Origin of the sequence: Lujinxingia litoralis (genome assembly GCF_003260125.1) — a bacterium.
Taxonomy (GTDB): Bacteria; Myxococcota_A; Bradymonadia; order Bradymonadales; family Bradymonadaceae; genus Lujinxingia; species Lujinxingia litoralis.
The window spans coordinates 1-169,435 of the sequence record NZ_QHKO01000010.1; the positions used below are offsets into that span (position 1 = coordinate 1).

General features: G+C 64.9%; 117 protein-coding genes, 4 tRNA genes and 1 other RNA gene. 57 read left to right on the forward strand and 65 right to left on the reverse strand.

Annotated elements, in window-relative coordinates; genetic code table 11:
* Window positions 1-219: 219 nt before the first annotated feature.
* Window positions 220-636 (reverse strand): hypothetical protein, encoded by a 417-nt coding sequence (locus tag DL240_RS16535; RefSeq protein ID WP_111731010.1) that lies wholly within the window; start codon window positions 634-636, stop codon window positions 220-222.
* Window positions 637-851: 215 nt separating this feature from the next.
* Here DL240_RS16535 and msrA (DL240_RS16540) point away from each other — a divergent pair, with 215 nt between their 5' ends.
* Window positions 852-1,508: a peptide-methionine (S)-S-oxide reductase MsrA gene (msrA, locus tag DL240_RS16540; protein ID WP_111731011.1), complete on the forward strand. Its 657-nt coding sequence runs from the start codon at window positions 852-854 to the stop codon at window positions 1,506-1,508.
* 257 nt (window positions 1,509-1,765) lie between these two features.
* Here msrA (DL240_RS16540) and DL240_RS20325 read toward each other — a convergent pair whose 3' ends face one another.
* From DL240_RS20325 to DL240_RS16565, 5 genes are all read right to left on the reverse strand, one after another.
* The gene (locus DL240_RS20325) at window positions 1,766-2,617 is read right to left on the reverse strand and encodes a hypothetical protein (RefSeq protein ID WP_199589846.1); all 852 of its coding nucleotides are present in this window, start codon (window positions 2,615-2,617) and stop codon (window positions 1,766-1,768) included.
* A 285-nt stretch (window positions 2,618-2,902) separates the two neighbouring features.
* Window positions 2,903-5,101: a beta-propeller domain-containing protein gene (locus tag DL240_RS16550; RefSeq protein ID WP_111731012.1), complete on the reverse strand. Its 2,199-nt coding sequence runs from the start codon at window positions 5,099-5,101 to the stop codon at window positions 2,903-2,905.
* 213 nt (window positions 5,102-5,314) lie between these two features.
* Window positions 5,315-6,208: a hypothetical protein gene (locus tag DL240_RS16555; RefSeq protein ID WP_146618368.1), complete on the reverse strand. Its 894-nt coding sequence runs from the start codon at window positions 6,206-6,208 to the stop codon at window positions 5,315-5,317.
* Window positions 6,209-6,322: 114 nt separating this feature from the next.
* Entirely contained in the window at window positions 6,323-7,756 is a 1,434-nt protein-coding gene (locus DL240_RS16560) for an OmpP1/FadL family transporter (RefSeq protein ID WP_146618369.1), read from the reverse strand.
* 297 nt (window positions 7,757-8,053) lie between these two features.
* Window positions 8,054-8,485, reverse strand: a complete 432-nt coding sequence (locus DL240_RS16565) for a hypothetical protein (RefSeq protein WP_111731015.1) — start codon at window positions 8,483-8,485, stop codon at window positions 8,054-8,056.
* Between the two features lie 310 nt (window positions 8,486-8,795).
* On the opposite strand from DL240_RS16565, the gene DL240_RS16570 reads away from it, so the two are divergent.
* Entirely contained in the window at window positions 8,796-9,770 is a 975-nt protein-coding gene (locus tag DL240_RS16570; RefSeq protein WP_111731016.1) for an alpha/beta hydrolase, read from the forward strand.
* Between the two features lie 7 nt (window positions 9,771-9,777).
* Window positions 9,778-11,424: a HEAT repeat domain-containing protein gene (locus tag DL240_RS16575; protein ID WP_111731017.1), complete on the forward strand. Its 1,647-nt coding sequence runs from the start codon at window positions 9,778-9,780 to the stop codon at window positions 11,422-11,424.
* A gap of 26 nt (window positions 11,425-11,450) precedes the next feature.
* Here DL240_RS16575 and DL240_RS16580 read toward each other — a convergent pair whose 3' ends face one another.
* The 5 genes from DL240_RS16580 to DL240_RS16600 all read right to left on the reverse strand — a co-directional run bounded on the left by DL240_RS16580 (window position 11,451) and on the right by DL240_RS16600 (window position 18,830).
* On the reverse strand, window positions 11,451-12,254 hold the full coding sequence (locus DL240_RS16580) for a DUF547 domain-containing protein (RefSeq protein WP_111731018.1): 804 nt from the start codon (window positions 12,252-12,254) through the stop codon (window positions 11,451-11,453).
* 264 nt (window positions 12,255-12,518) lie between these two features.
* Window positions 12,519-13,142, reverse strand: a complete 624-nt coding sequence (locus DL240_RS16585) for a superoxide dismutase (protein ID WP_111731019.1) — start codon at window positions 13,140-13,142, stop codon at window positions 12,519-12,521.
* Window positions 13,143-13,385: 243 nt separating this feature from the next.
* Entirely contained in the window at window positions 13,386-14,519 is a 1,134-nt protein-coding gene (locus DL240_RS16590; RefSeq protein ID WP_146618370.1) for a hypothetical protein, read from the reverse strand.
* Window positions 14,520-14,555: 36 nt separating this feature from the next.
* Complete coding sequence (locus DL240_RS16595; protein WP_158542657.1) at window positions 14,556-16,121, reverse strand: tetratricopeptide repeat protein; 1,566 nt, start codon at window positions 16,119-16,121, stop codon at window positions 14,556-14,558.
* Between the two features lie 591 nt (window positions 16,122-16,712).
* A complete protein-coding gene (locus DL240_RS16600; protein ID WP_111731022.1) occupies window positions 16,713-18,830 on the reverse strand; it encodes a PPC domain-containing protein in 2,118 nt (705 codons plus the stop codon).
* A gap of 189 nt (window positions 18,831-19,019) precedes the next feature.
* Here DL240_RS16600 and DL240_RS16605 point away from each other — a divergent pair, with 189 nt between their 5' ends.
* From DL240_RS16605 to DL240_RS16640, 8 genes are all read left to right on the forward strand, one after another.
* On the forward strand, window positions 19,020-19,631 hold the full coding sequence (locus tag DL240_RS16605; RefSeq protein WP_111731023.1) for a penicillin-binding protein activator LpoB: 612 nt from the start codon (window positions 19,020-19,022) through the stop codon (window positions 19,629-19,631).
* Between the two features lie 184 nt (window positions 19,632-19,815).
* A complete protein-coding gene (locus DL240_RS16610) occupies window positions 19,816-21,240 on the forward strand; it encodes a COG3014 family protein (RefSeq protein WP_111731024.1) in 1,425 nt (474 codons plus the stop codon).
* Window positions 21,241-21,298: 58 nt separating this feature from the next.
* Window positions 21,299-21,880 carry an outer membrane beta-barrel protein gene (locus DL240_RS16615; RefSeq protein WP_111731025.1) on the forward strand — a complete coding sequence of 194 codons (582 nt, stop codon included), beginning with the start codon at window positions 21,299-21,301 and terminating at the stop codon, window positions 21,878-21,880.
* Between the two features lie 862 nt (window positions 21,881-22,742).
* Entirely contained in the window at window positions 22,743-22,928 is a 186-nt protein-coding gene (locus DL240_RS16620; protein WP_111731026.1) for a hypothetical protein, read from the forward strand.
* Window positions 22,929-23,570: 642 nt separating this feature from the next.
* Entirely contained in the window at window positions 23,571-24,236 is a 666-nt protein-coding gene (locus tag DL240_RS16625; RefSeq protein ID WP_158542659.1) for a TetR/AcrR family transcriptional regulator, read from the forward strand.
* Window positions 24,233-25,402, forward strand: coding sequence for an efflux RND transporter periplasmic adaptor subunit (locus tag DL240_RS16630; protein ID WP_111731028.1), 1,170 nt, complete (start codon window positions 24,233-24,235; stop codon window positions 25,400-25,402). The genes DL240_RS16625 and DL240_RS16630 overlap by 4 nt, the downstream gene beginning before the upstream one ends.
* Window positions 25,399-29,973 (forward strand): efflux RND transporter permease subunit, encoded by a 4,575-nt coding sequence (locus DL240_RS16635; protein WP_111731029.1) that lies wholly within the window; start codon window positions 25,399-25,401, stop codon window positions 29,971-29,973. The genes DL240_RS16630 and DL240_RS16635 overlap by 4 nt, the downstream gene beginning before the upstream one ends.
* Before the next feature lie 582 nt (window positions 29,974-30,555).
* Complete coding sequence (locus DL240_RS16640) at window positions 30,556-30,921, forward strand: DUF6184 family natural product biosynthesis lipoprotein (protein WP_111731030.1); 366 nt, start codon at window positions 30,556-30,558, stop codon at window positions 30,919-30,921.
* Window positions 30,922-31,010: 89 nt separating this feature from the next.
* On the opposite strand, the gene DL240_RS16645 is transcribed toward DL240_RS16640, so the two are convergent.
* Window positions 31,011-32,297: a serine hydrolase domain-containing protein gene (locus DL240_RS16645; protein WP_111731031.1), complete on the reverse strand. Its 1,287-nt coding sequence runs from the start codon at window positions 32,295-32,297 to the stop codon at window positions 31,011-31,013.
* A gap of 436 nt (window positions 32,298-32,733) precedes the next feature.
* Window positions 32,734-34,257, reverse strand: a complete 1,524-nt coding sequence (locus DL240_RS16650) for a DUF362 domain-containing protein (RefSeq protein WP_111731032.1) — start codon at window positions 34,255-34,257, stop codon at window positions 32,734-32,736.
* Between the two features lie 486 nt (window positions 34,258-34,743).
* Between DL240_RS16650 and DL240_RS16655 the strand changes: the two genes are divergently transcribed.
* The 4 genes from DL240_RS16655 to DL240_RS16670 all read left to right on the forward strand — a co-directional run bounded on the left by DL240_RS16655 (window position 34,744) and on the right by DL240_RS16670 (window position 54,914).
* Window positions 34,744-36,360: a PfaD family polyunsaturated fatty acid/polyketide biosynthesis protein gene (locus DL240_RS16655; RefSeq protein ID WP_199589847.1), complete on the forward strand. Its 1,617-nt coding sequence runs from the start codon at window positions 34,744-34,746 to the stop codon at window positions 36,358-36,360.
* A gap of 106 nt (window positions 36,361-36,466) precedes the next feature.
* Window positions 36,467-43,042: a type I polyketide synthase gene (locus tag DL240_RS16660; RefSeq protein WP_111731033.1), complete on the forward strand. Its 6,576-nt coding sequence runs from the start codon at window positions 36,467-36,469 to the stop codon at window positions 43,040-43,042.
* Window positions 43,039-49,773 (forward strand): beta-ketoacyl synthase N-terminal-like domain-containing protein, encoded by a 6,735-nt coding sequence (locus tag DL240_RS16665; protein ID WP_111731034.1) that lies wholly within the window; start codon window positions 43,039-43,041, stop codon window positions 49,771-49,773. Before DL240_RS16660 ends, DL240_RS16665 begins: the two co-directional genes overlap by 4 nt.
* On the forward strand, window positions 49,770-54,914 hold the full coding sequence (locus tag DL240_RS16670) for an ATP-binding protein (protein WP_111731035.1): 5,145 nt from the start codon (window positions 49,770-49,772) through the stop codon (window positions 54,912-54,914). The genes DL240_RS16665 and DL240_RS16670 overlap by 4 nt, the downstream gene beginning before the upstream one ends.
* Here the strand turns inward: DL240_RS16670 and DL240_RS19760 are convergent.
* The gene (locus tag DL240_RS19760) at window positions 54,895-55,278 is read right to left on the reverse strand and encodes a hypothetical protein (RefSeq protein ID WP_146618371.1); all 384 of its coding nucleotides are present in this window, start codon (window positions 55,276-55,278) and stop codon (window positions 54,895-54,897) included. The two genes, DL240_RS16670 and DL240_RS19760, sit on opposite strands and share 20 nt — an antisense overlap.
* 119 nt (window positions 55,279-55,397) lie before the next feature.
* Here DL240_RS19760 and DL240_RS19765 point away from each other — a divergent pair, with 119 nt between their 5' ends.
* A complete protein-coding gene (locus tag DL240_RS19765) occupies window positions 55,398-56,339 on the forward strand; it encodes a hypothetical protein (RefSeq protein WP_146618372.1) in 942 nt (313 codons plus the stop codon).
* 622 nt (window positions 56,340-56,961) lie between these two features.
* On the opposite strand, the gene DL240_RS16675 is transcribed toward DL240_RS19765, so the two are convergent.
* Window positions 56,962-58,956: a hypothetical protein gene (locus tag DL240_RS16675; protein ID WP_146618373.1), complete on the reverse strand. Its 1,995-nt coding sequence runs from the start codon at window positions 58,954-58,956 to the stop codon at window positions 56,962-56,964.
* Between the two features lie 190 nt (window positions 58,957-59,146).
* Between DL240_RS16675 and trhA the strand changes: the two genes are divergently transcribed.
* A complete protein-coding gene (gene trhA / locus DL240_RS16680) occupies window positions 59,147-59,800 on the forward strand; it encodes a PAQR family membrane homeostasis protein TrhA (protein ID WP_111731037.1) in 654 nt (217 codons plus the stop codon).
* A gap of 414 nt (window positions 59,801-60,214) precedes the next feature.
* Here trhA and DL240_RS20330 read toward each other — a convergent pair whose 3' ends face one another.
* The 5 genes from DL240_RS20330 to ppx all read right to left on the reverse strand — a co-directional run bounded on the left by DL240_RS20330 (window position 60,215) and on the right by ppx (window position 67,939).
* Window positions 60,215-61,069, reverse strand: a complete 855-nt coding sequence (locus tag DL240_RS20330) for a Kazal-type serine protease inhibitor domain-containing protein (protein ID WP_199589848.1) — start codon at window positions 61,067-61,069, stop codon at window positions 60,215-60,217.
* 465 nt (window positions 61,070-61,534) lie between these two features.
* On the reverse strand, window positions 61,535-62,110 hold the full coding sequence (locus tag DL240_RS16690; protein WP_111731039.1) for a Kazal-type serine protease inhibitor domain-containing protein: 576 nt from the start codon (window positions 62,108-62,110) through the stop codon (window positions 61,535-61,537).
* A 208-nt stretch (window positions 62,111-62,318) separates the two neighbouring features.
* Window positions 62,319-65,243: a TonB-dependent receptor domain-containing protein gene (locus tag DL240_RS16695; protein ID WP_158542663.1), complete on the reverse strand. Its 2,925-nt coding sequence runs from the start codon at window positions 65,241-65,243 to the stop codon at window positions 62,319-62,321.
* 2 nt (window positions 65,244-65,245) lie between these two features.
* Complete coding sequence (locus DL240_RS16700) at window positions 65,246-66,313, reverse strand: hypothetical protein (protein WP_158542665.1); 1,068 nt, start codon at window positions 66,311-66,313, stop codon at window positions 65,246-65,248.
* A 135-nt stretch (window positions 66,314-66,448) separates the two neighbouring features.
* A complete protein-coding gene (gene ppx / locus DL240_RS16705) occupies window positions 66,449-67,939 on the reverse strand; it encodes an exopolyphosphatase (protein WP_111731042.1) in 1,491 nt (496 codons plus the stop codon).
* A 128-nt stretch (window positions 67,940-68,067) separates the two neighbouring features.
* On the opposite strand from ppx, the gene msrA (DL240_RS16710) reads away from it, so the two are divergent.
* A complete protein-coding gene (gene msrA, locus DL240_RS16710; RefSeq protein ID WP_111731043.1) occupies window positions 68,068-68,781 on the forward strand; it encodes a peptide-methionine (S)-S-oxide reductase MsrA in 714 nt (237 codons plus the stop codon).
* A gap of 21 nt (window positions 68,782-68,802) precedes the next feature.
* On the opposite strand, the gene DL240_RS16715 is transcribed toward msrA (DL240_RS16710), so the two are convergent.
* Complete coding sequence (locus DL240_RS16715) at window positions 68,803-70,158, reverse strand: class I SAM-dependent RNA methyltransferase (protein WP_158542667.1); 1,356 nt, start codon at window positions 70,156-70,158, stop codon at window positions 68,803-68,805.
* A 399-nt stretch (window positions 70,159-70,557) separates the two neighbouring features.
* Window positions 70,558-72,312 (reverse strand): ABC1 kinase family protein, encoded by a 1,755-nt coding sequence (locus tag DL240_RS16720; RefSeq protein ID WP_158542669.1) that lies wholly within the window; start codon window positions 72,310-72,312, stop codon window positions 70,558-70,560.
* A 303-nt stretch (window positions 72,313-72,615) separates the two neighbouring features.
* Here DL240_RS16720 and DL240_RS16725 point away from each other — a divergent pair, with 303 nt between their 5' ends.
* The gene (locus DL240_RS16725; RefSeq protein WP_111731046.1) at window positions 72,616-73,572 is read left to right on the forward strand and encodes a GNAT family N-acetyltransferase; all 957 of its coding nucleotides are present in this window, start codon (window positions 72,616-72,618) and stop codon (window positions 73,570-73,572) included.
* A 20-nt stretch (window positions 73,573-73,592) separates the two neighbouring features.
* On the opposite strand, the gene DL240_RS20810 is transcribed toward DL240_RS16725, so the two are convergent.
* The 5 genes from DL240_RS20810 to DL240_RS16750 form a co-directional block, all read right to left on the reverse strand.
* The gene (locus DL240_RS20810) at window positions 73,593-74,357 is read right to left on the reverse strand and encodes an energy transducer TonB (protein WP_111731047.1); all 765 of its coding nucleotides are present in this window, start codon (window positions 74,355-74,357) and stop codon (window positions 73,593-73,595) included.
* 5 nt (window positions 74,358-74,362) lie between these two features.
* Entirely contained in the window at window positions 74,363-74,767 is a 405-nt protein-coding gene (locus tag DL240_RS16735) for an ExbD/TolR family protein (protein WP_158542671.1), read from the reverse strand.
* The gene (locus DL240_RS16740; protein WP_199589849.1) at window positions 74,757-75,395 is read right to left on the reverse strand and encodes a MotA/TolQ/ExbB proton channel family protein; all 639 of its coding nucleotides are present in this window, start codon (window positions 75,393-75,395) and stop codon (window positions 74,757-74,759) included. Before DL240_RS16740 ends, DL240_RS16735 begins: the two co-directional genes overlap by 11 nt.
* A gap of 293 nt (window positions 75,396-75,688) precedes the next feature.
* On the reverse strand, window positions 75,689-76,609 hold the full coding sequence (locus DL240_RS16745) for a sulfurtransferase (RefSeq protein ID WP_158542673.1): 921 nt from the start codon (window positions 76,607-76,609) through the stop codon (window positions 75,689-75,691).
* Between the two features lie 198 nt (window positions 76,610-76,807).
* Window positions 76,808-77,749 carry a sulfurtransferase gene (locus DL240_RS16750; protein WP_158542675.1) on the reverse strand — a complete coding sequence of 314 codons (942 nt, stop codon included), beginning with the start codon at window positions 77,747-77,749 and terminating at the stop codon, window positions 76,808-76,810.
* Window positions 77,750-78,071: 322 nt separating this feature from the next.
* Here DL240_RS16750 and DL240_RS16755 point away from each other — a divergent pair, with 322 nt between their 5' ends.
* Window positions 78,072-80,279 carry a hypothetical protein gene (locus tag DL240_RS16755; RefSeq protein ID WP_111731052.1) on the forward strand — a complete coding sequence of 736 codons (2,208 nt, stop codon included), beginning with the start codon at window positions 78,072-78,074 and terminating at the stop codon, window positions 80,277-80,279.
* 27 nt (window positions 80,280-80,306) lie between these two features.
* Here the strand turns inward: DL240_RS16755 and DL240_RS16760 are convergent, their stop codons facing one another.
* Window positions 80,307-80,726 (reverse strand): hypothetical protein, encoded by a 420-nt coding sequence (locus tag DL240_RS16760; RefSeq protein ID WP_111731053.1) that lies wholly within the window; start codon window positions 80,724-80,726, stop codon window positions 80,307-80,309.
* A 111-nt stretch (window positions 80,727-80,837) separates the two neighbouring features.
* Here DL240_RS16760 and DL240_RS16765 point away from each other — a divergent pair, with 111 nt between their 5' ends.
* The 6 genes from DL240_RS16765 to DL240_RS16790 all read left to right on the forward strand — a co-directional run bounded on the left by DL240_RS16765 (window position 80,838) and on the right by DL240_RS16790 (window position 91,389).
* Window positions 80,838-82,895, forward strand: a complete 2,058-nt coding sequence (locus tag DL240_RS16765; RefSeq protein ID WP_111731054.1) for a 4Fe-4S binding protein — start codon at window positions 80,838-80,840, stop codon at window positions 82,893-82,895.
* Window positions 82,896-83,046: 151 nt separating this feature from the next.
* The gene (locus DL240_RS16770) at window positions 83,047-84,300 is read left to right on the forward strand and encodes an AI-2E family transporter (protein ID WP_111731055.1); all 1,254 of its coding nucleotides are present in this window, start codon (window positions 83,047-83,049) and stop codon (window positions 84,298-84,300) included.
* Window positions 84,301-84,390: 90 nt separating this feature from the next.
* Window positions 84,391-85,827, forward strand: coding sequence for a serine/threonine protein kinase (locus tag DL240_RS16775; RefSeq protein WP_111731056.1), 1,437 nt, complete (start codon window positions 84,391-84,393; stop codon window positions 85,825-85,827).
* Window positions 85,828-86,003: 176 nt separating this feature from the next.
* A complete protein-coding gene (locus tag DL240_RS16780; protein ID WP_158542677.1) occupies window positions 86,004-89,963 on the forward strand; it encodes a response regulator in 3,960 nt (1,319 codons plus the stop codon).
* A 53-nt stretch (window positions 89,964-90,016) separates the two neighbouring features.
* A complete protein-coding gene (gene tsaD, locus DL240_RS16785; RefSeq protein WP_111731058.1) occupies window positions 90,017-91,069 on the forward strand; it encodes a tRNA (adenosine(37)-N6)-threonylcarbamoyltransferase complex transferase subunit TsaD in 1,053 nt (350 codons plus the stop codon).
* Window positions 91,070-91,089: 20 nt separating this feature from the next.
* Complete coding sequence (locus DL240_RS16790; RefSeq protein ID WP_111731059.1) at window positions 91,090-91,389, forward strand: hypothetical protein; 300 nt, start codon at window positions 91,090-91,092, stop codon at window positions 91,387-91,389.
* 49 nt (window positions 91,390-91,438) lie between these two features.
* Here DL240_RS16790 and DL240_RS16795 read toward each other — a convergent pair whose 3' ends face one another.
* Genes DL240_RS16795 through DL240_RS16805 form a run of 3 tightly spaced genes read right to left on the reverse strand, consistent with a single transcriptional unit; the run spans window position 91,439 to window position 92,895 of the window.
* Window positions 91,439-91,903: a hypothetical protein gene (locus tag DL240_RS16795; protein ID WP_111731060.1), complete on the reverse strand. Its 465-nt coding sequence runs from the start codon at window positions 91,901-91,903 to the stop codon at window positions 91,439-91,441.
* Window positions 91,904-91,908: 5 nt separating this feature from the next.
* Window positions 91,909-92,130 (reverse strand): twin-arginine translocase TatA/TatE family subunit, encoded by a 222-nt coding sequence (locus DL240_RS16800; protein ID WP_111731061.1) that lies wholly within the window; start codon window positions 92,128-92,130, stop codon window positions 91,909-91,911.
* A 45-nt stretch (window positions 92,131-92,175) separates the two neighbouring features.
* Window positions 92,176-92,895, reverse strand: a complete 720-nt coding sequence (locus DL240_RS16805) for a CPBP family glutamic-type intramembrane protease (RefSeq protein WP_158542679.1) — start codon at window positions 92,893-92,895, stop codon at window positions 92,176-92,178.
* Between the two features lie 175 nt (window positions 92,896-93,070).
* On the opposite strand from DL240_RS16805, the gene DL240_RS16810 reads away from it, so the two are divergent.
* The 3 genes from DL240_RS16810 (at window position 93,071) to DL240_RS16820 (ending at window position 96,838) form a co-directional block, all read left to right on the forward strand.
* Window positions 93,071-95,053 (forward strand): two-component system sensor histidine kinase NtrB, encoded by a 1,983-nt coding sequence (locus DL240_RS16810; RefSeq protein WP_111731063.1) that lies wholly within the window; start codon window positions 93,071-93,073, stop codon window positions 95,051-95,053.
* A 178-nt stretch (window positions 95,054-95,231) separates the two neighbouring features.
* On the forward strand, window positions 95,232-95,717 hold the full coding sequence (locus tag DL240_RS16815) for a MerC domain-containing protein (protein ID WP_158542681.1): 486 nt from the start codon (window positions 95,232-95,234) through the stop codon (window positions 95,715-95,717).
* Between the two features lie 110 nt (window positions 95,718-95,827).
* Window positions 95,828-96,838, forward strand: a complete 1,011-nt coding sequence (locus DL240_RS16820; protein ID WP_111731065.1) for a PAT1 family protein — start codon at window positions 95,828-95,830, stop codon at window positions 96,836-96,838.
* 57 nt (window positions 96,839-96,895) lie between these two features.
* On the opposite strand, the gene DL240_RS16825 is transcribed toward DL240_RS16820, so the two are convergent.
* A complete protein-coding gene (locus DL240_RS16825; RefSeq protein WP_158542683.1) occupies window positions 96,896-98,053 on the reverse strand; it encodes an alpha/beta hydrolase in 1,158 nt (385 codons plus the stop codon).
* Window positions 98,054-98,173: 120 nt separating this feature from the next.
* Between DL240_RS16825 and DL240_RS16830 the strand changes: the two genes are divergently transcribed.
* Entirely contained in the window at window positions 98,174-99,814 is a 1,641-nt protein-coding gene (locus tag DL240_RS16830; RefSeq protein ID WP_111731067.1) for a peptide chain release factor 3, read from the forward strand.
* A 98-nt stretch (window positions 99,815-99,912) separates the two neighbouring features.
* Here DL240_RS16830 and DL240_RS16835 read toward each other — a convergent pair whose 3' ends face one another.
* From DL240_RS16835 to DL240_RS16845, 3 genes are read right to left on the reverse strand one after another with little or no spacing between them, the layout of a single operon-like run.
* A complete protein-coding gene (locus DL240_RS16835; RefSeq protein ID WP_111731068.1) occupies window positions 99,913-100,923 on the reverse strand; it encodes an NAD(P)H-dependent glycerol-3-phosphate dehydrogenase in 1,011 nt (336 codons plus the stop codon).
* Window positions 100,924-100,970: 47 nt separating this feature from the next.
* Window positions 100,971-101,486 (reverse strand): Crp/Fnr family transcriptional regulator, encoded by a 516-nt coding sequence (locus DL240_RS16840; protein ID WP_111731069.1) that lies wholly within the window; start codon window positions 101,484-101,486, stop codon window positions 100,971-100,973.
* A 25-nt stretch (window positions 101,487-101,511) separates the two neighbouring features.
* Window positions 101,512-102,057, reverse strand: coding sequence for a cyclic nucleotide-binding domain-containing protein (locus DL240_RS16845; protein WP_111731070.1), 546 nt, complete (start codon window positions 102,055-102,057; stop codon window positions 101,512-101,514).
* Window positions 102,058-102,441: 384 nt separating this feature from the next.
* On the opposite strand from DL240_RS16845, the gene DL240_RS16850 reads away from it, so the two are divergent.
* Window positions 102,442-103,392 carry a CHRD domain-containing protein gene (locus DL240_RS16850; RefSeq protein ID WP_158542685.1) on the forward strand — a complete coding sequence of 317 codons (951 nt, stop codon included), beginning with the start codon at window positions 102,442-102,444 and terminating at the stop codon, window positions 103,390-103,392.
* Between the two features lie 46 nt (window positions 103,393-103,438).
* On the opposite strand, the gene DL240_RS16855 is transcribed toward DL240_RS16850, so the two are convergent.
* Genes DL240_RS16855 through DL240_RS16865 form a run of 3 tightly spaced genes read right to left on the reverse strand, consistent with a single transcriptional unit; the run spans window position 103,439 to window position 105,705 of the window.
* Window positions 103,439-104,011 (reverse strand): dihydrofolate reductase, encoded by a 573-nt coding sequence (locus DL240_RS16855; protein WP_111731072.1) that lies wholly within the window; start codon window positions 104,009-104,011, stop codon window positions 103,439-103,441.
* A gap of 3 nt (window positions 104,012-104,014) precedes the next feature.
* Entirely contained in the window at window positions 104,015-104,809 is a 795-nt protein-coding gene (locus tag DL240_RS16860) for a thymidylate synthase (RefSeq protein ID WP_111731073.1), read from the reverse strand.
* A gap of 20 nt (window positions 104,810-104,829) precedes the next feature.
* The gene (locus tag DL240_RS16865) at window positions 104,830-105,705 is read right to left on the reverse strand and encodes an NYN domain-containing protein (RefSeq protein WP_111731074.1); all 876 of its coding nucleotides are present in this window, start codon (window positions 105,703-105,705) and stop codon (window positions 104,830-104,832) included.
* Between the two features lie 244 nt (window positions 105,706-105,949).
* Between DL240_RS16865 and gloA the strand changes: the two genes are divergently transcribed.
* Complete coding sequence (gene gloA / locus DL240_RS16870) at window positions 105,950-106,345, forward strand: lactoylglutathione lyase (RefSeq protein ID WP_111731075.1); 396 nt, start codon at window positions 105,950-105,952, stop codon at window positions 106,343-106,345.
* Between the two features lie 23 nt (window positions 106,346-106,368).
* Here gloA and DL240_RS16875 read toward each other — a convergent pair whose 3' ends face one another.
* The 3 genes from DL240_RS16875 to DL240_RS16885 all read right to left on the reverse strand — a co-directional run bounded on the left by DL240_RS16875 (window position 106,369) and on the right by DL240_RS16885 (window position 109,091).
* Complete coding sequence (locus DL240_RS16875; RefSeq protein ID WP_146618375.1) at window positions 106,369-108,420, reverse strand: two-component system sensor histidine kinase NtrB; 2,052 nt, start codon at window positions 108,418-108,420, stop codon at window positions 106,369-106,371.
* 123 nt (window positions 108,421-108,543) lie between these two features.
* Window positions 108,544-108,813, reverse strand: coding sequence for a hypothetical protein (locus DL240_RS16880; protein ID WP_111731077.1), 270 nt, complete (start codon window positions 108,811-108,813; stop codon window positions 108,544-108,546).
* A gap of 68 nt (window positions 108,814-108,881) precedes the next feature.
* A complete protein-coding gene (locus DL240_RS16885) occupies window positions 108,882-109,091 on the reverse strand; it encodes a dodecin (protein ID WP_111731078.1) in 210 nt (69 codons plus the stop codon).
* Window positions 109,092-109,314: 223 nt separating this feature from the next.
* Between DL240_RS16885 and DL240_RS16890 the strand changes: the two genes are divergently transcribed.
* Window positions 109,315-110,832 carry a cryptochrome/DNA photolyase family protein gene (locus tag DL240_RS16890; RefSeq protein WP_111731079.1) on the forward strand — a complete coding sequence of 506 codons (1,518 nt, stop codon included), beginning with the start codon at window positions 109,315-109,317 and terminating at the stop codon, window positions 110,830-110,832.
* On the forward strand, window positions 110,825-112,216 hold the full coding sequence (locus DL240_RS16895; RefSeq protein ID WP_111731080.1) for a DUF1731 domain-containing protein: 1,392 nt from the start codon (window positions 110,825-110,827) through the stop codon (window positions 112,214-112,216). The genes DL240_RS16890 and DL240_RS16895 overlap by 8 nt, the downstream gene beginning before the upstream one ends.
* Window positions 112,217-112,232: 16 nt before the next feature.
* On the opposite strand, the gene DL240_RS16900 is transcribed toward DL240_RS16895, so the two are convergent.
* Window positions 112,233-113,393 carry a glycosyltransferase family 4 protein gene (locus DL240_RS16900; RefSeq protein ID WP_111731081.1) on the reverse strand — a complete coding sequence of 387 codons (1,161 nt, stop codon included), beginning with the start codon at window positions 113,391-113,393 and terminating at the stop codon, window positions 112,233-112,235.
* 309 nt (window positions 113,394-113,702) lie between these two features.
* Between DL240_RS16900 and DL240_RS16905 the strand changes: the two genes are divergently transcribed.
* From DL240_RS16905 to DL240_RS16920, 4 genes are all read left to right on the forward strand, one after another.
* Window positions 113,703-114,722, forward strand: coding sequence for a thiamine pyrophosphate-dependent dehydrogenase E1 component subunit alpha (locus tag DL240_RS16905; RefSeq protein ID WP_111731082.1), 1,020 nt, complete (start codon window positions 113,703-113,705; stop codon window positions 114,720-114,722).
* A gap of 65 nt (window positions 114,723-114,787) precedes the next feature.
* Entirely contained in the window at window positions 114,788-115,828 is a 1,041-nt protein-coding gene (locus DL240_RS16910; RefSeq protein WP_111731083.1) for an alpha-ketoacid dehydrogenase subunit beta, read from the forward strand.
* A 45-nt stretch (window positions 115,829-115,873) separates the two neighbouring features.
* A complete protein-coding gene (locus DL240_RS16915) occupies window positions 115,874-116,977 on the forward strand; it encodes a NeuD/PglB/VioB family sugar acetyltransferase (protein ID WP_111731084.1) in 1,104 nt (367 codons plus the stop codon).
* A 108-nt stretch (window positions 116,978-117,085) separates the two neighbouring features.
* Window positions 117,086-117,727, forward strand: a complete 642-nt coding sequence (locus DL240_RS16920) for a sugar transferase (protein ID WP_111731085.1) — start codon at window positions 117,086-117,088, stop codon at window positions 117,725-117,727.
* A 177-nt stretch (window positions 117,728-117,904) separates the two neighbouring features.
* Here DL240_RS16920 and DL240_RS16925 read toward each other — a convergent pair whose 3' ends face one another.
* Both DL240_RS16925 and DL240_RS16930 read right to left on the reverse strand, forming a co-directional pair.
* Window positions 117,905-118,930 carry an ATP-grasp domain-containing protein gene (locus tag DL240_RS16925; protein WP_111731086.1) on the reverse strand — a complete coding sequence of 342 codons (1,026 nt, stop codon included), beginning with the start codon at window positions 118,928-118,930 and terminating at the stop codon, window positions 117,905-117,907.
* Between the two features lie 209 nt (window positions 118,931-119,139).
* On the reverse strand, window positions 119,140-119,901 hold the full coding sequence (locus tag DL240_RS16930; RefSeq protein WP_111731087.1) for an ElyC/SanA/YdcF family protein: 762 nt from the start codon (window positions 119,899-119,901) through the stop codon (window positions 119,140-119,142).
* Window positions 119,902-120,023: 122 nt separating this feature from the next.
* On the opposite strand from DL240_RS16930, the gene rfbD reads away from it, so the two are divergent.
* Together rfbD and DL240_RS16940 are read left to right on the forward strand one after the other, a co-directional pair.
* Complete coding sequence (gene rfbD / locus DL240_RS16935; protein ID WP_111731088.1) at window positions 120,024-120,938, forward strand: dTDP-4-dehydrorhamnose reductase; 915 nt, start codon at window positions 120,024-120,026, stop codon at window positions 120,936-120,938.
* Window positions 120,939-121,013: 75 nt separating this feature from the next.
* Window positions 121,014-121,547 (forward strand): gamma-glutamylcyclotransferase, encoded by a 534-nt coding sequence (locus tag DL240_RS16940; protein WP_111731089.1) that lies wholly within the window; start codon window positions 121,014-121,016, stop codon window positions 121,545-121,547.
* A 10-nt stretch (window positions 121,548-121,557) separates the two neighbouring features.
* Here DL240_RS16940 and DL240_RS16945 read toward each other — a convergent pair whose 3' ends face one another.
* The 5 genes from DL240_RS16945 to DL240_RS16965 form a co-directional block, all read right to left on the reverse strand.
* On the reverse strand, window positions 121,558-123,012 hold the full coding sequence (locus tag DL240_RS16945; RefSeq protein WP_158542687.1) for a hypothetical protein: 1,455 nt from the start codon (window positions 123,010-123,012) through the stop codon (window positions 121,558-121,560).
* Window positions 122,996-123,478, reverse strand: a complete 483-nt coding sequence (gene yidD, locus DL240_RS20335) for a membrane protein insertion efficiency factor YidD (RefSeq protein ID WP_199589850.1) — start codon at window positions 123,476-123,478, stop codon at window positions 122,996-122,998. Before yidD ends, DL240_RS16945 begins: the two co-directional genes overlap by 17 nt.
* 122 nt (window positions 123,479-123,600) lie before the next feature.
* Window positions 123,601-123,674, reverse strand: a tRNA-Asp gene (locus tag DL240_RS16955).
* A 45-nt stretch (window positions 123,675-123,719) separates the two neighbouring features.
* A tRNA-Asp gene (locus DL240_RS16960) sits at window positions 123,720-123,793 on the reverse strand.
* A gap of 37 nt (window positions 123,794-123,830) precedes the next feature.
* Window positions 123,831-123,903: transfer RNA gene (locus DL240_RS16965), tRNA-Val, on the reverse strand.
* A 506-nt stretch (window positions 123,904-124,409) separates the two neighbouring features.
* Here DL240_RS16965 and DL240_RS16970 point away from each other — a divergent pair.
* The 3 genes from DL240_RS16970 (at window position 124,410) to rnpB (ending at window position 125,992) form a co-directional block, all read left to right on the forward strand.
* A tRNA-Ile gene (locus DL240_RS16970) sits at window positions 124,410-124,481 on the forward strand.
* Window positions 124,482-124,777: 296 nt separating this feature from the next.
* Window positions 124,778-125,524: a zinc ribbon domain-containing protein gene (locus DL240_RS16975; protein ID WP_111731091.1), complete on the forward strand. Its 747-nt coding sequence runs from the start codon at window positions 124,778-124,780 to the stop codon at window positions 125,522-125,524.
* Between the two features lie 85 nt (window positions 125,525-125,609).
* An RNA gene (gene rnpB / locus DL240_RS16980) (RNase P RNA component class A) lies at window positions 125,610-125,992 on the forward strand.
* Window positions 125,993-126,100: 108 nt separating this feature from the next.
* Here rnpB and DL240_RS16985 read toward each other — a convergent pair.
* Window positions 126,101-126,937, reverse strand: coding sequence for a hypothetical protein (locus DL240_RS16985; RefSeq protein ID WP_146618377.1), 837 nt, complete (start codon window positions 126,935-126,937; stop codon window positions 126,101-126,103).
* Window positions 126,938-126,985: 48 nt separating this feature from the next.
* The gene (locus DL240_RS16990; protein ID WP_111731093.1) at window positions 126,986-128,290 is read right to left on the reverse strand and encodes a thymidine phosphorylase; all 1,305 of its coding nucleotides are present in this window, start codon (window positions 128,288-128,290) and stop codon (window positions 126,986-126,988) included.
* 260 nt (window positions 128,291-128,550) lie between these two features.
* On the opposite strand from DL240_RS16990, the gene DL240_RS16995 reads away from it, so the two are divergent.
* From DL240_RS16995 to DL240_RS17010, 4 genes are all read left to right on the forward strand, one after another.
* Window positions 128,551-129,003: an Hsp20/alpha crystallin family protein gene (locus DL240_RS16995; RefSeq protein ID WP_111731094.1), complete on the forward strand. Its 453-nt coding sequence runs from the start codon at window positions 128,551-128,553 to the stop codon at window positions 129,001-129,003.
* Window positions 129,004-129,134: 131 nt separating this feature from the next.
* Window positions 129,135-129,590 (forward strand): Hsp20/alpha crystallin family protein, encoded by a 456-nt coding sequence (locus DL240_RS17000; protein ID WP_111731095.1) that lies wholly within the window; start codon window positions 129,135-129,137, stop codon window positions 129,588-129,590.
* Window positions 129,591-129,819: 229 nt separating this feature from the next.
* On the forward strand, window positions 129,820-131,130 hold the full coding sequence (locus DL240_RS17005) for a hypothetical protein (protein ID WP_111731096.1): 1,311 nt from the start codon (window positions 129,820-129,822) through the stop codon (window positions 131,128-131,130).
* 33 nt (window positions 131,131-131,163) lie between these two features.
* Entirely contained in the window at window positions 131,164-132,453 is a 1,290-nt protein-coding gene (locus tag DL240_RS17010) for an MgtC/SapB family protein (RefSeq protein ID WP_111731097.1), read from the forward strand.
* On the opposite strand, the gene DL240_RS17015 is transcribed toward DL240_RS17010, so the two are convergent.
* From DL240_RS17015 to DL240_RS17030, 4 genes are all read right to left on the reverse strand, one after another.
* A complete protein-coding gene (locus DL240_RS17015; RefSeq protein ID WP_158542689.1) occupies window positions 132,450-133,847 on the reverse strand; it encodes a DsbA family protein in 1,398 nt (465 codons plus the stop codon). The genes DL240_RS17010 and DL240_RS17015 overlap by 4 nt on opposite strands.
* A gap of 8 nt (window positions 133,848-133,855) precedes the next feature.
* On the reverse strand, window positions 133,856-135,289 hold the full coding sequence (locus tag DL240_RS17020) for a DsbA family protein (protein ID WP_111731099.1): 1,434 nt from the start codon (window positions 135,287-135,289) through the stop codon (window positions 133,856-133,858).
* A 166-nt stretch (window positions 135,290-135,455) separates the two neighbouring features.
* The gene (locus DL240_RS17025) at window positions 135,456-137,453 is read right to left on the reverse strand and encodes a DsbA family protein (RefSeq protein WP_111731100.1); all 1,998 of its coding nucleotides are present in this window, start codon (window positions 137,451-137,453) and stop codon (window positions 135,456-135,458) included.
* Between the two features lie 212 nt (window positions 137,454-137,665).
* Window positions 137,666-138,448, reverse strand: coding sequence for a hypothetical protein (locus DL240_RS17030; RefSeq protein ID WP_146618378.1), 783 nt, complete (start codon window positions 138,446-138,448; stop codon window positions 137,666-137,668).
* 188 nt (window positions 138,449-138,636) lie between these two features.
* Between DL240_RS17030 and DL240_RS17035 the strand changes: the two genes are divergently transcribed.
* From DL240_RS17035 to DL240_RS17045, 3 genes are all read left to right on the forward strand, one after another.
* Entirely contained in the window at window positions 138,637-139,761 is a 1,125-nt protein-coding gene (locus DL240_RS17035; RefSeq protein ID WP_283808362.1) for a Gfo/Idh/MocA family protein, read from the forward strand.
* Between the two features lie 3 nt (window positions 139,762-139,764).
* The gene (locus DL240_RS17040) at window positions 139,765-140,352 is read left to right on the forward strand and encodes an acyltransferase (RefSeq protein ID WP_111731103.1); all 588 of its coding nucleotides are present in this window, start codon (window positions 139,765-139,767) and stop codon (window positions 140,350-140,352) included.
* A gap of 70 nt (window positions 140,353-140,422) precedes the next feature.
* The gene (locus DL240_RS17045) at window positions 140,423-141,553 is read left to right on the forward strand and encodes a DegT/DnrJ/EryC1/StrS family aminotransferase (RefSeq protein ID WP_111731104.1); all 1,131 of its coding nucleotides are present in this window, start codon (window positions 140,423-140,425) and stop codon (window positions 141,551-141,553) included.
* A gap of 71 nt (window positions 141,554-141,624) precedes the next feature.
* Here the strand turns inward: DL240_RS17045 and DL240_RS17050 are convergent, their stop codons facing one another.
* On the reverse strand, window positions 141,625-143,841 hold the full coding sequence (locus tag DL240_RS17050) for a GumC family protein (RefSeq protein ID WP_111731105.1): 2,217 nt from the start codon (window positions 143,839-143,841) through the stop codon (window positions 141,625-141,627).
* Window positions 143,842-143,964: 123 nt separating this feature from the next.
* Between DL240_RS17050 and DL240_RS17055 the strand changes: the two genes are divergently transcribed.
* The 5 genes from DL240_RS17055 to DL240_RS17075 all read left to right on the forward strand — a co-directional run bounded on the left by DL240_RS17055 (window position 143,965) and on the right by DL240_RS17075 (window position 152,496).
* The gene (locus DL240_RS17055; protein ID WP_111731106.1) at window positions 143,965-146,460 is read left to right on the forward strand and encodes a hypothetical protein; all 2,496 of its coding nucleotides are present in this window, start codon (window positions 143,965-143,967) and stop codon (window positions 146,458-146,460) included.
* A 263-nt stretch (window positions 146,461-146,723) separates the two neighbouring features.
* Window positions 146,724-148,643, forward strand: a complete 1,920-nt coding sequence (locus DL240_RS17060; RefSeq protein ID WP_158542693.1) for a polysaccharide biosynthesis protein — start codon at window positions 146,724-146,726, stop codon at window positions 148,641-148,643.
* Window positions 148,644-148,756: 113 nt separating this feature from the next.
* Window positions 148,757-150,151: a UDP-glucose dehydrogenase family protein gene (locus DL240_RS17065; RefSeq protein ID WP_111731108.1), complete on the forward strand. Its 1,395-nt coding sequence runs from the start codon at window positions 148,757-148,759 to the stop codon at window positions 150,149-150,151.
* Window positions 150,152-150,174: 23 nt separating this feature from the next.
* Window positions 150,175-151,458, forward strand: a complete 1,284-nt coding sequence (gene tviB, locus DL240_RS17070) for a Vi polysaccharide biosynthesis UDP-N-acetylglucosamine C-6 dehydrogenase TviB (RefSeq protein WP_111731109.1) — start codon at window positions 150,175-150,177, stop codon at window positions 151,456-151,458.
* A gap of 30 nt (window positions 151,459-151,488) precedes the next feature.
* Window positions 151,489-152,496, forward strand: coding sequence for an NAD-dependent epimerase (locus DL240_RS17075; protein WP_111731110.1), 1,008 nt, complete (start codon window positions 151,489-151,491; stop codon window positions 152,494-152,496).
* A 140-nt stretch (window positions 152,497-152,636) separates the two neighbouring features.
* Here the strand turns inward: DL240_RS17075 and DL240_RS17080 are convergent, their stop codons facing one another.
* The 6 genes from DL240_RS17080 to DL240_RS17105 form a co-directional block, all read right to left on the reverse strand.
* Window positions 152,637-153,407 (reverse strand): formyl transferase, encoded by a 771-nt coding sequence (locus tag DL240_RS17080; protein WP_111731111.1) that lies wholly within the window; start codon window positions 153,405-153,407, stop codon window positions 152,637-152,639.
* The gene (locus DL240_RS17085) at window positions 153,386-154,393 is read right to left on the reverse strand and encodes a polysaccharide deacetylase family protein (protein WP_158542695.1); all 1,008 of its coding nucleotides are present in this window, start codon (window positions 154,391-154,393) and stop codon (window positions 153,386-153,388) included. Before DL240_RS17085 ends, DL240_RS17080 begins: the two co-directional genes overlap by 22 nt.
* A gap of 156 nt (window positions 154,394-154,549) precedes the next feature.
* Window positions 154,550-155,050, reverse strand: coding sequence for a dTDP-4-dehydrorhamnose 3,5-epimerase family protein (locus tag DL240_RS17090; protein WP_111731113.1), 501 nt, complete (start codon window positions 155,048-155,050; stop codon window positions 154,550-154,552).
* Window positions 155,047-155,772 (reverse strand): sugar phosphate nucleotidyltransferase, encoded by a 726-nt coding sequence (locus DL240_RS17095; RefSeq protein ID WP_111731114.1) that lies wholly within the window; start codon window positions 155,770-155,772, stop codon window positions 155,047-155,049. The genes DL240_RS17090 and DL240_RS17095 overlap by 4 nt, the downstream gene beginning before the upstream one ends.
* A 69-nt stretch (window positions 155,773-155,841) precedes the next feature.
* The gene (gene rfbB, locus DL240_RS17100) at window positions 155,842-156,879 is read right to left on the reverse strand and encodes a dTDP-glucose 4,6-dehydratase (protein ID WP_111731115.1); all 1,038 of its coding nucleotides are present in this window, start codon (window positions 156,877-156,879) and stop codon (window positions 155,842-155,844) included.
* A gap of 276 nt (window positions 156,880-157,155) precedes the next feature.
* The gene (locus DL240_RS17105; protein ID WP_111731116.1) at window positions 157,156-159,447 is read right to left on the reverse strand and encodes a glycosyltransferase; all 2,292 of its coding nucleotides are present in this window, start codon (window positions 159,445-159,447) and stop codon (window positions 157,156-157,158) included.
* 396 nt (window positions 159,448-159,843) lie between these two features.
* On the opposite strand from DL240_RS17105, the gene DL240_RS17110 reads away from it, so the two are divergent.
* Both DL240_RS17110 and DL240_RS17115 read left to right on the forward strand, forming a co-directional pair.
* Window positions 159,844-161,703 carry an ABC transporter ATP-binding protein gene (locus tag DL240_RS17110; RefSeq protein ID WP_111731117.1) on the forward strand — a complete coding sequence of 620 codons (1,860 nt, stop codon included), beginning with the start codon at window positions 159,844-159,846 and terminating at the stop codon, window positions 161,701-161,703.
* Window positions 161,700-163,103 (forward strand): surface carbohydrate biosynthesis protein, encoded by a 1,404-nt coding sequence (locus DL240_RS17115; protein ID WP_111731118.1) that lies wholly within the window; start codon window positions 161,700-161,702, stop codon window positions 163,101-163,103. Before DL240_RS17110 ends, DL240_RS17115 begins: the two co-directional genes overlap by 4 nt.
* Here the strand turns inward: DL240_RS17115 and DL240_RS17120 are convergent.
* The 3 genes from DL240_RS17120 to DL240_RS17130 all read right to left on the reverse strand — a co-directional run bounded on the left by DL240_RS17120 (window position 163,100) and on the right by DL240_RS17130 (window position 169,268).
* Window positions 163,100-165,733 (reverse strand): response regulator, encoded by a 2,634-nt coding sequence (locus tag DL240_RS17120; protein ID WP_111731119.1) that lies wholly within the window; start codon window positions 165,731-165,733, stop codon window positions 163,100-163,102. The two genes, DL240_RS17115 and DL240_RS17120, sit on opposite strands and share 4 nt — an antisense overlap.
* A gap of 174 nt (window positions 165,734-165,907) precedes the next feature.
* A complete protein-coding gene (locus DL240_RS17125; protein ID WP_111731120.1) occupies window positions 165,908-167,542 on the reverse strand; it encodes a hydroxysqualene dehydroxylase in 1,635 nt (544 codons plus the stop codon).
* Between the two features lie 181 nt (window positions 167,543-167,723).
* Window positions 167,724-169,268: a hypothetical protein gene (locus DL240_RS17130; protein WP_111731121.1), complete on the reverse strand. Its 1,545-nt coding sequence runs from the start codon at window positions 169,266-169,268 to the stop codon at window positions 167,724-167,726.
* Between the last annotated feature and the right edge of the window lie 167 nt (window positions 169,269-169,435).

The window sequence follows — 169,435 nt, forward strand, 5'->3', positions numbered from 1 at the left end:
TACCCCGCCACGCTCGACCCTCGGTCACGCATATACCCCGCCATGTTCGTCCCTGGGTTGAACATCACCCGCATAAACACTGGACTTTGTTCAACCCCCGGGCGTGCATATACCCCGCAACGCTCAACCCCCGGCCGTGCATATACCCCGCGAGCGACTCCCCCACGACCTCCCCCACCGGTCCCTGGCGAGCCCCCTCCCCCCCGGGGTTGAACACGCTTAAAACGTGTCCGAAAGAAACTCGTCGAGCATCGTCGTGATCCGCTCGACTTCCTCCTCGGCCTCATCCGCTTCCGGATCAAGCTCCAGAAGCTCGGCGAAGGCCACGAGCAGCGGCTCGATCTGATCGAAGTGCAGCTCGGAGGGACGCTGCCCAAACTCCAGCAGCTCCCAGGCCTGCGCCAACGCAATGCCCAGCCCCTCTCCAACCTCCTTGATCCCCACTTGCCCGGTGGGCACCCGCAGGGTCTCGGTGTCGAGATCGAGTTCCTCGACAATCTCCTGAATCTGCGTCAGAAGCTCGGTAGCCAGGTCCACCAGCCCGTCGACATCTTCACTGTCGAGCACCTCCCCGGCGGCCTCAGCCCACTCCTCCATCTGACGATGAATGACATCCAACCCTTGCTGCAAACGCATCGTACTCGCCCTCTTCTACGGCTCCTGTTGCACTCTTCCCCCGTCGGGGGCCGGCAGTGTCTCATCACGGGCCGCGCGCCTTGTCAAACCCTTCCCTGCGAGTCAGAGATTTTTCCGCGGAAGAAATGCGACGCCTCCCCGCAACGTTGGCCCCAGAAGAAGGCCAGAGCAGGCCTATGCGGCCGTCGATCCTCCCCGATCCCTCAGGTGCAACGATGTTATTCAGCCCCCGCAAGCCCCGCATGCCTCACCCCGACGACGCCCTGCCCGGCCGTGATGAGCCGGCCTTCGAGATCCCCGAGACCCACGCCGTACTCGGCACCCCGCTCCAGCCCCCCTTCCCCAACACCACCGAAGCGGCCCTCTTCGGTATGGGATGCTTCTGGGGCGTGGAACGCAAATTCTGGCAACTTGAGGGCGTCTACTCCACCCAGGTCGGCTACGCCGCAGGATTTACCCCCAATCCCACCTACCGCGAAGTCTGCAGCGGAGAGACCGGCCACAACGAAGTCGTCCGCGTAATCTTCGATCCGGAGCGCCTCAGCTACGACGACCTTCTCAAGGTCTTCTGGGAAGGCCATGACCCCACCCAGGGCATGCGCCAGGGCAACGACGTGGGCACCCAGTACCGCAGCGGCATCTACGTCTACTCCGACGCACAGCGCGAAGCCGCCCAGGCCTCGCTTCAGGCCTACGCCACAGAGCTCGCCAACGCCGGCTACGGCGATCCCACCACCGAGATCCTCGACGCCCCCGAGTTCTACTACGCCGAGGATTATCATCAGCAGTACCTTGCCAAAAACCCCGGCGGCTACTGCGGCGTGGGAGGCACCGGCGTGAGCTGCCCGAGTGGATGGCGCGACTCGGAATAGGGCTCGTCCTCTCCCCCCGCATACCCCTCCCTCGTCGTCCCGGGGTCGAACATCACCCGCCCCGCATACCCCTCCCTCGTCGTCCCGGGGTCGAACATCACCCGCATAAACACTGCACCTTGTTCAACCCTCGGTCAGACATCTACCCCGCACACCCTCGCCCGGACTCCCCTCACTGTCCCTCCCCAGGCGCTCCCCTCCCAACAAAAAACGCCGCGATCACTCGCGGCGTTTTCTGTCACGCTCTGGCGCTCAACTTACTTCGTGTAAATCTCCACGAAGCTCGGCTCTTCGGCATTGTCCGCACGGCGGCGAGCCGTCAACGTATCGCCGGAGGCACACACGTCGTAGACCGCCTCGCCGGCGGTGAGCACACCTCCTTCCAGCGTGTAGGCTCCGGCCGATTCCTCGCCATAGCTGGCGCTCACAGCACATTCGCACTGCTGTCCGCTCGCATCGAGTTCGCAAGTCATCTCGACGTTCGGATCCACAGCGCCGGCCGACTCCGTCAACATATCGCATCCCAGGCCAAAGGTGCACGAGAAGGGCACGTGCACCATCGCCTCCACGTCGATCGTGATCGCGCGCGCAAAGTTATCAGCCGTGATCACCAGCGTCCCGTCCGTCTGAACGTCCATCGACTCAATGGTGACTCCGGCACAGAGCTGCCCCAACTGCCCGGCCAGATCGAAATCAGTGCAGGCATTGCCAAAGTCCCAGGTCCCGATGATATCGCCACCGCAGGCATCGTCCGGGCCAAAACTCGCATCGCACACCGGAGCCGGGTCGGTGCCGCCGTCAGGCTCACCGGTGCCGCCGTCGGGCTCACCGGTGCCGCTGTCGGGCTCGCCGGTACCACCATCGGGCTCACCGGTGCCACCGTCAGGCTCACCCGTGCCGCCGTCAGGCTCACCGGTGCCGCCGTCGGACCCATCCGGGGAATCCGCATCCGGCGTCCCCCCGTCTTCGTTGCCGCCGGCATCGCCCTGGCCGCCGGCGTCACCTTCACCTACGTTAAAACCGGCGTCGGTCGAGCGTCTGCCTCGGGTATCATCCTGTCCACAGGCCACGATCATCGTCGCCGCCAGAAGCAACGCCCAGGTCTTCATCCAAAATCTCATTCCATCCTCGCTCTGTCGGGGCACCTCGGCCCGCTTTTCAGCCGAATCCCCTCAACGGGGGATATGCCGCATCTTCATGGTTGAACGCGCTTTTTTTACGCTACCGTCCCCCAAAAACGCAACCACGCCCCGCTTCGCCCCTCCTCACCCCGCGAACGCGTGTTCTCAGAGGCAAGAAACAACAAGGGGAACGGGCACTTGCCCGCTCCCCTTGTCCTGACTCCAGCCATCGGCTGGCTCGCTCCCCCGACATTCGCCGGGGGAGACGCCTGTTCAGAAGCGCTCGCGCAGCAGCACCGAGGCCAGCTCATTATCGGTGTTGAAGACCTCGTTGACCTTCAGCCCCATGTCGCTCAGCGAGTACACATACTCCTCGCCCTCCTCGCCACTCATAATGATGCTGCGACGCATCCAGGAGTACCAACCCCAGTAGTCCTCCTGCACACAGCCCTCCTCAAAGCCCTGACGCACGCAGTTCGAGTTCGCCACCAGGTCGCCGTGGCTCACTCGGCCAATCTCGGCAATACCGGCGTTGGCCTCGTCCTGCTCCGCATCGATCTCAAAGAGCATCAGACCGGTGAAGCGCTCCTCACCATCCCAGATGTTCATCGGCACGCTCAGCACTCCCAGACGCTCCTGGTAGGTAAACGCGTGGTGGTTCCACATCGCCTCACTGTCCGACGACCAGCCGCCGGTGGAGATCACGTGGTGATGCTTGCGCTGCGGATCGCTCATGTCACTGACATCAAAGACCTGCAGGTGCACACCGCTCATCATGCCGTTCTCATCGCCGTCGCGACCGATGGCCAGCAGATAGTCATCACCCAGCGGGTGCAGGTAGGTCGAGAACCCGGTGATATGCAGCTCACCAAGCACCTGCGGATCGTTCGGGTCGCTCAGGTCCAGCGTGTAGAGCGGGTCGGTCTCGCGGAAGGTCACGATGTAGCCGCGATCGCCGATCATACGCGAAGCATAAATCCGCTCGGTCGGCGCCAGATTGCGCACCGAACCGGTCTCCACCAGCTCGCCGGCCTCCTCCTTAAGAATGATGATGTGGTTACCGCCCTGGTCGACCTGCTCGCCGGTGTCCTCATTCCAGTCCCAACGGTTGTCGGTGGTGGCCACACGCAGGTGATCTTCGTACTCGCTGAACGAGAACTGGTTGAGCAACCACCCGTCGACCTTGCCGCTGGCCCGATACTCGGGCTGACCATCGGCGCTCAGAGCAAACTTGTGGATATGCGACTCGTTCTGAAGGCCGTTGCCTCCCCACCACCACCACCAGCGGCTACTCATGGCCACGTAGAGGTTGTCGCGCGAGGCGTAGACCTGCCAGCCCGAAGCCATTAGACCGGTCGAATCGACCGCGGTGGACTCCTCATCGAGCTCAAAACTCGAGATCGTCAGCACACCCAGCTGCTGCGTCTGATCGGTCAGGTAGAGGTCGTCGCACTCATAAAGTGCCTCCTGGACCACCACTTCATCATCCGCGCCGATGACGCGCTTGCGCGGGAACCAGTTCTGCACGTCTTCCGCGGCCAGCTTCTCGGCCAGGTAGGCGCGCACGATCGGCCGCGCCTCTTCCCGCATCGCCTCCAGCTCGGCTTCGGTGGTCTCCCCATCGCGCTCCGGAAGCCCCTCCAGGGGCTCGTCGTACATGTACTCCCAGATGTTGATGTTTCGAAGACCGCTATTGCTCACCAGGTAGACCTTCCCGTCGATCATCCGGGCGCTGGTGTAATTGCCCTCAATATCAACCTGTTTCTCCACCTGGGGATTGGCCCGGTCCGACACATCCAGAATGGTCAGGCGAGTACCGTAGAAGTACTCCACAACCTCGTCCGGACGCTCTCCGTCGGGAGTCGGCCCCACGTCTTCACCATCCTCCACATCGCCGACCGCGTCTTCATAATAGTAGTTGCCCTGCCAGATGGAGCTGAACACCGCGACGCGATCCCCCTCCAAAAAGAGGCTGTGCGGATAGGATTCCTGCGGAAAATCAAACCGCCCCACGCGCTCGGTCTGATCTGCCGGCCAGCTCTTGAGGATCTGCAACGAGCTATCGGCCACCGTGTAGATGTAGTTTCCGTCGGTCTTGACGATGTCCGGCTCATCCACGCCGGCTTCCTGGACGTTGGTCTCGGTAAACTCCGAGGGGCTATCGCCACCGCTCGAATCATCGCCCTCCGAGGGGACGCCGGCATCGAAATCCGGCTCTCCAACCTCCGGTCCCCACCAGTAATTGTTGTACCGGTTCTTAAGCACCTGTTCGGTGAGCGAGTCGATGACCTCGCCACGCACATCCTCACAGGTCTGAGCCTTGGTCAGGCGAAAGCTCGTGCTGGCCGTGGCATCACCGCGGCGAGGCTCCTCGTCAGGGCCACAGGCCGCCACCATCGTCACAGCTCCCACCGTCGCGGCCACCCGCGGCCACCAGCGGCGCCATTGTTCAGATTTCTGACTCTTTTCCATCGCTGACCTCTCAGTTTTTTTGAGTTCGCATCACCGGATTCATCGAGCGTTGTCCTGCAGCGGCCTGATTTCTGGGAGTTTCCCGGATGCCTGCCTCGACTCTCGACATCTGCTCGGCCACTTCGGGATACTTTTAAAGCAAAGGCGATGCCAGATCTGAATATGGGCTAAACATCGCTCGTTTTTCTCTTACGGGTGGCCACGGCGCCCCGGTCATCGCCGGCAGTGATCGCGCTCAGGCTCGCGCATCGCCAGCAGCGCTTCAAAGTAGGGAGCGGCCTCCTCACAGGTGAGTTCGCCATCGGCATCGGCGTCCAGATTCAACGCTCCTCCCAGCCCGTCGATGCGGGCCATCTTAAAGACACTGAACGCATCGTTGGGCTCCACCGGCGGCGAGATCTGGCAGAGCGATGCCGAGGCCCCGTACACCTCGGCGTGGGTATGCGTGGCGCTGCCGCCCTCGATCAGGTTGGCGTGGGTGAGCTGACCGAAGTAGCGCACGATCTGGCGCTGCCCCATGTAGCGCCGGCATCCACTGCCGGCGATCTCCAGGCTGACCCCGGGCTCGCCATCGGCATCGGCGTCCACGACCCGCGGGTCCTGCGGGTCGGAGGGAATCGCGTCGCCCACCGGGTCCTCCAGCTCCAGCCCCCAGAGCCCCACCTCGGTGGCCGAGGTGTAGGCGCCACCCGGGGTGGGACGCGTGACAAAGCCGCGATCGATCTCCGGCGACTGAATGGTCGCGATCACCGCCGGCGGAACCAGGGGACGCAGCCCGGCCACCGGGCTCAAATCCAGCGCGCAGAGCCTGCGCTGCTCTCGCAGCAGCTCCCCATCTTCCTCGATCCTGACCAGGTAATACCCCATCGAGACCTGCTCCTGGCCCAGCACGCAGCTCGATGCGCGGTGGGCCTGCAACCACGTCCCGCCCAGCGTACCCGCGCCCGCGCCATCGCCCAGGCCCACGTCTTCGCCGGGGCCCACGTCAACCTCGCCGGCATCCGGGAGCACCTGCTCCTCAAAGCTCCCCGAGCCCCGCTCCACCTGGCAGCCGCTCCCGAGCCCCCCCACAACCCCTCCGGCGATGAGCAACGCTCTCCACAGCATAACTTCTCTCACGACAGCACCTCGACTGCGGCATTTCGGCGCGAGACCAAAGACACCTTCACCTTTAAATTCAACCACTTAAACCACAACCACACAACCACCCATGAAACCTGCTCAGTAATGCAGCTCAAACCCTACCGCCCCCAGCCACCCACCGGAGCTAAAGCCCGGAAAGCCCGGGTTACCCGTCTGAAGCCCCTGCGCCTCGGGGTAAGGCTGACCGGTGCGCGGGTCCCGGGTATCGTCGGGGAGCTCATCGCAGAGCGCCTCCACCCCGGGCCCGCAATCCGGATAGCTACCCAACGCCCCTTTGTCGGTCGTGCGATACAGCAGGTGATGCGCCTGCACGTACCAGGCGGCGACCACCTCACGTTGCCAGATGTCAAAGCGGTGCTCAGCCCCCAGCGAGGCCAGCGCCCGGTGGTTATCCACGTAGTTGGTACGCCCGGTCTGAGCCGGCACCGGCGAGGGCACAAAGCCCAGTCCGGCGCGCAGTCGAGTGTCGGCGCTGCTCTGCCACTGGGCGCCCAGACGCCCCTCCAGCGTGTCGTCAAATCCCGCCTGCTGGCCATGCGTATCGCGGTACCCCGACCAGAAGGTGTAGCGGGCATCCGCCGTCACAAGGAGATCGCCCGGCTCCCAGGCCAGCCCCAGGCGCAGCGATGCCGGCGTAAACGTCGGCACCCAGTCAATCGCCTGTCGGGTATCTTCGCCCGACGACGCACCACGCACCTGCACCTCATTCCCCCCCTTGATGGCAAAGGCCACCGAGCCCCGGTACACCAGCCCCAGACGAACATCGGCCGGCAGCTTCAGCGTCGCACCGGCGAGTATCCCCCAGGCATTGGTGGTCTGAATGTCAGCGTTGAGGCCCACATCGCTCTGATCAGCCGGGTCGCGCACAAAGGCCTCCGTCGTAGCGCGAGCCCCCGGCAGGTAGGTGCCGCCGATGCCAAAATGGAGCCGCTCGGTGATCTGGCGCCCCACCCCGGCCTCGATCACCGGGCGGCGCAAACGCTCCCCCACCAGCTCAAAATGCAACTGGTTAGAAAAGGCTCGCTCGCGTTCATCCGCGAAATGCGTCTGCATGCTCAAGAGCCCGTTGGTCGGCAGCATCACCACCGCGCCGCCACGGGTGCGAGTACCCCCGAAATCGGTCACTGCGCCGATCACCACGCCATAGAGCGGCGCTACCTCCAGCGTGTCGGAGCGCTCCCGACGCGTCTGATCGGTGGGAAGCGCCGGCCCGTTCCCACCCAGATCGGGGATGTCGTAGCCCGCGGGCCGCTCTTTGAGCAGGATCTGAGCCTGCCCCAGGGTTGCAAATGCCCCCAGGCGAATGCCGGTACGCGCCCGGGCCAGCTCAGCCACGTTATCGTAGACCGCGGCCGGGCCTTCAGCCGACGCCGCCTGGGCGCCGGCCATCGCCGCCGAACGCGCCCCTGAACCGTACACATCAAAGGGGCTGGCCAGGGCGGCCGGGGCCGCCAGCAGCGCGGCGGCCAGCGCCAGCGCGCCGAGCACCGAAGATTGCTCACTCGTTCTCACATCCACCTCAAACTACGCATCACCATTCATCGACCCACGTCTTATCACGCCGGCGCATCGACCCTACTCCACCGGCCTGCGCGCGACCAAGGTCACCCACCCGAGCTGGTCCGCGATGTTCGTCCCTGGGTCGAACATCACCCGCTTAAACGCTGGTGCATTCGCCCCTCCGCCCTTTTCCCCACCTCGCACCACAGAGCAACAAAGCCCCGCGGTGCATACGCATCCGCGAGGCTCGATTCTCAGGCGTTTACCGAGCATTAGCACCGGCACCAACCCATCTGCATCCATCACGTCTTAGCGCGACGAACCCACTTCGCGCTTGAGCACGACTTGGTCGCTGGGGGCCAGCACCGTGCTATGCGCCTCGGCGGTCACGACCATCGCAAAGCTGGGAAAGGGCGTAGTGAACGACACCTGGCCCGTGCGATCGTCGGCCAGACGAAGCTGCCCCACATTGTAATTGTAGTTGGTCCCATCCGGCGAAACCCACACCACGTAGGTCGCCGCCGACTCATCGAGCTGGCCCGGCCGCGGCAGGTGCGCCACCGAGAGCGACACCACTCGGTTGCCATTCTTATCCGAGGTCACCTCCACGATGCCCTCGGCTCCGGCGGTGCGCTGACCCGACTCCATGCGGTACTCCGACGCCCCCGAACAGGCACTGAGCACCAGACCAAGCGCCACAACCACCAGCACTGCCATCGACTTCAAGCTGCGAATGTTCATCACTTCACTCCTTCATAGGTATGTTCTGGGGCATGCCCATCCAGACAACGCACGCATATCCCGGGCATCGACGTACACCCGATACCACTCAATATACCAACACTTCGCGAGTCCTTCGGCACCAGCAAAGACCAGGCAGGCACGATCCTGCCATACTCCGCGACGCGGGTCGACCTTAACCGCCAGACCCGCGCCCCTGGTGCCGAAACACGCGATGCTGCGGCAACGGGTTCGCAAGGTCTGGAGAGCGTGATAACCTCCCTTTCGACACAGGCCCTGCCCCCCCGACCTCTTCCCCGGCACCCTATCCATGGCTCATCCTCAGTCCGCCAACACGACCCCCTCGACCTCCCCCGCGCCGCTGAGCGCCGAGTCTTTTGATCCCGCGATCTGGGCCGACCTCGCCCCGGGACGCCGCGCCCCCCTCGATGCCGTCGAACGTGACGAGGGCTACCTGAGCACCCCGGATCACCAGCAGCTTTACTGGCAGAGCTGGCGCGACCCCGAGGCCCAACCCCGCGCCCTCGTCGCCCTGATGCATGGCTACGCCGAGCACAGCGCGCGCTACGACCACGTGGGCATCGCCCTGGCCCGGGTGGGCTACCAGGTCATGGCCATCGACGCGCGCGGCCACGGGCGCAGCACCGGGCGCCGTGGCCTGGTCCGCGACTTCGAACACTACGTCGACGACCTGGAACTCCTCATCGAACGCGCCACACAGCGCTGGCCCGCGCTCCCGCTCTTTGTGCTGGGGCACTCCAACGGCGGCCTCATCTCCCTGCGCCTGGCCCTTCGCAAACCGGCGGCGGTGCGCGCCTTCATCATCTCCAGCCCCCTGCTCGGTGTGGCCCCCGATCTCTCCCCTCTAAAACAGAAGCTCGGTGTGCTTGCCAGCCGGCTCCTCCCCACATTGAGCATCCCCTCCGGGCTGGATTCGGCGTTTTTGAGCCATCTTCCCGACGTGATCGCGCACCACGACCGCGATCCGCTCAACTTCTCCACGGCCACCGCCGGATGGTTCTCTCAGGCCCTCGACGCGATCAAAGATACCCGCGAACGCGGCGCCGAGATCGAAGCCTCTTGCCTCTTCCTGGTCGCCGGCGACGATCGGGTAGTCAATGCCGCCGAAACCGAGAGCTTCTTCCACACCATCGGCTCCCACGACCGCCAGCTGGAGATGCTGCCGGGGCTCTACCACGAAATCCTCAACGAAAAGCCCTGGCGCGATCTCCTGACGCAGGCCCTCTTCTTTATGGAAGCTCGCCGTACCCCCGCCATCGACTGAGGTTGCCGTGACCGCTCTTCGCACTCGCCACCCCATCATCTTTGCGCTCCTCCTCCTGGGGCTGGTGATCTTGAACGCCTGCCAGGACGAGCGCTTGCGCGAGGGCGAACGCCAGACCGTCGACGCCATCTTTAAGAGCGGATTGGAGATGGGCGACGATCCCTTCGTGCGCGCCGAAACCCTGCGGGCGCTGGAGCTCCTCGACGACCCGCGTGCCATCCCCCTGGCCGAGCCCCTGCTCGATGACCCCAGCCCGATGGTACGAGTCGGAGCCCTGCGCCTGCTGATCCTCCACGATCATCCTCGGGCTCGCCAGGAGGCCATGGCCGCCTACAACCGAGCCGACGACGCCGAAAAACGCCTGATCGTGTCCACCTCCCTGGACCTGGGCAGCGAGACGCTACGCCGCACCATGATCAGCCGGGCGCTACGCGCCGACGATCCTCGCCAGCGCAGCCTGGCCTTTGAAGCCGGCCCCCTGGCCACGGTAGAGGCCCTTCAGCAGGCCGGCGATGAGACCACCCTGCGCCGCTCAGCGCTGCCGGAACTGGGCGGGTTTGTCGAAGATCCCGATCCCGACATCGCCGCCCGGGCGCTCTCTCGACTGACCGAAGCCGGCCAGTCCGACCGCGCCCTGGCCTTCGTCGAACGCTTCGCCGATCCGAACCAACCACTGCAGGCTCGCCTGGACGCCGGACGCATTCTCGTGCGCTCCCGGGCAGAACTGGCCCGCCAGGCCTTCGCCGATCTGCTGAAACGCGCCGGCGTCTACGACGCCGAAACCCTGGGGCTTCCCCAGCGCAAGATCGCCCCCGAACTGGTGCGCGTGGCCGCCCTGGGGCTCACCGCCCTGGGTGACGAAACCTACGTCGCCCACACCCAGGAGTACCTTCAGGGCGCCGAGATCGAACCCACCATCGAGGTGCTCAGCGCACTGGCCTCCAACCCCTCCGACGACGCCGCCGTCACCCTGCGCATCGCCATGCGCGACGCCCGTCACCCGGTGCGCCGGGCTGCCGTCAGCCTCTACGCCTCCCGCGAAGATGCGCGCGCCGATGCCCTGATCAGCGCCCTGCGCAGCGAAGACTTCGAGACCCGCAGACTCATCGCTCGCCAGCTTATCGACCGCTTTGATCAGGCCTGGCGCGAAACCATCTCCACACGCCTGAACAACCCCGACCAGGCCACCGAAACCCTGCGCATCCTGCAGATGGTGCTGCGCACCGACGACGATCTTCAGACCATCATCACCCCTCTGGTCCCGCAGCTCGAAGCGTTGGCCTCATCCACCGATGCACAGAGCGCCGCGCTGGCCTCCTACCTCTTGCTGCGCGTCGAAAGCGACGGCGCGGTGCTCGAGGCCATCCGCACCAGCTCCGATCCTCAGACGCGTCAGGCCTACCTGGAGTACCTGGCCACCACCGAGACGCCTCGCCAGCACCTCGATGAGTTTCGCGCGCACCTCTTCGACGACCTCTTCGTGTTGCGCCTCTTTGCCGCCGTGGGCATCTGGCGCGCCTTCCCTGACCAGGTCCGCGCACCGGCCTCCTCACCCGCCGAAGCATCCCCCACGCCGCCCTCAGCCGCATCGGCCCCAACCGCACCGGACCAGCCCGCGCAAGATGAACCCGCGCCGGACCAGCCCGATGAGTGAGCCCGAAGCGCCCTTATCCCGCCGGGTTAGCGCGCGTTGATCGCCCAGTCGTACTCGGAGAAACGCACCGCCGCGCCCTCCCCCAGCGCCTGACGCGTGGCCTCATCGCGCACGTAGCGCGCCAGATACGCCTGCACCGAGCCCGCCGACTTAATAAAGTCCTCGGCAAACCAGTTGAAGAGCTGACTCGTCTCCACGCTCCCTCCCTCCACCTTCCGGGTGGTCGCCGGGATGAACTCGCGCGCCGCGGCCTCCAGCTGCGCCTCCAGCCTGCGGGCCCGCATCGGCTCCGGGCGAAGACGCGGGCAGCTTTTAGCCGCACACACCAACACAAAGTGAATGCGCGGCTCGTTAAACCGGGCCCGGATCACCCGGGTATGCTCCAGTTCATCCAGCGTCATCTCTTGACCGGCCACCCGGTGACGGCGCTCTTTAAAAAAGCCCTCCGAACGCATCACCGACTCCAGCGGCCAGAGTTCCAGCACCTGCTGGAGCACCAACGCGTTGTAGGCGTTGATGTAAAACGCCAGCTGCGCCTCGCGGCTCTTCCCCCGGACCTCGGCATCGCCAATGGCCGCGACATAAGCGTTGAGCTTCTGGCGATCCGCCGCGCTGGCATGCCAGCGCGCGTAATCCACCTGGCCGCGTCCATCCACATAGCGCCCCAACAACTCGCCAAAGAGCGCCGGATCGATCACCTCGCCATGCGCCGCCGCGGCCTCCCCGGACGCCGCCGGCGCCCCTCCCTCACCGGGGGCCTCCTGCGCCCACGCTGTACCTCCTGTCACCAGACTCGCCACCAGGGCGGCCGCGCTGAACCATCGTCGCATCTTCTGCTCCCCTTGCTCGGGTCTCTCTCCCTACGACCCTCTCCCGGGCCTCGTCCTCGTGCCTCCAGGATACCCCCGGAGCACCCTCGGCCCAACACCACCCTGGACGCAGCTCTTCCCCCCGGCATTCATCCGCCCCTCCCTTAAAAAGCCGCCCCCCAACCCCCACCCCACAAAAAAAGCCTCGCCAGCCCTTAAGGGCGGCGAGGCTTTCTAACCCCGGGAGTGGGCCCGGGCAATCGGGCGCCCACTCCCTGAGAGCGTTTAGCGAAGCTCGAACTTGTACTGGGTCGCGCGACCGAAGTTCTCGGCGACGTTCTCCCAGTTGACCACGTTCCACCACTGGTCCACGTACTGACCGCGGTTGTTCTGGTACTTCAGGTAGTAGGCGTGCTCCCACACGTCGAGCGCCAGCACCGGAATCGCCGTGAACTGGGTCTGCTTCTGGTGGTTCTCCGCCGCCAGAGTCACCAGCTGCTCGCCACCGGGCTGCCAGGCCAGAATCCCCCAGCCGCTACCTTCCACGGCCTTGGACGCCGCACCGAACTGCGCCTTGAGGTTGTCCAGGCTGCCAAAATCCTTCTTGATCTGCGCGAGCAGATCGCCCGAGGGATCTTTGTAGTTATCGGCCGGGGTCATGTTCTGCCAGAAGAGGCAGTGATTGAAGTGACCCGAACCGTGGAAAGCCGCCAGGCGCTCCAGATCACGGATCTTGCCGAAATCGCCGCTCTCGCGAGCTGCGGCCAGCGCCTTCTCCGCGTTGTTGAGGCCGTTGACGTAGCCCATATGATGCTTGCTGTGGTGCAGCCGCATCGTCTGCTCGTCGATGAAGGGCTCCAGCGCATCGTAGGCGTAGTTAAGCTCGGGAAGGGTGTGATTTCCAACCATGGACAGCCTCCTAAAAAAGGGTCATCAGGATTCAGTGGGATTCGACAATTCCGCGCTCCCTCAACACCGGCCGTCGCACTCCGAACGCCCCGAAACTCGGGGCGTTCGACGACTCGTACCGACCGCATTTAGCACGCGCTACGCGGGCAATCACGCGGCGACCAGCGTCAAAGCTAGCGCGAAGATAGACCGCACCTCGCCGAAGTCAAGCAGCCCCTCGAAGAGAGAGGCGCCAACCTCACCTCAGGGCAACGCGCAATAACGCGTGCTCACCTCGACGATCCCCTCCAACCCCCGGCGCTTCAGCGAGAGCGCGCCATTCTCACAGCCCTCCACCGGCCCCAGAAACACAAACCCCGAACCAAACCCGATCACCTCTTCCTGCCCGGACTCATCCAGCCCCAGCACCTCCAGGGGCTCATGCGCCATGGGCTCCGAGGCACAGAGCGTGACCGCCGAACTCAACGCCAGACGATCGGCAATCAAATCGAGCTGATCGACAAAATCCAGGGTGCAAGCGCTGGTAAACATCCCCTGCGTCCCAAACGCCTCCACCGCCCGATAGAGCCGATTCGACGGGTACGCCGCCCCCAGCGTGCTCCGACACACCGAGCGCACCGCCTCCCCCTCCTCATAACTCACCCCGGAGGGCGGCCCGGCGATCACCGCCAGCGAGATCCCCTCCGGGCTCTGCGCACGGGCCAGCAACGCCTCCACCAGCGGCGAAACCTCGCGGCGATCCTCTCCACTCCACGCACACGCATCCCGCGGTGCCCCCTCGCCACCGGGCGCCGGGCCGGAACAATCGTCTTCGTTGCTGACCACCAGCATTAACAGGCGCGCATCTTCCCGACGAAACGACGCCAGCGCACGGGAGGAACCCAGCACATTGGCGTCGATCACATCCAACGCCTGCTGAAAGCCCCCGCCCTCCTGGCCCTGCTGCACGTTGCAGCTCGCCGCGCGCACCCAACCCTGGGTGCCGGAGTACGCCACCTGCATGGCGTTATCCTCGCACCCCTCCACGTCACGCACGATCGGGGCCAGCCCCGCGCCGGCGCGCGCATCGGTGGTCACCACCCCCACCCGCACATCCAGCGCCCCCTCCCCCTCCAAACGCTCCAAAAACCCGGGCATCGCCGCGGCCAGCGCCCGCTGATACGAGACCATCTCGCCGGCGTTATCCATGACCACCAGCACATCCAGTAGCTCCGGGCGCTCAAAGCGATCAAAGAGCTCACTGCGCTCAATGCCGGCGCGACACTCCTCGGGCAAGAGCGGATCGCCCTGATACCCCGGGTTGGGCCGGCTGCACCCCGACACCCCCACCGTCAACACCACCCCCGCCCAAAGCATTGCCCATCTGCTGCTGGCCATCTTCGCTCCTCATACCTCGGCTGAGCGTCAAGGGGCTCAACCGCGAATCTTATCGGCCACCGCCGCGATCTCCCGACGCCCTTCCAACACCGAGAGCATCTTCGAGAACACCTGCTTGGAGGCTCCCTTCAAACGCATGGCCACTGCCTCCCACGACTCGAAATCCCACATCATGGGCACGACCCCGGGACTCGCCATCACCGCATCCACAAAGGCCGCGGCCTGCTCGCCAGCGATCTCCGACTCGCCGGCCAGCGCGGCGCACACATAACTGAGCATCGCCCGGACCGCCGGCCAGCGCTCATCCTCGCTGAGCGCGCCTTCTAAAAACACCCGGGCCGGCTCCCCGCCCTCGATCTTCAAGATCTCTTCGGCAAAGGCTCCGAGCCACTCGGCATCGACCTTATGACGCTGCGCCTCGGCGATATGTTCAAAGGCCGCGCTGCGCTGACCGTCAATCACCTCGGCCACTGCCAGCGCCCCCAGCGCCGAGCCGCGATCCTCCGGACCCTGGTCGACCAACTGCTCCAACACCAGCCGCGCCTCCTCCACCCGGCGACGCTCCAGCAAGAGCACCCCCAGGTTGTACTGCGCCTCCATATTCTCAGGCCCCACCTCCAGCGCCCGACGCGCCCAGCGCTCGGCCACCTCGGCATCCCCGCTCTGGTAGGCCGCCATCGTCGCGCCGTTGAGCATACTCACGTCGTCGCCGGCCCGATTCACCGCCTCCTCAAACGCCCGCAACGCCGCCTCACTGCGCCCCAACATCAAGTACGACTGGCCCAGCTGACTCCAGCCCACCGCGCTCTCCGTCTCCAGAGACACGTACTCCTCAAAGGCATCCACCGCGTCTTCAAAGTCCTCCAGCACCTGATGGCAAAGACCCAGGTAGAGCCAGGCCGAGGTGTTCTCCGGATCCTCCTGAAGCACCCGCTTAAACGCGTAGGCCGCATCCTCCACCCGCCCCGCCTCAAAATACGCGGTGGCCGCCATCTCCCAGACCATCGCGTTGTCGCCAGCCAGGCGCGCGGCGATACCAAAGTAATGCGCGGCCTCGTTGAACTCCTCGCGATCAAAGAGAAGATGCCCGAGCCGAAAGGAAACATCGACGGCCTGCACGCCCTGCTCCACCGCCTGGCGGTAGCAGTCCATCGCCTGATCTTCAGCCCCCATATCCAGGTACATATCCCCCATAAAGGCGCGATGCCGGGGCTCCGCCGTGCTCACACTGCCCAGCGCGTCGAGCAGCGCGTTGGCCGCCTCAAACTCCCCCTTCACAATCAGCGCCTCCACCTGACTCAACTGCAGAGAGACGTTCTGCGCATGGTGCGTTAACGCTCGCCGCAGCACACCCAGGGCCTCCTCGCAGAGCTGACGCCCCACCAACAAAATCGCGTAGATCAACGCCGCGTTAAGATCTTCGGCGCCCTTCTCCGCATAGTGGGCGTTCGCCAGCTTCAGTGCCTCCGGATAATGATCGCGCTCCAGCGCTCGCCGCACGTCGCGGGGCAGCGCGTCAAGGCCCTGCCCCAGCAGCGCCTCCAACGTCATCAGAGCCGGGGTGGTCTGGCCATCTTCCTCAAGATCGAATTCGTCTCGCATCGTCCACATCGCGCGTATGCCTTTGCCAGCGGTTCCTGACCCCGGAGCACAGACGTCGACAACAGACCTTGTGCCGCACTCCAGGGCGTTCAACTCGCACGCTTACCCTAAGTTTTGCGTTCCATAAAGCGCACTGCACCCCCACCCGTAGATCCAGCCCCTCTTTCCCCTCCCGGCACCGCAAAATCCCCCCCTTACATCCCTTGCAGACACAGGTTTCAGTCCTAAAACGCCTTCGCACCCGATGCAGACGCGGGTTTCAGTCCTAAAACGCCTCCGCACCCGATGCAGACAGGATTTCTCGGGAAAAATCGCCTTCGCACCCGATGCAGACAGGATTTCTCGGGAAAAATCGCCTTCGCACCCGATGCAGACGTGTTTTCTCGGGAAAAATCGCCTTCGCACCCGATGCAAACGCGATCTCAACCCGTGCGGTCGCGTTCGCAGGCCCTGCGAACGTGTTTTGTGTGGGGAAATCGGGCGCGCACCCGATGCGAACGCGATCTCAACCCGTGCGGTCGCGTTCGCAGGCCCTGCGAACGTGTTTTGTGTGGGGAAATCGGCGCCGCCCCCCGACGCACGCAGGGGGCATCAGAAGGCAAACACGTCCAGATCGTATTCGGTGGCGCCTTCGGCGCTGATCGCCAGGTAATAGGTACCGGAGCTGGCGGCTTCGAACTCAAAATCGACCGCCCGGCTGCCGACCTCTCCTACCGCCGCGCGGGCGCCCCCGGCGTTGAACACGTCGAGCACCACGCCGGTGGCCGAGCCGCGGTTGATCACCATCTGACCGAGCACGCTCTGGCCGGCCTCCACCTCAAACGCAAACCAATCCTCAAGGTCACCGCAGAGCTGGAGATCGCGTCGGGAGAGATCCAGAGGCAGGTGGGCGGCGGTGGTCTGGGTGTGATTGCCGGCCAGAGCATCGACGTCGTGGCAGGTGCGTTCCAGGGCCAGGGAGTAGGTGTTGGGGCCCTCGGTGCTCTCCACCCGCAGGTAATAGAAGCCCGACTCGGCGGCGGTGTGACTGAGCTCCTCGTCATCATCGCTCGACCAGCTCCGGACCACCCCTTCTCCCCCGAGCGAAGCCTCGGTGGACTGCGCCGGGCTAAAGAGGGTGAGGTCCAGATCGCCCTGGGCGTGGCTGAAGGTCACCAGGACGTCGAGCTCATCGCCGCGCAGCAGCTCCACGGCGTAAAGGTCCACGTCGTCGGGCTCACAGATGGCGAGCTCCGTCCAGCCCACAAAATCCTCCTCCACCAGGGTGGCCATCGCCGCGGCGTCGTTGGGTTCCAGTGCGGCGTCCGCGCAGCTGGCTCCCTCCACAAAGGCGCGGATGTGGTAGGCGATTTCGTCGCCCGAGGCGCGGACGACATAGACGCCGGGGGAGTCGAGCAGAGCCACGGCCAGCCCGTCGCAACCGGCGCTCTCAAAGCTGGCCTGCCCCTCGACAAAGGTCAGCTCCACAGTGGCCCCCGGCGAATGCGCGACGACGAGTTCGACGCGCTCTCCGGCGGCGACCTCCACGCGATGATAGCGGGCCTGCTCCTGGCAGATGCGATGATCGCTCCAGCGCCCGGTGTCGATGGCCGCGGCCTGCTCCGGGGAGTTTGCCGCCAGCCCGTCATCCACGCACCCGCGCTCATCGGGGGAGTACGCGTGAAAGCGATAGTAGGCGTAGGGCGGCGCACAGGTCACGGGGTCTTCGGCGGCGGCCGCGTCGGCCTCCACCGCGCAGATCGTGTACGAGAGGACCTCCGACTGCCCGGCGGCCAGCAGGGGGTTGGGGATGGCCGCGCGGATGGTCTTACCCTCAAAGCTCATCGGGCGGCTCTCAAAGCGAGCCTGCTCGTCGAAGGGATCGTCAAAGGTCCAGTAGAGCACGGCCTCGGACCAGCGGGCCTGACCGCCGGCGATCTCAGCCTCCACCAGATAGTCACCCACGCCGCGCCGGGTGGAGAGCTCGGTATGCGCGATCGGCCCCTCGATCTGGCAGGCGTCCGCAGTCGGCGAACCCGGGGTCTGCCCGGGGCGCTGGATGATCACCGTGACCAGGTGCTCGACCGGCTCGTGCACAAAGTCTTCGGCCACAAAGACCACGGTATGCGCGCGCTGCTGGAGCTGCGCCGGCGAGGGCTGCCATTCAAAGACGCCCTCAAAGGCTTCTACTTGCTCAAAGCTCGCGCCCTGGGGAGCGGAGGCCGCGGGCATCGAGAGGCTGACCTGATTGGAGTCGTCATCGCGCACCTGCACCCTCAGCCGCACCGGCTGACCGCCGCGCGGGTCGTAGAGTTCGCTCTGGCTGGTCACAAAGCGGGGCTGCCCGTTGCCGGCCAGGATGCGCACATGCACCACCCGCTCCACCACCTTCTGGGCGCTGTTGGTCGCCGAGAACACCAGGCGACGCGTGCCCTCCCCGGTCACATCGCTGGCGATGGGATCCCAGGTAAAGACCGCGGCGTTACTAAAGGTCTGAAAGGTCGCGCGCTCGGGCTTCTCAGCCACCGCAAAACTCAGCGCCTGCCCCTGGGGATCGCTCCCGGTGAGATTGATCTGGATGATGTCCTCACCCACGGTGTAGGTCTCTTCCGAGCGCACATCCAGGGTAAGGATCGGCGCCTGAGCCTCCGGGGCGCCTTCGGCACAGCCGATGCTCGCCAGAAAGAACGCGGTGATCCAAAAAGAAACGAATATTTGCCAGGTGCGCATCGTCTACTGTCTCGCAAAACGGGATCCATCAGCGGTGCGCCCACGCTAGCAGAAGCTCCGCATGCTCAAAAGCGGGGGGAGCTCCGGGCCTTCTCTAGGGCTCAGACGTTCTTACTCCCGGGCATTCCACCAGGAGCCCTCGCACCACTCAACCCCTGCCCCCCGCCCCGAACCTGAGGAAGAGACGCCGTGAAAACCCCGCTTATCCGCTCGATTCGCCCGCTCTCCATGCTGAGCCTGCTTGTGATGTTGCTGGTGGGCTGCGGGAGCCCCCAGTACGTGCGCGACACCGAGGAGCCGCGCCTGGATGAGTACACCATGAGCCTGCGTTTTGACCGCCAGGACCTGGACCGTCTCTATCAGGAGAACATCGACGAGCTCCTCACCAGCCGCATTGTACGCCAGTGGGATCGCGGGGAGTCGCCGGTGGTGGCGATCTTCCCGATGCGCAACGAGACCAGCGAGCATATCGGCCCGCAGCTCGACACGCTCCTCTCGAAGTTCGAGACCGATCTCGTCAACCAGACCGCGGCCTCGGTGGTCAGCTGGGAGAGCCAGCCCGATCTCCTCAACGAGGTACGGCGCCAGCAATCCGACGCCTACGACCCGACGCGTTTGGCCGCCTACGGCCGGCAGATGGGCGCGCAGTACTTTGTAACGGGCAAGGTCTACGATGTGGCCGAGCGCATCCACGATGAGCGGCGAGTGCAGTATTTTATGTTCGTGCAGGTGATTAACGTGAGCACCGGTCAGATTCATTTTCAGAATGAGTCGGAGATCACCAAAGGCCTGATCCGCTGAGCGCTTCCCCCACCCACCCTCTCCCGGGTTCCTTCGCACCGCCGAGCCTGCAGCTCGGCGGTGCGCCTGCTCTGCTCCTTCCGTCCCCTCGCCGGCCCCTGTGCCAGGTGCTCTCATGAACGCCACCTGCCCCCCAGCCGCGTTTTCTGTCGCGACGAAGGCCCCTTCGGGGCCGGTGCTGGCCATGCTCACGCTCGTGCTGGTCATGCTCAGCGGCTGCGCCTCCTACACCCAGGATCTGCGCCCGACCCGCCAGGCGCTCACCGGAGGCAACCCCCAGGCGGCCATTGAGGCGCTCAACCAGGCGCTCGACGTGGACCACGCCGGCGAGCTCCCAACGAACCTCAAGCAGGACCGGGTACTCTTTTTGCTGGAGCGGGCCACGCTCCTGCAGGCCACCGGGGACTACGAGCAGGCCGCCCGCGACATGATGTACATCGACGACCACCTGGAGTGGGTCGACCTCTCCGGGGCCAAAGCCGCCCAGGTCATGCGCTTTATCTACAGCGATGACGCCGGCCAGTACCGCGCCCCGGCCCATGAGCGCCTGCTGCTCAACACGCTCAACCTGATCAACTTTCTGGCTCAGAAGCGCCTGGGTTCGGCCCGGGTCGAGGCCCGGCGCTTCGACCTGCTGGCGCGCTACTTCGTCGATGCCGACAGCCGCCAGCTGATGCCGGGCATCCTGGGGCTGGGCTACTACCTCAGCGGCGCCACCTTTGAGGCCTCCGGGGAGTATGATGACGCCGCGCGCTTCTACGCCCGCGCGTACCTCTCGGGGGTCTGGCCCGAGGAGCATCCGGGGCGTCTGGAAGACCTCATCGCGCTGACCGGCTACCGCGGCCGGGATCTGACCGACTTCGACATCACCGAAGATCATCCCCTCTTTACCTCAGCGCGCAGCCGCGAGCGCCTGAGTCGCGCCGAGTACCGCGCGCGCCACCAGGCGGGCGACGCACTGGTCGTGGTGCAGAGCGGGCTCTCTCCCTACCGCAAGGCCGAGCGCGTCGGACTGGGCTGGGCGCTGGGCTACTCCCAGCACTCCCCCTACGCCGGCGCCTACCTGGACGCCGACGCTCGCCGGCAGGCGCTGAGTCTGCAGGCCAGCGGGGCGCTCAACTCGCTGAACTTCCCGGTGCTCACCGACCACGACTTGCCCCCCCGACGTCAGGTGGGCGTGGTGATCGACGATGCCGCCCTGACCGGGCACGCCCGCGTCGATCTCTACAGCCAGGTGCACGCCAGCTGGACGATGGTGGGGGCAACCGCGGTGGCCGCAGCGATCTCCCGGGCGGTGGTGCGGGCAGTGGCCGGCCAGGCCAGCCGGGCGGCCACCGACGCCGCGCTCCGGCAGGGGGGCTCCGAGGCGGCCGCCGCCGGGGCCCTGGGCCTGCTGGCCGGCCTGGCAGTCCAGGGCACCATGAGCGCCCTCGATACTCCGGACACCCGCAGCTGGACCACGCTGGCCGCCGACATCGACTTATTTCGCATAAAGTTACCCGCCGGACGTCATACCGTGGCGGTGGACATCGGCCCGATGCGCGATGAGCGGGTGGTCGACGTCCTCACCGACGAATTTTTGCTGCTTAACTTCTCGGCTCTGCGCTAGCCGCTCTCTGGTCGAGTGTCCCTGAGGGGGCCTCGGCCCCTGCCTTTGAGGACCTGTGATGCGACGCACCCTGCCCCTGCTCATCGCCACCCTGATCTTTTTGATCAGCGCTCCGGCGCTGGCCCTGGACGGCTACAAAGACCGTCGGGGCTCCTATTTTGGTCTGGGCCTGGGAGGAGGCGCCGGCTCGGTCTTTGTCGAAGATGAGGCATTGAGCACGGGGCTTGATGATGGCAGCGACCTGGGCCTGCACCTTCATGCCGCGGTCGGCGGCGGCGTCACTCAGAACCTGCTCTTTGGCGCGGAGCTCAACACCTGGATTCGCACCACCGATGTGTACGGCCAGTCGCTGAACCATCAGCACTGGTCGCTCAACGCGGTGAGCACGCTCTTTCTGGTCAGCGGCCTCTTTGCCGAAGCCGGCGTGGGGCTGGCCTACGGCATCAGCGACGCGGCGCGCCCCGACGGGTTTGAGCGCCGCTATCAGGAGATGGGCCTGGCCCTCAAAGGCGGCGTGGGCTTTGAGTACTTTATCAACGGCACCATCGCGCCGGGCTTTCGCCTGGGCTACACCCGCCATTTCTACTCCACATCTGACTTCGAGACGCTGACCGGCGGAATCTCGATCCGGTGGTACTGAACCCACTTTCCCCTGGCCGCGGGCGCGTGGTGGCGCGCCCGCGGCCAGGAAACGATGGCGCACCGATCGCGCATGTACCCCGCGAATGTTCGTCCCTCGGTCGTACATCTACCCCACATAAACACGCGCCCTTGTTCGACCCTCGGTCGTACACATTCCCCGTGAATGTTCGTCCCTCGGTCGTGCATCTACCTCGCAACTGACGTCGTGAATGTTCGACCCTCGGTCGCGCATCTACCTCGCAACTGACGTCGCGCGCACATCCCTTCCCCGCATAAACACGCGCCCTTGTTCGACCCTCGGTCGTGCATCTACCCCGTGAATGACGTCGTGAATGTTCGACCCTCGGTCGTGCATCTACCCCGCATAAACACGCGCCCTTGTTCGACCCTCGGTCGTGCATCTACCCCGCAAATGACGTCGCGCGCGCATCCAGGGTCTTCGGTCACGAACATCTCCCGCAGGCTGCTTCAAGTCTCCCGCCCCCCCCCCCCTGGTGCAACGCTTATCCGATAGCGCGGCGCGCCCACGCCACACGCGTGTCGGTTGACGCTGCTTCGCCACGTACTCTCGACGGGGAGCCACACGCCCCCTCGACCGCTTCAAGGCGTCGGAAGTCCGCAGTTCGCCAGAGACGAAAGTAGACGTGGACTCCGAATCGACTATATTTGAAGTAGAGTAACGGCAGCGGGTCGGAGCAGTTACACTGTAATTTTCTCCGACACGTTGAATATGGAACGCTTTCTGCACGTTAAATGCAGTGAAGGGCAGCCCGGTAACTCAGGGCCGTACTCGAGGCCAGATGTCTGGATAACTCACGCTCGCCAGGCGCGCAGGTGTCCCCAGCCGAAGGATAAAGACCATGCTGCCGGATTACATCATCTACGATCAGCTCAAAAAAGAACGGGCCCGCCGCGAAGAACAGCGCGAGCAGCGCCCCCAGCTTGATATCCCCTCGCCCATGCCTTACTGGCCGGAGCAGGAGCGCGAGAGCCCCAAACCCTCTGAAGATCGAGCCGAGCGCGGCGTGGAGATCTTTCAGATGTGAGTGCCGCTCCTCGCTGCTCGGCGAGGAGGCCTCATGCCCTTTAGCGACGTTCAGGAGCTCATCCCCAGCGGTGGCTTCTTACAAGCGCCCGAGACTCTCGTGTCTCGGGCGCTTTTTTGTGTTCGCTCGTCCGACAGGCCCGCCCCTCAGTCGCACCTCACCCGCATATTCACTCGCTGATGTTCAACCCTCGGTCGTGCATTTACCCCCCGGCGCGGCCTCCCCCCCACGCCCGCCCCCAGGGGTGGTGAGCATCACCCGCATCCCCCCCGGCAATGTTCGACCCTCGGACATACGCATACCCCACTGCGATCGTCCCGGGGTCGAACATCACCCGCATAAACACTTACTGATGTTCAACCCTCGGTCATGCATATACCCCGTAACGCTGCCTGCGAAGGCTCTCCTCACGCCCCCTTCTGGCTCCCCGCGGCAGATTGACGCATCGCATCATTGGCGATGACCCGGCACAAAAAAACAAGCTAGAACTTTCCGTTGACATCACAACTTACACTTCTATCATCGCGACCTAACGATCGTTAAACTAACAACCGTTAGGTATCTGCCCGCAGTTCCTCTCAACCTCCCCGGCAACCCGTCATGCCCCCTCCATCCACCTCTAATGAATCGTCTCTCACGCTGATGGAGAGACTCCTGTCCCGCGGCTTCAACGAAAACGCCGCCCGCATCCTCATCGCTGCCGCTCACCTCTTTGGTAAAAAGGGCTACACCGCAACCAGCGTGCGCGAAATCGTGAAGGAAGCCGACGTCACCAACCCGGTGCTCTACTACTACTTCGAGAGCAAGGAGGGGGTGTTTCACCGCCTGCTCGACGTCGTCCAGGATGCTCTCCACAGCGCCATCGAAGAGGCCATCAGCATCCATCAACGGGTACAGGACCGCCTGGAGGCGATCATCACCGCTCTCTTTGCCGGCCTGCAGTTTGCGCCGGAGCTGATTCGCTTTGTCTACTCGGTCCTCTTCGGTCCGGTGCAGAGCCGCCCCGACGCCAACATCTTCGCCTTCCAGGAAAAGCTCCACGAAATGCTCTGTGGGGTCTTTGAAGAGGCGATCGACCGCGGTGAGTTCGCGCTGCGCCCGAAACGCACCATCGAATTTCTGAGCGATCAGTTCATGGGGGTGGTCAACAACCACATGATGTTCGCCTTCGCCATCCTTGAGTTTGGCCCCTGCTCTACCCAACGCGATCAGCTGCTCAACGACTACATCGGCCCCGACGCCCGCCGGGGACTGCTCGACTTCTTTTTTCATGGCGCGGGAACACTCGCCAACCAGGAGACCCCATGACACTGACGACCTCTCCCATCCCCCCTCGCCGGGCGCTGGCTGCACTGGCGCTGACCCTGGCCCTGGTTGGCTGCAACTCCGAAGCCGCCAACATGCCGGCCGCCGAAGAGGTGGAGTTGCCCCCCACCCCGGTCAACGCGATTGAGCTGCAGGCCACCGACTTTACCGACACCTTTGATGTGCTGGGCACCGCGGAACCGGTCGACTCGGTACGCCTGATGGCCGAGGTCCCCGGGCGCATCCTCAACGCCTATGTCGAAGAAGGCGAAGAGGTAAAACGCAACCAGAAGATCTTCCGCATCGACGTGGAGCTCGATGCCGCGCGCATCGACCTTATGAACACCCAGGTCGACGCCGCCGATCGCGAGCTGCGCCGCCTGCAGCGCCTGCGGGCCGAGGGGCTGGCCACGCCCCAACAGATCGACCAGGCGACCACCAGCCTGGAGAACGCCCGCCAGAACCTGCGTCAGGCGCGCATCGGCGTGTCCAAAAACCGCGTGACCAGCCCGCTGGCCGGCCACCTGGTCAACCGCAACGCGGAGCCCGGAGAGTTCGCCAACCCCGGTCTGGCCCTGGCCGAAGTCATCGTCTACGACACCATCGTCGTGCACGCCCAGGTCCCGGAATCCGAGCTGCGCCACCTGGACAAGAGCGCCACCATCGAGGTGCATATCCCGGCGCTCGACAAGTCGTTTGAAGGCACCATCCACCGCGTCGGGCTGCGCCCGCTGGGCGCGACCAGCACCTACCCGGTCGAAATCCGCGTCGACAACGCCAATCTGGAGATCCGCCCGGGCATGCGCGCGAGCCTGCGCTTTGAGCGCGATCACCACGAAGACGTGGTCATGGTCCCGCGCGAGGCCATCCTGGAGGGCTACAACGCCCGCGAAACCATGGTCGTCTCCGCCGATGGCACCGCCGAGCTGCGCCAGGTCGAAGTTGGCCCGGGCAACGCCACCCACATCATGGTCACCCGCGGGCTCTCGCCAGGCGACCGCCTGATCGTGCGCGGACACCGCGCGCTGGTCTCGGGCACTCACGTCAAAGTGGTCCCCGATCCCCACGCCTCCGCGCCGAGCACCGACACCAACGCGTCGAAAGCCGACGCCGAAGCCCCGAAAGCCGACACCGAGGCCCCGGCCGCTGAGGACAAGGAGACGCTATGAAATTAACGCGTTTTTCCATCGATCACGCCGTCGCCGTGTACGTGCTGATCGTCTGCATCATCATCGGCGGCCTGCTCAGCTACCGCAGCCTCCCCCGGGAGGCCGCGCCCGATATCGCCATCCCCATCGTGATGGTCTCCACCCCCTACTTCGGGGTCTCGCCGGCCGACATTGAGACGCTGGTCACCAAGCCCATGGAACGTCAGTTCCGTAACCTGCGTGACCTCAAGGAGATGACCTCGACCAGCGCCGAGAGCGCCTCGCTCATCGTGCTGGAGTTCGACCCGGAGGTCGACATCGACGAGGTTCTTCAGCGCATCCGCGTGGAGGTCGACAAGGCCAAGCCCGATCTTCCCCCGGACGCCGAAGACACCGAGGTGGTCGAGATCAACTCCAGCGACTGGCCGATCCTGGTGGCCAACGTCGCCGGTGATATGGACCCGGTACGTTTGAAGGCGCTGGCCGAAGATATGCAGGAAGATCTCGAAGCGCTCCCCGGGGTGCTCCGGGTGAGCCTGGCCGGGGGCGTGGAGCGCGAGATCCACATCCTCCTCAACCCCGACCGCATGCGCCAGCTGGGCGTCTCGGCCGATGACGTCATCAACGCGATGCGCTCCGAGAACGTGAACCTCCCCGGGGGCTCCATCGACATCGGCGCCATGAAGTACACCGTGCGCGTGGCCGGAGAATTCGAAGAACTCGAATCGATGCGCCACATCGTGATCAAGTCGCCCGAGGGCAACCCCATCTACCTGCGTGACATCGCCGAGATCGAAGACGGTTTTGAAGATCCCACCACCTTTAGCCGCCTGACCACCTGGCAGGAGAACGCCGCCGGGGAACGCGTCCCGGTGACCAAGACCAACGTCAGTCTGGCCATCGTCAAACGCAGCGGTGAGAACATCGTGGCCATCGCCCAGGATGCCAAAAAGGTCATCGATCGCTACGACCGTGTGGCCGGCGAGAGCGTACAGATCACGATCGTCAACGACATGTCCAAGAGCATTGCCGCGACGGTGCGGGAGCTGGAGAACAACATCATCAGCGGCATGATCCTGGTGCTGCTGGTCCTCTTCTTCTTTATGGGCGGCGCGCGCAACGCGCTCTTCGTGGCGGTGAGCGTGCCGATGAGCATGTTGATCACCTTCCTGGTGCTCTCGATGCTGGGGGTGACGCTGAACATGGTCGTGCTCTTCAGCCTGCTGCTCGCGCTGGGGATGCTGGTCGATAACGCGATCGTCATCGTGGAAAACATCTACCGCCACGCCTCCAGCGGCAAAGATCGCGTCACCGCGGCCTACGAAGGCACCAAAGAGGTGGGCTGGGCGGTGATCGCCTCAACCGCCACCACGGTAGCCGCCTTCTTCCCGATGCTCTTCTGGCCCGGGATCATGGGCGAGTTCATGGGGTATTTGCCCCTGACGGTGATCATCACGCTCTTGAGCTCGCTCTTCGTGGCGCTGGTCATCAACCCCACGCTCTGCGCCACGCTGCTTCACGTCAAAGAAGGCGTCAGTTTCGACGAAGACACCGTGCCCGACCTGTGGATCTACCGCGCCTACCGCAAGACGCTGGAATTTGCGCTGGCCCACCGCACGATCGTGACGCTGATTGCGCTGGCGGTGTTCATCGGCACCTTCGTCATCTTCGGCGCGGTCTCCCGCGGGGTGGAGTTCTTCCCCAAAACCACCCCGGAGCAGTTCAGCGTGGAGGTCACGCTCCCCGACGGCACCAACATCGAGGAGACCCAGCGCACGCTGGCCGGGCTGCAGGGACCGATTGCCGGCGCCCCCGATCTGGTCACGGCCTGGATCACCGACACCGGCACCCAGGGTGGCGGCCAGGCCGGCGGCGGTGGCGAGGCCCCGCACTACGGTCAGATCACGGTGGAGTTGAAGTCGATCGAGGAGCAGCCCTCCGACCCCAACCTCTTTATGGACGAGCTGCGCCAGATCTTTGCCCAGGTCCCCGGCGCCGAGATCATCATGCGCACCCAGAGCATGGGTCCGCCCACCGGCGCCCCGGTCTCCATTGAGATCGCCGGCGACGACCTCTCCGCGCTGGCCCGGCTCTCCCAGCAGGTGCTCCAGACGGTGCAGACCATCCCGGGGGTCATCGATCTGCGAGATAACCTGGAGCTGACCCGTCCGGAGATCCACGTGGAGATCGACCGTCAGCGCGCCGCGGTACTGGGGCTGAGCACGCACTCGGTGGCCCAGACGGTGCGCACGGCCATCAACGGCACCGAGGCCGGCGTCTTCCGCGAGGCCGACGAGGAGTACGACATCCTGGTGCGCCTGCCCGAGGAGCGTCGCGCGTCGATCTCGGACATTCAGCAGCTCACCGTGGTCAACCGCGACGGGGTCCACATCCCGCTGGTGGAAGTGGCCAACGTGGTGGTGCGCGGGGGCAGCGGCTCGATCCGGCGCAAAGATCAGGAGCGCGTGGTCACCATCTCGGGCGACGTCGCCGACGGGTACCTCCCGGCGGTGGTCCTGGCCGAGGCCCAGCAACGCCTGGGCGACATGCAGCTGCCGGCCGGCTACGAGATCCGCTACACCGGGGAGAGCCAGGATCAGCAAGAAGCCGCGGAGTTTTTGGGCCGCGCGCTGCTGGCAGCGGTGTTTTTGATCCTCTTGATCCTGGTGACCCAGTTCAACTCGATCGCCCAGCCCTTCATCATCATGTTCACGGTCTTCTTGAGCCTGATCGGCGTGCTCTGGAGCCTGATCGTCACCCAGGCGCCCTTTGGCATCATCATGACCGGCATCGGCATCATCAGCCTGGCCGGGGTCGTGGTGAACAACGCCATCGTGCTCATCGACTACATTAACCAGCTGCGCGCCCGCGGCTGGGATCGCCGCGAAGCGCTGATTCAGGCCGGCCTGGTGCGCTTCCGCCCGGTCATGCTCACGGCCATCACCACCATCCTGGGTCTCTTGCCGATTGTGCTCGGCGTGAGCATCGACTTTATCGATCAGTCGGTGACCTTCGGGGGCGCTTCGGTGGAGATGTGGGGGCCGATGGGTGTGGCGGTCACCGGCGGACTGCTGGTGGCCACGGTCCTCACGCTGGTCGTGGTGCCGGTGCTCTACTCGATGTTCGACAGCCTCTCGGACGTCTCCCGGCGCATCTTCAACCGGGTGGCCGCCGCCGGGCTGATCCTCTCGGTGCTGATGCTGGTGGTGCCGGCCATCGCCTCGGCCCAGGGCGCCCCGGCGACTCCGGCCGACGAGACCAGCGCCGGCGAGGAGCTCTTCCCCCAGGTGGACGACCCGACCACCATTGAGCGACGCTCGCTCGATGATGCCGAGCTGGAGAGCGCGGTGGAGATCGCGGTCGGGCGCGCCCTCTCGCTGCAGGAAGCCCGCGAGCTGGTACGCACCAACGCCTTCGATGTGCAGCTGGCTCAGAACCAGGTCGACTCAGCCCAGACGGTGATTCGGCAGGCCTACAGCGCGCTCTTCCCCAACTTCTCGGCGAGCGGCAACTACACGGTGAACCAGGAAGAGGTCGTGCTCGACTTCGGCGATGGGCTCCCGGCCGGCATTGAGGTTCCCCCCTCGGTGGTTCAGCCCAAAACCAACTACAACTGGAACCTCGTGGCATCGATGCGGGTGAACTTCCGCTCCTGGCCGCTGATTCGGCAGGCCTACGCCCAGCGCGACCTGGCCCAGGCCCAGGTCGAGATGACCCGCGAGATGCTCGACCAGGCCGCGGTGCAGACCTACTTCAATCTGGTGATGGTCCGCCGGATGATCGACATCAGCGTGCAGCAGGCCCTCTCGGCCCAGACCATTCTGCGCTTCACCGAGGCGCAGGTCTCGGCGGGAACGGCCACCGAGTTTGAGCTCACCCGGGCCCGGCTGCGCGTGGTGCAGACCCAAAAGGAGGTCGATCGGGCGCGTCAGCAGTTCATTCAGGTGCGCAAGGCCTTTGCCGAGCTTCTGCAGACCGACGACGACTTTGATGTCGACGTGCCCGAGCGCCCGACCCAGGTGCAGGGCGAAGACCTGCTGGAGCGCGCCGAAGAAAACCGCGCGGCCTTTGAGGTGAACCGCCTGGCGATGGAGGTCGCCGCTCTCGGCGTGGAGGACATCTTCTATCAGTACCTGCCGGCGCTCTCGGCGTCCTTCCGCTACGGCGGCGGGAAGTCGACCGCGCTGATGCCCGGCGATCCGCGCTGGACGCTGACCCTGGGCGCGGAGTGGACCCTGTGGGATGGCGGGCTGCGCGAGGCACAGCTCAAACAGGCCCGCGCCCAGCAGGTGGCCGCCGAGCTGCGTCAGGAGCAGACCCGTCACCAGATCGCCTCCGAGATCGACCAGGCGCAGGCCGACGTCGACGCCGCGCACCTCCAGCTGGAGAGCAGCGTCACCGAGATCGAATTGGCCCAACGCGGCGTCGACCAGGCCGAGACGGCGTTTCGCTACGGCGTGGCCACCCAGCTCGATGTCATCAACGCCCAGGATCAACTTCGTCTGGCCCAGCTCTCGCGCATTCAAGACGAGCTGCAGCTGGAGCTGGCCATCTACAACCTGCAGACCCTGGTCGAAGGTCTTCATCAATAAGCAGGAGGAAGACCTCGTTGCTCGCCCGGCCTGAACGAGCGCTGCGCTCGTTCAGGCCGGGCGCCCCCCCCAACCCATTCTCCAGAGGAGTAAGCGCGCATTTTGACCCTTGTCACACATTTGGCTACACTGTGGGAGGCCCCTGCCGCATCCCCGAGGCAGGCATCCAGGCGACGCTACGACATGCCATCGTCCCCCGGGTTCATTCTCCCGCACGCATGATCTCACAGACGAATCTTAGCAAGGCGTTACTTGAACCCGAATGCTACGGATCGGACAACCAGACACTGATGAAGCCAGGGTTGAGGAAGAGTCGTTATCTCCTCGCCACAAAAACTCCTCGCCAGAACGCGGCGCTTCGCTGCCCCGGCGAGGCCAGCCCCCCTGTCAAGCCCCCGAAGCCATTCGGAGGCCTTCTCGCCAAATTGTTGTAGAAGTAAACTCCCACCACCCTCGCCAGACTTTGTGCGATCTGGGGTCTTACCACTACTCATCCGCTCCAAGGCGATTTCTTCCTCAACTGTGGCTTCATCAGTCTCACTCACCGCTCCCCCGTAGCTACCACCCATGATGGAGGATGTTATGCGTACCACTGGATGGCTCAATCTGTTCGTTGTGCTCGCTGTGGCTCTCTCGCAATTTGCCTGCGGGGAGCCCACCCGTGAAGATTATCGCGACGAAGCCGCCGAGACCTTCTGTGACCGCTCCGACGATTGCGGAAACGTGGGCGAGGGTCGCACCTACTCGAGCTACTCGGACTGCCTGGTGGAGAAGAAGGCCGACTTCAACGATGTCTGGCCTGCCGATCAGTGTAGTGGCGACAGAATCATCGAGTCTCAGTTCGACCGCTGCCTGGATCGCATCAAAGTCTCGGCCTGTGACGGCAGCTGGCTCGACCAGCTCTCCACGCTCAACGAGTGCCGAGCCGGCAATGTCTGCGCCAACTAAGTCGCACTGAATGCCGCTTAATTAAAAAAGCCCGCTCGATACCGAGCGGGCTTTTTTATGCACAGAAACCTGACCGAACACCGACCGGCTCAGCCCTCGACCAGCGCCGGCGCATCATAAAGCGCCCTACAGAGCGCCAGCGCGCGCGGCGAACGAACGCGCCAGTCCATGAGGTTCATCGCGTAGCCAATCGTGAGTTCTTCGACCGGATCGGCCCAGCCCAGCGCGCCGCCCATCCCGGGGTGTCCGAAGGATTCGGGATTTGGCGAGAAGAGGTGGCGCTCTTCTTTGCAGAAGCCGTGGGACCAGCCGATGGGCTTTTGCAGCACAAGATCATTTTCGGACCACCCCAGGCGGCGGTACGCCGGCCGCAGGGTGTGGGCTTTAAGGTAGCGCGTGTCCTCAAACTTGCCCTTCTGCGCAAAAGGCAGATACGCCCGGGCCACCCCGTGGGCGCTCCCGGTGGCTGAGGCCCAGCCGAGCACCGCGCGACGCGCCGGCACCTGGTTGTACACGGTCACATCATCGCCGGGGATCTGGGGGTTGAGAAAGGCACGACGCATCACCGAGCCGGGGCGAATAAACTGCTGGAGCACCCGGGCCTCGGTGGAAGCCCGCTGGGTGATGGCGTTGGTGAGCATCTTGACGACCCGGGCCGGTTTTGCCGGGGGATAAAGCGTCGCGATGCCGTCGTCGAAGGCCTCGGGCGTGCCCAGGTACACGTCGGAGCCCAGGGGCTCCAGGAGCTCCCGGCGCAAAAACTCGCCAAGGTCCTCTCCCGGGCAGATGCGCTCGAAGAGTTCCCGGGCGTACATCCCAAAGGTGATGGCGTGATAGCCCTGCTCCTTGCCCACCTCCCAGGCCGGTTTTTGCGACTCCAGCGCTCCGAGCAGGATCTCGGCGCGAGAAGGGTCGGTGACGTCTTCCATCGTCAGCGCGGTGTCCAGACCGGCCAGCCCTCCGCGGTGCCCCAGCAACGTGGCCACGGTCATGCCCTCTTTTCCGTCGCGGCCAAACCCCGGCCAGTACGACTCCACCGGAGCGTCCCACTTCAGTTGCCCGCGACTCACCAGGAGGTGGAGCGCCATGGCCACAAAGCCCTTGGTCACCGAAAAGAGCACCACCCGGGTATCACGCTCCCAGGGCCGCTGCGTCTCAACATCGGCCAACCCGCCCCACAGGTCCACCACACACTCGCCCTTTCGATAGACCGTAAATCCGGCACCGATCTCCTCGCCGCGCTCCAGCTGCCGGGCGAAGGTGCGGGCCACCGGTTCAAAGCCGTCGGCGTAACTACCCCGCGCCGGATAAGGCGCCAGGTTGGGCATTGTCGGAGACGTTGTAGAGGGCGTCGACTTCGTAGCACTTTGAGTCATCGCAACACCTTGAGGCAGAATGTCTAAAACTTAAGCGAACATCGAACCAGCGTGGCTCTCATCGACCGAAGACTAGCCGCCGGAGCCTGCCGAGAAAAGGCAAAGGACCATCACACGCCGAACGCATCCGGGGGTTGAACATCTCCCACGATTTGCGCGCTCTTGACGTTCGTCCGAGGGTTGAACATCTCCCACGATTTGCGCGCATAAACAGGGGGTTGACGTTCGTCCGGGGGTTGAACATCTCCCACGATTTGCGCGCATAAACAGGGGGTTGACGTTCGTCCGGGGGTTGAACATCTCCCACGATTTGCGCGCATAAACAGGGGGTTGACGTTCGTCCGAGGGTCGAACATCTCCCACGATTTGCGCGCTCTTGACGTTCGTCCGAGGGTCGAACATCTCCCCTACGGCAAGACCGCCTCGGGCAGAAAAATTACGAGGCGCTCTCCCCCTCTACCGGCGGAAGATTCTGCACCGGTCGCGCCTCCCCGCGCAGCGCGTGCCCGCTACGTTGGTAGGGCGTCCCCAGGATACGGCTCAGCGCGGTGCGCGTGCGCGTCGACAGATAGCAGCTCACAAAGTCCACCGAGGTGCGCGGGTCGAGGTAGGGGTTCTGGGTTCTTCCCAGCTTCACCAGCATCAAGACCTGCTCGGCCACGCTGACCGGACAGCCGGCGATGCGCATCACATCGCTCTTGCGCGCGCCCAGAAACTTCGACTCCACCTTGAGCATTTTTTTAAATATATCGTCGACTTTAAAGCTCTCCGGATTGAGCTCGGAACGATCCCGATACAGGCTCTCGATCTGGACCTGCTGCCCGCCAATCTCCCCCTGGTAGGTTGCACAGTCCCCCATAAACACGACCTTCTCACCGGGTTTGGCGTCGATTTCCCCCTCGTAAGCCCCGAAGACAATGTGCATCGGCGGCATCTTCGCGTCGGTGGCCTTGTCATAAACGCGAAGAATCTCAATGGCCTCTTCCAACGCTCCGGGGCAACCTCCCCAGCAATAGTCTTCGGTTTTACCGGGCGGCCGCCCGGCGTAGGCGCGAATGTTGGTGCCTTTAAAGTAGTCTTCGACCCGTACCAGCCCCACCTCGAAGTCCGCCGCCCGCTCCTTTGCCTCCTCCAGCGAGACATCGCCCAGGATGCGAATCTGGGAGAGATCCACCGGCCCGAACCCCCGCTCGTGAGCCAGACGAATATGATCGACGCTCATCGGATCGATGCCGATGATGTGGCAGCAGACCGCGTCAAAGGCCACCTGGTTATTGCCCATCACCATCATGTTCAGCCGGTAAGGAAGCGGCGTGAGCATGCGTCCCTCCCCGGCAATGATGGCGTCGGTCGCGATAAACTGCGGCTGAGTGATGTACTGCAGATCGGCGACCTTGGCGTTGAGCGCGTAGTCGTGATCGATAAGGCGGTGGCGGTCATCCTGCAGGCCGATGTAGTTCTTCATGCTGAAGGTGACCGTCGTCCAGGGGTGCGCCTTGAACTTGGGGCAGTTCACAAAGAAGTCGGCCCGGGCCACCGGCTCCGGCGTGTAAAATGAATCGCGCAGCCTCCCCTGATGAAAGAGCGGAATCTCCACCTGAGTGGACTCCTCAAAGTGGTAGAGCTTGACGTCCCCCACCCGCCGGGCCATCTCGTAGTAGCCGGCGTTTTTAAAGGTGTAGCGCGTGGGCACGGTGATGCCGCTGCGCTCGCCAACGGCCAACTCCTCGATCTGAGTGCCGCGTTTTTTAAGCGCGCGCAGGATGCCCTCCACAAACTCCGCCCGGGTGTAGGCGTGCGGAAACATCTCCCCGGAGGCCACCACATTGGGTTTGACCAGGGTGCGCCCGTGCGGCTGCAACCCCATCGTATCGAGCCCCTCCACGGCCAGACGCTCAATGCGCTCCGGGTCGTATTCGGCACAATGCCTTAAGATGACGGTCGGTTGGTGGGTCGCCATAATCGATCTCCAGCGCGCAGGAGGAAGCGCGAACGTTGACGTTTGCAGTCGGGATGTCGAGTCATGGACGTCGACACCAGCGAGAGTGTAAACGGTTGACTCGTTGGGTCCAATCCCGACACACCCCGGGCCGGGCCTACCCGAAAGGATAGCGAACACAAGGGTAACAAAAGCCGCCCGAACAACGAGATAGACCGCATAAACACTCGCTGATGTTCAACCCCCGGTCGAGCATAAACACTCGCTGATGTTCAACCCCCGGTCGAGCAAAAAGACCGCTGATGTTCAACCCCCGGTCGTACAGAACCTCCGCTTAAACACCCACTCGTGTTCAACCCCCGGTCGTACACAAGGACCGGCCGCCCCCCTCTGTACCTTCCCCAACTCCCGTTGTATGCTCCGCCCGATTGGGCCGTTTGCCACCCTTGTTTCGTGCGCTCGCCATGCGGCGCACGCCTGGATAATGTCGTTTGTAGGACCTCTTCTATGGTGATGGATATCACCTCCAGCCGCGCCCCGGCGCCGGCCACCCCGATGCCCACGCCGGCGTTTAGCCCGGCCGACCTCCGCCATGCCGCCCACCGGGTGCGCGAGACCGCCATCGTCGTGCAGGAGCCCGGGCAGGGCCGGGTCGGCGTGGCCTTCGACCCGCGCTCCGCCCCGACCCAGGCCGGCTACGTGCACCTGGCCACCCTGCCACCGATGTACCCGGAGTGGCTCGGCGACCGGGCCTTCAGCGAGGCCCACGGACTGCGTTTTCCATACGTAGGTGGGGCGATGGCCAATGGCATCACCAGCCCCGAGATGGTCATCCGACTGGCCCGAGCCGGCATGCTCGGCTTTCTGGGCACCGCCGGCCTCTCGCTGGCGCGCATGACCGACTACCTCACCCGCACCCGCCAGGCGCTGGAGCCCCAGGGGCTTTCCTTCGGCGCCAACCTGATTCATTCCCCCCAGGAGCCCGGCCTGGAGATGGCCACCGTGGAGCTTTTTCTGGAGCACGGGGTGCGCCGCGTCTCGGCCTCGGCGTTTATGCAGCTGACACCGGCGGTGGTGCGCTACGCGGTCCACGGGTTGCACCGCGATGCTCACGGTCGGGTGCGGCGCTCAAACTTCCTCTTCGCAAAGATCTCGCGCCCCGAGGTGGCCGAACCTTTTTTGAGGCCCGCTCCCCAGAAGATGCTCCACGAGCTTCTCCAGCAGCGGCTTATCAGCGCCGAAGAGGCCCAACTCGCCGCCGAAGTTCCCCTGGCCAGCGACCTCATCGTGGAATCGGACTCCGGCGGTCACACCGACCAACGCCCCCTGGGTCCGCTCTTCTCCAGCATCGCCCGGCTGCGCGACCGCACCCAGCAGGAGCACGCCTTTGATGCCCCGGTGCGTCTGGGCGCGGCCGGCGGCCTGGGCACCCCGCAGGCCGTCGCCGCGGCCTTCGGGCTGGGCGCGGCCTTTGTGCTCACCGGCTCCATCAATCAAGCCAGCGTCGAGGCCGCCCAGTCCCCGGCGGTCAAAGAGATGCTGGCCACCGCCGGCCTGGCCGACGTCACCATGTGTCCGGCCGGCGATATGTTTGAGATGGGCGTCGAGGTCCAGGTCTTAAAGCGCGGCAACTTCTTTGCCGCCCGCGCCCGACGTCTCTACCAGATCTACGCCTCCTACCCCTCGATCGAGGCCATCCCCGAGCAGGAGCGCCAGGCGCTGGAGCGCGAAATCTTCCAGCATCCCCTGGCAGAGATCTGGCAGAAGACGCGCGCCTACTTTGAGACCCGCGACCCCGACGAAATCGCCCGCGCCGAGCGCGATCCACGCCATCGTCTGGCGCTGGTCTGCCGCTGGTACCTGGGGCTCTCCAGCCGCTGGGCCATTGCGGGAGTGCCACAGCGCCGCCTGGACTTCCAGATCTGGATGGGTCCGGCCCAGGGTGCCTTCAACGACTGGGCGCGCGGCAGTTTCCTGGAGCCGGTGGGCGCCCGGCATGTCGATCAGATGGCGCTCAACCTTCTGGAAGGAGCCGCCCGCATCACCCGCGCCGGCCAGCTGCGCGCCTTCGGCGCGGCGATCCCTCCCGACGCCTTTGACCACCGCCCCCTCCCTCTGGCCTGAGCCAGGCGCCCGGCGCCCCAGATCCCGCGGCGCCCGGCTTACCCCCCCAGTGTTTGATGTCGCGACTTGCTGACCCCCGGTCAGCTCAAACTTCGCAGTAGGTCTTATGCCTGTTATCCCCACGTCTTCTCCGGCCCCCTCTTCGCCAGATGCCTCCGGTCCCCACGTTGGCGACCACCCGCCGGTGGCCATCGTCGGCTTGAGTGCTCTCTTCCCGGCCTCGGCCTCCCCGGGGAGCTTCTGGCAAAACATCATGGAGGGCAACGACCTCATCACCGAGGTGCCCCCCTCGCACTGGCTCATCGAAGATTATTTCGATCCGGAGCCGGGAGCGGCCGACAAGACCTACTGCAAACGCGGCGGTTTTTTGCCCGATGTCGACTTCGATCCGGTGGCCTTTGGCATCCCGCCGACGATGATCCCGGCCACCGACACCACCCAGCTCCTCGCGCTGGTCGTGGCGCGCCAGGTGCTCGAAGACGCCTTTACCGGCCAATTCGAGCAGATGGATAAAGAGCGCATGAGCATCATCTTAGGGGTGACCGCCGGCCAGGAACTCCTGATTCAGGCAGCCTCCCGCCTGCAGCGCCCGCAGTGGTTGCGCGCGCTCCGGGAGCAGGGCATCGCCGAGAGCAAAGCCCAGGCCATCTGCGATCGCATCGCCGCGCAGTACACCCCCTGGCAGGAGAGCACCTTCCCCGGCCTGCTGGGCAATGTGGTGGCCGGGCGCATCGCCAACCGCTTCGATCTGGGGGGCACCAACTGCATCACCGATGCCGCCTGTGCATCCTCGCTTTCGGCGCTCTCCATGGGGCTCAACGAGCTCTATCTGGGCCACTCCGATGTCGTGATCACCGGTGGGGTGGACTGCTTCAACGACATCTTCATGTACATGTGCTTCACCAAAACCCCCGCCCTCTCCAAGAGCGGCGACTGCCGCCCCTTCGCCGACGGGGCCGACGGGACGCTGATGGGGGAGGGCATGGGCATGTTTGCGATGAAGCGCCTGGCCGATGCAGAGCGCGATGGGGATAAGGTCTACGCAGTGATTCGCGGGCTGGGCTCCTCCTCCGACGGGCGCTCCCTCTCGGTGTACGCCCCCCTGCCCGAGGGGCAGGCCAAAGCCCTGCGACGAGCTCACCAGCGGGCCGGATTCACGCCCGAGACCATTGAGCTGGTAGAAGCCCACGGCACCGGAACCCGCGCCGGCGACGCGGCCGAGTTTGAGGGCCTCCGTCTGGCCTTTGCTCCCGAAAGCTCCGCGCAAACGCACGACGAGGCCGCCATCGAGCCCTGGTGCGCACTGGGCTCGGTCAAAAGTCAGATCGGCCACACCAAAGCCGCCGCCGGGGCCGCCGGCCTCTTCAAAGTGGTGATGGCGCTTCACCACAAGGTCTTGCCCCCGACGATCAAGATCGGCGAACCCAACCCGAAGATGGCGATCGACACCAGCGCGTTCTACCTCAACACCCAGGCTCGCCCCTGGGTCCGCAGCTCCGACCACCCGCGTCGCGCCGGGCTGAGCTCCTTTGGGTTTGGCGGAAGCAACTTCCACGTCGCCCTGGAAGAATACACCGGACCGGCCGCCAGGCCCGCCCGGCTGCGCACCCTTCCCACCGAGCTCTTTGTCTATGGGGCCTCAGATCTTAAGGCGCTCCAGACCCGTCTGCACGACCTCCAGTCCGGCCTGACCTCGCTCCCCGATGACGCCGGCGACGCCCGCGAAGTGCTGGCGTTTGAGGCGCATCAATCGCAGACGATGTTCGACCCGGGGTCAGACATCCGCCTGGCGTTTGTGGCCGCATCGCTTACCGAACTCATCACAAAGTTAACGCAGGCCCGGGAGAAGCTCGCCACGGAGGGCCCCTCCTTTACCCTGCCCGGCATGTGGGCACGCAGCGGCGCGGGGGTCGCGGGCAAAGTGGCCTTCATGTTCCCCGGACAGGGCAGTCAGTACGTAGGCATGGGGGCCGAGCTGGCGATGACCTTCGAGCGCGCGCGCCAGGTGTGGGATGAGGCCGCCGGGCTGGGGCTCCATAAAAAAGTCTTTCCGCAGCCGGTCTTCTCCCGCGAGGCTCGCCAGGCCCAGGAGCTGGCGTTGCGCGAGACCCGGTGGGCTCAGCCGGCCATCGGCGCCGACAGCCTGGCTCGGCTGGCGATGCTACGGGCTCTGGGGCTGGCGCCCGATATGGTCGGGGGACATTCCTACGGGGAGGTCAGCGCACTGCACGCCGCCGGCGCCTTTGACGCGACCACCATGCTTGAGGTCGCGGCGCGCCGCGGCGAACTGATGGATCAGGCCGCGGCCACCACCGAGGGCGCGATGACCGCGGTGCGCCTGAGCGCCTCGGAGCTCCGGGACCTGCTCCAGGACTGCCCGGCCCCGGTCGTGGTGGCCAACGACAACAGCCCCACCCAGGTCGTGATCTCCGGCTCGGTCGAGGCCATCGAAGCCGCCGAGGCCTTCCTCGACGAGCAGCTCATCACTTTTATGCGCCTGCCGGTGGCCACCGCCTTCCATTCCCCGATCGTCGCCGACGCCGCTCCCAAGTTCGGCGAGTTTTTGCGCGACCGCGCCATCGCCCCGCTGAACTGTGCGGCCTACGCCAATGTGAGCGCGGCGAGCTACGCGCCCGATGATGCCGAAGCCCTGCGTGGCAGTCTGGAGGAGCAGATCACCAGCCCGGTGCGCTTTGTTGAGATGGTCCAGGCGATGCACGACCAGGGCGCCCGCATCTTTGTGGAGGTCGGCCCGCAGGCGGTGCTCACCGGTCTTGTGAAACGCATCCTGGGCAAAGACATCGAGGCCATCGCCCTGGACACCAAGGGGCAGCACGACGTCAGCGCCCTCTTCTCGGCGCTGGGCCAGCTGAGCGCGCTGGGACTTAAACTCGACTTTGCGGCGCTCTGGGAGGGTTACGCCCCGCCCCAGGATCCGCGTAAACGCCCGCGCTCGAAGTTCACCATCAAGCTCAACGGCGCGAACTACCAGCGCCCCTACCCGCCCCCCGGCGGCGCGGCGGCCCTGCCGGCGCCCAATCCAGAGCCGGCACCCAACCCGGCGCCGACACCGGGCGCCCCGACGACGACTTTCGAACGCACGACGCGCCCGGCCCCCGGGCAGACGAAGGATAAAACGACCATGAGCGAGCACACGTACGGATATGATGCGCCCGGAGTTCCGGCGCCGGGTGGATCCCAGCAACAGGCCGCGCCGAGTGGCTACAGCGCGAGCCCCCTGGGAGCTCAGCCGACTCCGGCGCCCGGCCACGCCCCGCAACCCCAGGGGCCCGGCCAGGGCGCCCACGGCCCGCTCCCCGCCGGCGGCGCAGCGGTAGCGCCGGCGGCCGCGCAGGCCTTCGCCGAATATCAGCGCTCCATGGCCGAGAGCCACATGGCCTACCTGCAGCTGATGGAGCGCTCGGTGGCACAGGCGCAGCTGGCCTACATGCAGGCGATGGAGACCTCGTTTGCCCAGTGGTGCCAGGCCGGCGGCCAGGCGCCCGCTAACACCGCGTTCGCCGCTCCACAGGCCGCTTATGTTCAACCCCCGGTCATGCAACAGGGCTTCGAGGCGCCTCCCACGGTCGCGCCTCACCCGACGAATGGCGTTGCCCCCCGGCCTGCCCCGGCACCACAGAGTGGCGCCTACGCGCCGACGACTTCGCCGGCTGCGCACACCGCGGTAGCCCCGGCAGCATCGCTTTCGACCGCTCAGAACAACGCCCATGTTCAACCCCCGGTCGTGCAAAACCACGCCAGTTCAACTCCTTCGGCGCCTCCGGCTGAACTCTCCCACACCTTCATGAGCGTCGTCGCAGATAAGACCGGATACCCCGCCGACATGCTCGACCCCGCCATGGCCCTGGAGGCCGACCTCGGCATCGACTCCATCAAGCGCGTCGAGATCCTCTCCGCCGTGCAGGACAAGGTCCCCAACCTCCCGGAGCTCGACCCCGGCAAGATGGCCGCTCTCAAAACCCTCGGCGACATCGTCGCTTATTTGGAAGGCCTCACCGGCACTCCGAGCGCCACTGCGACCGCTCAGAACAACGCCCATGTTCAACCCCCGGTCGTGCAAAACCACGCCAGTTCAACTCCTTCGGCGCCTCCGGCTGAACTCTCCCACACCTTTATGAGCGTCGTCGCAGATAAGACCGGATACCCCGCCGACATGCTCGACCCCGCCATGGCCCTGGAGGCCGACCTCGGCATCGACTCCATCAAGCGCGTCGAGATCCTCTCCGCCGTGCAGGACAAGGTCCCCAACCTCCCGGAGCTCGACCCCGGCAAGATGGCCGCCCTCAAAACCCTCGGCGACATCGTCACTTACATGGAAGGCCTCACCGGCGAGACCCCCGAAGGAGGGCAACGCCTGGGAAAATCTGAACCGTCGGCGGTAAGCGTCGCGCTGCCCACCCGCTACGCGGTGGAACGCGTGGCTGCGCCGTCGGCGGGCCTGACATTCTTGAGCAACGCCCCGGTGATCCTGATCGACGATCTGCAGGGGGTGGCCCACGAGTTGGCCGACCTCCTGAGCGCCCGGGGCTACCGCGTGGACGTCGTCTCTGAACTCAGCGACAGCGCGGCGCAGCCGACGCCCATCCAGGTTCTGGATCTAAGTGGTCTGCGCCCGGTTGACACCATTGACGATGCGCTCCGCCTGCAACGCCGTGCCTTTCACACCGCACGCGCGCTTGCCGGCACCGCGCTGGAGACCTATGCGTTGATTCAGGATACCGGCGGCTCCTTCGGACTCCACGACGTCACCCCGGGGCCCCAGGCCTGGCTCGGCGGCCTGAGTGCCCTGGCCAAGACCGCCGCGCTGGAGTGGGAGTCGACCTCGGTTAAGTCGATCGATGTCGCCGCCCGCGGGCGCGACCCCCAGGCGGTCGCGCGGCGCCTGGCCGGCGAGCTGCTCAGCGGCGGCCCCGAATTAGAGGTCGCCCTGGCGGCGAACCTGTTGCGCTACACCCTCAAAGCCGTCGAAGTCCCCGCATCCACCACCGGCCCCCTGCACCTGGGAGCCTCGGATATCCTGGTAGCCTCTGGAGGCGCCCGCGGGGTCACGGCCGGCTGCCTGGTGGAGCTGGCCCGAACCTCGCAACCCACCGTCATCCTGCTGGGCCGCACGCCGCTGGAAGATGAGCCGGACTGGCTGGCTTCTGCCCACAGCGACGCCGACATCAAACGCGCGCTCCTTCAACAGGCGCGCGACGCCGGCCAACGCCCCTCCCCACGCGAGATTGGCCGCAACGCCTCGAAGATTCAGGCGCAACGCGAAGTTCGCCAGACCCTCGCACAGCTCCAGCGCGCCGGCTCTCAGACCCGCTACCTGGTCGCCGATGTACGCGATCGCCAGGCCCTGACGCGCGCGCTCGACGAGGTGCGTCGAGACTTCGGCGCCCCCACCGCCCTGCTGCACGCCGCCGGGGTACTGGCCGATAAAACGATCGCCGAGAAGTCGGACGACGACTTCAACTTCGTGTTAGACACCAAGGTCGACGGACTCCGCGCGTTGCTGGAGGCCTGCGCCGAGGATCCCCTGCGCTTTATTGGCGCGTTCTCCTCGGTGGCCGCTCGCACCGGCAACATCGGCCAGGTCGACTACGCCATGGCCAACGAAACCCTCAACAAGGTCGTCGCGGCTGAAGCCCGCCGACGCGCGGCGGCCCATCCAGATCGACCCGCCCCCCTGGCCCGCGCGCTGGGCTGGGGCCCCTGGGATGGCGGGATGGTCGACGCCTCCCTGCGAGCCCACTTCCAGGCCCGCGGGGTCTCGCTGATCGACCTAGAGGGGGGCGCCCACGCCTTCGTCCATGAACTGCGCGCCGATAAAAACGGCGCCGAAATCGTCCTGGGCGACGGGCTGCTGGAGAGCGACCTGCGCGCACGCGCCACAACCTTCATCAGCGCGCGCACTCACGCCTTCTTGCGCGGCCACAGCGTTCAGGGCCACCCGGTCCTCCCGGCGGCCATCGCACTGGACTGGCTCCAGAGCATCGCCCAGCAGGCCCTAAGCCACCACGCGCCGCGGCCCCTGCAGGACTTCAAGGTGCTGCGTGGCGTGACCCTGGACGACTTCGACCAGGCGCAAAACGCCTGGAAGTTCACCCTCCAGGCGCGCACCGAACCGGGCCACGCCGGCCTGCTTCTGGAGGTCCTTGATGCGCGCGGAAATCGCCGTTTCAGCGCCAAAACAAAGGCCGATGTTCAACCCCCGGTCGATCCGCTCCCCATCCCGGAGCACTTCGACGACTCGCAGCTCTCGGTCGAGACCATCTACCAGAAGTGCCTCTTCCACACCGAGGGTTTCCGCCTGATCCACGCCGCTGATGGCGTGGGCTCGCCCCGGGCCTGCGCTACGCTCCTGCGGGCCAAAGATGCCGGCTGGCAACAGACGCTCTGGGCCGGTGACCCGGCCCTGGTCGACGGCGCCCTCCAGCTCGCACTGACCCAGGGTGTGGTAAGCCAGGGCCGGGCCAACCTCCCCACCGCGATCGCCACCTTCGTAGACCTGGGACTCGCCAGCTGCGACGGCCCGGTGGAGTTGCTGGCGAGCACCCGCGACATCAACGCCCATCGCGCCATCTTCGATCTCGATCTGCGCTGCGCCGACGGCCAGCTCGCCGCGATGATCCGCGGCCTTGAGATGTACTTTCGCTCCGAGCAACTTCTATGAAGCGCCCCACCCCGGTGGCCATTGTCGGCCAGTCCTGCATCTTCCCCGGCTCGCTCTCCCCGGAGGCGTTCTGGCAGAACCTGCTGGCCGGCCGCGATCTTCTTAGCCCTCCCGCCCCCGGGCGCTGGCGCGCCGAGCCCGCCCGGGCCATGGGCCGGCCCGGCTGGAACAACCCCGGCGGGTATGTTCGCGGCTTTGAGACGATCTTTGATCCGCAAGCCTACGGCCTGGATGCCGAGCTGCTACGCCACCTCGATCCCCTGGTGCAGTGGTCGGTGCATACCGCCAAGATCGCCTACGAGCAGGCCCGCAACCGGGAGCAGGGCCGCCTGGCCATTTACCTGGGCAACCTCTCCTTGCCCAGCGAGGGGATGGCGCGCCAGGTCGAGGAGGCCCACCTGCCGACCCCGGCCCGCGAGGCGCTCGCCAGAACCCGCAGCGACGCCCACCGGCGAGCCGGCCACTACAACCGGCACATGAGCGGGCTTCCGGCACACCTGGTCGCCCACGCCCTCGGCCGCCCCGAAGCCCCGGCCATGGCCCTGGACGCGGCCTGCGCCTCCTCGCTCTACGCCATCAAGCTCGGCATGGAACGCCTGCGCGCGCGCACAGCCGACCTGGTGCTGGCCGGCGCCGTCAACCGCGCCGATCCCCTCTTTTTGAACATCGGCTTTCAGGCCCTTCAGGCCTTGAGCCCCACCGGCCAGAGCCGCCCCTTCCATCGCGATGCCGACGGCCTGGTCCCCACCGAAGGTTGCGCCTTCATCGCCCTCAAACGCCTGGACGATGCCCTCGACTGTGGCGATACGATCCTGGGCGTCATCCACGAGGTGGGCCTCTCCAACGATGGGCGCTCCGACGGCCTGCTGGTCCCCAGCAGCGAAGGCCAGATTCGCGCCCTGCGGGCGGCCTACGCCCGCTGCGGCGTGCGCCCCGAAGATCTCTCCTACATCGAGTGCCACGCCACCGGCACCGCGCTGGGCGACGGGCGTGAACTCCACAGCCTCCAGGCCCTCTTTCCCGATCAACATGATGAAGCCCTCCCCATCGGCTCGCTCAAGAGCAACATGGGGCACGCCATCACCGCCGCCGGTATGGCCGGCCTGCTCAAGATCCTGGCATCCTTTAGCGCCCACCAACTCGCCCCGACCATCCACTGCGACGCCCCCCTGGAGAGCCTCGACCACAGCGCCTTCCGCGTGGTCCGGAGCCCGGAGCCCTGGGACACCCCCCGCAAAGTCGCCGCCCTCTCCGCCTTCGGTTTCGGCGGCAACAACAGCCACCTGCTCGTCGAATCCTGGACGGGCAAGTCCCCCGCATACCTCGCACAGCGATCCGCAAAGGGCTCGTTCGACCGCATAGAATCTAACTCATGTTCAACCCCCGGACGTGCAGATACCCCGTCGCCAGTCTCATCCGGCGCTGAAATTGCCGTCGTCGCCCTGGCCACGCTTTTGCCAACCGGGCAGTTGAGCCACACGCTTCTAAACGCCGACCAGGTCGATAACGCTCCGCCGGAGCGGCGCCGCCTGAGCTCGATCGACATCCCCCTGCAGGGCCTGCGCTTTCCGCCCCGCGATCTGGAGGTCTCCGCCCCTCAACAGCTGGCGATGCTGCGCGTGGCAATCGATGCCGCCGCGCAAACCGAACCCCTGCCCCGGGAGCGCACCGGCGTGTTTGTCGGCATGCAGACCGACCCCGACGTGGTGCGCCACGGAGTCCGAGCCCGTCAACACGCGCTGCCCCCGGAGCAGCGCAACGCCATCGCCCCGCCGCTGAGCGCGGCGGCGGTCATCGGCGGCCTCCCCAACATCGTGGCCAATCGCCTCAACGCCCACTTTGATCTGGGCGGCGCCTCCCTGACCACCAGCGCCGAGGAGCTCGGGGGCGTCGCCGCCCTGGAAGAAGCCATCGCCGCCATCCGACGCGGCGAACTCGACGCGGCGATCGTGGGCGCCGTGGAGCTGGCCGACGACCTGGAAGCCGACGCCGCCGTCGCCCTCATTCTCAAGCGCCGCGACCTGGCCGAGGCCGACAACGATACCATCCTGGCAACGCTCCCCGAAGACAGCGATCTGCGAGACGCCGCCAACCTCGACGCCGCCCTCCCCCCCTGCGGCAGCGCCCGGGGCCTGCTGGCGGTGGCTGCCGCCATCGCCCTTCCGGAGCACGCCCTTCCCCGCGTGGGCAACGCCACCGGCCTGCGCGCCGCCACTGTCCTGGAGACCACCTCCGCGCTGGCCGCGCCGCATCGCCTGGCCCTCCAGCGCGCGCCGCGTCCGGTCATCGAGGACGCCCCCCGGGTTCACTTCGTCAAACAGCCCGCCGCCGCGTTCATCGTCGCTGCCACCGACGATGAGCTGACTACCAAAGTCGCCCGGCTGAGCCGGCATACCGAGCACGGCGAACATCCCGGCGAAGGCGTCTACCCGCTCGCCGGCGACGCCGCACTCCGGGGGCAGATCGCCCAGGTCTTTACCGGCGCGGCCGCCTCCTACCACGGCATGGGACAGGGCCTGCTCCTGGCCTTCCCGAAGCTCGTCGACGACCTGCGCCACCGCTTCACTCGCCTGGACGCCGCCTCCCGCTGGATGACCCATCCCGATGCCGGCGCCCGCCCCACACCGCTCGATAAGCTCTTTGCCGCCTCCGTCCTGGCGCAACTTCATAACGACCTGACCACCGGTCTGCTCGGCATCGACTTCGACGCGGCCCTCGGCTTTAGCAGCGGAGAGACCAACGCGCTCTTTGCCACCGGCGTCTGGCGAGACTTTGATGACCTCTACGACCAGTTCTCCAGCAGCGGGGCCTTCACCCGGGCGCTCGGAGGACAGTTCGACGTGCTGAAAAAGGCCTGGGCCAAACACCTGGCCCCGGACGAAGTCCCCCGGTGGGAATCCTGGCGCGTGGTCGGCCCCCAAGAGGCCGTGGAGGCGGCCATCGCCGACGAGCCGCTGGTCCGCCTGACGCTTTTCAATGCCCCCGATGACGTGACCATCGGCGGCCACGCCCCGGCCATCGCCCGGGTCCTGAAGGCACTTCCCGAACATCGGGCCAGCGATCTCCACTACGACATCGCCGTGCATATCCCGGAGCTGGGAGGCTTTCAGGAGCGCTGGCTCAAGCTCCACACCCGCACCTGCCACCCCACCCGACGCCGCCTCTACAGCCACGCCTTTTTGGACCACTATGAGCCCTCCGCCCCCCGGGTGGCCGAGGCGCTGCTGGGCCAGGCGATGCGCCCGGTGAACTTTCCGGCCCTCATCAACGCCGCCTACGAAGATGGCGTGCGAATCTTTGTAGAACACGGGCCACGCACCACACTGGGCCCCTGGATTAAGAAGACCCTTGGCGATCGACCGCACCTCTGCGTCTCCCTCGACGCGGCCAGTGACACCGGCCTGCGCCCCCTGGCCAACGCCATCGCTCGCCTGGCGGCCGCCGGCGTCAGCGTCAACTGGGAGGCCTATAACGCGCACCTGGAACTCGCCACATCCCCCCATTCACGCACGCGCCGCGATCCGTCCGGGGGTCAGACATCCCCCCGAAATCACGCCACGTTAAGCTATCCGGCGCACTGGTCCGACTACCAGATTTCCAGCCTTGAGCCCTCTCGGCACCCCAAACCCGGCGCTCCCGCACGTCCCTTCCTTTCCTCGGCCGACGACCCCATCATGCCTGAAAAGCCCACCCAGCTCCCGCGGGCCCCGCGACTTCCCCGCGTGAGCGATCCCGCGATCCACGCCCCGGCAAGCGCCCCGACCGTCGAGGCCCCCCTCCCTGCCAACCTGCCCGTGGGCGCCCCAGTGCCTCTCACGGCTGCGCAACCCCCTACTTCGGTGGCCCCCGCCGGCCCCGGAGTCCTCCCGCCCTACTTCGATCTGCAACGTCAGGCCTATCAACGCTACCTCCAGGTGTTGGCCACACAGTCCGAGGTTCACCGGGCATTCCTGGCCCAGACCCAGCGCGCCTGGCAGCTGGCCCAGACCGGACAACCTGCCTCCCAGAGCACGTCCCAGGGTCAGACATCGCCCGGCATCGACGCGGCTTTTCCGCGCTCAACAACACCGCGCACTCCCCGTCTATCCCCCACGTTTTACAAGTCCCAGGGTCAGACATCTGACACGTCCCGGGGTCAGACATCCCGCACCTACTCACAGCCCCATTCGCCCGCTGCTAACACGACCCGGGGTCAGACATCTGACACGTCCCGGGGTCAGACATCCCACACATCCGGGGGTCAAACATCCCCCGGCAATAGCGCCGAATCCTCGTCGCCGGCGGCCCCGCGCCCCGTCGGTCCGACCTTCTCTCGTGCCGATCTGGAGGTGCTGGCCAGCGGCAAGATCTCCCAGGTTCTCGGTCCGCTCTTCTCCATTCAAGACGACTTCCCCCGCCAGGTTCGCATGCCCGAGCCCCCCCTGCTCCTGGCCGATCGCGTCACCGGCATCGACGCCGAGCCCGGGGTCGTCTCCACCGGGACCATCTGGACCGAGACCGACATCACCCCGGAGGCCTGGTACCTGCACCGCGGTCACATCCCGGCCGGCGTGATGATCGAGGCCGGACAGGCCGACCTCTTGCTCATCTCCTGGATGGGCGCCGACTTCCAGAACCGCGGCGAACGCATCTACCGCCTCCTGGGCTGCGAGCTGACCTACCGCGGTGGCCTCCCGCAGGCCGGTGACACCCTCAAATACGACATTCACATCGACGGGCACGCCAACCAGGGCCCCATCCGCATCTTCTTCTTCCACTACGACTGCCGCGTCGGCGACGACATCCGACTTTCGGTGCGTCAGGGCCAGGCCGGATTCTTCTCCGATGCCGAACTGGCCGAGTCGATGGGCGTGCTCTGGACCCCGGAAAAAGAAGAGCTGGAGCCCGCCCCCGAGCACATCACAAGCCTCATCGACCCGGCGCAGGTCCCGGCGTCCTGGAGCGCCGACCAGGTCCAGGCCTTCGCCGACGGCCGCCCTGGCGAGTGCTTCGGCACAGGCTACGAGCGCCTGCTCACCCACACGCTCACGCCCGCCATTCACGCCGGAAACATGTGCCTGATGGGCGCCGTCGAGGAGCTCGATCCCAGCGGCGGTCCCTGGGGCAGGGGATACCTGCGCAGTCGCCTCCCGATCACCCCGGATCACTGGTTCTTTGAGGGCCACTTCAAAAACGATCCCTGCATGCCCGGCACCCTGATGTTCGAGGCCGGGATGCAGGCGATGAGCTTCTACATGGCCGCCTGCGGCCTGACCCTGGAACGCGACGGATGGCGCTTTGAGCCGGTGCCCGATGTGCCCTACCAGCTGCGTTGCCGCGGGCAGGTCACGCCCTCCTCCCGAGAACTGTGCTTTGAGCTCTACGTCGAAGAACTCACCGACCCGACCAACGGACGCCCCACGCTGCGCGCCCACATCATGGCCACGGTCGACGGCCTCAAAGCTTTCCACTGCCGCTCCATGCAGATGCACCTGGTGCCCGACACCCCGATGGGCGAGCGCCTCGCCTGTGAGGGACTCCCGGCCCGACGCGACCCCCGGGCGGTGACCCGCGGGGGCGTCACCCACGACCGCTTCGCCCTGGAAGCCACCGGCATCGGCCCGGCCACCGCCTGCATGGGGCCGGCCTACCAGCGCTATCAGGATGCCGGAAGAATGCCCCGGCTGCCCGGCGATCCCTTCCAGTTTATGACCCGCGTGGCCGAGTTCTCCTCCGAGCCCGGCCAGAGCGCGCCGGGGGATGAGGTCGTCGTCGAATACGACCTTCCCGACGATGCCTGGTATTTCGACCATAACGACCGCCCCGTAGTCCCCTACGCGGTGCTCCTGGAAGCCGCGCTCCAGCCCTGTGGATGGCTCTCACTGACCTCCCGCGCGTTTGTCGACGCCACAGACCCGCTCTACTACCGAAACCTCGACGGCCAGGCCACGCTGCTGGCCGAGTTTACCCCCGGCGGTGGCACCCTTCGCACCCACGCGAAGATGATCAATCAGTCGTGCTCCGGCTCCATGATCATCCAGAGCTTCGAGGTCCGCTGCACCATCGACGATATGGCAGTCTACGAGTTGACCACGACCTTTGGCTTTTTCCCCAAAGCCGCGCTCCAAAATCAAATCGGACTGCCTCTGACCGACCGCGACTCCGCGCGCCTCGCTGCGCCGGCAAACGTCGTGATCGACCACAGCTGGCGGGCCTCATGTTCGACCCTGGGTCAGACACCCCAGGATGAACTCCCCGCGATCATCGACCTCTCTTCCTCTCCCGATCCGGAGCATCCCGAGCTCTGGCCCGACACCATGCTACGCATGATCGACCGCCTGAGCTCCTGGGAGGAGTCGGCCCAGGGCGTACGCCTGCGCACCGAAAAGGACGTCGACCCGGCCGAGTGGTTCTTCAAAGCCCACTTCTTCCAGGACCCGGTTCAGCCGGGCTCCCTGGGCGTGGAGGCGATGATTCAGTCGCTTCGCTACGCCCTGCTCCGTCTGGGGCTGCACCGCCGGTTTGAGAACCCGATCATCGAGCCCCTGGCCCTTGGCGAAGCGATGACCTGGAAGTACCGCGGTCAGGTCATCCCCGAAAATAAGCGCATCACCGTCCTGCTCGATCTCCACACCATCAAAGAGACCGCCACCAGCACCCTGCTCGTCAGCGAGGCCTGGCTTTTTATCGACGGTCTGAAGATCTACCACACCGAACACCTTTCTCTGCGCGTGCTCGAGGCTCACCCATGACACGGCCCGCCCCCGTTCCATCCTTGCTGCGCACCGGGGCGTTTCGCCGCGTTGCCGTTCTCAACCGCGGTGAGGCCGCCATGCGCTTTATTCGCGGGGCTCAGACCTGGAGCCGCCGCGAACACATCCCGCTGGAGAGCATCGCCCTCTACACCGCCGCCGACGCCGAGGCCCCCTTTGTTCAGGCGGCTGACTTCGCCGTGCCTCTACCCGATCCCGGCCCCGGTGGGACCTCGCCATACGTCGACATCGAACTGCTGCTCGACAACGCCCAGGCCGCCGGCGCCGATGCGGTCTGGCCGGGCTGGGGCTTTGTCTCCGAAGCCCCCGAGCTGGCGCAGGCCTGCGAGGCACGCGGATTGATCTTTCTGGGGCCTCCCGCTCAGGCCACCCGCCAGATGGCCGACAAGGTCACCGCCAAGCTGCTCGCCGAACAATGCCGGGTGCCTGTCGCTCCCTGGTCCCGGGAGCCGGTGGCCGATGTCGCTCAAGCCCTGGAACGCCTGGAGCACATCGGCTACCCGGCGTTGCTCAAATCTGCCGCCGGCGGCGGCGGGCGTGGGATTCGCCTGGTTCACCAACCCGCAGACGTCAAAGAAGCCTTCCAGAGCGCTGCGGCCGAGGCCCTCTCCACAAGCGGCAATCCCGCGCTCTTCATCGAGCGTTTCATCACCGAGGCCCGTCACGTCGAGGTCCAGGTAGTCGCCGACGCCTACGGCAACGTCTGGACCCTGGGCACCCGCGACTGCTCGGTGCAACGCCGCAACCAGAAACTGATCGAGGAAGCGCCAGCTCCCGAGCTTTCCGACGCTCTGCGCGCCGACCTGGAAGCCTGCGCCCGCCGCCTGGCCCGGGCCTGTGGCTACGTCGGCGTAGGCACCATTGAGTACCTGGTGCTCCCCCCTTGTCATACGTCCGGGGGTCAGACATCGGACACGTCCGGGGGTCAGACATCGGACACGTCCGGGGGTCAGACATCGGACACGTCCGGGGGTCAGACATCAGCCAGTTCTTGTGCGACCGATCCGACGTTTTACTTTCTGGAAATGAACACCCGACTGCAGGTCGAACACACCGTGACCGAGGCGATCTTCGGCATCGATCTCGTCGCCTCCCAGATCGACATCGCCCGCGGCCTCAACCTCAGCACCCGTCCCCACCCCGAGCCCCGGGGCGTCGCGCTGGAAGTTCGCCTCAACGCCGAAGATCCCGACGATGGATTCGCACCGCGCACAGGTCAGATCCTGCGCTATGTCGCACCCGATGGTCCCTGGGTCCGCGTCGACAGCGGCTATGTCGAAGGCGGCTGCGTGCCGGGCAACTTCGACTCCAACGTGGCCAAGATCATCACCTGGGGTATCCATCGCCAGGAAGCGCTGGCCCGCATGCACAGCGCGCTTGACGACACCGCACTTGTGCTGGAATCCGGACTCTCCAATCGCGCGCTTCTTCGCGAACTCATCGCTGAATCTGAATTCGCCTCCGGCCCGGTCTCCACGCGCTGGCTCGACACCTTTTTGAAGCAGCGCAAACCTCCCCACCAGCGCCCCCATCTGCCCCTGGCGCTGGCCGCCGCCGCGATCGGCGATCACCTGAGCTACCGCCGCCAGGAACTCCGTCTCTTTTTCGCCGAAGCGCTGACCGGCCTGCCTCGCCGCCTGCCCACACCGGGCCCCCGGGAATTCAGCTACCATGCCGGCGATCAGCCCGTGACGGTGAGCGTCGGAACCCTGGCGCCGATGACCTACCTTGTCGAATGCGATGCCTGGCAAGCACTGGTGCGCGCCCGGGCGATCGGCAACGCCCAGATGCAGCTCTCCATCGACAACGTCACCCACCAGGTGCTGCGCGTCGTCCGCACTGGCCACGTCTTTATCGAGGTCAACGGCGTGGCTCACCGCCTGGAGAAACTCTCCGATGGCAGCATTCACGCGCCGATCCCGGCCGCCGTCAGCCAGATCCATGTCACCCCGGGGCAACATGTCCACGCCGGCGATCGTCTGGTGACGCTGGAGGCGATGAAGATGGAGTTTCCCCTGGCCTCGCCGCTCCAAGGCCAGGTCAGTGAGATCCTTATCACTCCCTCGGCCACGGTGGAGGCCGGCCAGCTGCTTATCAAACTACAGCCCGCGCACAACGAAGCTCTCCCTGCTGCGGCGCCCCTGACCCTGCCCCCTCGTGAGAGACGCCCGCTGAGCCTCTCCGAGGTGCTGCGCGCGCAGCTGCTGGGCTACGATATCGACGGCGCACAAACCACCCGGGCCCTGGACACCCTGTGCCAGCACCCGGAGCGCGTCTCCGCTACGGAACTCACCGAGTGGATCGGCCTCTACCTACTCGGCGAGTCGCTCTTCTGGTCCGGTCGTGACGATGATGCCGCGGGACCGGCCGGAGAATCGAGCGCCGAGCAGCTGGGCCGCTATCTCCGGCGCCGCGATCTTTTGGACGAAGCTCTCTCGGAGTCCTTCGTTCAAAAACTCCGCCAGACGCTCCAGGCCCACGGCCTCACCAGGCCCCGGGAGCTACGTGCTGGTAAACGCCTGGACCATGCCCTGATGCGCATCCTCCAGGCTCGCAAAGATCGCCCTCTGCGCGACCGCATCGCCACCGAAGCACTTCGGGCACTTCTGGCCAGCCCCCGCAAGCACACCCCATCGCATATCCGCGCCGGCCTGAGTCCCCATTTTACGGACGGCCTCGACGACCGGCTCATGACGCTCCTGGAGCACCTGGCTCAGGACGCCACCCGACGGCGCCGCTGGGAACTGGCGGCGCTGACCTGGCGCCTGGTCCACGCGCTGGAAGGCGATGCCTCAGGCTCCACGCACCTGCCAACTCCCGACTTCTGGGACGACGCTCCCCCCGCACTCAACAGCCTGCCGGCCCGTGTCCACGCGACTCCCACACATCCGGGGGTCGAACATCCGGGGGTCGAACATCCGGGGGTCGAACATCCGGTCGAACATCCGGGGGTCGAACATCCGTCAGGCATAGCGCTACGCTCCTGGCATTTGAGCTCCACAACAATCCCCGACGATCAGCGCATCTGGGTTGAGACCTGCATTACCCCTTCCGAAGAAAGCGTGCACGACCTCCGTTCTTTGGAGCGGGCAACCCTGGAAGCGGCCACCTACCTGCGTCAATGCCGCAGTGACGACGCTAGCGAGGCCCGTTTCAACCGTATCTTTCTCAGCATTGACGCCCCGCTTCATACCTCCAGCCAGGCCATGCAGGGGCTCGCTAGCCGCCTGGCTGGCAAGACCGGGGACCTGAGCCTGGAGTTCGTGGCCCTTCGCAGCTCCGGCCCCCTGACCCTGGACGGAACCCCCATAAACGCCGTTATTTTTGCCCCGGCGACCGGACTGGGCCCGACCTTTACCGGGGTCTCAAACATTCCCCCTTACCTCCCTCTCGCATCCCCGGACCTACAGGTCCTCAACGCGCACCGGCGAGGTCTCTTCACCCCCGCCGAAGTCATCTCCTGGCTGACCGGGGGTCAGACATCAGCCCCGAATCTAGCCGCGATCGCCCTATCGTCCCCCTATCAGGGTACATTTCAGGAGTGGGATCTCAACGCCGACAACATTCTCACACCAGTCAACCGACCCGCCGGCCACCACACCGCAAACCTGGTAGTCGGAATCATCTCCAATCGGGCTCAGACAACGGCAGATCACACCGACTTCCAACGGCTCCTGATCATCGGTGATGCCACCCGTACCATGGGTTCGCTGGGCGAAGCTGAATGCGAACGTATCTTCCAAGCCCTGGAAATCGCCGAGCAACGAAACCTGCCCGTAGAGTGGGTCGCATTGAGCTCTGGAGCGCGGATCGCCATGGACTCCGGCACCGAGAACCTCGATGCCACCGCCCGGGTTCTACGTCGCATCGTCGAACTCACCCAGGCAGGCCACCCCATCCACGTCATCGTCGATGGCCCCTGTGTCGGCGCCCAGTCCTACTGGAACGCCGAGGCGACCATGCTAATGCACTGCAAAGGCGCACTGATCATGACGCCTCGCGGCTACATGATTCTCACCGGGCGCAAAGCCCTGGAGTTCTCCGGCTCGGTCAGTGCTGAGAGCAATACGGCTCTGGGCGGTGCGCCGATCATGTTCCCCAACGGCCAGGCTCAATACTTTGCCGAAAACCTCGCAGACGCCTATCGCATCCTCTTTACCCACTACCGTTTGAGTGCCCCCAATCGCCCGATCGCCCTTGAAAAAACGGGCCGATGTTCGACCCCCGGTCGTACCAATCGTCCAGAAATTCAGGGCGTGCCGCCCCAGATTCAGACGTCACCCGAAACCTCTTCGACAGCGCTCAACGCTATTTTTGATCCTCACCTCAACCCCGGTAAGAAAAAGCCCTTTGCCATCCGTGCTCTGATGCGTCAGGTGCTGGATCCCGGAGCGCCGATTCTTGAGCGATGGGCCGCACTGCAGGGGGGAGAATCCGCAGTCACCTGGCTTGGCGAACTCAACGAATGCCCGATCACCCTGATTGGCATTGAATCCCAGCCCGTTCGACGACGCGGCGCGCCCCCCGTCGATGGCCCCGACGCCTGGATGAGCGGCACGCTCTTCCCCCAGTCCTCTCGCAAAGTCGCGCGCGCCATCAACGCCGCCAGCGGAACCCATCCGGTTGTCATTTTGGCCAACCTCAGCGGCTTTGATGGCTCACCCGAATCCCTGCGCGAACGCCAGCTGGAATGGGGAGCGGAACTGGCCCGGGCAGTCATCAACTTCGACGGCCCGATTCTCTTCAACGTCATCGCCCGCTACCATGGAGGAGCTTTCGTGGTCTTCTCCCAGGCTCTCAACGAGGGGCTCCAGAGCACTGCCCTGGAAGGCACCTACGCCAGTGTCATCGGCGGCGCCCCGGCGGCAGCGGTGGTTTTCCCTCGCCAGGTCCAGCGCCGCGCACACGCCCTCCCAGAGTACACCGCGATTCAGCAGACCGCCTGCGCCACCAGACGACGAGCCGCCCTCCAGCACCTTTACTCCCGTGTCCAACGGGAACTCGCCGAAGAGTTCGATCGCATTCACGACGTCAATCGCGCCCGGCAAGTGGGCTCACTCCATCACGTCATCTCCCCAGACGAACTCCGCCCCCATCTCATCAAAAATCTTCCCGGCTAAATCGTCCCGGGGCTGAACATCCAGACGTCCCGGGGTTGAACATCCAGACGTCCCGGAACATCCAGACGTCCCGGGGTTGAACGTCCCAGGGCTGAACATCCAGACGTCCCGGGGTTGAACATCCAGACGTCCCGGTGAACATCCAGACGTCCCGGGGTTGAACGTCCCGGGGTTGAACGTCCCGGGGTTGAACATCCAGACGTCCCGGGGTTGAACATCCCGGGGCTGAACATCCAGACGTCCCGGGGTTGAACATCCAGACGTCCCGGGGCTGAACATCCAGACGTCCCGGTGAACATCCAGACGTCCCGGGGTTGAACATCACTCCCTTATCTTCGGAGGTTCGTGCTTTCACTCGGTACATAATTCACTCCGCAACGTCTTAAACATCCACTGATTTCTTTCCTTTTTACGCAAAGTAACCAGAATCCGCTCGATAATAGCTTCGTGGTACGACACTTACCTACACCACGGAGCTGCCTGATGACGCTGCCAAGACGACACCTCCCCTTCGAAGCCGTGATGCTTGTTCGACGGACTCACGAACGTCGTTTTCTTCTAGGCCCGACAGCAGACACACGCGCCATCATCGCCTACGAAGTGGCCCGCGCAGCTGTCCGTCACCAGCAGAACATCCACGGAGCAGTCAGCATGGGGAACCACGTCCATTTCGTGCTCCATGATACCTGCGCCTGCCGCAGCGATTTTATGCGCGACGCGATGAGCGGCGTTGCTCGTCAGCTCAACCGCCATCTGGGGCGAGAGGGGTATGTATGGGACGCCCGTTCTTACGGCGAAACCCTTCTTCTGGATGCCAACGCACTGGAGCGCATGCTCGTCTACACCTGGCTCAATCCTGTAGCAGCCGGTCTGGTTGATTCACCCTATGATTGGCCGGGTTTCATAATTCTGCCCCGGGACTGGGGCAAAACCATCCGCATTCCCAGGCCCAACGACCGCTACGGACGCAACGCACCGGACTTCATCGAGTTCACCCCTCAGCCTCCACCGGGCTACGAGAACCAACCTCTTAAAAAAACAATCGCCCACTTCGAACGATTGCTCGAAGAAGGACTTACACACATTCTAAAAGCCCGGCCTCCTGGGGAGCAGCCGTCTGAATTTACCCCTCCCAGCCCCACGGAGCGCCCATCTACGCCAAGCCCTCGCTCCCCTCGACGTCCACGATTTGCCTCGGCCAACCCGGCACTGCGTCTCCAGGCAGAACAGCAACACCGTGACTTCCAGAACCTCTATCGCCGACAGCGCCAACGCTGGAAACAGGGTCAGCGGCGCCAAAAATGTGTCTTTCCGCCGGGCACCCTGTGGCTGCGAAGACACGCTCCGATCCGCTGCGCAGCGACTCCTCACGACTCTATTGGCATCTTCCTTCTCGAGCGAGCACCGGTAAGCAATGCTCTCTGAGCAGCTCATGCTCGACGCCCTACTCCAATCAACATTCCCCGGTCCACAGGAAGCGTCCGAAGAGAGAGTAGTGCTCAGTACGCAATCTCCATCTGTCTTGGAACAAACTGTCGGGCACTGAACCCAACCAAAACAAAAACCTTTTCAATTGAACAACTTAAAAAACTACACCCATACACATGCATGCATGCTCTCATAAAACTTTGCCTTCATTAAACAACGTGGTGTCTCCCCTCCCAGTCACCTCCCTCAATTCTGCTGAATAACGTCAGGATACCCAGGCCTCTCCTGCACTCTCACTATCTGCATGTCTAGAGAGTTCCGCTGCCTGCAGCATCGCCCCTTCTCTTACCAACCTGCCTATATTTCCCGAACAGAAGTGCCCTATGTTCAACCCACGGATACCCACCGCGATGTTCAACCCACGGATACCCACCGCGATGTTCAACCCACGGATACCCACCGCGATGTTCAACCCACGGATACCCACCGCGATGTTCAACCCACGGATGCGCACGGTCCTACATATCCCGGGGTCGTGCAGATCGGATGCGCACATCCCAGGGTCATGCAGAAGCTCCAGGGTTATGAAAAGCTCCGGGACGCCCCCCCTACCCTGACCTCAGTCAGGATCACACACACCTTCGCATGCCCGCACCACTCGCCCCGTTTCCAAAAACTCTCCCAATTGCTCTCGGTACGAATCCAAAAGGCGCACATCATCATGTACGTCGTTTTCTACCGCTGCCACATTCCCCGGCGGATGCGCCTCCACCCCCAGATCGTAGATCTCATAGCCTACCCGAACCTCTCCCCCCTCCTGCGCCCCACTCTCGACCGTCGGTACGCCCCACACCTCGGCCACCCCGGGAACCAGCTGCGTCACCCCGGCGGCGCCGGCCACCCAACGCGAAACCATATTGGCTACCTGAGCATCATGTAACGCCTCGACCACCAGTAGGTCCGGCGATGGCGCTAACCCGTTGAGGCGATCATCCAGAAGATGCTCGGCGTAGTTGAGTGAATCCACCGGATCAAAAATCTGCTGCATCATCGACACCCCCAGTTGAAGCTCCGCCTGGGAGGTATACCGCCGGGAAAACAACGCCCCCAGGGTGCTCCACTGCGAAGCCCGCTGGAGCATATGTGCCCACCCCCCGCCCGGCACGATCAATGCTCCGCGCGTTAGCGCCGGTGAGGTGCTCATCATCACAAATCCCTGAGTACCACCGTTGCTAATGCCCATATAAGGAATGTGCTCCCCATCGAGCGGTCGAAATGCCCCATCCCCAAAATCGACCTCCAGGGTGTCGGCCAGACGCTCACGAATCAGATTATGCACTACTGTAAAGTTGGCCTGCGACTGGCGTTGCTGATCGACAACCCCCACCAGCCCCTCCAGGGTATTTCCACCGATGGCATTAACCGTGCCTGCCAGATCCCCCTCGGCAAACCCGTAAAAGCGCGTGGTCACTGCCGCCATCTCCCAGCGCTCCAGCCCCCCGAAGAGGTTGCCCCAGGTCGGCTCCTCAATCTTGCTGAAGAACCCGTGCCCAAAAAGCACAACCGGCCTTGTCTCCCGCACCGTCGCCGGCACGGTCACCAAAAACTCGACAGAACGATGCTCCACAACCTGGGGCTCGCCCGACCCATCAAGCACCACCCGCTTATCCTCGCCCAAAAACCAGGGCACCTCCACTTCGCCATAAATCAGCGCCCGGTCCTCCTCGTAGACCACATCCGCCAGCTGGTAATTCGAGGTATCGGCCTCATAGGCAATGCGTTGCATCGCGATCAAGGGCCCGACCACCTCCTGATGCGTGCGCACCCGAAAACTCCAGGCCTGGACCAGTCCATCCACGTCCCCCCCCATGAGTGGCAACGCCTCCTCAAACGCCTCCGCCCCTCGCTCCACCCAGGCTACCTCCGCAGCCCCAATCGGCTCGCCAGCCATCACACGCGCCAACGCCTGCGACGCGGCATGCTCCTCACATTCCGGGGACGACGCATCCACCGCACAACCATAGGTACGCAACCCTCGGCGCAGCCCCACCACCACCTGGGCATCCGCCGGAAAGGGCCGATGCGCCCGTAAAAGTAGCGTGGCCTGTTCCGGCTCATCAGCAGTCGCGTCGAGTTCGGCTAGCACCGGCCACCGCCGCGCCTCTTTTCCCTCTTCCAGAACCACGACCTGAATCAGGCTCTCATCCTGCAACGTGGCCCCCCAGTCCTCAGCATCAGGCAACCCGGCCGGATCGATCCCGCCCTCCAGCCAGGTCACCATCGGCACAACCCGGCTGGCCCCACTTCCCGCCAGCAATTCCGCGGTAAAGCCAGCCGGAATCAGCTCCTCCCCCACCTGTACTTCCAGCCCCTGCGGACCGGGCACCTGATACTGAGCCGCCGGCCAGGGCAAAAGCCCGTGTCCACCATACCCCATGGCGTTCGGCAGCGTCGTTGCATCCGCGTCATCATTGCCATCATCTGAATCAGCCGTATCCCCCGCAGTCCCAGCGTCCGGTAAACGTTCGACATCCTCATCTGCACACCCCAACAGACACAGGCACATTCCCAGACGTGCTGCCCTGCTGTAAAACAACGTAACCAGCTGACGCATCGCGCTCCTCACAGACTTTAATCACATTGAATTTCCGAAGCCTTTTCAGACACCTACCCCCGAACCACCACCACTTCGACGTTTCGGAAGGCGACCCCATGACCGCCTTGAACTTCCGGCAATAAGCCGACAAAGTTCAAGGGCTTATGAACTCTTTCGCATCATCCTCCATCTGAGCACCCCGGCCATCATGAGTCCAGTCCCCAATGATAACTCTCTGAGCAAACCGCGCCTGCGCGGTCAAATCCACTACGCGTCAGCATTTGCCGCCCTCGGCGCCGGACTCATGCTCGTGATCTTTACCTCGGGCGCACGCGCCACACTGGCCACCGCGATCTACGCGGCCAGCCTGGTCAATCTGCTGGCCACCAGCGCTTCGTACCACATCCCCACCTGGTCGCCGCGCGCTCGCGCCCGGATGCGCAAACTCGATCACGCCGCCATCTTCATTCTCATCGCCGGCACATTCACCCCGATCTGCCTGCTCGCAATGACCCCGGAAGCCGGAACGGCGCTCCTCACACTGGTCTGGACCGGCGCCGCTCTGGGAACACTCAAAGAATTCCTCTGGCCCAAGGCCCCCAAGTTCATCACCGCTCTCATCTGCGTGATTCTGGGCTGGACCAGCATCCCGGCCGTCCCGCGGATCTACCAGGATTACGGCATCATCACCGTAGTGTTGATGCTCGGCGGCGGCGTGGCCTTCACCCTGGGAGCGCTGGCCTACGCACTCAAACGCCCCAATCCCCGTCCCGCACTCTTTGGATATCACGAGGTATTCCACGCACTGGTCGTCCTCGCCGCGGCCATGCATTTTGCCATGATCACCATCATCGCAACCTGAATCCTCCCCCCTATAGTCCTCCCGGTCTCGTACACTTCACATCGGTGATGTTCGTCCCCCGGTCGTGCATTTCTTAGGCTTTATGCACTGCTAAGCGACCTCTCTCCCCTTTACCAGCCCCATTCACACCGCCCCTTTCCCTGCTCACGCGCTGCGAAACAGCCCCCTGTTTCGCGCGCTACTCGCAAGGCACCGCTCACGAAGACGATCGATCGTCCGGAGGTTGATCATCCGAGGCTCGAGCAGCCGAGGGTCGAACATCCGAACATCCGAGGGTTGAGCATCCGAACATCCGAGGGGTGAGCATCCGAGCATCCGAGGGTTGAACATCCTCCCCCAGAAAAACGCCGGCGCTCCCTCCGGAGCGCCGGCGTCACATCCTCGCTGTCGGCGAGTTGCCCCCCCCGGTCGCAATCACATCGAAGCACCGCCCCCCGAAGCGAGGCAGCTCTCCAGCGCCTCGGTCTGCTCCCAGCCGCACTTGCCATCGAAACAGCCACAGCTGGTGTACTCCTGATCGTAACACGCGTACTCGGGCAGGTACTCGCAAGTGCTGATCAGGTCATCATTGATCGAACCACAAAGCTGACCGGAACAACCACCAACTTTGCAATCACTGGCGCTGCGGCACTCAGGCTTCGCCTCAAGGGTTCCGCACGCTCCCTCATAAGCTACTTCCACACCCGCGCAACCCGCTTCACACGCGTTACCGTAGGTCTCGCCATTCACGCCGCAGACCGGATCGTAGACCTGGGGACAGATGCAACCGGCTCCGCACGCTCCCTCATGCCCCACTTCCACACCCGCGCAACCCGCTTCACACGCGTTGCCGTAGGTCTCGCCATCCACACCACACACCGGGTCGTAGACCTGGGGACAGATGCAATCAGCTCCGCACTCTCCCTCATGAGCCACTTTCACATCGGCGCAACCCGCTTCACACGCGTTGCCGTAGGTCTCGCCATCCACACCACACACCGGGTCATAGACCTGAGGGCAGAGGCAGTCGGCACGGCATTCCCCCTCGTGGGCAACCTTCACCCGGGCACACCGCGCCTCACACGCGTTACCGTAGGTCTCCCCATCCACACCACACACCGGATCATAGACCTGGGGACAGATGCAATCCCCCAACGAAACGCTTCCACCCATGGCCTCCTGAACAGCGCTGGTACCATCTTCCACGTCCTCCGCCCCGCATCCGATAGCGAAGAACCCCAGAAGTCCACAAAGCAGCACGCGCCAACCCCAACGTTCCATCTGTTTCATCACTCTCTCCTTCCATGGATCCACACACCGTGGATATCCCCTTCTGCAGGCGTCCCCCGGAGTCGACGCCCAACCTGAATGATCTCGAGCGCCGCAGCCTCGCCACATTCGCTCCGGCCCCCCCGAAAGTTCGCCACCTCCATGGCCCCAAATGAGCCAGGGAAAGGAGGCAACGTCTCAAGCCGTGCGTCCGTCAGGAAGCGGCCGCGCCGCTCCGGGTAGTTCACATGACCTGAGAACTATCACATCGGCGTCCCCAGCCTCCGTGTCAGCTTGTTAAAGGAAGTAAGAAGATGTTCACGCCCCCCCAAAGGGGTCAAAAACAAAACCAAACAAACACAACAACATACAATCACACCTGGGTAATATTCATCACGAAATCCTGACCACGATAGGCACTCAAAAAGAAACGGCGCTCCGTAGGAGCGCCGTTTCTTAGAATCTCATGATGACCCAAACATGGATTTACATTTCCGTGTCACACTCTCCCTGAGATGCCACGTTCACCTCGGCACAAGCAGCCTGACACTCGTTGCTGTACGTGTTGCCGTCTTCACCACACACCGGCATGTAATGCATCGGGCAGATACAGTCCTTCTCCTGGCAGGGCCCCTCGCTGACCACCTCAACATCTTTGCACTTTGCCAGGCACGGATTGGCGTAGGTCTCGCCATCGGCTCCACAAACCGGCGCAAACTCACGGGTACACGCGCAGACCGGGGCTTCCTCTCCACCCTCGCAGGCCCCCCGGTGAGCAATGGCCACATCCACACAGCCCGCCAGACAATCGTTGCTATAGGTGGTGCCATCCTCCCCACAGACCGGAGAAAAAATCCGCGGACAGGCACATACCGGGTTGACCTCCTCCCCCTGAGCCTGGTCCTCGCCATGCTCAACCCCGCTCTGCTCCTGCCCCTGTGTCTCCGAGGTCGCCTCATCTGGCACCACCTCGCCGCGACATCCCACCATCAGCACCATCAGGAGCAACACCACCGCACTTCCCAGCTTCAAAACCTGTCTCTCTTTCTTCGTCGCGCTCATGGATTCTTCCTCCGCAGCCCCTGTTCAAAACAGCCTGGCTTCTACATAAAAGCCTTTCCTTGCTCCCCCCGAGAAAGGCATCAACCTCTTGAAATAACATAGAGATCCGACCTCTCCCCGCAGTCATTGGACGACACTCTTACAGGGAACCTTCAAAAATAGAAATGCTTCTGGTCGACACGTTTCGTAAAGCCCGGCGTCACCAACCTCAGAAGCGGGCCATCACACCGATCGTCGGCAAAATGGGTAGCCCCGTCAGCGGTTCGGAGTCGCTGTAGTCGTAATTATAGCGCGTCCCCTCTTCGTTTTTGGCGTTGTAGACGTTGGTCACGTCCAGATACGCGGCCAGCGTCCAGGTATCGAAGATAAAGCGACGATCCAGGCGAAGATCCAACTGGTGGAAGGTTTTGGAACGCTCGGAATTGGGCTCCCCGTAGCGCGGGCGATATCCATCGCTATCGGCATCAAACACCGCTCCGACCACCGGTGTCTGCGGATTGCCCGTAACCACCCGAAAACGCGCTGACAGATCCAGATTCCAGGGCAAATTGTACCCGGCAACCATCGTCAGAATATGGGTCTGATCGTAACCGTAGGGGTCCCACTCGCCGCTCTTCAGGTTGAGCCGCTCCGAACGTGAGAGCGTGTAGCTGAGCCAGCCAAAGAACTTATCCTTGGGATAATGCCGCAAGAGCAGCTCCAACCCGTAAGAACGCCCCTGCCCCTCGTTATCGTAGATCACCGGCTCCGCCTCGCCGGTCTCTTCATTGATGGCCTCGGCCGACGTGGTATTCACCAGATCAAAGGAGTCGCGGTAGTAAAGCGTCGCATCCAGCTCCAGGTGCGCGCGCGGCTGCCACTCCGCGCCCACCGCGTAATGCATCGCCTTTTCATACGAAATGTCCGGGTTGCCAAAGTCTTCTTCGGTCTGTCCCGGAATCGGCGGCTGCGTGAAGAGCCCCACCCCTCCTTTGAGTACAACCTGATCGTGAAGCTCAAAGCGTGACGCCAGACGCGGCGAAATCGACACCTCATTGACCGGACCATAATAGTCCGCCCGCAGGCCGGGGGTCAGCGTCCAGCGACCAAAGGCCTTGTACTGCGCTTCGGCATACACCGCCGGAAGAATCTGGGGCGACTTACGCGACCCCACAAGCCCGTCGGTGCTGATGTTAGGCCCACCGTCCTGTCCATCGGGTGACGAGAAATCGTCCGGCGAAGCCCCAAACGCCGGGATCGCGTACGAATACACGACGTTACCCAACTGGGCATCCAGGCCGGTGCGCAACCGCAGGTTATCGCTGAGCTTCCACTTCAGATCGTTTCGGATCTGCGTCTGATAAAAATCCAGGTCAAAGAAGATATCCGGCCCGGCCTCCAGAGCCGCGGAGTTCAGCCCGAAGGAGCTCATCAGGGTATTCTCCAGCGCTCCCCCCTCGGGCTTCCACTCCCAGCGCACCTGGCCGCGGTGAAAGGAGTTGCCAAACCCGGCCTCCCTCACCTGGACGTACTGGTCTCCCTCCGGTTCGCCATCGGGCAAGATCACATCGATCTCATCATCCGATCCGTACACAAAGAACTCGACCTTATGAGCCCCACTCTCACTGCGATAGGTCACCCAGGTCTGATAATCGTAGTAGCGAGGGGCGACCACCGTATCGATCTCCAACGCCCGCAGGACCGATGGCAAAAAGAAGTCGTAGTAGCTACGCCTACCGGCGATCGCAAAGCTCCAACGATCGTTGATCGGCCCCTCCACCATCGCCGAGCTATCAAGCAGGTCGATTTCCGCCATCCCGTGCACCCGGTCGGTCCGCGGCGAACGGGTGCGCAGATCGATCACTCCGGCCGTGGCCCGACCGTAGTACGGGCTAAAGTTCCCCGGATAGAAGTCGATCGCCTCGACCATCTCCGTGTTAATGACCGCCGGCCCCCCAAAGAAGTGGTACACCAGCGGGATGGAGTCGCCCTCCAGAAAGATTTTGGTGTCGTTGGGCGAAGAGCCGCGCACGATGATCTGACCACTGATGAACTGCGCACGGGCCACCCCGGGCAGGTTCTGCACCACACGTACCACATCCCCGCCGGTGCCCGGAATTCGGCGCACTTCATCGAGCTCAATCGTCTGGCGGTTCACCTCCTGACGCTGACGTCGCGTCGTGGTGCGCGCGCGAAAGGTCCCGTCATCGTCGGCCGGCATGTAGTAGTTGCCCTCGGTTACCTCACCGCCGACCACCTCCACCTCAAAGGTCGAGGTCACATACCCCGCCGACGACGCCCGCAGGATGTAGTTTCCGGGCTCGACGCCCGCAAATCCAAAGCGACCGCCGCCCTCACTAAAGCCCTGACGCACCTCCTGCTGCGTCTCTGCCTTGAGCAAACGCAGCTCCACCCCCGCCAGCGGCGACCGACTCCCGGCCTCACGGATCTCACCGATCAGGTTCTCCTGGGCACGCGGCACCCGGTACTCCACCTCCACCAGCTGGCCGCCCGGAAGCTCGATATCCGTCTCAAAATCGAGGTAGGCGTCCACCTGCAAAAACACCTGATAGGGCCCCGGCGGCACATTCCCAAAGTAAAAGCTGCCGTCGGCCTCACTGAGCGCACTGGCCTCGGGTCGGGGATCGTACTCATCGCCCCCGTAAACAATGCGCACCTCGGCCCCCTCAATGCCCTCTCCACTTACCGGGTCAAGCACCACCCCGGTGAATTCGGCGGGCAACACCGGCAGGCTAAAACGCACCGTAAAGTTCAGCGAAACCGGAATCGGCTCTCCGTTGAGCCGCGCGGGCTCGAACTTAAACTGCTCCACCGCCCGCACCGCGGACTCATCCAGCCCGTAGCCCAGTCCCTGAACCACATCGACCTTGGAGACATCGCCGGCAGTGTTGATCGTCAGTTCCAGCACCACTGCGCCTTCTAACCGCGCCGCCACCGCGTCTTCGGTGTACTCGGCCTCAACCTCACGGAGCAGCCGCGGCGGCTGAAGCTCTCCACGGGCGCTACGCTCGGCGGGCGCCGCCTGCTCCGGGGCCTCGTCTGCACCGCCGGCTTCTTGCGCAAAAACCTGCGCCGGCATCCCCGTGACCATCGCCGCTGCCAGCCACAGCCTGATCCATCCTTGTGTCGTCATCATCACTCCACCACCAGCAGGCGCCGCTCGATCCAATCCACTCCCAGGCGCGCATCGCGCACCACCGACCACACTCGCACCCCGCAGCCCTCTTCCTCAGGCTCCATGCACTCCACCACGGCCTGATTCGAGGACACCTTCAGCGTGGTGATCGGCGCCTCCTCCAACGTGGTATCCGGCTCCACAAACAGTCGCCGAGACCCATCGAGCGTCCCCGAGGTCACAAAGTAGCGATACACAAAGGCCTCCGAGCGCTCCGGCGGCGGCTCCTGCGCCCCTTCGGGCGTCGGCGGCTGGTAGCGTTCCACGCTCTCCGGGCTGACCACCGCCCGGAGTTCCAGCGGAACATCCGAAAGCACCCGCAGATCGGCATCCTCCGGCAGGGCCACCCATTGATCCTCGGGAGCCGCATCGGCAGCCACCTCCCAGCCTGCCCGATCGCGCAACTTCGAGAGATCCTCGGGGCGCTCCGGTCGCACCTCCAGCGCCATCACCTCCGGATTGGTATTGGGGGTATCCCCCCCGGTCGAGAGCCGCAGCGACTTCGACGCCACCAGCTGCTCGCTCTCCGTGGAGAGCTCCACACGCACCGAGATCTCGTAGCCCTTGCTGCAGTCATCCACCGGCAAGAAACGGGCAAGCTCCGGGTCGTCGACCTGCTCTAAAATCGCCTGCTGAATAGCCTCACAAAACAGACGAACCTGCTCGGCGGTAAACGGGTTCTCAAACACGGCCTGCGCATCGCTGCCCAGATCCAGATCCAACGCCGCGCCACCCAGCTCCGCGAGCTGCGCCTCATCGATCGGGCAGGCGTAACCCTGCTCGGCCGAGGTGCGCAACGGACACCACGACCAGGCATAACTCAGCGTCTCTCCGCGGCGAGCGTACGCCAGCGCCGAGAGCGTCGCCTCCCCCTGCCCCTCCACGACCACCGGATCGGCCTTGATGGCCATCAGGCGCAATTTGTCGACCTTCCAATAAGGCGCAAACTCCCGCCCGCAGCCCACCAGCAGCACCGCTCCGATCAGGAGCCCGACCACCCTCACGGGCCTCGACCCGATTGCTCTCATCATCACCTCGACACCATCTCCAAAAACACCCGAACACATTTGCAGCACAGAGTGTGGATCCCCCGGGCTCCGCGTCAACGCCCGGGCCCGAACTTTCTTGCCGCGCCTACCTTGCTCCCCGCCGACCTGCCCTTCTCAGCAAAGGACCAGACGCAGGTGAGCCGCCTCCAGGCGCCGGGCCTCTTCATGAAGCACCGCGCGGGTCAGGGGCATCGACTTTAGCCAGCCCTTCGGAAAATGGAGACGAATCTCCTTCCCTTCGGCCTCGACCTCAAACTCGGGCACCGCCCCGTCGACCCGACTGCGATTGAGCAACACCGCCAGACGCAGCAACACCGCCAGACGCTTGCCCGCCCGCGGCAACTTCCCGGCCAACCCCTCAAAACGATGGGGCTTGAAGTCCCGACGATGCGTGCGCACCAGCGCCCATAACAAATGCTGGTCCTGACGGGAGAACCCCGGCATATCCGAATTCTCCACCAGATACGAGCCGTGCTTATGGTAGCGCGAGTGCGCAATCGCAAGCCCGATCTCATGGAGCCGGGCCGCCCACCGCAACACCGTGGCCAGGTAGGGATCTTCAAGTTTCCAGCCGCCGGCAACCTGGTCCCACAGCTCCAGCGCCGTGGCCTCCACCCGGGAGGCATGCGGCATATCCACCCCGTAGCGCGCGCAGAGCGTGGCCACGGTCTGCTCGCGGATATCCTGGCGCTGGAGCCGCCCCACCAGATCGTACATCAGCCCCTCTCGCAGCGCGCCATCGCTGGGGACCATCTGCTCAATCTCCAGAATCTCAAACGCCGCGCTCAAGATCGCCACCCCGCCGGCAAACACCGGCGCCCGGGCCTCACTGACCCCGGGCAAGCGCTCCGACCGGGCCTCCCCATCCTTGATCAGGCGCCGTCGCAAGCGCTTGAGCCCCCGGGCGGTGATCGCCCCGCGGCTCCAGCCCGTCTCATCGAGCACCTGCGCGATCGCCCGATTGGTCCCCGAGGAGCCCACCACCTCCGTCCAGCCCATCTGACGAAAGCGCGTGGCCAGCATCTCCACCTCCTGCTGGGCGGCCAGCACCGCCTCGGCCATCGCCTGCTCCGAGACCTTCCCCCCGGAAAAATAGCGCCGTGTCCACTCCACGCACCCCATGTACTTGGAGTCCCGCGCCTGCGGCTCAAACCCCTCCCCGATCACGAACTCGGTGCTCCCCCCTCCGATATCGATCACCAGACGACGCCCCGCCCCCGGCTCCATGGTGTGGGCCACCCCCAGATAGACCAGACGAGCCTCCTCCAGACCGCTGATAATCTCGACGGGCACCCCCAGCGCGTCTTCGATCTCCTCCATAAATCCCCGCGGATCGCGGGTCTTACGCAACGTATTGGTGCCCACCGCACGGATATCACCGGGCTCAATGCCCTGGAGCCGCTCCCCAAAACGCCGCAAACATCCCAGCGCCCGGGCACGGGCCTCGGTACTCAGCGTCTTGTCGTCACGCAACCCGGCGGCCAGACGCACCATCTCTTTGAGGCGATCGACGACCTGGAGCTGGCCGTCCTGCTGGCGCGCGATCACCATATGAAAACTGTTTGACCCCAGGTCCACCGCGGCAATCATCCTCTCAGCGCTCATGCAACTCCCCTTCTCCCGGAGGGCCTGCGCTGACGCATGCTCCTCCTGATTACCTTGCCTCACCCACGCGGGCCCCTAACCTAACGCGCTCGCCAGCATCGCCCAACCCACTTCGCCCGGAGATTTCGATGTTTCGCGCCCCGCGCCCCCTGCTCCTCCTCCTATCCCTGACCGCGATCCTGACGCTCATCGCGGCGTGCAAGCCCTCGGAGCCGGTCCGAAACGATGTCGCCCCTGAGCCCGAACAGAGCGCGGCCGCCTCCGCCCAGGCCTCAACAACAGGCACCCGCGCCTCCCTCCCCGACCTGGAAAGCCGGGGCCTGGCTCGCGCCACCTTTGCCGGCGGCTGTTTCTGGTGCATGGAGCCCCCCTTCGACGCCACCGAAGGCGTCGTCTCCACCACATCCGGCTACACCGGCGGCCCCGAAAGCGCCCCCACCTACGAGGACGTCTCCTCGGGGCGCACCGGCCACACCGAGGCGATCGAAGTCATCTACGACCCGGACCTCGTCAGCTACGACGAGCTCCTAGACGTCTTCTGGCGCAGCCACGACCCCACCGACGCCGCCGGCCAGTTTGCCGATCGGGGCTCTCAGTACCGCCCGGCCATCTTTTACCACAGCGAACTTCAGCTCGAGCAGGCCCGGGCCTCAAAGGCCAACCTCCAGGCCGACGGCCCCTTCCAGAAACCTATCGTCACCGCCATTGAACCCGCCCAGACCTTCTGGATCGCCGAGGACTACCACCAGGATTACTACCAGAAAAACCCCGACCCCTATCAGCGCTACTACCGCGCCAGCGGGCGTCAGGACTTCCTCAAACGCATCTGGAGCGATCGCTAAAATGGCGCACCAGACAGCCCTTTATGACGAGCGCTCAAAACGCCCCAACAACTCCACATGCGTGGTCTGCGGAAGCATATCATGCGCCTGCAACTCCCGGAGCACCCAGCCGCGTTCCTGAAGCTCGGCGGCATCTCGCCCGAAACTGGAGACATCACAGCTCATATAAATAAGCGTCGATGCCCCCAGCGCCTGCGGCGCCCCCAGCACCTGACGCACCGCTCGCGAGAGCCCTTTGCGCGGCGGGTTAACCACAATGAGCTCCGGCCGCGCCTGCGGCCCCTCCCCGGGGCAGCCCTCGCGCCAGCCCTCTTTGCCCAGGTCGACCACCGCGTAGCGCGCCTTAATCCCGGCCCGGGCCGCGTTCTCCCGCGCGCTGGCAATGGCCGCCGGCACGCTCTCCGCACCGAAGAGTCGGACCTCGGGGCGCCGGGCCGCCACGTTGAGCCCCAGCCCGCCGATGCCGCAATACAAATCCCAGACCACCTGCGCCCCCTCGGCCCACCGGGCCACCTGCCGGTACATCGCCGAGGCCACCGCCACGTTGAGTTGCGCAAAAGCCCCCGGATCAATGCCCAGCTCCACCTCCCCGTAGCGCTCCCAGATCCGACCCTTCCCCTGAACCACCTGCGAATCCTGAACCCGAATCGCGTTGGTATCCCGCGCATTTACGGTGATCGCCACGCCCTGCACGCCCTCCACTGCCGCGATCGCCACCACCGCCGCGTCCAGCCAACTCGCCAGCGCATCGCGCACCACCAGCTCCACCACCACGGCCTGCGCCGAGGCTCGCAACGACACCCAGCGCAGCCCTTCCTCCTCCTCGCCGACCGGCACCTTGAGCGCGCTCAGCAGCGCCTCCAACTCCCCGTGCACCCGCGCAATGGCCGGCTGCACCACCTGACAGCCGGCCATCGCCGAGATCTCCTGACTGCGCGGCGCATAGGACCCCAGCACCACCAGCGCCCCCTGACGCGTGACCACAAAGTTAGAGCGGTTACGATAGCCCAGGTGCGCCGGCGCCTCATGCCAGCTCCACTCACACCCCAACCTCTCGGCCAGCTGCGCCACTCGCCGCTGCAGGGTTTCTGTCCGCAGGTCGTGGCTTAAGTGCATCCCCGGACACCCCCCGCAACGCCCGCGCACCGGCCCGGCGTGCGCGCAGATCGGCTCCACATAATCAGCCCCCCGCGCATGGACCGACGCCACCTCGGCAAAATCGCGGGGATGATGCTGACTCGACGCCACGATGCGCAGATCGACCCGGTCCCCGGGAACCGCGCCCCCGGCCAAGACCCGACGCTCCCCGCGCTCCACGTACCCCTCGAACGCCTCGTTAAGGCCCGCGATCTCCACACCCTGCAACGTCTGACTCATGACCTGCTCTTTGCTGCACACAACCCGGTAGACAACGTATCGACCCGCAGCCGACAACACCTCCGCAGCCGACATTGGGCCGGCCTCTCCGAGGCGGCCAACCACATGCCCTGCTGACATTCGCCATAGCAGTGACGGCCCTCCGCGCAAAGGCCTGTGAACACCACGCCGGCTGCTTTACCGCTTCGGAGTACGTCCCGGCGCCACACCGCAGACGCCGAACCACCGCCAGACAGCTCCCCGACACACACCGGCCCGCGCTCAGGAGAAGACCCGATCCGCCAATAACTACGAGGGGATCGCACATCCCGGGGTCAGACATCTGCACGTCCCGGGGTCAGACATTCGCACGTCCCGGGGTCAGACATTCGCACGTCCCGGGGTCAGACAGCTCGCCACTCACTCCCGACGTAGCAACCGCATCAAGGGGCCCAGACGCAGCTTCTTGCCCTTGCGGCTGGCCGCCACATGCCAACCCAGCGACCACCAGAAGAGCGTGGTCGCCGAAAGCGCCGCCAGAATCCCCAGGATCAGCAGCACCGACACCCCGAAGATCTCAGTATCAAAGGGCCGCAACAACATCGCCGCCACCACCGCCAATCCCGAGGCAATCACCCCCAGAAACAGGCGCGTCCCCAGGGTGTTGAGCACCTCGCCAAGCTGATCCAGCGACGCGTTTCGCACGGTCACCGTCAGGTTCCCGCCCTCCAGGTCCATGAGCACCTGATCGAGCTGCTGGGGCACCTTGGTCACAAAACTCGAGACCCCGACCGCCGCGCTCAACGCCGACTGCGCCAGCTTGCGAGCCGAGTACTTCTTCAACGCCAGATCACGGGCGTAGGGCAGCCCGATGGCCATCACGTCCAGATCGGGCTTAAGCCGGCGCATGATCCCCTCGATCGTCGCCGCCGTCTTGACCAGCACCGCGTAATTAGGGTTGAGGCGGATGCGATGATATTGCGCGGCGTCCATCACCTCCTGGATGAACTGGCTCACGTCAAAATCCCCCACCGTCGCGCTGATATACTTGTTGCGCACCCGCTCCACGTCGGCCCGAAACTCCCGCAGGTTCACTCGCCCCACCGGATCCCCCATCTCCAGGAGCGCCCGGGCGATCGCGTCGACATCACCGGTGAGCACATTGAGAATCAGCCCGATCAGATCGTCCTGCTGGCGGCTGGAGAGGCGCCCCACAAGCCCAAAATCGATAAAGATCAGCGAGCCATCCTCCCGCACCATGATGTTGCCCGGGTGCGGATCCCCGTGAAAAAACCCGTCGTAGAGTACCATCTTGACCATGGCATCGAGCAGGTTATGCAGCACCGTGTCGGCCAGCTCGCTGCCCCCCTCCACGCTGGCGAGCTTGCCGGCCTGCACGAACTCCATCGTCATGACCTCCGAGGTCGTCAGCTCCTCGTAGACATGGGGCACGCTGACCTGAGGCACCTCGGCAAAATTGCGGCCAAACTCCTGCACATTTCGGGCCTCCTGGCGAAAATCAAGCTCCGCCAGAATCGCCCGCTCAAACTCCTGCACAATGGCCGTCGGCGAGTAGAGTTCGATCTCCTCGACAGTCGCTTCGAGGAAGCGCGCCAGGTAGTAGAGGAGATCCAGATCCGAGCGAATCTGCTCCCCAACCCCGACCCGCTGCACCTTGACCACCACCGCCGTCCCATCCGGCAGCCGGGCACGGTGCACCTGGCCAATGCTCGCTGCCGCCAGCGGCTTCTCCTCAAAACTCTCAAAGAGCTCTTCCAGCGTTGCCCCCAGGCTGCTCTCCACCTGCCGGCGAATCGCCTCCATGGGCATCGGACTGACGGCATCCTGGAGCTTACGCAGCTCCTCCAGAAACTCCTTTGGCACCAGGTCCGGGCGCGTCGAAAGCACCTGCCCGAGCTTCACAAAGGTCGGCCCCAGATCTTCGAGCACTCGCCGAAAGCGCACCGCCGCCTCGGAGCGATCGGCGCCGATCAGCTCCTCGACGCCCTCGACCTCCTCAAACGCATCCTCGCCACGGCTCAGCCCCCCATCGCCCACAAAACGTCCCAGCCCGGCACGCCGCGCCACCGCCGAAAACCCGTGCCGGGTCAACACACTGGAGATCGTGCGCAGGCGCTTGATGTCTTGAACTGCCGCTCGTACCGGTGATGCCATGGTCCCTTCTCCTCTACGATCCTCGATCGCCGCCACCCTAGCAGCAACCATGCAGGCCGACCATATCTGAGGCGCTGCCCCCGACCTTCCCTGCTCGACCAGCTAAATCAGCCACTCAACACCTTACCTTCCCTGCTCGCGAACCAAATCCACGACCCGGCAGGCAATGAGCCAGACCGCGCAGCATCAGAGCCCGCGCCCGCCCGCCTTGGATTGACATCATCGTCCCCGCTGTCAACAATGGCGTGTTGGCCCCGGGCCTGCGAACACATTCCCCCCTCATATCCCCCGCTCTGACGTTCCATGAGACTCTCTCTCGCGCGCCCCGAACAGGCCGCGCGCCTCAGCCAGTTCTACCGCTCCATTCACGGCCCGGACTTCCCCCATCAGGAGCTCTTCAAGGCCGAGACGCTGGCAAACTTGCTGGCCGATCAGGAGATCGCGATCGTCGTCGCCACCCACGAGCAGGAGCTCCTGGGCTGTGGACTGGCCTTTGTGCGCAGCTGGAACCAGTCGCTTGAAATCAGCACCCTGAGCGTGGCCGCCCACCCGCGACGCTCCGACATCGCCCGCGCCCTCTTTGAGGCGCTGCGCCGCCTGGGCGTCAAAAGCTACGGCGTAGCCTTCTTCCGGGCCTCCACCGAATCGAGTTTTCGCCGCGGCCGCGACATGGGCGCAACCTGCTGGGGATACCGCCCGGCGCCGGGCTCGGCCAGCATCAGTGACGCCGAACTCATCATGGGCTTCATCAACCCCGGCGGCCAACACCGCCGTGCCGACCCCCCACACAGCGCGCTGACCGCCACCCCCTTTGCCTCTCGCATCATCGACCTGCTCTCCGATGCCGAGCGCAACGTCCCCTACCCTAAAAGCTTCCCGGTGGGATGCCCCCGGGGCACCGGCGCGCCGGTGATCTCCGGACGCATCTGGCCCACCTACCACTCCCGCGGCAACTTCATCACCATCGAGAACGCCGCGGGCACCTTCCCGGTCGAGATCATCAAAGAATTCACCGATAAGGTGCGCAAAAAGGGCGTGCGCGACGTCCGCCTGACCCTGCCGGTCAACCACGACCAGGCCTACAGCGACCTCAAAGCCCTCGGGTTCCGCCCGGTCGCCTACCTCCCGGGCTGGTACCTGCGCGGCCCCAACCGCTTCGACTGCATTGAGCTGGTCTTCGGAGCCCCCTCGCTGGTCTCCAACCCTCAGACCTTTGTGGAGCGGGCGGTCGCCAAGATTCACCGCGACCTGCGCGCCTGAGCCTCCCCCGGACCCACGGCCTACTCCAGCCGGAAGTGTATCGGCACCACGAACTCAAACTCGTCGATCACCGACGCCTCCGGCAAGAGCGCGTAGGGCGCAGCGGCTTCCACCATCCGCAGCGCCTCCTTATCGAGCAACGACTGTCCGCTGGAACGCACGAGCTGCGGCGGCTGCGCCAGCTGACCATCGCGGCGGATGATCAAGCGCACCACCGCCTCCCCCTCCAGCCCCATGCGCCGGGCCATCCGCGGGTAGCGCTTCTCGGCCTCCAGCGCCCGGGCCACCCCGGCCTCATAGGCCCCCCAGTTCACCGGGTCGACCCGCGGCGCCGGCGCCGGCGTAGCCGCCGCCTCGACGACCGGGTCCCGTACCGCCTCGGCGGCCTCACTTGCGCTCGGATCCACCACCGGCTCAGCCTCCAGACTCACCGGAGCCTCCTCGGGCACCGGCTCCACCACCGGCTCCGGCTCCGGTATCACCACCTCTGAGCTGGCCGTCTTCGGAGCCTTCACCGGGGCCTTCGGCGGTACTTTAACCGGCTCTGGCGGCGGCTCCGGGGGAGGCTCTGGCGGCGGCTCCGGCGGCGGCTCTTCGACCGGCGCCACCGGCTCAGCCACCGGCTCCGGCGGCGGCTCCACGGCCTGGAGCGTGAGCTTGATCGGCTCCGGATCGCGCGCACGGGCCCCCGCAAAATCAAGCGGAATCAACGCCAGCCCCAGGTGCAACACCAGCACCACGCCCAGCGGCTTTCCCCACCCCACCCTGACGTCGTTGTGCTTCATCGGCGTTAGTCGGCGCTTTCGGCTTTACGCGTGGCGATCGACACCGACTCAAAGCCGGCCCGGGCGGCCTCATCAAACACAAAGACCGCCTCCTTCAGCGCCACCTCCCCGTCGCCCACCAGCACCAGTACCTCAAAGCTCTCGCGACTCTTCTTAAGCGCATCAAAAAGCTCGGCGCGGGTCACGGACCGATCCCCCAGCCGCATCTCCCCGGTGGGAAGCAGCGTGAGCACCTCGGCATCGGTGGAGGGCGCGCTGGTCTGCTCGGCCGAGGGCAGCACCACGTCCATCTCACGCACCCGATCGAAGTTGGCCGCCAACACCACAAAAATCAGCAGGATAAAGACCACATCGATCAACGCCGAGACGTTAATCGTCGGCGACTCGCGCTCAAAACTCTCAAACTGCATCGGCAGCCTCACGCACCAGCGTGGGCACCGGGCGCTTCGCACCGGTGTCATCCTCGGGCTGCGGAAGCGCGGTGAGCACCTGCGAGATCGCATCGCTCAGCGTCAGGCGAAAGGTGTCGGTGCGGCTGTTGAGGTACGTATAGGCCGCCAGCGCCGGCACCGCCACCATCAGACCGGCAGCCGTGGTCAGAAGCGCCTTCCAGATCCCCGAAGCCAGAAGCTGAGCGTCGACCATCGCCGCGCCCGCGCCCTGCAACCCCATAAAGAGCTCCACCATCCCGATCACCGTGCCCAACAATCCCAGCAGCGGCGCGACCTGCGCAATAAAGGAGAGCGCTCCCACGTGCTTCTCCAAACGCTGCAGCTCCTGGCCGCCACACCGCGCGGCCTCGGCCTCCACCCGATCGGGGCGCTTCTCAAAGGTGGCCAGCATCGCGTCGATCACGCGCCCCACCGGGTGGGCCGCTTCCCGGGCCAGCCCGCGGGCATCGCTCACCTCGCCATCGGAGAGCGCGTCGAGCACCGGGCTCATCCACTGCACCTGACCCAGGCGTTGCGCGCGAAACTCCAGCGCTTTTTTGGCAAAAATCGCCACCATCAACGCCGAACACGCGTAAATGGGCGCCATCGCCCATCCGCCGTTTGTCATCAACTCGCCAAGTGTCATCGCTGCGCTCACTGCTCAGGTGGAGTTCCTGCCCACTGCGCTACTCTAATAACGCATTCCCCGAAGCCCAACAATGAAAATCAGTTTCAATTTCAAACCTTCCCCCTTCTTTTCTTTCACTTAGCCCCGCTCCCTGCCCCCAAAACACGCGCTTCCCCCTGTCTTAACGCCCTCTCCCCCCGATCGCCCCCCCGCGCATCGCCGGCCCATACCAACCTCTTTCGGGCGATCGTCGCGACAAATTCGTCGCGGGCTCACTCCACCGCCCGCTCGGGATGGCGCGTCCACTCCCACATTGACGCGTCGTAGTTAGACACCTGCGCATAGCCCAGCGCGCGCAACACCGAGTACACAAAACCCGAACGAATGCCCCCCGTGCAGTACGCGATCACCTCCTGGTCCGGGGTGATCCCCCGGGCCCGCAGCATCGCCTCGATCTCCGCGCGCGGCTTCATCGCCGGCCCCTCAAAAAGATCTTCCCACCACAGGTGCACCGCCCCGGGGATATGGCCGCCCCGGGACTCACCATACCTGGCGCGCCCCTCGTACTCCGCCCGCTCCCGAGTATCGAGCAGTACCGCCCCCTTACGCCCTACCGCCGCAACAACCTCCTCAGTCGTCGCCCGACGCCCTTCCTGACGCCTCGCCACCACATCGCCGGCCGCTCGATCGCCCTGTCCTCCCCGCTCCAGCTCCCCGCCGGCGGCCTCCCAGGCCTGCACGCCCCCCCAGAGCACCTTCACCTGACGATGCCCCAGATACTCCAGCGTCCAGTGCAAACGCCCCTCCTCTCCCCAGGTCCCGGGCGCCCTCCAGGCCCCGTAAATCACCACCGGTGTCCCGGCCCGCACCCCCGCCTCCCGCAGCCGGGCCTCCACCAGCGCATCATCGCCCAACGCCCCCTGCTTCTCCCCGCGCACCAGCGTGGTCCAGGGCAGATTGGCAGCCCCGGGAAGATGCCCGCGCCGAAAATCCGAAGCCTCCCGCGCATCCAGCACCGCCGCCCCCTCCGCCATCAGGGCGCGAGCGCGGGCCACATCCACAAAAACCTCAACCTCCTGCTCCCCCCAGGCCTCCAGACCGCCCGGCGCCCCGCGCTCCTGGGCCTGCGCCGGACAGATCACGCCCGCCGCGCACAACCCGCCCAGGCTCAGCACCGCCACCAGAGCTAGCACCCACCCCGACCTCGTCCGCGTCACCTCGCTTACATCTCTGCCCATCTCCACTCCCTTGCACCGCGCTTTACAGCCCGGCCCTCTCGCTCACCTGACCCACTCGACCATCCCGGAACAAAAAACCGGCAAGCGTACGCTCGCCGGCTCCCACCGCGCTCTAAAAAAGACGCACAACCCCGGGGCTTTATTTACCACGCCTCAATCACGCGCCTCGACCACCTTGACCGTAGCTTCATCCCGCGACCACTCCCACCACGACCCGTCGTAATTCTTGGGCTCCGGATACTCCAGCCACTTGAGCACCGCGTAGAAAAATCCGCTGCGCACGCCGCTCTGGCAATAGGGAATGGCGAGCGTCCCCTCATCGATGCCCAGAGCCTCCAACTCCGCGCGAATGTCCGCGGCCGGACGCAACGTCCCGTCCGCCTCCAGCACATTCTCCCAGTGGTAATGCACCGCCTCGGGGATGTGGCCCCCTTCCGGGTTATCCCGCAGGTTCTCGGCAAACCACTCCTCGATCGTGCGGGTGTCCACCAGGCGCAGGGTCTCATCCTCAATGGCCGCCTCAACCTCTTGCTGCGTCGCGCGGCGCTGCGGCTGGAGCTCCACGGTGAAATCGCCAGCGCCAGCCTCGGTCACACCGGCCTCAATCGCGGCAAATCGCGCCTGCTTCCACGAATCAAACCCTCCCTCCAGCAGGTAGACCTGATCGTGCCCCAGATACTCCAGCGTCCAGAACACGCGCCCCGAAACCGACTCCGCGCTCCCCCCGCCCCCGTAAATCAGCACCGGCTGATCCTCGTTGATGCCGTAGCCCCGCGCCACGCGCTCCAGGGTCTCCACGTCATCCTCAATCAGCCCGTTGAACCCCTCCCGGGCAAACGCCTTCCAGTCCACCCGGATCGCCCCGGGCACATGCCCCTGCACAAACGCCTCCGACGCGCGAGCATCGAGCACCAACGCGCCCTGGCGCCGTAAAAACTCAAATTCATCGGCCTGCAAAAAGATCCGCGCCTGGCAGGTACCACTCTCCTCCGAACACCCCTCGGGAGTCGCCAGCTCAGTGACCTCCTGACCGCATCCCGCACTCAACGCCAGGGCCAGCGCCACCATCGTCCCGCCAATCCACCCGCGAACCATCTTCGTCTCCGCTCTCTGCATCATCTCTCCCGCTGGCGTCGCCATCGTTATGTGAAACCTCTCCAAAGCCCCAAAATCCCCACCTGCAAAATAGGAATTACTGAGCCGCAAAACCATAGCGACACACTAGGAATTACTCAACACCTCCACGCAAAACAAAAACACAAACAAAACCAACCACTTACAACCAAACCCCACACAGACTGAGAAAAAACCACCTGCCGCACGCAACTTTCTCCGCCGCCTCGCGACAATAAAAACACCGCTCTCGCCCCCCTTCGGCCTAAGGCCCCCATCGCGAGCTCACGTCACGGAGACCCTCATGAACCGCATCGACAACTCCTCCTCTCCTCTCCCCCCAAGCACCGACGAATTTGTGGGCCCGCCCCTGCCCACCTGCACTCCGGTAACCAACGCCGCCTCTGAGGCGGCCACCGCCACACCCCCTCAAAACGACACCTGGGAGACCGACGCCTCGGAGAGCCCATCCCTCTTCGAGCGCGCCAAAAACGCCGCCACCGGCGGCCTGGAGCGCGCCCGCAATGCCCTGGGCAACCCGGGCTCGTTGACCCGTGAGGCTTTTGCGCCCGTGGTCGACTTCTTTGAGCCCTCCCCCTCCACCACCGAGGCCATCAGCAAGGCTCGCCAGGCCGTCGAAGAGACCGTCACCCGCGTCACCGAAAACCTCGACCCCGAGACCCTCGAGAAGACCGCGCAAACCCTGGCCGAGAACCCCGAGCTCTTCGTGCAAGCCATCGAAAGCTCCATCGACCAGGCCCAGGCCACCGTCGACGCCGCCCGCAGTCTGGGCAAAGACGCCCTCAGCACCTTTGCCACCACCGTCGAGCAGCGCTTCGACGACAAGGTCGATGAGGCCAAAACCAACCTCAAAGAAGTCCAAACTAACATTAACGACGCCGCCAAAACCCTTGGCCAGGCCCACGGCGCCATCTCCGACGCCATCGACAAAAAGATCGATCAGGAGATCGCCGAGGCCAAAACCGCCATCAAAGAAGGCATCAAAGAGGGCGTGCAAGACGCGGTGGCGGCCTACAAGTCCTACGAGCTGGTCAACCGCGTCGTCGACTCCGCCATCGTCGGGGTCGGCTCGATCGCCGGCAACGCTGTGAGCACCACCATCAACGAGCTCGGCGGCGGCCTCGGAGAGTCCGTCGTTAAACATCGCGCCAGCATTGAAGCGGCGCTCACCCCCCTCAAAGCTGCCCACGACTGGATCGCAAGCCCCATCAGCCTCAGCGACGACAGCCTGGCCCAGATCGGCGCCAAACTTCTTGTCACACCTCTCTCGGGCTCACTCTTCGTCGCCGGCATCGCCCTCGACACCCTTGGCGCCCTCCCCGACATCGCCGAGGCGATGGTCAACGCAAAAGACGCGCTCCCCACGAAAGAGAACTTCAACAAGCTCGTCGACGACCTGCAGCCCGGCGAAACCCGCGAGATCAGTGGCGAACTTCTCATCAAAGTCGCCGCCAGCCTCGGAGCCAGCGTCAGCTCGTCTCGCACCATCGAGGTCACCCGCGACGCCCAAAACCCCAACTTCATCGAGCTCACCCTCAAAGACGCCGACGCCGGAGCCCTCGTCGTTGGAAAAAGCGTCCAGGATCAGGGCGCCTCCGTCGATGCCGGCCTCAAATACACCAATAGCGCCACCCTGCGCTTCGACACCCGCGATCCCGCCGACCTCAACCGCGCCCGCACCGCAACCACCGCCGCCTTCGTGCCCGTCGACCCCGACACGATCGGCAACGTCTTCGACAAAAACCTCGTCTCCGTGCGCCAGGAGTTGGCCTCCTCCGCCTCCGCCTCCGCCGCCCTGCCCACACTCCCCCTGGGCATCGATCTCGGCCTCACCCAATCCGTCGCCCGCGAACATATCCCTGACGACTACGTCCACATCGAACGCCTGGAGGTCGGCATCAAACAGGAAGCCTCCCTGGGCAAAGATCTTTTCCAACTTCCCCCCGACGTCTTCGCCTCCCTCTCCCAGAATGCCCCCGACGCCGTCTCCGGCACGCTCGCCGAAATCTTCGCCTCCCAGACCGGCGGGCAGGTGGGGCTCAAGGCTGGTCTCTCCGCCGAGGCCACCATGGCGGTAGAGTTCCACAACATCACCCCCCAGACCCTGGAGGTGGACCTCAAGCTCACCGGCGATCTGGCCGGCCCCGAGCATGAGCTTCACCTCAAGGTCACGCTCCACGATCTGCCCGAGCTCGCAAAAGCCCTCGACCGCACCCCCGACGAGCTGGCCCGCGCCCTCAACGACGGCTCAACCACCCCGGCCGAGCTCTTCAACATCGTCGGCAAACCCGCCGAACATCTGGAGGTCAAAATCACCCGCTCCAGCACCCAGTTCGAAGGCACAAAAATCGACGTGATGGGCCTCAAACTCAACAACGGCACCCGCCAGAAGACCGAAGAGGTTTGGAGCCACTTCGGCGCCCGTGAGCCTGCCGCTCAAGCCGAGCTGGCCCCCTTTAGCGCCGCGAGCCATCAACACCTCTCGGTCTAGATTCTCCACCCTGCGCGGCGCGCAACCTCAACCGAGGTTGTCCAACCCCATGCGCGCCGCGTAGGCTTTGACCGCTGCAACCGGCGCCCGAAAGGTCTCATCGCTGCCGATATTAAACACCACCCCCTCAACGCGATCCTCCACCGCCACCAGGCGCTCCATCGACTCCCGCGGGTCCAACACCAGCAGCTGCACCGTCCCATCGGGCGCCGCCATCCCCACCTGACGACTAAACTCCTTAATGCGCCGCACGTTGGTAAACGCCAGCAGCCAGGCTTCCTCCCCCAGCATCGTGACCATCGGCGTGGCCGGCCCCTCCTGACGCGTCGATGGCAAAAAATACCACCCTTTGAGTAAAAACACCGCGCGCCAGAGCGCCTCGATATTCTCTGTGGTAGGCTCCCGCCGAGCACGCGCGACGTAGTCTCGTATTTCCAGTGCGGACATAGGCTCGCTCCCTGTGGTGTTCGCGCCTGCTGGCGCTGATGGCGCCTCTTCTATTGGCAACGCGCCTCCCTGCGTCAAGTTCTACCGCCTTCCGTGTCGTAGGTACCCTCCATGCTTTCTGCTCTCTGGCGGCTTTTGACCGCCCTCCTGGTCGCCTTCATCCTGGCGATTCCGCTTGCGTCCTCCACCGTACAGGCTCAAGACGCGCTCCACGCAGGCCATGCTCACGCCACTGCTCATGGGCACGCTGCAGCCGACCACCACGGCGACGAAGTCACCGAGTGGATCTGCCCGATGGAGTGCAACGACCTGCGTTTCGACGAATTCACCCAATGCCCCATCTGCGGCATGGACGTCGTCCCCCACAAGGTCAAACGCGCCCCCCAACCGGCCTCCGAAGAGGTGCTGGAGTGGATCTGCCCGATGGAGTGCAACGACCTGCGCTTCGACGAATTCACCCAGTGCCCCATCTGCGGCATGGACGTCGTCCCGCATAAGGTGCAGCGGGTCGCAACCGGTGACGAAGCCATCTTCAGCGAGCTCGAAGAAGGCGCGTTCTTTGATCCCGACGCCCTGATGAGCCAGGCCGAAGTCATCGCCGATCGCCCCGAGCGAGCGCTGATGCCCGGCGTCCCCAACTGGATCTTCTATCTGGGCCTGGGCCTCCTCCTGGCCCTCTCCTGCGGACTTCTCCTGGCCCTGGGGGAGCCCACCCGCAACATGCAAAAGACCTCCAAACGCTGGGACTACCCCCGCTTTGAGCTCACGCGCCTGGCCTTCTTCAAATCCCTGGTCACCTGGCGCGGCTTCCAGCCCCTGGTGCAGATCCCGGTGGTCGCGCTCTTTATCCTGGTGATCGTCGCCGGACTCATCGGCTCTCAGGATCCCTCCCGCAACCTGGCCCCGGTACTCACCTGGAACATCTGGTGGATGGGCCTGATCTTCTTCGCGTTCTTCGCCGGCGAGGTCTGGTGCACGGTCTGCCCGTGGATGGCAGTGCCCGACTGGCTCAAACGCCTGAGCAAAAAACTCCCCGGCCGCGATCGCCCCCTGGGACTGGAGCGCTCCTGGCCCCGCGCCCTGCGCAACCTCTACCCGGCCATCGCCATGTTCATGGCGCTTACCTGGCTGGAACTCGCCTACGAAGCCCCCTACCGTCCCGCGCTCACCTCGGTGATGGGCCTGGCCATGGTCGCCATGGCCGCCGCCACCCTCTTTATCTTCGAGCGCAAGGGCTTCTGCCGCTACGTCTGCCCGGTGGGCCGCGTCACCGGCGCCTACGGCACCACCGGCATGCTTGAGATTCGCCGCCGCGACGCCCAGATCTGCAAATCCTGCCGGACCAAAGATTGCTTTCACGGCAACGAGCGCGGCCTGCCCTGCCCCACCGGCGAGTTTATGGGGGCGATGAACGAAAACAGCTACTGCACCATGTGCACCGAGTGCCTTAAAACCTGCCCGCACGACAACGTCGCCATCAACGTTCGCGCCCCCATCGCCGACCTCTTAGGCCCCCACCGAAAACGCCTCGATGAGGCCTGGCTTCTGCTGGCCATCTTCCTGGTCACGATCTTCCACGGCCTGGCCATGATCCCGCTCTGGACCCGGCAGACCGTCCCCCCGCTTCGCGACGCTCTCGAAGGCCTCCTGGGCACCGACCCGGGCTACCTGGTGGCCTTTACCCTCGGCATGGGGGCCTTCTTCATCGCCGCGGTCCTCCTCTACCTGGGCGCCTGCGGGCTCTCAAAATGGGCCAGCGGCAACGCCTTCTACCGACTGCGCGACTTCTTCATCGCCTACGCCTACCCCCTGCTCCCGGTGGCCCTGGCCTACCACCTGGCCCACAACGCACTGCACTTCTTCTACGAAGGCAGCAAACTTGTACGCCTGATAAGCGATCCCTTCGGCTGGGGCTGGGACCTCTTCGGCACCGCCAAAAGTCCGCTCACCATGCTGGTTCCCCTGGAAATCCTCTGGACCGCCCAGCTCACGCTGGTCGTGCTGGGTAACCTGGCCTCCATCTGGCTGGTCAACCGCGCCACCCACCGCATGTTCGGCAACCGCCGCCAGGCGCTTCGCGCCCTGGCACCCATTGCCATCTTCGCCCTGCTCTTAAGTGTGGCCGCACTCTGGCTGCTCTCCCAACCCATGGAAATGCGCACCGCCTGAACCCGATAAAATCGCGCTGGCTTTTTGCCCATAGCCGCGAAATAACTTCGGCTCACCCCTCGGCTGTGCGAGACGATGGCCCCTCGCACCTCCCGGATGTCCCTTTCTCCTCTGCCCGCACGATGCGCCCCCACCCGGGCGCAGACTCGCTATGACCTCCCAGCCTCCCACAGATGAGCCTCGGAACCCCGAAGGCCAGCCCCCCTCCGACGTATCCCCGAGCTCCGAGCAGCTGCCCGCCGGTCTCTGGGAGGCCTTCCGCGACGTTCACGCCATGCGCGCGGCCCTGGTCCTGCTCGCGCTGGCCGCCACCATCGCCATGCTGAGCTTCGCCAAAACGATCCTCATCCCGATCGTGCTGGCCTTCTTCCTCAGCTACGTCCTGGGCCCCTTCGTCACCGCCCTGATGCGCGTACGCCTGCCCGGCACCCGCCTCTCCCTGCCTCGCGGCGCCGCCGCCCTGGTCGTCGTCGTGCTCGCCGTGGCCATGACCGGCGTGGTCGGCACCTTCATCGGCGATCAGGTCCGCCGCCTGGCCCTGGAAGTGCCCAACTACCAGGAACGCCTGGTCGACAACATCACCGAACTGCGCAGCTCCATCACCGAGCTGCAACTCCGCGTGGAAAACTCTCTGGAGCCCTTCCGCCGCGAAGGCGACGAGATCGCCCCCGCCCAACCCCCGGTCGATGAAGACCAGCGCGACGTCACCGCCGAACGCGTCCAGGTCTTCCTCCAACAGGGCGGAAGCGACTTCTGGGGCACCACCTCCTCGTTTATCGCCGGGGGCCTGACCAGCTTCTTTGGCATCGTCGCCCAGGCCCTGATGTGCATCTTCGTCCTCGTCTTCGTCCTGGCCCAGGGCCCCCGGATGCGCGAGCGCGTGCTCGAAGCCGTGGGCGATGGCCCCCGCAACCGCCAGGCCATCAACATCATCCTGCGCAACGTCAACGAAGACGTGCAGCGCTACCTCTTCAACCGCTTCGCCACCAACACCTGCGTGGCCATCATCACCGGCACCGCCCTCTACCTCTACGGGCTCGACTTCGCCTTTTTGCTCGGCATCCTGGCCGGCCTCTTCAACTTCATCCCCTACGTCGGCCCCATCATCGGCACGATCTTCCCGGCCACCATCGCCTACATGCAGTTCGGTGAACTCTCGGATGTGCTCTGGTGCGCGCTGATCTACGGCAGCATCACCGGCCTGGAGGGCAACCTGGTCACCCCCTTTGTCATCGGCCGACACCTCAAGCTCAACAGCCTGGCCGTGCTCCTCTCGGCGATCTTCTGGGGCTGGATCTGGGGCGCCCCCGGCCTCCTCCTGGCCATCCCCATCGTCGCCACCCTGAAATCCGTCTCCGAAAACCTCGACTCCCTGCGCCCCCTGGCGGCCTTCCTGCGCGGATAACCCCGCCGCACAGTTGCCCCGCCCTCCTCCTGGCCCTACAATCGCGCCTCCTCATCCTTCGGACTGCCCCGCCAGCCTCGGGAGCGCGCGATGCTTACCCTTCAAGACGGCCGCTACCACTGCACCGAGCTCCTGGGAGAGGGCTCCATGGGCCGCACTTTCCTGGCTGACGACACCCGCTCCGGCCAGAAAGTCGCCGTCAAAGCTCTCTATCCCTCGCGCCTGGCCACCCTCAAAGACTTTGAGCTCTTTGAGCGCGAGGCCCACGTCCTCCAGCGCCTGGACCACCCGCAGGTGCCCGCCTACATCGACGCCTTCTCCGAAGGCCACGGCGACGCCCTCTGCTACTACATCGTCCAGGCCTACGCCCCGGGCCACAACCTGCGCGAGTTCCTCGATCGCGGCGAACGCTTTGACCAGGAGCGCCTCCTCGACCTGATGATCCAGCTCGCCGAAATCCTGGCCTACCTCCACTCCCAGGAGCCCGGGGTCGTCCACCGCGACCTCAAACCGGCCAACATCATCCTGTGCCACCAGGGCAAAATCCCCACTCTGGTCGACTTCGGGGCAGTGCGCGAGGTCGTGCGCCTGACCATGGGGGGCGGCTCTACCATCATCGGCACCTTCGGCTACATGCCCCCCGAACAGCTGATGGGACGCGCCCTCCCGGCCACCGATCTCTACGCCCTGGGCATCACCTCGCTGGAGTGCCTCACTCGCCGCACCCCCTCCGATCTCCACGGCGAAGATGCCGCCGCCATGATCGACGCCCTCAACGACATCTCCCTCGACCTGCGCCGCGTCCTACGCCGACTCTGCGCCCCGAAAGTCGAAGATCGCTACCCCTCGGCCACAAGCCTGCTCCAGGACCTGAAGCAACTCCGCAGCGCTCAGACCCTCATCCACATCGACCGCCTGGAGCGCGACATCGCCCGCCGCCAGCTCGAACGCGAAAAGGCCCTGGTCAACGCCACCGGCACCGCTGTGACCTTCCTGGCCGGCCTGATCGCCTTTGTCATCCTCGGCGCCAGCTTTCTCGGCCTGATCCTGACCCTTCGCTCCCTGCTCAACTCCGTGGCCGTCCCCACCAGCGCCACGCTGGCCCTCAGCATCCTCGGCCTCCTGGTACCCCTGCTCATCCTGAGCACCCGCTACATCCAGAGCTCCTGGAACGCCCCCCCGCCCGGCTGGCTTCGCACCCCCGGCGTCATCTCCGGCTTTGATACCCTCAGCCTCGCCGAATCCGAGCAGCTCCTCGTCAACCTGAGCTACTCCTTCGAACACCGTGGCCAAACCCTCGACTATCAGGCCCATGCCGCCACAGCCCCCTTCTCACTCTTCACCCAGAGCTCTTCGCTGCCCGACAAACTCCAACGCCTCAACCAGCACAAAGGCACCTCCTTCGACATCTTTGTCGACCCGACCAATCCCCACAACCATATCGCCATCGAAGTCCTCAACGCCGAGATGGAATATCTCGAACCGATCCACCACTTCGACCCTGAACACCCCCATCACCCGGCCTGAGCACCGAGCGGCCCATCACCGCAGGTGGCCTTGTGCCCCGGCCACACAGGGTCTAAGATTTACGCGCCGTGTCGCCAGCTCAATTGCCCCTGCGGCACATCCAGATACACCGGTCCATGACGTCTAGCCCTCTGGCCCCGGCCAGAGCCCCTTTAGCGTACGGTCAAGGAGTTCGCGTGGCGAACGATACCATCCTCATTGTCGATGCGGACACCAGGTCCCAAAAGGTCTTAGAGGTCAGCTTTAAAAAAGCCGGCTACCGCGTCGTGCTGACCGAATCCATCGCCCGGGCACATCAGGTCATTGAGACCGAATCCCCCTCGCTGATCATCAGCGAAACCGTCCTCCCCGACGGAGACGGGCTGGAGTTCTGCGCCGACCTCAAAATCGCTCCTCGCACCGAACACATCCCCTTTATCTTCCTCACCGAAGAGCGCTCGATCACCGAAAAAATGCGCTCCTTTGAGCTGGGCGCCGACGACTACCTGACCAAGCCGGTCTACATCAAAGAGATCACCACCCGCGCCGATCTCCTCATCCAGCGCCGTGCCAAAGAGCAGCTCAGCGACACCATGCGCGATGAAATGCAGGGCAACCTGCGCGACATCACCATGATCGATCTCCTCCAGCTCATCGAACAAGAGCAGCGCTCCGGCTCGGTACGCATCCGCCGCGGCTCGCGCCTGGCGGCGCTCTTCTTCAGCCAGGGCAACATCCTCGATGCCATCTGTGGCAAACTCCAGGGCGAAGACGCCATCTACCGCATCATGCTCTGGCCCGAGGGCGACTTCGTGGTCCGCTACCACGACAACTCCACACGCACCGATCACATCCACAAAGACGCCGCCGCCCTGCTCCTCGAAGGCCTCCATCGCATCGAACACGTCAACGAACTTCAACGCGAACTCCCCCCGCTGGACCGCGTCTACGAGGCGGACTACCAGCGCCTCCCGGCACTGCTCCAAGAGATGCCCGGCGAAGTCGAGCGCCTCGTCCGCCTCTTTGATGGCTACCGGCGCATGCGCGACGTCATCGACGATAGCCCCCTGGGCGACGTCACCACCCTCCAGATCATCGTAAAGCTCGTCGACGACGCTATCCTCCACGAGGTCATCCCGGCCGCCGGCCAGCCCGAGCGTCCCGACGAGGCCAGCCAGCTGGACTCCTGGCTTAGCGCCCCGACGGCCTCCCCCGCCGAGGAACCCGCCGACCAGGAGGAGTTCTCCGACAACACCGATCGCATCAGCAAGCCCGCCGTCGGGGATATCGTCGAGGCCTTCGCCCGCCAGTCCAGCGATGAGATCGACACCGAAGAACTCCCCCGCCACGACGAGGACCACGCCCCCCGGGAGAGCGCCGACGAACGCCCCAACACCGGCGGTGGTCACTGGAAATTCCACTGGTCCGAAGACGAGCACCCACGCCCCACCGAGCCACTCCCGGAGTTGGAAAAACCCGCTCCCCGCGACGACGACGCCCAGGCCCGCGGCCTTCGCGAACTTGAAGATCAGGAACGCCGACGCCGCGAGGCCGAAGCCCGCCACCTGGCCGAGCAACAAGCCCGGGCCCGCGAGCTCGCCGAGCAAAATGAGCCGGTCCCCACCGCCGAGTTTGATATCCCGGCCGAAGATCCCGCTCCGGAACGCCTGCACGAGCCCTCCGAACCGATCGACGCCACCGGCGAACTCTACGTGGCCGACATCCTCGCCAGGGGCCCCCGACGCGAGCGCATCCCAACCCCCTGCGCGTCGCCCGCTCAGGCCCTGGTGGGTGAGGAGCACCTCGCCAATGCCTCTGGCGACGACGCCTTCGCCCCGGAGACCCCGTCGGCCGAAGATCCCTTAAGTGATGACGAGCTCTTCGGGGAACCGCTCAAGACTGACGACGAGCCCTTCGGGCTTTTCGACGATGAGCCCGAATCCACCTTCCCGGGCGTCGGCCAAAAAGCACACACCACCGGCATCGAGCGAAGCGAGCGCGAGACCGCCAGAATTCGTATCCCCGACGAGATCAAGCGCGCCAGCCTGGAGGCCCGCAAGGCCCACGAAGAAGAAGCATCCCGGGCCCCGGATCAGGACAACCGCAACGACAGCGCCGCCGAAGCCCCTGACGACGACTTCGCCCCCGAGGTCAACCTCGCGGAGATGTCCGAGCCGGCCGACGAAAACTCCGTCGAAGCCCCGGACGCCGGCAGCGAAAGCGATCCCGACGACGAATCCCCCGAGGTCAACCTCACGGAGATGTCCGAGCCGGCCGACGAAAACTCCGTCGAAGCCCCGGACGCCGGCAGCGAAAGCGATCCCGACGACGACTTCGCTCCCGAGGTCAACCTCACGGAGATGTCCGCGCCCACCGACGAAGATGCCGTCAATACCCCGGACGCCGGCAGCGAAAGCGATCCCGACGACGACTTCGCTCCCGAGGTCAACCTCGCGGAGATGTCCGAGCCGGAGCCCCTTGAGAGCCCCGCGGCACGCGACGACCAACAAAGCGCCGATGAGAACAATGACGAGGACGCCGCCGACGAAGAGCGGGCAGCGCCACCGGTGACGCGCCACAGCGTCGACCAGAAGATCGTCTCCTCGGAGTACACCCTTAAAAAACGCCGGGCTCCCGGCGAGCTGCGCACCGCTTCGGTGTTTGACGACGAAGAACCTACTCCGGCGCCGATGATCGATCCGAGCACCGCTCACGCCTCGCTGGAGCCTGCCAGCGAAAACGCGCTCAACGAAAGCGACTCGACCGAAGAGCCCGCGGGCAGCGACGACTACGAGACCGCACGCTCAGCCCAGGTCGATACCGACCCGGGCCTCGACGACTATCTTGCCGAGCACCACGACGCGACCTCGTCCCACGAAACGCTCAGCCAAGATCCGGACACCGCCGACTCCGCCCAAGATGCCCCGAACGCCACCTCCGAAGACGCCCCGAGCGGCGAAGAGGAACCTCAAACGCCCGACCTCAAAGAGGGCGCTGAGGCTACGGATGACGCCCCAACCGAAGACGATGAGACAGCGTCCGAAACTCCGCGCGACGATACTCTCAACGAAGATAGCGCACAGACCGGCGCAACTGCCGACTCCGAAGCCCCCGACGATGAGGAAAGCCCGGCCGTAGACTCCTCGGCCGAAGCTCCCGACGACGAGGAGCACCAGGCCGATAAAGCCGCGTCCCTCACCACCTCCGAGAGCGAGCCCACCTCCGACGATCGCCCAAAAGTTCAACTGGGCGGAGCCCTCTCCGAGGCCTCCTTCTTTGAAGATGGCGAGCATCTTCACGAGTACGAGAATGCCTTCGACGACGAGCTTCCCGAGAGTTCGAAGAGCTGGAAGATGTGGGTGATCTTCGCGGCGGTCATGGCTCTGGTGGCCATCACCATCGCCGGAATGCGCATCTCCTCCTCCCCGGATACCCCGGAGCCCGCAGAAGCGGTAGCCAGCGCCGAGGAGCCCGAATCCGAACCGACGCCAGCCGAAGAACCCGCTCCCGCTCCCGAACCCGCACTCGTCGAGGAGCCCGCGGCTCTGGCCGGTCTCGATCTGGATCAGGCTCTGGCACGCGCTCGCCAGGAAGGCCTGACGACCGAAGCCGCCGCCCAACAGATCGCCAGCGACGCCGCCGCACCGCCTCTCGAAGAGCAAAACCTGCCCGCGGAGTCCGACCCCGAAAGCGCCCCGGCTCAAGAAGCTCCCGCCGAAGAAACCCCGGCGACCTCCCAGAACGACATCGCCCAGCCGGAGCTTCGCGCCGCCGAGAGCGCCCCGGCTCCCGATCGCGAAACCTCCGTCGCCGAAGATATCCAGCGACTGCGCTCCATGGTGCAGCGCGAGCGCATCGATCAAGCGCTGCCCCTGGCCCGCGACCTGAGCAAACGCGCCCCCCGCAACCGCCAGGTTGCCTTCCTCCACGGTCAGGCCGCACTCTACGATGGCAACAACTCCGAAGCCGTCGAACACCTCTCCCGCGCCGAACAGCTGGGGATGCGCAGTGGCGAACTCTATCTGGAGTTGGCCACCGCCTATCAACTCGCCGGTCGCCGCGCTCAGGCCAAAGGCGCCTACGAGAAGTTCCTCGAGATCGAACCCTCCGGACAACGCTCCGACGAGGTCCGCTCGATCCTCGAAGCCCAGTTCTAAGACTCACTCTCCTCCACGCCCCTCAAGGGGCACGCGCTCCACAGGCTCCATCCATGTTGGTGATGACCATTGAGTCGAGCTGCGACGAAACCTCCGTCGCGCTCATCGAAGACGGCAAGCGCATCCTGGCCAATGCCGTCGCCAGCCAGATCCCGATCCACCGACGCTACGGCGGGGTGGTCCCGGAATTGGCCAGCCGCAACCACATCCGCGACATTCATCAGGTGCTCAACGAAGCCCTCGACACCGCCGGACTCACTCTCCAGGACGTCGAGGGCATCGGCGTAACCGCCGGACCCGGCCTGGTCGGCAGCCTCCTGGTCGGCATTGAAACCGCCCGCGCCCTGGCCTTCGCGTTGGACAAACCCTGCGTGGGGCTCAACCACCTGGAGGGCCACCTCACCGCCGTGCTTCTGGAGGGCGACCGGGTCCAAAACCCGACCTTCCCCTACCTGGGGCTCATCGTCAGTGGCGGTCACACCGATCTCTACGTGGTCCGCGGGCTCGGCGACTACGAACTTTTGGGCCGCACCCGCGACGACGCCGCCGGGGAAGCCTTCGACAAAGTCGCCAAAATGCTCGGTCAGCCCTACCCGGGCGGCGTGGCCATCGATCGCCTCGCCAGCACCGGCAACCCCAAAGCCCTCGACTTCCCTCGCCCCATGTGGACCCGGAAAAATCTGGACTTCTCCTTCTCGGGCCTGAAAACCGCTGTCGCCCAGCATCTCGACGCACACGGCATCCCCGAAGGACAAGCCTTAAGCGACCTCTGCGCCTCATTTCAGGAAGCGATCGTCGACGTCCTCCTGATGAAAGCCCTGACCGCCTGCAAGGCCCACAACCTCACCCGCCTGGTCCTCTCCGGCGGCGTGGCCTGCAACAGCCGACTGCGCACGCGCGCCGCGCAAGACTGCAACGCCCAAAACGTCGAGCTCTTTGTCGCTCCCCCCACCTTATGCACCGATAACGCCGCAATGCTCGGCCCGATCGCCGAGCATTACCTGCGCCAGGAAGGCTCAACCCACTTTGTGGGCCATGCGATCCGTGCTCAATCCAACATGCCCCTGGGACAGACCGAACGCGCCCCCGCCCGCACGCATCGCTAACGCCACGACTGGAGTCCTGTGTGACCGCTCAATCCCCCCAACTCCTCGACGCCCTGATTCGTCACGACCGGGTCAAAGCCCTGATGCTCATCGACGAAAAGGGCACCCCACTGGCGACCCGCGGCCAGGCCCATGCCATGCGCTCCGGCGCCGATGAGGCCACCGTCCTCACCAACCTGAACCAGCCCCGGAGCCGTGAATGCGTCTACATCAAACGCCACGGCCATCACTATTTTCTGATCGTCATCTTCGAGGAGAACGTCGACTTCGAAACCCTGAAAAGGGATATCGACGCCACCATCACCGCGCACCAGGCCTGAACTCAACCCCTGTCCCGGCGTGGCCCCCCGGTACACGCGCTTCAGCGCCTTACTCGCGCTCGCCACGGGAGAGCGTATCGATATCGCTCTCCGTGAAAGGCTCGGCCTCCAGTCCGCCCTCCACCAGCACCTGAGGCAACCCGCCAACCTGCTGGAGGCTCAGGCCGTCGGCCTGCGGCACGATGTAGGCCGCCATCCCCCAGTACGCCGTCAGACACAACACCCAGGCCACACCGGCCCGAAACATATCGGCCCGCGCAATCGCCGCCAGCAGCCCGAAGAGCGTCGCCCCGGTCAACAGCACGCCGACCAGACCGATATCCCGGGTAAAATACGCCAGCACATTCACCGGTACCGCCACCAGCAAGGCCCCGGCAAAGGTGTTGTAATCCGGATTGAGCTGCGTAAAACGAAAGCTCAACAAGATCACAATCAGCTGCACCACCGCCGCGGCCCCGTAAAAGGTCATCGGCGTCCAGGTAAACCCACCCGTGCTCACTTCTGCCAGAATCATCACTGCTACTCCCTGGTCTGCTCGGACTCCGTCCGGGCTTCGGCCGAAACATCTTCCGCGCCGTTCTCATCGGGCACACTGACCTCGACCACATCCTCGGCCAGCCCCTTCTGAAACCCCAGACGAGCGCGCGCAACCGCCCGACTGATCTGAGGCAGCTTCTGCAGGCCGACCACCACAAAGATGATCGCCAGCACCACCAAAAGTTCCGAGGCGTTGAGCATCATTCAAGCGTCTCCAGTGGGACGATTCAAGCCGTGCGCCCTGCCCAGTCAGAGAATGACCAGCACCAGCACGTCGTAGAGCGCATGGGTGTACACTGCCACCGCAAACCCGCGCAAATAGAAGATCAACGCCAACAAGGCCCCGGCGATCACCCGATACATAAACACCCCCAGCTCAAACGCATCGCCCAGCGGCCCCAGATGATGCACCGCGCTAAAGATCACGCTCGAGATCACCACCGCCCACAGCGCCGCCCACCACCCAGGCCACCCCAGCGCGCGTCGCCCCACCCACAGCAGCCCCCCCATAAGCAACAACCGAAAGACCAGCTCCTCGTAGAGTCCGGCGCCAATACTTAACACCAGATTCTGAAACACCGAGGCTTCCGGCCCCAGTGCCAGCCCGATCGAGAGCAGCGCGCTCAGCCCCAACGCATCCATAATCCCCACCACCGCCGCCCCGAAAAACAGAGCATACACTGCACTCTCCGCCACCACCGCCGGCCACACACGCAACTGCAGCCGACGTTTCTTGCGCAGCACCCACACGGCGAGCGCCATCACCACCAGCGCCCCCAGATGAATCGCCAGATACGTCGAAAGCTCCCCGCCTGCGGCCCACCACAGGGTGTCGGTCATAAAATCGACCCCGTTGCGAACCCCGCCGCTCCACAGCACGCCCAGCTGATAGATGACAAAGAGCGGCATCACCAACACCAGGCTATGCCAGGTGTCGCGGCTCTGATGGTGATAGGCGCTCAGGTTCATCGCCACTCCGTGGTCCGTACGAGAATGTAACGCCGGGGGACGCCGGCTTAGGTCGAGCCCGATCGGGTGCGTAGGTTCCAGAGAGGAGGAGCTCGTCACCGAAGGCCGCCCCCCCATCTTAACGCGATGGCGCGTCGGCGTCAGCGCCGCTCTGACTCTACCGCCGGAGCCCCTATTGACGGTTCAACCCTACCCGCCGATCGCCCAGCGAAACACGCCACCCTGGCGGGTCGCTGCACTCTTTGCCCTGATCATCCTCCTGTGCGTACTTCCGGCCCTGGCCATGCTCCTGGGCTGGCAGCTCACCCTGCCGATGCCCACAGTCAATACCCCGATGGGCCAGGCCGGCTCCGAGCTCTCCGGGGCCTTTACCCATAGCACCCTGCTCCTACTCGGTGGCACCCTGGCGTTGAGCTCGGCCACACTCAGCCTGGCACATTTCCTGGTACGACGCTCCGCACTGACCTCGGTGATCAGCATCGCGCTCTTCTGGCTGGGATTGGTCGCGGTGACCCAGGCCTTAAGCGTGGAAGGCGCGCTCTACAAGGTGCGCGACATCGAAAACTACCTCCCCTTCACCTGGACGATCACGCGCCTGCTTAACGCCCTCTTGCTCACCGGAGCCGGCGCACTGCTCTTATGGCCCCGACGCCAGCTCGCGCTGGTCCGCCCGAGCTTCATTCTGGGCGTGTTCGCGCTCTTCGGCGCGCTGGCCCTGACCCTCCTCTGGCTCTCGGCCATCCTCACCCTCCCTCAGACCACCTACCCCGACGCCCTGATCAAACGCCCCTGGGACTTCCCGGCGCTGGTACTGCTGCTGGCCTGCGTGGTCTGGATCTTTCCCCTGGTCCACCGTCGCTACCGCAGCCACTTCTCGCTGGCTCTGTGGCTGAGCCTGGTCCCCCTGGTCGCCGCACAACTCTATCTGCTCACCGGCTCCTCCCGTATCTTCGACCCTTCGTTCAACGTGGCCTACGGCCTGAACGCCCTGACCGCAGCGGTGGTCTTCGGCGGACTGATCTGGGACTACGTACGCTCCACCAGCCAGGAACAACGCCTGCTTCACACCATCCGCGAACGCGAAGCTCGCATCCGAACCATGTTTGAAGGCGCCGCCGAGGCCATCATCGCCTTCAACGCCGACGGCGTCATCGAACTGTGGAACCCCGCCGCCACCCACCTCTTTGGCTGGCGCCCCGCCGATGCGATCGGACGCCACTTCATCCAGCTGCTCATCCCTCGGGCCCATCGCCCCTACTTCTCCGAACAACTCGAACGTGTAACCTCCGACCGACCCGGCCTCGATCGTGAACGTTACGCGCTCATCGGCCCCTTCGACATCGTGCTCCTCTCCCAGGAAGGCGACGAGATCCACACCGAACTCTCCCTGGCAGCCACAGGCCCTCAAGACCATCCCGTCTACACGCTCTTTGCCCGAGATCTCTCCGCTCAAAAACAAATGCAGCTGCGTATGACCCAGATGGACCGCATGATCACCATCGGCACTATGGCCGCCGGGGTGGGCCATGAGATCAACAATCCCCTGACCTACCTGATCGCGAATCTCACCCTGGCCAACGAAGCCGAAGATGACCACGAACTTCAGCAGAGCCTGGAGGCCGCCGAGCAGGGCGCCGAGCGTATCCGTCGCATCGTCGATGACCTGCGCTTACTCTCCGGCTTCCAGGAACAACCCCGACACGCCGTCGAAGTTACCGATGCGCTCGAGCTGGCCCTGCGCATGACCCGTCAGGTCATTCAGCGCACCGCCTCCCTCCACCAAACACTCGCCGACACTTCCCCCGTACTCGCGGACGAAACTCGCCTTACCCAGGTCTTTATCAACCTGCTCACCAACGCCGCCTACGCCCTGGCCGAGAATCCTCGCCATGAAAACCGCATCGATGTCCACCTGCTCGAACTCGACGATAAAGTGGTGATCGAGATCAGCGACAATGGCCCGGGCATCCCCGAAGAACTTCAAGATAAGATCTTCGAACCCTTCTTCACCACCAAACCCTCCGGCGAGGGCAGCGGACTCGGTCTCTCCCTGAGCCGCCAGATCGTCGAATCCTTTGACGGAGAACTCACGGTAGACTCGACCCCAGACAAGGGCACCACCTTTCGCGTATCCCTGCCCCGGGCCCCCGAGACCTAAACCAACGCCCGGGCATCGACGTGCTACCCTCCCCACAAAAATGCGATGCTCCGGAAATGTTCGCCCCGCCACCCTGTTCAACCCATGTCGCTGATTTGACAAATGCATATCAGTTGCGCTAACCCACCTTTGAATGACCGGTCACGTCGACCGGCCTCCCAGCATCTGGAGTCGTGTTTTGAAATCCACCCCGGCCATCAGCACCCTGAACACCGACGCGTCGAGCGCGCCGCATGACCATGCGCCGACACCGGCGCCGATCTGGGATCGCCTGGGGATTATCGGCTCGGTAGCCTGCATCATTCATTGCGCGCTCACGCCTGCGCTGGCCGGCACCCTGGCCGCATTTGGCTTCCTCGGCGACGCCATCATCCACCAGGTCATGGTCGTCCTACTCCTGGCCGTCGCGCTGCTGGCTTTCTGGCCGGGGTTCAGGATTCACCGCGATCTTCGCATCGTCGCCGGAGCGGTTGCCGGCGTCTCACTGCTGATCGCGACCGGTTTTATGCACGATGTGCTACACCATCTTGTCCATGGTCAGGCCGCCGAGATCGGTCTGACCATGCTCGGATCGGTCATTCTCGTGGGCACACACGTAGCAAACCAGCGCCTGGTCCGCGCCGAGGGATGCAGCCAAGCCGACGGCTCCTGCTGCTCCGAGTAAGCCAGCCCCCCTCCCTGCACTCGCTTCGATTTGTGAGCTTGCCACCGACGCGCTAAGGTAAGAGCCGTGCCCGCATCCGGCCCCTTACCCCGCACCGGAGCCCCACCGCTATGTCCTCGGACAACGGCCGTCCGCGCCAGCCCACGTACCCTCAGACCTCCCCGCAACCCGCGGCCAGGCCCCGACTCAACATCGGCGGCGATCTTCCTGCGCACGCCAGCCAGGATCGCCTCTCCACCGTGATGGTGCACGCCGACGATCCCACCCCGCCACCGCGCGGCATAAACGCGTCTGAACATGACCCGGACGACACCTTTCCTCCAGGCGTCTCCATCCCTGCACAACGCTTGACCGGACAACATCACGCGGTCCAACAGCAGCAGCCACAGGGCTTCGCCACAGGGCAGCACAACGCCGCCCATCTCCAGCAGGGACAGGGCTTCGCCACAGGGCAGCACAACGCCGCCCATCTCCAGCAGGGGCAGGGCTTCGCCACAGGGCAACACAACGCCGCTCACCTTCAGCAGGGGCAGGGCTTCGCCACAGGGCAACACAACGCCGCTCACCTTCAGCAGGGATTCACCGGGCAGCACAACGCCGCCCATCTCCAGCAGGGATTCACCGGGCAGCACAACGCCGCCCATCTCCAGCAGGGGCAGGGCTTTGCCACAGGGCAACACAACGCCGCTCAACTTCAACAGGGATTCACCGGGCAGCACAACGCCGCCCATCTCCAGCAGGGATTTACCGGGCCGCTCCAGGCAGTACGAGCTCCCGGGAAAAAGACGTTCACGATCGCCGGACGCAACATTGAACTTCCCGGGCTGGGATTCTCTGATGCCAGCGCCGACTCGCGCCAACGTGTGATCTATTCGATCTCAGCCACCCTCACCGGAGGCCTGCTCGGATTTGTGCTCGGCGCGTTCAATGCGCGCCTCCAGGGCTGGACCATCTCCGAGGGCACGCGCGAGATGCACATCCTCGCGCTCATCTGTGCGCTGACTTTCGGGATCATGGCCTTTATGCGCCCCCAACAGGTCGATCAGGTGCTGGTCAAACTTGGCCTCCTCAGCGCGGCCGACGCCGATCCCGATCGCACCGACGAGATTCGGCTGGGTTAACCCCCGAAAAGCCAGCGATCCTCGCCAGCGCCTCGGCACCATCCCACCAACGCCGGGCTACTCTGGCTCGAACGCCAGCACGACATCACCAAAACACTCTGCGGAGTCGGGCCCCAGAGCCTCCGCAGGCAGACTTCGCCCCATCGCCTCCAGCGCCTGCGCCGTGGTGTAATGTGCCACCACCTCCTGAGCCCTCCCCCGGCTCAGCGTGGCAGCCTCACAACTCCGGGTCAGGGTCAGCGCCACGATCGGGGGCACCTCCACGCCTTCATCAACCAGACGTGCCACCAGCGCATGGGGGCCCCCGGCCACCTCGCAGACCCGCGTGCTGCTCAGATGCCCCATGCCTCCCACTTCCACCAGACGTCCCCGCGTCACACTCATATCCCGTCGGCTACGCACCCGGGCCGGCGTCGCCAGCAGATCGGCCTCCCCGACAATCCACATCACCGACCGATCCTCCACCGCCACCACCGTGGACGAGTTCCAGAACACCGCGCCACGCACCCCCGAGTCATGAAGCATCTCGGCGGCCGCCCGCGCCCCCGCAGAGTGCCCGACCACCACGACCTGATCACTCTCAATCACCTCGCCAAGCGCCTCATCTTCCTCCAACGCCTGGCGCGCCCGCCGCAGGGTCTCCAGAGCCTCGTCTCCGGCCGGCGCCCCCTTCGCCAACACCTGATAGAGTCCCCACTCCCGCTGCTCCGGTGCCGCCACCACCAGCCCGTGGCTGGCCATCTTCACCAGCACATCCGCCGACTGCCCGGCAAATCCTCCCGGACCGTGGCTGAAGAGCACCACCCCGAAGCCTCCATTCTCATGAACCTGTGCGTCGTGGCGAGCCTCAATCATCCAACGCCACTGCCCGTCGAAGAGCGCCTCACCAAGCGCCTCCGGCATCTGCTCGCGCACATCCACGGCCGCCTGCTCCAGCGGGCTGCCCTCGACCGCCGGGTAATACACCTGCATCCGATGCGTCTCGTCGATGCGCAGCGTACGCACCCCCACCTCATAGGGCCCGTCCACATCGTAGAGCTCGCAGAACTCCCCGGCCACCTCCTCGGGACCGGTCTCCCCGGTATCGGCCAGTGGCACCGGATCACTGCTGGCCTCACAGCCCACCAGCGTCCACGCCCACAGCCCCACACAGAGCCCCGCCACCACCCGAATCCATCCCTTGACTACGCCCTGATACCCCGGTTGCTCCCTCACCCTGATCCCCCTTGCGCCCGCTACGCTTGTAAGCCCCGCACGCCCGCATTATTCTGCGCGCGCCCGGGGCCAATGAAAATTGCTCCCCTTTGAGACGTCTTCCAAAAAAGCGACCCACTTATGAGCACCGACCTCTCCTCGAAAAAGATTGCCCAGGAGGTCCAACGCCGGCGCACCTTCGCGATCATCTCGCACCCCGATGCCGGTAAGACCACCATGACCGAGAAGCTCCTGCTCTACGGGGGCGCCATCCACCTGGCCGGCAGCGTCAAAAGCCGACGCGCCGCCAAACACGCGGTCAGTGACTGGATGGAGCTGGAGCAGCAGCGCGGCATCTCCATCACCTCCTCGGTCCTGCAGTTCCCCTACGGTGACTACGCCATCAACCTGCTCGACACCCCCGGCCACGCCGACTTCAGCGAAGATACCTATCGCACGCTGGCTGCGGCCGACAGCGCCGTGATGCTCATGGACGTCGCCAAAGGCGTCGAGCCGCAGACCATCAAGCTCTTCAAAGTCTGCGCGATGCGTAAACTCCCCATCTTCACCTTTGTGAACAAGATGGACCGCTACGGTCGGCCGCCCCTGGAGTTGATGGAGGAAATCGAAGACATCCTGGGCATCCGCTCCTGCCCCATCAACTGGCCCATTGGCGACGGCAAGGAGTTCAAGGGCGTCTACGATCGTCTTAACGACAAGATCATCGTCTTCGACTCCCAAGGTACTCACGGGGAATCGATCGTCGAGGAGGTCACCGTGGATCTCGACGACCCCAGAGCCGAACAGCTTTTGGGGACCGATCGCTACCTCAAGCTCCTCGACGACATTGAGCTCCTGGACATCGCCGGCGACCCCTTCGATCTGGAGCGCGTGCGCGCCGGTGAGCTCACCCCGATGTTCTTTGGCTCGGCGATGACGAACTTCGGCGTGGGGCCTTTCCTGAAAGCTTTCGTCGAGATGGCCCCCTCGCCGGCCGAGGCCCGGGATCGCGCCGAGATCAACCCCACGCGCCCCGAGTTCTCCGGCTTTGTCTTTAAGATCCAGGCCAACATGAACCCGGCCCACCGCGACCGCCTGGCCTTCATGCGCATCACTTCCGGCGTGTTCGAAAAAGACATGCAGGCCACGCTCAAGCGCGACAACCGTCAGCTGAAGCTGGCCTACCCCCAGACCTTCATGGCCTCGGATCGCGACGTCGCTCAGCGCGCGTTTGCCGGCGACATCATCGGCCTCTACGACCCGGGGCACTTCCGCATCGGCGACACCCTCTTCACCGGCGAGCCCGTCGAGGAGACCGAGATCCCCCGTTTTAGCCCGGAGCATTTCGCGGTCGTCGAAATCAAAGAGGCCCTCAAGCGCAAGCAGCTCACCAAAGGCCTCGACCAGCTCTCTGAGGAAGGCACCATTCAGGTCTTCCGCCAGCCGCACCTGGGAGACCTCGACGCGGTCGTCGGAGCCGTCGGTATCCTGCAGTTCGAAGTCCTGCAGCACCGCCTGGAAAACGAGTACAAAGTCAAAGTCCGCCTTCGCCCGCTCAACTTCAAGCACGCCCGCTGGGTCGATGGCGAGGGCTTTGACGAAGACGCGTTTAACCGCGCCGACTACACCAAGGTCCTGCGCGACCGTGACGATCTCCCCATCGTGCTCTTCCGCAACGACTGGGCGCTCAACTACTGCAGCCAGCAGTACCCGGGGCTGCGCTACCTGCCCAACCCGCCGGGCACCCCGGGCCTGGAGGAACTCCACGGCTCGGCGATCTGATCCCGCTCGCGGCCGAAACAGGTTGAGCCACGCGACACAAAAAAGGACGCCCCTTCGGGGCGTCCTTTTTCTTTATATTTCATAAGCTTAGCAACACTTCACATCCAGCCGCCGAGTTCGGCTTTGAGCGGACGCGACATCAGGTCGGTGACCGCCTGACGGGTGTCTTTCCCCTCGTAGATCACCTGGTAGACCTGCTCGCTGATCGGCATCTCCACCCCGATCTTCTCGGCCAGATTATGCACGCTCCGCGAGGTTTTGATGCCCTCGGCGACCATGTTCATCTCACTCAAGATCGCGTCGATGGTCATGCCCTGCCCCAGCTTATAACCCACAGTGCGATTGCGGCTTAAGCCGCCGGTACAGGTGAGCACCAGGTCGCCCATCCCCGCCAGCCCGGTGAGCGTGAGCGGGTTGGCCCCCATCCGCACGCCCAGACGCGTGATCTCGTTGAGACCACGCGTGATCATGCCGGCCGAGGCGTTCAAGCCCAGCTCCATCCCGCTGACCGCGCCGGAGGCAATCGCGATCACGTTTTTAAGCGCCCCGCCGATCTCCACGCCCACCACATCGTTGGACGTGTACGCCCGAAAATACGTGGTGCTGAACACCTGCTGAACCTTCACCGCCAGACGGTGATTGTACGACGCGATGGTCACCGCGGTGGGCTTCTGCGCGGCGACCTCTTTGGCGAAGCTCGGCCCGGAGAGGTAGCACAAAAAGGGGTGGAAGCGCGGGGCGAGCACATCTTCGAGGATCTCGCTGACGAGCATCAAGGAGTCGTTCTCAATCCCCTTGGTCGCGCTGACAATCGGAATGCCATCAGGCAGGTAGGGAGCCGCCTGCCCCATGACCTCGCGGAGCACGTGGCTGGGAGGCACCGAGACGATCATCTCCCGATCGCTCACCGCTTCCTTCATATCATGGGTCGCCCGCAGAGTTTCGGGCAGCCGATGACCGGCCAGATAGGTGGTGTTCTCCCGGCTCTGGTTGATGGACGTCACCAGGTCCGGCTCATGCACCCACATCAGGACCTCGTGGCCCTGATCCGCCAGAAGTTTGGCCAGCGCCGTCCCCCAGGAACCACCTCCGATCACACCGATCTTCATGAGCATCTCCACACATCGCGTACGTGATTAAATAGCAAAACGTTCATTCAGGCGTTGCGTGTACGACGGCGCAACATCCGCAGGGTTTCGGCCGGATGGCCAAACACCTCGTGGAGGCGCTCGTTGGCATCGCGCATCTCCTGAACCAGGTTCTCGGCCAGCGCATCAACCAGGCGCAGCGCCACGGTGTCGCCGGCCTGGAACATCGCCTCAAAACGCTCGCGGTCCAGCTTCAAGACCACGCTGCGCTCCAGGGCCATCGCCGAGCTGTGGTGGTGCCAGGGCCGGGCCAGATAGGCCAGCGCCAAAAAGGCACCGGGGCGAGCGATCTGCTCGACCTTGCGCCCCGAGGGCGGGCGCGTCAGCGCCTGCTCCACGCGTCCCGAGACAAGAATATAACAGGACTGGCCCTGACGCCCGACCGCCCAGAGCATCTCGCGGGGTGCCAGAGTGCGCAGGTCACAGGCGTTGATCAGGCGGTCAAACTCCGCGCCAGTGAGCGCGTTGAAGAAGGGGCGCTCGCGCAGCACCTCGCGCGCCAGGCGGTGGCGATCCATGCTCATGGGCAGCGTCCTGCGTTGCGGTGGCTCAGGCCTTGCGAAGGCGACCGAGCATCTCGTGAAGTTGGCTCTCGAAGGCGTCAATATGGCGATCCGGATCCTCAAAGAGCTCTTGAACCCGCTCGTCGGTCCGGCGGCGGCGCTCTCCCACCGTGCGCGCCAGCTCCAGGATGATCTTATAGGCGGCCAAACTCCCGGCCTGACGCAGGGCCTCAAACGAGGTGCGCCGCAGCTTAAGCACCTGGCCCGCACGCACCACCCCCACAGTGGCCGAACGTGGTCCGCCTTCGATAAGCGACATCTCTCCGACCACTGTTCCCTGCTCCAACGTGGCCAGGACCACCTTCTCTCCCACTGGCGAGACGGCGGAAACTTCCAGCTGGCCGGAACACACGATGTAGAGAGCATCGGAGTCATCCCCCTGCTCAAAGAGCAGGTCGCCGACCTCGGTGGCCTCGGTGGTGCAGGCTTCTTTCACCCTGGCGAGTTCCTCGGCGCTCAGGTGCTGGAAAAGCTCCAGTGATGTGAAAACCGAGCTCTCCAGAGGGGATTCGCCAGCAGGGGTTGAGCTCATAGGGGACTCAATCAGAGGGCAGAATACAGGCGCAACAGGTGCGCAACCATTTGCGAGGAAAGTACGCCGGCGGCGCCTGGCATCAGGCCGTTAGAAGCGGGCGCATCCGCCGGATGCGCCCGAAAGTGTATCGGTGCTCCGGTCGGGGTGCAACCGCTCAGCGGGCGAGCCACAAGCCGGCCCCCGGCCCCCCTGCCGGCGACCAGCATCGGGTTTGACCATCTTAGAGACATGTCGAAATTCACACTATTCGCATCTCAACGTCCCCCCCTCCAGGCCCGCCGTGGCGATCGGAGGACGATGTTGATCATCGGCTGGTAGATGGCACCGGGAGAAAAAGCCCCCGGGAGCCGGCGAAGCCGCACCAACCCAAGGAGCAGTACTATGAGAACGATGCGATGGTTGAGCGTTCTTCTCCTCGGTCCGATCGCCGCCCTGCAGTGGGGCTGTGGCACCGAGTCCGATCCTTTTGATGACGTCACTCAGAGCTACTCCAGCGCGTTGGCCGGCGACTTCATGGAGCCGCCGGTCGCGTCGACCGGCCGGGGCACGATCGATGTGCGCCTGACCGATAACAACACCCTGCGCGTTGAGGGTGACTTCCGCGACCTGGTCGCCGATCTGCGTGCCGACGGTGCCAGCGCGGTTCACCTGCGAGAAGACACCGATCAGGAAAGCGGGCGCAGCCTCTTTACCTTTGATCTGGAAGTCGATGACGACGATCGCGGGGCCAACTTCTCTCAGAACATCGATCTGAGCGAGGCCCAGGTTCAGGCCTTCCGGGCCGGACGCTACTACATCACCGTGCACTCCGAAGCCTACCCCGATGGCGAGCTGCGGGCGCAGCTCAACGAATCGGCCCCGGATGTCTCGGGCATCGATGATTCCTGGGGTCTGATTCTGGACACCGACGCCGAGCCTCATACCGTGGACAGCGACGCCGCGGGCTGGGCCTGGGCGGTGCTACGCCGCGATGACACACTGGTGGTCAGCGGGGTGGTCGACGATCTCTCCAGCGCACTGGTCGAGATCAGCGGCAGCGCGGCCAACATTCACGACACCGATGATGACCAAAGCACGGGCCCGGTGCTCTTTAACATGGACTACGAGATGATCGACGCCAACAGCGTGCGCTTCTGGTACACCGCGACGCTGAGCCAGTCGGAGGTCTCGAGCATGAAGTCCGGAAACTTCTACATCAACGTGACCACCGAGAATCATCAGGATGGTGAGGTCCGCGCCGACATCAACCACGATGATCGCAACTTCTTCGAAGAGATCTGGGACGACGTGTTGGACAATCGCGATCCCACCACCGAAGAGCCTCCCTTCTAAGCTCGCCACTTGTGCATCGTGTGCCTCAAAAGCCCGGCCCTGAACATCAGGGCCGGGCTTTTTTGAGGCTCTCGGGCAGCTCGGCGCCCGGGATTCTCACCGGCATCATCGCCCGGGGCGCCGGGCTAAGGGGCACCAGCTCCACGATGGTAAAAGCCAGGGCATGGCGAGCATCGGCCGGATGAAACTCCGTGCGAACCACCTCCCACTCCCGGCTGTCAAAGCTCGGAAAGAAGGTGTCCCCCGGATGCCGCCCGTGCACCAGGGTGAGAATGAGGCGATCGGCCATCGGCAGGGTCTGCTCATAGAGCGTGGCGCCCCCGCCGATCATCGCCTCCTCGGCCCCCAGCTCCTCCCGGGCATAGGTGAGCGCGGCGTCCAAATCGCCAAAAACCCGGGCCCCCGGCGCGCGAAAGTCCTCGTGGCGGGAGAGCACCAGGTTGGGGCGATCTTTGAGCGGGGCTCCCAGCGATTCAAAGGTCTTGCGCCCCATGATCACCGGGCGGCCCAGCGTGCGCCGCTTAAAGTGACGAAAGTCATCGGGGAGCCTCCAGAGGAGGTCGTTCTGGCCGCCGATGGCCATTCCCTCGTCGAGGGCGGCGATGAGGACGATGTCCATGATTCAGACCGCGATCGGAGCCGCGATCTTCGGGTGCGACTCATACCCCTCGATGCGGATGTCGTCGTAGGTGAACGCGTCGATGTCGCGGACCTCGGGGTTGAGCCAGAGCCTGGGCAGCGGCCGGGGCTCACGGGAGAGCTGCAACCGGGCCTGCTCCAGGTGGTTGAGGTAGAGGTGCGCGTCTCCAAGGGTGTGCACAAAATCGCCCGGCTCAAGTCCCACGACCTGCGCGACCATCGCCGTCAAGAGCGCGTAGGAGGCGATGTTAAAGGGCAGTCCCAGAAAGATATCGGCACTGCGCTGGTAGAGCTGGCAGCTGAGCTTGCCCTCGGCCACATAGAACTGAAAAAGCGTGTGACAGGGCGGCAGCGCCATCGACTCCACCTCGGCCACGTTCCAGGCGCTGACAATATGTCGGCGCGAATGCGGTCGGGTGCGCAGCTGCTCAATGAGGCGAGCGATCTGATCGATATGTTCCCCGCCAGGGGTGGGCCAGGAGCGCCACTGCACGCCGTAGACCGGCCCCAGGTTGCCCTCCGCGTCGGCCCATTCATCCCAGATGCGCACCTTATTCTCTTTCAGGTACGCGATGTTGGAGTCGCCGCGCAGAAACCACAGCAGTTCGTGGATGATTGAGCGAAAGTGCAGCTTCTTGGTCGTGACCGCCGGAAAGCCCCGGGAGAGGTCGAAGCGCATCTGGTGGCCGAAGATGCCTTGAGTACCCGTACCGGTGCGATCATCGCGCACGGTGCCGTGTTCCAGCACGTGGGCCATCAGGTCGAGATAGGCTTGCATGGTGTTGACTCGCGCAGAAATCAGGCCTGAGGGCCAAAGCCCAGGATGATATAGCCGCCCGACTTCTCGTCTTTTTTCAGCTCCAGAAGTCCGCGTTTTTCGGCATCTTCGAGCAGATCGCTGAAGTTGCGATAGCCGTAAAAGGTTTCGGAGAAGTGCGGCTTCTTGCGCTTGATCGTCTGTTTGACCATCGAGCCCCAGATGTTCTCGTCGCGCTCTCGGAAGAGGGACTCGGTGGTGTCCAGCACCAGGTCGAGTGCCTCTTCCTTGGAGCCGACCTCATCGGCCTTGGTGTGCTGATCCTCTTTCACAGGAGCAGGGGGCGCCGGGGCCTCGGCGGGGCTGCTGGCCGGACTGCTGGCAGGCTGGCGCGGCCGGGAGCTCTGGCGGTCGCGGCCCTTGTTCTTCTCGGCCTTCTTTGACTTGCGCTTATCGCGCACCAGATCGTCGTAGAAGATGTACTCGTCGCAGTTCTCGATCAAGAGATCCGAGGAGGAGTTCTTGACTCCCACACCGATCACTTTCTTGTTATTTTCCCGCAACTTACTCACCAGCGGCGAGAAGTCCGAGTCTCCGCTGATGATCACAAAGAGGTCGACGTGGCTCTTGGTGTAGCAGAGGTCCAGGGCGTCGACGACCATGCGGATGTCGGCGGAGTTTTTGCCCGAGTAGCTGACGTGAGGAATTTCGATGAGTTCAAAGGCCGACTCGTGCATCGGCTTCTTGGACGACTTGTAGCGGTCCCAGTCCGCGTAGGCCTTTTTGACCACGATGTTGCCCTTGTCGAGCAGGCGCTGGAGGACCAGGTGGATGTCGAAGTCGTTGTACTTCGCGTCTTTGGCGCCGATAACGACGTTCTCAAAGTCGGCGAAGATCGCGATATTTGGTGCGTCCATAAAGGATGATCCTTGGGGAAATTTGATTCGGCAAAAGGGCTCTAAAAAGCGCGAGCTGCGCTCGCAAGGTAGCGGATGATAGCGGCGGCGCGCAACCAACCAGACGGTGGCGCGCCGCCGCCCGCAGGAGCCTTGCCCAAAGGCAGGGGGGAGCTTAGGGTTCGGGCACGCCGGCGCCGGGAACTGAGTCCTGAGCCGGAGCACACCACGGGATCTTTGCCCCTAAAAAAACAGGAGTGTTTGGATGAGATTTCTGCACACGATGCTGCGCGTGGGTGATCTGGAGCGCTCGATCACCTTCTACACCCAGGTGCTGGGCATGGAGCTCTTGCGTCGCAAGGACTTCCCTGATGGCAAGTTCACGCTGGCGTTTCTGGGCTACGGTCCGGAGGCGACCCACCCGGCTCTGGAGCTGACTTATAACTGGGATAAAGAGAGCTACGATCTGGGCGATGCCTACGGGCATATCGCGCTGGGCGTGGACGATATCTACAAGGCCTGCGAAGACATCGCGGCGGCCGGCGGCAAAGTGGTACGGGAGCCCGGTCCGATGAAGCATGGCTCCACCGTGATCGCCTTCGTCGAGGACCCCGACGGATACAAGGTGGAGCTGATTGAGCTGGGCACCCAGGGGAACTGACGCCCGGCGCGCTGCCCGCGGGCTTACCCTCGGGACGAGGGCCGGACCGCGGGCAGCGCGAGCTGAAAGCGAGCGCCCTGCTCCGAGGGACACAGGCGCAGTTCGCCCTTGAGCTCATGAGCGATCGAGCGGGAGAGCGAGAGCCCCAGCCCGGTCCCCTTCCCCACGGGCTTCGTGGTGAAAAAGGGATCAAAGACGCGCTCGCGAAGATCGTCGGGCACACCGGGCCCCCGATCTTCGACTTCGAGGATCACCCGGTCGCGGCGCGGAAAGAGTCGCAGCGTGATCTGACGCCGCTCCTCGGGAAGCTCTTCCACCGCATGCAGCGCGTTGACTACCAGATTCACCACAATCTGGGTCAGACGCGAGGGGTCGGCGACCACCCGGGGAGTGGGTTGCAGATCGGTGGAGAGGGTCGTCCCCGGGCTCAACTGAGCCCGGGTCAGACGCAACGCCGCGTCAATGGCTTCGGCCGGCTCTACCGGCTCCTCCAGCGGCTCCTCGGAGCGATGGGCAATGGCGAGCATGTCGCTGACGATATGAGCGACACGCTCACACCCGGATTCGGCCGCCTGCAGCGAGCTCTGCATCTCGTCTAAAAGCTCAAAGAGCTCCACGTGCTCATTGTCAGCGTCGGTCAGGATGTGAGACCGGAGCGACTCCGGCAGCTCTTCGACCGATTCCCGGGCGAAGGCCACATTGCTGCGGATGTACGCCAGGGGGTTATTGATCTCGTGGGCCACCCCGGCGGCCAGGGTGCCCACCGCCGCCAGGCGATCGATCTGAGCCAGGCGCTGCTGCATCGCCTGGCTCTCCGAGATGTCACGGGCCAGCAGGGCATAGATCGGCTGGGGGTCGGCGTCGGCACCGACCAGCGTAAACTCCACCGGGATCCAGGGATCGGCGTCGGGATCGCGAGAGCGCACCTGGTAGATACGCGTGCAGCGCTCCTCCTCGTCGGCGTCGGCTGCCAGCAGACGCTCCAGGCACTCAGAGAACTCTGAGGGCTCAAGGTCGGCGGCCACCTCCAGGCATTCAAAGAGCGAGCGCCCCAGCGCCTCCTGGCGTGAGCATCCGAAGAGCTCGGTGGCCCGCGGGTTCCAGCCGCTGATGATCGCCTCGGGCCCGAAGGTCACGATGCCCTCGGGAGCGTTGTTGATCAGCATGTGCACCCGCAGCTCCCCTCCGGCCATGCGCTCGCGCAGCTCAATCTCCTGATCACAGAGCTGACGGTAGTGCCAGACAAGCCCCAGAAAGATGATCGTGAACCCACCGGCCTTGGTCAGCAACGAAGCCATGAACCCGGCGTCAAAGAGCGCCGCCGAGGCCAGCGCCGCGTACATCTGACTGGCGGTCAGTGCAATCGCGCTCAACCAGAGCGCAAAGGAAAACACGCTCCGATAAACGCGATCGATCACCGGAAAGATCACCAGCAGTAGGAGCGCAAATAGGATCAACGCCGGGAGGTCCAGCGGTCGCGAGAAGACGCCTTCCGGGGAGAGCTCCAGCGGCAGGACGGTGGCACGGGCCGTAAGCCACACGCTCACACAGGCCAACACTCCAAAGAGAAGCGTCACCCCCACCAACGCCAGGCTCCGTCGGGCCCGCGTCGAGCGTAGCCCCCTCCTGCGGACCATCCCCGCCCACAGGCTGGCAATCACAAAGAGCGCCCCGGTGAAGGTCTGCGCGATGGCCCAGGTGTAGAGCAGAAATGCCACCGGATTGGCGACCTGGAAAAAAAAGCCCTGAAAGGCCATCAGGTGCAGCCCCGAAATAAACGCCGACCACAGCGCGACCGAGGCGATCATGGCCGCAACAACATCGGGGTGCTGACGGGCGCGAGCCACGGCCAGCGCCGCGGTGGCCAGCGAAAGACAAACCACCGTCCATTCCAGGAGCGTGTAGAGGGTGGCCCCGAACATCAGGCGCTGCACCCCCAGATGCTCGGGATAGGCGTCGGCGTCCAGCGCCTCGATCATGGCTTCGTCGATCCCGCGCGCGGAGAGATCGATGCCAACCAGGGCCAGGAGCCCGGGCAATGCGCAGAGCAGGATCACCGCCATAAACAGTGCCACGCGGCAGGACCGACTCCAGCGGCTGCTGGCTGAATCTTCTACCCGAGCATCCCCCGACACATTCCCTCCCCCTGACGAGCGTGATCAGGCCTCCCCCCCCCGCTGGCCAACGAGCTCAGCGTGCTAGAACCCCATGGCCTCAGCCAGATGCGTCTCACAGAGGGCGCTCGCATCGCCCGATTGCTCACGAAGCGTCTCGCAGCCCTGGCAGCGCTCGGACTGGGCGTAAACCTTCTGATCGCGGGCCTGCTGGTCGAGCTCCATCAGACGTTCCTGCGCCCGCGCACTGGCCGGCACGAAGCTGGAGACATCCCAGCCGGGCTTGTTTTTCAGGGCGCGCACGCCCTCCTGAATCACGCGTTTTTTATGGCGGTTGCTGTACTGATCCGACATCCGCTCCTCCTCCCTGGCGAACTTCTCCACAGGCCTGACTTGCTCGCCGGATCTACCGAAGATTCGGGTCATCCGTCGAGCGTAAAGCCCACCTCGATCATCACCTGATAATGGGCCACTTTGCCCTGGTCGACATGACCACGCGTCTCCTTGATCTCAAACCAGCGTATGTTGCGCACAGAGTCTCCGGCACGGGCCAGGGCATTATCGACGGCGGCCTCAATCCCATCTGGCGAGGATCCGACGAGTTTGATCACTTTGTACACGTGGTCGCTCATATCCTTCCTCCTTGAACCGGCGCACGGACCGGTCTTCATCCCATCCATTTCAGGGGGCCCCCGGCGGGCATCCCTTCGCCGCGGAGAACCTGCACACCTGAAAAACGAAAGCCAGCGACGATCAACCACTTGACCTTTGAGCAGGGTGGCGACACTTCCCGGCGCTCCCCGACAAACCCATTCCCGGGGGAGGTTCTTCACACGTATCTGATCGAGGTAAGTAATGTCGCAGGGCTCTTCAAAAACCGACGCTCCCCAGGGAGGCGCTCCCGCCATCCGGGTACGCGCCCTTAACAGCGCGAGCTGGAACCCGTCGGGGGAGTACGTCCTCTACTGGATGGTGGCCCATCGCCGCCCGAGCTGGAACTTCGCCCTGGACCGGGCGCTATTCTGGGCGCAGACCCTGGGCAAGCCCCTGATCGTTCTGGAGCCACTGCGCCATGGCTATCCCTGGGCCAGCGACCGATTTCATGCCTTTGTGCTCCAGGGGATGGCCGCGCAACACGAGGCGTTCGAGAAAGCGCCGCTCACCTACTATCCCTTTGTGGAGCGCGAAGATGTTCCCGGGAGCGGCCTGCTCGAGGCCCTGGGAGCGCGCGCGGCGGTGATCGTCAGCGACGACTTTCCGGCCTTTTTCCTGCCTCGGATGCAGCGGGCCGTCGCCCGGCGCCTGGACGTGCGCCTGGAGGTCGTCGACAGCAACGGCGTGGTGCCCATTCGCCTGGCCAACAAGCTCTTTGCGCGAGCCTATGACTTTCGACGCTTCTTACACCGGAGCGTGCAGTCCTGGGTGCATGACGCCCCCCGGGCCGCTCCTTTTGACGGGGTGGAGCTTCCCCCGGCGCAGCTTCCCGCACACATCACCGAGCGCTGGCCCCGGGCCAGTAGCGCGCTGCTCAACGCCGAGCGCGAGGCGCTGGCCGAGTTGCCCATCGATCACAGCGTCCCCCCGGTCGACGAGTTAAAAGGAGGCTGGCGGCAGGCCGAGCAGCATCTGCAGACCTTTTTGAACTGGCGCCTCGATCGCTATCATAAGGATCGCAACGCCATCGAAGATGGTGCGGCCAGCGGGCTCTCTCCCTACCTGCACTTCGGGCACATCAGCGCGCATCAGATCTTTGGCGAACTCACCCGGCGCGAGGGCTGGAGTCCGGAGGATATTCAGGCCAAAAACGCCTCCAAGCGGGAGGGGTTCTGGTCGATGAGCCCCGGGGCGGAGAGCTTCCTCGACGAAGTGCTCACCTGGAGGGAGGTCGGGTTCAACTTTTGCACCATGGCCCCCGGGGACTACGACCGCTACGAGAGTCTCCCGGCGTGGGCACAGCAAACCCTGGCTGAGCACGCCGACGATCCCCGCGAGCACCTCTATTCACTCGGCGAGTTTGAAGCCGGGCACACCCACGACGAGCTCTGGAACGCCGCACAGATGGAGCTGGTGCACCGGGGGGTGATGCATAACTACCTGCGCATGCTCTGGGGCAAAAAGATCCTCCACTGGAGTGCCTCGCCAGAGGAGGCGCTGGCGATCATGATCGAGCTCAACAACAAGTACGCGCTGGACGGACGCGATCCCAACTCCTACAGCGGGATCTTCTGGGTGCTGGGCCGCTACGATCGCGCCTGGGGGCCGGAGCGCGAGGTATTTGGCAAGATCCGCTACATGACCTCCGAGAGCACCCGGCGCAAGATGCGCGTCGAAGGCTACATCCAACGCTGGGCCGCTGAGGTCGAGGATGCCTGAATTCACTCGCCGCAGCGGCTACCCGGTGAGCCGTCAAACGCTCTATGAATGGCATGCCCGAGAGGGGGCCTTTGAGCGCCTGGTGCCGCCCTGGGAACAGATCGAGGTGCTCGAAAAAGAAGGCGGCATTGAGGAGGGGGGCCGCCTGATCATGCGTCTTCAGAAAGGCCCCGTGGGGTGGATCTGGGAAGCCCGGCATCTCGACCACATCCGGGGGCATCAATTTGTCGACGAGCAGGTGCGCGGGCCCTTTAGGCGCTGGCGTCATACGCACCGCTTCGAAGAACTTCACGACGATCAGAGCCTGCTCGTCGACGAGGTGGACTACGCCCTGCCCCTGGGCCGAGTCGGCGAGCTCCTGGGAGGGCGCGTGACCGAGCGTATGCTTGAGGCGATGTTCGCGTTTCGGCACCGGCGGACCGGGGACGATCTGCGCCGCCACAAAGCCCTCTCCGCCAGGCGCCTCAAGATCGCGATCAGCGGCACTTCGGGGCCGGTCGGCAGAGCTCTGGAGGCCTTTTTAAGCACCGGCGGTCATCAGCTCTTAAGGCTGGTGCATGAGCGAGCCTCGCACCCCGGCGAGGTCACCTGGTCGGAGCCTACCAACGCGACAGAGTTATCGAAGCTCGAAGGGCTCGACGCGGTGGTGCACCTGGCCGGGGAGCCTTCCCTCGGGGAGCGAACGCCAGGGCACAGCGACGCGGACTATGCCGAGAGCACCGCGCACCTGGCCACAGCCCTGGCCCGGCTGAACCACCCTCCCGAGGTGTTCCTCTGCGCCAGCAGCATTCACATCTACGGCGACCAGCGGACCCGGGAGATCCACGAGGAATCGGAGCTCGGAGAGCGGCCTGAATCCAGACGGCGCCAGGCCCGGGAGGACGCCACCCGGGCGGCGAAGCTCGCCGGGATACGCACGGTGAACCTGCGCATCGGCCAGGTGCTCGACCCGAGCTTCGGCGTGTTTTCCGGTCTGCACCGCGCCCTCAAACTCGGCAGCATCCGCCGGGTCGGCAGCGGCGAGCAGTTCATGAGCTGGATCGATCTCGATGATGTTCTGGGCGCGATTCTTTTTCTCATGGGCGATGAGCGCGGCGCCGCCCTGAGCGGCCCCATCAACCTGGTGGCGCCCCGGGCGCTCCCCCACAGCGAGGCGATGGCGACGATGGCCCGGATCGTAGGCGGCCGGCGCCTGTGGCCGGCACCGGCCGCCGCGGTCCACGCCCTATCCGGTAACCCGCTCCTGCGGGAGGAGCTGCTGGCCAGCCGGCGAGTGAAGCCCGCGCGCCTTCAGGAAAGCGGGTTTGAGTTTTTCTATCCCCACCTCGACCAGGCGCTGGAGATGAAGTTCGGTATGGCTCAGCGCTGGGACCAGCCGCGCTAGCGCACTCCGGGCAACGCTACGAGAGGCCGGCAGCCTGACGCAAAAACCTCTGATATCGCGCGTCTTTATCCGGGCCCACAAAGCGACGAGCGGTCTCAATGGCCCGCTCATAGGCCTGGTGTTGCGCCCCGGGGTCTCGGAGCAGCGCGTCCATCTGCGCGGCCAACATTGCCGCGTCTCCCGGGGGATGCAGGGCCGCTGGCGAGAGGAGCTCGGGCAGGCCCCCCACCGAGCTGGCCAGCACCGGGAGTCCCCGCGAAAGGGCCTCCACCACCGAGCGCGGCAGCGCCTCCTCTCGGCTGGGCTGCACGTAGAGATCGAGGGTATCGAACCAGTCGAGCACCCGCTCAGGCGGCAACACCCCCTCAAAGTGCAGACGCCCGGCAAGGCCCGCCTCGGCGGCCCGCGCCAGCCAGGGGGCCGGGTCGCCGGCACCGGTGATATGAAGCGTCATCGGGAGGGTGTCGCGAAGACGAGCGGCGGCCTCCAGCAACACGTCGAGCCCTTTGTAATGCAGGTCGTAGGCCCCGATCATGCCCACGCGCCAGGGACCGGTGCGCCGGTCGAGGAGTGTGATGCGCTCCCGGCGCCGCTCTAGCACCCCGGGTTCGGGCATCTCAATCCGAGCGTCGCTCATCGCCAGCGTGACGCCAGAACTCGGGTAACGACGCTGGAGGTACTCACGGGTGACGTAGTGCACAAAAGGCGCGCGGGCGGCCAGGGCGCGCGTTTGAAGGGCGGCGATGGGTGCGTAGATTTTTCCGGAGATTGAGCCGTGATGCCAGTAGGCGCCCAGGGGGCAACCGACCACTTCCAGGAGGAGTCGTTTTTCAGCGCGTAAGGCGCAGAACGCCGCCAGATTTCCGAGCACGCTGGTGCGCGCAATAACCAGATCGGCCGGGGCGATGAGCGCCTCAAGCCGAGCGAGCGCGGCCGGCAGATGGGTCACCCAGCGCCGGGGGCTGGCCAGGTCGGGCAAACATTCAAAGTGCACCCCCGCACGATCGGCACGCGCGGCGCCGGCGGGCGAGGACTCGGAGCGACAACGACCGGCCACCAAGAGTTCATCGAAGACCTGCAGGTAGGGCTCCCAGCTGCGCCGGTCCGGAGTGCCAGGCACGAACACCCGGTCACCCCGGATGTAAAAGACACTGTCGTGGACGAAGATCGCGCGCATAGTCCAACTTATAAAAGGTCTGAGCCGGGCGAGGTAAGGGAGTGTCGGGAGTCTTTGGGAGGTCGCCCCGCCGGGGCGCGAGGCAACCGTAGCAGAGGGAGAGAGAGGCGACCACCGGCGCGGCGCGTGCCACCAGCAGCGCGCATCGTAAAGCACTCAGGGGCCGATGCCCTGCCTGGAGAATGCCGCCAGAGATGTCATACAACGTTCTTGGGAAGGCGCGTGCGACACCGCGCAAATCCACCACCCGGGTGACCCTCGACAGGGGGCGCCCGGGCAACCCGCAAGCGGATCGATGAAGGGGGAGAGATGGCCGCAGCGCAGATCAAAACGCACTCAGCATCGCTTCATGAGTCGCTCGACCCGCGGGCGCGCTTTGCACAGCTTCAGGGCACGCTCAGCGAAAAACTCTACGCCCAGATGCGGCTCATCCGCCGCTTTGAAGAGCAGCTTTTGGAGCGCTTTGATCGCGGCCTGCTGGTGGGCACCACCCATGCCTACATCGGCCAGGAGGCCGACGCGGTCGGGGTAATCAATCACCTGCAGGCCGGGGATGTGGTCTTCAGCAACCACCGCTGCCACGGGCACTACCTGGTGTGGGGCGATAAGCCCCGGGAGCTGGCCGCCGAGTTGATGGGCCGTCAGGGCGGGCTGGTGGGCGGCCGCGGGGGCAGCCAGCACATCTGCGACGGAGGTTTTTTTACCAACGGGATCCAGGGCGGGATTGTGCCCGGAGCGCTGGGGCTGGCCCTGGCCAAGAAGGTGCGCGGTGAAGAGGCGCTGGCCGTGGTCTTTGTCGGCGACGGGACCCTGGGCGAAGGCGTGCTCTATGAGTGTCTGAACATGGCCAGTCTCTGGGAGGCGCCCCTGCTGGTGGTGATCGAAAATAACGAGTGGGCCCAGTCCACCCCCAGCCGCCTGGAAGTGGCCGGCTCCATGATCGAGCGCGCCCGGGCCTTTGGTCTCGACGCCGGGGAGATCGCCTCCACCGACGCCGAAGAGCTCTACGGGCGCTTTGAAGAGGTGGTTGCCGGGGTACGCGCCGGCGGACGCCCACACGTGGAGGTGATTCACACCTACCGCCTCTGTCACCACTCCCGCAGCGACGACCGCCGCCCCCCCGAAGAGGTCGAGGCGCGCCGCGCCGAGGATCCTCTCCCGAAGCAACGCGCCAGACTGAGCGAAGCTCGCGCCGCCGCCATCGAAGAGGCCGTGGAGACGCGTCTGGAGCAGGCCTTCGCCGCGGCCGAGGCCCAACCTCTTCCCGATGTGGAAACCCTCCACGATCCCCTGCTGCTTAAGATGCCCGAGGGCCCGGAGCCTGGATAAGTCGACGCGCAGAACCCTTACCGCGAAGCTCGCGAACACACTCACCTCAGACCCGGGGGCCGGCGATGAGTCAGACCGTGTTGGAGTCCTTAAACCAGGCATTTCACCGCATGATGCAGGCCGATGAGCGGGTGCATCTGCTCGGCGAAGATCTCCTCGATCCTTACGGTGGCGCCTTCAAAGTCAGCCGGGGCCTGTCGACCGCGTTCGAAGATCGGGTCTGGACGACTCCCATCTCCGAGGCGGGATTTGTCGGCGTGGCCATCGGTATGGCGATGGGCGGGTTGCTACCGGTGGTCGAGATCATGTTCGGCGACTTTGTGCTCCTGGCCGCCGACCAGCTGATCAATCACGGCGCGAAGTACCCGTGGATGTACAACGAGAAGATCGAGGTGCCCCTGGTGGTGCGCCTGCCGATGGGCGGGCGCCGCGGCTACGGACCGACCCATAGCCAGACCCTGGAGAAACACTTTCTGGGAGCTCCGGGGCTGGCCATTGTGGCCGCCAACCCCTTCGTCGATCCGGGGCGCCTGCTGGAGCTCGCCACCTTGCACGACCGGCGGCCGGTCCTCTTTGTGGAAAATAAAAAGATGTACGCCCAGCGCCTTCGCCTGATCGAGGGTGGGCGCTGTGGGGGAATGGCCGCGCGCACCACTGGTGGCGCCTACCCCACGGTGAGCCTGAGTTTTGGGGGCTTTGAGCTGGCCGACGTCACCCTGGTGGCCTACGGCGGCATGGCCGAGTTGGCGGTCGAAGCGGCCGAGCGCCTGCTCATCGAAGATGAGCGCTACTGCGAGGTGGTGATCCCCTCCTCGATTCAACCTTTGGAGATGGACGCCATCGCGCAGTCCGTCGCCCGCAGCGGGCGGCTGGTGGTGAGCGAAGAAGCCCCGGGAGCCGGAGGCGTCGGCGCCGAAATCATCAGCGCACTGCCCGCCGCAGCCTTCGCCGCGCTCCAGGCTCAGCCGCGACGGGTCTGCGCGCTCAATCTCCCCATCGCCAACAGCCCGGCGCTGGAGACCGCGACACTCCCCGGCGTCGATGACCTTCTGGAGGCTATGCGTCAGGTGCTGCCGCCATCAAAGAGCACCAGCGCCGCCGGCTAAGACGGCTCTCACCCGACACCTTCGATTCTACCTCTGAGGACGATCATGGAATGGGTCTACATCCCGATGCTCAACGCCAACGAAGACGAAGCCGAAGTGGTAGACGTCCTGGTGGAGGAGGGCCAGAAAGTCTCGCGCGGCGACGTGCTGTGCACGCTGGAGTCCACCAAAGCCACCGCCGACGTGGAAGCTCCGAGCGCGGGATACGTGCGTGCGCTGGCATTTAGCTCCGGACAACGTGCCCGAGTGGGCCAACCGCTCTGCGCGCTCACCGAGACGATGGAAGAGGCCGTGCACGTCTCCTCCCCCCAGGTGCCTCCAGCCCCGGTGGATGATCTTCCCCGGGCCACTCGCCGCGCCGCGGCGCTGGCCAGCGAGTACGACGTCGATCTGCGCGCGATTCCCCACCAGGGCATCCTCACCGAACGTGACATTCTGGCGCATCTCGGCGAGAGCCCCGGCGCGCTGCGCGCGCCGGGCGACCAGGCCACCGCCACCCCGGCGGTGGAGGTGGGCGCCGGCGGCCAGGCCATCGTCATCTACGGGGCCGGCGGCCACGCCCGGGTGGTCATTGATATGGTGCGCGAGGGGCGACGCGATCTGCGCATCGTCGGCATCGTCGATGACTCCCCGGATCGCCCCTCCGAGGTGCTGGGGGTCCCGGTTCTGGGCGACGCCTCGACCTTCGCCGAGCTGCGCGAACGCGGCGTGCGCCTGGCCGCCCTGGGCGTGGGCGCGGTCACTCATAACGCCCTGCGCGCGGAGCTCTTCTCCAGGCTGCGCCGCGAAGGCTTCATCCTGCCCAATCTTATCCACCCGAGGGCCTGCGTAGAACCCTCGGTCCTGATGGGCCAGGGCAATCAGATCTTCGCCGGCGCTGTGGTCAGCTCCTGCGTGAGCCTGGGAGACAACACCGTGATCAACAGCAACGTGGTCGTCTCTCACGATTGCGTGATCGATGATCACGTGCACCTCACCCCCGGCGCCCTGCTGGCCGGCGGCGTACAGGTGGGCGCCCGCTCGGTGATCGGCATGGGCGTCACCATCTTTCTGGGGGTACAGGTCGGCGCCGATGTCGTCATCGGCAACGGCTCCCACATTCTCACCGATGTGGCCGATCAACAGGTGATACGTCCCTCGCTCAGCTGAGTCCCTTCCGAAGTGCGAAGCGTCGGTGCCGTCTCACCGGCTCACCGACGCTTGCGACGTCCGAGAAAACCACTACCCTTCTGCCCAACCCTTCTCTGAGGAGCGGCGATGCCAATCTACGACAAACTCAAACGCACCTTTGACCTCACCGCCGCCGGCGCCGGGCTGCTCGTCACCGCCCCGGTGCTCGCCGCCAGCGCCGCCACGGTATACGTCACCATGGGGCGCCCACTCTTCTACCGGCAGCAACGCCCGGGGTTGCACGGAGAGCCCTTTGAGCTGATCAAGTTTCGCACCATGCGCCTCTCCAGGCCGGGGCAGGACGACATCGGCTCGGAGGCCCAGCGGATCACCCCGGTGGGGCACTTTCTGCGCTCGACCAGCCTTGATGAGTTGCCCACCCTCCTCAATGTGTTTCGCGGCGAGATGAGCCTGGTCGGACCGCGTCCGCTGCTCATGCGCTATCTTCCCCGCTACAGCCCCGAACAGGCTCGCCGCCATGAGGTACGCCCCGGAATCACCGGATGGGCCCAGGTCAACGGCCGCAACGCGCTGAGCTGGGACGAGAAATTCGCGCTCGATGTCTGGTATGTCGATCACCGCTCGCTGGCGCTGGATCTTACCATTCTCTTCAAAACGCTAAGCAAGGTCTTTGCCCGCGAAGGCATCAACCAGGACGGCCATGCCACCATGCCCGAGTTCATGGGAAACGAAGACCAAACGCCTAAAGACCTCCAGAAAGGCGCCTAATCGGCCAACAAAATCAACCACTTAACCCCAAAGCGCCATTTCAACACAGTCTCAATGGAGGCGCCGCCAGGTGCCTCCATTGCGCGTTTCTACAGACCTGAAAAACGCGGCGCACCCGGATGGTGCGCCGCGTTTCTCAGGTCAGCTCTTCTTGAGCTCTCTTGCTCTCCCTGGGCCTCACCACAGCATGCCCAGCGCCGCGCGCAGCCCGGCGAGAGAAGGCGTGGCCAGCGCGTGGGTGGCCTGGGCAACGTCATCGGTCACGACGGTCTCGGCCCAGTGCCTCAAGATCGTCATCGGCTGCACGGTGGGTTGCACCACCGGCTCATTATAGAGCACCTGGCGCAGGGCGATCTCTACCTCATTAAAGCCCGCGCAGGCCCGCAAGGGCGTGGTGCCCGAGAAGCGCGCGTTGATCTCAAAGACCTTGATGCGCTCCCCGTCCAGGCGAAACTGCACGTTGACCGGCCCGTAGGCCCCCAGCGCCTCGGCGATCTCGCGCACCTGGGCATTGAGTTCGGGATAAGGCGCTACAAAGGCCTGGTAGGTGTTGCCGTCTCTTAAGAGGCGCCGCATCACAATCGACGCCTCGCAGCGCCCCTCAAAGACCAGCGCCCCGGCGGTGTACTCATCAAAGGGCGTGGCCACGCACTCCTGAATGATGGCGTCGGGCTGCTCGGCCAGCGCCTGCTCCAGCGCGCTTCGCTCCTCCACCAGACGCACCCCCACCGAACGACAGCCCACCCGCGGTTTGATGATCAGCGGATAACCCACCTCCTCGATCAACGCATCGACCTCCGAGGGAAGGGCCGAACGCGGGCATCCCAGCCCGCGCTCATTTAAAAACTGGTAGGTCAGCCACTTATCCTCGGCAATCGTCACGACCTGCTCCGCGCTGATGAGCAGACGCGTGTGGTAGGTCTCCTCCAGACGCGCGCGGTGAGCGGCCAACAGACGCAACTCCACATCGGTGCCCACCAGCACCACATCGGGAGACTCGCGGGCGAGGATCTCTTCAAAAGCCTGCAAAAAGGTTGGATCGGAGGCCAGCGGTACCAGGTGGGCACGATGCGCCCAGTAGAGGCCGGCCGCCAGAGGGCTGGGGTCGACTGCAATGATCGTGGCGTCCAGCGTGGTAGCGCGAAGCGCGCGGATGATGCCCTGTCCGAGCAGCGCGCCAGCACCGGTGATGAGCACCTTCATGCGACGTCCTCCCTTGGCAAGAGCCCAGGCCCCCCCGAGACGTTGACCCCTCCCCCGGCGGCCCGACCTGTGTCAGCAGAGCTGCAGACCGGCGCCCCAAATGGCGTCTGAACATGCCCCCCTGCCCGTCTATGGCAGCACGCTGACGATCCCAGCTCAGCGCACCTCTAGATTCTAATCACCCTGTCCGGCCTCGCCAGCCACCGCCCTTAGCTTCCGCCCAACGAGACAAAGGCGCGACCGACCCACTCGTAGAGCGCGCGCTCGGTCTTTCGCAGATGCGTGGCGTTAGGCCACAGCCCGCCTGCGCGCCCCTCGATGACCCGGTGGGCCGTTGGCGCGGCGATGGGGCTTAACCCCTGGCGCTCAAAGAGCTGCATGGCCCGCGGCATATGCGAGGCGCTGGTCACCACCACCACCCGCGCCCCGGGGCCGGCCAGCTCCTGAACCTGGCGGGCCTCCTGAGCGGTATCCTGCGCGCGGTCGGCCAGGGCAATGCGCGCCGGGTCAACCCCGAGTTCCACGGCCAACTCCCGACTGGCCTGCGCGCTGGGGCGCCCGTCGCCGCGCGCGCCTCCGCTGACCACCAGGATCGCCCCGGGCAGCTTCCCCACCAGGCGAATCCCCTCCACCAGGCGCAGCACCCCCTCCGAATGCAGCTGACTCACCAGCGGGTAGCGCTCATCTTCAATATACCCGGCGCCCAGCACCACCACATGGGTCGGGGGCTCCCCGGCCAAAAGCGCCTGGTCACTCAGGGGCGGATACTTCTGCTCCAGCGGGCGCAAGAGCAGGTCGGCCCCCGGCGAGCAACTGGCAAAGAGCAGCCCGGCACCGGCCGCCGCCACCAGCAGCGGTCCCACCCGGCTCTGGGGCCAGCGCCACCACAGCGCCAGGCCCAGCATCAGCAGCCCCGCCACCATTCCCAGCGGCAAGAGCAGCATGGCCACCGTTTTTTTAATCATCCACATCCGCGCCTCTCGCCTCTTTCTGACCGCACTGGGTGCCCCCGGCCAAAGTGTTTAGATTTACAGAGCGTTCCTCGCCCTTCGGGGAGCGCGGCCACCCTTCATCTTTTGCAGGGGGAACGATCATGGTCTCTACCATTGTCATCGCCAGCGCCGGCCAGCTGGGAAGTGAACTCTATGCCCTCTTAAAGGAGCGCGGCGAGGAGGTCATCGGGGTCAACCTCGACACCTGCAACCTCGATAACCCCGCCTCTATTGAAGCCACTCTCAACCGCTACCCGGATGCCCGACGCGTCTTCAATGCGGCGGCCTTTACTCAGGTCGACCAGGCGGAACAGCAGCCGCAAGCCGCCTTCCGAACCAACGCCCTGGGAGTGGGATTTTTAGCCCACGCCTGCCAGCAGCGCCAGATCTCCCTGGTGCACTTCTCCACCGACTACGTCTTCGGGGCCGAGCACACCCGGCCCATCCAGGAAGACGCCCACCCCGGCCCGCTCTCGGTCTACGGGCGCAGCAAACTCCTTGGCGAGCGGCTGGCGCTGCAGCATAACCCGCGCACCTTTGTGCTGCGAAGTTGCGGGCTCTACGGCGCGGAGCACCCGAACTTTGTGCGTGCCATGCTCCGAGTCGGTCAGGGCCGCGATCCGGTGGCCGTGGTCCACGATCAGATCGTCACCCCCACCCCGGCCCGGACTCTGGCCCGGGCCGCGATCGCCCTCTCGGAGCGCGAAGACTTCGGAATCTATCACGCCACCGCCCACGGCCAGTGCTCCTGGTTTGACTTTGCCCGGGCCCTCTTTGACCACCTTGATCTGCACCCGCAGCTGCGCCCGGTCGACTCGGCCAGCTGGGGCGCCCCGGCGGCGCGCCCCCCTTATTCCGTGCTGGAGAACGCGCGGTTAAAGCATTTGGGCCTGACCTATTTTGATGACTGGTACGCCGAACTGACAGCCTTTCTCAACGAGCACGGCCAGCGTTTGCTCGACGAACTCCGGCCGCAAACGCGCCCGGATACTGGACATCATCGCGCGGCGCCTTAAAGATCTTCTCCGACGGGCCGGACCGCCGGCCGGCCCGCGGCCCCCTCTCTCCAACGCAGCAGCGGTGTGCATATCATGTGGATCTTTGGCTACGGCTCACTCATCTGGCGCCCGAACTTCGACTATCAGGCGCGCCTCTGCGGCGAGATTCGCGGCTATACCCGGGTCTTCTATCAGGGCTCGCCCGACCACCGGGGAGTCCCCGAGGCCCCCGGACGCGTGGTCACCCTCCTCCCCGAGCCCACCGCCGCCACCTTCGGCGTGGCCTTTCAGCTGGCCCCCGACCAGGCCGAGCGCACCCTGCACCAACTCGACCTGCGCGAACAGGGAGGCTACCAGCGTCGGCTCCTCCCCGTCTTCGCCCCGGGCCACGACACACCGCTCCTCGACGAAGCCCTGGTCTACATGGCCACCGCCGAGAATCCCCACTTTCTGGGAGCGGCCTCTCCGGAGGCCATCGCCCACCAGGTAGCCTTAAGCCACGGCCCCAGCGGCCCCAACACCGAGTACGTCCTGCGGCTGGCCGAGGCCCTGCGCGCCGAGGGCGCCGACGATGCCCACGTCTTTGCCGTGGAGCGCGCGCTACGCGCGCTCTTATCCCCCCCCTGAGCCCAAGGGCTCAGGGCATAATGCGGTACTCCACCAGCTCTTCGACCACATCAATGAGCTGACCGCCGGCATCAGGCTCGCGCAGCTCCCGGCGCACCACCCCTCGCCCCGGCACCACATAACGACGCTGGCCGGGCAGCTTGAAGTAAGGGCTGGAAAGCGTGAGAGGACCGGTACCCTCAATGGCGTACGCCCCCACAAACCCGCCGGCCGGCGTCTCCACATGATGCCAGCTCTCATCCACCGAAAAACTCGCCGCATCGCTCCCGACCTTCAGGCCGGCCCGCCCCCAGCGCTGACCGGGCTCCAGCGGAAAACTGAAGATCGGAACCTGATACTCAAAGTACTCCAGCAGGTAGCTCAGATCGTCGATGTTCGCCTGACAGCGGCTGTTGCAATAATAAATCCGCCGCGGGGTGAGCACCCAGCGCTCATGCGCCCGGGTAAAATCGGCGTCTTCGTAGGAGCGCATCAGATGCACCAGCCGCCAGGTGCCGTACTGCTCCACCCCCATCACCTCCACGATCACCTCCGGGGCCCGCGGCGTGCCGGCAGCGGCCTGCCCGCCCATGGCGAAGTCCAGCGGATCGACCGTCTCATCCTGCCCCAGAGCCTTGTTGTAGCGGCGATAGCGCCAGAAGTTGCCCTCTTTGAGCGGGAAAGGATACTCCCGGCTGCGCAGCAGCTCGGGCTTTAAATGCAGGCCCAGCGCAACCAGCGTCTGCAGCCGACGATCGGCCTCCACCGGAGAGGCCAGCACGAGCACCTTGCGAGTGGGATCATGCGGCGAGGGCACCCGGAAGATGCGGGGAATTCGCAACTCAAATTCCACATCGGCCTCGGCGTAGCGCAGCCGCAGGACATTGCCCCAGTGCTGCACAACCTCCTCATCCTCGCCGGCCACCGGCCCCTGAATCGTGCGCCCCTCCCCCAGCTCCAGCCCCTGAAGCTCCAGCAGCCGCCCCAGGCCTCCGTCGGCCCCCTCCGAAGAGCGCGACGGCTCAAAGCTCTCCCAGGTCGCCAGCGCGCCCCCCATCTGCACGTCCACAAACTCGCGGGCGCGATCCTCGCTGACTTTGACCAGCTCCGCGTAACTCTCGGGCGCAATAAAGAGGTGGTCCCAGAGGGCCTCGTTGCGCTCGATCAACGCCTCAAAGAGCGCTCGCCCCAGCGCCTCCTCATCGTCGATCAGCGGCAGCTCGCCAGCATCCGGCTCCTCCAGACGCCCCCAGCCCCCGGAGAGTTCCGCCCCGCCGCGAAGCTGACGCAGCAGGCGCTGTTCACGCACCGCCGCCCCCTCCGGAGTCAGATCGGGATGCTCCGTATACACCAGCGGACGCAGCGGACGATCCTCACCCGAAGGCTCATCGCCGGCGCACCCGACACCGAGGACCAGCGCCACCCACACCAGTAAGGCCGCTCGGAGCCCCCGTCTGCCACGGGGAGTTTCAGAGGAAGAAGTCATTGTCATCGATCGGATCGCGGTAATAGACCTTGCCCTCTTCGATCTTCTCGATCGGCAGGCGGCGCAACACGCTGGAGCGGTTGGAACGGGTGAGCCGGTCGATAGCCAACCACGTCCCGAACATAAAGCCGTGTTTTTGCACGGCCTCGTAGGCATAACGTGAACAGGTGGGACGATGTTCGCAGCGCGGCCCGTCGACCGCCGTCAGATGCCGGGCATAAAAGCGATACGCGGTGTTAAACATGCCCCCGGTCCCCGATGCCCCCGATGCCACGCGTGATCCCCCGCTCGCATCCGGAACCTCCACCGCCAGCGTGCGCACGGAGAGTTCCGCGACCGCCCCGGTGGGCTCTCCTTTGTGCGTGCGCCAGCTCTGCGCGCCGGGCGTCGCCGTCGGCACGCTCTGACAGGCGCTCAGCCCCAGCACCATCACCACCATCACGACCTGTCTTACACCCAGTGCCATTTGCCCACCTCCTCACATCGAGCGCCCTCACCGGGGCCACTCTGCGAGCGCCCGGGCCACGGTGTCAACCGCCAGCACCAACGCAAAAAGCCACCCAACAGATGTTGAGTGGCTCTTAAGAGCGGGGTAGACGGGACTCGAACCCGCGACCTCCGGCGTGACAGGCCGGCATTCTAACCAACTGAACTACTACCCCGTAGTTCTTAAATTGTGTTGCGTCCCTCATCTTGCGATGAGCGAGCGGGGTAGACGGGACTCGAACCCGCGACCTCCGGCGTGACAGGCCGGCATTCTAACCAACTGAACTACTACCCCGTAGTTCCTACTTTTCAAACAACCTTACAGCGTTCGATGGGCGCAACAGGGTTCGAACCTGTGACCTACGGCTTGTAAGGCCGCCGCTCTCCCAGCTGAGCTATGCGCCCTAAGGAGCGCTCCGAAGTTCTGGCTGAGAGGCTGTTCCCCTCGAAGCGAAGCGGGACAATAGGGGAGCCCCCCCGAGTCGTCAAGAGGTTTATTCGGAAAATTTGCATTTATTTTATCCCCCCTTCCTCTCCCTGGAAAAGCCGATTTGTTTACGCGAACTTAGCCTCCGGAGCCGCCCCATCTCCTCGCGAATCATCGCCGGGCGATCGCCTCTCCGCACCCGATGCACCTCCCCTTTTCGGTCCTCACTTTTTTGAGCCCGGAGAGCTCGCCGCCGGCCCCCTGGCGCTTATTCATTAATGAACTCCGCAAGTTAGAGCCCACAAACTTATTCCCCAGGGGGGAGCGCTCTTCGAAAAGCTGCTTGCGAAGCACGGGGCCTTTCGTTATGACACTTGGCCTGCTGTGGCGCCGGATTTGCTGCAGCGGACTTAGCGGAAACGAAATAGTCCCCCTCCGCTAAGGGTTCGTTCGACGCACGAAGGGCACCATGCCCCGATTGCCTGGGCCTATAGCTCAGTGGTAGAGCCGCCGGCTCATAACCGGCCAGTCCCTGGTTCGAACCCAGGTGGGCCCACTCGCTCGGTGCAGACCGAGCAACCACGCGCGGATATCCCGCAGGATCCCGCGCGAGACGTCAGGTTGATAGGAGACCATGCAGCTCGTTGCGCGTTCACATCTTTGCAGCTCCCGAGAATGGGAACTCTCTCGACGCCTTCCCCTGGCGGCGGGACCCTCCTCCTTCGCGCGACAGGTCCAACCGACGCAGCCCCGCACCAACTCTCAGCACCACATGTCCCATGCATTCGAAAAGCGCCTGAGCCTGGCTCAGGCGCTTTTCTATTGCGCACACATCACTCGGCGAGGTGAACTTTGAAGGAACAACTGGCCCTGCTTCGAGAACTTCAGAACATCGACCTGGAGCTCGACGAGATCACCAAAAAGAAACAAGAAATCGTTGGCCGCATCCAGGAAAACACCGGCTTTCTCGACAAGCTGGTCGAAGATCTCAACACCCAGAAAGAAGAGCTCGAAGAGATTCGCGCCCTTCAGTCGCAGAAGAAAGACGATCTCAAAGAGATCAACGAGCAACTGACCATGCGTCAGAAGCGTCTGCGCGACATCGGCTCCACCAAAGAGTTCAACGCGGTGGAAAAAGAGATCGAAAACTTCAAAAAGTCTGGTGAGCAGACCGAAGAAGAGCTTCTGCACCTGCTCGAAGTCATCGAGTCGACGCAGGAGTCGATCAAAGAGAAAGAAGACAAGATCATTCAGCTTCGCGAAGGCATCGCCGCCGATGAATCCGAAGCTGAAAAGCGCCTCTCGGAGCTTGATGCGATCATTTCGAAGCTGACCGCTCGCCAGGAAGAGGCCCGCGGCCAGGTGTCGCGACGCGTGATCCACAAGTACGACTTCATCCGTAGTCGTCGCCCGGGTCTGGCCGTTGTCGCCTGCAAAAACGGCCACTGCGAGGGCTGCTTTATGGCGCTGCCGCCCCAGCAGTACATTGAGGTCCAGCGTGGCAACACCCTGGAGATCTGCCCCAGCTGCAACCGCATCCTTTACTTCTGGGAAGATTCGCTGGGCGAATCCTCTCCCTCCAATGCCCTTGAGGCCTGAATCAGTGTCTGATCGAAATCCATCCACCTCGCCGGTGGTTTGAGGTTGCAAAGATGAACCCGGAGGGTACCCTCCGGGTTCGTCTCGCTTTATCGCAGACGGTCGCTGGTCGCGCGCAGGCGCGGCGAGAGGAAAGTCCGGGCATCACAGGGCAGGGTGATCGGTAACACCGACCGGGGGCAACCCCAGGGAAAGTGCCACAGAGATATACCGCCGCGCTGCGGCGCGGTAAGGGTGAAAAGGTGAGGTAAGAGCTCACCGGGGCGGCGGTGACGTCGCTCGTCCAGGTAAACCCCACCCGATGCAAGGTAAACAGAGGTTGAGCGTCTTTTAAGACGCTCCGAGGTGCCCCCCTCGCTGACCTCAGGTAACCGCTTGAGCCTCACGGCAACGTGAGGCCTAGATGAATGACCGTCACCGCGTGTCATACACGCGGGACAAAACCCGGCTTACGCGATAAAGCGAGACGAAAAGCCCCCGGCGCATCCGCGCCGGGGGCTTTTTTGATGCCTCCACCTTACCTTTCTGAAACGCCCGGAACCCCGGCGCAGAACGCCGCGGCGGCCGTCCCGACGATCACTCTTCGTAGAGTCGCTCCAGGGCCTGACTCAACCGAGGGTCCTCGGCCATCGTCTGCTGCAATCGGGCCAGCAAACTTTCCACCCCGTGAGCTCCCTCCACGCTGACCGGCGCGATGAGATCCACGGCACTCTGCGCCATCACATCCAGGTTGAGATAGGTGGCGATCGTGAGCTGATTCAGACTCAGCCCCTCCTCGACGATCAGGCGAAGCAACGCCTCGGGCTGGGAGTAAAGATCGAGATCTGCCCGGTGAAGGACCGGCCGGCGCAGACGTCGTTCGCCGGCGGTGGCGATCAACATCAGCTGCGGACCAAACTCGGCGTCATCGGGCATGCGCACGCACCACTGGCCGGCGCGGTCGGTGGTGGTACGCACCAGCGCCTCACCAGCCGGCTCGCCACGCCCGTCCACCCGATAGAGCGCCACCTCAGCCCCGTCCACCGGAAGCTCTCCCTCCAGCGGCGCCGCGTGCGCAGTGGGAATGAGATACTCCAGGAGGTTGGAGCGCCGGGCCAGCTGCCCCTGTGGTGCGAGCACCACCCCACGCAGGATACTCGGATGCCCTTCAACCCGGGCCTCTTCTTCGGTGGCGCCCACGCAGCTCGCCGGCGGAACCTGCTCGCTAAGCGACTCCGCGCCTTCGAGCAAGAGAGATTCATCGAAGGCAAAGCCCCCGCCCTCCCCTTCGCCCTCGGGCATCATCAGTCCCTGGGACTCCGGAGAATCAGGCCCCCCGGCCGGGCGTTCGGAGGCCTCACACCCGGCCAAAAACATGGCGCAAAACAGCCATACCCAGAGCCCCCGAGTCTCAGTGCTACACCCTCGTCGCACCACATCCTCCTGACAAAATCAACAGAGATCTCGGGAACTTAAACCCGGTCAACTCAAGCGTTCCAGGATCAAGGGTGGCACATCTTCGGGCGCCTCGCCAATCACAATGGCCTCGCGCAGCATCTGCCGGACCTTCTCCAGCTCTTTGTCGTCGTTGTAGTAAATCGTGACCAGGGGCTGCCCTTTTTCAACGCGCGCGCCGCGCTTGGCTTCCATGACCAGCCCCACGCCCGGATCGATATCGTCTTCTTTGCGACGACGACCGGCGCCCAGCTCCATGGCGGCGATCCCCACCGACTCGGCCTGAATCCGCGAGATATGACCACTCTCCCAGGCTTCGAGCACCGTGGTGTTTTTGGCCAGCGGCAGCCTGGAAGGATCAGCACAGATCGAGGCATCGCCTCCCTGAGCTTCGATGATCTTCTCAAAGACACTGAGCGCGGTGCCGTCGTGCAGCAGCTCCACCAGGTGGTTACGGCTCGCTTCGCGATCGGTGACCTTGCCGGCCACATCGAGCATCTCCAGAACCAGCTCCACGGTGAGATCAGTCAGATCCTGCGGCCCCTCACCACGCAAGGTCTCAATGCTCTCGATGACCTCCAGGCTGTTGCCGATCGTCAGCCCCAGGGGCTGATCCATATCGGTGATCAACGCCCGCACCGGACGATCCATGGCCTTGCCGATCCCGATCATGGTCTGCGCGAGTTCGCGCGCCCGATCCATGCTCTTCATAAAGGCCCCGGAGCCGACTTTGACATCGAGCACCAACGCGTCGATCCCTTCGGCCAGCTTCTTGCTCATGATGGAGCTGGCGATCAGCGGGATGCACTCCACCGTCGCCGTCACATCGCGCAGCGCGTAGAGCTTCTTGTCGGCCGGGGCGATCTCGCCAGTCTGACCGATGAGCCCCAGCCCCAGGGTGTCAACGAGCTCCAGAAAACGCTCCACGCTCTGGTTGACGTCAAACCCCGGGATGCTCTCGAGCTTATCGAGCGTACCGCCGGTATGCCCCAGGCCGCGCCCCGAGATCATGGGGACCTTCAGCCCGGCAGCCGCCGCCAGCGGGGCCAGAATCAATGACACCTTATCGCCCACCCCGCCGGTGGAGTGCTTGTCGACCTTCGCGCCGTCGACCGTCGAGAGATCGAGCACCTCACCCGAGTGCAACATCGCCCCGGTCCAGGCCGAGAGTTCAGCAGAGGTCATCGACTGAAAGTAGACCGCCATCAGAAACGCCGACATCTGGTAATCGGGCACTTCTCCCCTGGTGTACGCGTCGACCAGACGCTGGAGCTCCTCTTTGGTGAGCTCGCCACCCTGACGCTTCTTGCGGATCAACTCGACAAAACGCATGGCCTCCCTCGGCGCTGGTAAAAAAAATGGGGCCCGGGCTCACAGCGAGCACGGGACCAGGCCGGTCAATCTAGTGGGGGGGGATGGAGCTTGGCAAGCGCCCCCCGGCCTGCCGACGCTCCGGCGAAGCAGGTGCCTGCTTGACGATGCACAGGGGCTGCTTAGCTTGGCCTTCGCATGAGGCTTATCCGGATAGCCAGGCACTCTGACATCACGCCGTTCCCCCCGAACCCAGTTGTGAATCCAGATGGAGGTATTCGATGAGTTCATCGCTTTGGTTTGACGATCCCTATCGACTCTTTCGCCAGGAGCTGCGCTCGATGATGGGCAAGAGCTCCCCCGTCTCGCCATTTGCCGGCACGCAGGGGCAGGTCCTGGCCGAGCGCACCATGGGCGTGTTCCCACCGGTCAACATCTACGATGATGGAGAGTCCTTCTTGATCCGCGCGGAGATGCCCGGAATCGAACGTGACTCGCTCGACGTGAGTTCCAAGGCCGACCAGGTGGTGATTCGCGGCGAACGTAGCCTGGAGCGCCTGGAAGACGCCGATGTGCATCGCCGCGAGCGCGACGCCGGGCAGTTCCGCCGGGCGATCACCCTGCCCCAGGCCATCGACGTGTCCCGCGTCGAGGCGAGCTACACCCACGGCATCCTGGAGATCATCGCGCCGCGTAAAGAGGACGCCAAGCCGCGTCGCATCAAGATCAAGTAAGCCCATACGCGTGACCGCTCAGCGACCAGGTCACTGACACATCTTCGGGGCCCGTAGCTCTTTGCGCCGCATCGACTCAACGCGGCGCACCCGGCAGAGCTGTGCCCGACTCAACTGACATGGAGGATCTGATGGCTCGTACATCCAAATCGACCAAGAGCAGCAGCCGCAGCAACGGCAACGGAGCATCCACCGGTCAGGAGATCGCCGTCCATCACAAGGAAGAGCTCCAGGAAGCCGAAGGCACCCGTGAGGGCACCTATTTTCGGCCCGTCGTCGACATCTACGAAACGTCCAAAGCCCTGACCCTGCTGGCAGACGTTCCCGGAACCGCCGCCGAAGACTTCGAAATCGATCTTCGCGACAATCTTCTCACCATCACGGGCTCGGTGCACCAGCTCGACACCAGCCGCTGGCAGCCCCTCTATTCCGAGTATCGCATCGGCCACTTTATGCGGCAGTTCCGGGTCGGACAGCAGATCGACCAGACCAAGATCAGCGCCGAAATCAACGATGGAGTGCTTAAACTGACCCTGCCCAAGGCCGAAAGCGCCAAACCGCGAAAGATCGAGGTCCGCACGAGCTGAGCCGCTCCTGAAGGAGCGAAGCCACGCGTCCGGGCTCTCGTGAAGAGAGCCCGGACGCCCTCAGTTCATACTCACAGCCCGGGGGGGACCAGGGCATAGGGCAGCGCGCATCGGAGGGAGCGCTCCGATGGCGAATTCGCTCCAGATCTGCGAGACTTGGGTTTTACCCGGCCTCGGGACGGCGTCTCTACGCCCAACATTGCCTGACTCACTCTGTCTGGAGGGTTTCGTGCTTTCTCAACGCTTTGCTCGCCGATGGCCCGTGTTGATCTACCTGGTATGCGCCCCGCTGCTCAGCCTCAACGCCTGCAGCTGTGAGGATGAAGACAATTACTTCTGGGAGCTTAGCGAACCTCCGCTGGACGAGCACCTCGATGGCGGTCATCCTCCCGAGGATGTCGCATTTTCCGATCTGGACGAGGAACCCGATGCGCCGGAGCCCCACTCGCCAGACGACTGGGACTGGGCCTTTCCCGACCCGCAGATCGAGCCGGAGCCTCCGCAGTGGGAAGAGACCCAGTGGCAGAGTCAGGTGGTGGCCGAAGGCATTCCGAAGGTCTTCGCCAGCAATGACCGCACCAGCGTGGTGGTTGATCGCGCCGGCACCGTGTGGCTGGGCTACCACCGATGCGATGACGCGCGGTGTATCACCCCCGAGCTCGTGATCGCTCGTCGCCCGGTAGGAGGAAGCTGGAGCTACGAGTCGATTGCCAGGCACAGGGGGATCTTCGGGCTCTCGGTGATCCACGCCAATGAACCGCTGGCCGTCTACCTCGACAGCATCAACAGCGAGCTGGTGGCCACCCAGCGCCAGGCCGACGGCGCGTGGCATGCCGAGCTTCTGGCACACGGTCGGGTGGGCAACGCCGACGGATTTGACATCACCCATGACCGCGCGCGCTTCTATTTAAGCTACGCTCAGGAGGGGCGCGGCCAGGTGGAGTTCTACACGTACAACACCGCCAGCCCCAGCCCGCTCTGGCGACGCTTGCGAGATCTATCACCGGCCACCGCTGCAGCCTTTGATGAAGGATTAAAGGCCGGTAACGCGATGGACTTCTACCTGATTCACCGCAGTATGGGCACGGACTTCCAGATCTCGCGCTACGATGTGGGCAACGACGAGTGGACCACCTCCGAGCGCGACTACACCACCCAGATCAGCGCTCTGGTATACCGCCAGAATGGCGAACTCTGCGTAAGCGGCTCCGACCCCAGTGGTCTGGTGGTCGACTGCGGAAGTTTCATCGATCCGATCTCCAGACGTCACTTCTTTGAGAATGGCGCCACCTATTACCTCTCCTCTATGATTGAAGCCCGAGACCAGAGCCTCTTTGTTGCATTTCACAACCAACGAGAGCACGATCTTCGTCTGGGCCGCTCGCCACAGGGGCGCTGGGACTGGAGTTCTGAGCGCATCTTTGATGGACCGACCTACGGAGTCTCGACCTCGATTGATCATCGCGACCACGTGCTACTCTCTTACTACTACTGTCCGGGCGACACCTGTGAGGTGCGCCTGATCGAACGCGCCCCCTGAATTTTGGATCCTTCCCCCGTACTCGATTTTGGGATGGTGCGCGCCGTGGCCATCAGCCTGGCGCTGGGCGGCATCATCGGCCTGGAGCGCCAGAGCCACCGCGAACCCGAGAGCCCGCTGGGCAGCGTCGGCGTGCGCACCTTTGCGCTCTCCTCGCTGCTGGGCACCGTGTCGGTAATCGCCCAGGGCACCCTACCCGGTCTTCCCTATGTGGTGGGGCTTGGCTACTTCGCGCTCCTGGTCGCCTTTTTCTGGCACGAACGCCGCGCCACCGAACATGAAGTGGGCATCACCACCCAGATCTCGGCGATGGTGGTCTTTGTGCTCGGCGTGCTCGTGCCCTCGGTGCCCATGGTCGCGGCATCCATCGCCGTGATCGTGGCGATTGTGCTCTCACTGAAACGCCACACCACCACCTTTGTAGGCCTGCTGACGCCGGCTGAGATCGTGTCGACGATGAAGTTTTTACTCGTCACGGTAGTGCTCTTGCCGCTCTTACCCGACGCGTTCATCGATCCCTGGGGCATCTACAACCCCCGGGAGATCTGGCTGCTGGTGGTGCTGATCAGCGGCATTAGCTTTCTGGGCTACTTTGCGATCCGCTTTCTGGGCACCAGTCGCGGCCTGGTGCTTACCGGAGTGCTCGGGGGGATGGCGTCGAGCACCGCCGTGGCGCTGGCCATGTCCCGCCAGGTCCACCAACGCCCCGAATCGCGCACCGTGCTGCTCTCGGCGGCCTTTGCGATCATGTTGGCCAACGCCTTTATGTTTGCGCGGGTCACCGTCGCGGTGGCCGTGGTCAACCTGGAGCTCGTCAAGACGCTGTGGCTGCCCTTTATGCTCATGGCCATTCCCGGGTCCGTGGTGGCCGGACTCCTGTGGGTCACCCTGGTCAGCCATGTGCGCGACCGCCCCGATGGTCGGGAAGAGCCGCCGGCGCTCGACGAGGGCACCTCGCTGGAGATTCGCAACCCCTTTGAGCTGGTTCCGGCACTGAAGTTCGCCCTCTTACTGGTGCTGATCATCGGGGTGGCCAAAGGGCTTCAGCAGGTCTACGGCTCGCAGGTCATCTACCTGACCGCGATCTTCGGCGGCCTGGCCGAAACCAACGCCATCAGTCTGGCGGTGGCGCGCATGGCCGGTAGTGGCGAACTCAGCGCCCCGGTGGCCACCCAGGCGATTGTGATCGCGATCCTGACCAACAGCCTGGTCAAGGCCGGCATGAGCGCCTTTATCGGCTCCCGACGCCTGGGAGCCTACGTGGCCCTGGGTCTGGCGCCGATCCTGGCGGTCGGACTCCTCGCAGCGTTTCTCTTGCTCTAGGGCCCGAGTTCTTGCTGCTGGCGCGCCGCCTCGACCATGACCTCATAGAGCTCCTCGCCCCCGATATTACGCACCTGGGCCACGCGCTCCGCGATGGCCTCGGAGGCCGCCACTTGCCGCTCCAGCTCGTCGGCCGGAGGCAGGCCCACCAGGCGAGTGCCGTTGATGAAGATCGTGGGCGTGCCGACCACATGGAGCTCCGCGGCCAGACGCTGATCGCGTTCGACCTGCGCCCGACTGGTCTCGGAGTTGATCGTCTCCGGATCGACTCCCAGGGTCGCACCGATCTCCTCCACCACAGCGGCCCCCTGAGCCCCGCCGACCTCCAACGCCGCGACCTTTTCGGCCAGCGCCAGACCGAACTCCCAGCCGACTTCAGGCGCCCGGGCCGCCGCCGCAGCCCAGGCGCGATGGGCATAGGCCAGCACCTCCTCCTCCTGATGAGGCAGGTGATAGGTGACCACACGCACCCGCCCCTCATGCACCTGGGCCAGCGTAGCAAGTCGTTTGAGAAGTTCGGCGCTGGGCGCCGAGCCCAGGCTATGAAAATGCGTGATGGTGACCAGCGCATCCCCGGCCGGACCGCTCTCGGGGCGCCTCGGCTGATGCGCAGGCACGTACGCCACCGCCTTCGCGCTCGGTGAAGGCTGTCGGGCAGCCTGGGAGCGTGGCAGAAGCGCCCGGACGCTATGGGCGTAGACCTCCTCACGCTTCATCTCGCCATCTTCTACCGCCCCGCTGGTAGCGGCCCACAGATCGTAGCTTGCGCGGTGGTACACTTCGGCCGCCTGGGCACCTCGAATCAGACCACCGTTGGCAAAGACTACCGGCACCGACGCCACCCCGAGCTGGTCGGCCAGCGCCAGGTCACGCGCCAGGCGCGCCGCGACTTCCGGGCTATCGAGGTCGCGCTCAAAGCGCTCCACATCCAGACCTAGTTCGGTCGCGATTGCCCGGACCTCGGAGCTCGGATCGCCCTCTCGCAGCTCCGCCGCGCGATCGTAGAGCGCGTCGTGCATCTGCCAGAACTTCCCCTGATTGGCGGCTGCTTCACTGGCGCGGGCCAAAAACTCGGCGTTGGGATGGGAGGGCAGCGGAAGATGCTTATACACCAGCCGCACGCGTCCCCGGGGCTGATCCTCAAGGACGCGATCCAGAGTCGCCGCCAGGCGCCCACAAAAGGGGCACTGGAAATCGCCGAACACCACCAAGGTGACCCAGGCATCAGCGGCCCCTCGCGTGGGGCTCTCCCCTACCGGTAAAAGCTCGCTGTCCACCAGCACATGAGTCGGCGCCTCGGCCACCACCTCATCCTGGACCGAGCCCCCGGCGCAGCCTCCCGACACCACGAGCGCTGCCGCCAACGCCGCCCACCATCCCATCGCTCGCTTCATCTTTGGCCTCATGGTGCGTTCTGCTCCTGCGCCTGCTCCACGGCTCGCAGGTAAAGCTCCTCACCGGTGAGCTCGGGCTCGGCCTGGCGAAGCTCTTGTGCCTGCTCGATCTGGTGGTCAATGAGAGCCTTGAATTGCTCATAGGGCCGCGCTCCCGCCAGAAAGACACCGTTAACAAAGAACGCCGGCGTTCCCCTGACCCCCAGGGTCATCCCTTCGCGCAAGTCGCGCGCAACCCGCGCGGCCGCCTCCGGACTGGCCAGCGCGGCGCTGAACGCGTCCATATCCAGGCCGAGTTCCTGCGCGAGTACGTCGATGAGTTCCGGGCTCAGCTCACGCTGGCGCGCATAGATGGCGTCGCGCATCTCCCAGCCCTGGTTCTGCTCCGAGGCCGCCACGACAGCCCGGGCTGCAAGCTCACTATGCTCCTGAAAATTCAGGGGAAAATGTTTATAGACCACCCGCAGCGTCTCGCCATACTCTTCCTTAAGTCGCGTCAGCGTCGGGACCACTCGGGCGCAGAAGGGACACTGCAAGCTGGAAAACTCCACCAGCGTGACCAGGTACGCCTCACCGTGCTGGTGAATCAGCTCATCGCCCTGCACAGGCACGTAGGTGATCTGCGGCGCCTGCTGACGCTCGGCCTCGGCGCGGCGGCGAGCCTCCTCCTCCTGCTGTTGACGAGCCTGCACCTGGGCCAGTTCCACCGAGCGAGCGTAGCGCTCAGAACTCGCCACGCCCTGCTCCTTGAGCGTCGCATCGCGGGCCAGTGCCCGGGCGACGGCATCTTCAAAGACCTCCAAGGGCTGAGCCCCGAGCACGGGCTCGCCGTTGATCAGAAAGGTCGGGGTGCCGGAGATCCCCAGCTTCTGAGCGAGCGCGACATCTCGGGCGATCCGTACGTCGAGCTCGTCACCGGCACCGAGAGCCTCGGCGAACTCGCCTTCATCCAGCCCGATGCGCCCGGCGAGCTCACGCCCGGTGCTCTCCGCCCCGCGCTCAGCCAGAGTGCGCTGGCTGGCGTAGAGGCTCTCGACCATGGGCCAGAACGCCTCCTGACGCGCGGCCGCTTCGGCGACTCGAGCAGCCGGATGCGCCTGCGGTTGAAACTCCAGCGGCAGGTGCTTGTAAACGAGCTGGACCTGGCCCGGGTAGCGCTCCAGAAGCTCGGCCGTGGTCTGACGCGCCCGCGCCGAGAAGGGGCATTGCAGACTGGAAAACTCCACGATCACCACCGGCGCATCGGCCTGCCCCTGGCGAGGGCTGTCGCCCAGGGGCACCAGCTCGCTCTCCACCCACTGCGGCGCGAGTTCCGCCGGTGTCTGGACGTCCCGGGGGCCAGAGGCGCAGCCGGCGGCCAGCGTCAGCGCCAGCAGCCCGCCACAGAACACGCTGGCAAACATCGAGGGTTGATTCGGAGGGGCAAGGGGGAAACGTCGCATCGCTTTCTCGTCGGTCAGATCACGTCACCAGGGGGCCAGGCCTTGTTAGCATGGGGAGAGCTTGCCGCCAAAAGACATCCCTGCACACAAAAAAGCGCCCCCTCCGCAAAGAGGGGGCGCTTTTTAGAAGGGACGTGTGGCCAGGCTCACACCGGGCCGTTCACGCTTAGCCTTCGAGCTCGGCATCGATCAGCTCTTTGAACTTCTCAAAGGGCTGAGCGCCCACCACGCGGGTGCCGTTGATGAAGAAGGCCGGGGTGCCGGAGACACCGACGGACTGACCTTCTTTCTGCTCGGCTTTGACCTGCTCGGCGATGGCCGGATCTTCGAAGTCGGCCTTGAACTTGGTCATGTTCAGACCCAGCTCACCGGCCAGGCGCTCCCAGATGCCTTCGTCGCGGAAGCTGCGCTGGTTTTCGTAGAGCAGGTGGTACATCTCCCAGAACTTGCCCTGCTTACCGGCGGCAAGCGCGGCACGGGCGGCCGGCTCACTCTGCGCCTGGAAGCCCAGCGGGAAGTTCTTGTACACCACGCGCACCTTGTCGCCGTACTCTTCCTTGACGCGATCCAGGGTCTCGGCGCCACGGGCGCAGAAGGGGCACTGGAAGCTGGAGAATTCATAGATGGTCACAGGCGCGTTGGCCGGACCAAAGGTGTGCGAGTTGCCCACGGAGAGCGCGTCGGTGTCGATCTTGGGTGCCGGAGCCGCCGGGCGCGCCGGAGCTGCCGGAGCCGCCGCCACGTTTTCTTTGTTGTGCTCAACCACGGCCTCGTAGAGGGCGTCGCCCGAGAGGTTGCGGTCGGCCTTGATCTTCTTGGCGATCGCGATCTGCTTCTTGACGTGATCTTCGAAGACGGCCAGGGGCTGCGCGCCTACGACCTTGATGCCGTTGACCAGGAAGCCCGGGGTGCCGCGGATGCCGGCCGACTGGCCGTCGCGCTGGGCCTGCTTGACGATTTCGGCGGTCTCAGGAGCTGCGTAGTCCGCCTTGAACTTGGTCATGTTCAGGCCGATCTGCTGGGCGAGTTCCTCGAACTTCGCGTCGCCAAGCTGACGCTGATTTTCGTAAAGCAGGTCGTACATTTCCCAGAACTTGCCCTGGTTGCCAGCAGCAATCGAGGCGCGGGCGGCCGGCTCGCTCTGAGCCTGGAAGCCCAGCGGGAAGTGCTTAAAGACCACGCGAACTTCGTTGGGGTACTTCGCAACGAGTTCCTTGATGGTGGCCGAACCACGCGAGCAGAAGGGGCACTGGAAGCTGGAGAATTCCATGATGGTCACGAGCGCTTTGTCAGCGCTGGCGCCCTTGCTGTAGTCGGCGTCACGCACCGGAACCATGTGAACTTCGGTGGCCGGCTCGGCCTTCGGCTCCGAAGGCGTGGGCGCCGGAGCCTTCTTGAAGTTCTTGTCGACCATCGCCGCGTAGATGCCGTCGCGGCTGGTGCCGGCGGCCAGAAGCTCTTCGACTTCGCCGAGCTGCTTCTTGACGACCTCTTCGAACTTGGCCAGGGGCTGCGCACCGTTGACCACTTCGCCGTTAACGAAGAAGTGCGGGGTGCCGCGCACGCCCAGGCTCTCGCCGAGCTTCTGGTCCGCTTCAATGGTGGCCACGATGGCCGGATCATCGTAGTCAGCCTTGAACTTCTCGACGTCCAGACCCAGCTCCGCAGCGAACTCCGCGCCGAGCTCCTTCATGTCGCTACCGCGGTAGCGCTGAAGGTTTTCAAACATCTTGGACTTCATTTCCCAGAACTTGCCCTGACGCCCGGCGGCCATCACCACGCGGGCACCATCCTTGGCCTGAGCCTGGAAGGAGAGCGGGAAGTTCTTGAACACCAGACGCACGTCGTTGGGGTACTTTTCGGCCAGCTCCATCAGCGTGCCGCCAGCGCGACCGCAGAAGGGGCACTGCATGCTGGTGAATTCCACGATCGTGACCGGCGCATCGGCCGGTCCGTAGGTGTAGCTATCGCCCACCGGGATCTTGGTGCTGTCCTTGCCGGCCAGACCAGAAGGCGCGGCGGATCCGGCCTCCGTAGGCGCGGTGCCGGCGTTGGGGGAGACATTATTCTTACCGATGAAAAAGCCCAGCCCGACGCAAATGATCGCGACGGCGATGAGCACGAGCGCGGTACTGCCGCTGCTCTGTTGCGATTGTCCTGCCATGAGTGTTCTCCTGACGTTCAGGTGTTTCCGGGAGATGACGCACTTTAACGCGTTCCCCCAACCAATACGGTTGCAGTATAAATTTCGGAAGATAAGAGGCCGCCAGACGGCCGCAGCATTCGCGAGCGCAGGTTGTGACACAGCACACGCGCAGGCTCAAGCCTCAAACGCACCCGCGTCGAGGTCTTCAGGCCCTGGAACTGCGGAGCGGCTCAGCCCTGCCGGGGCGGCATCTCCAGGAGCCGGGCGTGCTCTAAAGAGGGCCCCACACGCAGGCGTTCCAAAGCGAGTTGAGCCGGCGGCGAGTTGAGTTCGGGATACGCAGGGGCGTCCAACGCCACCGGCGAGACCGGCACCACCAGACTCAAGAGCGATGCGCCGGGCAGCGCCGGCGGCAGGCTGCGGCAGAGTTCGCTGTATTCATGACAGGTCAGCGGGCTCTCCGGCTGGCGAGTGCTCCGCTCGATCGAGTCGATCAACGCGGCCTGCCAGGGACGCGCTGCCAACGCGTGGGGCGCGCGCTCATGTTGGGCGATGTGCCCGAAGCTCTGATTATGCAGCTCCGACACTTTGCCCAGGAGCGTATTGGCAGCCTCTTCGGCCTGATAGCGCGCCAGCAAATCGGGAAGCGTGGAGATGGGCTCCGGGGTACCCTCAAAGCAGATATTGTACTCCGGATTGGTCGGATCGATGACCGAGGTCTCCTCACAGGGGGTAGCCTCGGGCTTTGCCGCCCGCTCTCGCTGCAGAGCTTGAGGATCAGCCGGGGTGAGAGGCCCGTAGCTCCAGGTCATCATCAACTCGACCACGTCTTCCGCCGCCGGGACGGCGCCGCGATCCAGCCCGCCCAGCTCAAACCCACCGGTGCAGGTGGGCTGATAAGCCTCCATCGCCGTCAGGCTCGCCGGAGCGACCAACGCCACGCAGAGCAACGCACAGAGCGACCACCACAGGTGGTGCAGCGTGCGTGCAAAGTCGGGCGATGAATATCTCATAGGCGGTAGCGGAACCGGGGGATCTGCCTGAACGTAGCGGCATGGGCTGACGAGCCAAATGCGAACCCTAAGGAAGTCCTGGCCGACACGCAAGCGCTTCGCCAGCAAAGGGGCCCGAGCACACCGGGAAAATGCCTCGCCCTGGGGTGGCTATTCCCTGCGCCGGACTCCCCCTCCCTGCTTGGAAAATGACCGGGTTTCGGTGTATCCCTTCGCCAGCCCCCGCCCTCCACGGTCGTTCTGTGAGGCCCGCTCTGAGCGCTACAGCCCCCCCTCGTCTTGATTCTCCCCTGACCACAGCCCTGATTGGCTGCGGCCAGGTGGCCCGCAAGCACGCGCACGCGTTGCGCTGGCACCAAGAGCGCCTTGAGGTGGCCGGCGTGGTCGATCCTCATCTTGAGCGGAGCCAGGCGCTGGCCGACCAGCTCAAGGCCCGGGCCTTCCCCACGCTCGATGCTCTCTTCGAGGCTTGCAGCCCGGAGCTGGTCACGATCGCCTCTCCCACCGGATTGCACAGCGCTCACGCCGTCGCGGCCGCCCGCGCCGGAGCCCATGTGCTGCTGGAAAAGCCCTTGAGCACCTCGCTGGAAGATGCGCGCCAGATGCTCAAAGCGCTTCGCCTGGCCGATCGTCAGCTCTTTGTGATCAAGCAGCTCCGCCATCACCCCCTCTTTCTGGCGCTGCGAGACGCCGTGAAGCGCGGACGCTTCGGGCGCATCTATACGGTGGGGTTGCAGGTCTTCTGGAACCGCTCCCAGAGCTACTACGATTCGGCCGACTGGCGCGGCACCCGCGCGCTCGATGGGGGTGCGCTGATGAATCAGGCCAGCCATTATGTGGATCTGCTGACCTGGCTCTTCGATACCCCGGCGGATGTCTTTGCGCGCGGCGCCGCGCTGGGCCGCGCCATCGAGGTGGAAGACACCGCGCTGCTCACGTTGCGCTGGCCCGAAGGCATGCTGGGAACCATGCACGTCACCATGCTGACCTACCCGCAAAACCTGACCACCAGCCTCACGATCATCGGGGAGCGCGGCACGGTACGCCTGAGCGGCCGCCTCTGCGACACCGTCGAGGCCTGGGACTTTGAGCGCCCCGAAGCTCAGGATAAAAAGGTGCCAGAGATGGCTACTTCGGTGGGCGAGGTCCTGGCCCGGGGACATGCCCTGGTCCTCGGCGCGGTGCTCGATCACCTGGGCGGGCATCCGAATGCGCCGATTGTATCGGGCGAAGAAGGGCTGCGTTCGTTGGCGATCATTGAGGCCGCCTACGCCTCGATGCGCACCGGCCGCCCCGTTAACCTGGAGCACTGAGCTTTGAGCGACCATCCTCCCCTTGCGCCGGCCTGGGCGCATCCCAGCGCCATCGTGGATGAAGGCGCCGAAATCGGCCCGGGAACCCGGATCTGGCATTTTGCCCATGTGTGCGCCGGCGCCCGCATCGGACAACGCTGCTCCCTGGGGCAGAACGTTTACGTGGCTCCCACCGCGCGCATCGGTGAGGGCGTAAAGATTCAGAACAACGTCTCGGTTTACGACGGGGTGGTGCTGGAGGACGATGTGTTCTGCGGGCCCAGCGTCGTCTTTACCAACGTTCGCCATCCTCGCGCGCATGTCTCCAGACGCGATGCCTACCTGCAAACCCACGTGGAACGCGGCGCCACCCTGGGCGCCAACACCACGGTGGTCTGCGGCGTGCGCGTGGGCGCCTACGCCTTTGTGGGCGCCGGGGCCGTGGTCACCCGCGATGTCGCCCCCTATGCGCTGGTCGTAGGCCAGCCGGCACGCCAGATCGGCTGGGCCTGCTTCTGCGGGCTCACCCTGCCTCTTCCCTCCCCGCACAGCACCTGCACCGAATGCGGCCGGCGCTACCGGCTGGAGAAGGACGCGCTGGCCCCCCTTTAATGCTCTCGTATCACCCTCCGCTCTTCTTTGCGCCCGGCACTCTGCCGCGCAACGCCCCCCCGGAGCTCTCATGGCTGTGCCCTTTTTTGATCTGACTCGCCAGTACGCCGCGCTTGAAGACGACATCCGCCCGGCCATCGATCAGGTGCTTCGCTCCCAACAGTGCATCGGTGGCCCGGTCGTCGCGGAGCTGGAAGAGCAGCTGGCCCGCTACGTGGGTGTACGACACGCGGTGGGGGTCTCCAGCGGCACCGATGCCCTGCTGCTGAGCCTGATGGCACTTAACCTTAAGCCCGGCGACGAGGTGGTCACCTCGCCATTTACATTTTTTGCCCCCATCGGCTCGGTGATGCGCCTGGGAGCCACCCCGGTCTTCGTCGACATTGAGCCCGACGGATTTAACCTGGATCCCACTCGCCTCACCGAGGCCATCGGCCCGCGTACCCGGGCGCTGCTCCCGATTCATCTCTTCGGCCAGTGTGCGCAGATGGATCAGGTGATGGCCGCGGCCTACTCCCCCACCGGAGAAGCGCTGCCGGTGATCGAAGATCTGGCGCAGGCTCTGGGCGCGCAGTTTGAAGGCCGCCAGGCCGGGAGCTTTGGGGCGGCCGGCTGTGTGAGCTTTTTCCCGACCAAAAATCTGGGCGCCGCCGGCGATGGCGGGATGGTCTTCACCGACGATGACGCGCTCCACGAGCGTCTGCGTCTGCTCGCGCGCCACGGTGCTCGCCCGAAATATCATCATATCGAGGTCGGCGGGAACTTCCGGCTCGATGCCATCCAGGCGGCGATCCTCAGCGTTAAACTCCGCCATCTGGAGGCCTTCTGCGAACGCCGGCGCGCCCACGCCGCCTACTACGATGAGGCGTTGGCCGGGCTGGAGGGCCTGACCCTGCCCTCGCCAGGCCCCGGCCATCAGCCGGTGCATAACCAGTACGTCGTGCGGGTCGCCGATCGGGCGCGCCTGGTCGCGCACCTCCAGCAGCGAGGCGTGGGCAGCGCCGTCTACTACCCGGAGGCGCTCCATACTCAGCCGGCGCTGAAGGCGCTGGGTTATCAGCGCGGCGACTTCCCCCGGGCCGAAAAAGCCTGTGAAGAAGTGCTGGCCCTGCCGATTTTTCCCGAGCTGCGGGTCGAGGAACGCGAGCAGGTGGCCCGGGCGGTGCGGGAAGGACTGCAGCCTGGCGCGCCCGCTACTTAAAACGCATGACGCCCGCGACCTGAGCAAGGTCGCGGGCGTCGGATAGACTCGCTCGCTGCGTTGGCACAGGCTCAGCTCGCCATCTTTCCGCCCTTCTTCGACGGGGCGTCGCCGGGCTCGTCGTAGCGGTAGCGATAATAATAGGCGTAGCCGTAGCCCGCGTTCTCATCGATATCGTTAAGCACCGTGCCGCCAAAGGGAGCCCCGATCGACTCGAGCTGCTCAATGGAGCGACGCAAGAGTTCCTGACGGGTCTGACCAAACTTCAGAATCAGCAGCACCACATCGGCCGAGTGGCTGAGCACCAGCGCGTCGGAGACCGCGGCCAGGGGCGGCGAGTCGAAGATAACACGGTCGTAATTGTCGCGAAGATCGCGCACCAACTTGCGGAAGCGCTCGGTCTGCAAGAGCTCCGAGGGGTTCGGCGGTACCGGTCCGCAAGTCATGACCTCCAGGTTTTCGATGCCCGTGGGCCGCACGCACTCGGTGAAGGGTCGCTCCCCGGCGATGGCCTCCGAGAGCCCCACCTTGTTGTCCATCCCCAGGGCCTTGTGGACGCGGGGGCGACGCATATCGCTGTCGATCACCAGGGTGCGCTGCCCCGACTGCGCCAGCGCAATCGCCATGTTCACCGAGGTCAGGGTTTTGCCCTCGCCGGGGCCCGGGCTGGTCATCAGGAGCACGTGCGGAGGGTTATCCGGCGCCATGAACATCAGGTTGGTGCGCAGGGTCTTGATCGCCTCGGCAAAGGAGCTGCGGGGAGCCGTGTGGGTCAGGGTATCAAGGGCCGAAACCCCGAACTTCTCCACCCCTTTGACCGCGCTGGCGTTGACCGCGGGGAGCATCCCCAGGATCGGGCGGCTGGTGTACTTGGTGACGTGATCTTCGGTCTTCACCGTGGTGTCGAGCGCGTCGATGAGCACCATGATCGAGCCGCCCACAAAGAGCCCCAGGAGCAGCCCCACCGCCAGGTTCAAGGGCACCTGCGGGCTGATCGGCGAGGAGGGCACGTCGGCGTTTTCCAACACCTGAATGATTTCGCTCTCGTAGAGGGCGTTGAGATCGAGTTCGTTGGTGCGGCCCAGCACCGACTCGTAGTGCAGGCGCAGCGTCTCGGTGCTGTCGCGCATCTCGGTGTACCGAAAACCGATCTGATTGAGCTCGGCGATCTCGGCTTTGTGACGCTCGATCTCATCTTGAAGGCTCTCGGTGTTGCGACGCGTGACGGCGGCGCGGTTGGCCACCGCGGAGCGGATGCGCCCGATCTCTTCGTCGATCGACTGACGAACCACGGCCAGCTGCTCATCCACCGCCCGCACCTCGGGATACTCGTCCAGGTAGCGGGTGGTGAGCTCCGCGCGACGCTCCAGCAGCTCGCTCTCGCGATCGAGCCCCCGCTTAAGCGCCGGGCTGTCGACCAGATCGCCCAGGGCCCGCAGGTCTTCGCCACTGGACTCCATATTCTCGAGCTGATTGAGCAGGGCCTCCTCAGCAAAGAGACGCGCCTGCACCTCGCGGTGCTGCTCGCTCACCGAGGCCAGCCCCTCGGCGGCCATCTCGCGGCGATCCTCGAAGCTATGCGAGAGGATGTTATTGTCGCGCTGATACTTCTGAAGCTCGGAGCTGGCCTGATCGAGCTCCTCGCGTTTGGTGGAGACGTAATCATCAAACCAGTTCGCCAGCTGGCGCAGCCCACCGGTCTGGAACTCGCGGATGTACTCGACATAGGTCTCGGAGATGCCGTCGGCGATCCGCGCGGCCAGCTCCGGATCTTCGTAGCGCACCTGGATCAGACCCACGCGGCTGTCGCGCTGCAGCGAATACACCGCCACGCTCTGGAGCGTGTTGACGGCGCGCTTCATGCGCTCATCCTCATCTAACTGCTGGGCGGATGCAGGCAGAAAGCCCGGCGCGTCCAGCAGCCCCTCGCGCTCCACCACACGGCGCGCGAACCATTTCGAGCCGAGCACCTCTTTCTGCGTGTTCCAGAACTGCTCAAACTGCCAGCGACCGCCGGGATCGACCAGTTCCACCCGCTCAAACTGCTTGCCAAAAACATTGGGGCGCGATTCATGAAAGATCAGCTTACTGGTAGCCTGATAGATGCGCGGTTGGCGGTCGGTCCAGAAATACGCCGCCGCCACGCACGCGATCGAGGTCAGGATCAGCACCCAGTAGAAGCGCCGAAAGAGCACCCAGTAGCGCCCGATCAACGCGCCAAGCGACTCACCGCGCTCTTCGGGCGCGCTCTGGGAGCGCGGCTCCTGAAATCCGTACTGGTCCGACATAGTGCTCTCTGGTCATTGGGGGCCGAAGTGGCCTTTTGACGACGCGGCGCGCGATCGTAGAGACTCAAGGGGGCGGCGTCAACGTCGCCCGTAACCCGGCAATGCCCCACCCCGAGGCGCCTGATGGCCCAGCGAACATCCCGCCCAGTCTGGCTAAAGGTCTCCACGATCTTGATCGCCATTTTGCTGCTGGCAAGCCCGATGTTGATCGGCGGCGTGCATGCGCTGAGTGCGCTGGTGCTGGTGTTATTGGCCCTTGTAGCCGCCGTGATCAGTGACCGGGGCCGAGGTGTGCGGCCAACGTCTATCCGGCTGCTCTCTATTCCGGCGGCGGTCTTCGGGCTCTTCGGGGTGACGGCGCTGGTGCAGGCGCTGCCGCTGCCGGCCGGGCTGGTGGGGCTTTTGAGCCCGAACTCCGCCCGGGCGCTGGAGTTGACCTGGGAGGCGGCCTACGGCTCCTCGCCGCAGGTGGGCTTTCGCTCGCTTTCGCTGGATGCGCGAGCCAGCACCGCTCATGCGCTGAAATGGTTTGCGCTGTGCGCCGCGGCGCTGGCGGCGAGCAACCTGGGACGCTGGCGAGGGCTGCGGCGCCAGGGCATCTGGGTGGCGGTGGCCGCCGCGGCTCTCGTCGCGCTGGCCGGCGTGTTGCAAGCGCTCAGCGGCACCGAAAAGATGCTGGGCGTCTACCAGGCCAGCCTTTCGCCCCGAGCCTGGGCGCCCTTTGTGAGCACCAACCACGCGGCGACCTACTACGGGCTGGCCGCGCTGATGGCCGGGGGGGGAGCGCTGGTGTGGGCGCGGCGTCATCGCCCGCTGGCCGCCGCGCTGATGGTGAGCGCGGCGATCTTCGGAAGTCTGGCCATCGCGCATCGCAGCCAGGGAGCGCTGCTGGCGCTGGGGGCCGGAGCGCTGGCCGCCGGGGCGATGATTGCGGCCCACGCCACGCGCCAGCGCTCCCAACCGATGGTCGGCCCCAAAATGCTGCTGGTGCTCGGGGTGCTGGCCGCCGCGTTGACCGCCGCAGCCCTCCTGTTGCCCGAACACCTGAGCCTGGCCGAGCCGATGGGGCAAACAAGCCTGGCGGTGCGCCTGCATTTAAGTAAAGCCGCGCTCTCGGCCGCCGGTGACTTCTGGTTGACCGGCGCCGGGGCCGGGGCCGTCAGTCAAGCGCTGCCCGCCTACCTGGATCCGCACCTGGTGGGCATGCACAGCGTCCCCACGATTGAAAACGAGCCGGTGGAGTGGCTCTTCGGGTTCGGGCTTCTGGTCGGGCCGGCCGGCCTGCTTCTGCTGGCGATGAGCATCTTTTATCTGGTGCGCAGCACGCTGCGGGCCAGCAACCCGCTGCTGGGAGCGCTAAGCGTGGGGCTGGCCGCAGCGCTGGCGATGTCCTCGGTGTTTCACTTCCCCTTCTTTACGCTGGGGATTTCGCTCCCGGTGGTGATGCTCATTGAACTCTGCACTTCGCGCCATGGCGAGCAAGAAGATGGCTACCACCGGCGCCTCACGCCGCGGGCCTACCGCCTGGTGCTGGCGGGGCTGGGGACGGCCACGCTGCTGACCGCCGCGCTGCACTGGGGGCTCTATGCCGAGGACTCCCCGGAGAGCGGGGAACCGGACTACCAGCACATTCTGGCGCGCTATCCCACCGACGTGGCCACGCTGACCGATCTCAGCGTCGAGGCCCGGCAGGCCGGCGAATACGAACGAGCGCTGGCGCTGGCCGAGCGGGCCCTGGCGCTGAATCCCTTTCCTCAGCAGGGGCTGGTGGTGGCCCGAGCGCTGGCGGCCAACGATCGTCACCAAGAGGCCGCCGAGCGCTGGCGCGCGCTCTACGCCGAGCCTCACCTGGCGCCGGCGAGCTGGCTGGAGTCGTTTTTGTTACGCGATCTGCGCGCGCCTGAACTCCGGGCCCGGGCCCTGGGCCGGGCCAGCGAGATGTTCCTGGCCTACGCGCTCGATCGCTGTGCCAAGGTCGACAGCCCCCAGGCCGCCGCCGAGCTGGGGCTGGCGCTCCTTGGCGAACGCCCGACCAGCCCGGCCGTGCACCTGGGACTGACCCGGATCTACCGTGAGCTTAAGCTCTGGGAACTGAGCGAGCTCTGGGCCAGCCAGCTCCTGGCGCAGGATCTGCGAGAGGCCCCGCAGAGCCAGCAGGAAGCGCTGCGCGAGCTGCTGCAGATCTACCACCGCCTGGAGCGCCCCGAAGAAGCCGAGAGGCTGGCCCGGCGCGCGCTGAGTCGGGGCTGGCTCGGAGCCGACGCCGCGCGCGATCTGATGGCCACCCTTCCGCCGGCCACCGATCCCGAGGACGCCACCACACCGCGTCAGGCCCTGCTTCTACGCGCCTACGAGATCGGCTGCGCCCCTCCCCTGCGTCCGCGCGATCAGCGGATCTGCTGGCGCAATGCCGCGGCCTTCGCCGAGGCCGCCGGCGAGCTGCGCCGCGCCCAGATGTTTTTGGAGCGCGTCAGCCGAAAGCACCACGATCCGCGCGATCTGGGACGCTTTCTGGTGCGCCAGAAAAACTGCGTCGAGCTGGCCACGCTGGTGCGTCAGTACGGCCAGGGGCCGCATCGCGATACGCTGCGCCGGCTGCAGGGTCAGTGCGCCCGCTGAGGCCCGTGATGGCGAGGCGGGGAGGCGGCGTGCGGCGTTGACGCGGCAGCCGGGGAGGTTAGCTTTTGCGTCATACCTGTTGAATGGGGTGCGCCACTGGATGGGCGCGCCCGCGTCGGCCTGCCGACGCTCATCACACCCACCGAGCAACGAGTGTGGGGGGAGCCCAAACCCGCGTCGTACTCGCCGCCTGGCAAGTTTACGACGCCTCAGCGCGCCTCGGTGCCAGGTTGTTTCTCGGCCAGCGCATGGGAGCATCGCTTATGGCGATGAACATGCTGTCGCGATGGATGGACCCTCTAAGTCGTCTGCCCGCCGGCTGGCGCAGCGCAATCCTGGCGCTGGCCCACCTGGCTTTCTTCTCGGCGGCGTACCTGGGGGCCTTTCTCTTTCGTTTCGATCTGAGCATTCCGCCCGCCTACTACGACCCCGTACTCAAGGGGCTGGCCGCGCTGCTGGTCATCAAGACGGTGGTCTTTGCCTACCTGAAGATGTTTCAGGGCTGGTGGAAGTACGTCAGCCTCTACGACATCATCTCGCTGGCCTATGCCCTGGCGATCTCGGCGCTGGCCTTTATGGCGTTCAACACCCTGGTGCTGCGCCCGGAGAGCTTTCCGCGCTCGATCTACCTGCTGGACTTTACCCTGAGCCTGGTCCTCTTAAGCGGGGTGCGCGGCGCGCTGCGGCTGGTCCGCGAGGCGGTGGCCTTGAGCGGCGCGGGCTCCGGCGCGCGCAACCTGATGATCGTGGGGGCGGGCGACGCCGGCGACCTCCTGGTGCGCGAGATCAACCGCACCCGCAGCCTGCGCCTGCGCCCGATCGTCTTCGTCGACGATGACCCCTACAAACGGGGGTTGCGCCTGCACGGCATCCCGGTGGAGGGCCCCATCGATCGGCTCGGCCAGCTGGTGGCGCGCCATGATATTGAAGAGATCATCATCGCCCTGCCCCCCGAGGAGCAGGCCCAGGTGCGCCGGGTGATCGAGCGAGCCGGCCCCCTGGGGGTGCACACCCGGATTCTGCCGGCAGTGGAGGCTATGCTCGAGCAGGAGGTCTCGCTCCACCAGCTGCGCGAGGTCTCCATTGCCGACTTGTTGCGCCGTGACCCGGTCGACCTCGATCTGGACCGCCTGGCGAGCTTCCTTAAAGATCGTCGGGTCCTGGTCACCGGCGCCGGCGGCTCCATCGGTAGCGAACTCTGCCGCCAGATCGCCCGCTTTGCCCCCGCTCGCCTGATCCTCGTGGAACAGGGCGAGACTCCCCTCTTTGAGATCCACCGCGAGCTTATCTCGCAGGGGCCCGAGAACATCGTCCCCTGTGTGGCCAATGTGGCCGACCTCACGCGCATGCGGGCGATCTTTGAAGAGCATCGCCCCGAGGTGGTTCTGCACGCCGCGGCCTACAAGCACGTGCCCTTGATGGAGGCCAGCCCGGCCGAGGCGGTCAAAAACAACGTTCGCGGCACCGCCGTGGTCGCCAGCCTCAGCGCCGAATTGGGAGTGGGCACCTTTGTGCTCATTTCCACCGACAAGGCCGTCAATCCCACCAGCGTGATGGGAGCGACCAAGCGCATCACCGAGTGGCTCATCGCCCGCCAGGGCCAGCGCTCGCCAGAGACCCGTTTCTGCGCGGTGCGCTTTGGCAACGTGCTGGGCTCCAACGGCTCGGTGGTGCCGATCTTCCGCGACCAGATCCGCCACGGGGGGCCGGTCACCGTGACGCACCCGGAGATGACCCGCTACTTCATGACCATCCCCGAAGCCGTGCAGCTGGTGCTCCAGGCGGCGAGTTTCGAGAGCCAGTCCCGACTCTTCATCCTGGATATGGGACGCCCGGTGAAGATCGCCGATCTGGCCCGCGATATGATCCGCCTCTCCGGCGCCAGCGAAGACACCATCCCCATCGTGTTCACCGGCATCCGCCCCGGAGAGAAACTCTTTGAAGAACTCACCCTGGATGAAGAAGACGTCGACCGCACCGCGCATGCGCAGATCTTTGTGGGCCGCAAATCCAGCGACGCCCCCCCGAGCTTCGACGTGCTTTATCCCCAACTTCTCGACGCCGCCGATCGCGGCGATCACGAGGGGGTGCGCGCGCTGCTGAGCGCCCTCATCCCCGACTATCAAGCACCGCATACCGACGACACGATCATCGAACTTCCGCCACGGCGCGCCGCGCGCTGAGCGCCACAAGCTAACGCCCTGAGGGCTCGCGCTCTACGCCTTGGCGGCTGATTCCTCTGGCGCCCGGGGCTTCCCGGCCCCGGCCCGCGCCACGCACCCCACAAGGAGCTGTGATGAATCTGACGATCATCGGCACCGGCTACGTCGGCCTGGTCACCGGAACCTGCTTTGCCGAGATGGGCAACCAGGTGACCTGTGTCGACGTCGACGCGCAAAAAGTCGCCCTGCTTCGCCAGGCGCGAAGCCCGATCTTTGAGCCGGGCCTGGAGGAGATGCTCGCGCGCAACATCGAAGCCAAACGCCTGCGATTTACCACCTCCCTTAAAGAGGCCTGCCAGCAGAGCGACCTCTTCTTTATCGCCGTGGGCACTCCTCCCGATCAGGACGGCTCGGCCGATCTTCAGCACGTGCTCCAGGTCGCCCGCCAGCTCGGCGAGTTTCTGGAACGCGACGCCGTGGTGGTCGACAAATCGACGGTGCCGGTGGGCACGGCCCAGATGGTCAAGGAAACCATCGAACATCACCTTGAACATCGCGGTGCCGACCTGACCATTGAGGTCGTCTCCAACCCGGAGTTTCTCAAAGAGGGCGCGGCGATCCAGGACTTTATGAAGCCCAACCGCGTGATCATCGGCACCGAGAGCCCCGGCGCCCGCGAGCGCCTGGCCGAGCTCTACGCTCCCTTTAACCGCAACCACCAGCGCCTGCTCTTTATGGGGACCCGCGATGCCGAGATGACCAAGTACGCGGCCAACGCCATGCTGGCGACCAAGATCTCGTTTATGAACGAGATCGCCCACCTCTGTGAGGAGCTCGGCGTGGATGTCGAACACGTGCGCCAGGGCATCGGCAGCGATGAGCGCATCGGCTACCACTTTATCTACCCGGGGTGCGGCTACGGCGGCTCCTGCTTCCCCAAAGACGTGCGCGCGCTCTCTCAGATGGCCCGCCAGCGCGGTCTGGAACCAAAGATCCTCGACGCAGTCGAAGCGCGAAACCGGGCCCAGAAAGAGCGTCTGGCTCAGAAGATCGTCGCCCGCTACGGTGAGGACTTACGCCAGCTGAGCTTCGGGCTCTGGGGGCTGGCGTTTAAACCGGGCACCGACGACTTGCGTGAGGCCCCCTCGCGCGCCCTGCTGGAGCAGCTCATCGCTCGAGGCGCCCGCATTCAGGCCTACGACCCGGTGGCCATGGAGGCGGCCCGCGCGCAATTTCCGCCGAGCTGGTTTGACGACCAGCATCTTATGCTGGCCGAACACCAGTATGCCGCGTTAGAAGGAGTCGACGCATTGATTCTGGTCACCGAGTGGAAACCTTTCCGCCATCCCGACCTCGCCGCCATGGGCCGGCTGATGCGCCACAGAGTTGTGTTTGACGGCCGCAACCAGTACGACCCGCATCAGCTGGCGGCGGCCGGCTTTGAGTACGACGCCATCGGCCGCGGCACCTACGTGACCGACGCCGCGTTGATGATTCCCGCGGGCTCCGGCCCCGAACAACCTCGCTAACCTTCGCCTTCGCAGGAGACCTCATGGGCACCCCCACCCTGAATTCAGCTCAGATCGCCATCGTCGGGCTCGGCTACGTCGGGCTGCCGCTGGCCGTGGAGTTCGGGCGTCGCTTTGACACCGTCGGCTTCGACATCAACCCGCGCCGCGTGGCGGAACTTCGCGAAGGCCGCGACAGCACCCGGGAGGTGGAGCCCGACGAGTTGGTCAGCGCCCAGAAGCTGCGCTACACCACCGAACTCAACGACATCGCCGATTGCAACGTCTACGTGGTAACCGTGCCCACGCCGATCGACGAGCATAAGCGCCCCGACCTCTCCCCCCTGGAGAGCGCCAGCCGCTCGGTCGGCGCGGTGCTCAACAAGGGCGATGTGGTCATCTACGAGTCCACCGTCTATCCCGGCGCCACCGAAGAGGTCTGCGTGCCGATTCTGGAGGAGACCAGCGGACTGCGCTTTAACCAGGACTTCTTCGTGGGCTACAGCCCCGAGCGCATCAACCCCGGCGACAAGAAGCATCGCCTGACGACCATCGTCAAAGTCACCTCCGGCTCCACCCCGGAGGCCGCCGAATTTGTCGACGCCCTTTACCGCTCGGTGATCACCGCCGGCACCCACAAGGCCAGCTCGGTGAAGGTGGCCGAAGCCGCCAAGGTCATCGAAAACACCCAGCGCGACGTCAACATCGCCCTGATCAACGAACTGGCGCTGATCTTTAACCGCCTGGGCATTGATACCGAAGAGGTGCTTCTGGCCGCCGGCACCAAGTGGAACTTTTTGCCCTTTCGCCCCGGCCTGGTCGGCGGACACTGCATCGGCGTCGACCCCTACTACCTCACCCACAAGGCCCAGGCCATCGGCTACAACCCGGAGATGATCCTGGCCGGACGCCGCCTCAACGACTCCATGGGCAGCCATATCGCCCACCAGGTGGCCAAACTCATGACCCAGCGCCGCCTTCAGGTCGTCGACAGCAACGTCCTGGTCATGGGGCTGACCTTCAAAGAGAACTGCCCCGATCTGCGCAACACCCGGGTCATCGACATCATCCGCGAGCTGGAGACGTACCACGCCCGCGTGCATGTCTACGATCCCTGGGTCGACGCCGACGAAGCGCGCCACGAATACGGCATCGACCCCATTGCCGCCCCCACCCCCGGGCACTACGACGCGATCATCCTGGCGGTGTCCCATGACGAGTTCAAAGAGATGGGCGTCGAAAAGATTCGCGCGCTGGGCAAGGAGGGCGCCGTGGTCTACGACATCAAGTACGTCCTTCCTCCCGGCGACTCCGACGCGCGCCTCTAATTCACTCTCCTTCGGCCCGACGAGCTCTTTATGAAGATCCTGGTCACCGGCGCCGCCGGTTTCATCGGCTCCCATCTCTCCCACCGCCTCCTGGAGCGCGGTGACACCGTGGTGGGCGTCGATAACATCAACGACTACTACGACCCGAACCTCAAGCTCGCTCGCCTGGAGCGCCTGCAGACGCAGGAGAACTTCTCGTTTGAGAAGCTCGAGCTGGCCGATCGCCAGGGCGTGGAAGCGCTCTTCAAAAAGCATGACTTCGATCGCGTCGTGCACCTGGCCGCCCAGGCCGGCGTGCGCTACTCGCTGGAGAACCCCCACGCCTATATCGACTCCAACATCGTGGCGTTTACCAACATCCTGGAGGGCTGCCGCCACCAGGAGACTCCGCACCTGGTCTACGCCTCCTCGAGTTCGGTCTACGGCGCCAACACCTCGCTGCCCTTCTCCATCCACGACAACATCGACCACCCCGTCAGCCTCTACGCCGCCACCAAGAAGGCCAACGAGCTGATGGCCCACACCTACAGTCACCTCTACGGGCTGCCGACCACCGGGTTGCGTTTCTTCACGGTCTACGGCCCCTGGGGACGCCCCGATATGGCGCTCTTCCTCTTCACCGATGCCATCCTGAAAGGGCGCCCCATCAAAGTGTTCAACCACGGTGATATGCAGCGCGACTTCACCTACATCGATGACATCATCGAGGGCGTGGTCCGGGTCACCGATCGCGTGGCCGAGCCCAACGCCAGCTGGTCGGGCGACGCTCCCGATCCGGGGACCAGCGCGGCGCCCTACCGCATCTACAACATTGGCAACAACAACCCGGTGCAACTCATGGACATGATCGGGGCGCTCGAAGAATGCCTGGGTCAGGAGGCCCAGAAAGACTTCCTGCCCATGCAACCCGGTGATGTGCAGGCCACCTACGCCGATGTCGATGATCTGATCGCCGATGTGGGATTCAAACCCGACACGCCGATCCAGGAAGGGATCGCCAACTTCGTGGCCTGGTACCGCGAGTACTACACGCGCTGAACGATTGAATCAGCGCTCGGCGCCGCCCCCTCCAGAGAAGCCGGACCATAAAAAAACCGACCGCATCGCGGTCGGTTTTTTGTTTAAATTCACCCAGCTGCACACCAACACCGACACAAAAAACACCATCAACAGCCAACTCAGCGCACCCCGTAGCTCCGTCCTCTCAAATACGAAACCACCGTGGGATGGGACCACAGCCGGCTCCCCCTGGCGCGCACCTCCCAGCCCGGGGTTTCGCCGCCGAGCAGCGCTTCAACCGCCTGCCCGACCATCGGCACACCGTGGGCGAACTGCAGATAGGGGTAGGTCGCGAAGTTATCGTCCTTGGAGGGCTGAATCACCCGCTGCGCCAGGATCTCCCCGGTATCAATGCCCGGGTCGACCAGATGAACCGTCACCCCGAAGCGCTCCGGTTCCCGCTGACGCAGCGCCCAGTACCCCCCGTGCACACCGCGATAAAAGGGCGTGATGCCGGTATGCAGATTGATAAAGGGGGCGTCCACACACGCCAGGGTGGCTTTGCTCACAATACGGGTGGCGCTGATCACCACCACCTCCGGGTTAAAACGTTGTAACGCCTGGCGCGCCTCCTCGGAGTTCACCGAAGGCACCGCCGAGATCTGCCCCGGAGGAATTGGCTCCCGACGCAGGTCATAGGCCCGCTGAATCTCGTGAATGCGACGGCGCCCCTCCAGGCGCAGCGCCGGGGCCACCACCGCCTGAAAGAGCGTCTGGTGCCCGACCTTCACCCAGCCCAGCTTTCGAGCGCGCCGACGCATAAAGTCGACGCGGGACATCGGTGCTTCCATAATCACCTGCACCGGCCCGAAACGCCCTGCCAGCTCGTGATAGAGCATCGGCGTAACAGCTCCCGGGCCTGCCAACATCACCACGCGGCGCTCGCCCATGGTCCCTCCTGATCTGAGATGCCCTGACGCGCGGCCTCGGCCATCGTCGCCGTCACCAGCTGGCCGGCGTCCCGCCAGCGCGCCATATGTTCGAGAATGTACTGCAGCTCGGAGAGATGCGCCTCCAGTCCCACCCCGAAGTTATGCGGGTGCCACCACAGGTGGTAGATGCCCCCGCGCCGCACCGCCTCATCGATCTCGCGGCAGATCCGCACGCGCTGACGACGCGCCAGCCACGCGCTCCGGGTGGCCAGCGGCCGAAAGAAGCGCGTGGCCGGCACATCCACCGGCTGGCGCGCCAGCGGAGAGCCCTCCGAGACACAGCGCGCGCCGGTCAGCGGAGCCACGCTGTCGATCAGACGCGCGACCCGGCGCATGCCCGTATTCTGCGCCCGATCATGAGCCCGATAGAGCCAGCCCGGCGGATTTCCCCGATACACCTCCAGCCCCAGGCGCCGGCAGATCTCCAGGTAGTCGCGCCGCATCTGATTGCGCGGAAACACCAGGCTCCGCAGCCGCAGTCCGCGCCTCCCGGCGACGGCCACCGCCGCCTCCAGGTCCGCCTCAAACTCCGCCGGCCCCTGCCCCGGCTCACAGCAGTAGTAATGCGAGAAGGTATGCGAGGCGATCTCCTGGCCCGGACTCGCTTCGATGAGGCGCACCAGCGAGAGCCCGAAATGAAAGGGATCCTCGACCTCATCGCGTCCAATCGACGCGATATGCGGGTAGGGCGAGAGCGACGCATCGCGGTAGGCCGGAATGCGCCGCGGGAGGCTGGCCAGCAGCTCGTCGCGACTCTCACAGAAAAGCATCCCGACGGTGGCCCAGGTGGCCATCACCCCGTACTCCTCAAAGAGCTTGAGCATCGCCGGAACCGCCCGGCGTACCCCCAGCAGCTCCACCCGATAGTCTTCCAGACGGCGGTGATCGCGCACCCCCCAGAAGAGTTCCAGATCCAGTGAGATCACAAAGCGTGCTGCCCGCATCCTTCCCCCTTGCTGTGGTTGCCGGCTCCTTCGACTTATGCGCCGGGGCGCCGAAACGCCGGACTCTCGCCCCACGCCCCGGCTCACTCCCCGGCGCATCATTGACAGGTTGCGCGCGCTCCCCCCGGCGCGCGCGCCCCCCTAAAGCGCCTGATGCTAGCGCGCTCTCCCGAGCTGAAAGGGGGATTGAGGATCGTCTTCATGACGAATCTCATCGACCTCTTCAGCATAACCCTCGCCGCGATAGAGGCGGTTGGGGCAGTTGATCACCCACCCGGGCCCGCGGCTGATATTTTGATAGGCGTGCACCACCCCGGCCGGAATGATCACCGCCGCGGGCTGCTCCTCGCCAAGCTCAAAGACCTCGTAGCGCTCATAACTGGTCGAGGGCGGGCGATTGTCCCACAGATGCAACCGAAAGGTGCCCGGCCCCAGAAAACAGAAGTAGTCGGCCTGATCGACATGCTCATGGGGCCCGCGCGCAACCCCCGGGGCGGTCTGTGAGATGTAGGTCATCTGCGGCCAGAAATCCTGCGGGAGCTGATCCTGTCGCCACAGCTCCATCAACCACCCCCGCGGATCGCTGTGGCGGGTCAGCGAGCGCACCACCACACCCACGATCTTGGAGAGGGACTCCTGCTCTTCGATCCGGCTCATACATCCTCCCGGTTGGCGTCCATCACCCAGCGGTTGGCCTGATGATAGGAGGTGAAGGTGCCGGCATCGGTCCACCAGCCCCGCAGCCTCCCCCAGCTCAGCTCTTCGCGCTCGATGTAGGCGTTGTTGACGTCGGTGATCTCGTACTCCCCGCGGGCCGAGGGGCGCTGACGGCGGATGATCTCGTAGACCTGGGCATCAAAGAAATACATCCCGGTCACGGCCAGATTGCTCGGCGGTCGTTGCGGTTTTTCGAGAATTTCGACCACCCGATCCCCCTCCACCCGGGCCACCCCGTAGCGCTCCGGATCGGGCACCTCTTTGAGCAAAATGCGCGCCCCGCCGCCCTGCTCCCGGTAGCGCCGCGCTTCATCGGCGATGCTGTCCTCAAAGATGTTATCGCCCAGCACCACGCAGACCGGCTCCCCGCTGGAGAAGTTCTCGGCCAGCGAGAGCGCCTGGGCGATGCCGCCGGCCTCGTCCTGAACGCGGTAGGTGAACTGGCAGCCAAAATCTCGACCGCTGCCCAGCAGGCCCACCACATCGCCCATATGCTCGGTGCCCGTGACGATGAGAATCTGCGAGATGCCGGCCTCCCGAAGTTTGAAGATCGGGTGGATCAGCATCGGCTGACGTCCCACCGGAAGAAGATGCTTGTTCGTGACCTTGGTAAGCGGAAAGAGCCGGCTGCCCGTGCCCCCCGCCAGAACCACACCCCTCATGATGCCCCCTCATGTCTGCGCGTTGCAGGCGCCGGGCCACACGCGGCCCCGACACCCGAATCGTAGAAGTTACGCCCATCGCCCCGGCGACACCGGCCCCGGCGCCCAGATCCTGTCCATATGCGTGAGATACCAGTCCACCGTATGCTCCAGGGCCGCCTCAAAGCTCCAGGCCGGCTCCCACCCCAGATCTTTGCGAATACGCCCGGCGTCGATGGCGTAGCGCCGGTCATGGCCGGGCCGATCGGCCACAAAGCGCACCAGACTCCGAGCGGTCCCCTCGGCGCGGCCCAACCGGCGGTCGACAAGCTCCCCCAGGGTGTGGACCAGCTCCAGATTGGTCCACTCGTTATGCGCCCCCACGTTGTAGCTCTGGCCGCTCTCGCCCTGCTCAAAGACCAGCCCCAGCGCGCGGCAATGATCCTCCACATAGAGCCAGTCACGTACATGGCGCCCGTCGCCGTACACCGGCACCTCCAGCCCCTGGCTTAACCGTCGAATGATCACCGGGATGAGCTTCTCCGGATACTGATAGGGCCCGAAGTTGTTGGAGCAATTGGTGATCACCACATCCATCCCGTAGGTGCGATGGTAGGCCCGGGCCAAATGATCGCTGGAGGCCTTGGTCGCCGAGTAGGGGCTGCTCGGATCGTAGGGCGAACGCTCACTGAACGCGCCGCGCGGCCCCAGGCTGCCGTAGACCTCATCGGTGGAGACATGCAGAAAGCGCCCTTCAATCCCGCGCTTCTCCCAGGCCTGGCGGGCCGCCTCCAGCAGCACAAAGGAGCCCACCACGTTGGTCTGAATAAACGCCGCCGGCCCCGAAATGGAGCGATCGACATGGCTCTCCGCCGCCAGATGAATCACCCCGTCAAAATCCGACCGGGCAAAGAGGCCCTCCATGGCCTCCCGGTCGGCGATGTCGGCGACGATCAGCGGCACCTCCCGGCGAGCAATCAGCTCTTCCAGGTAACGCCGATTCCCGGCGTAGGTCAGCTTATCAACCACGCTCACCCGCACCCCGGGGTGTTCCCGGCGCAACCAGTGCACCAGATTGGCACCGATAAACCCCGCCCCTCCCGTCACCAACAGGTGGCTCGCATCCATGCTCCCCTCCGCTCGCTACTGCCAACGTGTCAGAATCGTCCGCGGGCCGCTTCTTAAGCCCGGTCGATGTCGCATATGTTTTGGGGCGCGGCACCGGCTCCCTCTCCCGGCTCCTGCTGCCCCGGTATCCGACGGCACTCCCAAATCTTTTCTTAGCGCCCCCCTCTTCCCGGGCGCCGCCGGTGCCCGACCTCCTCCCCCCATACTCCCCCCGCTCTTGCTCGGCACCCCGTATGACGCGTGTCTCCGACAACGCCCCCCGGCCAGAGACACGCGTCACCCCCCGGCCGCCCGCAGCGGCGCGTCCACCGGGCGGACCCGCGGCGCGCGCTCAGCGACCTCCTCTAAAATGGCCACATAGCGATCGATGACCGCCTCCACCGAGTAGCGCTCCTCCACCAGCCGGCGCCCCCGGCGCCCCATCCGCACCCGCAGGGCCGGCTGGTCGATGAGCTCGCGCAGCCCGCGCTCAAACTCCGCCATATCCCCGGCCAAAATCCCGGCCCGACTCCCCTCCAGAATCGTGCGGTTGGCCCCCACCGCCGAGGCCACCACCGGCAGCCCGGCCGACATGTAGAGCAGCAGCTTAAAGCCGCATTTACCCCGGGTGGCAGCGTTCTCCACCAGGGGCATGATCCCCACATCAAACCCCTGCAACTCGGCCACCTCCCGCTCCGCCGACCAGGCCCGCTGCTCCACCCGCGCCACCCCCTTCAGCGGCTCAAACTCGCCATTGGAGATCAGCCGGACGATCACATCGTCGCGCTCCTCCACCAGCCGGCGCAACAGGGGCAGCGCGCACTCCAGGCTCCCGAAGTTCGAGCGGGTCCCCATCCACCCGATCACCACCGGCCCCGCCGGGCGATTGGCCGGCGGCCGGTAACGCCGGGTATCGACCACCGTGGGAATCACCGAGGTCGGCACCCCCGAGGGCACATGCGCCCCGATGTACTCATTGCCACAGATCACATGCGCCACCGCCTCGCAGGCCTGCTCAAAGGCCCGGGCCCCCCGGCGATCCTCGTTGCCATCGGGCCCGCGAAAGATCGCGTCATCCACATCGAAGATCGCCCGCGGGTTGCGCGCCGCGGCCAGCGCCTCCGGCGCCCCGCTAAAGGGAAGCGCCAGGCGCTGCAAAAAGACCACGTCGTACCCCTCGGCCTGCAGCCCCCAGGGCACCCGCTTTAAGCTGCACCCCAGCTTGTAGAGCTTGCCCAGGGCTCCGTCGCCCAGGCGGTTGTATCCCTTCCCGTAGGCCGCTTTCACCTCGCAGGCGATGCCCCGCTCCTGCAGATGGGGCACCAGCTGCTCGACCCGGTAGCGGGAGGCCGGCACGGTCTGGCCCTCGGTCAAAAACAACACCTTCAGACGCTCTCGGCTCCCCAGCAATCGCTCATAGAGCGCCCCGTAGCGGCGTACCCCTTCGGTCAGATCGAAATGCGCCTGGGTCAACCACCGCGCCTTCAACGCCGTATGCATGCAGCGCTCCGAGGCGGCGATCTCCCCGGCGGCCCGGCGCAACTCCGACTCGCTCAAATCCTCGAGCACCACCCCGCTCTGGGCTTTTTCCACCCACCGCCGCACCTCCCGATTGCATCCCCACTGAATCGGGCGCACCCCGCTGGCAAAAAACTCCGCCAGCTTGGTCGGCATCGCCGCCCGATGCGAGGGCTCGGCCTTGCGCAGCAAGAGCCCCCAGTCCATCAATCCCAGCCAGCTGGCCATCTGATCGTGGGGCGCGCTGGCCAGCGTGTAGGTAGAGGGATCCAGGCGCGCCTTCTGTAAAATTGCCAGCAACGCCGAGGCCTGCCGTGTCAGACACAGCAGATGGGCATCGGGGCGCCGGGCCAGCACCTGCTCAAAGAGGCGTACCGATGCCTCCACGCAGTACGCCTGACTGACCGCCCCGACCATGCCCACCACCAGCGCCCCGCGCAGACGTTCGCGCACCGACTCTGGCACTGCCCCGGCGTCGCCGGGCCCCCCCAGGCCAAACTCGCCATAGTCCACGCAGGTCGGGATCACCTCCACCTCCCGGCCCGCCGGCCATGGCCCAAACTTGCCTTCGCGAATCTCCTCGGCGGCCTCCCGGGTCAGGCTCACCACCGCCCGGGCCCCCTGATACAGCCCCCGCTCCCAGCGCCGGGCCAGCCCCAGGCGCACCGGACCATCAAACCAGCGGCCCTGCTCCCGGCGCTCATCCACCCAGTAGCCGCGAATATCAAAGAGGTACTCCAGCCCCAGCCCCCTCACCACCGAGGCCGCCACGTAGCTGCGGGCGTGCACCAGATCGATGCGCCCCTGGGCCATCACCTCCCGCACCAGCGCCCGTAACCGGCTGATGTTGCGGGCCACCGCCGCCGGCCCGCCCCCCTCGTCGTAATCGGCCCGCTCCCAGCCGATCCCGGCCGCCGCCAGCTCCCGGGCCAGCGCCGCCTCCCGCGCCCCCTGCCCCTCGGCCCGGTCGCGCTCCCGCTCCAGACTCACCAGCGTAAAGCGCCACTCCCCCCGCTCGGCCAGCGCCCGCACGTAGCGCAGCACCTGGGAGGTGCCCAGAGGCTCCATCATCCCATCCAGACTCACGTAAACAATGTGGCTGCGTCGACTCAATGAAGACCCCCGCGCTCGCAGTAAAGACCTGCTGACGATAAGCTCAATAATTCCACCCGTTCATCCCCCGCGCCCGCTCTGCAGGCCCCCAAAAAAGGGAGCCTTTCGCCCCCCTGACCCCCGAGCCCAAACCGAACCTAACCCCTGATACTTAAACCACTTTCCAAACCCCCGAGCCCCACTCCCGGCCCGGCCGACGTCACACAGAAAATTGAACACCACCGCCTCCCCCTCAAGCCTTCCCCCTTAAAAAATTCGCCCCCTCCCCCCGGCCCGCCTCCCCCCCTTCTCGCCCCGGCGCCGGGTGCCTAGCTTTCTGTGCATCGCCTGCTCACAGGCTCCTCGGGGGGACCGATGACCTTATTTCGACAGATTGGCTCGCTCTTTGATCGCCGACAGCGCCGACAGCTCGGCGGCCTCTTCGCCCTGATGCTCGTCGGCGCCGGCTTTGAAGCCCTGGGCGTGGGCATCGTCATGCCCTTTATCTCGCTGCTCAACGACCCCACCCAGGCCTACCAGATGCCCGGCGCTCAGACCCTGCTGAGCTCCCTGGGCATCTCCTCGGCCAACGGCATCGTGATGGCCGCCGGGCTGACCCTGCTCTTGACCTTCGTGATCAAAAACGCCGTCCTCGGCCTGATGTATCACCTGAAATTTCGCTTCGTCTTCGACAACCAGGTCCGCCTCTCCCGACGCCTCTTCGGTGCCTACCTGTACAGCCCCTACGCCTTTCACCTCCATCGCAACAGCGCCCAGCTCCTGCGAAACGTCAACGAAGAGGTGCGCTTAAGCTTTGTCCACGTAGTCATCCCCCTGCTCACCCTGGCCGTGGAGCTGATGGTGGTCTGCGTGATCGCGCTCCTGCTGGCGGCCGTCGAACCCCTGATCGCCCCGGTGGCCATGCTCAGCTTCGGGCTGGTCAGCTACGGCTTCTACCGCTCGGTACGCCAGAAATCGACGCGCCTGGGCAAGGCCCAGCAACACCACTCCGGGCAGATGATCCAGTGGGTCAACCAGGGCCTGGGCGGCGTCAAAGAAGCCCAGCTTTTGGGCGTGCAGGACTTCTTCCTGGACACCTACACCGCCCACAGCACCCGCTACGCCCGCGCCATGCGCTTTCACTCGTTTATCAAAGAGATCCCGCGCCATGTGATCGAGACCCTGGGCCTGGCCGGCATGATCCTGGTGGTGCTGATGCTCATCGCCCGCGGCCAGCCCCTGACCCAGATCCTGCCGGTGCTGGGCCTCTTTGCCATGGCCGCCGTGCGCATGATGCCCTCGTTAACCCGCATCATCGCCGCGCTGACCAGCATCCGCCACTTTCGCCCCAGCGTCGACGTGATCGCCGGCGACCTGGCGGCCCTCAACGCCTCGGCGTTCGACGCCACCGACACCGACACAGCCCCGCCCCACGGCCCCCGCGACAACCCTCGCCCCCTCACCCGGGAGCTGCGTCTGCACCAGGTCAACTACACCTACCCCGAGAGCGGAGAGCCGGCGTTGCGCGAGATCGACCTCCGCATTGAACGGGGGCAATCCGTGGCCTTCGTCGGCCCTTCCGGCGCCGGCAAAACCACCTGTGTGGACCTGATCCTGGGCCTGCTCCCTCCCGACCAGGGCCAGGTCCTGGTCGACGGACAAAACATTCACGCCGAATTGGAACGCTGGCAGGCCAACCTGGGCTACATCGCCCAGCCGGTCTACCTGATGGACGATACCATCCGGCGCAACATCGCCTTTGGCCTGCCCGACGCCCACATCGACGATGACGAGGTCTGGCGCGCCCTCCACGACGCCCAGCTCGCCAGCTACATCTCTGCACTTCCCGAGGCCCTGGACACCACCATCGGCGAAGGCGGCGTGCGCCTCTCCGGCGGCCAGCGCCAGCGCTTAGGCATCGCCCGCGCGCTCTACCGCCGCCCCGATCTCCTGGTGCTCGACGAGGCCACCAGCGCGCTGGACAACACCACCGAGCGCGAGATCACCCGCGCCATCGATCGCCTCTCCGGCCAGATGACCCTGATCATCATCGCCCACCGCCTGAGCACCGTACGCCACTGCGATCGCCTCTTTGTCCTGGACCAGGGCCGCCTCATCGATCAGGGCACCTACGACGAGCTGGCCGCCCGCTGTCCCACCTTCCAGCAAATGGTCCAGGCCGCCCACCAGCCGCCCACCGCCCTGCCCGGCGCCCGCCAGCTGAGGTTAAAATGAGCGCCCCGATCCCCATCCTCTTCCCCGTCGAGACGATCAACCGCGAGCTCGACTTTCGCCTGGTCATGGCCGCCCTGAGCGCCCGGGCCCACAACCGCATCTACATCGGCCTGCACGAAACGCTGATGCGCCTGTGCCGCCACCTCGACCACGGGGTCTACCTGGGTAAAAACGCCATCCGGCCCCACTTCCCCGACCGCCTCGACGACTATCACCTCCTAAAGTCCCGCCAGTTCTGCTTCGTGCACCTGGACACCGAGGGGGCCGTCTACCCGGGCACCGAAGAGCGCTGGCGCCAGGTGCTCCACAGCCGCCTCCACCCCGACCACCTGGCCGGCGATGACTACGTGCTCACCTGGGGCGACTTTCAGCGCGACACCTACCGGATGCGCGCGCCAAACCTGGCCGACCACATCCTGACCACCGGCCACCCCGGCTTTGACCTCTACCGTCCCGACTGGCGCCCCTACTTCGAGGCCGACGCCCGAAAACAGCGCCAGCGCTACGGCGACTTCATCCTGGTCAACACCAACCTGGCCCGCACCAACAACCGCATGGGTCGCGACTTCGTCTTCAGCTCCTACAACGGCTTTGACCCCGACTCCCCGGCCAGCCGCCGCCACACCATCGAGAGCTGGGCCCGCCAGACCGAGCAGCTCAGCCGCTTTGTGCGCCTGGTCCACGAACTCAGCCAGCGCTTTGGCCACCAGTCCATCGTGCTCCGCCCCCACCCCTCCGAAGATCCGGCCCTCTATGAGCGCATCTTCGCCGGCCTGCCCCACCTGCATGTGCTCCACCAGGGGCCGGTGGCGCCCTGGCTGCTGGCCTGCCGCTGCCTGATCCACGATGGCTGCACCACCGGGCTGGAGGCCCACCTGGCCGGACGCCCGGTGATCAACTTCCACCCCGACGACTCCCGCGGCCCCGACGCCCTCTTTTTACCCAACCTCTTCGGCCAGCACTGCACCTCGATCGAGGAGGTGCTCGACGCGGTGGCCTCCCTCACGCGGCGCCCCCGCCGGGAGCTGCCTCCGCGGCCGGCCACTCCTCCCTCCGATCCCCGCGCGCTGGCGCTGCTGCACAACTTCCGCGGCGAAGCCCTGCCCCTGATCCTGGAGGTGCTCCAGCAGGCCCAGCGCTCGCTCTCCCCTCAAGGGGCTCCCTCCGACGCGCTCCTCTATGCCGAGGAGCTCGCCGGCCAGGTGGTCGAGCGCACCAAAGCCCTGGCGCGCCCCCTCTCCCACCGCCACCGGGTGGCCAACGCCTACGCCCGGGGCAAGTTCCCCGGCTTCGATCCCCGCGACATCGCTCGCCGACTGGCCCGGGTCCAGGCGCTGATCGGGCGCTCGGTACGCCACCGGGTGTTCAGCCCGGGCCTGCTTGTGGTGGAGGCCCCTTAAACGCGATCCTCGGAGGCGCGCCGCCCCGACTCAATGGCCTGGCGCAGATCGTGGAGCAGCTGCTTCTTCACAAAGCCGCCCTTCTTGAGGATCCGCGTCACATCCCGGCTTAAACGCTCCCGATCGCGGGCGTCGAGATCGGCGGCCGAAAACACGATCACCGGGATGTCGGCGGCCTCCGGGCGACGACGCAAACGCTCCAAAAGCCCGAACCCGTCGAGACGCGGCATCATCAGATCGAGCAGGATCGCGCTGGGCGCGGCGCCCCCGTCGATGAAGTCCAGCGCCTCCAGCCCGTCGCAGGCCCCCAGCGTCTTCCAGCCCCCGCCGCGGATCGTGCGTATCAGAAGCTCGCGGGTGGCATCGTCATCTTCCACCACCAGCACCGGCCCCACCCCCGGTGAGGCCACATGAGCGTGCAGCACCCGGGAGAGTTCGTGGCGATCGACGGGCTTGGTCAGGTAATCGGCCGCCCCCAGGGAGAGGCCCACGTTCTTCTCGCTGACAATCGTGACCATCACCACCGGGATCGCGCTCAGCTCCCGATCTTCTTTGAGCCGGCGGAGCACATCCCAGCCGTCGACCTCGGGCATGAGCACATCCAGGGTGATCACATCGGGGCGCACCGACCGCACCACCTCCAGGGTGTCTTCTCCCCCCAGGCAGGTGTGCACGCAGAAGCCCTGGCGGGGCAGGTAGCGCTTCATCAGCTGATGCACCGTGGGATCGTCGTCGATCACCAGCACCCGCGGTCCCCCCTCCGCCGCCGGGCTCTCCTCGACCAGCTCCTCGTCCAGCTCCGGGCCCTCCTCCCGGGCCTCTTCGGTGGCACGCTCCTCGTGCGGGGCCTCCGCGGAAACCACCACCTGCTCCTCGTCGTCGAAGTCCAGCGGCAGGATCACGCGAAAGGTCGAGCCCTCCCCAACCTGGCTCTCCACCTCGATGTCGCCCCGCATCAGCTGCGCAAAATGCTGGCTGATCGTCAGCCCCAGCCCGGTGCCCCCGTACTCCCGGGTGGTGGAGTCGTCGGCCTGGCGAAACGCCTCAAAGAGCGCCTGGAGCTTCTCCGGCGGGATGCCGATGCCGCTGTCGATCACCTCAAACACGCAGCGCTGCTCCGGATGCTCGACCACCCGCACCTCGATGGTGCCCTCTTCGGTGAACTTGGAGGCGTTCGACAAGAGATTGATCAGCACCTGGCGCAACTTCATGCGATCGGCACGCACGACGTCTGGAGCCTGGTTCAGGCTCACCTGAAGCGTGTTCTTATTTTTGGTGACCACCGGCATGATCGTGTCGGTGACCTCCTCCAGAAGCTCCCGCACATCGATGGTTTCCACGTACACGTCCATCTTGCCGGCTTCGACCTTGGCCAGGTCCAGCACCTGGTTGATCAACCCGAGCAGGTGGCGCCCGGCCTTGCCGATCTTGGTGATGTCGGGGCGCAACCCCTCGGCGTCGACGCGCTCAAACTCCTCGAGGTCATCCAGGATCAGCTCGCTGTAGCCGATGATCGCGTTGAGCGGCGTGCGCAGCTCGTGGCTGATGTTGGCCAGAAAGCGACTCTTGGCGTGATTGGCCTCCACGGCCTGATCCCGGGCGATCTTAAGGCTCTCCTGAAACTCCCGACGCTCGGTGATGTCGCGCAGAATCGCCACAAAGCGCTCCTCCTCACCGATCCGCGTCAACGAGAGCTCGGCCGGAAAAGACGCGCCCTCGCGCCGCCGGGCCACCGTCTCGTGACCGCGCCCCAGCCAGGCGCTGAGCCCCTCGCCATGCTCCCGCGCCTCCTGAAAGAGCCCCTGCTCCGGCGTCTCCTCCTGCGCGGCCTCCTCAAAGCCACAGGCCGGCAACGAGGTCTTCACCCGGGGCAGCAACGACCAGAAATTCACCCGCCGCAGCTCCGTCGAATCGTAGCCCAGCAGCTGGAGCGCCGCGGCGTTCACCCGCCCCACCCGGCCCTCTTCGCTCAGCGTGAGGATGCCGTCAGGCGCCGCATCAAAGATCGCCCGGGTCTGCGCCTCGCTGCGACGCACCTCGGCCACCGCCCACTCCTTGATCGTCTCGTAGGTCAGGGTGAGCACCATCACGGCGGCAAACATCCCGATGACCAGGCTCATCTCCCAGATCAGCTGCGTGGTGTTAAGCCAGATCCCCTGAGCCGGCGCCCCGCGGATCAGATCCACATAAAAATACGCCGTCGTCGCCGACATGATCACCAGCCAGGCCAGCGCCGAGCGCTTACCGGCGATCAGCGCGGCAAACATCGCAAAGACCACCTGCCAGATCAGCACCGCCAGCCCCAGCTCCCGCGAGGCCACAAAGGCAAAGAGCGCAAACCCGCAAAAGGTCAGCCAGTTGCCCACCACCACCAGGGGCACCCGCGCCTTCATCAGGAAGGGCCCGGCCACCACCCCCAGCGTGGCAAAGATCGTGGCGATCGACTCCGCCGTGGAGCCCGTCACCAGGTAGAGGATACTCGCGTACACCGGGCCAAAGACCGCCAGCGCAAAGGAGAGCGCCACGACCACCCGCGCCCGAAAGAGCTTGGTCGAGTCTTCCAGCGCCTCTGCCGGCATAAAGCGCCGCACCGCGCGCTCCAGCCATCCTACCGAGTCCGCGTCCATCATCTAAAACACCTCATACTGCACACTCACCAGGGAGCGGCGGCTCAACAACATCGGTCCCTCCCCGGGCCAGGATCTCCGGGGCGGCGGCTCGACCGCGGGGTCGAGCACCAGAAATTCAGGGAAAAAACGCGCCGGCCCGCCCATACGGGGATCAACCGGGGCGACGCACGCTCCTTAGAGATACTCCAGCTGCGGGAGTCCCATCTTAAAGCGCAGCGCATCCAGGGCCCGGGCCGGCTTAAAGATCACCGGCTCCTCCAACTCGTAGAGCCGGCACAACCCCAGCCGCCAGCCCTCTCGCCCCAGAATGCCATTGACCGCCCGGCGCGCCGCCTCGTTGGCCGACTCCATCGTGGCCAGATCCGTGGTGGTCCGCACGTAGTCGCTGGCCAGAAAGAGGTTCTCAATCTGGGTGGAAGCCTCCGGCCGATAGCGCAGCGAGCCCACCGTATTGAGCAAGAGCGGCTCGGTATTACGGGTCGGCTCTCCGGCGTTGATCTCGATGGTCGGTGAGAGGAACCAGGTGATGATGTCGGCCGGGTCCAAAAAGATGGTGCCGGTATCGTTGAGGCGAGCGGTGATCTGCGCCCAGACCTCCTCCTTGATCTCCTCGGCCGTGCACTCCTTCGCCGGCTTTCCGTAGAGCACCCCGGGGGTGTTCCAGTCCGAGATGCACAGCGAGAGGATCCCCTGCACATCGCCCTCCCCGTACTCCGAGAGGTCGACATCCTCCCAGAAGTTCTGCGAAAAGATCGACGTCAGCGCCCAGGGGCTATCCACATAGAGGATATGCCCGTGGTTGATATCGAGGTCCTTGCGCAAAAAGAAGAGGATACCGTTCATCCACCCGGTCTGGAGCTGGTCGAGGGTGGCCAGCATCGGATCTCTGGCGGCCATCTCGGCGCTGACCTTCCCGGCCATCGCCTCCACCGGCAGCGCGCTCACAAAGTAGTCGGCCTCCACCCGGTAGCTGGCGCCCCCCTGAGCGATCTGCACCCCGGTGATGCGCCCGGCGCCCGGGTCGTAATCAAAGGACTCCAGGCTGGCCCCGCGGTGGAAGGTCACCCCGAGCTGGGTGAGGTAGGCCTCCCAGGGGTCGATCCAGGCCTCGGTGGTGGGTCGGTTGAGGATGGAATCCACGTGAAGCCAGGGCTGCAGGATGCCCAGCATCAGCTGCACATAGATGCGGGCGACGGTGCGCGAGCTGCTGATCTCGGCCTGCATCGCCACCAGGTCGCGGGTGAGCCCCACCGCCAGAAAGTCGACGTATTCTTTGGACTTGCCATCGGCCTCGACAAAATCCCACCACGTGATGTTCTCGTACTCCTCGTCGCGCCGCGCCTGCGAGGCCGTCAGAAACTTGAGGACCTTGCGGGCAAAAAAGAGCATCTCGTCGCGCGGGATGTTGGCCTCGTTTTTGACGAGCAGCCGGTAGAGCATCTCCCAGTCTTCCAGACGCTCGGGCACGTAGAGCGGGAAGGAGATCTCGGTCATCCCCTCGCGCGCGGCCATCACGTGGGTGGTCTCGACCAGGTTGTCGTAGACCCCGCGGCGGTTGGTCCCAAAGGGAATGCGCTTCATCGTGTGGAAGATGTGGCGATAAAAGCTCGGGAAAAACCGAAACCCGTGCTCCCCGGGCAGGGGCTTTCGCCCGCCGGTGGCCGAGTCCGGCACCGGGATGCTGCGGGCCTTGCCGCCGAGCACCTCCAGACGCTCATACACGTCGACATCAAACCCGCGCTCGGCCAACTCCTGAGCCGCGCTCATCCCACCGACGCCACCGCCCAGAATCACGACTTTTTTCGACATCACTTACCCACTGCTCAGACTACGATGACCACTGCGCGGGCGCACATTATGCGCGCGCTGCACACATCACTGAATGAAGGGAGCGAAGCTTAACCCTGTCCCCCGAGCGGAGCAATAAAGGTTTTTGAATGCCTGGAAGGGGAGCCCGCAGGCTGTCGGCGCTTGCCGTCCGCACACCTTTTTACCGGGGCGGATCGTACTCCGCGCTCAGCCACATCCCGAGTTCGAGTCGCGAGTAGCCCTCAAACTGAACCAAATAACGCCCGGCTTCCAGCCGGCTCCAGAAGCGCTCTCCTCCGAAACCCTGCTTACTCCGCAGGGGCGCACTCGGGTCGTCGATGTCATACAGGTACACATCCACATCCGCGGCGCTGGCGTACTCAAGTTCCCCCCCCGCCCCGCTGGCCGAGATCGTCACCCCGGTGGGTTCCCGTACGTTGAGCAGAACGTACTCGCTGCGACGTGCGCCGAGCCTCTCTTTATACTCTATTTGGACGCCCTGGGCTCCGGGATAGGCCTCCCAGATGGCCAGGGGTTCCTTGACCTCGACGTGCACCTCGGCCTCATAAAGCGGCGTCCCTGCGGCCGGGGTAAGCCGGGCCTCCACCGAGTCCCCTTCCTCCAGGTACAGGGCGTACTCCACCGCCCCCTTCGTATACGACTGCTCTCCCACCCCGGGGACGTCATCATCGGTGATTACCGGCGTCCCCCCTTTACGAATCTCCAGCTGGGCGGGAGCTCCCGCCCAGTTTCGGTGATAGGCCACCATAATCTGACCGGGCGCCCCCTCCTCCTCGGCGCGCAACTGCGCCTCGGGCGCCATCGCCTCAAGCGCGCGGGCGCTGACCCGATACCACCCGTAGTTGTTGGTATGGTTATTCAGATCCACGTGAACCTGAGGCTCCTCCTCGAGATTCACCACCCGGCGCAGCACCGGATTGCGGCGTATCGGGATGCTCCGAATACGCAGATCGGAGCTCGCCAGGGGAGCGATATCCCCGAGGGTCATCGTCAGGGCAAAGTAGGGGTGTCCATCGTCATGAAACGCCTCGACCTGCAGCCCCACAGGCCCTCCCTGCCCCTCTTCAAGCTGATAGAGCGAGCGCTGCACGTTAAGAAAACGCTCCTCTCGAACCGGCCCATCCACCGGCAGCGCACGCGGCGCCGGGGGAGCAAGGGTCTCGATCACCCCCACAAAATGAGCGTCCTCCCCACCACTGGTCAACCTGTCTGCCGCCACATCACTCTTGACCCCGCTGTACACACGCAGGGAATACGTCCCCTCACGAGGCAGCAACATCACCCGGCGAGCGACCCCATATTCCTCCCGATTCGTGAGGCTCCAGCGGGTGTACCCGTGGCCCTCCCCCACTCGAAAGGTCGGCCAGGCCATCCCGCGCGAGTACACCGTAATCGCCACCCACTGCCCTGGCTCTCCCTCAAACGTAAAGGTGGGCGGAGGGCTCTCGTTGAGCATCGTGCCCCCAAAAATCACCTGCTCTCTGGGCGCAGGCAGCACGATCTCTGCGTCCGACTCGCCAGTCCATTCCACCTCCACCCGGTCGGCCAGATCGTCGGTGATCGCACGCATGGAGGGACACTCGCCCCGGGCGCACTCCGAACCAAAGCCCCCTTCGCCGCCACAGCCCGACACCACCACGGCAGCGAGCATCAGCATCCCCAGAGCCCGGACCACCCGTTTCCGCTTCATGTCCACGTATCGCATCGCGCTCCCCTTAGACGTCAGGGGCCTCTTTCGGGCCCGCTTTTCCTGTGAGTGAGCGCCTGGCATTACCCCTTTCGGGTGGTTTTGCCAGTCTCCTGCCCCTGCGGGCATTCACCTGACGCCTCTCCGGGGGGCTCACCTCCCCCCTCTTCCACCCCACTCCCGCC

Excerpts from the sequence above, each read along its gene's own strand:
- DL240_RS16535 (WP_111731010.1), bottom strand. The coding sequence starts at position 636 with ATGCGTTTGCAGCAAGGGTTGGATGTCATTCATCGTCAGATGGAGGAG.
- msrA (WP_111731011.1), top strand. The coding sequence starts at position 852 with ATGTTATTCAGCCCCCGCAAGCCCCGCATGCCTCACCCCGACGACGCC.
- DL240_RS20325 (WP_199589846.1), bottom strand. The coding sequence starts at position 2,617 with ATGAAGACCTGGGCGTTGCTTCTGGCGGCGACGATGATCGTGGCCTGT.
- DL240_RS16550 (WP_111731012.1), bottom strand. The coding sequence starts at position 5,101 with ATGGAAAAGAGTCAGAAATCTGAACAATGGCGCCGCTGGTGGCCGCGG.
- DL240_RS16555 (WP_146618368.1), bottom strand. The coding sequence starts at position 6,208 with ATGCTGTGGAGAGCGTTGCTCATCGCCGGAGGGGTTGTGGGGGGGCTC.
- DL240_RS16565 (WP_111731015.1), bottom strand. The coding sequence starts at position 8,485 with ATGAACATTCGCAGCTTGAAGTCGATGGCAGTGCTGGTGGTTGTGGCG.
- DL240_RS16570 (WP_111731016.1), top strand. The coding sequence starts at position 8,796 with ATGGCTCATCCTCAGTCCGCCAACACGACCCCCTCGACCTCCCCCGCG.
- DL240_RS16580 (WP_111731018.1), bottom strand. The coding sequence starts at position 12,254 with ATGCGACGATGGTTCAGCGCGGCCGCCCTGGTGGCGAGTCTGGTGACA.
- DL240_RS16585 (WP_111731019.1), bottom strand. The coding sequence starts at position 13,142 with ATGGTTGGAAATCACACCCTTCCCGAGCTTAACTACGCCTACGATGCG.
- DL240_RS16590 (WP_146618370.1), bottom strand. The coding sequence starts at position 14,519 with ATGGCCAGCAGCAGATGGGCAATGCTTTGGGCGGGGGTGGTGTTGACG.
- DL240_RS16595 (WP_158542657.1), bottom strand. The coding sequence starts at position 16,121 with ATGCGAGACGAATTCGATCTTGAGGAAGATGGCCAGACCACCCCGGCT.
- DL240_RS16600 (WP_111731022.1), bottom strand. The coding sequence starts at position 18,830 with ATGCGCACCTGGCAAATATTCGTTTCTTTTTGGATCACCGCGTTCTTT.
- DL240_RS16610 (WP_111731024.1), top strand. The coding sequence starts at position 19,816 with ATGCTCACGCTCGTGCTGGTCATGCTCAGCGGCTGCGCCTCCTACACC.
- DL240_RS16615 (WP_111731025.1), top strand. The coding sequence starts at position 21,299 with ATGCGACGCACCCTGCCCCTGCTCATCGCCACCCTGATCTTTTTGATC.
- DL240_RS16620 (WP_111731026.1), top strand. The coding sequence starts at position 22,743 with ATGCTGCCGGATTACATCATCTACGATCAGCTCAAAAAAGAACGGGCC.
- DL240_RS16625 (WP_158542659.1), top strand. The coding sequence starts at position 23,571 with ATGGAGAGACTCCTGTCCCGCGGCTTCAACGAAAACGCCGCCCGCATC.
- DL240_RS16630 (WP_111731028.1), top strand. The coding sequence starts at position 24,233 with ATGACACTGACGACCTCTCCCATCCCCCCTCGCCGGGCGCTGGCTGCA.
- DL240_RS16635 (WP_111731029.1), top strand. The coding sequence starts at position 25,399 with ATGAAATTAACGCGTTTTTCCATCGATCACGCCGTCGCCGTGTACGTG.
- DL240_RS16640 (WP_111731030.1), top strand. The coding sequence starts at position 30,556 with ATGCGTACCACTGGATGGCTCAATCTGTTCGTTGTGCTCGCTGTGGCT.
- DL240_RS16645 (WP_111731031.1), bottom strand. The coding sequence starts at position 32,297 with ATGACTCAAAGTGCTACGAAGTCGACGCCCTCTACAACGTCTCCGACA.
- DL240_RS16650 (WP_111731032.1), bottom strand. The coding sequence starts at position 34,257 with ATGGCGACCCACCAACCGACCGTCATCTTAAGGCATTGTGCCGAATAC.
- DL240_RS16655 (WP_199589847.1), top strand. The coding sequence starts at position 34,744 with ATGGTGATGGATATCACCTCCAGCCGCGCCCCGGCGCCGGCCACCCCG.
- DL240_RS16660 (WP_111731033.1), top strand. The coding sequence starts at position 36,467 with ATGCCTGTTATCCCCACGTCTTCTCCGGCCCCCTCTTCGCCAGATGCC.
- DL240_RS16665 (WP_111731034.1), top strand. The coding sequence starts at position 43,039 with ATGAAGCGCCCCACCCCGGTGGCCATTGTCGGCCAGTCCTGCATCTTC.
- DL240_RS16670 (WP_111731035.1), top strand. The coding sequence starts at position 49,770 with ATGACACGGCCCGCCCCCGTTCCATCCTTGCTGCGCACCGGGGCGTTT.
- DL240_RS19760 (WP_146618371.1), bottom strand. The coding sequence starts at position 55,278 with ATGTACCGAGTGAAAGCACGAACCTCCGAAGATAAGGGAGTGATGTTC.
- DL240_RS19765 (WP_146618372.1), top strand. The coding sequence starts at position 55,398 with ATGACGCTGCCAAGACGACACCTCCCCTTCGAAGCCGTGATGCTTGTT.
- DL240_RS16675 (WP_146618373.1), bottom strand. The coding sequence starts at position 58,956 with ATGCGTCAGCTGGTTACGTTGTTTTACAGCAGGGCAGCACGTCTGGGA.
- trhA (WP_111731037.1), top strand. The coding sequence starts at position 59,147 with ATGAGTCCAGTCCCCAATGATAACTCTCTGAGCAAACCGCGCCTGCGC.
- DL240_RS20330 (WP_199589848.1), bottom strand. The coding sequence starts at position 61,069 with ATGAAACAGATGGAACGTTGGGGTTGGCGCGTGCTGCTTTGTGGACTT.
- DL240_RS16690 (WP_111731039.1), bottom strand. The coding sequence starts at position 62,110 with ATGAGCGCGACGAAGAAAGAGAGACAGGTTTTGAAGCTGGGAAGTGCG.
- DL240_RS16695 (WP_158542663.1), bottom strand. The coding sequence starts at position 65,243 with ATGACGACACAAGGATGGATCAGGCTGTGGCTGGCAGCGGCGATGGTC.
- DL240_RS16700 (WP_158542665.1), bottom strand. The coding sequence starts at position 66,313 with ATGAGAGCAATCGGGTCGAGGCCCGTGAGGGTGGTCGGGCTCCTGATC.
- ppx (WP_111731042.1), bottom strand. The coding sequence starts at position 67,939 with ATGAGCGCTGAGAGGATGATTGCCGCGGTGGACCTGGGGTCAAACAGT.
- msrA (WP_111731043.1), top strand. The coding sequence starts at position 68,068 with ATGTTTCGCGCCCCGCGCCCCCTGCTCCTCCTCCTATCCCTGACCGCG.
- DL240_RS16715 (WP_158542667.1), bottom strand. The coding sequence starts at position 70,158 with ATGAGTCAGACGTTGCAGGGTGTGGAGATCGCGGGCCTTAACGAGGCG.
- DL240_RS16720 (WP_158542669.1), bottom strand. The coding sequence starts at position 72,312 with ATGGCATCACCGGTACGAGCGGCAGTTCAAGACATCAAGCGCCTGCGC.
- DL240_RS16725 (WP_111731046.1), top strand. The coding sequence starts at position 72,616 with ATGAGACTCTCTCTCGCGCGCCCCGAACAGGCCGCGCGCCTCAGCCAG.
- DL240_RS20810 (WP_111731047.1), bottom strand. The coding sequence starts at position 74,357 with ATGAAGCACAACGACGTCAGGGTGGGGTGGGGAAAGCCGCTGGGCGTG.
- DL240_RS16735 (WP_158542671.1), bottom strand. The coding sequence starts at position 74,767 with ATGCAGTTTGAGAGTTTTGAGCGCGAGTCGCCGACGATTAACGTCTCG.
- DL240_RS16740 (WP_199589849.1), bottom strand. The coding sequence starts at position 75,395 with ATGGCGCCCATTTACGCGTGTTCGGCGTTGATGGTGGCGATTTTTGCC.
- DL240_RS16750 (WP_158542675.1), bottom strand. The coding sequence starts at position 77,749 with ATGGTTCGCGGGTGGATTGGCGGGACGATGGTGGCGCTGGCCCTGGCG.
- DL240_RS16755 (WP_111731052.1), top strand. The coding sequence starts at position 78,072 with ATGAACCGCATCGACAACTCCTCCTCTCCTCTCCCCCCAAGCACCGAC.
- DL240_RS16760 (WP_111731053.1), bottom strand. The coding sequence starts at position 80,726 with ATGTCCGCACTGGAAATACGAGACTACGTCGCGCGTGCTCGGCGGGAG.
- DL240_RS16765 (WP_111731054.1), top strand. The coding sequence starts at position 80,838 with ATGCTTTCTGCTCTCTGGCGGCTTTTGACCGCCCTCCTGGTCGCCTTC.
- DL240_RS16770 (WP_111731055.1), top strand. The coding sequence starts at position 83,047 with ATGACCTCCCAGCCTCCCACAGATGAGCCTCGGAACCCCGAAGGCCAG.
- DL240_RS16775 (WP_111731056.1), top strand. The coding sequence starts at position 84,391 with ATGCTTACCCTTCAAGACGGCCGCTACCACTGCACCGAGCTCCTGGGA.
- tsaD (WP_111731058.1), top strand. The coding sequence starts at position 90,017 with ATGTTGGTGATGACCATTGAGTCGAGCTGCGACGAAACCTCCGTCGCG.
- DL240_RS16795 (WP_111731060.1), bottom strand. The coding sequence starts at position 91,903 with ATGATTCTGGCAGAAGTGAGCACGGGTGGGTTTACCTGGACGCCGATG.
- DL240_RS16800 (WP_111731061.1), bottom strand. The coding sequence starts at position 92,130 with ATGATGCTCAACGCCTCGGAACTTTTGGTGGTGCTGGCGATCATCTTT.
- DL240_RS16805 (WP_158542679.1), bottom strand. The coding sequence starts at position 92,895 with ATGAACCTGAGCGCCTATCACCATCAGAGCCGCGACACCTGGCATAGC.
- DL240_RS16820 (WP_111731065.1), top strand. The coding sequence starts at position 95,828 with ATGTCCTCGGACAACGGCCGTCCGCGCCAGCCCACGTACCCTCAGACC.
- DL240_RS16830 (WP_111731067.1), top strand. The coding sequence starts at position 98,174 with ATGAGCACCGACCTCTCCTCGAAAAAGATTGCCCAGGAGGTCCAACGC.
- DL240_RS16835 (WP_111731068.1), bottom strand. The coding sequence starts at position 100,923 with ATGAAGATCGGTGTGATCGGAGGTGGTTCCTGGGGGACGGCGCTGGCC.
- DL240_RS16840 (WP_111731069.1), bottom strand. The coding sequence starts at position 101,486 with ATGAGCATGGATCGCCACCGCCTGGCGCGCGAGGTGCTGCGCGAGCGC.
- DL240_RS16845 (WP_111731070.1), bottom strand. The coding sequence starts at position 102,057 with ATGAGCTCAACCCCTGCTGGCGAATCCCCTCTGGAGAGCTCGGTTTTC.
- DL240_RS16850 (WP_158542685.1), top strand. The coding sequence starts at position 102,442 with ATGAGAACGATGCGATGGTTGAGCGTTCTTCTCCTCGGTCCGATCGCC.
- DL240_RS16855 (WP_111731072.1), bottom strand. The coding sequence starts at position 104,011 with ATGGACATCGTCCTCATCGCCGCCCTCGACGAGGGAATGGCCATCGGC.
- DL240_RS16860 (WP_111731073.1), bottom strand. The coding sequence starts at position 104,809 with ATGCAAGCCTATCTCGACCTGATGGCCCACGTGCTGGAACACGGCACC.
- DL240_RS16865 (WP_111731074.1), bottom strand. The coding sequence starts at position 105,705 with ATGGACGCACCAAATATCGCGATCTTCGCCGACTTTGAGAACGTCGTT.
- gloA (WP_111731075.1), top strand. The coding sequence starts at position 105,950 with ATGAGATTTCTGCACACGATGCTGCGCGTGGGTGATCTGGAGCGCTCG.
- DL240_RS16880 (WP_111731077.1), bottom strand. The coding sequence starts at position 108,813 with ATGTCGGATCAGTACAGCAACCGCCATAAAAAACGCGTGATTCAGGAG.
- DL240_RS16885 (WP_111731078.1), bottom strand. The coding sequence starts at position 109,091 with ATGAGCGACCACGTGTACAAAGTGATCAAACTCGTCGGATCCTCGCCA.
- DL240_RS16890 (WP_111731079.1), top strand. The coding sequence starts at position 109,315 with ATGTCGCAGGGCTCTTCAAAAACCGACGCTCCCCAGGGAGGCGCTCCC.
- DL240_RS16895 (WP_111731080.1), top strand. The coding sequence starts at position 110,825 with ATGCCTGAATTCACTCGCCGCAGCGGCTACCCGGTGAGCCGTCAAACG.
- DL240_RS16900 (WP_111731081.1), bottom strand. The coding sequence starts at position 113,393 with ATGCGCGCGATCTTCGTCCACGACAGTGTCTTTTACATCCGGGGTGAC.
- DL240_RS16905 (WP_111731082.1), top strand. The coding sequence starts at position 113,703 with ATGGCCGCAGCGCAGATCAAAACGCACTCAGCATCGCTTCATGAGTCG.
- DL240_RS16910 (WP_111731083.1), top strand. The coding sequence starts at position 114,788 with ATGAGTCAGACCGTGTTGGAGTCCTTAAACCAGGCATTTCACCGCATG.
- DL240_RS16915 (WP_111731084.1), top strand. The coding sequence starts at position 115,874 with ATGGAATGGGTCTACATCCCGATGCTCAACGCCAACGAAGACGAAGCC.
- DL240_RS16920 (WP_111731085.1), top strand. The coding sequence starts at position 117,086 with ATGCCAATCTACGACAAACTCAAACGCACCTTTGACCTCACCGCCGCC.
- DL240_RS16925 (WP_111731086.1), bottom strand. The coding sequence starts at position 118,930 with ATGAAGGTGCTCATCACCGGTGCTGGCGCGCTGCTCGGACAGGGCATC.
- DL240_RS16930 (WP_111731087.1), bottom strand. The coding sequence starts at position 119,901 with ATGTGGATGATTAAAAAAACGGTGGCCATGCTGCTCTTGCCGCTGGGA.
- rfbD (WP_111731088.1), top strand. The coding sequence starts at position 120,024 with ATGGTCTCTACCATTGTCATCGCCAGCGCCGGCCAGCTGGGAAGTGAA.
- DL240_RS16940 (WP_111731089.1), top strand. The coding sequence starts at position 121,014 with ATGTGGATCTTTGGCTACGGCTCACTCATCTGGCGCCCGAACTTCGAC.
- DL240_RS16945 (WP_158542687.1), bottom strand. The coding sequence starts at position 123,012 with ATGACTTCTTCCTCTGAAACTCCCCGTGGCAGACGGGGGCTCCGAGCG.
- yidD (WP_199589850.1), bottom strand. The coding sequence starts at position 123,478 with ATGGCACTGGGTGTAAGACAGGTCGTGATGGTGGTGATGGTGCTGGGG.
- DL240_RS16990 (WP_111731093.1), bottom strand. The coding sequence starts at position 128,290 with ATGCGTTTTGTCGAGTTGATCCGCAAGAAGCGTCAGGGTGGCGAGCTC.
- DL240_RS16995 (WP_111731094.1), top strand. The coding sequence starts at position 128,551 with ATGAGTTCATCGCTTTGGTTTGACGATCCCTATCGACTCTTTCGCCAG.
- DL240_RS17000 (WP_111731095.1), top strand. The coding sequence starts at position 129,135 with ATGGCTCGTACATCCAAATCGACCAAGAGCAGCAGCCGCAGCAACGGC.
- DL240_RS17010 (WP_111731097.1), top strand. The coding sequence starts at position 131,164 with ATGGTGCGCGCCGTGGCCATCAGCCTGGCGCTGGGCGGCATCATCGGC.
- DL240_RS17015 (WP_158542689.1), bottom strand. The coding sequence starts at position 133,847 with ATGAAGCGAGCGATGGGATGGTGGGCGGCGTTGGCGGCAGCGCTCGTG.
- DL240_RS17020 (WP_111731099.1), bottom strand. The coding sequence starts at position 135,289 with ATGCGACGTTTCCCCCTTGCCCCTCCGAATCAACCCTCGATGTTTGCC.
- DL240_RS17025 (WP_111731100.1), bottom strand. The coding sequence starts at position 137,453 with ATGGCAGGACAATCGCAACAGAGCAGCGGCAGTACCGCGCTCGTGCTC.
- DL240_RS17030 (WP_146618378.1), bottom strand. The coding sequence starts at position 138,448 with ATGAGATATTCATCGCCCGACTTTGCACGCACGCTGCACCACCTGTGG.
- DL240_RS17035 (WP_283808362.1), top strand. The coding sequence starts at position 138,637 with ATGACCGGGTTTCGGTGTATCCCTTCGCCAGCCCCCGCCCTCCACGGT.
- DL240_RS17045 (WP_111731104.1), top strand. The coding sequence starts at position 140,423 with ATGGCTGTGCCCTTTTTTGATCTGACTCGCCAGTACGCCGCGCTTGAA.
- DL240_RS17050 (WP_111731105.1), bottom strand. The coding sequence starts at position 143,841 with ATGTCGGACCAGTACGGATTTCAGGAGCCGCGCTCCCAGAGCGCGCCC.
- DL240_RS17055 (WP_111731106.1), top strand. The coding sequence starts at position 143,965 with ATGGCCCAGCGAACATCCCGCCCAGTCTGGCTAAAGGTCTCCACGATC.
- DL240_RS17060 (WP_158542693.1), top strand. The coding sequence starts at position 146,724 with ATGGCGATGAACATGCTGTCGCGATGGATGGACCCTCTAAGTCGTCTG.
- DL240_RS17065 (WP_111731108.1), top strand. The coding sequence starts at position 148,757 with ATGAATCTGACGATCATCGGCACCGGCTACGTCGGCCTGGTCACCGGA.
- tviB (WP_111731109.1), top strand. The coding sequence starts at position 150,175 with ATGGGCACCCCCACCCTGAATTCAGCTCAGATCGCCATCGTCGGGCTC.
- DL240_RS17075 (WP_111731110.1), top strand. The coding sequence starts at position 151,489 with ATGAAGATCCTGGTCACCGGCGCCGCCGGTTTCATCGGCTCCCATCTC.
- DL240_RS17080 (WP_111731111.1), bottom strand. The coding sequence starts at position 153,407 with ATGGGCGAGCGCCGCGTGGTGATGTTGGCAGGCCCGGGAGCTGTTACG.
- DL240_RS17085 (WP_158542695.1), bottom strand. The coding sequence starts at position 154,393 with ATGCGGGCAGCACGCTTTGTGATCTCACTGGATCTGGAACTCTTCTGG.
- DL240_RS17090 (WP_111731113.1), bottom strand. The coding sequence starts at position 155,050 with ATGAGCCGGATCGAAGAGCAGGAGTCCCTCTCCAAGATCGTGGGTGTG.
- DL240_RS17095 (WP_111731114.1), bottom strand. The coding sequence starts at position 155,772 with ATGAGGGGTGTGGTTCTGGCGGGGGGCACGGGCAGCCGGCTCTTTCCG.
- rfbB (WP_111731115.1), bottom strand. The coding sequence starts at position 156,879 with ATGGATGCGAGCCACCTGTTGGTGACGGGAGGGGCGGGGTTTATCGGT.
- DL240_RS17105 (WP_111731116.1), bottom strand. The coding sequence starts at position 159,447 with ATGATGGAGCCTCTGGGCACCTCCCAGGTGCTGCGCTACGTGCGGGCG.
- DL240_RS17110 (WP_111731117.1), top strand. The coding sequence starts at position 159,844 with ATGACCTTATTTCGACAGATTGGCTCGCTCTTTGATCGCCGACAGCGC.
- DL240_RS17115 (WP_111731118.1), top strand. The coding sequence starts at position 161,700 with ATGAGCGCCCCGATCCCCATCCTCTTCCCCGTCGAGACGATCAACCGC.
- DL240_RS17120 (WP_111731119.1), bottom strand. The coding sequence starts at position 165,733 with ATGATGGACGCGGACTCGGTAGGATGGCTGGAGCGCGCGGTGCGGCGC.
- DL240_RS17125 (WP_111731120.1), bottom strand. The coding sequence starts at position 167,542 with ATGTCGAAAAAAGTCGTGATTCTGGGCGGTGGCGTCGGTGGGATGAGC.
- DL240_RS17130 (WP_111731121.1), bottom strand. The coding sequence starts at position 169,268 with ATGCGATACGTGGACATGAAGCGGAAACGGGTGGTCCGGGCTCTGGGG.